This is a genomic window from Pseudomonas sp. NC02, from assembly GCF_002874965.1.
Classification (GTDB): Bacteria; Pseudomonadota; Gammaproteobacteria; order Pseudomonadales; family Pseudomonadaceae; genus Aquipseudomonas.
The window spans coordinates 1,773,255-2,003,940 of record NZ_CP025624.1; the positions used below are offsets into that span (position 1 = coordinate 1,773,255).

Consider the following 230,686-nt stretch of genomic DNA (forward strand, 5'->3'; position numbering starts at 1 on the left):
CAAAGCGTTTCCAGATGTAAGTAAACAGTGGGATGTTTGACACCTTCTTTCACCTACAGGAGTTTCTCGATGAACCATTACCTTACCCCCGACCTGTGTGATGCCTATCCGGAGCTGGTGCAGGTGGTTGAGCCGATGTTCAGCAATTTCGGCGGCCGGGACTCCTTTGGTGGCGAGATCGTGACCATCAAGTGCTTTGAAGACAATTCCCTGGTCAAGGAACAAGCCGAGCTCAATGGGGCCGGCAAGGTGCTGGTGGTCGATGGTGGAGGTTCCCTGCGCCGCGCGTTGCTGGGCGACATGATCGCCGAGAAAGCCGCGAAAAACGGCTGGGAAGGGCTGGTGATCTACGGCTGCATCCGCGATGTCGACGTAATCGCCCAGACCGACCTGGGCGTGCAGGCCCTGGCCAGCCACCCGATGAAGACTGACAAGCGCGGTATTGGCGATTTGAACGTGGCGGTGACATTCGCCGGCGTGACCTTCCGCCCGGGCGAGTACGTGTACGCCGACAATAACGGTGTGATCGTCTCCCCCAGCCCGCTGAAGATGCCTGAATAAACAGCAGTAGCCGACAGGGGTGAGGATGTTCGAGGAAGAAAACGCGCAGTGGGGGCTGGTGCATGCCCTGGTGCTGGACGGTAAAGGTGGTGCGCGTTCGATTGCCCGGACAGAGCTTGATGAGCTGCAACTGCAGCCTCAGGAAAGCCTGTGGCTGCATTGGGACCGTAGCCATCCCCAGACCCAGACCTGGTTGCGCAAATCCAGCGGCCTCAGCGAATTCGCCTGTGACCTGCTGCTGGAGGAGAACACTCGCCCACGCCTGTTGCCGCTGCCGGATGCCGAGCTGCTGCTGTTTTTGCGCGGGGTCAACCTCAATCCCGGCGCCGAACCGGAAGACATGGTCTCGGTGCGGATCTTTGCCTCGGCAGCGCGGGTGATTTCCCTGCGTTTGCGCCCATTGCGCGCCACCGACGAGTTGCTGGTGCAACTGGCAGACGGCAAGGGGCCGAAGACTTCCTCGGAACTGGTCCTGTATATGGCGCAGTACCTGACCAACAAGGTTCAGGATCTGGTCAGCGACTTGTCCGAAATCGTCGATATCGAAGAAGAAAAACTGGATGCCGACGAACGGTATACTCCGGAGCATGGCAGCGTTTTGCAGATCCGTCGGCGCGCCGCCGGGCTTAAACGTTTCCTGTCGCCGCAGCGGGATATTTTCGCGCAGTTGACCCGGATCAAATTGCCCTGGTTCTGTGACGACGATGCTGACTACTGGAACGAATTGAACAACAGCCTGACCCGCTACCTGGAAGAGCTTGAGCTGGCCCGGGAGCGCGTGGGGCTTGTGCTGGAGACCGAAGACCGGCGTTTGAGCCTGCGCATGAACCGCACCATGTACCGCTTCGGGATCATCACCGGGATCTTCCTGCCGATGAGTTTCCTGACCGGTTTGCTGGGCATCAATGTGGGCGGAATTCCGTTCTCTTCCAGCCCTTACGGGTTCCTGATTGCTTGCCTGATGATGGTCACGGTGGCGGTCGGGCAATGGTGGTTGTTTCGACGGTTACGTTGGGTTTGAGCTGAATGTGACCTGAACGTGGAAAGAGGTCATGTGACCCGAAGAATTTTACCCTCGTCTTTTAAATCACTTGCGAGAGGTTTTTTATGCACGATCCGTTCGAACAGTCTTTGCGTGACATGCTCAATGCCTCGCCGTCCAACCGGGACGACGATGCTTGCCTGGGTCGCGTCTTGAAAACCGCCAACCGCCAGGTCGGGGCTGGGGATCTGTTCGGTCTGCTTGGCCGCTGGTTGCCGGCGTTGATGATGGCCTTGAACAATGGTTCGGCCCATGTCTCACCGGTTTCCCGTCGTAAACCTCTTGCTCGCACTGCTGATAAGGCTGAATGAATATGGAACTCGATCTCTGGACCCAGAGTCTGGTAACTGCAATGACTGCGTTGTGGACCAAGGTGGCGAATTTCATTCCCAACCTGTTTGGTGCACTGGTGGTGGTACTGCTGGGTTTTGTCGTGGCCAAGCTGCTTGACACCCTGCTTTCCAAATTGCTGGCTAAGCTGGGTCTTGATCGATTGATGGGTGGCACCGGCCTGACCAAGATTTTGGGGCGTGCCGGGTTGCAAGTGCCGATCTCGACCCTGATCGGCAAGATCGTTTATTGGTTTGTTTTGCTGATTTTTCTGGTTTCTGCGGCTGAATCCCTTGGACTTGAGCGAGTTTCAGCTACGCTCGACATGCTGGCGCTGTATTTGCCGAAAGTATTCGGTGGCGCGCTGGTGTTGCTGGTAGGGGTTTTGCTGGCGCAACTGGCCAATGGCCTGGTGCGTGGCGCGGCTGAAGGCGTGGGTCTGGATTACGCCAGCGGCCTGGGGCGAATTGCCCAGGGTCTGGTGATTATCATCAGTATTTCGGTCGCGATCAGCCAGCTGGAGGTCAAGACTGACCTGCTGAACCATGTGATTGTGATTGTTTTGATTACCGTTGGTCTGGCCGTTGCGCTGGCCATGGGACTGGGAAGCCGGGAAATTGCCGGGCAGATTCTTGCGGGAATCTATGTGCGTGAGCTATATCAGGTTGGGCAACAAGTGCGTGTGGGCGAGGTCGAAGGGCAGATCGAGGAGATCGGCACGGTCAAGACGACAGTGCTGACGGACGATGGCGAACTGGTGTCGCTTTCGAACCGGATCCTGCTGGAACAGCATGTGACTAGCCGCTAACCCGGCGAATCCTGCTAATGTACGCCGCCGCAAACCTGGGTATCCAGGCCATGGCGGACATTGACCTGACTGTCGGCACGACTTGTTTTGAATAAAGCCCAAACGCTGTCCACGCGCTATGACCCCCGTGAGCTCTCTGATGAGGAGTTGGTCGCGCGCTCGCACACGGAGCTGTTTCACGTAACACGCGCGTACGAAGAATTGATGCGCAGGTATCAACGCACTCTGTTCAACGTTTGTTCAAGGTATTTAGGGAACGATAGAGATGCGGATGATGTCTGTCAGGAAGTGATGCTCAAGGTGCTATACGGCCTGAAGAACTTCGAGGGAAAATCGAAGTTCAAGACATGGCTCTATAGCATCACGTACAACGAGTGCATCACGCAGTATCGGAAGGAACGGCGAAAGCGTCGCTTGATGGATGCTTTGAGTCTGGACCCCCTTGAGGAAGCGTCTGAGGAAAAGGCGCCTACCCCGGAAGAAAAGGGCGGACTCGATCGCTGGTTGGTGCATGTGAATCCGATTGACCGGGAAATTCTGGTGCTACGATTTGTCGCAGAGCTGGAGTTTCAGGAGATCGCTGACATCATGCATATGGGTTTGAGTGCTACAAAAATGCGTTACAAACGCGCTCTTGATAAATTACGTGAGAAATTTGCGGGCAGCACTGAAACTTAGTGCGTGGCAAATATCTCTTACGTGTAGGCAAGTTCTGTTAGACTTGTCGCCGAGTTGTCCCCCGGTATGTGGGACTGCTTTACAATCACCAGATGGGGATTTAACGGATGAAACTGAAAAACACCTTGGGCTTGGCCATTGGTACTCTTATTGCTGCCACTTCTGTCGGCGCTCTGGCACAAGGCCAAGGCGCAGTTGAAGGCCAGCTGTTTTACAAAAAGCAGTTCAACGATAGCGTCAAACATATCGAAGACGGCTTCAATCCTGGCGCCAGCATCGGTTACTTCCTGACCGACGACGTGTCGATCAACCTGAACTACGACACTACCAACCACACCCGTTCGAACGACGGTACTGGCAACCAGAAGATCAAAGGTGATACCGGCAGCGTTACTGCCCAGTACCACTTCGGTCAAGCTGGCGTCGACTCCCTGCGTCCATACGTAGAGGGCGGTTTCGGCCACCAGAGCCGTACCAACGTTGAAGCTGATGGTCACAAAGGTCGCGATCAATCGACCCTGGCTATCGCTGGCGCTGGTGTGAAGTACTACTTCACCGACAACCTGTTCGCACGTGCTGGTGTTGAAGCTGACTACGCTATCGACAACGGCAAGTGGGACTACTCCGCACTGGTTGGCCTGGGCGTAAACTTCGGCGGCAACGCTGGCAAAACTGCTCCAGCTCCTACCCCAGCACCAGCTCCAGAGCCAACCCCAGAGCCAGAAGCTCCGGTTGCTCAGGTTGTTCGTGTTGAGCTGGACGTGAAGTTCGACTTCGACAAGTCGGTTGTTAAGCCTAACAGCTACGGCGACGTGAAAAACCTCGCTGACTTCATGAAACAGTACCCACAAACCACCACCGTTGTTGAAGGTCACACTGACTCCGTCGGTCCTGACGCTTACAACCAGAAGCTGTCCCAGCGTCGTGCTGACGCTGTTAAGCAAGTCCTGGTCAAAGACGGTATTGCTCCTAACCGTGTAAGCTCGGTTGGTTATGGCAAATCCCGCCCAGTTGCTGACAACGCAACTGAAGCTGGCCGTGCTATCAACCGTCGCGTAGAAGCCTCGGTAGAAGCACAAGCAGCTCAGTAATTACTGAGTTGTAGAAAAAAGCCCGGCTTAGGCCGGGCTTTTTTTCGCCTGTAATTTGCCTCAGGCCGTGGCGCTGGCCAGGGCCGCAAGCGCCTGCGTCGCTTGAGCAACCCGGCCAATCACCAGGATAGCCGGGCTCTTGAGCGCGAATTCGTGCGCATCATCCTGCATCCGGGCGAGGCTGCTGCGGCATTCGCGCTGTTGTGGCAGTGAAGCGTTTTCAATCATCGCCACCGGCATGTCATCGCTCATGCCACCTTCCAGCAATTGCCGGCGGATTTCCCCCAGTTTCGCCACCCCCATATAGATCACCAGCGTGGTGCCGCCCTCTGCCAGGGCCCGCCAATTGAGGCTGCTGTCGTCCTGGGTATGGGCCGTGACCAACGTGACGCCACGGCTGACACCGCGCAACGTCAGCGAAATATCGCAGTTCGTTGCCCCGGCCAGCCCTGCCGTAATGCCGTTGACCAACTCCACTTCCACCCCTTGCTGCCTGAGCCACGCCGCCTCTTCGCCGCCGCGACCAAAAATGCACGGGTCGCCGCCCTTGAGCCGCACCACGCACTTACCCTGCCGGGCATAACGCAACATCAGGCGATGGATAAACGCCTGTGGGGTGGAACGGCAGCCACCGCGTTTGCCCACGGTGATCAGCCGTGCAGCGGGGCAATGCTCCAGCAGCGCCGGGTTGACCAGATCATCGATCAGCACCACATCGGCTTCCCGCAGGGCTCTCACCGCCTTGAGTGTCAGCAGTTCCGGATCGCCGGGGCCTGCGCCCACCAGCCAGACTTTTGCGCTCATATGCTTGCCTCACACTCTGATCGCGATTGGCTGCTTGCCGCTCGCCAATAACCGTTTGATTTCCGGCACACAGGAGCCGCATTGCGTGCCGCAACCCAGTTCCTGCTTCAGCCCGTTCAGGTCCAGGCCCCGGGCAATGCCGGCGCAGACCGCGCTTTCGCTGACGTTCTTGCAGTTGCACAGCGTCTTGTTGCTGCTCGAGCCGCCCCCCGGTGGCGCACTCAATGGTGCCAACAACCAGCGGCGTAACTGCTCATCGGTGCGACCTTCCAGCCACAGGCTTTGCAGCCAGTGGCGAGCCAGGGTTTCGCCAGCCAGGCGGATCGCGGTGATACGGCCTTTTTCAATCTTTACCCGCTTGCCAATGGAGCGCCGCGGGTCGTCGTACGCCATCACGGGGCCGTCGTTGAGGCCCAGCAGTTGGTCGATCTGCTTGAGCAGTTCAAGGGCGGGCGCCTCGTGATGCGCCGCACGAATCAGCAGGGCAGGCCGCTCGCGTCCGGTCAGGCTCAGGCTGACGTAGGCAAAGCCGTCACACAGCGGTCGCAACGCTTCGAAGTGTTGCTGCACATCGCCTTCAATCAGCGCAAACAAGTGCCAGGGCAGTCGCACCGCCTCCAGGCGCACGCCGCTGTGCTTGAGTTCCGGCTGTTTGGACAGCGGGTCGAATGCCGGCTGGGTCAGCGCATTTACGCCGCCTTTAAGAAAACGGTCGCCCCAGTGCATCGGCAGGAAAGCCTGGCCGGGACGCACGCTGTCATCGCTGCCGACGGCCACAATCACGCTGCCGCGCCGGCTTTTCAGGCTGACCAGATCCCCTTCCTTCAAGCGATGGCGACGCAGTTCGTCCGGGTGCAGGCTGAGCACTGCTTCACTGACATGGCCGAACAGCTGCGCAGCGGTGCCGGTGCGGCTCATGCCATGCCATTGGTCCCGCAGGCGGCCGGTGATCAGGGTGAGTGGGAAGCGCGCGTCACGCTGCTCCTTGGCGGCGCGATAAGGGTCGGCGACAAAGTGCGCGCGGCCAGTCTCCGTAGGGAAAAATCCGTCGGTGTACAGCCTTGGTGTTCCGCCCACCGCATCGGCCGGGAATGGCCATTGCTGCGGGCCTATCCGGTCCAGCAGCGCGTGGCTGATACCCGACAGGTCCAGGTCCCGGCCACGGGTCAGCAGCTTGTATTCATCAAAGATCTGTGCCGGTTGCTCAAAGGCAAAAAGCCCCGGTTTTCCGGGACAAAGACGCTGCTCCAGGCGTTGGGCAAAATCCACGGTGATTGCCCAGTCCGGCCGCGCTTCCCCAGGTGGGGCGATGGCTCGGCGAACGTGGGAAATGCGCCGCTCAGAGTTGGTCACTGTGCCTTCCTTCTCGCCCCAGCTCGCGGCTGGCAGCAACAGGTCGGCGTAACGCGCCGTCTCGGTTGTACGAAAGGCTTCCTGTAGCACCACGAACGGACACGCTTCCAGGGCCTGGCGCACGGTGTTCTGGTCGGGCAGGGATTGGGCGGGGTTGGTGCACGCGATCCACAAGGCCTTGATCTTGCCGGCCTGCATCTGTTCAAACAATTCGATGGCGGTCAGCCCGGTGCTGGCCGGCAGTTGGTCGACCCCCCAATACGCGGCTACTTCTGCCCGATGTTCGGGGTTGGCAGCCTCACGATGGCCAGGCAGTAAATTCGACAAACTGCCGGTTTCCCGCCCACCCATGGCATTCGGCTGACCCGTCAGGGAGAAAGGTCCGCAGCCAGGGCGGCCGATGGTGCCGGTCGCCAAATGCAGGTTAATCAAGGCGCTGTTCTTCGCGCTGCCGGCGGTGGACTGATTGAGCCCCATGCACCACAACGACAGAAAACTCGCCGAGGTGCCGACCCATTCCGCACACAGGTGCAGTTGCTCGACACTGATCCCGCACAACTGCGTGACCATTTGCGGTGTGTAGTCGTGAACCAGGCGTTTGAGTTCGACCAGGCCGTCGGTATGGGCCTGGATAAAGTCGCGGTCGATCCAGTCTTCCCACAACAGCAAGTGCAGGATCCCATGGAACAATGCGACATCCGTACCCGGCAGAATCGCCAGATGCAGGTCCGCCAAGTCGCAGGTGTCGGTGCGCCGGGGATCAATTACCAGCACTTTCATCTGTGGCCGGCGGGCCTTGGCTTCCTCCAGGCGTCGGAACAACACCGGATGCGCGTAGGCCATGTTACTGCCGACGATCATCACGCAGTCGCTCGACTCCAGGTCCTCGTAGCTGCACGGTGGCGCGTCGGCCCCCAGGCTGCGCTTGTAGCCGACCACCGCCGAAGACATGCACAGCCGCGAGTTGCTGTCGATGTTGTTGGTGCCCACCAGCGCCCGCGCCAGTTTGTTGAAGCTGTAGTAATCCTCGGTCAGCAACTGCCCGGAAATATAGAACGCGACGCTGTCCGGCCCGTGTTCAGCGATGGTTTCGACAAACACGTTCGCCGCGTGCTCCAGGGCGGTATCCCAGTCGGTGCGGCTGCGGGCCAGGCCTTTGCCCAGCCGCAGTTCCGGGTACAACGCGCGGGCCGTGAGGTCTCCGGTGAGGTGCAGGCTGGAGCCCTTGCTGCACAATTTTCCGAAGTTGGCCGGATGACTCGGATCGCCACTGACGCCGAGGATCTGCGAGCCATCATGCTCGATCAGTACGCCGCAACCGACCCCGCAGTAGCAGCAGGTGGACGCGGTGGTCTGGCGGTTCATCAACCGGCGTCCCGCAGCGCCAACATCACCCGGCCGTTTTCCACACGGGCCGGGTGGTGATGGGCGCAGCCGACGTCCGGTGCCTGGGCCTCCCCGGACTCCAGGTCGATCTGCCAGTTGTGCAGCGGGCAGGCCACGCGCTTGCCGTAGATCAAGCCTTGGGACAGCGGGCCACCCTTGTGCGGGCAGCGGTCGTCGAGGGCGAAAACCTCGTCGTCACTGGTACGAAAAATCGCGATGTCGCCTTTTGGCCCGCTGATGATGCGCGAGCCCAGGGCGTTGATTTCTTCGAGGGCGCATATATCCAGCCAGTTCATGCCGGCACCTCCAGCAGTTTGACGGGGATGGTGTCGAATTCCTTTTTCAGCAGCGGCTGTTCCAGGCGTTCTTTCCACGGGTCCTGCTCGAACGACAGGGAGAATTGCAGGCGTTCATTCAGTGCCTGGCGCCGCGCCGGGTCTTCCAGTACAGCCTTCTTGATGTGCTCCATGCCGACCCGTTGCAGGTAGTGCACGGTGCGCTCCAGGTAGAAGGCTTCTTCCCGGTAGAGCTGTAGGAAAGCGCCGTTGTATTCGCGCACTTCTTCGGCGGTTTTCAGCTTGACGAAGAACTCGGCGACCTCGGTCTTGATCCCGCCGTTACCGCCGATGTACATCTCCCAGCCGGAATCGACGCCGATGATTCCCACGTCCTTGATCCCCGCTTCCGAGCAGTTGCGCGGGCAGCCGGACACTGCAAGCTTGACCTTGTGGGGCGACCACATATTGAACAGGTCATGTTCCAGCTCAATCCCCAGTTGCGTCGAGTTCTGCGTACCAAAGCGGCAGAACTCGCTGCCGACGCAGGTCTTCACGGTGCGGATGGATTTGCCGTAGGCATGGCCGGATGGCATATCGAGGTCTTTCCATACGCCGGGCAAGTCCTGCTTCTTGATGCCGAGCAAATCGATGCGCTGCCCGCCGGTGACCTTGACCATCGGCACGTTGTACTTGTCGGCCACATCAGCGATGCGCCGCAGTTCCGACGGATTGGTCACACCACCCCACATCCTTGGGACTACCGAGTAGGTGCCGTCTTTCTGAATATTGGCGTGGGCGCGTTCGTTGATCAGGCGCGATTGCGGATCGTCTTTTGCCTCGCCGGGCCAAGTGGAGATCAGGTAGTAGTTGAGTGCCGGGCGGCAGGTGGCACAGCCGTTCGGGGTGCGCCAGTTCAGGTAGCTCATGGTGCCGGCGATGGTCAGCAGGTGCTGGTCGCGGATGGCCTGGCGGATTTGCCCGTGGTTGAGGTCGCTGCAGCCGCAGATGGCTTTTTCGCTTTTCGGTTTGACGTCCGCCGCGCCGCCCACGGTGTTGATCAGGATCTGTTCCACCAGCCCGGCGCAGGAACCGCAGGAACTCGCGGCCTTGGTGTGCTTCTTCACATCGTCGACGCTGAACAGACCGTGTTCCTGAATCGCCTTGACGATGGTGCCCTTGCACACGCCGTTGCAGCCGCAGACTTCGGCGGTGTCGGCCATGCTCATGGCTTTGTCCTGGCCTTGGTGGCCTACATCGCCCAAAGCATTTTCACCGAACATCAGGTGATCGCGGATCTCGCCAATGGCATGGTTCTCACGGATCTGCCGGAAATACCAGCCGCCGTCAGCCGTATCGCCGTACAGGCAGGCGCCGACGAGGATGTCGTCCTTGATCACCAGCTTCTTGTACACGCCGCCAATCGGGTCGGAAAGCGTGATGGTTTCCGTGCCTTCGCCGCCCATGAAGTCCCCGGCGGAGAACAGGTCGATGCCGGTGACTTTCAATTTGGTCGAAGTCACCGAGCCTTGATAGCGCGCGAAACCCAGTTGGGCGAGGTGGTTGGCGCAGACCTTGGCCTGCTCGAACAGCGGTGCCACCAGGCCGTAGGCAATCCCGCGATGGCTGGCGCATTCGCCGATGGCATAGATGCGCGGGTCGTAGGTTTGCAGGGTGTCGTTGACCAGAATCCCACGGTTGCACGGGATGCCGGATTTTTCCGCGAGTTCGGTGTTGGGGCGGATGCCCGCAGCCATCACCACCAGGTCGGCGGGGATCACATCGCCATTCTTGAATTGCACCGAGCCGACGCGGCCGTTGCCGGCGTCATGCAGCGCCTCGGTCTGCTCCTTCAAGCGAAACACCAGGCCACGGCTTTCCAGTTCGGTTTGCAGCAACTGGCCGCTGGTCTTGTCCAGTTGCCGTTCCAGCAGCCACTCGCCGATATGCACCACGGTCACGTGCATGCCACGCAGCATCAGGCCGTTGGCGGCCTCCAGGCCCAGCAGGCCGCCGCCGATGACGACCGCGTGCTTGTGGGTCTTGGCGGTGTCGATCATGGCCTGGGTGTCGGCGATGTCGCGGTAGCCGATCACACCCTGCAACGTATTGCCCGGGATCGGCAGGATAAACGGCGTGGAGCCGGTGGCGATCAGCAGGCGATCGTACTCGGCCTCGCTGCCGTCTTCGGCGATGACTTTGCGTTTGACCCGGTCGATCTGCACCACTTTGCGGTTAAGCAACAGCTTGATGTTGTTATCGAGGTACCAGCTCAAGTCATTGAGCACGATCTCTTCGAAGGTCTGCTCACCGGCCAGCACCGGCGACAGCAAAATGCGGTTGTAATTGGTGTGGGGCTCGGCGCCGAAAACGGTGATGTCGTACAGGTCGCTGCTCAGCTTGAGCAATTCTTCAAGGGTGCGAACCCCGGCCATGCCGTTGCCGATCATCACCAGTTTGAGTTTCTTCATGTCGTTCTCCGCAGTGGCTCGACAAATCGTGCGCAACAAAAAAAGGCGTCCCCGCTACGTAAGTAGCGAGGACGCCTTTGTCCTGGTCCCGTTCTCTCGGGAAGCCCGACCTTCGACGTTGAAGGTGCGGCTATATGTGTGTTGATGGGAAAGCTAATGCAGCGGTTGTGCCAAGTAGGATTTTGGCCGGTTTTGCTAAGTGAGGCGGTGATGTATCAAGAAATTTCGCCTCTTAGTGGTGCAACAGCCAGTACAACAGCACCAGATTGATCAGCAGCGACAGCACGGCCAACGTTTGCCAGACCTTCAGCGGTTCGCGCTCCAGCAGCGGTTTTGGTCGCGTGCTCAACTCGCGGCGATCCGCCTGCTCCAGTACCAGCAACCATTCCTCGGCAGTTTCATAACGTTGCTCGGGTTGCGCGGCGACTGCGCGCTCCAGGCTCTGTTGCAGCCAGTCGGGCAGGTCGGGGCGGTAGCGGCTGGCGCCGACAAGCGTAGTGAACCTGGGACGCTGGAAAGCTTCGATTTCGCCGTAGGGGTAATGCCCGGTGAGCAGGTAATACAAGGTCACACCGACGCTATACAAGTCCTGTTGCGGGGTAGGGCGTTCGCCGTTGAAGGCTTCCGGGGCGATAAAGCTTGGCGTGCCAGGCAACAGGTGCGCGCGATCCTCCGAGAGCCCGGGGCAGTAGGCCAGGCCGAAGTCCAGCACACGCAATTCGCCATCCTCTCCCAGCAGCAGGTTTTCCGGCTTGATGTCGCGGTGCAGGATCTGCCGGCGGTGCAGCAGCCCGACGGCACGCAACAGGCGCTCGGCCAGGGTTTGCCACTGCGCCAGGGGCAATGGGCCCTGGTGCTTGAACAGTTCGGCCAGGGTTTGGCCGGAGTATTCACGCATCACGTAGTACAAATGCTGACGGCCACTGGCTGGATGGACTTCAGGGAACGCGCGGCCGGCGACCCGGCGCAGGAACCATTCCTCTGACAGCAATGCCTGGGCGGCGAACACGTCATCGTCGTGGCTGAGCGGCAAGGTCTTCAGCAGCCACGCCTGTTGATGGGCATCGCGCACCCGATAGAGCAAGGATTGGCGGCTTTGCCCCAACAGCGACTCTACGTGCCAGCCTTCGAAGCGCTGGCCGGGTTTCAGGGGGGGCGGCAGGGGCCATTGCTGCAACTGCACCAGCGCATCGCCGAGGGTGGCGGCGCCAAGCTGGTCGACGCGGACCAGCAGGGCGCTGGCGTTGTCCTGGCTACCAGCCAGGTGCGCGGCGCTGACCAGGGTGTTTACCGCGAGGTCCAGGTCCGACTGTTCCCGCAGGATTGCGCTGATGTTGTTGTCATCCAGGGTCGCCCACACGCCGTCGCTGAGCAGCAGGAAACACTCGCCTGCCCGCAACTCGCCGTCGAGGAAATCCAGCACCAGATGCTGATCCAGGCCCATGGCGCGCTTGAGCACATGCTGCATGCCCGGTTGCTCCCACACATGCTCCTGGCTCAGGCGCTGCAACTGGCCATCGAGCCAGCGGTACACCCGGCAATCACCCACATGGGCCAGGGTGAAACGCTGGCCGCGAAACACCAGGGCGCTGAGGGTGGTCAGCAACGGCTGACCGCCGCCATTGGCTTGCAGCCAGCGATTCTGGGCCACCAGCAAGCGTTCCAGGGCCTGGGCCACGCCCCAGGTTTGCGGCGTGGCGTAATAGTCCAGGGCCAGCGCTTGCAAGGTCGAGCGTGCAGCCAGTCCGCCATCGGCGCATTGGCTGACGCCATCGGCGATGGCACACAAGTAGCCTTTGCTGGCGGCCAGCTCCGGGGCGGGAGTGACCAGGCGCAAGGCGTCCTGGTTTTCCTGCCGTGGGCCGGTGGCGCTGGCTTGGGCGAAGCTCAGTTGCAGGCTCATCAGACCCGTGCAGCCGTCACCGCAGCCGAGCCCCAGGTGGTTCTCCAGCGACGCTTGACGCCGTACAGGCCGAACCAGGCCAGCACGCCCAGGCTGGCGAACAGCCACAGCGCCAACTGATAGCTGCCGGTGCTTTGCTTGATCGCGCCCATGCCCGCCGCCAGGGCGAAACCGCCGATGCCGCCGGCCATGCCGATCAGGCCGGTCATCACACCAATCTCGCGGTGAAAGCGTTGGGGCACCAGTTGGAAGACTGCACCGTTACCGGCACCCAAACCGAGCATGGTGCACACAAAAAGCGCCAGTGCTGCGTAGGAGCTTGGCAGGTTGAACCCCACCGCCGCGATGCAGATCGCTGCCACGCCGTACATGCCGAGCAGGGTGCGAATCCCGCCGAAACGGTCGGCCAGGGCGCCGCCCAAAGGCCGCATCAGGCTGCCGCCGAATACGCAGGCGGCGGTGTAGTAGCCGGCGGTGACCGGGCTCAGGCCGTATTGGTCGTTGAAATAGCCGGGCAGGGCGCTGGCCAGGCCGATGAAACCACCGAAGGTCACACTGTAGAAGAACATGAACCACCAACTGTCGCGGTCGCCCAGGGCTTTGAAGTAGTCGGCCATGGACTTGGCCTTGGGTCGTTGCGGGGCGTTGCGGGCGAGCCAGGCGAAGACGATCAGCGTCAGGATCAGCGGGATCAGTGCGAAGCCGAACACATTGCTCCAGCCAAACGCGGCGGCGAGCACCGGTGCCAGCAGGGCCGCAAACACCGTCCCGGAGTTGCCGGCGCCGGCGATGCCCATGGCCTTGCCCTGGTGCTCGGCGGGGTACCACTGGGACGCCAGGGGCAGGGCGACGGCGAACGAGGCTCCCGCCATGCCGAGGAACATGCCCAGCAGCAGGGCTTGCTCGTAGCTGTGGATTCCGAGTTTCCAGGCGACGAACAAGGCGCCGATGACAATCACCTGGCCGATCAGGCCGGCGGTCTTGGGGGAGAGTTTGTCGGCGAGCATGCCCATCAGGAACCGCAGCACCGCGCCGGCCAGGATGGGGGTGGCGACCACCAGGCCGCGTTGTTGGGTGGTGAGGTGCAGGTCGGCGGCGATTTGTACCGCCAATGGGCCCAACAGGTACCAGACCATGAAGCTCAGGTCGAAATACAGGAACGCGGCGAACAGGGTCGGGGTGTGACCGGATTTCCAGAAGCTTGATTTCATCACGCACCTCAGCGGTAAGGGGTCTTATGAGAAGGCCTGGTGATGGAACGGCTGGGGCCGCCCCATCGGCCCCGGGCTATGGGGCCAAAACGAAAAAACGCCGCCACCGGGTTCGCTGGGGCAAACCGGGTGTGCGACGTCTTTGTCGTGGAGGGGGCAACCGCCGTTGGCTACCTGTGGGGATTCTTTAGCAAGAGGTGGGCCAACAGGGGGTGGGGGCGTTGTGGTGTGGTGTGGTGTACATATCCGTTGCTGCGGTAACGGCGGCTTAGGGTTCCGCTCTTACAGCGGGTCACTTTTGGCAAACGCCCCAAAAGTAACCAAAAGGTCTTTGCCCCACCACTCGGTGCCTCGCTTAGGCTCGGCATGCCCGCACTCCGGCCCGGTTCCGCGGGCCGCCGCGACGGGCCATCCATGGCCCGGCGCGGCTAAACCGGCGTCCTGCCGGTTTACCCGCTCCACCGTGCCTACTTGCGGCCATCGTGGTTGACGGGGCCTGCAGATCAAAATCAAAAGCAAGAGCACAGCGGCCTCCCGGCCGGCTTGAGTGTTAAAAGCAAAAGCAAAGACCAGAGCGAAAACAGATCTGCTTTTCTGTGGGAGCGGGCTTGCTCGCGAAAAACCTGAGAGCGCCGCGTTCATTCAGGATGCCCGCGTAATCGTTAACGACCTTCGCGAGCAAGCCCGCTCCCACATTTTTTGGACCGTGCCCGCTTTAGATTTTGATTTTGCTCTTCAACACTCAAGCCGGCCGGTAGGCCGCTGTGCTTTTGCTTTTGCTTTTGATCTTAGGCGCCCCGTTAAACCACGCTGGCCGAACGCAGGCAGTACGGAGCGGGTAAACCGGCAGGACGCCGGTTTAGCCGCGACGGGGCAGGACGCCCCGTCGCGGCGGCCCGCGGAGTAATGCCGGAGTGCGGGCACACCGAGCCTAAGCGAGGTGCCGAGTGGTGGGGCAAGAGCGTTTTGCTTACTTTTGCGCTGTTCAAAAGTGAGCCGCCGTAAGGGCGGAACCAATAGCGGCCGTTACCTAAATAACGGATATACACCCCGCCCCCCCCTCTCACCCCAACAACTCACTCATCGCAATAATCTGCTCCGCCACCTGAATCAGCTTCTGCTGCCGACTCATCGCCTGACGCCGCATCAGCGTGTAGGCCTCTTCCTCATTACACCCCTTCATTTTCATCAACAACCCCTTGGCCGTTTCGATCCGCTTGCGTTCGGCCAACTGCTGATCCCGCGCCTGCAACTGCGCGCGTAGCGCCTGGTCACTCTCGAACCGCGCCATCGCCACATCCAGAATCGGCTGCAACCGCTGCGCCTGAATCCCCTCGACAATGTAGGCACTCACCCCGGACTTGATCGCCTGACGCATCACCCCCGGATCATGCTCATCGGTAAACATCACAATCGGCCGTGGCTGGTCGCGACTCACCAGCACCACCTGCTCCATCACATCGCGTCCCGGCGACTCGGTATCGATCAAAATCACGTCCGGGCGCACCGCTTCGACCCGCGCCGGCAAGTCGATCGTCAACCCCGATTCATCGATCACCTCAAACCCGGCCTCGGTCAACGCAGCCTTGAGCCGCCCGACCTTGCGCGGTGTGTCATTGATCAACAGGATTCGTAGCATGGGTTCCTCCTGTCAGCGCAAGGCCTGGCGGCTGGCAACATCTGCCATGGCATGCAGGCGAAAGCTGCGGGCATACCCGGCCGGGTCCGAACCGTCCCAGATTTTTCCGTCGATCAACTGGCTGCTGCGCATGGCCTCGCCACCGGCAGGCACGCCCACGGCGCTGGCCGCCTGGCGATAGATGTCCAGTTGTTGCACACGCCGGGCAACGCCGAGGTAGTCCGGGTCCTCCCGCAGCAGGCCCCAGCGGCGGAACTGGGTCATGAACCACATGCCATCAGACAGGTAGGGCAGGTTCACCTCGCCGTCGCCATAAAAACGCAGCGCGTGGGGATCCTGCCAGTGGTTGCCGAGGCCGTCATCGTAGTCGCCGAGCAGGCGCGGTTCGATGCAATCGAGCGGGGCGTCGAGGTACTGCGGGGCGCTCAGCAACTGTGCAGTGGAGCGGCGGTTTTCCGTGCTCTGTTCGATAAAACGGCTGGCCTGCAGGATCGCCATCACCAGTACCCGGGCGGTATTGGGGTATTGCTCGACAAATGCCTGGGTGCAGCCGAGTACTTTTTCCGGATGGTCCGGCCACAGTGCCTGGGTGGTGGCCAGGGTAAAACCCTGGTTCTGCTTCACCGCACTGGCGCACCAGGGCTCGCCCACACAAAAGCCGTCGATGCGCCCGGCTTGCAGGTGCGCAACCATCTGCGGCGGCGGCACCACCACACTGTCCACATCCTGCAGGGGATGGATGCCCTGGCTGGCCAGCCAGTAATACAACCACATGGCGTGGGTACCTGTGGGAAAGGTCTGGGCGAAGGTGAGTTTTGTTCGGCTTTGGTGCACGTGGCGGTCCAGTGCCTCAGGACTGGTCACCCCCAGCTGTTGCAAGCCACGGGACAGGTTGATGCTCTGGCCGTTCTGGTTCAGGCCCATCAGCACCGCCATATCGGTGGGTGCCACGCCGCCGATGCCCAGGTGTACGGCGTAGATCAGGCCGTACAGGCTGTGGGCGGCGTCCAGTTCGCCGCTGACCAGGTTGTCCCGCAGGCTGGCCCATGATGACTGGCGCCTGAGATTCAAGGTCAGGCCACAGGGCTGGGCGAAGCCCTGGGTGGCGGCGACCACCACCGAGGCGCAATCGCTCAGGGCCATGAAACCCAGGTTGAGGCTGCTCTTTTCCGGGGCATCGCTGCCGTTGACCCAAGCCAGGGGATCACTCATCAATACGTACCTTTCATAAAAAAACGCCGTTCCGTCGGGTACTCAGAAGAAGAGCCCGGGGTAACGACGTCTGTGTCCTTGAGCCCGTTCCGCCGTTGGCGCGAGCTGCGATAGACAAGGCAAAGCAAGGCACATGCCACGATGCGCACAGGATGGGCTGGGCGTCAGCTTTCCATCAGGATTGAAATTGGCCTGCCTCGCAGTATGGCCGCTCTTTCAGCCCGGGCCATGCAGGCATGTTCAGCCACCTTCACCGTTTCTCGACGCTGCTTTTCGGCCTGCTGCTGCTGGGCAGCCCCGGCGCGTTCGGGGGCTCCTACCAAGCCCGTGATGAAAGCCTGCACACTTTTTTTACCGCGTTGTCCCTGCCGCTGGGGCAGCCGATCGTTGTCAGTCAGGCGGCAGCTCGCAAGCGCATCAGCGGGGCGTTCGATTTCGGCTCGCCCCAACCGCTGCTGGAGTCGGTCGCCCAGCAGCAAGGCCTGATCTGGTACACCGATGGCCAGGTGCTTTACCTCTATGACGCCGACGAGGCGAAAAGCTCGGTAGTGACCCTGCGGCATATCTCGGTCGACCTCCTGCGCGGGTTCATGCGCCGTTCGGGGCTCGAAGAGGCGCGCTACCCGCTGCGTGCGAGTGGGGCGCGGGTGTTCTACGTGTCCGGGCCGCCGAACTATGTCGACCATGTGCTGCGCCTGGCCCAACTGATGGACCGCCAGCGTGCGGAACTGCGCCTGGGGCCGCAGCGGATCGGGGTGGTGCAGGTGCTCAACACCCACGTTGCAGACCGCGAGTACAACATGGGCGACAGAACCGTCACGGTGCCGGGCATGGCATCGATGATCGAAAAACTGCTGGCCGTCGAGCAGGAGAGTGCGTCCCCGCGGCAACCCGGATTACTGGCCGACAAGAATATCTCGGTGCTGGCGTACCCGGACACCAACAGCCTGCTGATCAAGGGCAAGCCCGCGCAGGTGAGCTTTATCGAAGGTCTGGTGGCAGAACTGGACGTACCGAAGCGCGCGGTGGAGGTTTCGATGTGGCTGGTGGATGTGGACCGCGATGAGCTCAAGAAGATCGGCGCGACCATGCACAAGGGGGCGGACAAGCCTTCAGCGACCCGGGTCATGGCACCCATCGAGGACGAAGCATTCATGCAGCGGATCACCGCCTTGGAGTTGCGCAGGCGAGCGAGGGTCACGACGTTGCCGGTGATTCTCACCCAGGAGAATGTGCCCGCGGTTTTCAACGACAACCAGACGTTCTATCTGCCCCGGCCGGGTGAAGAACACGACGAATGGCAACCGGTGGTCTTTGGTACGCAGGTCAGTGTTCTGCCGCGCTTTGCCGAGGCGAATGAAATCGAGATGCTGCTCACCGTCGAGGATGGCCGCCAGATGGGCAAGGCTACCAGTCGCGACAAACCCTCGGCGGGGGTGGAGCGGATGGGGATCAACACGGTGGTGCGTGTGGCTCCGGGCAGGCGATTGCTGGTGGGGAATTTTCAGCGCGATACCGGCACAGCCTTGCTCGGACGCTACAACGGGCCCATGGCCAACAGTGTGCGATTGTTTGTGATTCAGGCGACGGCGGTCGCAAATGTGCTGCATACCGCTGCCGAGCCGGGGCAGGCGCCGCCGTTGACGCGCTCCCAGCATGAGCAGGTGAAGCGGGCATTTAACCGGGTGACCGAAGGATAAGAACGTTGGTGGCGCCCCTGGGCGGGCATCGTCGAAAGGTCCTACGTGCCCAGTCTGAAAAAATCAGTGCCTATGGGGTTTTTTCCTCTCCTATACAGCGAGTGGGCTTTTTATAGTCGCGACCTTCAGGAAACCAGTGTTGGAAATGAAGGTGAGTTGGGTGCGGAGGTACGAATGGCCGTGGTGAACGATGGGGTACTGGCTACCCCCATGGTCTTTGAGCGCTGGACGTTGCACGGCGACGGTAGATTGACCAGTGAAGACTCGGATATTCAACTCCCGCCCAAGGAGTGGCAGGTGTTGCGCCTGTTGCTGTCCTCGGCCGGAGTGCTGGTGACCAAGGACCACTTGCTGGAACAGGCATGGCCCCATAACGAGGCCACGGAAGAGTCCCTGACCCGTTGCATCTGTTCGCTGCGCAAATATTTGAAGGGCGGCAAGGGCCTGATCAAGACGGTATACGGCAAGGGGTACCGGGTGACCTGTGCGGTCAGGATGACCAGCCTGACGGTGGGCACTGTCTGTTCCACCTGCGGTCGGGGGCAGGCATGAGCAGCGCCCGGTGCAAGGGGGCGCTGCTGCTGATGCTCACGCTCGGCTTCGGCAATGAAGCCCGGGCGTATTGCTGGGCCGAGGCTGCCAGCCGATACGGCATGGAGCCGGAATTGTTGCAGGCCATCGCCGCGGTGGAGTCGGGCTACCGCGCCAAGGCCATGAATTACGCCAACAACAACGGCACCCGTGATATCGGGCTGATGCAGATCAACAGCATTCACCTGCCGCGCCTGCTCAAGGAGGGCATTACCGAGCAGCGCTTGCTGGATGAGCCTTGCCTGTCGGTGGAGGTGGGGGCGTCGATCCTTGCCGACTTCGTCAAACAGTTCGGCTACAACTGGACAGCGATCGGTTCCTACAATGTGGGCGGCGGGCCCGGGCCTCAGCGTGAGGCCCTGCGTCTTCGCTATGCGCAAAAAATCTGGGTCCGCTATGAGGAACTGATGACGCACCGTAACTGACGATTGGACGGCACGCCTCGCATGCAGCCCGTCACCCCGGCTATAATCGCCGCCACCTTTCGCCGCCATCCGAGTCAAGCCCGCCCATGTATACCCTGGCCCGCCAGCTGTTGTTCAAACTCTCTCCGGAAACTTCCCACGATCTCTCCCTGGACTTGATCGGTGCCGGTGGCCGCCTGGGGCTCAATGGCCTGGTGTGCAAGGCCCCGGCGAAAATGCCGGTGTCGGTGATGGGGCTCGATTTCCCCAACCCGGTAGGCCTGGCTGCGGGTTTGGACAAAAACGGTGCGGCCATCGACGGTTTTGCGCAGCTGGGTTTTGGCTTTGTCGAAATCGGCACCGTGACCCCACGGCCGCAGCCGGGCAACCCGAAGCCGCGGATCTTCCGCCTGCCGGAAGCCGAGGCGATCATCAATCGCATGGGCTTCAACAACCTGGGTGTGGATAACCTGCTGTCACGGGTTCAGGCGGCGAAGTACACCGGTATCCTCGGGATCAATATCGGCAAGAACTTCGACACGCCGGTGGAGCGTGCGGTGGATGACTATCTGATTTGCCTGGACAAGGTGTACGCCCACGCCAGCTACGTCACGGTCAACGTCAGCTCGCCTAACACCCCGGGCCTGCGCAGCCTGCAGTTTGGCGACTCCCTCAAGCAACTGCTCGAAGCCTTGCGCCAGCGCCAGGAAGATTTGGCTGTGCGCCACGGCAAGCGTGTGCCCCTGGCAATCAAGATTGCCCCGGACATGAACGACGAAGAGACCGTACTGGTGGCCCAGGCCCTGGTGGATTCGGGCATGGATGCGGTGATCGCTACCAACACCACCCTGAGCCGCGTCGGTGTCGAAGGCCTGGCGTATGGTGACGAAGCGGGCGGCCTGTCCGGTGCGCCGGTACGCGACCAGAGTACCCACATCGTCAAGGTGCTGGCGGCCGAGTTGGCAGGGCGCTTGCCGATCATTGCCGTGGGTGGCATCACCGAGGGCAAGCACGCGGCCGAAAAAATCGCCGCCGGCGCGAGCCTGGTGCAGTTGTATTCCGGCTTTATCTACAAGGGCCCGGCGTTGATTCGCCAGGCGGTGGATGCGATTGCGGCATTGCCGCGCGGCTGACAACAGTCAATAAAAAGGGCTCCTTGAAGGAGCCCCTGGGCCGAAGCCCGCCGCCCGGATGGGGCGTGCGTGGTTAAGTGGTTGCGTATTCGTGCTGGTGTCGGAATTAAATGCCCTTGATTAGCCGACGGCGTGAAGTTCGTTGAGTCTGTGGATTCCCGCAGTGCCAGTCATACCGTCCCAGTTGTCGCCGCGTCCTTCTCGCCAGCCGTTGATCCAGGCTTGGCGTACCGACGGTAGAGTAAATGGGCAAAGCTCACGGGATTTGCCATGAACGCCATATTGATATCCGCGTAAAAATGCTCTTTCCAACGGATCACGCTTAAGTCTTCTCATAGGGTGTTTCCCTCACTTGTTGACTGTCTTGATATCCTTCGGCCTCGTCCGAGGCCGGGCAGAGTTTTTCTGCCGTTGGTGCGCTCGCTGCCGGCGTGGCGAGCTATGTGTCGGCGTCGTTACGGCGCCAACCTGTGTTGAGTTCTAACCAATAGGTCACATGGATTCAATGATCGTTTTGTCATAAGCACGTAACGATAATGATGCTATAGCCATAAGCTGGGATGGCTTTTCGCCCCTTTTGTTGGGCAAACCCAGCTATGATGTGCCCTTCAAAGAGGATGGGTTTAATCCTTTAGTGAGAATGTCCGCCTGTTGCAGTCGGTTATTATTCGACGAAGGGTCGGAATGTTTCTTTTTGTTGCTTCAAATACTTGAACTGCCCCGTCGATAAAGGCCCGAAAGGCCGGTAGCCGGGGTGGAACGGCACATTCGTGCCACACGAGCGTTCTTCAAGAAAAGCGCTTGATTGAAAACCGAACGCGCGATGCGTCGCCCGTTCACTTATTGCTGAAAAGCCTGGAATGCCCCATGTCGGACCGTTTTGAACTCTTCCTCACTTGCCCCAAGGGCCTCGAAGGCCTGCTGATCGAGGAAGCCGTGGGGCTTGGCCTTGAGGAAGCCCGCGAGCACACCTCGGCCGTGCGCGGCATGGCCGACATGGAGACCGCCTACCGCCTGTGCCTCTGGTCGCGCCTGGCCAACCGCGTGTTGCTGGTGCTCAAGCGCTTCCCGATGAAGGACGCCGAAGACCTCTACCACGGGGTGCTGGACATCGAGTGGGAAGACCACATGCTCGCCGACGGCACCCTGGCCGTTGAATTCAGCGGCCACGGCTCGGGCATCGACAACACCCACTTCGGCGCGCTGAAGGTCAAGGATGCGATTGTCGACAAGCTGCGCACCCCGACCGGCGAACGTCCATCCATCGACAAGATCAACCCGGACCTGCGCATCCACCTGCGCCTGGACCGTGGCGAAGCGATCCTCTCTCTCGACCTGTCCGGCCACAGCCTGCACCAGCGCGGCTACCGCCTGCAGCAGGGCGCGGCACCGTTGAAAGAGAACCTGGCGGCGGCGATCCTGATTCGCTCCGGCTGGCCGCGCATCGCTGCCGAAGGCGGCGCGCTGACGGACCCGATGTGCGGCGTCGGTACCTTCCTGGTGGAAGGCGCGATGATCGCCGCCGACATGGCGCCCAACCTGAACCGTGAGCTGTGGGGTTTCACCGCCTGGCTTGGCCACGTTCCGGCGCTGTGGAAAAAACTTCACACAGAGGCCAGCGAACGTGCCGCCATCGGCATGGCCAAGCCACCGCTGTGGATTCGTGGTTACGAGGCGGATCCTCGCCTGATCCAACCCGCCCGCAACAACATCGAACGCGCAGGCCTTAGCCACTGGATCAAGATCTACCAGGGCGAAGTCGGTACCTTCGAGCCGCGTCCGGACCAGAACCAGAAAGGCCTGGTGATCTGCAACCCGCCGTATGGCGAGCGTCTGGGTGATGAAGCCAGCCTGTTGTACCTCTATCAGAACCTCGGCGAGCGTCTGCGCCAGGCGTGCCTGGGCTGGGAAGCGGCGGTGTTCACCGGTGCTCCGGACCTGGGCAAGCGCATGGGCATCCGCAGCCACAAACAGTATTCGTTCTGGAACGGCGCCTTGCCGTGCAAATTGCTGCTGATCAAGGTCACCCCGGATCAGTTCGTCACCGGCGAGCGTCGCACCCCGGAACAACGCCAGGCCGAGCGCGAGCAAGCGGCCTACGACCAGGCGCCGACCGAGCCGCAAGAGCGCCAGTACAACAAGAACGGGAACCCGATCAAACCCGCCCCGGCCCCAGTGGTCGAGCAGGCGCGCTTGAGCGAAGGCGGGCAGATGTTTGCCAACCGCCTGCAAAAGAACCTGAAACTGCTGGGCAAGTGGGCCAAGCGCGAAGGCGTCGATTGCTACCGTGTGTACGATGCCGACATGCCGGAATACTCCATGGCCATCGACCTGTACCACGACTGGGTCCACGTCCAGGAATACGTGGCGCCGAAGTCGATTGACCCGGAAAAAGCTTCGGCACGCATGTTCGATGCCCTGGCGGCCATTCCCCAGGCGCTGGGCATCGACAAGAACCGTGTGGTGGTCAAGCGTCGCGAACGCCAGAGCGGCACCAAGCAGTACGAGCGCCAGAGCGCCCAGGGCAAGTTCACCGAGGTCAGCGAAGGCGGCGTCAAGTTGCTGGTCAACCTGACCGATTACCTGGACACCGGCCTGTTCCTCGACCACCGTCCAATGCGCATGCGCATCCAGAAAGAGGCGGCCGGCAAACGCTTCCTCAACCTGTATTGCTACACCGCCACCGCCAGTGTGCACGCCGCCAAGGGTGGCGCGCGCAGCACCACCAGCGTCGACCTGTCGAAGACCTACCTGGACTGGGCGCGCCGCAACTTCTCCCTCAACGGTTTCTCCGACAAGAACCGCCTGGAGCAGGGCGACGTGATGGCCTGGCTGGAAGCCAGCCGCGATGAGTTCGACATGATCTTCATCGACCCGCCGACCTTCTCCAACTCCAAGCGCATGGAAGGCATCTTCGACGTGCAACGCGACCACGTGCAGTTGCTGGACCTGGCCATGGCACGCCTGGCGCCGGGCGGCGTGTTGTACTTCTCGAACAACTTCCGCAAGTTCCAGCTGGAAGACAACCTCGTCGAGCGGTATGCCGTCGAAGAGATCAGCGACAAGACCATCGACCCGGATTTTGCGCGTAACGCCAAGATCCATCGGGCGTGGAAAATCACCGCGCGCTGATCACTGCGTTCTGAAGCCGCAGGCCCGGATCATTCCGGCCTTGCGGCTTTTTTTTGCGCTGGTCAAACGCAAGTCCTGTGGCTATAACTTAGGGCCTGGCCAAAGTGACGCACCCGCACGCTGGCGTTCTGAGTCTTGTCTATGCCGCTGCATGCCGTCCGCCCGAAAATCCTAGGCTTTATCAGTGAGCAGGTGTCGGCGTGGCTGGTGGCGGTGGTGGTGTTGCTGGGCGGTATCGCGCTGACGATTGTCGTCGCCTGGGCCGCGTCCGAGCTTTACCAGCAGCAGATGCGCCAGCGCTTTCAACTGCTGGTCAACGAGCGCTACAGCCGTCTCCAGGAGCGTTTCGAGGACCAGGAACAACGCCTGGGCAGCCTGCGGCGGTTCTTCGTCAATTCAAATACAGTCTCGCGCAAAGAGTTCGAAGGGTTCGCGCAGCCCTTGCTGTTGCGTACCCGCGCCTATGCCTGGGCACCCCGGGTTTTGCGTGACCAGCGCGGTGCGTTCGAGCAGGCAATCACGGCGGAGCGCGGTGCGAATTTCTCCATTCGTGAATTGAATGCGGCGGGCGAACTGACCCCGGCGACTGATCGCGATGAGTATGTGCCGGTGCTGTACAGCCAGACCCAGAGCATTCTCGGCTCGCCGCTGGGTTTTGACCTGTTGGCCCAGCCACTGCGGCGCTCGACGGTGGAGCGTGCGCAACAGTCAGGGAAGATGGCGGTGTCCCAGCCCATGCAACTGGTGGGTGTGGAGCCGGCCTATGCCATGGGTGTATTGCTGGTGGCACCGGTCAGCCGGGCACCGACGACACAAGTGCCCAACAGTGAACCTTACGGCTACGTCATGGCGGTGATCAGCATGCGCCAGCTGGTGGCCGATGGCTTGCCCAAGGCCGCACGGGACAACCTGGTGATGCAGATTGTCGACACCTCCGATGCAGAGCAACGGGTGTTGTACGAATCCAGCAACCCCGTGGCAGACAGTGACCTGGTGGCAGCACGCCGGCTGACGCTCGGCGACCACGTCTACGCCTTGAGCCTGCGCCCCAGCCAGGTGTTCCAGCAGGGCAATCACTCGTCGCTGGTCAGTATCCTGGTCATGGGCAGCCTGCTGAGTGTGCTGCTCAGTGCGTTGCTCTACGTGGTGGTCAGCCAGCGCCAGCGCGCATTGAAGCTGGTGGAGCAGCGCACCGCCCAATTGCGTCAGCGGGAACAGGAGCTGCGAGGCACCCACGGCCAACTGCGCAGCGTGCTCAATGCGGCCACCCAGGTGGCGATCATCGCGACGGACTTGCGCGGTGTGATCACCACCTTCAACGCCGGCGCCGAGCAGATGCTGGGCTTTGAAGCACAAGAGGTACTGGGCCACCTGACCCTCGAAAGCCTGCACCTGGCCCCCGAGCTGGAAGCCCGTGCCGCGCAATTGAGCGCAATCCTCGGCAAGCGCATCGCGCCAGCCCAGGCGATGCTGGTGGACAGCGCCGATGCAGTGCATGAGGCCCGCGAGTGGACGCTGGTACGCAAGGACGGTAGCCAACTGACGGTAAACATGCTCGCCACTGTTCTGCTGGACGAGCATGGCCTGTGGGTCGGGCACCTGGCGATCTGCCTGGATGTCACCGAGCAGAAGCGCGCCTATGAGGCACTGGCCGCGCGGGACCGCCTGCTGAAGAAACTCAGCGCCCATGTGCCCGGCGGTATTTTCCAGTTCATCCTGGAACCGAACAATGTCTCGCGTTTCATTTATGCCAGCGATGGCATCCGCGACATCTACGAAATCGAGCCTGGGGTGTTGCAGCAGGATGCGCGAAAGGTCTTCGAGCGGATTCATCCGCTGGATGTCGAGCGGGTACGGGAGTCCATTCGCCTGTCCACCCTGCAACTGAGCCATTGGCGTGAAGAATACCGGGTGCAGTTGCCCCATCGGGGGCTGCGCTGGGTTCGCGGTGAGGCGACGCCGGAAGAGCTGGCCGGTGGCGGTACGTTATGGCATGGCTATGTGTCGGATATTTCCGATCTCAAGCGGGTCGAGGAAGAGCTGCGGGCGCTGTCGATTACCGATTCCCTGACCGGCATTCATAACCGACGCTACTTCCAGGACCGGCTGAAGGCCGAGATGATCCGGGTCAAGCGTGCCTCGGGGGCGTTGTCGGTGATCATGTTCGACATCGATCACTTCAAGCGCATCAACGACCAGCATGGTCACGCGGTGGGTGATGAAGTGCTCAAGGAGTTATGCCGGCGCATCAGCCAGCGGTTACGACGCACGGATGTGTTTTGCCGGCTGGGCGGCGAGGAGTTTGTGGTGCTGTGCGCCAGTACCGACGGCAGCCAGGCGTTCAATGTTGCCCTGGAGTTGTGGCAGGCGTTGCGCGGTGAGCCGATGGAAGGTGTCGGCACGGTGACGGCGAGCTTCGGGGTCGCCAGTTGGCGGGTCGAGGAGGGCGTCGACAGCTTGTTGCTGCGGGCGGATTCGGGTGTCTATGCCGCCAAGCAGGCGGGCAGGGACAGGGTTGAGGCGGAGCGGGTGCTTGCCTGAAGTGCACGGCCATTCAAGCTATTAGAGATCAATGTGGGAGCTGGCTTGCCTGCGATAGCATCACCTCGGTATTCCTGATAGACCGAGGCGTCTGCATCGCAGGCAAGCCAGCTCCCGATATTTGCTGCTGTTAGAGGACCGGGGCCGCCGCCGCCAGTTTCGGCTGGCGATACAGGTCCAGCAGCACCTGGTCCAGTACCGAGGACGCGCCCCACGGTTTCGGATCGTTGAGAATCGCCACCACAGCCCAGGTATTGCCATTGTTGTCGCGGCTGAACCCGGCAATCGCCCGCACGGTGTTCAGGGTGCCGGTCTTGACGTGGGCTTCGCCGCGCATGGCCGTGGTCTTCAGGCGTTTACGCATGGTGCCGTCGGTGCCGGCAATCGGCAGCGAACTGATGTACTCCGCTGCGTATGGGCTTCTCCACGCCGCTTGCAGCATGGTCGCCATTTCGCGGGCGCTGACCCGTTCAGCACGGGACAGGCCGGAGCCGTTCTCCATCACCAGGTGCGGCGCGGTGATGCCTTTTTTCGCCAGCCACTGGCGCACCACGCGCTGGGCGGCCTTGGCGTCGTCGCCGTCGGCATCGGTGCGGTACTGCGCACCCAGGCTCAGGAACAACTGCTGGGCCATGGTGTTGTTACTGTATTTGTTGATGTCGCGGATGATCTCCGCCAGGTCCGGCGAGAACGCACGAGCCAGCACTTTGGCGTTCTTCGGTACCGGCGCCTGGATGTCGCGGCCCTGGATGCTGCCGCCCAGTTCCTTCCAGATCGCCCGAACGGCGCCGGCGGTGTAGGTGGCGTGGTCCAGCAACGACAGATACGTCTGCGAACTGCAGCCGTCCGCCAACTGGCCGCTGACGGTCACGGTGACGCTGCCGTCGGCGGCGGTCATCGGGCTGTAGCGCACATCGCCGGTGCATTGCTTGGCGTTGGAGACCTTGACCTGGTTGTCGATGCGGATGCTCGCAATCGGCGGCTCGACCGAGACCAGCACCTTGCCCGAATCATTGCGGGTGACGAAGCGCAGCGCCTTGAGGTTGACCATCAAGGCATCGGGCTTGACCAGGAACGGCTTGTTCTCGTCGTTACCGTCGTCATTGAACTCCGGCAGTTGCGGCGGGATGAAGAAGCCACGGTCCAGCACCAGGTCGCCGGTCACTTGCTGCACGCCATTGGCCCGCAGGTCGCGCATCAGCAGCCAGAGTTTTTCCATGTTCAGCTTGGGGTCGCCGCCGCCCTTGAGGTACAGGTTGCCGTTCAGGATCCCGCCGCTCAGGGTGCCGTCGGTGTAGAACTCGGTTTTCCACTGATGGTTGGGACCGAGCATTTCCAGGGCCGCGTAGGTGGTGACCAGCTTCATGGTCGAGGCTGGGTTGACCGACACGTCGGCGTTGAACACGGTAGGTGTGCCCGGGCCATTGAGGGGAATCATCACCAGGGACAGGGCATTGTTTTGCAGCTTGGCTTTCTGGAGGGCTTCCTGGACCTTGGGCGGCAGGGAAGTGTTGATCGGGGCGGCGGTAACGGAAAAGGCCAGGGGCAGAAGAAAACTGGCGAGTAACAGTGGACGCAAAGATTTGATCATAAGAATTAAAACCCTACTGCTGAGGGGGTAAAAAGGTGAGGGGTATGTACGAAAAATCCCTCAATGGTCATGAAAGTGTCGGCATTATGCCCCAAGGCTGTCGCACTTGTGGCTGAACGATAGCTGCAATTGGCGGTTTTTTTTACTGGCACTCTGCCGCCTGTCCCAGAGAATCGGGCAAAGGCCTGCTTAAACTGCTAAAGTGCCGCCCGTTATTACTTAAGAGGATTGTTCCAATGGCGACTAACCGTTCCCGGCGTCTGCGCAAAAAACTGTGCGTTGATGAATTTCAAGAGCTGGGTTTCGAACTGAACCTGGACTTCAAAGAAGGTTTGGACGATGAAGCGGTTGACGCTTTCCTCGAAGCATTCCTGACTGAAGCGATGGACGGCAACGGCCTGGACTACGTCGGCGGTGATGACTTCGGTCTGGTTTGCAAAGCCACCCGTGGTTCGGTCAACGAAGAACAGCGTGCCGCTGTTGAAGCGTGGCTGAAGGCTCGTCCAGAGCTGACCCGCGTTGAAGTCAGCGCCCTGCTGGACGCTTGGCACCCAGAAAAGCCGATTAACCCGGCAGTCTGATGTCATGAAAAAGCGACCCGCCCGGGTCGCTTTTTCGTTACTGGGTCTAAAGAATCAGGCCTTGCGCCAGTTCAGAATCACCAGCGTCAACACCCCCGCGACAATCCCCCAGAACGCCGAACCGATGGAAAACAACGTCAACCCCGACGCTGTGACCATGAAGGTGATCAACGCAGCTTCCCGTTCCCTGGGTTCATTCATGGCGATGCTCAGGCCATTGATGATCGAGCCAAACAACGCCAGTGCCGCAATCGACAGCACCAGTTCCTTGGGCAGGGCGGCGAATAACGCGGCCAATGTCGCGCCAAACACCCCGGCGATCCCGTAGAAAATCCCGCACCAGACCGCGGCGGTGTAGCGCTTGTTGCGATCCTCATGGGCATGAGGGCCGGTGCAGATCGCCGCGCTGATGGCTGCCAGGTTAATGCCATGGGAGCCAAACGGCGCCAGCACCAGCGAGGCCAGGCCGGTGGTAGTGATCAATGGCGACGCCGGTACGTTATAGCCGTCGGCCCGCAGCACCGCGACACCCGGCATGTTCTGCGAGGTCATGGCCACCACGAACAGCGGGATGCCGATGCTGATGGTCGCGGCCAGGGAGAAGTGCGGCGTGGTCCACACCGGCGTTGCCACTTCCAGGTGAAAGCCACTGAAATCCAGCAGCCCCATCAGCCCGGACAGTGCCGTGCCGATCAGCAGTGCCGCGAGCACGGCATAACGCGGCGACAGGCGCTTGATGACCAGGTAAGTGAAGAACATCCCCAGTACCAGCCCGGTACGGTGCTGCGCGGCGACGAAAATCTCGCTGCCGATCTTGAACAGAATCCCCGCCAGCAAGGCGGCCGCCAGGGACGCGGGGATGCGCTTGACGAGTTTTTCGAAGCTGCCGGTCAGCCCACAGATGGTCACCAGCACCGCGCAGGTGATGTAGGCGCCGATGGCCTCGCCGTAGCTGACGCCGCCCAGGCTGGTGATCAACAGCGCCGCGCCCGGTGTGGACCAGGCAATGGTGATCGGCGTGCGGTAGCGCAAGGACAGGCCAATGCTGCACACCGCCATGCCGATGGAGATCGCCCAGATCCACGAGGAAATCTGCGCGGTGGTCAGGCCGGCAGCCTGGCCAGCCTGGAACATCAGCACCAGGGAGCTGGTGTAGCCGGTCATCATGGCAATGAAACCGGCGACGATGGCCGAAGGCGAAGTGTCGGCCAGTGGGCGTAATCGCGCTTGGGGGACGTCGGACATGGGGCGGTGTTCCTTTTACCGGGCTGTCTGTAGGAGCGAGCTTGCTCGCGAAGGTCGTTAACGATGACGCTGGCATCCTGACTGAATGCGGTGCTTATACGTTTTTCGCGAGCAAGCTCGCTCCTACAAAGGAGAAAGTGCGGAATCAAGCCTAAACTCAAACGTAACGATTCATTGCAATACAGCCGGCGCCGCAAACAGCCGTACAGTGTGTTGGCGCACTGGGTTGTGTACAATGTGCGCTGATTTTACGCGATACTTGCCAGCGACCCTCTGTGCCGTATTACAGTCAACGTCAATTCGCCGCCGTTCTCCCGACCCGAGTGCCCATGAACGAACAGTTGCAGCCCCTCAAGAAACAGCCGCGAGCCGGTAAGGCCGGTCGCAGTGGAACCCAGGACGATATCGTCTACGCGCATATCTTCGAGGCGATCCTCGAACAACGCCTGGCGCCCGGTACCAAATTGAGTGAAGAAGCGCTGGGCGAAATCTTCGGCGTCAGCCGCACCATCATTCGCCGCGCGCTGTCGCGCCTGGCCCATGAAGGCGTGGTACTGCTGCGGCCCAATCGTGGTGCGGTAGTGGCCAGCCCGAGCGTCGAGGAAGCCCGCCAGGTATTCCTCGCCCGGCGCCTGGTGGAGCGTGCGATCACTGAATTGGCGGTGCAGCATGCCACGGCCGAGCAACTGGCCGAGCTGCGGCAGATGGTCAACGACGAGCGCGACAGCTTCTCCCGGGGCGATCGCGGCGCGGGCATCCGGCTTTCCGGCGAGTTCCACCTGAAGCTGGCCGAGGCGGCGAAGAATGCGCCGCTGATCAGTTTCCAGCGCAGTCTGGTGTCCCAGACCTCGTTGATCATCGCCCAGTACGAAAGCGGCAACCGCTCGCACTGTTCCTACGATGAGCACACGCAGTTGATCGACGCGATCGAAGCGCGGGATGCGGATTTGGCGGTGAACCTGATGATGCATCACATGGATCACATCGACAGCAAGCTCAACCTCGATGAGGAAAGCGCTTCTGACGATCTGCATGCAGTGTTCTCGCATCTGTTGCAGACAAAGAAGCCGGGGCGCTCGTCTGTAAAACTGTAATTTTCCAGGCTCGCCACTAACTAAATGTGGGAGCGGGCTTGCTCGCGAAGGCGGTGGATCAGTCAGCATATCCAGCGACTGACACACCGCCTTCGCGAGCAAGCCCGCTCCCACATTTGTTTTGTTGTACCTGTTAAATCAGCGTTGATGCACCAATTGCCCCGCCGCATACGTCTGCAGCACCGCCCGGTCATCCCCCAGTGTCATCAACACAAACAACGTCTCGGCGATGTTATTGGCCTGCTTCAGGCGATAGCTGAGCAGCGGGGTGGCGTTGTAATCCAGTACCAGGAAGTCCGCGTCAGTGCCGGGTTGCAGCGTGCCAATCTTGTCTTCCAGACGCAGCGCCCGCGCACCACCCAGGGTCGCCAGGTACAACGACTTGAACGGACTCAAGCGCGCCCCTTGCAGTTGCATCACCTTGTACGCTTCGTTCAGGGTTTGCAGCAGCGAGAAGCTGGTGCCACCGCCGACGTCCGTACCCAGGCCGACATTCAGCTTGTGCTTCTCGGCCATCGGCAGGTTGAACAAACCGCTGCCCAGGAAGAAGTTCGACGTCGGGCAGAACGCGACTGCCGAACCGGCTTCTGCCAACCGCGCGCATTCGTCGTCGCACAGGTGCACACCGTGGGCGAACACCGAGCGTTCACCCAGCAGTTTGTAATGGTCGTACACGTCCAGGTAGCCCTTGCGCTCCGGGAACAGCTCTTTCACCCATTCCACTTCCTGCAGGTTTTCACTGATGTGAGTCTGCATGTAGAGGTCCGGGTATTCCCCCAGCAGCTGCCCGGCGAGGGTCAGTTGTTCAGGCGTACTGGTCGGTGCGAAACGTGGCGTCACCGCGTAGTGCAAACGGCCCTTGCCGTGCCAGCGCTCGATCAGCGCCTTGCTCTCCGCGTAGCCGGATTCGGCGGTGTCGGTCAAATAGTCCGGCGCGTTGCGGTCCATCATTACCTTGCCGGCGATCATCCGCAGGTCGAGCTTCTCGGCCGCTTCAAAAAACGAGTTCACTGACTGCGGGTGCACGCTGCCAAATACCAGCGCGGTGGTGGTGCCGTTGCGCAGCAGTTCCTTGATGAAAATATCCGCGACTTCTTCGGCGTGGGCCTTGTCGGCGAACTGGCTTTCACACGGGAAGGTGTAGGTGTTGAGCCAGTCCAGCAACTGCTCGCCATAGGCACCGACCATGCCGGTCTGCGGCAGGTGGATGTGGGTGTCGATCAGGCCGGGGGTGATCAGCGCGTCCTGGTAATGGGTGACTTCGATGTCGGCGGGCAGGCTGGCGAGCAAGTCGCTGGCATGGCCCAGGGCGCTGATCTGGCCGTTGTCGATCACCAGCAGGCCGTCCTCGAAATATTCGTAGGAGGCTTCGATCCCCACTTCGGCAGGGTCGGCGATGCTGTGCAAAATGGCGGCACGGTAGGCTTTGCGTGTCAAAGGCATGGTCGTCTCAGTTAGTCGCTTGGCTGCGGCGGGATACCGGCAGCAGTTTGGCAATGGGTTCGGCGCTCGCAGTGTGCTGGCCGAAGTTGGCGTTATAGGTGGCGATGATTTCGCCGGCGATGGAGATGGCGATTTCCACAGGCAGTTTGCCTTTGACCTCGGTCAGCCCCATCGGGCAATGCATGCGTTGCAGTTGCGCGGTGTCGAAACCGCGATCCCGCAGGCGGTGTTCAAACTTGACGCGTTTGGTCTTCGAGCCGATCAGGCCGAAGTAGGTGAAGTCATTGCGCTTGAGCAGGGCGGCGGTCAGCTCCAGGTCCAGCGCGTGGTTGTGGGTCATGACGATGCAGTAACTGCCCACAGGCAAGTGGTCGATTTCATCCACCGGCTCTTCGCTGACGATTTTACGCACGCCTTGGGGGATGTGTTCCGGGAATTCCTGTTCCCGGGAATCGATCCAGCGCACCCGGCACGGCAGGCTGGCCAGCAACGGCACCAGCGCGCGGCCCACGTGGCCGGCGCCGAATACCGCGATCTGCGCCTGCACCTGGCCCATGGGTTCGAACAACAGCACCGTCACGCCGCCGCAGCACTGGCCCAGGCTGGCGCCGAGGCTGAAGCGCTCCAGGTGGGTGTTTTGCTGGCCGCGCACAAGCATGTCCCGGGCGATCTGCATCGCCTTGTATTCCAGGTGCCCGCCACCGATGGTGTCGAAGGTGTGGGCGGCGCTGATCACCATCTTCGAACCGGCGTTGCGCGGCGTGGAGCCGAGCTCTTCGATGATGGTCACCAGCACGCAGGGCTCGCCCTGGTTCTGCAGGTCGGCGAGGGCGCTGATCCAGTTGTTCATGTTTACCTCAACATCTCTGTTGTCAGTTCGACCGCCTTCGCGAGCAAGCCCGCTCCCACATTTGATTGGGTTCACACATCAAAATGTGGGAGCCGGGCTTGCCCGCGATGGCAGCGCCTCGGTCTAAAGCGAAGCCAGCTCGGTTTCCGTTTCCACAGCTTTTGCAGCGGTCAGTTGGCGCATCTGCTCACAGCCCCACAACACCCGCTCCGGCGTCGCCGGTGCATCGATCTTCGGCTGATGGCGATAGTCACCCAGGCTCGCCACGGCGTCCTTGATCGCACACCACGAGGCAATACCGAGCATGAACGGCGGCTCACCCACGGCCTTGGAATGGAACACCGTGTCTTCCGGGTTCTTGCGGTTTTCCACCAGCTTCACCCGCAGGTCCAGCGGCATGTCGGCCACCGCCGGGATCTTGTAGCTGGCCGGGCCGTTGGTCATCAGCTTGCCCTTGTTATTCCACACCAGCTCTTCCATGGTCAGCCAACCCATGCCCTGGATGAAGCCGCCTTCGACCTGGCCGATGTCGATGGCCGGGTTCAGCGAGGCGCCCACGTCATGCAGGATGTCGGTGCGCAGCATCTTGTACTCGCCGGTCAGCGTGTCGACGATCACCTCGCAACAGGCCGCGCCGAACGCAAAGTAGTAGAACGGCCGCCCACGTGCCTGGCTGCGGTCGTAGAAGATTTTCGGGGTCTTGTAGAAGCCCGTGCTGGAGAGCGACACCTGGGCGAAATACGCCTGCTGGATCAGCGCTTCAAAGGTCAGGATGTGATCGCGGACCCGCACATGCCCGTTGTGGAATTCAACGTCGGCCTCGCTGACTTCATATTTGCGCGCGGCAAATTCCACCAGGCGCTGCTTGATGGTTTCGGCGGCATTCTGTGCGGCCTTGCCGTTCAGGTCAGCGCCGCTGGAAGCCGCCGTCGGCGAGGTGTTGGGCACCTTGTCGGTGTTGGTGGCGGTGATCTGCACGCGGTCGATTTCCACCTGGAAAATCTCGGCCACCACCTGCGCGACCTTGATGTTCAACCCCTGGCCCATCTCGGTGCCACCGTGGTTCAGGTGGATGCTGCCGTCGGTGTAGATATGGATCAGCGCACCGGCCTGGTTGAGGAAACTGGCGGTGAAGGAAATGCCGAACTTTACCGGTGTGAGTGCCAGGCCTTTTTTCAGGATCGGGCTGTTGGCGTTATAGCGACGGATCGCTTCGCGGCGCTCGAAATACTGGCTGCTTTGTTCGAGTTCGGCGGTCATCTCTTCGAGCATGTTGTGCTCGACGGTCTGGTAGTAGTGGGTGACGTTGCGCTCGGTCTTGCCGTAGTAGTTGGCCTTGCGCACGGCCAGCGGGTCGAGGGCCAGGTGCCGGGCAATCGCGTCCATCACTTCCTCGATGGCGACCATGCCTTGGGGGCCGCCGAAGCCGCGGTAAGCGGTGTTGGAGGCGGTGTTGGTCTTGCAGCGGTGGCCGTTGACGGTGGCGTCGCCCAGGTAATACGAGTTGTCGGAGTGGAACATTGCGCGGTCGACAATCGAGTTCGACAGGTCCGGTGAGCAACCGCAGTTGCCCGCCAGGTCCAGGTTGATGCCGTGCAGCCGGCCACTGTCGTCGAAGCCTACGTCGTACTCGATATAGAACGGGTGGCGCTTGCCGGTCATCAGCATGTCTTCGACACGCGGCAGGCGCATTTTGGTCGGCTGGCCGGTGAGGCGTGCGACCACCGCACACAGGCATGCCGGGCTGGCGGCCTGGGTTTCCTTGCCGCCAAAACCACCGCCCATGCGGCGCATGTCGACCACGATTTTGTTCATCGATACGTCGAGTACTTCGGCCACCAGCTTCTGTACTTCGGTGGGGTTTTGCGTGGAGCAGTAGACGATCATGCCGCCGTCTTCGGTGGGCATCACCGAGGAGATCTGGGTTTCCAGGTAGAAGTGTTCCTGGCCGCCGATGTGCAGGGTGCCCTGGATACGGTTCTTCGCGGTCGCCAGTGCGCCCGCCGAATCACCGCGCTGGTGGGTGTGGCTGTCGAGCACGAAATGTTTTTTGCGAAACGCCTCGACCACGTCCAGCACCGGCTCCAGGTCTTCGTATTCGATCACAGCGGCCATCGCCGCCTTGCGTGCGGTTTCCAGGTCGCGGGCGGCGACGGCCAGCACCACCTGGCCGACGAACTGCACGGTGTCGATGGCCAGCAACGGGTCGCCGGGCATCAACGGGCCGATGTCTTTCAGACCCGGCACGTCTTCGTGGGTGATGACGATGCGCACGCCTTCAAATGCATAGCAGGGCGCGGTGTCGATGCTGAGGATCTTCGCGTGGGCACGGTCCGACATGCGTGCGTAGAGGTGCAATTGGTTGGGGAATTCCAGGCGGTCATCAATGTACTGCGCTTCGCCCGAGACGTGCTTGGCGGCGCTGTCGTGCTTGACGCTGCGACCGACGCCGCTGGTCAGGTCCTTGGCAAACAGTTCGGCGAGTTCGGCCTGGGATTTTTCCACGGCGTGATGGTTAGACATAAGCGGTCACCCGAGTCTCGATGTGCGGCGTTTGCAGTTCGATGAAGTATTTGCGCAGCAGGTTCTGTGCGCTGAGCAGGCGGTATTCCTTGCTGGCGCGGAAGTCCGACAGCGGGGTGAAATCCTCGGCCAGGGCCGCGCAGGCTTTTTCCACGGTGGCGGAATTCCAGGTGGCGCCGTTCAGTACGGCCTCGCAGTTCTTCGCGCGTTTCGGGGTGGCGGCCATGCCGCCGAACGCCACGCGGGCATCGTCGATCACACCGTTAGTGATCTTCAGGTTGAAGGCCGCGCAGACGGCAGAGATGTCATCGTCCAGGCGCTTGGAAACCTTGTAGGCACGGAACAGCGGCACGCCTTTGGGCACGATGATTTTCTCGATGAATTCGCTGTCCTGGCGGGCAGTGACGCGGTAGTCGATGAAATAGTCTTCCAGCGCCAGGGTACGGCGGGTGTTGCCCTTGCACAGCACGATCTGCGCGCCGAGGGCGATCAGCAGTGGCGGCGAGTCACCGATGGGCGAGGCATTGCCGATATTGCCGCCCAGGGTGCCCTGGTTGCGGATCTGCAACGAGGCGAAACGGTGGAGCAATTCGCCGAAATCCGGGTATTCGTGGTTGAGCGCGCTGTAGCAATCGGACAGGGGAGTGGCGGCGCCGATTTCCAGGCGGTCGTCGAAGCTTTCGATGCGCTTCATCTCTTCGATATTGCCGACGTAGATCATCACCGGCAGCGTGCGGTGGAACTGGGTGACTTCCAGCGCCAGGTCGGTGCCGCCGGCCAGCAGCCGGGCTTGTGGGTAAGCGTCGTAAAGGTCCGCCAGGTCGGCGACGGTCAGCGGCACCAGGCAGCGTTTGTCGCCGCTGTTCAACTCGCCGGTTTGCGTCGGGGCGATGGCTTTCAGGCGGGCGATGGTGTCGGCCTGGCGACTGTCGAACTGGTCCTGGGGCTTGTTGCAGCAGGCCTGTTCGGCGGCGGCAAGAATCGGGCGATAGCCGGTGCAGCGGCAGAGGTTGCCGGCCAGGGCTTCGTGGGCCTTTTGGCTGTCGGGTGCATCACTGTTCTTTTGCAGGGCGAACAGCGACATCACAAAGCCCGGGGTGCAGAAGCCGCATTGCGAACCGTGGCACTCCACCATGGCCTGTTGCACGCTGTGGAGTTGGCCCTGGTGCTTGAGGTCTTCGACGCTGATCAGTTGTTTGCCGTGCAGGGACGAGACAAACGTCAGGCACGAATTGAGGCTGCGATAGCGAATCTGCTCGGCGCCCTGATCGTCGGTGTGCAACTCGCCGACTACCACGGTGCAGGCGCCACAGTCGCCGCTGGCGCAGCCTTCCTTGGTGCCGGATTTGCCCAGGTGCTCACGCAAATAGTTGAGCACGGTCAGGTTCGGGTCCAGGGCGTGCTCGCTACGGAGCTCCTGGTTTAGTAAAAACTGGATCACGGAAGGCCTCGCAGACTCATTATTGTTGTTAACCGCTTTGCGCCGAATCTAGTCATGTCTGACTTTTCGGTCAACGATTTTCTGACCGAAAGGTCAAGAAAATGCGATATCAACATCCTTAATTATGGTCCAGTTCTCTGGAACCGCCGTTTTTGGGGGCTTCTGGACTTTAATGGCTGCTTATTTCATGCCAAATTCCGCTCTGTGGGCCGTACGCCATCAACCGGCAAGTGCGCTACACTGCCGCGCTTGTACCGATAGAAGATTTTGAAGGGAAAACATGACGTTCAAGGCGCCGGATAGTCTTGCCGAGCAAATCGCTCACCACCTCGCCGAACGTATCATTCGCGGCGATCTCAAGCCTGGGGAGCGGATCCAGGAGCAGAAGGTCACACTGGCGCTGAATGTCAGTCGTGGTTCCGTGCGCGAAGCCTTGCTGATCCTCGAGCGCCGGCACCTGATTGCGATCCTGCCGCGCCGTGGCGCCCACGTCACCGAGCTGACGGCCCACAAGGTGCAAAGCCTGTGCACGCTGATGGGCGAGCTGTACATCCTGCTGGGCAATGCGGTCGCCGCCGGCTGGCAGACCCAGGCCGACATGGCGCCGTTCGTGCAAATCCAGCAGCGCCTGATCGCCAGCTTCGAACGCCAGGACATCCGCGCCTTCGTCGAAGAGAGCTTCAACGTGATGCGTGCCGCCTATCCGTTCGCCAACAACCCGTACCTGCAGGAAACCGTCGAGAACCTGCAGCCGGCGATGAACCGCGCCTATTACCTGGCGCTGGATCAGCGCAAGGCGTCCATGAGCGAGTACCTGGTGCTGTTCGAGCAATTGCTCGCCGCCGTGCTGGCCCGTGACCTGCCGCAGATTCGCCTGGTGCTCTCGGCCTACGGCGAGCGCAGTTGCTCGCTGGTCATTGCTGCGTTGGCGGAAGCCTAAGCGTGCGGCTCAAGTGCATCAAACTGGCGGGGTTCAAATCCTTCGTCGACCCGACCACGGTGAACTTCCCCAGTAACATGGCGGCAGTGGTCGGGCCCAATGGCTGCGGCAAGTCGAACATCATCGACGCCGTACGCTGGGTGATGGGCGAGAGCTCCGCAAAAAACCTGCGTGGCGAGTCGATGACCGACGTCATCTTCAACGGCTCCACCAGCCGCAAGCCGGTGAGCCAGGCCAGCATCGAACTGGTGTTCGACAATTCCGACGGCACCCTGGTGGGCGAGTACGCGGCCTATGCGGAAATCTCCATTCGCCGCAAAGTGACCCGCGACAGCCAGAACAGCTACTTCCTCAACGGCATCAAGTGTCGCCGCCGGGACATCACCGACATCTTCCTCGGTACCGGCCTGGGCCCGCGCAGCTATTCGATCATCGAACAGGGGATGATCTCCAAGCTGATCGAAGCCAAGCCCGAAGACCTGCGTAACTTTATCGAGGAAGCGGCCGGCATCTCCAAGTACAAGGAGCGCCGCCGCGAGACCGAAAACCGTATCCGCCGTACCCATGAAAACCTTGCCCGTCTGACTGACCTGCGTGAAGAGCTGGAGCGCCAGCTGGAGCGCCTGCACCGCCAGGCCCAGGCCGCCGAGAAGTATCAGGAATACAAGGGCGAGGAGCGTCAGCTCAAGGCGCAACTGTCGGCCCTGCGCTGGCAGGCGTTGAATGACCAGGTGGGCCAGCGCGAAGCAATCATCGGCACCCAGGAAATCAGCTTCGAAGCCCTGGTGGCCGAGCAGCGCAATGCCGACGCCAGCATCGAACGCCTGAGGGACGGTCACCATGACCTGTCCGAGCGCTTCAATCTGGTGCAGGGGCGCTTCTATTCGGTGGGCGGCGATATCGCCCGGGTCGAGCAGAGCATCCAGCACGGCCAGCAGCGTTTGCGCCAGTTGCAGGACGACTTGAAAGAAGCCGAGCGTGCGCGCCTGGAAACCGAATCGCACCTGGGCCACGACCGCACCTTGCTGCTGACCCTTGGGGAGGAGCTGGACATGCTCACTCCCGAGCAGGAAGTCACCAGCGCCGCTGCCGAGGAAGCCGCTGCGGCCCTGGAAGAATCCGAAACCACCATGCACGCCTGGCAGGAGCAGTGGGACACGTTCAACCTGCAATCTGCCGAGCCGCGCCGCCAGGCTGAGGTGCAGCAGTCACGCATCCAGCAACTGGAAACCAGCATGGAGCGCCTGGCCGAGCGTCAGCGGCGCCTGGTGGAAGAGCGCGTGCTGCTCGCTGCCGACCCGGAAGATGCAGCGATCCTCGAACTGAGCGAGAAACTCGCCGAAAGCGAAATGACGCTGGAAGAGCTGGAAGCCAGCGAAGAACAACAAGTGGAGCGCCTCGAGCAATTGCGTCAGCAACTGCAGCAGGCGACCCAGGCACAGCAGCAGGCCCAGGGCGATTTGCAGCGGCTCAACGGCCGGTTGGCTTCCCTGGAAGCCTTGCAGCAAGCGGCGCTTGACCCGGGCACCGGCACGGCTGAATGGCTGCGTGACCAACACCTGGCCGAGCGTCCGCGCCTGGCCGAAGGCCTGAAGGTTGAAGCCGGTTGGGAGCTGGCGGTGGAAACCGTGCTCGGCGCCGACCTGCAAGCGGTGCTGGTGGATGATTTTGGCGGGTTTGACCTGGCGGGTTTTGCCCAGGGCGATCTGCGTTTGCTCAGCCCGGCGGCGGACGGCACTCGCGTGCCGGGCAGCCTGCTGGATAAAGTGGAGGCGGCGATTGACCTGTCGCCGTGGCTCGGCCAGGTCAAGCCGGTCGACAGCCTTGAGCAGGCCCTGGCCCAGCGCGGGCAGTTGGCCGCCGGGCAAAGCCTGATCAGCCGTGATGGCTTTTGGGTCGGCCGGCACTTTTTGCGGGTACGGCGCGCCAGCGAAGCGGAAAGCGGCGTATTGGCCCGTGGCCAGGAAATCGTCAACCTGACCGCCGAGCGCGAAGAGCGCGAAGCCACACTCGAGTCCCTGGAAAACCAGCTGCAAACCCTGCGCGCCACCCAGCGCCAGCAAGAGACCGGCCGCGAACACCTGCGCCGGCTGTTGCAGGACGAAGCGCGCCAGCAGGGCGAATTGAAAGCCCAGCTCTCGGCGAGCAAGGCCAAGGTCGAGCAACTGACCCTGCGCCGCACCCGGCTCGACGAAGAAGTGGCCGAGATGGGCGAGCAACGCGCCCTCGAACACGAACAAGTCGGCGAAGCACGCCTGCAATTGCAGGAAGCCCTCGACAGCATGGCCCTGGACACCGAGCAGCGCGAGTTGCTGCTGGCCCAGCGCGACAGCTTGCGCGAGCGCCTCGACCGGGTGCGCCAGGAAGCTCGCCAGCACAAGGATCACGCCCATCAATTGGCCGTGCGCCTCGGCTCCCTGCGGGCGCAGCACGACTCCACGCGCCAGGCCCTTGAGCGCCTGGAAATGCAGTCCGAACGCCTGACCGAAAAACGCGAGCAACTGAGCCTCAACCTGGAGGAGGGCGAGGCCCCGCTGGAAGAGCTGCGCCTGAAGCTTGAAGAGTTGCTCGACAAGCGCATGACCGTCGACGAAGAGCTCAAGACCGCCCAAATCGCCCTGGAAGACGCCGACCGCGAACTGCGCGACGCGGAAAAACGCCGGACCCAGGCCGAGCAACAGTCGCAACTGATCCGGGGCCAGCTCGAACAGCAGCGCATGGAATGGCAGGCCCTGACGGTGCGCCGCAAAACCCTGCAAGACCAGTTGCTGGAAGACGGCTACGACCTGCACGGCGTGCTCAATACCCTGACCGCCGAGGCCAACGAGAAAGAAGCCGAAGAAGAACTTGAGCGGATTGCCGCGCGCATTCAACGACTCGGCGCGATCAACCTCGCGGCCATCGACGAGTACCAGCAGCAGTCCGAGCGCAAACGTTATCTGGATGCGCAGAACGCCGATCTTGTCGAAGCGCTGGACACCCTGGAAAACGTGATCCGCAAGATCGACAAGGAAACCCGTAATCGCTTCAAAGATACCTTTGATCAGATTAATGGTGGTTTACAGGCGTTATTCCCGAAAGTTTTCGGTGGTGGCAGCGCTTACTTGGAACTGACGGGCGAAGATCTACTCGATACAGGGGTAACGATCATGGCGCGGCCTCCGGGCAAGAAGAACAGCACCATCCATTTGTTGTCTGGTGGCGAGAAGGCACTGACCGCATTGGCCCTGGTATTTGCGATCTTCAAGTTGAACCCGGCGCCGTTTTGCATGCTCGACGAAGTTGACGCCCCGCTGGATGACGCTAACGTTGGACGGTACGCCCGACTGGTTAAAGAGATGTCCCAGACGGTGCAGTTCATCTATATCACCCACAACAAGATCGCCATGGAAATGGCCGATCAATTGATGGGCGTGACGATGCACGAGCCGGGCTGTTCGCGATTGGTGGCGGTGGATGTCGAAGAGGCGATGGCGCTGGTGGAATCCTGAGCCGCAGATCGAAGGAGGATTTTCAGCAGGACGTAAGGTGATTTACCGGTCTGGGAAAAGTGGCAAATGGACATATTTGTTCAAGGCATTTTGACAGACGGTGTAAAGTTATCTTTGGTCGTGCTAGTTTAATGTCAAATTTTCGTATGCGTGGGCAAAACGTCATTCAGAACATAGAGTTGGCGCCACGTTTTAAAGCGGTTTGCACGGTGCTAAACCCCTTATTTTTCAGCATTTTTTATTAGAGGCACGGGATTACATGGAAATCGGTCTGCGCGAGTGGCTGATCGTCATCGGCATTATTGTCATTGCCGGTATTCTTTTTGATGGCTGGCGCCGGATGCGTGGCGGCAAGGGCAAGTTGAAATTTCGCCTGGACCGCAACCTGTCCAATTTGCCGGACGACGACGGCAGCGCCGAGCTGCTGGGGCCACCGCGTGTCCTGGACAACCATAAAGAACCGCACCTGGACGAGCACGACCTGCCGTCGATGAGCGCACCGGTGCGTGAAGCCCGTGAACCCAAGCGCGGCAAGCGCAGCGCGGCCAGCGAGCCATCCCAGGGCGACCTGAACCTGGACCTGGAAGAAGGCCCGAGCTTCAGCAGCCGTGATGACGACTTCCCGGATGAGTCCCCGGCCAAGAGCGCCCATAAAGAATCCGTCAAGGACCAGCCGGCTGCCGAAGAGGTGCTGGTGATCAGCGTGATCTGCCGTGACGCCGCCGGCTTCAAGGGCCCGGCCCTGCTGCAGAATATTCTGGAAAGCGGTCTGCGCTTTGGCGAGATGGATATTTTCCATCGCCACGAAAGCATGGCCGGCAACGGCGAAGTCCTGTTCTCCATGGCCAATGCGGTCAAGCCGGGCATCTTCGATCTGGACGACATCGACCATTTCAGCACTCCGGCGGTGAGCTTCTTCCTCGGCTTGCCGGGCCCGCGTCACCCGAAACAAGCGTTCGACGTGATGGTGGCGGCAGCTCGCAAGCTGTCCCAGGAACTCAACGGCGAACTCAAGGACGATCAACGCAGTGTCCTGACCGCCCAGACCATCGAGCATTACCGTCAGCGCATCGTCGAGTTCGAGCGTCGTGCCCTGACACAGAAGCGCTAAGGTCCAAGCTTAAGCGTTGCCTGTAGAATCCATGCACTAACATATTGAGCAGCTTCGGCTGCTCTTTTGCTTTATGAGAGAACACCCATGACCGCCGCCCACACCCGCATCCTCGAACTGCGCGCTGAACTGGATCAGCACAACTACCGTTACCACGTCCTCGACGAGCCGAGCATTCCGGACGCCGAGTACGACCGTTTGTTCCACGAGCTCAAGGCGCTTGAAGCCGAGCACCCGGAGCTGGTAACCCGTGATTCACCGACGCAGCGGGTCGGCAGTGCGGCATTGTCTGCGTTCACTCAGGTACGCCACGAAATCCCGATGCTCAGCCTCGGCAACGCCTTTGATGAAAGCACCATGCTGGAATTCGATCGCCGGGTCACTGAAGGCCTGGACCTGCCCGTGGGCGACCTGTTTGGCGGTGGCGCAGCGGTGGAGTACAGCTGCGAGCCGAAGCTCGATGGCCTGGCGGTCAGCCTGCTGTATCAGGACGGTGAGCTGGTGCGTGGCGCCACCCGTGGCGATGGCACCACTGGCGAAGACATCAGCGTCAACGTGCGTACCGTGCGCAACATTCCTTTGAAACTGCACGGCACCGGCTGGCCGGCGACCCTCGAAGTGCGCGGCGAAGTATTCATGTCCAAGGCCGGTTTCGAGCGGCTGAACGCCACCCAGCTGGAAGTTGGCGGCAAGACTTTCGCCAACCCGCGCAACGCGGCGGCGGGTAGCCTGCGTCAGCTGGACTCGAAGATCACCGCCAGCCGTCCGCTGGAATTCTGCTGCTATGGCGTGACCACGGATATCAGCGACACCCACATCGGCAACCTGCAACAGCTGAAGAAGTGGGGCATGCCCATCAGCCATGAGCTGAAGCTGGCAAAAGGGATTCAGGATTGCCTCGACTACTACCGCGATATCGGTGAGCGCCGCAACGCCTTGCCCTATGAAATCGACGGCGTGGTGTTCAAGGTCAACAGCATTGCCTACCAGCGGGAGCTGGGCTTCCGTGCCCGCGAGCCGCGCTGGGCAATTGCCCATAAATTCCCGGCCATGGAAGAGCTGACCGAGCTGCTTGACGTTGAATTCCAGGTCGGCCGCACCGGCGCTGTGACACCCGTGGCACGCTTGAAACCGGTCAAGGTCGCGGGTGTGACCGTGTCCAACGCCACACTGCACAACATGGACGAGGTGGCACGCCTGGGCCTGATGATCGGCGACACGGTGATCATCCGCCGTGCCGGTGATGTGATTCCCCAAGTGGTATCGGTGGTGACCGAGCGCCGCCCGGAAAACGCCCGTGCGGTGCAGATCCCCGAGAGCTGCCCGGTGTGCGGCTCCCACGTTGAGCGTACGCAACTGGTCAAGCGCAGCAAGGGCAAGGAAACCGTCAGTGAAGGCGCGGTGTACCGCTGCGTCGGGCGCCTGGCCTGTGGTGCGCAGCTCAAGCAGGCGATCATCCATTTCGTTTCGCGCCGGGCCATGGACATCGATGGCCTGGGCGACAAGACCATCGAGCAACTGGTGGACGAAAAACTCATCGGCTCGCCGGCGGATCTCTACAAGCTCAAGTACGAACAGATCATCGACCTGGAAGGTTTTGCCGACGTTTCCAGCAAGAAGCTGATTGCCTCTATTGAAAACAGCAAGACGCCAACCCTCGCACGGTTTATCTACGCTCTGGGCATTCCCGATGTGGGCGAGGAGACGGCCAAGGTGCTGGCGCGCTCGCTGGCATCCCTGGAGCGCGTGCAGCAGGCCTTGCCGGAAGTGCTGACGTACTTGCCGGACGTTGGCCTGGAAGTGGCCCACGAGATTCACAGCTTCTTTGAAGACAGCCATAACCAGGATGTGATTGGCGCCCTGATCGCGAAGGACGAGTGCGGCCTGGAGTTGCAGGAGCAGGGCGACCTGAGCGCCGAGTTTGCGGCCAGCACCACGTTGGGCGGCTTGCTCGACAAGCTGCACGTGCCGTCCGTGGGCCCGGGCGCCGCGCAGAAACTCGCCGACAAATTCGGCTCCCTCGAAGGCGTGATCAAGGCCGACTGGCTCGACATGCGCCAGGCTTTGCCGGAGAAGCAGGCCAAGGCCGTCCGGGACTTTTTTGATATTGAAGAAAACGCCCGGCGCGCGCTGGCCATCGAGCAACAGCTCAAGGACTTCGGCATGCACTGGCAGAGTGAGAAGAAAGTCGTCGAAGGCTTGCCCGAGGCCGGTCACACCTGGGTGCTCACCGGCTCCCTGGAACTGATGAGCCGCGATGTTGCCAAGGAAAAACTCGAAAGCCTGGGCGCCAAGGTGGCGGGCTCGGTGTCGGCGAAAACCCACTGCGTGGTCGCCGGGCCGGGCGCGGGTTCGAAGCTGGCCAAGGCCACTGAGCTGGGCTTGAAAGTGCTGGATGAAGAGGCGTTCGTGGCATTTTTGGCCAAGCACAACATCACGGTCTGATGATCGTTCCCACGCTCTGCGTGGGAACGCCGCCCTGGACGCTCTGCGTCCGCTCTGAAAGGTGCGACGCGGAGCGTCACTGGATGCATTCCCACGCGGAGCGTGGGAACGATCTCTCCCGGGCAATGCTCTAGTCTGATGATCGTTCCCACGCTCTGCGTGGGAACGCCGCCCTGGACGCTCTGCGTCCGCTCTGAAAGGTGCGACGCGGAGCGTCACTGGATGCATTCCCACGCAGAGCGTGGGAACGATCTCTCTCGGGCAATGCTCTAGTATTGGCAAGCCTCCCGGAGAGATCGCCATGTACCGCTTCTTCGAACAACTCAGTTCGCGCATCGCCGCACCGTTCATGGCCGAGACCTCGCGCAACAGCAAGGTCTGGCAGTGCCGCTGTGGGCAATCGCTGTTCTTTCGCAACAGCCAGTGCCTGGCCTGCTCGGCGCTGCTGGGCTATCAGCCGGAGCAGAGTCGCCTGTCCTCCCTGCAGCCCGGCCCGTATGCCGATACCTGGCTGCTGGACGCCGACCCTGAAGCCGGTGCCTTTCGCCGCTGCGCCAACCTCGACACGCCGGCCGCCTGCAACTGGCTGCTGCCCGCCGACAACGGCCAGGTCTTGTGCGTGGCCTGCAGCCTGAACCGCACCATTCCCGACCTGTCGATCCCCGAAAACCCCGAACGCTGGCGCAAGGTCGAAACCGCCAAGCGTCGTCTGGTGGCCCAACTCATCAGCCTGGGCTTGCAGGTGATTCCCAAGACGGTGGACGAAGACACCGGCCTGGCCTTCGATTTTGTCGGCATCGACCTGGAAGGCAACGCGCCCACCACCGGCCACGCCAATGGCCTGATCACCCTCGACATCAAGGAAGCCGACGACGCCCACCGTGAGAAAATTCGCGTACAGATGCGCGAGCCTTACCGCACCTTGCTCGGTCACTTCCGTCACGAGGTCGGCCATTACTACTGGGACCGCCTGATCGCCAACAGCCATTGGCTGGAGCCGTTCCGCACGCTGTTCGGTGACGAGCGCGCCAGCTACGCCGACGCCCTGGAGCAGCACTACCAGAACGGCCCGCGCCCGGACTGGCAGCAAACCTGCGTCAGCGCCTACGCCACCATGCACCCGTGGGAAGACTGGGCGGAAACCTGGGCGCATTACCTGCACATGATGGACGCCGTCGACACCGCGCTGGGCTTCGGCATGAGCGCCCGGGAGATGGACCTGGATTACCAGCCGTTCCCCCTCAGCACCCTCTACGACCCCGGGCATCCCGGCGGCACGGCGTTCCTGTCATTCGTCAATGCGTGGATCGAACTGGCCGGCATGCTCAACGAACTGTCCCGCAGCATGGGCCAGCCGGATTTCTATCCGTTCGTCCTGCCGCCGGCGGTGATTGCCAAGCTGCACTTCATTCACCTGGTGATCCAGCAAGAGGGCGGTCGGGCGGACGAGGTCGTGCTTTTGTAGGAGCAAGCTTGCTCCTGCAGCCAAGTACTTGAACCATCAGATATTTTTAATCCCGCGCCAACGGTTGTAACTTCCGATGAGATCGGTACAATGGCGCGGCTTGCCGAGAGGCGAGCGTCGTTATGGTGACCCCATCGGTCCCCCCGCAACGATTACCCGTGAACCTGGTCAGAGCCGGAAGGCAGCAGCCACAGCGGGAACATTGTGTGCCGGGGTGTGGCTGGTGGGGTTGCCTCCATAACGCAACCCTCCTTGATTCAAAAAAATACTTTTATGAAGCCCTTCGCTGACAATCGTCATCTGCGAAGCGATTTCTGCTGTTCGCTCATCAGGGTTACTGACGGTACAGCGGGAACTCTCCCATGGCCGGAATCACTTCTGCGCGCAACCTCGCCATGTGCCCGGGCAACTCCTGTCGTGCGGCAGGCGTGTCGGACGGGATGTTCTTGGCAAAGTGGAAGCTGATGATTTGGCCGGTCCCGTTGTCCTTGTAGTATTTGAAGATATTGAACTCAAAGAAGCTGCCGTCCTTGCGTGTGGAGGTCGGATAAAACAGCAGCACGTAGATCGCATCGGTTTTCTCGTCTGAAAACATCTCCACCGGAAGGTTGGGGTATTCCTGTTTGTGGGCCTGCGCGGTCAGGTTGGCAAGATCCCGGGGCTCGTTGCCGGTGGTCTGGGGCGGCGCGAGGCGAAAATCCACCAGTTCGCTCCAGGCGTTGACGCTTTCTGGTGCGAGGAAATACTCCCAGAGCGGAACGTTGCCCCGGGCCTGGTATTTCAGGACGTATGTTTTCCCTGCAAACACCACCGACTTTGTCTCGGCGATCGACGGGCGGGACAGGTCCGGCGGCGCCACAGGCGGTTTGGATGCACAGCCGAACAGCAGCAGGACAGTCGATACCACGATTAGCCAACGCATGGGCACCTCCTGTGTCACGGCTTAGTGCTGTTGATGTGGTCGGCGATGCTGGCGAGCGTTGCGCTCCATTGTGCAACGGTTTGTTCTGAAGGCATTTCTCTCCAGGTCCTGGAAACCTTGTACGTGTCGCCCCCTAATTGATAGGCAAAATGCCTCAAGGTCATGACGTTGCCGTTCGCCTGTGTGCAGATCACCGACCAGCCCATATACGGGGTGCTGGTATCTCCCATGTCAGTCTGGCTGATATGTGTTTTGCAGTTCTTCTCGGCGGCCCGGGTATCGGAATCACGGGCCGCGCTTGGCGGTTGATTCTGGCCCGGCAACACAAACAGGGTGATCTCGTCTTTTCCGGTGTCGGCAGACCACTTGTATCGTTTTACCCCGGCATTCGCGAACGCTGATGCCATCTCGTCATCGTTTTTGGTTTGCCATTGCGGACCTTTTGGCGTTACCGCCTTGAGCAAGTAGCCCGCAAAATCTTCTGCGTGGGTGTTTGGCGAGACGAAGAGCAATCCGCTGATGGCACAGGCAATAAAGGTCGATTTCATGTCAGTCCCTGGACGTCATTGTTAGATGTCAGGACGACAATGCATCCTGCGAAACAGACAGTAGCGCAGGTAGTGGCAAAGTGCCCAGTCCGTTTAAAAATTATTCCTAGGGACGACGTCAGTGAGGGATTGCTCACATCCTTAAAACCTTGCGCTGGACAAGCCAAATTCGCCTTGTTAGTTTGCGCCAGCGACATATTTCTAAATATGTCGGTGGCACATGGATGATATTAAAGTGATGGCGCTTTATGGCTCATCTACTCCAACTAACAAGGATGTCAGTAATGAAAAGCCTGCAAGGGTTGCCCACTCTCATCAGCGCTTCCGTCGGTGCGCCGGGCAAAGCCCGCAACTTGCCCGCCGATGTTCAATGCATCCAGTATTTATTCAACTTGATCATTCCCAAGTTGGGTTTCCCCCTGGCGGAAAATGGCAAATGCGACGGCCAGTTGGTGCAGTGCATCAGCCAGTATCAGTTCCGCCACCTCAAATACGCGCATCCCGATGGTGTTATCGACCCCACCGGGCGCACCTTCAATAGCCTGATCGAAGAGGCGGTGAAGGTGCCGGTCAAGCCGAACCCGACCCTGCGTATTCCGACGTTCCTCAATGTGTTCGGCAACACCGGCGCGGACATGGTCCAGGCCACGGTCGACCACTATCTGGACCGCATGCGGGCAATGATCGAGGCTGAGCGGCGCAACCGGCAGATGATGCTCCAGGCCACGTGCGACGGCGGTACGACGCTGACGGATACGGACTTCCAGAACGCTGCCGCGCAGTTGGGTAACGGGATTTCGGTCAATATTATCAAGGCCTTCGCCACGGTGGAGTCGGGCGGGCGCTCCGGGTTCGGCCCGGCCAAGTTGCCGGTGATCGCCTTTGAAGGGCACCATTTTCGCAAGTACACCAAGAGTAAATACGACCAGACCCACCCGCTGTTGTCGTACCCCTACGTGAAGAAGGCCGGGCCCCAGTGGAAGGCCAATAACAAGGACCAGACCAAGGCCTGGGAGACCATGGCCACCGCCTTCGCACTGGATCAGGAAGCGGCCTTGAAATCGGCCTCCTGGGGCATGTTTCAGATAATGGGCTCCAACTTCACGGCATGCGGTTATAAAACGGTGTTTGAATTTGTGGTGGCCATGAAGATTAATGCCGGGCATCAACTAAAGGCCTTCCTCGGTTTTTGCAGCCAGAGCCCGGCCCTGGTCAAGGCCATGAAGAACAAGGATTACGCCGCCATGGCGCTGAACTATAACGGCAAGGATTATGGCGACTATGACCAACGCATCAAAAAAGCCTACGAAGCACTTGAAGGGAAAAAATAGAATGCCGTTCAAACGTTGCGTGTCCCGATTGCTGGTTGCCTCTTTCGTGTGTGTTGCTGCAGGTGCGCCGGCGTTTGCCGCTACGCTGCACTCGGGCAAGTACGAAGGGCTGATGCTGGCCGTGACGCCCGAGCATCAGGTGGAGGGGTTTTATGCCGAGGAAATGGGCGAGGGCGTGACCCGCTCGTGCACGTTCTTCCTGCAGGGCAAGGTCGACGGTGCGAAGGCATCGGTGTCGACATGGCTGGATGAGGCCTATCCGGGTACCGTCGCGGCTTCCTCGGACGGTGTGATGCTGACCGTGGAGAAGGGCCGCGAACATCCCGGCTGCATCAACGTGTTGATGCCGGAAATTGCCACCGGCCTGGACCTGACCCAGACCGCTGCCAAGAAATGGATTGGCCTGGTGACCGTTTCGTCCGACAAGGCCTTCCTGCAGAAGACCCCGGACGCCAAGGCCAGTCATCGTGCCTACGTGGTCAAGGACGATGTGGTCGCGGTACTGGCGTTCAAGGATGGCTGGGCCCAAGTCGAGTTCATCAATGGCGAAGGCCGCTCTTCCAAGGGCTGGATCAGCCAGGACCAGTACGCCAGGCTGGTCCCCGCAAAAGGCTGAAGATGCTGCTGCGCCCGCGCGTAGCGGGGCGAAAACCGGTTAGCCGAAAGTCTCCCGCAACAGCCCCGCAAAGGCATCCCGCGCCAGATGGCGTTGGGTGTCTTTGTGCCAGAACAGCAGGTTATCCACCGCCGCCAATTCGTCGAAGCGGTAGGACGTCAATTGGTTGGCCTGCTCGTAGCGCGCCAGGATGCCTTCCGGCGCCAGTGCCACGCCAATCCCCGCGCTGACGCAGCCAATGATCGTGCCCCAACTGGCATAACTTGCGATGGCAGGCTTGATGTCGTGGGGCTTGAGCCAGTTCTCCAGGGCGGCGCGATACGGGCAGCCGGGCGGCCACACCAGCAGCGTGCGGCCGGCCAGGTCCCGGGCGTCCTCGATGGGTGCGCTGGAGGCGCTGGTAATCAGCACCAGGCGCTCGCTGTAGACCACGCTTTGTTCGAGCTTCGGGCGTTTGCCGCCGGCGGCCACCAGCGCGGCGTCGATGCGGTGATGTTGCAGGTCATCGAGTAACTGCGCCCAGGCACCGGTCACCAGTTCCAGCTCCACTTGTGGATAACGTCGATGGTATTCGGCCAGCAGCGGCGGCAGGCGGCCACTGGCGCTGGATTCCACTGCGCCGATGCGCAGCTTGCCGCGGGGAATCGCGTTGCTGTCGACGGCACGCTTGGACTCTTCCACCAGCGCGAGGATGCGCTCGCAGTAGTCGAGAAACACTTCCCCTGCGGCACTGATCGCCAACCCGCGCCCGGCGCGAATGAACAGCGGGGTACCCAACTCGCTTTCCAGTTGCTTGATGCGTGTGGTGATGTTGGACGGCACGCAGTGCAGTTGCAGGGCGGCCTGGGCCACGCTGCCGGTTTGTGCCACGGCTTTCACCATTTTCAGTTGGGCCAGTTCCATCGCTCAGTTCCAGTGATTACAGAAGTCAGAAACGGTTAATTGTCCTGCGCCTTGCCGAGGCCAAGACTGACGGCATTCCCACTGCTGGACGCCGTTCATGAAAGCCCCGTCACCTGTAAAGCTTACGCTAGTCACTGCCAGCGTCATCCTCTGTTGGGCGTATTCGCCGATTGGCGTGCATCTGGCCTTGCACAGCTACAGCCCTGGCCAGTTGGCCTTGGGACGGTTCCTGATTGCTTCGGTATTGATGGCCGGCGTCGCGTTGGTCATGAGGATCGAGCGGCCACGTCTGCGGGACCTGCCGTGGTTGCTGGTGCTGGGCTTCTTCGGGATTTTCCTGCATCACCTGACGATCAATTTCGGCCAGCAATTTGTCACGGCCGCTGCCTCCAGTGTGCTGGCGCAGTCGGTTCCGCTATTTACGGTGCTGGTGGCGTTTTTCGGCTTGAAGGAGCGAGTTACCGGCTGGCGCTGGGGTTGCGTGCTGCTGGGCTTGAGCGGGGTGCTGGTGGTGATCTGGGGCGAGCATGGCCTGGGGCAGATTGATCCCCGTGGACTGATGATCCTGCTGGCGGCGCTGTCGTGGAGCCTTTATTTCACCATCCAGAAACACTATTCCCGGCGCTACAGCCCGCTGACCACGGTGTGCTACACCGTGTGGTCGGGCACCTTGCTGCTGTGTGTGTATTTGCCGGGTTTGCCGGCGGTGGTGTCGCAATCATCGACCCAAGCCAACTGGGCGGTGTTGTTGCTCGGCGCCTTTCCCAGCGCCCTGGCGTACCTGGCCTGGGCCTATGTGTTGCGGCATGTCGAGGTCAGCCGCGCGTCAGTGGCGTTGTACCTGGTGCCGCCGGTGGCGATGGTGATGGCCGCCACGCTGCTGGGCGAGCAGGTTTCGCTGCGCGTGGTGCTGGGTGGCCTGATCGTGCTGGCCAGTGTCGGCGCCATCAGCCTCGAAGGGCGCTGGCGCCGCAAGCCGTTACGGGTTCACGGTGAACACCCGCAGGCGGTGACCGTCGGGGTCCTGGGCGACAAAGGTGTAGCCGAAGTCCGCCTCGACCGGTGACTGGATGATGCTCATCCCGATTTGCACCCAGCGTGTGTGCAAATCGTCGACCGTTGCGATATCAGCGACGCAGAAACCCGCCTCGCTACCGCCAACCGAGGCTTGGGCCGCAGGCTCCACGGTATGGCGCGACCACAGGCCGAGTTTCACCCCGTTGTCGAGGATGAACAGCGCAAAGGTCGGCCCCAGCTCCACCGGCGGCTTGTCCAGCAGTCGGCTGTAGAGGTTGGCGCTGGTGGCCGGGCTGTCGACGTACAACAAAAAGTAATGGGCAATGCTATTCATGATGACTCCGTGGAATGACGCAGCAATGGCGCGGCTCAGTCCCTAGTCTAAGGGGCTGTCCTGTCAGTTCATGTCAGGAGTCATCAAGCAAAGAGCAGACAGTCAATCTGGCTGTCTGCTCTTTTTATTGCGTGCACGTGTGTTGCGAGCTCTAAGGCTTGGACAAGGCCTGGTCTACCGCTGCGATCAGCTTTCCCAGATCCTTCGGGGTGGCTTTGTGAATGACACCGAACAGATAAGCGCGCTGTTCCTCCTCGTCGACCAGGTCTGCGAAAAAGACTTTCAGCTTCACTCCCAGCGCCTCTGCGAACAAGAACAGTGCCTCGACGCTGGGTGTATAGGTGCCGGTTTCGAAGCGGCTGATGGTTTTAGGGTCAAAACCGGTTTTTTCACCTAGTTCAGCCTGAGTAAGCCCTGCGACCTTGCGGTAACGTCTGATGGCTGGACCCAAACTTGAAATGTGCATCGCTCAATTCCCATTTAGAATCAAGAACTTAACGATAAATCTTAAAATTAGACAACCGCATGTACCATCACCTTTTCTTGCAAAATGTGATGTAATTCGTAGAATCGGCATCTAGGACAAGTATTTGGTGGTCTCGTTTCAGAAGGCAGGTTTATGAAACAGGAAATCATTGCTCTCTCCTTACTCTCATAAATGTGCCCATAAAACGGACGCCTGGCAGGGACTGAAATGTCGCTCGTCAGTGCCACGCTTCATTGCGCCTCACGTGCCGGATACCCGAATTCAAGCCTAGTTGATCATCACTGAATGGATGATGAATTGCTGTGCAAAATCGTGGGTTTGCGTACCTTTGCGGCCAATCAGCCGATCGACGGCGCAGCCCGACTGGAAATACGAATCCGCCTGTCCTGCCTACCCGGTGGTCGAGAGGGCGATCGAATGCTGTCCATGGAGCTTTAACGTGCGTCTCAATTTGCCGGTCACTGCTGTTGAACAGACTTTTGGGGAGCAGCAACGGCTAATTTCCGCAACTGACGTCAACAGCCATATTACCTACTGCAACGCCGAGTTTGCCGCCATGAGCGGTTTTACCCAGGCCGAGCTGATCGGCAGCACCCACAACCTGGTGCGCCACCCGGACATGCCGCCCGCCGTGTTCCAGCTGATGTGGAGCTACCTCAAGGCCGGGCAGAGCTGGATGGGCGTGGTGAAGAACCGCTGCAAGAACGGCAACTATTATTGGGTCAGCGCCTATGTGACGCCGATTCTCGAAGACGGGCGGCTGACGGGCTACGAGTCGGTTCGGGTCAAGCCCACCCGCGAACAGGTGCGCCGCGCAGAGGCGCTGTACGCGCGGTTGCAGGCAGGTGGTGCGGCGGTCTCGCCGGTGCGGCGTGTGGCGTCTGTGTCCCGGGCCATGGCGTTGCCACTGGCGGCTGCCGTTGCCAGTGTCGCCGCCTTCCAATGGGTTCCGGGTGTATGGGCCCAGGCGTTGACTGTCGGCTTGTTTCTCGGCCTGGGCGTCTGGGGGCATCAACGCTTGGGGCTGCAGCTCAAGCAGATTGTGCAGAACACGCCCAATACCTTTTCCGACCCCATCAGCGCCATGACCTACAGCGACGCGCTGGGGCCGACCGCGCAGCTCGAAATGATCCTGATCAGCGAAGAGGCGCGACTTAAAACCGCCCTGACGCGCCTCAGCGACCTGGCCAACCAGATGGCCGAAGCAGCCGCCCATTCCAGCGTGTTGTCGAGCACCACCGAATCGGCGTTGCTGGAACAGCGCGCCGAGACCGACATGACCGCCGCCGCCATGACCGAGATGGCTGCGTCCATCGCCGAAGTGGCGGTGCACGTGCAGCAAACCGCCAGCGAAGCTCACACCGCCAACACCCTCGCCGAGCAGGGCAGCCAGGTGGCCGGCACGTCCCGCGAGGCGATCCAGCTGCTGGCCGGCACCGTCACCCAGATCAACCAGGCGGTGGGCAACCTGGCCGGGCAGACCCAGCAAATCCAGGTGGCCGCGAGCATGATCCAGGCAATCGCCGACCAGACCAACCTGCTGGCCCTCAACGCGGCCATTGAAGCGGCCCGCGCCGGCGAGCAGGGCCGTGGCTTTGCCGTGGTGGCCGACGAGGTGCGCGCCCTGGCGGGCAAGACGCGGGAGTCGACCCAGCAGATCCAGGGCATCATCCAGAACCTGCGGGCCGGCGCCGATGAGGCGGTCGAGATCGCGAGCCTGGGCATTCACGAGGCCGAGCAGGGCGTGCAGCAAGTACTTGAGGCGCAGCAGGCGCTGCAAGGTATTCGCCACGCGGTGGAGCGTATTACCGGTATGAGTCAGCAAATGGCTGCTGCCTCACAGGAACAATCCCACGTCGCCGAGGAAGTTTCACAGCAGATCAATAACGTTGCCGCCACGGTGCAAAAGACAGCGGGCAATGCCAACGCTGCAGTTACCCGTGGCCGGGAACTCGAAAGCATCTCTTCCGGGTTACGCGCCCTGGTCGAGCGGTTCAACCGCTAGCCACAGTGAGCCTGACTCATGGACGAGAAATACCGCAGGGCCGTGGATGCAGCCGCCATTTTCTCCGAGACTGACCTGGCGGGCTGCATCACTTACGTCAATGACCAGTTCTGCGGCATGTCCGGCTACGGGCGTGACGAGTTGCTGGGGCAAAATCACCGCATTCTGAGCTCGGGACTGCACCCTGCGGGGTTCTTCCAGGGCATGTGGCAAGCCATCAGCGAAGGCCGGGTGTGGCGTGGGGAAATCTGCAACCGGGCCAAGGATGGGACGTTGTATTGGGTGGACAGCACCATGGTGCCGCTGCTCGATGAGAAGACCGGGCGCGTGCAGAAGTACGTGTCGATCCGCTTTGATGTCAGCGAAAAGCGCCAGCTGTTGCACACCCTGCAATGGCGGGTCGGCCACGATGTGCTGACCGGCTTGCCGAACCGCGCCTATCTGTCCGAGTTGCTTAACCAGTCCCTGGAGTTCTCCCGCAGCGAAGACATCCCGTTGGCGTTGTGCATGCTCGACCTGGACGGCTTCAAGGCGGTCAACGACGGGTATGGGCATGCCTGTGGGGATCTGTTGTTGGTGGAAGTGGCCACTCGGTTGCGGGAGATCATCCGCGGCGAGGACGTGGTCGCCCGGCTCGCCGGTGACGAATTTGTGCTGATCCTGCGTTATGTGCGCGATATCGACGAGCTGAACGGCGCCTTGCTGCGCATCCTCAAGGCGATTTCCGAGCCGTACTCGATCCAGGGGGCGGAGCTGAATGTGTTCGCCAGCATCGGCGTCACGCTGTTCCCCCTGGACGACGAGGACGCCGACACCTTGCTGCGCCATGCCGACCAGGCGATGTATGTGGCCAAGCAGAGCGGGCGCAACCGCTACCAGTTGTTTGATGTATCCCTGGAACAGGAGGTCAAGGCCAGCCACCAGACCGTGGAGCAGATCCGCCAGGCCCTGGCGGCGGGCCAGTTGTGCCTGCATTACCAGCCCAAGGTCAACTTGCGCTGCGGCACGGTGGTGGGGTTCGAAGCGTTGTTACGCTGGCAGCACCCCGAGCGTGGCCTGGTGAAGCCGGGGGATTTCCTGCCACTGATCGAGCAGACCGACCTGATTGTCGATATCGGCGAATGGGTGATCGCCCAGGTGTTGGGCCAGATGCATCGCTGGCAGGTGCATGGGCATTGGTGGTCGGTGAGCGTGAACATCGCGGCGCGGCACTTCCAGCGCGAGGATTTTGTAGAGCGCCTGCAAGACTTGCTGGCGCAATACCCGCAGGTGGAGCCGCACCGGCTGGACCTGGAGATCGCCGAGTCGGTGGCCATCGACAATATCCAGCGTGTCACCCAGCACCTGGAGGCCTGCCAGGCCTTGGGCGTGCAGTTCTCCCTGGATGATTTTGGCACCGGCTATTCCTCCCTGAGCTACCTCAAGCGCCTGCCGACCCAGACCATCAAGATCGACAAGTCGTTCGTGCGCGACATCCTGCACGACAAGGACGACCTGGCGCTGACCAAGGCCGTGATCGGCCTGGCCCGTGCGTTTGGCCGCGAAGTGATTGCCGAAGGCCTGGAAACCCTGGAGCACGGCCAGCTGTTGATGCGCATGGGCTGCGAAGTGGCCCAAGGCTATTTCATCGCCCGGCCGATGCCTGCGGACGACGTGCCGGGTTGGGTCGAGGGATTTGCACCGCCGCCGCAGTGGCAAAAGCTTGAGTGATGTTTACTGTGGCGAGGGAGCTTGCTGTGGCGAGGGAGCTCCCTGGCCACAAGGACAATCAGGTGATCTTAAGGGGCGGGGGCGCTGTTCCCGATATACAGCTGGATGATTTCATCAATCTCCCCGGACATTTTCATCCGCAGCAACGTGCGCAGGATCTGCTGCCCCGGCACCTGCGGGTCGTTGCGCACATAGCAGCCCAGGCGTTGCTCCTCGATCACGGCCACCGTATGCAGGCGCTGTGTGGGCGGTAATTGCTGATTGAAGCGGTCAAGGATCCATTCGTTGATCACTGCATAGTTGAAGCGTCCGGCCACCAGTTTTTGCAGCACTTGCTCTTCACTGCGGCTGTCGTCGCGGCTGAACTGGCCGCTGGCGAAGCGCGCCTCCAGGGTTGGGTAGCTGTAGCCGAGTACCGTGCCGATGTGTTGCGGCGCAAGGCTGTCCAGTGCCACTGACGTTGAGGGCACGCGCCCGGCGGCCAGCACATTGCGCTGGACCAGCAGCGGGATGCTCCAGGTGTAGTCCCCCGACAGGTTGTTCAGCCACGCCGGTGTCACGTAGCAGCGCACATCCACATCCCCGCGCTCCATGGCGGTGTCGATACGCGCACGCGGCAGCACATGGAATTTCGCAGGACGGCCGACCTGGGTGGCCAGGCTCAACATCAGGTCATACAAAATCCCCTGGGTCGGCTGGCCCTGGTCGAGTTGCACCATGGGCATGGTCCAGCTGTCGGAAATGGAGAATCGCAGAGGTGCGGGTGCCGCCAGGCTGACCGTGGCAATCATCCACAAGGCGCCCAGGACTGCGCGCATAAATTCTCCGGGTTCAGCCTTTTATAGGCTTGGTCAGACCAGCTTAGTCAGATTAGACGAGCGTGCCGGATGCAATTTCCCCCTTGCTCCGCTAGCATTACCCGCTTCCGCTTCCCAGTTGCGACGGTTTTCGATGAGTTATCAGGTTCTTGCACGTAAATGGCGTCCGCGCTCGTTCCGCGAAATGGTCGGCCAGACCCATGTGCTCAAGGCTCTGATCAATGCCTTGGACAGCCAACGGCTGCACCACGCCTACCTGTTCACCGGTACCCGCGGGGTGGGCAAGACCACCATTGCCCGCATCATCGCCAAGTGCCTGAACTGTGAAACCGGCATCACCTCGACGCCGTGTGGTACCTGCTCGGTGTGCCGGGAAATCGACGAAGGGCGTTTTGTCGACCTGATCGAGATCGACGCCGCGAGCCGCACCAAGGTCGAAGACACCCGCGAGCTGCTCGACAACGTGCAGTACGCACCGAGCCGTGGCCGCTTCAAGGTCTACCTGATCGACGAAGTGCACATGCTGTCCAGCCACTCCTTCAACGCCTTGTTGAAGACCCTGGAAGAGCCGCCGCCCTACGTCAAATTCATCCTGGCCACCACCGACCCGCAGAAACTTCCTGCAACGATTTTGTCGCGGTGCCTGCAGTTCTCCCTGAAAAATATGACCCCGGAGCGTGTGGTCGAGCATTTGACCCACGTGCTGGGTGTCGAGAACGTACCGTTTGAAGACGACGCCCTGTGGTTGCTGGGTCGTGCCGCCGACGGCTCGATGCGTGATGCCATGAGCCTTACCGACCAGGCCATCGCCTTCGGTGAAGGCAAGGTGCTGGCCGCCGACGTGCGGGCGATGCTCGGCACCCTGGACCACGGCCAGGTGTTCGACGTGCTGCACGCGTTGATCGAAGGCGACGCCAAGGCGTTGCTCGAAGCCGTGCGCCATCTGTCCGAGCAAGGCCCGGACTGGAATGGCGTGCTGTCGGAAATCCTCAATGTGCTGCACCGCGTCGCCATCGCCCAGGCCCTGCCCGAAGGTGTCGACAACGGCCACGGCGACCGCGACCGCGTGTTGGCCCTGGCCCAGGCGCTGCCGGCCGAAGACGTACAGTTCTACTACCAGATGGGCCTGATTGGGCGACGTGACCTGCCGTTGGCACCCGATCCGCGAGGCGGCTTCGAAATGGTCCTGCTGCGGATGCTGGCCTTCAGGCCCGCCGACACGGCGGATGCGCCGAGACAGCCGCTAAAGCCAGTGGGGATCAGCCAGGCCACAGTTGATTCCGCCAAACCAGTGGCTGGCCCGGCTGTTGTCGCGCCAGTGGTTGCGCCGCCTGCGCCGGTTGCACAGGCCGCCGCCCCGGTTGTCGCCGAGCCCGTGGCGCCTGTGGTGGTGCCGGAGCCGGTGGTTGAGCCTGCGCCCGTGCCTGAAGTCGATCTGCCGTGGAACGACCCGGTAGAGGCCGAGGTCGAGGTCGAGCTGCAGCCTGCCGTCGAGCCGGTGCTGGAAACCACCAGCGAGCAGCCTGAACTGACACCCATGCCCGCGCCGACCCCGGACAGCGTGGTGCCGGACGCCCCCGAGTGGGTTTCGGCCCCGGTGCCGGAGCCGACCGTTGCGCAAGTGGACGCCGCCACCCCGGGCACCGACCTCGACGACGAGCCGCCGCTGGACGAAGATTACATCGAGCCGGACATGGATTCGGCCTACAGCTACCTGGACGACCTGGCCAGCGAACACACCGCCGAGCCTGCCCCGGAGCCTGAACCCGAACCTGCCGCGATGCCGGCCACCGGCCTGGCGTTGCAATGGCTGGAGCTGTTCCCGAAACTGCCGATCTCCGGCATGACCGGCAGCATCGCCGCCAACTGCACCCTGATTGCCGTTGATGGCGACCACTGGCTGCTGCACCTGGACCCGGCCCACAGCGCCCTGTTCAACGCGACCCAGCAGCGCCGGCTCAACGATGCCCTGAACCAGTTCCACGGGCGCACGCTGACCATCAGCATCGAGCTGATCAAGCCCGAGCAGGAAACCCCGGCCCAGGCGGCGTCCCGTCGCCGGGTCAACCGCCAGCGCGAGGCTGAAGAGTCGATCCACGGTGATCCGCTCATCCAGCAGATGATGCAGCAGTTTGGCGCGGTGGTGCGGCACGATACTATTGAACCTGTAGAAGCCCCGGTACCCCAAGCGTCATAACCCGGGGCCAATAATTGATCCACGTACTTTTGAGGTGATTCCCATGATGAAAGGTGGCATGGCCGGCCTGATGAAGCAGGCGCAGCAGATGCAGGAAAAGATGGCCAAGATGCAGGAAGAACTGGCCAACGCCGAAGTCACCGGTAAAGCCGGTGGCGATATGGTCAGCGTGGTGATGACCGGTCGTCACGACATCAAGCGCGTGAGCATCGACCCAAGCGTATTGCCGGGCGTCGGCGAAGACGACCTGGAAATGCTCGAGGCGCTGTTTGCCGCGGCCGTCAACGACGCCGTGCGCAAGATCGAAGCCAACAGCCAGGACAAGATGTCCGGCGTGACCGCTGGCATGCAACTGCCACCGGGCATGAAGCTGCCGTTCTGATCGGCAAGCAGCACCGAAAATGCCAGGCCCCGCGCCTGGCATTTTTTTGGCCGGCTATTTTCCATACCCGTATCAGCTGTCGAGCGCCAGCGAGGCTGCGTCGGCAGCGACTCGGTCCCACGTCTGGCATGAAAGCAGCGGTGCGGCTAACGTAGCCTCGCTGGCGCTCGACAACGGCTACTGCGAGAGTTTTGTCGAACCCTGGACCCTGTGTTGGGGTCTGCACCCTATACCGTTGAATTCAATCACCGATAGAAGGAGCCTCGCTGATGTCCGAAGCATTGACCCTCAACCAGCGCATTGTGCTGGTCTCACGCCCCCACGGCGCACCGGTGCCGGAAAACTTTCGCCTGGAGCGCGTCGCGCTGCCGGAACTGGCCGACGGCCAGGTTTTGCTGAAGACCCTTTACCTGTCCCTGGATCCCTACATGCGCGGGCGCATGAGTGATGCGCCGTCCTATGCTGCGCCGGTAGAAATCGACGAAGTGATGACCGGTGGCGCTGTCAGCCGCATCGAACAGTCCCGCAATCCCAAGTTCGAGGTGGGTGACCTGGTGGTCGGTTCCACCGGGTGGCAGAGCCACAGCATCTCCGATGGGCGCAACCTGATCCCGGTACCGAAGGGACTGGCCAGCCCGTCCATGGCCCTGGGTGTGCTGGGTATGCCCGGCATGACCGCCTATATGGGCCTCACCGATATCGGCCAGCCCAAGTCCGGGGAAACCCTGGTGGTGGCGGCCGCTTCCGGTGCGGTGGGCTCGGTGGTGGGCCAGGTGGCGAAGATCAAGGGCCTGCGGGTGGTCGGTGTGGCGGGCGGCGCCGACAAGTGCCGCTATGTGGTGGACGAGCTGGGCTTTGATGCCTGTGTCGATCACAAGAGCGACAACTTTGCCGAGGAGCTTGCCCAGGCCTGCCCCAAGGGCATCGATATCTACTTTGAAAACGTCGGCGGCAAGGTATTCGACGCGGTCGTGCCGCTGCTGAATGCCAAGGCGCGCATTCCCTTGTGTGGCCTGATCGCCGGCTATAACGCCCACGAAGCGCCCAGCGGTCCCGACCGGCTGCCGGCGTTGCAACGTACCTTGCTGACCAAGCGTGTGCGGATCCAGGGCTTTATCGTGTTCGACGACTATGGCGACCGCCAACCGGAATTCCTCAGTGCCATGGCGCCGTGGGTGCGGGATGGCAAGATCAAGTTCCGCGAGGACGTGGTGGAAGGCCTGGAGCAGGCACCTGAAGCCTTTATCGGTTTGCTGGAGGGGCGCAACTTCGGCAAGTTGGTGGTGCGGGTCGCACAAGATTGAGCATTTGACGCTAATCCGAGGCGCGGGTATAAACCGCGTCTCGTTGTTTTGTCGGACCTTTCCCCATGAGCTTCAGCCCCCTGATTCGTCAACTGATCGACGCCCTGCGCACTTTGCCGGGCGTGGGCCAGAAAACCGCCCAGCGCATGGCGCTGCAACTGCTGGAGCGTGATCGCAGCGGCGGCTCCCGACTGGCCCAGGCCCTGAGCCAGGCGATGGAAGGGGTCGGCCACTGCCGCCAGTGCCGCACCCTGACCGAGGAAGAGTTGTGCCCGCAATGCGCCGACCCGCGTCGCGACGACACGCTGCTGTGCGTGGTCGAAGGGCCGATGGATGTCTACGCGGTGGAGCAGACCGGTTACCGCGGGCGCTACTTTGTGCTCAAGGGCCACCTGTCGCCGCTGGACGGGCTGGGGCCGGAGGCGATTGGTATTCCGCAACTGGTGATGCGAATCGAGGAGCAGGGCACGTTCGTCGAGGTGATCCTGGCCACCAACCCGACGGTGGAAGGCGAAGCGACGGCCCATTACATCGCCCAGCTGCTGACCAACAAAGGCCTGATTACCTCGCGCATCGCCCACGGCGTGCCGTTGGGTGGCGAGCTGGAACTGGTGGATGGCGGGACCTTGGCGCATTCGTTTGCCGGACGTAAGCCGATCGCCCTATAACAAACACCGCAGAACAAAATGTGGGAGCGGGCTTGCTCGCGAATGCGGTGGTTCAGTCAATGCATCTGGCGACTGATACACCGCATTCGCGAGCAAGCCCGCTCCCACATTTGTTTTGTGGCGTTCACGAGTCTTTCCTCTTGCTTGATAACCAAGCAAGCGCTTGGTAAGTTCGCTCTACCGTCCCGTGGAGCTTGCCGATGTCTGCCTATCAGGAATACTTCGACCCCAGCCACCAATTGGTCCGCGACAGCGTGCGTCGTTTCGTCGAGCGCGAGATGTTGCCGGGCATCGAGCAGTGGGAGGAAGCGGAAAGCTTCCCCCGGGAGCTGTACCTCAAGGCCGGTGCGGCGGGGATCCTGGGCATCGGTTACCCCGAAGCCCTTGGAGGCAGCCACGAAGGTGACCTGTTCGCCAAGGTCGCCGCCAGCGAAGAGCTAATGCGCTGCGGCTCCGGCGGGGTAGTGGCAGGGTTGGGCTCGCTGGATATCGGCTTGCCGCCCATCGTCAAATGGGCCCGGCCCGAGGTGCGCGATCGTGTGGCGCCGCAGGTGTTATCCGGCGAGAAGATCGCCGCCCTGGCCGTCACCGAGCCCGGTGGCGGCTCCGATGTCGCCAGCCTGCAGACCCGTGCTGTGCGCGACGGCGACCATTACCGCGTCAGCGGCAGCAAAACCTTTATCACCAGCGGCCAGCGTGCCGACTTCTACACCGTCGCCGTGCGTACCGGTGGGCCGGGCTTTGCCGGCATCAGCCTGTTGTTGATCGAAAAGGGCACGCCTGGTTTCACCACCGGTACACCGCTGAAGAAAATGGGCTGGTGGGCGTCGGACACTGCCGAATTATTCTTCGATGATTGCCGCGTACCCGTAGGCAATCTGATCGGCGCCGAGAACATGGGTTTCGCCTGCATCATGGGCAACTTCCAGAGCGAGCGCCTGGCCCTGGCCCTGATGGCCAATATGACTGCGCAGATGGCCCTGGAGGAAAGCCTGAAGTGGGCGGCCCAGCGCGAGGCCTTCGGCAAACCCATCGGCAAGTTCCAGGTGCTCAAGCATCGCCTGGCGGAAATGGCCACGGCGGTGGAGGTCTCGCGGGAATTCACCTACCGCCAGGCCGCCAAGATGGCCGCGGGCAAGAGTGTGATCAAGGAGATCTCGATGGCCAAGAACCTCGCCACCGACACCGCCGACCGCGTGACCTTTGATGCCGTGCAGATCCTCGGCGGCCAGGGCTACATGCGCGGCAACCTGGTGGAGCGGCTGTATCGCGACAACCGCATCCTGTCCATCGGTGGCGGGACTCGGGAAGTGATGAACGAAATCATCAGCAAGCAGATGGGCTTGTAGAAAGCGCTTTTGTGGCGAGGGAGCTGTGGCGAGGGAGCTTGCTCCCGCTGGGCTGCGTAGCGGCCCCAAGATCTTTGGGAGCGCTGCGCACTCCAGCGGGAGCAAGCTCCCTCGCCACACGAGTCCCGGGGTTATTGGTCTGTCAGGGCAAACTGCGTCAGGCAGAACGTCGCAATGCCCATGTCTTCCAGGCGCTGGGAACCACCCAGCTCCGGCAGATCGATGATCGCCGCCGCTTCGAAAATCCGTGCGCCCATGCGCCGCGCCAGGTTGGCCGCTGCGATCAGCGTGCCGCCGGTGGCGATCAGGTCATCGAACATCAGCACCGAATCACCTTCACACAGGCTGTCGGCGTGCACTTCCAGGAAGGCTTCGCCGTATTCGGTCTGGTAACTCTCGGCCAGCACGTCAGCCGGCAATTTGCCTTGCTTGCGGAACAGGATCAGCGGTTTGTTCAACTGATAGGCAATGATCGAACCGATCAAGAAGCCCCGGGCATCCATCGCGCCGATGTGGGTGAAGTCGGCTTCGACGTAGCGGTGTACGAAGGTGTCGGCCACCAGGCGCAAGGCCTTGGGCGACTGGAACAGCGGCGTGATATCGCGAAAGATCACCCCAGGCTTGGGGAAGTCGATGACTGGGCGAATCAGGGATTTGATGTCGAACGAATCGAAGACCATCGTCGAGGAGTCCTGGGGAGGAAAGCGGACTCGAAGTATACCTGCGGCCCAGCCGATTGGCTCGGCCGCAAGCGTCTGGATCAACCGTCGAGCGAACCGCCAGCCAATGCGCAGAGCTGGATCGGGTCGAGGATATGCACTTCCTTGCCTTCGGCCGCAATCAACTCGTTCTGCTGGAAGCGGGTGAATACCCGGGACACGGTTTCCACCGCCAGGCCCAGGTAGTTGCCGATTTCGTTGCGCGACATGCTCAGGCGGAACTGGTTGGCCGAGAAACCCCGCGCGCGGAAACGTGCGGAGAGGTTGACCAGGAAAGTGGCAATACGCTCGTCGGCGGTTTTCTTCGACAACAGCAGCATCATCTGTTGGTCGTCGCGGATTTCCCGGCTCATCACGCGCATCAGCTGGCGACGCAATTGCGGCAGCTGCAGGGCCAGTTCATCCAGGCGTTCGAACGGGATTTCACACACCGATGTGGTTTCCAGGGCCTGGGCCGACACGGGGTGAATCTCAGTGTCCATGCCCGACAGTCCGACCAGTTCGCTCGGCAGGTGGAAGCCGGTGATCTGTTCTTCGCCGCCATCGCTCAGGCTGAAGGTTTTCAGCGCGCCAGAACGTACTGCATAAACGGAGTCAAACTTGTCGCCCTGGCGAAACAGGAACTCGCCTTTTTTCAGTGGGCGACCGCGTTTAACGATCTCGTCCAGCGCTTCCATGTCTTCCAGATTCAACGAAAGTGGCAGGCAGAGGGGGGCCAGGCTGCAATCCTTGCAATGAGCCTGGCTATGAGCGCGCAGTTTAACTGGCTCGGACATTTCTTAAATCCTTGTGGGAAAACACACATAAGACGTAAGGGTACCGCACTGGGGGACGATCAGGCCAGCGTGTACAAAAAAGCAGCAGCGGTATAAAGAATTTTGTATCGAGGTCGATACAAGATTGTCACTCCTAGAGCTGGAGGCTCAGATCATGCTTTCCATTGGCGCAACCAACCCTGCCATTGTTTCTTCGCTAACCGTGCCTGATGCGAAAAAAGACCCCGCTGCAGACGATAAAGACCAAGCGTCTTCGACCAATCGGGCCACTGACACCAAGCCCCAAGGACTGGTGGTGGATATCTCGGGGGCGGGGCTGAAAGCCTCCAAGGCCAGCACCAACTCCAACAAGGACATTGACGACAGCAACCTGAAAGACAACATCAAGCAGCTGTTGAAAATGATTCGCGAGATGAGAAAACAGCTCGCCGAGAAGATGGCTCAGCTCTCAGCTGCCATGTCCGACGCCTCAAAGACCCCGCAGGCAAGGCAGGCCAGAGTGGCCGCCTTGCAGAGTGATATCGCGACATTGCAGGCCGGCTTGATGACGGCCCAATCGCAGTTGACCAAGGCCTTGAAGGACGAGTCTCCCGAGTCGCAGCTGGAAGCGATGGCCCTGCTGGCGAAGTAGGACAGGTTCAGATCACCCGCGAAAATCGTTGCCGATTCTGGTGCTCCAGATAGGCATCGAACACCATGCACACCGAGCGTACCAGCAGGCGCCCCGCCGGCAATACGCGGATGCCCTGTGGGTCGAGTTCGATCAGTCCGTCCTCGGTCATCGCCTCCAGTTGCGGCCAGAGCTCGTCGAAATAGCCGCGAAAATCGATGTTGAAGGCCTGTTCGATCTTCTCGAAATTCAGGCTGAACGTGCAGATCAACTGCTGGATCACTTCCCGTCGCAACCGGTCATCCGTGGTGCATAACAATCCACGGCTGGTGGCCAGTTGCGCGCCGGCGAGGGCGTTCTGGTAGTGGTTCAGGTCGCTGCTGTTCTGGCAGTACAGGTCGCCGATCTGGCTGATCGCCGACACCCCAAGCCCGATCAAATCGCAATGCCCGTGGGTGGTGTAGCCCTGGAAGTTGCGTTGCAGCGTGCCTTCTTCCTGGGCGACGGCCAATTCGTCGTCCGGCAGGGCAAAGTGGTCCATGCCGATGTAGCGGTAGCCCGCCCGGGTCAACTGCTCGATGGTGGTTTGCAGCATCAGCAGTTTTTCCGCCGGGGAGGGCAGGTCGTCGGTGTTGATCCGTCGCTGGGGCATGAACCGTTCCGGCAGGTGTGCGTAGTTGAACACCGAGAGGCGGTCCGGTTGCAGGCTGATGACTTCTTCCACGGTGCGTGCGAAATTCATCGGTGTCTGCTTGGGCAAACCGTAGATCAGGTCGATATTGATCGAACGAAACTGCAGGGTGCGCGCTGCGTCGATCACTGCGCGGGTTTCTTCCAGGCTTTGCAGGCGGTTCACCGCACGCTGCACTTCGGGGTCCAGGTCCTGCAGGCCGATACTGACGCGGTTGAACCCCAGTTCACGCAGCAGGCCCATGGTCGCCCAGTCGGCTTCCCGCGGGTCGATTTCAATCCCGTAGTCGCCGGAGTCATCGTCCAGCAGGTTGAAGTGCTGGCGCAGGCGGCCCATGACCTGACGCAGCTCGTCATGGCTGAGAAAGGTCGGGGTGCCGCCGCCGAAGTGCAGCTGCTCGACCGGCTGTTTGGGGTCGAGGTGGCACGCCACCAACTGGATTTCCTGCTCCAGGCGTTGCAGATAGGCGTGAGCCCGACCGCGGTCCTTGGTGATGACCTTGTTGCAGGCGCAGTAGTAGCAAATGTTGGCGCAAAACGGCACATGCACATACAGCGACAGGGGCCGTACGGCCTTGCGGCTGTCGCGCAGGGCGTGGAGCAGGTCGAAGGTGCCGACCTGGCTGTCGAATTGTACGGCGGTGGGGTACGAGGTATAGCGTGGCCCCGCCAGGTCGTAGCGGTGAATCAGATCAGTGTCCCAACGAATGGCGTCGATCATGCGGGCGTTCCCCCGGATAGGCTAGTGGGCCGAGTCTAGGGGCTGGGTGGGGAAGCCATCTTGATTTGCATCAACGGGGAGCGGCGCTATGCCACATGGCGATCTAGTGGCCCATCAGCCAGTGCTGGTGCGGCCCGGGCAAGGTCCAGATGCCGAACAGCATGACCAGCAGGCCACCGGCCATCCGCACGCTGCGTTTGCGCAATAACGCGGTGACTCGATCAGCGGCTAAGCCCGTGGCCAGCAGTACCGGCCAGGTGCCAAGGCCAAACGCGAGCATCAGCACCGCACTGTCCAGCGCATTGCCCTGGCTGGCCGCCCACAGCAACGTGCTGTAGACCAACCCGCACGGCAACCAGCCCCAGAGCGCACCCAGCAGCAACGCCCGGGGCAGGCTGGACACCGGCAGCAAACGGTTGGCAACCGGCTGGATATGGCGCCACAGGCCGCGCCCGAGGCTTTCGATACGGGTCAGGCCGCTCCACCAGCCAGCCAGGTACAAGCCCATGCAGATCAGCAACAGCCCGGCGAGGATGCGCATGAACATCGCTGCCGGACTGTTGGCCACGGCCCAGCCGGCCAGGCCGATCAGCAAGCCGGCGGTGGCGTAGCTGAGGATGCGCCCCAGGTTGTAGGCCAGCAGCAGGCGAAAGCGCCGACTGCGTTGCTCCTTGGGAATCGCCAGGGTCAGCGCGCCCATCAGGCCGCCACACATACCCAGGCAATGGCCGCCGCCCAGCAGGCCGAGGATCACCGCCGAGACCAGCAGGGGCGCCAGTTCAAGCATGGGGCGGATCTTTCGGCTTGGGCGGTTGTTCAGGGCCGTTGGCTTCATCGACGGCCGCCAGGTGGTTCGGGTCCTGGTCATCGAACAGCACGCTGTGGGCCGGGCCATCGAGGTCGTCGTACTGGCCGCTGTCCACCGCCCAGAAGAAGATGTAAATGGCGATGGCCACGATCAACAGCGCCGCCGGGATCATCACGTAAAGAGCTGGCATCTGCACTCCATGCCCGCGCGGCTCATGCCGGCAGCGGGCGGGTTACGGGGGCGGGGCTCACGGCTGGCGTGCTCGGCATGCGAGTCAGGCGCAGGGCATTGAGCACCACGGTCAACGAACTGAGGGACATGCCGATCGCCGCCCAGATGGGAGTGATCCAGCCGAGGGCGGCAAACGGCAACATCAGGCCATTGTACAGCCCGGCCCACAGCAGGTTTTCAATGATTACCCGGCGGGTGCGCCGGGCCAGGGTAAAGGCTTGCACCAGGGCGTCGAGGCGGTTCGACAGCAACACCGCGTCGGCGCTGGTCTTGGCCAGGTCGGTGGCCGAGCCCATGGCCACGCTGATATCGGCGGCGGCCAGCACCGGCACATCGTTGACGCCATCGCCGAGCATCAGCACCTTGCGGCCTTCCTTGTGCAGCTGTTGCAGCATTTGCAGCTTGTCATCGGGGCGCAGGCCGCCATGGGCTTCGTCGATGCCCAGCTCGGCGGCGACACTGGCAACCATCGGCGAGCTGTCTCCCGACAGCAGCAACGTGCGCCAGCCGCGTGCCTTGCAGGCGGCGAGCAAGGCGGGCGCGTCGCTGCGCAGGCGGTCATCCAGGACAAACCAGGCCAGGGCGCCGCCGGTGTCGCCCAGCAGCAGCCATTGGCCGGCTTCCTTCGGCGAGGCGGGGAGGGCGCAGCCGCTCAGTTCGCAGACAAAACCCGGCTGGCCAATGCGCAACCGGCGGTCACCGACGCGGCCTTCCAGGCCCAGGCCCGGCGTGCTGAGCACTTCATCCGCCGCCAACGGCGCGCGGCCGAATGCGCGGGCGATCGGATGTTCCGAACGTTGCTCCAGCGCCGCCGCAAGGCTCAGGCACTCGTCGCTGCCCAGCAGGCTCAACGGGCGGATCGCGCGCAACGCCAGGCGACCTTCGGTAAGGGTGCCGGTCTTGTCGAAAATCACCGTGTCGATCTGGTTCAGGCCTTCCAGCACGTGGCCGCGGGTCAGCAGCAGGCCGAGTTTGTGCAGGGTGCCTGTGGCTGCCGTCAGGGCGGTGGGTGTTGCCAGTGAGAGGGCGCAAGGGCAGGTCGCAACCAGCATCGCCAGGACGATCCAGAACGCCCGTGACGAATCCAGCTCCCACCACACCAGGCCGATGACCGCAGCGGCGACCAACGAGCACAACAGGAACCATTGGGCGGCGCGGTCGGCGATCTCCGCCAGCCGGGGTTTCTCCGCCTGGGCCCGCTCCAGCAGGCGCACGATGGCCGACAGGCGCGTGTCGTGGCCCAGGGCGCGGACTTCGACGGTCAGCGCACCTTCGACGTTGAGGGTGCCGGCAGTGACGGCATCGCCGACCTGGCGTGGTTGCGGCAGGTACTCGCCGGTCAGCAGCGATTCGTCGATGCTCGACTGGCCGTCGAGGATGATGCCGTCTGCCGGCAGCACCGCCCCCGGATGCACCAGTACCCGGTCGCCCAGGGCCAGTTCGCTGAGCAGGATCCGTTCACTTTGCCCGTCGGCACTCATGCGCAGGCACGAGGCTGGCAACAGGTTGACCAACTGCGCAGTGGCTGCCGCCGTGCGTTCCCGGGCGCGACGCTCCAGGTAGCGCCCGGCCAGCAGGAACAGGGCAAACATGCCGACTGCATCGAAATACAGTTCGCCGGTGCCGGTGATGGCGGTCCAGATTCCGGCCAGGTAGGCACCGCCAATGGCCAGGGACACCGAAACATCCATGGTCAGGTGGCGGGTGCGCAGGTCGCGCATCGCCCCCTTGAAAAACGGTGCGCAGCTGTAGAACACGATGGGCGTTGTCAGGAACATCGCGACCCAGCGCAGGATCACGTGCAGCTCCGGGCTCAGGTCGATATTGAATTCCGGCCAGGTGGCCATCGTCGCCATCATCGCCTGGAACCACAGCAGCCCGGCCAGACCCAATTGACGCAAGGCCAGGCGGTTTTCGCTGGCCAGTTGTTCGGCGGCGCGGTCGGCTTGATACGGGTGGGCGGCGTAGCCGATGTGACGCAATTCGCCGAGCAGTTGGCTCAGGGGCAATTGGCCGTCGGACCAGCGCACGTGCAGACGGTGGTTGGACAGGTTCAGGCGTGCCTCGGCCACGGCGGGCAGGCTGCGCAGGTGTTTTTCGATCAGCCAGCCACAGGCGGCGCAACTGATGCCTTCCATCAACAGCGTGGCTTCCGACAGGTCACCGTCGTGGCGCACGAAGGGCTTTTGCACATCGGCACGGTCATACAGCGCCAGCTCGTCCACCAGTTGCACCGGCAGCGCCTCGGGGTTGGCCGAGGCTTCGCTGCGGTGCTGGTAATAGCTTTCCAGGCCACCGGCGACAATCGCCTCGGCCACCGCCTGGCAGCCCGGGCAGCACAGCTCGCGGGGCTCGCCGAGGATCACGGCAGTGAACCGGCTGCCGGGCGGCACGGGCAGGGCGCAGTGGTAGCAAGGGGTCGGGGTGGTCATGGCTCAGTTCCGATGATCGTTCCCACGCTCTGCGTGGGAACGCTTCGCTGGACGCTCCGCGTCCGCTCTTGTGACGCGGAGCGTCACGGGATGCATTCCCACGCAGAGCGTGGGAACGATCAAACAGGTGACGCTCTATTTTTTCAGGTCTTCAGCACCCTGCAGCGGCTCGTCGCCCAGCAGCAAGTCCTTGTCAGGGCTGACCTGTTCTTCTTCAAACATACGCCAGGTCCGGTCGCCTTCCACCCCCAGCAGCTCGACGAAGCGGCGGCCTTCGACCTTGTCGGTCACCTGGCCGATGTAGCGGCCGGGCTCGCTGTCGCTGCGGGTCAGGATGATCTTGCGATCCTTCTCCGGCTGGGTCGGCGAAATCAGGTTCAGCTCCAGGGTGCCGGGCCCGCTGTTGCCGGTCAGGTGCAATTCGACTTCGCCGGTCAACTCGTCCAGGTGCACCTTGGCCCGCAGTTGCAGAGTCTGGGCCAGCAGTTCGCGGTCCAGGGAACGGTTGATGCCTTTGCCGGCCTCGTAATAGTTGTCGTTGACCAGGTTGTCGGGGTTGTTCACCGCGATGGTCACCATGGACAAGGTCAACGTCACCGAGCAGGTCAGGATCCCAATGATGATCCAGGGCCAGAGGTGCTTGTACCAGGGGCTTGCGGCAGTAGCTGCGGGCATTGTTCGGCTCTCTATTAACGGACTTGTGGGCCGATGAATCGGCTCTTGGCTTCAATGTGGACGCTGTCGTCATCGGCATCCCTGAGGATGAATTTCACCTCGTTGGTGCTCGACGGCAGTTGTTCCGGTGCGCTCGACAACTCCACCGGCATGCTGAAGATTTCCCCGGCCGCTACCTTGATCTCGCGCCGGCCTTGCAGCTTGAGGTCTGGCAGGCCTGCGGCGTCAAGCACGTAGGTGTGGTCGCGCTGGTCCTTGTTCATGATCTTCAGGCTGTAGACGTTTTCGATCCGGCCCTCGGCGTTTTCGCGGTACAGCACGCGGTCCTTGCTGACGTCGAAACCCACCAGCGAGCGCACGAAGAAGGCGGCCACCAACAGGCTGATCATCGCCAGCAGCACCAGGGCATAACCGATCAGGCGCGGGCGCAGCTTATGGGTTTTCTGCCCGGACAGGTTGTGCTCGGTGGTGTAGCTGATCAGCCCGCGCGGGTATTCCATCTTGTCCATGATGTTGTCGCAGGCGTCGATGCAGGCCGCGCAGCCGATGCATTCAATCTGCAGGCCGTCACGGATGTCGATGCCGGTAGGGCACACCTGCACGCACATCGTGCAATCGATGCAGTCCCCCAAGCCCTGGGCCTTGTAGTCGATACCTTTTTTGCGCGGCCCACGGACTTCGCCACGGCGCGGGTCGTAGGAAACGATCATCGTGTCCTTGTCGAACATCACGCTCTGGAAACGCGCATACGGGCACATGTAGATGCACACCTGCTCGCGCAGCCAGCCGGCGTTGCCGTAGGTGGCGAGGGTGAAGAAGCCGACCCAGAAATACGACCAGCCATCCGCCTGGCCGGTGAAGAAATCGAGCACCAGTTCACGGATCGGCGAGAAGTAGCCGACAAAGGTCATGCCGGTGACGAAGCCGATGATCAGCCACAGGCTGTGCTTGCCGAACTTGCGCAGGAACTTGTTGGCGCTCATCGGCGCCTTGTCCAGCTTGATGCGCTGGTTGCGGTCGCCTTCGGTGACCTTTTCGCACCACATGAAGATCCAGGTCCACACGCTTTGCGGGCAGGTGTAGCCGCACCAGACGCGGCCGGCATACACGGTGATGAAGAACAGGCCAAACGCCGCCACGATCAGGATGCCCGACAGCAGGATGAAATCCTGGGGCCAGAAAGTCGCGCCAAAAATGAAGAATTTACGCTCCGGCAGGTTCCACCAGACAGCCTGGTGGCCACCCCAGTTCAGCCACACGGTGCCGAAGTAGAGCAGGAACAAACCGGCACCCCCGAGCATCCGCAGATTGCGGAACAAGCCGGTGAAGGCACGGGTGTAGATTTTCTCCCGCGATGCGTAGAGATCGACGGTGTTATTCGAATTTTTGGCAGGCGGAGTAACGTCATGTACCGGAATCTGGTTGCTCATCATTGCATCCCACGGCAGTGGAGATTTGCCTCGGCCAGTACGTGCCAGCCGGGGTCAAAATAGGGGTGTTGCAGTGGCCTAATGATACGCCCCTGATACCCTTCGACGGGTGCGACCTTTGGTCGCGTTGGGGGAAATCAATTGATGGTGTACGTGATCTGGGTCAATTGACTTGTGAAGTATGGACGGTTTTCGCAGCCTTACCGGTCATTCGTCCCATGGATTGATCAGCGCGACGCCGCTGGATTGAAAGTCGCCGATGTTGCGGGTGACCACTGTCAGCCCATGAACCAGCGCGGTTGCAGCGATCAGTGCGTCACTTTCGTTGGCTTGGTCTGGCACATGCAAGCTGGCACAGCGCAGGGCAACTGCTGCATCAATCGGCAGGATTCTGGCATCAAACGCCGGCATGACATGGCGCTTGAGCCATGTGCGCAAAACCTTCCCCTGGGCGGGATCACGCCGCTCCATTCGCAGGACTCCTGTTTCCAGTTCCTTCAAGGTAATGGCTGAAATATACATCCGTGGCGCGATGACACTTTTGGCCCAGGCGACGACCTTGGCATCGGCCTGGGGTTTGCGCAGTTCAGAGATGACGTTGGTGTCGAGTAGATACATCAAGTGAAGTCCACGGGTCGATGAGTGATCACGGCGCGTTCGGTTTCGAACTCGATATCTGCCGCTTCAGGCATCACCAACAGGTCAACGATGTCGGCATTGAGGCCTGTCAGTTTTTGGTAGTCCTCAATACTTAGCAGTACATGGGCAGGCTTGCCCCGGTCAGTGATAAAAACCGGGCCTTGGCGGGCGGCTTTTTTGGCACCGCTTGTGTCTTGATTGAATTCACGGCTGGAAATGGTGGTGATGGTCATGGGGGTTAACCTCCGTATGGAGTACGAATGTAGTTACGTTACTACCTGCGGTTTTCTTGATCAATCTCAAATGTAGATGCGTTGCTGGCGGTGACGACTTTTTCGACTTGAAAACAAAACGGCCCCGCCAATCTCCACTGGCGGGGCCGTTTTTTTTCATCGCTTTTCCTCACACGGCGTCTGGCGGCTTGTTCCCATGGGACAGTCCGAAACATACGCCGCCAGCAAGTGCACCTTGCCGTTTCCCTTGCGACTTCCTGGTGTTGAGTAAGTAAATCAGGAGAGGTCTACGGGCCGGTGTGGTGGCGTTTTTATACCTGCTTTTTGCGCTGTTAAATAACCTACAACGATTGGTTAGGAAGCTGACGCTTCTGCGATAACAGTTCTTAGGCCCAAACGAGCCTTTGTTTACACAGAATGAAACGTTTGTTGTAGGAACGCTGATCGCGTTATTGCCACGCAGGAAATGCCGACGTTGAGCAAGTCTGGATCAGTGTTCGGCAATGTTTTGTAGCAGCGCGCAGCGTTACCACGATGAAACCTTTGATGAGCAATTGTTGAACGTTATGCCTAGGTCTCTTGCGCAACGATAAATTTATTTTGTTTTGACGTTATTCAAATCGAGGAAACCAATGACCATTCAACGTGCTAATGACACGCATAATGTTGGAGCCGTTCCACCATCGGCTTCGACGCTGCCAGTATCCTCTGGCATCAGCGTAGAGCAATTCAGTAGTTGGAATGATTATCGGGTGGCCGACCGTCTACTCAGAAACTTTGATAAGTATGCCGACCCTGCGCAACCAGACTACATCACCCGCGACTCTCTACGACAGGTTGCGTATGCCTCTGCGCAGAGTGGCTACAGCAGTGACGACATGAATTTTGCCCGTTCGCTGCTGGAAAATCCTGTACTCATGGAGAAACTCGATGGGTACGGAAAGCATAAGCACGATGGCAAAATCGATCGTGAAAGTATCATAACCGTGGGTCAGAATATGGGGTTTCCCCTGGCCACGATGAGTGATAAAGAACTGGCGCAAAAGCTCCTGAATGAATATGACACCTATTACCCGGAGCGCGGTTGGGGTGGAATTGATCGCAGGGAGGGTGTGACTTACGCTTCACTGAAGAACATCGCGGATGGGACGCGTCATGATCGCGGCCCAGATGAAGCGATGGTCGCGCGGGAAATCTTGAGTCGTCCTGAGTTAGTGGCACAGTTAGGACTGACGGATTGGTCTAAATCGGCTGATCGGGGGGCGATCAACGCTGCTATTAAAAGAATGGACCAAGTGCATGAAGAACGGTAACGCCTCGTCCTCGGGGTAAGTTGAGTTCCACCAATGCCCCATTACCAAAGCCCCGCGCAGCATTGGCTGCGCGGGGCTTTTTGGTTTTAATGCTTACTGCTCCTCAGCTGCCTTGTCTCCATGGGACAGGCTGTAAACATAGGCCGCCAGCAAGTGCACCTTGTCATTGCCCTGCAACTGCTCCTGCGCAGGCATCTGGCCTTGACGGCCATAACGGATGGTCTGCTGCAGTTGCGCGAAGCTTGAACCGTAGATGAACGCGCCAGGGTGGGTCAGGTCAGGCGCGCCCATGGCGGGTGTACCTTTACCGGCAGGACCGTGGCACGCCACGCAGTTGGCGGCGAAGAGTTTCTCGCCGTTGGCCACGTCTGCCTTCGCGCCTTCCGGCAATTTGCGGCCGTCGAGGTTGGTCACCACAAAGCCGGCCACATCGGCCACGCCTTGCTCGCCAATGACTTCGGCCCACGCCGGCATCACCGCGTGGCGGCCCTTCATGATGGTTTCCTTGATGGTGGCCGGGTCGCCGCCCCAGCGCCAGTCGGCGTCGGTCAGGTTGGGGAAGCCGTAGGCACCCTTGGCGTCGGAACCGTGGCACACCGAGCAGTTGGAGGCGAACAGGCGGCCACCCATCTTCAAGGCTTGCGGGTCCTTGGCCACTTCTTCGATCGGCATGGCGGCGAACTTGGCGAAGATCGGCCCGAACCGGGCGTCCGACTTGGCCATTTCCTTTTCCCATTCGTGCACGCCGGTCCAGCCGGTCTGGCCATTGGCAAATGGGGTTTGCTTGTCGTTGTCGAGGTAGTTGTAGCCCGGCAGCAGGCCTTTCCAGTTGCCCAGGCCAGGGTACAGCGCCAGGTAACCGAGGGCGAAGATGATGGTGCCGACGAACAGCATGAACCACCATTTGGGCAGCGGGTTGTCGTACTCCTCGATGCCGTCGAACGAGTGGCCGACGGTTTCATCGGTTTGCTCGGCGCGCTGGCCCTTGCGGGTCGACAGCAGCAGCCAGGTCAGGGCGAAAATGGTACCCAGACTGAGGACTGTGACGTACAGACTCCAGAACGTAGTCATTCTTTGTTACTCCTAGACGCTTCCACGACGTGCTTGATGGCTTCGGGATCATCCGCGAAGGGCAGCAACGTCGCGTCTTCAAACTCCGACTTGCGCTTGGGGCTGAACACCCACAAGGCCAGGCCGATAAAGGCCACCATCACGACAACGGTGCCCAGGCCTCGAATCATCCCGATATCCATCCAGATCACCGTTTGCTTTTGATGATGGTGCCAAGGCCTTGCAAGTAGGCCACCAGTGCGTCCATTTCGGTCTTGCCCTTCACGGCCGCTGCCGCGCCGGCGATGTCTTCGTCGGTGTAGGGCACGCCCAGGGTGCGCAAGACTTCCATCTTCTTGGCGGTGTCCTTGCCGTCGAGTTTGTTTTCGACCAGGAACGGGTACGCCGGCATTTTCGATTCGGGCACCACGTTGCGCGGGTTGTACAAGTGCGCACGCTGCCAGTCATCGGAGTAACGACCGCCGACCCGGGCCAGGTCCGGGCCGGTACGCTTGGAACCCCACAGGAATGGGTGGTCCCACACGCTTTCACCGGCGACCGAGTAGTGGCCGTAGCGTTCGGTTTCGGCACGGAACGGGCGGATCATCTGCGAGTGGCAGCCGACACAACCGTTGGCGATGTAGACGTCGCGGCCTTCCAGTTCAAGGGCGGTGCGCGGCTTCATGCCTTCCACCGGCTTGTTGGTCACGTCCTGGAAAAACAGCGGAACGATCTGGGTCAGGCCGCCGATACTCACGGCGATGACCATGAAGAAGGCCAGCAGGCCGATATTCTTCTCGACTACTTCATGCTTCATCAGTGAGCTCCCACAACGGCGATCTTGGTAGCGGCTTCGGCTTCTACAGGGTCGGAGGCACGCACGGTGCGCCACACGTTGTAGGCCATGAACAGCATGCCGCTGGCAAAGATCGCACCGCCCAGGGCGCGCACGATGTAACCCGGATGGCTGGCTTGCAGCCCTTCGACGAAGGAGTAGGTGAGGGTGCCGTCATCGTTGATTGCACGCCACATCAGGCCCTGGGTGATGCCGTTGACCCACATCGAGGCGATGTAGAGCACGGTACCGATGGTGGCCAGCCAGAAGTGGGTGTTGATCAGGCTGACGCTGTGCATCTGCGCACGGCCGAACAGTTTCGGGATCATGTGGTACAGCGCGCCGATGGAAATCATCGCTACCCAACCGAGGGCGCCGGCGTGTACGTGGCCGATGGTCCAGTCGGTGTAGTGGGACAGCGAGTTGACCGTCTTGATGGCCATCATCGGGCCTTCGAAGGTCGACATGCCGTAGAACGCCAGGGAGACCACCAGGAACCGCAGGATCGGGTCGGTGCGCAATTTATGCCAGGCGCCCGACAGGGTCATCATGCCGTTGATCATGCCGCCCCAGCTTGGCGCGAGCAAGATGATCGACATCGCCATGCCCAGGGACTGGGCCCAGTCCGGCAATGCGGTGTAGTGCAGATGGTGCGGACCGGCCCAGATGTACAGGGTGATCAGGGCCCAGAAGTGCACGATGGACAGGCGATAGGAGTAGATCGGACGCTCGGCCTGTTTCGGCACGAAGTAGTACATCATCCCCAGGAAGCCGGTGGTGAGGAAGAAACCTACGGCGTTGTGGCCGTACCACCACTGAATCATTGCGTCCGTCGCACCGGCGTAGGCCGAGTAGGACTTGAAGAAGCTGACCGGCAAGGACGCATGGTTGACGATATGCAACATCGCCGTCACCAGGATAAATGCCCCGTAGAACCAGTTGCCGACATAGATGTGCTTGGTCTTGCGCTTGACGATGGTGCCGAAGAACACCACTGCGTAGGTCACCCAGACAATCGCCAGCAAAATGGCGATCGGCCATTCCAGCTCGGCGTATTCCTTGGTGGTGGTGTAGCCCAGCGGCAGGGTGACGATCGCGCCCACGATGACCGCTTGCCAACCCCAGAAGGTAAAGGCCGCCAGTGCATCGGAAATCAGTCGCGTTTGGCAGGTTCGCTGCACGACGTAGTAAGAAGTGGCAAACAGTGCACATCCACCGAAGGCGAAAATCACCAGGTTGGTGTGCAACGGGCGCAGGCGTCCAAATGTCGTCCATGGCAGGCCAAAATTCAACTCTGGCCAAACCAGTTGCGAGGCAATGAAAACGCCGAGCCCCATGCCAAGGATCCCCCAGACCACCGTCATGATGGCGAACTGGCGGACTACCTTATAGTTATAAGCAGTCGGACTGATTGCTGTGCTCATTCTAAGGTTCCACGGTTTAGTTTTTTTATAGGGTAAAAATCGGTCGCAAGTATGGAGAAAGCAAGATTCCATTGCAACGCAAGGTGACCTGCGTCAATGCGTTCCAAACCAGATTCTGCGCCCTTTCCATGTTTGGCGTAAGGACAAAATTCAGGGTTAAAAGCTGACGACTTGGACAGGATTTTAAACGGGTCGAAGGTACTTGTAACTGAGTGTGTGTAAACAAGCAGCTCGAGTGACGAATGGCCAGTGGCACGACAGCCGGTAGGTACCAGCCTTTGCGCCTGTCATCGAGCAGAAATGTTTCAACCCATCGAGTGCAAGTCGGCCGTCGACCGGCCAATGCCAGTCCACTGTGCAAACAAGCGTAGACCCGAATGGCAGGAGGGGAAAGTCAGCGATCGGAAGGGTGCGACAATGGGTCGCAAAAAAGCCGCGCCTGAATCAGGCGCGGCTTTTGGGTGGTGCAGGATTACTCGGGTTGGCTGTCAGGCGTTGCGCCATCGGCATTGTGGGACAGGCTGTAAACATAGGCGGCCAGCAGGTGCACCTTGTCATTGCCTTGCAGTACTTCCTGCGCAGGCATCTGGCCCTGGCGGCCGTGGCGAATGGTCTGCTGCAACTGCGCCAGGCTGGTGCCGTAGATAAAGCCACCTGGCTGCGTCAGGTTCGGCGCGCCCATGGCTTCCACGCCATGGCCTTCCGGCCCGTGGCAGGCGACACAGGTGGTGCTGAATGCCACTTGGCCCGCGGCGACATCCGCGGTGCTGTCCGCCGGCAGCGGCAGGCCTGCCAATTCATGGCGCACATAGGCTGCGACGTTCTTCACACCGTCCTCACCCAGCACTTCACCCCAGGCCGGCATCGCGGCATGACGGCCATTCATGATGGTCATCTTGATTGCATCCGCCGAACCGCCCCAGCGCCAGATGTTGTCTGCAAGGTTCGGGAAGCCGTAGGCGCCCTTGGCGTCCGAGCCATGGCACACCGCGCAGTTGGAGGCGAACAGGCGGCCGCCCATTTTCAGCGCCTGTGGGTCCTTGGCGACTTCTTCCACCGGCATGGCCGCGAATTTGGCGAAGATCGGCCCGAATTTGGCGTCGGCCTTGGCCATCTCCTTGTCCCATTCCTTGGTCTGGGTCCAGCCATCTTCATAGCCCGGCAATACGCCTTTCCAGTTGCCCAGGCCCGGGTAGAGGATCAGGTAGCCGACGGCAAACACCAGGGTGCCGGCGAACAGCATGAACCACCATTGCGGCAGCGGGTTGTCGTACTCCTCGATCCCGTCGAAGGCGTGGCCCATGGTCTGGTCCACGCTGCCCTTGGTCTCGCCCTTGCGGGTGCCGATCAACAGCCAGGTCAGGCCGATCAGGCTGCCGAGGGTCAGTACACAGATCCATGTACTCCAGAAGGTAGTCATGGCCGATTGCTCCTTGTTGCAGGCTCTTCTTGAGCGTCGGGGGTTGGCGGTAGCGGTTCATCGGCAAACGGCAGCAGGCACGCCTCGGCGAACTCTGCGTTGCGCCGGGAGTTGAACACCCACAGCGACAGGCCGATGAAGGCGATGGCCACGACCAGCGTGCCAAGCCCGCGGATGGTTCCAGCATCGAATTCAAATCCCATGGCTCACCTCTTGCTCTTGATGGCAGTGCCGAGCACTTGCAGGTACGAAACCAGCGCGTCCATCTCGGTCTTGCCCTTGAGGGAGGCCACGGCACCGGCGATGTCGTCGTCGGTGTACGGCACGCCGAGGGTGCGCATCACCTTGAGCTTGGTCTCGGTGTGGCTGCTGTCGACCGGGGCGGTGACCAGCCATGGGTACGCCGGCATCTTCGATTCCGGTACCACGTTGCGCGGGTTGTACAAGTGCGCGCGGTGCCAGTCGTCCGAGTAGCGCGCGCCGACGCGGGCCAGGTCCGGCCCGGTACGCTTGGAGCCCCACAGGAACGGGTGATCCCACACGCTTTCACCGGCCACCGAGTAGTGGCCATAACGCTCTGTTTCGGCGCGGAACGGGCGGATCATCTGCGAATGGCACTGTACGCAGCCTTCGCGGATATAGATGTCGCGACCTTCCAGTTGCAGCGCGGTGTAGGGCTTCATGCCTTCCACCGGCTTGTTGGTCACATCCTGGAAGAACAGCGGCACAATCTGGGTCAGGCCGCCGATACTCACGGCGAGCACCATCAGCAGCATCAGCAGGCCGACGTTCTTTTCAATGGTTTCGTGTTTCATCATCGACTCCTCAGGCCATCTGCGCCGCAGCGGCGACTTCGGCGGGTTGTGCCGAACGCACAGTGCGCCAAGTGTTGTAAGCCATCAGGAACATGCCGCTGAGGAAGATCGCCCCGCCCACCAGTCGCACGATGAAGCCTGGGTGGCTGGCCACCAGGGTTTCGACGAAGGAGTAGGTCAAGGTGCCGTCTTCGTTGACCGCACGCCACATCAGGCCCTGGGCGATGCCGTTGACCCACATCGAGGCGATGTAGAGCACGGTGCCGATGGTGGCCAGCCAGAAGTGCGCGTTGATCAGGCCGAGGCTGTACATCTGCTCGCGACCGAAGATTTTCGGGATCATGTGATACAGCGCGCCGATGGAGATCATCGCTACCCAACCCAGCGCCCCGGCGTGTACGTGGCCGATGGTCCAGTCGGTGTAGTGGGAGAGGGCATTGACCGTCTTGATCGCCATCATCGGCCCTTCGAAGGTCGACATGCCGTAGAAGGCCAGGGAAACCACCAGGAATCGCAGGATCGGGTCGCTGCGCAACTTATGCCAGGCGCCCGACAGGGTCATCATCCCGTTGATCATCCCGCCCCAGCTCGGTGCCAGCAGTACCAGCGACATCACCATGCCCAGGGACTGTGCCCAGTCCGGCAGCGCGGTGTAGTGCAAGTGGTGCGGGCCGGCCCAGATGTACAGGGTGATCAGGGCCCAGAAGTGCACGATGGACAGGCGATAGGAATACACCGGACGTTCGGCCTGTTTCGGCACGAAGTAGTACATCATCCCGAGGAAGCCGGCGGTGAGGAAAAAGCCTACCGCGTTATGCCCGTACCACCACTGCACCATGGCATCCGTCGCACCGCCGTACAGCGAGTAGGACTTGGTCAGGCTGACCGGGATTTCCAGGTTGTTGACGATATGCAGGATGGCCACAGTGATGATGAACGCACCGAAGAACCAGTTACCGACGTAGATATGCTTGGTGTTGCGCTTCATCACCGTGCCGAAGAACACGATGGCATAGGCCACCCAGACGATGGTGATCAGGATGTCGATCGGCCATTCCAGCTCGGCGTATTCCTTGGAGCTGGTGTAGCCCAGCGGCAAGGTGATCGCGGCCAGCACAATCACCAGCTGCCAGCCCCAGAAGCAGAACTGCGCGATCTTTGGCGCGAACAATTGGGTCTGGCAGGTGCGTTGCACCGAGTAGAAGGAGCTGGCAAACAGCGCGCAACCGCCAAAGGCAAAGATCACCGCGTTGGTGTGCAGCGGGCGCAAGCGGCCGAAACTGGTCCAGGGCAAATTGAAGTTGAGTTCGGGCCATACCAACTGGGCAGCGAGAAAAACCCCGAGCCCCATGCCGACGATGCCCCACACCACCGTCATAATGGCGAATTGGCGGACCACCTTGTAGTTATAGGCGGTACTTAAAGTAGTGTTCATGGTTCCCCATCCACGGTTCAACCCAAGCAAATGCGGCACTTGGGCTGGAGTTATAGGCAGACTAAAAAGCGAGGCAAGCATGGGCAAAGAGCACAAGGCCAGTATTGACGGGGATCAATGGGCGCAGTGTGTGCGGGAACGCGGCTGGTTGTGGAATGCCGCGACAGGGTCTATCGCGCGTACGCCCGCGACGCTGATCCTGGCCCACGGCGCGGGCGCGCCGATGGACTCGGGCTTCATGAGCGACATGGCTGCACGCCTTGCGGGGCATGGCGTGAACGTATTGCGCTTCGAGTTTCCGTACATGGCCCAGCGCCGTGTGGATGGCGGTAAACGTCCGCCGAACCCGGCGCCGAAGCTGCTGGAATGCTGGCGTGAGGTGTATGCCGAGGTGCGACGTCATGTCGCTGGGAAACTGGCGGTGGGCGGCAAGTCGATGGGCGGGCGGATGGCCAGTCTATTGGCGGATGAATTGGGCGCGGACGCGCTGGTGTGCCTGGGTTATCCGTTCTATGCGGTGGGCAAACCGGAGAAACCCCGGACCGAGCATCTGGCCGGACTGAAGACGCCGACGTTGATTGTGCAGGGCGAGCGGGATGCGTTGGGCAATCGGGCGGCGGTGGAAGGGTATGTGTTGTCGCCGAGCATCGAGGTGATGTGGCTGGTGGCGGGGGATCATGATTTGAAGCCGTTGAAGGCTTCGGGGTTTAGTCATGAGCAGCATCTGGAGGCTGCGGCGGTGAAGGTGGCCGGGTTTCTCGGCGCCTGATAGGGCCCTTTCGCGAGCAAGCCCGCTCCCACATTTGAAATGCATTCCAAATGTGGGAGCGGGCTTGCTCGCGAAAGCGGTTTACCGGTTAAAGCGTTCTACCAGCGAGTACTGGGTATTGGCGGTATGCGTCAGCTCTTCACTCAACTGCGCCGAATTCAACGCCTGTTCCGACGTCTGGTCCGCCAGCAGCGCAATGGTGCTGATGTTACGGCTGATCTCTTCCGCCACCGAGCTCTGCTCTTCGGTCGCCGCCGCAATCTGCGCCGTCATATCAGTGATGTGCGCCACCGCCTCGCTGATCCCGATCAGCGCCTGATCCGCTTCCATCACCCGTGCCACACCTTCTTCCGCCTGGCGATGCCCGGCGTCCATGGTTTGTACGGCCGCGCTGGCGGTCTGTTGCAGCTTGGCGATCAGCGCATGAATCTGCCCGGTGGACTCGCTGGTGCGCTGGGCCAGTTGCCGCACTTCGTCGGCCACCACCGCAAAGCCGCGACCCATCTCCCCGGCACGGGCCGCTTCGATGGCCGCGTTCAGCGCCAGCAGGTTGGTCTGGTCGGCGATGCCTTTGATCACATCCACCACGCCACCGATTTCGTCACTGTCCTTGGCCAGTTGGGTCACGGTCACGCCGGTCTCGCCCACGGCCACCGACAGGCGCTGAATCGCCTCGCGGGTTTCGCCGGCGATATCACGGCCACGCCCGGTCAGGCGATTGGCTTCCTGGGTGGCATCGGCGGTGCGTTGCACATGGCTGGCGACTTCCTGAGTCGTCGCGGCCATCTGGTTGACCGCGGTGGCCACCTGTTCGGTTTCCACGCGCTGGCGTTCAAGACCGCTGGAGCTGTTATGCGCCAGGGTATTGGACTGCGCCGCCTGGGAGTTGAGGTGTTCAGCCGTGTCCTGCAAACGGGTAAGGCACGTCTTCAGGCGCGCCTCCTGGCTGAGGATCGACATTTCCAGGCGCGCCTGGGCGCCGCGGCTGTCGGTGTACATCTGCGCGATCAGCGGGTCTGAGGTGGTCTGTTCGGCCAGGCGCAGCAAGCGCTTGAGCCCGCGTTGTTGCCAGCTCAGGCCCAACAGGCCCAGCGGTACCGACAGCGCCGCTGCCAGGGCAAAGCCCCAGTGGGAATTGAGCCAGACGCCAATCAGGAAGCTCAACTGGCTGACCAGGATAAACGGCAGCCAGTCCTGCAACACCGGCAGCCACTTGTCGCGGCGCGGGATGGCCGGCTTGCCCTGGTTGATGCGCTGGTAAAGCGCTTCGGCACGGCGGATCTGCTCGGCGGTGGGCTTGACCCGCACCGACTCGTAGCCGATCACCTGGTTGCCGTCGAAGACCGGTGTCACATAGGCGTTGACCCAATAGTGATCACCGCTCTTGCAGCGGTTCTTGACGATGCCCATCCATGGCAAGCCTTGTTTGAGCGTGGACCACATGTGTGCGAACACTGCCGCCGGCACATCCGGATGACGAACCAGGTTGTGCGGGGCACGCAGCAGTTCGTCATGGGAAAACCCACTGATCTCGACGAAGGCGTCGTTGCAGTAGGTGATCACGCCTTTGGCATCCGTGGTGGAGATCAACCGTTGCTGAGCGGGGAAGGTACGTTCGCGCTGGGTAACGGGTTGGTTATTACGCATGATTGTTCAATCCGCAAGGCTTTGACAGGTTGTCGACCGTCGCGGGGTTTTATTTAACTTATTTTTTGCAACAATCGGCGCAGCCTCAGCCCGCCAGCATCGGATAGGTAAACAACCCGAAATGCAGCAGGTTCAGCCCGAAGTGCGTAACGATCGCCGCGCCCAATCCGCCAAAGCGATACGCCAGGCCGTAGCCCAGGCCTGCGATGGTCGCCAGCAGGGTCCACTGCCAGCCTGCGCCCAGGTGTACCAGGCCGAACAACAGGGCGGCCAACAGCAGGGCGAGGTTTTCACCATAGGGCAATTGCTTGAACCGTCGGCTCAGGCCGCCCTGGATATAACCGCGGAACAGCGCTTCCTCCACCAGGGTCACCAGCAGCAGGTTATTCAACACCCACAGCCAGGCCTGCTCCGGCCACTTCGGGGCCCAACTGATGACGCCCAGCAACGCAGCGCCGCCCAGGGCGGCAATCGCCGTCAGTGTCAACGCCAGGGCGGTGGCGTAGATCGACAGGCGCAGGGACCGGCGCGCAACAATCCACGGGCAGGCCAGCAGCAGCCAGAAGCCAATCAACGGTTTGTCCTGGTTCAGGTACATCGAGAAAGGCACGGCGTCGTCCGTAAAGCGCTGCGGGGCGATCCCGCGACCGTTGTAGAACCCGGGCAGCCAATGCATCGCCAGCCCCAGCGCCAGCACGATAAACAGCCCGTGGCCCAGATAGCGTACCCACGGGTTTCGCTGTTGCCGCACGGCAAACCCGGCCAACAGCAGCATGGCGACGGAAAGCGCCGCCATTAACCCCAATTGCCCGTAGCTCAAGGCAAGTACATAGCCGATGGAAAGAAGCGCCAGGTACAGCCATGGCAATGCAAGCATGGGGAATCCTTGTGACAGTCAAAATCTGAGGGCGGCAGTATACCGAGCGTCACCGACGGTAAAAATGAAAACACCGCCAGGGAAGGCGGTGTTTTGGGTAGCGCGTGTCAGTTACGAGGCAATCAACTGCCGCAACACGTAGTGCAGGATCCCGCCGGCCTTGAAGTACTCGACCTCATTGAGGGTGTCGATGCGGCACAGCACTTCGACCTTCTCGCTGCTGCCATCCTCACGGGTGATCACCAGCGTCAGGTTCATGCGTGGCTCGATCTCGGCGTGGGTCAGCCCGAGGATGTCGATCTTCTCCTTGCCGGTCAGCTTGAGTGCCTTGCGGTTCTGGTCCAGCTTGAACTGCAGGGGCAGCACGCCCATGCCCACCAGGTTGGAACGGTGAATCCGCTCGAAACTCTCGGCGATCACCGCCTTGACCCCCAGCAGGTTGGTGCCCTTGGCCGCCCAGTCACGGCTTGAGCCGGTGCCGTATTCCTGGCCGGCGATCACCACCAGCGGGGTGCCCGAGGCCTGGTATTTCATGGCGGCGTCATAGATCGGCATTTTCTCGCCGGTAGGGATGTAGATCGTGTTGCCGCCTTCCTCACCGCCGAGCATTTCGTTGCGGATGCGGATGTTGGCGAAGGTGCCGCGCATCATCACTTCATGGTTGCCGCGGCGCGAGCCGTAGGAGTTGAAGTCCCGCGGTTCGACGCCTTGCTCGCGCAGGTATTTGCCGGCCGGGCTGTCGGTCTTGATGTTGCCGGCAGGGGAGATGTGGTCGGTGGTCACCGAGTCCCCCAGCAATGCCAGCACGTTGGCGCCCTTGACGTCTTCGATCACCGGCAGCGGGCCGCCGATGTCGTCGAAGAACGGTGGGTGCTGGATGTAGGTGGAATCCTTCTGCCACACGTAGGTTGCAGCCTGCGGCACTTCAATGGCCTGCCACTGTTCATCACCGGCAAACACCTCGGCGTATTCCTTGTGGAACATCCCGGTGCTGACTTGTGCAACGGCGTCGGCGATTTCCTTGCTGCTGGGCCAGATGTCCCGCAGGTACACCGGTTTTCCGTCAGAGCCGGTGCCCAGTGGTTCGCTGCTGATGTCCATGCGCACGGTGCCGGCCAGGGCATAGGCCACCACGAGGGGCGGGGAGGCCAGCCAGTTGGTTTTCACCAGGGGGTGCACCCGGCCTTCGAAGTTACGGTTGCCCGAGAGCACCGAGGCCACGGCCAGGTCGGCTTTCTGGATAGCTTTTTCGATCGGCTCGGGCAGCGGCCCGGAGTTGCCGATACAGGTGGTGCAGCCATAACCCACCAGGTCGAAGCCCAGCTTGTCGAGGTATTGGGTCAAGCCTGCCGCTTTGTAGTAATCAGTCACGACTTTGGAGCCCGGCGCCAGGGAGGTTTTCACCCAGGGCTTGCTCTTCAGTCCTTTCTCCACGGCCTTTTTCGCCACCAGTCCCGCCGCCATCATCACGCTCGGGTTGGAGGTGTTGGTGCAGGAGGTAATGGCCGCGATCACCACCGCGCCGTTTTTCAGGCGATAGGTCTGGCCTTCGAAGTCGTAGTCGGCTTCACCGATCAGGTCGGCGTTGCCCACCGCAACACCGCCGCCGCCTTCGCTTTCCAGGCGGCCTTCTTCCTTGTTGGTGGGCTTGAATTGCAGGTCGAGGAAATCGCTGAAGGCCTGGCCGACGTTAGGCAGCGAGACACGGTCTTGCGGACGTTTCGGCCCGGCCAGGCTGGCTTCGACGCTGGCCATGTCCAGCGCCAGGCTGTCGGTAAAGATCGGCTCCTGACCTGCATTGCGCCACAGGCCCTGGGCCTTGGTGTAGGCCTCCACCAGTTTGACGGTTTCTGCAGGACGGCCCGACAGGCGCAGGTAGTCCAGGGTTACTTCATCCACCGGGAAGAAGCCACAGGTGGCGCCGTACTCCGGGGCCATGTTGGCGATGGTGGCGCGGTCGGCCAGTGGCAGATCTGCCAGGCCGTCGCCATAGAATTCGACGAATTTGCCGACCACGCCCTTTTTACGCAGCATCTGGGTGACGGTCAGCACCAGGTCAGTGGCGGTGATGCCTTCTTTCAGCTTGCCGGTGAGTTTGAAGCCGATCACTTCCGGGATCAGCATCGAAACGGGCTGCCCGAGCATCGCGGCTTCCGCTTCAATCCCGCCCACACCCCAGCCCAATACGCCGAGGCCGTTGATCATGGTGGTGTGGGAGTCGGTGCCGACCAGGGTGTCGGGGAAGGCATAGGTGCGGCCGTCTTCATCCTTGGTCCACACGGTGCGGCCGAGGTATTCCAGGTTGACCTGGTGACAGATGCCGGTGCCCGGTGGCACTACGCTGAAGTTGTCGAAGGCGCTCTGGCCCCAGCGCAGGAAGGCGTAGCGTTCGCCGTTGCGCTGCATTTCAATGTCGACGTTTTCCTGGAAGGCGCCGGTGTTGGCGAACTTGTCGACCATCACCGAGTGGTCGATCACCAGGTCCACCGGTGACAGCGGGTTGATGCGTTGCGGGTCACCGCCGGCCTTGGCCACGGCGGCGCGCATGGCGGCCAGGTCGACCACGGCGGGCACGCCGGTAAAGTCTTGCATCAGCACCCGGGCGGGGCGGTACTGGATCTCGCGGTCGGAGCGGCGCTCCTTGAGCCAGGCGGCAATGGCCTTGAGGTCGGCTCCGGTGACGGTCTTTTCGTCTTCCCAGCGCAGCAGGTTTTCCAGCAGCACCTTGAGGGACATCGGCAGCTTGTCCAGATCACCCAGGCTCTTGGCGGCTTCGGGCAGGCTGAAGTAGTGATAGGTCTTGTCGTCGATCTGTAAGGTTTTAAGGGTTCTCAGACTATCAAGGGATGACATTACATGACTCCTTATGGTCCGCACGGCTACGGACCTGACGGGACGAACAGAGCTTACAAATTAGCCCTGTTTTAAGTAGCTGGCTAATTACTGGACTCTATCAATAAGTCCAAGGTTCCGAACTCGGCTATCATGCGCGCGTTTTCATGACAGGCATTGCGCTATAGCAAGCCCGTGATCCAGGAGAGTTGATGAACACCCTTTTTATGCACTGCCGCCCGGGTTTTGAAGGCGAAGTCTGTTCCGAGATCGCGGAACACGCCGCACGCCTGAACGTTTCGGGCTATGCCAAGGCCAAGACCGGCAGCGCCTGCGCCGAATTTGTCTGCACCGAAGAAGACGGCGCCCAGCGCCTGATGCGCGGCCAACGCTTTGCCGAGCTGATCTTCCCGAGGCAGTGGGCGCGCGGGGTGTTCATCGACTTGCCGGAAACCGACCGTATCAGCGTGATCCTCGCGCACCTGCGGGATTTCCCGGTGTGCGGCAGCCTGTGGCTGGAAATGGTCGACACCAATGACGGCAAGGAGCTGTCGAACTTCTGCAAGAAATTCGAAGTTCACTTGCGCAAGGCGCTGATGGCCGCCGGCAAACTGGTGGAAGACGCCAGCAAGCCGCGCCTGCTGTTGACCTTCAAGAGCGGCCGCGAAGTGTTCATGGGCCTGGCCGAGTCAAACAACTCGGCCATGTGGCCGATGGGCATCCCGCGCCTCAAATTCCCGCGGGACGCGCCAAGCCGCTCGACCTTGAAGCTGGAAGAGGCCTGGCACCACTTTATCCCCCGTGATCAGTGGGACGAGCGCCTGCACAGCGACATGACCGGCGTCGACCTCGGCGCAGCGCCTGGCGGCTGGACCTGGCAACTGGTCAACCGCGGCATGCTGGTGACCGCCATCGACAACGGCCCGATGGCCGAAAGCCTGATGGATACCGGGCTGGTGCAGCACTTGATGGCCGACGGCTTTATCTACACCCCCAAGCAGCCGGTGGACTGGATGGTCTGCGACATCGTCGAGAAACCGGCGCGCAATGCGGCCCTGTTGGAAACCTGGATCGGCGAGGGACATTGCCGCGAAGCAGTGGTCAACCTGAAGTTGCCGATGAAGCAGCGTTATGCCGAAGTGAAGCGCCTGCTTGAACGCATCGCGGAAGGCTTCAAGGAACGTGGCATCCGGGTGGAGATCGGCTGCAAGCAGCTGTACCACGACCGTGAAGAAGTGACCTGCCATTTGCGCCGGTTGGATGTGAAGAAGCCAAAGGCCCGGTAAACGCTGCTCAATGTAGGAGCGAGCTTGCTCGCGAAAAAACCGAGGGCGCCGCTGGCTACCTGGCGCCCCGCGTTACCGTTAAAATGCCGGCCTGTTTAGGAGTAAACCATGAGCCTGACCCCTGATTTACCCGTCGATGCCGTCCTCGACGCCACCGGCCTCAACTGCCCGGAGCCAGTGATGATGCTGCACCAGCACATCCGCGACCTGGCGCCCGGAGGCTTGCTCAAGGTAATCGCGACCGATCCGTCGACCCGTCGCGACATCCCCAAGTTCTGCGTGTTTCTCGACCATGAACTGGTGGACCAGCAGGAGCAGGCCGGTACCTACCTATACTGGATCCGCAAGAAATCGGCTTAAGCCCGGCGAATCCGCTTGCGTGCGCTGCGCACCAGGCGGATCACCAGCATCGCCGCGGCACAGCTCAGGCCCACGATCAGCCCCTGCCACAAGCCGCTCGGGCCGCGGGCGTCGCCCAGCCACTCGGTCAGCCCCAGCGCGTAGCCCACCGGCAAGCCCACGCCCCAATACGCAAACAACGTCAGCACCATGGTCACCCGAGTGTCCTGGTAACCACGTAGTGCGCCGGCGGCCGTGACCTGGATCGCGTCCGAGAACTGAAACAGCGCCGCAAACACAATCAGCATCGCCGCCACCTGGATCACCAGCGGATCCTGGGTGTAGATGGTGGCGATCTGTTCGCGAAACAGCAGCATCAGGCTGCAGGACAGGCAGGCATACACCAGCGCCGTGCCCATTCCGACACCTGCGGCAAAGCGCGCCTCACGGGGTTCGCCACGGCCCAGGGCCTGGCCCACGCGCACGGTGACCGCCATGCTCAGGGAGTAGGGGATCATGAACACCAGCGAGCTGAAGTTCAGCGCGATCTGGTGTCCGGCCACCACCGTGGCACCGAGGCTGCCGATCAGCAGCGCGATCACCGCAAAAATGCTCGACTCGGCAAACACCGCGATCCCGATGGGCAAGCCAATGCTCAACACACGCTTGATCACCGACCATTGCGGCCAGTCAAAGCGCTTGAACAGCTCGCTGCTCTGATACACCGGTGCCCAGCGGGTCCAGGCGGCCAGGCCAAGCATCATCACCCACATCACGATCGCCGTGGCCCAGCCACAACCGATGCCGCCCATGGCCGGCACGCCGAAGTGGCCGTAGATAAACACATAGTTCAGCGGAATATTCAGCGCCAGCCCGCACAGGCCCATGACCATGCTCGGCCGCGTTCGGCCCAGCCCGTCGCTGAAGCAGCGCAGCACGTAATACAACGCAATGGCCGGCATGCCCGAGGCGATGCCGTGCAGGTAGCCCATGCACGGCTTGATCAGCTCGGGATCGACCTTCATCACATGCAGGATCGGTTCGGCACTGATCAGCAACAGCAGCGCGGTAATCCCCACCACCAGCGCCAGCCACATCGACTGGCGCACCAGCGGGCCGATTTCACCGTGGGTGCCGGCGCCGAAGCGTTGGGCGACTTTCGGCGTGGTGGCCAGCAGGGTGCCGGTCATCAGCAGGTACACCGGGATCCAGATGGAGTTGCCCAGGGCGACTGCCGCCAGGTCCCGGGAACTCACACGCCCGGCCATCACGGCATCGACAAAGCCCATGGCGGTGGTCGCCAGTTGCCCGATCATGATCGGCAGGGCCAGGGCCAGCAGATTGCGCACTTCAAGGCTGACGCGGGCGGGGCGGGAGAGGGCGGTGGTGGTTGTGGCAGTGTTCACGTACGGATGTCCGATAGGGGGAGCGCAGGACGGCGCATTCTACGCCTTGACGTGTTGGTCAGGAAAAAACCTGTGTTGTGGATTTGTAAACACATCCCCGCGCATATATAGCGTTTTGTGGTGAGGGCGCTTGCTGTGGTGAGGGAGCTTGCTGTGGCGAGGGAGCTTGCTCCCGCTGGGCTGCGCAGCAGCCCCATAACGGGCAACCGATGTGTACCTGAAAAAACACGGTGCTGCATTTGGGAGCGCTGCGCACTCCAGCGGGAGCAAGCTCCCTCGCCACAAGGAAAACCGCTGTACACTGCTGATCCGCGAAAGGAGCCTGCCATGCTGATTGTTGCCGACGAAAATATCCCGCTGCTCGATGCATTCTTCGAAGGATTCGGCGAGATTCGCCGGGTTCCGGGCCGGTCCATCGACCGCGCGACGATCGAGCAGGCCGATGTGCTGCTGGTGCGTTCGGTGACCAACGTCAACCGGGCCTTGCTCGAAGGCACGCCGGTGCGGTTTGTCGGCACCTGCACCATCGGCACTGATCACCTCGACCTCGATTACTTCCAGCGCGCCGGCATCCAATGGTCCAGCGCCCCCGGCTGCAATGCCCGTGGCGTGGTCGACTATGTACTGGGCAGCCTGCTGACCCTGGCCGAGGTCGAAGGCGCCGACCTGGCCCAGCGCACCTACGGTGTGGTGGGTGCCGGTGAAGTCGGCGGGCGTCTGGTCAAGGTGCTCAAGGCGTTGGGCTGGAACGTGCTGGTGTGCGACCCGCCCCGGCAGATCGCCGAGGACGGTGATTACGTCAGCCTGGAGCAGATCGTCGAGCAGTGCGATGTGATCAGTCTGCACACGCCGCTGAACAAATCCGGCAACGGCTCCACCTGGCACTTGTTCGACCGCGAGCGCCTCAACCAGCTCAAGCCCGGTGCCTGGCTGATCAACGCCAGCCGCGGCCCGGTGGTGGACAACGCCGCCCTCAAGGAGGTGCTGCTGGCGCGCGAAGACCTGCAGGCCGTGCTGGATGTGTGGGAAGGCGAGCCGCAGGTGGACGTCGACCTGGCCGACCTGTGTGTGCTGGCCACCCCGCATATCGCCGGCTACAGCCTGGACGGCAAGCAGCGCGGCACGGCGCAGATCTATCAGGCGTTTTGCCGGCATCTTGGTCAGGACCCGACGATTCAATTGAGCGACTTGCTGCCGGAGCCGTGGCTGGCCGAAGTCAGCCTCAATGCCAATACCGATCCGGCCTGGGCCTTGGCGACCCTGTGCCGCAGCGTGTACGACCCGCGCCGTGATGACGCGGATTTCCGCCGCAGCCTGGTAGGCACAGTGGATGAGCAGCGCAAGGCCTTCGACCTATTGCGCAAGCACTACCCCGAGCGGCGTGAGATTGACGGCTTGAAAGTGCGGATCAACGGCGAGTCTGCCGCCTTGTCGAGCATCGTGGCAGCATTGGGCGCACAGGCAATCTGAAGGCATAAAAAACCCGGCCATCAAGGCCGGGTTTAAGAGAGCGTGGGCGAATCAGCCTCGCTTGGCAGGCTTGACCAATTTCTGTTCCAGTTCGGCGCACGCGCTCTGGATCATTTCTTCGGTGATTTGCACTTCGCGGCCCTGAGCGTCGATGTACGAGCAAGGCAATTGCTGCGGTTGGCGGATCACTTGAATTTTGGCGTTGCTGCTGTTTTGCAAGGACATGGCCCGTCTCCCCATCAGGTTGTGTACCTACTTTAAAACCCCCGCGTGACCGCGTTGTTACAACTCCTTGCGCGGCCCGCAGATCGAATGCCCAGTCCAGCAGAAACCGATACAAATTTCCAGCCGGTCCTTAGACCGATAGCCTCTAGGGCCTAGGTTCGGTGAGCATAATTAACCTGACTCATTGTGATTCGCTCAAGTTCCCCCCATGTAGCTATGCAGGTTCCCGTCTCCAACCTTCAGGTGAAACCCTCCATGCTCTCAGCCCGTCAACGCCGCGCGATTCGCCTGGCCAGTCGCTTCGTCGCTCCCTACCGCTGGCAGGCCCTGGGCGCCTTGTTGGCGCTGATCGTCACCGCCGGCATTACCTTGTCCATGGGCCAGGGTATTCGCCTGCTGGTGGACCAGGGGTTCATGACCCAGTCGCCGCACCTGCTCAACCAATCCATCGGTCTGTTCATGATCCTGGTGCTGGGCCTGGCGGTGGGCACCTTTGCGCGATTTTACCTGGTGTCGTGGATCGGCGAGCGGGTGGTGGCGGACATCCGGCGGCAGGTGTTCAACCACTTGATCTACCTGCATCCGGGCTTCTACGAAAACAACCGCAGCTCGGAAATCCAGTCCCGGCTGACCACCGACACCACCTTGCTGCAATCGGTGATCGGCTCCTCGCTGTCGCTGTTCCTGCGCAACGCCTTGATGGTGATCGGCGGGATCGTGCTGCTGTTTGTCACCAACCCCAAGCTCACCAGCATCGTCGTGATAGCGCTGCCACTGGTGCTGGCGCCGATCCTGATCTTCGGCCGCCGGGTGCGCAGCCTGTCGCGCCAGAGCCAGGATCGCATCGCCGATGTCGGCAGCTATGTGTCCGAGACCCTCGGCCAGATCAAGACCGTGCAGGCCTACAACCACCAGGTCCAGGACGAACAGCGCTTCGCGCTGACGGTGGAAGAGGCCTTCACCACCGCCCGCAAACGCATCGTGCAGCGCGCCTGGCTGATTACCCTGGTGATCATGCTGGTGCTGGGCGCCGTGGGCGTGATGCTCTGGGTCGGCGGCATGGACGTGATCGGCGGGCGCATTTCCGGTGGTGAGCTGGCGGCGTTCGTGTTCTACAGCCTGATCGTCGGCAGTGCCGTCGGTACCTTGAGTGAAGTGTTGGGCGAGTTGCAGCGCGCCGCCGGTGCGGCGGAGCGGATTGGCGAATTGCTGCAGTCGAGCAATGAGATCAAGGCGCCCGAAGCCAACGTGATCAAGTTGCCGGAGCGGGTCAGTGGCCGCCTGGAAATCCAGGATTTGCGCTTCTCTTATCCTTCGCGTCCGGATCGTTTTGCCATCGACGGCTTGAGCCTGAGCATCAATGCTGGCGAAACCCTGGCCCTGGTCGGTCCGTCCGGCGCGGGTAAATCGACGATGTTCGATCTGTTGCTGCGTTTCTACGATCCCCAGCAAGGCCGCATCCTGCTTGAAGGCCACCCGCTGACCGAGCTGGATCCGCTGGACCTGCGCCGCTGTTTCGCCCTGGTGTCCCAGAGCCCGGCGCTGTTCTTTGGCACTGTCGAAGAGAACATCCGCTACGGCAATCCGTCGGCCACCTTTGCCCAGGTCGAGGAGGCGGCGCGCATCGCCCACGCCCACGACTTCATTTTGCAAATGCCCGACGGCTACCAGACCCACCTGGGCGACGGCGGCATGGGCCTTTCGGGCGGCCAGCGCCAACGCCTGGCCATCGCCCGGGCCTTGTTGGTGGATGCACCGATCCTGCTGCTGGACGAAGCCACCAGCGCGCTGGACGCCCAGAGCGAACACCTGATCCAGCAGGCGCTGCCGCAGTTGATGGAAGGGCGCACCACCCTGGTCATCGCCCACCGGCTGGCCACGGTGAAGAATGCCGACCGGATTGCCGTGATGGACCAGGGCAAGCTGGTGGCGGTGGGGACGCATCAGCAACTGATCGCCAGCAATCCGCTGTATGCACGGCTGGCGGCGTTGCAGTTCAGTGATGGTGAGTCGACCACCCACTGATTCACCGCCCACAAAAAATGCCCGCATCTCTCAATGCGGGCATTTTTTATGGGACGCGTTACTCACTGATCATCAAAATACCGCTCATGCCAATCCACCAGCGGCTGCGGTGCATTGAGCTTCTGCCCGTAGATCACCGAATAAGACAGCACGTTCTGCACATACTGGCGGGTTTCGTCGAACGGGATGCTTTCCACCCACACATCGAAACTCAGGTGATCGGCGCCGCGCAGCCATTGGCGTACACGGCCCGGGCCGGCGTTGTAGGCAGCGGTGGCGAGCACGCGGTTGCCGTTGAACTGGGCGTGGACCTGGCTCAGGTAGGCGGCGCCGAGCTGGATGTTCTTGTCCGGGTCGAGCACCTGCTGCTGCGAAGCCAGCGGGATGCTGAACTTTCGCGCAGTCTCCTTGGCGGTACCGGGCATCAGTTGCATCAGGCCGGTGGCGCCGACGCCGGAGCGCGCGTCGTCCATGAAGGCGCTTTCCTGGCGGGTGATCGCAAATACCCAGCTGGAATGCACGCCGCGGACCTTGGCTTCGCGCACCAGGGTGTCGCGGTGGGCCATCGGGAAGCGGATGTCCAGGTCGTCCCAGTACTGCGCCTGGCTGATGGTGCGGATCGCCGGGAAGTACCACTTCATGTCATAGGCCAGCTTGGCCTGGGCGACCATTTCGTCGCGGTTGAAATGCCGGCTGACGTGGTACCACTCGCGGCGGCCATCAACGATCTGGCCACGGGCGTAGAACTCCAGGGCGCGGCGCACGCCCGGTGTGTTGCGTACCTTGTTCATCAGCGCCTGGCTCATCACCAGTGGCTTGTTGTTCAGTTGGTACGGGGACTGGGAGCGATCCGCCGCCAGGAAACCGTAAAAGTCTCGTTCCTTGGCCAGGCCCTTGTACATCACCAGGGCTTGCGGGTTCTTCGGCTCTGCCAGTTCCAGGCTGCGGGCCTGCCAGTAGCGCCAGCGGTTGGTGGTGGCCAAATCCTGGGGCAGCTTGCGGGTCAACTGGTAGGCGTCTTCCCAGCGGGCCAGGCGCAACAGCAGGCGCAGGCGCCATTCGGAAACGGTGTTGTCCCGCAGTTCCGGATCGTATTTGGTCATCACGTCGAGGGCGCGCGGGTCGTAGCGACGCGCCAGGGTCAGGCCGATTTCCCGGGCGATCGACACTTTTTCGTCACGAGAGAAGTGCATGCTGCTGGCATAACCGTCGAGCAGGGCCATGGCCTTGTCCGGGTCCTGGCGTGCCAGGCGGCGCAGGCCCAGGCCTACGGCGTCGGACATGGCCTCGTTGGCCGGCAGGAAGCGCGATGGGTCGCTCAGCATGTCGGGCTTCTGCGCCACGTCCACCATCAGGCGGCCCTGGGCGCCGAGGGTCGGCAGGGTCTTCACCAGGCTGTTGGCCAGCGGATAGTTGCGGGCTTCGGCGGCCAGCTTGGCGCGGTCCCAGATCTTCTGTTCGGTCAGTTGGCCGTCGGCGGCCCACTGGCCAAAGGTGGCATCACAGGCAGCAGGCTGGGATTTACCGGTCAGCCACAGCTTCTCGGTGGTTTTATAGCCTTCGGCTTTTTGGTTGTGGGTCAGCTGGAATTGGCCATGGAGGCAGTCCAGTTCGACGAAATTGAGTTTGGCGTCGTAGTACTTTTCAAAGGTTTGCCAGTCGCCACGGTCGGCCAGCCAGCGCAACCAGCGCAGTTTCATCCAGTTGGCCTGGGGCAGGTCGCCGTTCTTGGCGAGGAATTGTTCGATCTCCTCGTTGCTGGCGGTTTTCAGTCGCGCGGTCAGCTCGTCGTAGGCGAGGTACGGCGTCAACGGGTAGTCGGCCAGGGCCTGGCTGTATTGGAAATACGGGCCGCTGTCGCCTTTGGCGAGGGCTCGTTTGGCTTCATCGTAATATTGACGTTGGGTGGTGAGGTCCACGGCCTGGGCAGATTGAACGGCGGTGGCAGAAAGAAGCAGACAAGATAAAAAGCTGAAAAGGCGACTGCGCATGAGACGTCCGTGCAGAGGAATCTGGACTAGTGCCGACGTCGCCGACACTGATTGCCCCTAGCTTAGCCTTTTGCCCGCAACCGGTGAAAGCTTTGCCGGTCGCTTCGTTCAAGTTCATCTGAAATGTCCAACAGAACGTGTCAGCGGCGAAAATGCCGGCCGCCTCGAGCCCTAAGTCAGGTAGAATGCGCGCCCAGTTTTTGGAGAAGCGTATGACCCTGCTCAAATTCAGCGATGTGTCCCTTGCTTTCGGCGCTATGCCGTTGTTGGACAAGGTGTCCTGGCAGATCGCCCGTGGTGAGCGGGTGTGCATCATCGGCCGCAACGGCACCGGCAAGTCCAGCATGATGAAGCTGGTAAAAGGCGACCAGAAGCCCGATGACGGCTCTGTCTGGCGCGCCCCGGGCCTCAAGATTGGCGAATTGCCGCAAGAATTGCCGGTGGCCGACGGACGGACAGTGTTCGACGTGGTTGCCGAAGGCCTCGACGGCGTGGGCGCACTGCTCGCCGAATACCATCACCTGGCGCAGAACTGCGTCACCGAAGCCGACCTGGACAAGCTGATGCACGTCCAGCAAGACCTCGAAGCCCGCGACGGCTGGCGCTTGCAGCAATTGGTCGACAGCACCCTGAGCCGCCTGCAACTGCCCGCCGACAAGACCCTCGCCGAATTGTCCGGCGGCTGGCGTCGCCGCGTCCTGCTGGCCCAGGCCCTGGTTTCCGAACCGGATCTGTTGCTGCTCGACGAACCGACCAACCACCTGGACATCGGCGCAATCGCCTGGCTTGAAGAAGCCCTCAAGGATTTCCAGGGCGCCGTGCTGTTCATCACGCACGACCGTTCCTTCCTGCAGAACCTGGCAACCCGCATCCTCGAACTGGACCGTGGCGGCCTGATCGACTGGAACGGCGACTACGCCAGTTTCCTGGTGCACAAGGAAGCCGCGCTGTCTGCGGAAGAAACCGCCAATGCCCTGTTCGATAAGAAGCTGGCCCAGGAAGAAGTCTGGATCCGCCAGGGCATCAAGGCCCGCCGCACCCGTAACGAAGGCCGCGTACGTGCCCTGAAAGCCCTGCGTGTCGAGCGCAGCGAGCGCCGTGAACGCACCGGCAAGGCCAATATCCAGCTGGACACCGCCGACAAGTCGGGCAAGCAAGTGATGGTGCTGGAAAACGTCAGCTTCCATCACCCGGACGGCCCGTTCCTGATCAAGGACTTCTCCATGGTCCTGCAGCGCGGCGACCGTATCGGCCTGCTCGGCGCCAACGGTACCGGCAAGACCACCTTGCTCAAGCTGATGCTCAACGGCCTGCAACCCACCAGCGGTACCGTGGAAGAGGGCACGCGCATCGACGTGGCCTACTTCGACCAGTTGCGCCACCAGTTGGACCTGGAAAAAACCGTGATCGACAACGTCGCCGAAGGTCGCGACTTTATCGACATCGACGGCCAGAGCCGCCACGTGCTGAGCTACCTGGGCGACTTCCTGTTCAGCCCGCAGCGTGCACGTACGCCGGTCAAGGCCTTGTCCGGTGGTGAGCGTGCGCGCCTGCTGCTGGCCAAGTTGTTCAGCAAGCCAGCCAACCTGCTGGTACTCGACGAACCGACCAACGACCTCGACGTGGAAACCCTGGAACTGCTGGAAGAGGTCCTGCTGACCTTCAACGGCACCGTGCTGATGGTCAGTCACGACCGGGCATTCCTCGATAACGTGGTCACCAGCACCCTGGTCTTCGAAGGTGAAGGCAAGGTGCGTGAATACGTCGGTGGTTACCAGGACTGGCTGCGCCAGGGCGGCTCGCCGCGCCTGCTGGGCGTGACCGAGAGCAAGTCCGGCAAGGCTGACTTGACCTCGGCCGTGGTTGCTCCAGTGGCTGCTGCTCCGGCACCAGCCCAGGAAGCACCTGCTGCGAAGAAGAAGCTCAGCTACAAGCTGCAACGTGAGCTGGAAGCACTGCCGGGTGATATCGACGCCAAGGAACAGCAGATTGCTGCCGTTGAAGCTGAAATGGCTGACGCGGGTTTCTACCTGCGTCCAGCTGCAGAAACCGCCAAGGTGATTGCATCCCTCGAGCAGCTTAACAGCGAGCTTGAAGCCCTGGTTGAACGCTGGGCCGAGCTGGATGCCTGAGTGATTCAAGCGCAATAAAAAACCCGGCGCTCATTTGTATGAGCGCCGGGTTTTTTGTATGAAACGCGGTTCAGATGTGGGAGCGGGCTTGCTCGCGAATGCGGTGTGTCAGTCCATATATTTATCGACTGATCCACCGCTTTCGCGAGCAAGCCCGCTCCCACACAAGCCCGCTCCCACATTGGATTGCCGTTGGTCTTACGAGCTCTTGACCAGTTTCACGGCCAGCACATCGCAAGGTGCGCCGTGCAGCACGTCATTGGCGGTGGAGCCCAGCAGCAAGGCCAGGCCGTGACGGCCGTGGCTGCCGACCACGATCAGGTCGCAACCTTGCTCCTTGGCCAGGTGGTGGATTTCCTGGCGCGGCTGGCCGTAGGTCAGGTGGCTCTGGTCTTTTTTCAGGGCAGGGTACTTGTTGATCAGCCGGTCAAGGCGTTCCTTGGCCTGGTCGAACTGCTGCTGTTGCAGTTGGGAAAGGTCCATCGGCACATCGCCGCCAAAGGCCATGGCCATCGGTTCGACGATATGCACCAGGGACAGCTTCACCGAGTCGCCTGCAAGGCCTACGGCCCGCTTGATCACGGGGTCGCATTCTTCGGTCAGGTCCACGGCGACCAGAATATGTTCGTAGGGCATGAGGAGTCCTCCAAGGGAAAGCGATAAGTTCAGTATGGCTGGTTTCAAGCGGATGGGGTTGCGTCAGGTCAAATCCGCTCATCAAGAAATTCGGGAGTACACATATGACGGTCTGGATAGTGGTGTCAATCCTTGCGCTGGTTTTAAGCCCCCTGGCGTGGCTGCGTCCTTCGCGCCATTCGAGCGGGCGCATGGCTTTGCGCATGGAGGCGCGGCGCATTGGCCTGGCCATGCAACTGACGCCCCAGGAATGGCCACACTGGCTCAAGCACGAGCCGCCAAGCCCGTGTGCCCAGTATCACCGGCCACGGCGTGGCACCACGCGGGTGACCTGGAGTTACTGGCAGTTGGAGCCGGGGGTTTGGGTCAATCAGTGGCAGGAAACCTGCGTCGATGAAAAGTTGTTGCCACATTTTGCGACGCTGCCGGCAAACGTCTACAAAGTCGAAGCCGACAAGCAAATGATCACCCTGTACTGGGGCGAGAAGGGCGAGTTGAGCGTGTTGCAGGACATTGACGCGGTGCTCAAGGCGCTGGCCTGAGATTCCTGCGGGCATTAAAAAGCCCGAAAGCATCATCGGGCTGGAGTTGGCCAGGCAGGCCGGTAATTCGTTTTCAGTGCCGCTAGCCTAGCCGCATATTTGGTTCTGTACAGCCCTTTAAATCAAAATTCACATTATTGATTTCGCGAATGATTAAACATTGGCGGGGCGATGCCGGCTGCCCCGGGTTCTGAAATGACTGAAAAGTCGCGTTTTTGCGGCCCTTTCGAGCGATTGACAATTCGTCGGATTTGGCTGAAGGTGACGTACCCAAATCAAACGGGCGTATGAATTGAGCGTTTGTCTTTCAGACCGTTCGTACAGAATCCCGACTATCGCGTTGGCGGGTGTGCCTGGCAAATTGGCGTTAGCATCGACGGTAACGTCAGTGCCTACGCTGAATCCTGCGTCCGACGTGTACTGTTCAGCTTCCATATCGTGGAGATCAGTTGATGATTTACGAAGGTAAAGCCATCACGGTTAAGGCTCTTGAAAGTGGCATCGTCGAATTGAAATTCGACCTCAAGGGTGAGTCCGTCAACAAGTTCAACCGTCTAACCCTGAATGAATTGCGTCAGGCCGTAGACACCATCAAAGCAGATGCTTCGGTCAAGGGCGTGATCGTCTCCAGCGGCAAGGACGTGTTCATCGTCGGCGCTGACATCACCGAATTCGTCGACAACTTCAAGCTGCCCGATGCCGAGCTTGTGGCTGGCAACCTCGAAGCCAACAAGATTTTCAGCGATTTCGAAGACCTCAACGTGCCGACCGTTGCCGCGATCAATGGCATCGCCCTGGGCGGCGGTCTGGAAATGTGCCTGGCCGCCGACTTCCGCGTGATGTCTGCCACCGCGAAAATCGGCCTGCCGGAAGTCAAGCTGGGCATCTACCCAGGCTTCGGCGGTACCGTGCGCCTGCCGCGCATCATCGGTGCCGACAATGCCATCGAGTGGATTGCCGCCGGCAAGGAAAACCGTGCTGAAGACGCGTTGAAAGTCGGCGCCGTGGATGCTGTGGTGGCTCCCGACAAGCTGGCAGAAGCCGCGCTGAACCTGATCAAGGGCGCCATCAGCGGCGAATTTGACTACAAGGCCAAGCGTCAGCCAAAGTTGGAAAAACTCAAGCTCAACGCCATCGAACAGATGATGTCGTTCGAAACCGCCAAGGGTTTCGTGGCTGGCCAGGCCGGCCCGAACTACCCGGCGCCGGTTGAAGCGATCAAGACCATCCAGAAGGCCGCGAACTTCGGTCGCGACAAAGCCCTGGAAGTCGAAGCCGCTGGTTTCGTCAAACTGGCCAAGACCTCTGCCGCGCAGAGCTTGATCGGTCTGTTCCTGAACGATCAGGAACTGAAGAAAAAGGCCAAGGCCTACGACGAAATCGCTCGCGACGTGAAACAGGCTGCCGTACTCGGCGCCGGTATCATGGGCGGCGGTATCGCCTATCAGTCGGCGTCCAAAGGCACGCCGATCCTGATGAAAGACATCAACGAGCACGGCATCGAGCAGGGTCTGGCAGAAGCCGCGAAACTGCTGGTAGGCCGCGTTGATAAAGGCCGCATGACTGCAGCGAAAATGGCTGAAGTGCTTAACGGCATTCGTCCGACCCTGTCCTACGGTGATTTCGGCCACGTCGACCTGGTGGTCGAAGCGGTTGTCGAGAACCCGAAGGTCAAGCAGGCGGTACTGGCTGAAGTTGAAGCCCAGGTGAAAGAAGACACGATCCTGGCGTCCAACACCTCGACCATTTCCATCACCTTGCTGGCCAAGGCCCTCAAGCGTCCGGAAAACTTCGTCGGCATGCACTTCTTCAACCCGGTGCACATGATGCCGCTGGTGGAAGTGATCCGTGGCGAGAAGTCCAGCGAGCTGGCCGTTGCCACCACCGTTGCCTACGCCAAGAAAATGGGCAAGAACCCGATCGTCGTCAATGACTGCCCGGGCTTCCTGGTCAACCGCGTACTGTTTCCGTACTTCGGCGGTTTCGCCAAGCTGGTCAGCGCCGGTGTGGACTTCGTGCGCATCGACAAGGTCATGGAAAAATTCGGCTGGCCAATGGGCCCGGCGTACCTGATGGACGTGGTCGGCATCGACACCGGCCACCACGGTCGCGACGTAATGGCTGAAGGCTTCCCGGACCGCATGAAAGACGACCGCCGCTCGGCGATCGACGCGCTCTACGAAGCCAAGCGCCTGGGCCAGAAGAATGGCAAGGGCTTCTACGCCTACGAGACCGACAAGAAGGGCAAGCAGAAGAAAGTGGCCGACCCATCGGTTCACGAAGTACTCGCGCCGGTCATCTACGAACAGCGTGAAGTGTCCGACGAGGACATCGTCAACTGGATGATGATCGCCCTGTGCCTGGAAACCGTGCGTTGCCTGGAAGACGGCATCGTTGAAACCGCAGCCGAGGCCGACATGGGCCTGGTCTACGGTATTGGTTTCCCTCCATTCCGTGGTGGTGCGCTGCGTTACATCGATTCCATCGGTGTGGCCGAGTTCGTTGCCCTGGCTGATCAATACGCTGATCTGGGCCCGCTGTACCACCCGACTGCGAAGCTGCGCGAGATGGCCAAGAACGGCCAGAGCTTCTTCGGTTAAGTGCCCAGACGACTAGAGCGAGAATATTTATGAGCTTGAATCCAAGAGACGTCGTGATTGTCGACTTCGGTCGTACTCCGATGGGCCGCTCCAAGGGCGGCATGCACCGCAACACCCGTGCCGAAGACATGTCGGCGCACCTGATCAGCAAATTGCTGGAACGCAACGTCAAGGTCGATCCGAACGAAGTCGAAGACGTGATCTGGGGCTGCGTCAACCAGACCCTGGAGCAGGGCTGGAACATCGCCCGCATGGCTTCCCTGATGACGCAGATCCCGCACACCGCTGCCGGCCAGACCGTCAGCCGCCTGTGTGGCTCGTCCATGAGCGCGCTGCACACCGCTGCCCAAGCGATCATGACCGGTAACGGTGATGTGTTCGTGGTCGGCGGCGTGGAGCACATGGGCCACGTCAGCATGATGCACGGTGTGGATCCGAACCCGCACATGTCCCTGTACGCGGCGAAAGCCTCGGGCATGATGGGCCTCACCGCTGAAATGCTCGGCAAAATGCACGGCATTACCCGCGAAGCCCAGGATGCATTCGGCCTGCGTTCCCACCAGTTGGCCCACAAGGCAACCGTGGAAGGCAAGTTCAAGGATGAAATCATCCCGATGAACGGCTACGACGAGAACGGTTTCCTGAAACTGTTCGACTACGACGAAACCATTCGTCCGGACACCACCCTGGAAAGCCTGGCGGCCCTGAAGCCGGCCTTCAATCCAAAGGGCGGCACCGTGACAGCCGGTACTTCGTCGCAGATCACTGACGGTGCTTCGTGCATGATCGTGATGTCGGCCCAGCGTGCCCAGGACCTGGGTATCCAGCCGATGGCCGTGATTCGTTCGATGGCAGTCGCAGGTGTGGACCCGGCAATCATGGGCTATGGTCCAGTACCGGCCACACAAAAAGCATTGAAGCGCGCAGGCCTGACTATCTCCGACATCGACTTCTTCGAGCTCAACGAAGCTTTCGCCGCACAGGCCCTGCCAGTGCTGAAAGATTTGAAAGTGCTCGACAAGATGAACGAGAAGGTTAACCTGCACGGCGGCGCGATTGCCTTGGGTCACCCGTTTGGGTGTTCCGGCGCTCGTATCTCCGGCACGTTGCTTAACGTGATGAAGCAAAATGGCGGCAACCTTGGGGTTGCAACCATGTGCATTGGCCTCGGCCAAGGCATCTCCACCGTCTTCGAACGTATCTAAACGTTTCGTTGACGGAAGCCGGGGCCCAGTGCCCCGGTTTTTGTTTTTTGGAATTTTTTATATTTTTTTTTAACAAATTTTGTAAGAGGGCCAGAGCATGAAAGTCGAACCAGGGCTCTACCAGCATTATAAAGGTCCGCAGTACCGCGTTTTTAATGTGGCGCGGCATTCCGAGACCGAAGAGGAAGTGGTGTTTTACCAAGCACTGTATGGCGATTACGGCTTTTGGGTGCGTCCCTTGAGCATGTTCCTTGAGACCGTCGAAGTTGACGGCGAACAGGTCCCGCGCTTTGCTTTGATGCAGGCCGAACCCAGCCTTTTTTCCGTGCAATAAAGGCAGGCCGCGCAGAATGCTGCGCTTGACCTCACCTTGTTGCCACTATATATAGCGTTGCCGCGTCAGGCGCCAACCGCCTTTCACTTCTCGAATTCAGGAATTTTCCGATCCATGGGCAAATCGCTGGTCATTGTGGAATCCCCGGCTAAGGCCAAGACCATCAACAAGTACTTGGGTAACGAGTACGTGGTGAAGTCGAGTATCGGCCATATCCGAGACCTGCCCACCAGCGGTTCGGCTAGCGCCAGCAAGGAGCCTGCCGCCAAGCGCGGCAAGGCGGCTGCGGGCGAAGGTCCGGTGCTCACGCCTAAAGAGAAAGCGCGCAAGCAGCTGGTCTCGCGCATGGGTGTCGATCCCGATCATGGCTGGAAAGCCAAGTACGAGATCCTCCCGGGCAAGGAAAAGGTCATCGAAGAGCTGCGCCGGCTCGCCAAGGATGCTGACACCATCTATCTCGCAACCGACTTGGACCGCGAAGGGGAGGCTATTGCCTGGCACCTGCGGGAAGCCATCGGGGGCGACGACAGCCGCTACAAGCGCGTGGTGTTCAACGAAATTACCAAGAAGGCGATCCAGGAAGCCTTCTCCAAGCCGGGCGAACTGGACATTGACCGCGTCAATGCCCAGCAGGCCCGTCGCTTCCTCGACCGCGTCGTGGGTTACATGGTCTCGCCGCTGCTGTGGGCGAAAATCGCTCGTGGCCTGTCCGCCGGCCGTGTGCAGTCTGTGGCGGTAAAGCTGGTGGTGGAGCGTGAACGCGAGATTCGTGCGTTCAACCCCGAAGAATACTGGGAAGTGCACGCTGACCTGGGCACTGCCAAGGGCAACAACGTGCGCTTTGAAGTGGCCCGCGAGAAAGGCGAGGCCTTCAAGCCGCTCAACGAAGCCCAGGCCATGGCCGCGCTGGAGAAGCTCAAGGCTTCCAGCTACAGCATCGTCAAGCGTGAAGACAAGCCCACCAGCAGCAAGCCGTCGGCGCCGTTCATCACCTCCACCCTGCAACAGGCTGCGAGCAACCGCCTGGGCTTCGGGGTGAAGAAGACCATGATGATGGCCCAGCGCCTGTATGAAGCGGGCTACATCACGTATATGCGTACCGACTCCACCAACCTGTCGCAAGACGCGGTGGCGATGGCGCGCACTTATATTGAAAGCGAATTCGGCAAGAAGTACCTGCCGGAGAAGCCGAACGTCTATAGCAGCAAGGAAGGCGCACAAGAGGCTCACGAAGCGATTCGTCCCTCCGACGCCAATACCGAGCCAAGCAAGCTGAGCGGCATGGAGCGCGACGCTGAGCGCCTCTACGAGCTGATCTGGCGCCAGTTCCTGGCTTGCCAGATGCTGCCGGCGCAATACCTGTCGACGACTGTCAGCGTGGGTGCTGGTGACTTCGAGCTGCGTGCCAAGGGCCGTATCCTCAAGTTCGACGGTTACACCCGCGTGATGCCGCAAATCGCCAAGCCGGGCGACGACGATGTACTGCCGGACATGGCGCAGGGCGATGTGTTGAAGCTGATCAAGCTCGACCCGTCCCAGCACTTCACCAAGCCGCCGGCGCGTTACTCGGAAGCGAGTCTGGTCAAGGAGATGGAAAAACGCGGTATCGGTCGTCCTTCGACCTATGCGGCGATCATCTCCACCATCCAGGACCGCGGCTACGTGGCCTTGCACAACCGTCGTTTCTACTCGGAAAAGATGGGTGACATCGTCACCGAGCGCCTGTCCGAGAGTTTCTCCAACCTGATGGACTACGGCTTCACCGCCGGCATGGAAGAGAACCTCGATGACGTGGCCCAGGGCGAACGCGACTGGAAAAACGTGCTCGACGAGTTCTACGGCGACTTCAAGAAGAAACTTGAAGTAGCAGAAAGCGCCGAGAACGGCATGCGGGCCAACCAGCCGGTGATGACGGACATTCCGTGCCTCACTTGCGGCCGCCCGATGCAGATTCGTACCGCCTCCACCGGTGTGTTCCTCGGTTGCTCGGGTTACAGCCTGCCGCCGAAAGAGCGCTGCAAGGCCACCGTCAACCTGGTGCCGGGCGATGAAATCGCGGCCGATGACGAGGGTGAATCCGAGTCGCTGGTATTGCGTGGCAAGCACCGTTGCCCGATCTGCAGCACGGCAATGGATGCCTACCTGCTGGACGAGAAGCACAAGCTGCACATCTGCGGTAACAACCCGGATTGCAACGGCTACGAGATCGAAGAAGGCACTTACCGCATCAAGGGCTACGAAGGCCCGAGCCTGGAATGCGACAAGTGCGGCAGCGAGATGCAGCTCAAGACCGGCCGTTTCGGCAAGTTCTTCGGTTGCACCAATCCGACGTGCAAGAACACCCGCAAACTGCTGAAAAGCGGTGACGCGGCGCCGCCGAAGATGGACCCGGTGAAGATGCCTGAGCTCAAGTGCGAGAAGGTCAACGACACCTACATCCTGCGTGATGGTGCTTCGGGGCTGTTCCTGGCTGCCAGCCAGTTCCCGAAAAACCGTGAGACCCGTGCACCGCTGGTGATGGAGATCGTGCCCCACAAGGACGAGATCGATCCGAAGTACCACTTCCTCTGTGAAGCGCCGAAGAAGGACCCGGACGGTCGCCCGTCCGTAATCCGCTACAGCCGCAAGACCAAGGAGCAGTACGTGCAGACCGAAGTGGAAGGCAAGCCTACCGGCTGGAAAGCGTTCTACGACGGTGGCAAGTGGAAGGTCGAGGACAAGCGCCAGGGCGCTTGATACGATCAGCTACATGCACAAAGGCCGCCTTGATAGGCGGCCTTTTTTTGCGCTTGCAGTGGCCTTGGCTGATCCGTGACACTGTTCAGCCAGCATCACGCTTTATTCGTTGTGGAGACTGCCTTCATGGCCAACGAACTCTATACCCGTACCAACCAGAAAATTTACTTCGCGGGTTTGTCCCTGGAAGCCCTTGGCCGTGCCGAGGAAGGAAAGGAGATGAACGCTATCGCGCTGGTACAGGCCGGGCGTGAAGCCGCGCTGTTCCACCTGTATGGCGCCTTGCTTGGCTTATGCCATGAGATCGCCGGGTTCTACCGTCTGCCGCAGGCCGGCTCGCCGCGTGCGGAAATGATCATCCACCGGGATGTGCTGGAGTCCATGGCCATCCCGGAGTTGGCCGAACTGGTGGAGATGGCGCAAAGCCCGGACAGTTGGCTGGCGCGCTTGCTGGTAGCCCACGCGGAGATGTTCCAACCGCCACGGGTGAAGCACACGCCCAAAGGCGATGTGACCCAGCCGCTGATCGTGGCCGTAAGCCTGGACGAAGAAGGACCCGAGCCGTTGAGCCGGGAAGAGCTGGAAAGCTGGCGGCAGGAGCTGAAGAAGTTGGCCATTCGGTTTCGGGATGGATTGAACGAGTGCTGAAGGCTTTTCGCTGACAACTACCGCTCTTGTGGCGAGGGAGCTTGCTCCCGCTGGGTTGCGAAGCAGCCCCAAGGCTTTTCAGGCCTGGCAGTGTCAGCTGTCGGAGGGCCGCGGCTCAGCCCAATGCGGGCAAGCCCGCTCGCCACAAGACTGATATAATGCCGGCCTTTCGTGGAGAACAGACTTTTATGCCAACGTCCTTTCTGGAAATTGTTGAGTTGCCCGACGGCCGAATCGAGCTGCGCCGGGCTGAGGACGAGGGTTCTCTGGTGATCTTGGATTTTTCCGAGGACGCAAAAGCGTTCCTGCAGGGCCAGCACGTGGAAGTGGCAAAAGCCATGTTGAGCGTAGGTGTGCAGATGGCGGGGCGCCTGGCTGAAGGCGAACCGGAAAAGGAAGACGGCCCGCGGATTCTTCACTGAGTCCGTCTGTCGACTTTTTTACAGGCTTCAATTGTGCAGATCGGCTTCTCAATTCTGAAGAAGCCTCGCGTCATGGCGGATCCTGACAGCTGTCAGTTACCCGCGTATCGTTTTATCCCAACCGAATGTTCAAGCTTTGCGCATCACCTGTGCGGGCGGCGCTGATCAGTTGCTGCCTGGCCGCTGTGGTCAGCGGGTTCAGCCAGCTGACCACCGTATGGCTACGGCCCAGGCGCAAGGCTTCGCAGGTCAACTGCTGGGCGCTTTGAGCACCACGGGGTTGCAGCAACAGGATGCGTTCGCGGTTCAGGCCGGCATCCCGCAACCAGGCCTGGGTCAGGCTGGATGGCGGGGCGATCAGCGTCAACCAGCGGGCGTCCTGTTCCTCGCTCAGTTCGCGAAGGATCGGCGCCAACAGGCTCAGGCAGTTCCCGGCAGCACCGCGCAACGACAGTTCACTGAACGCCTCGGGTTCGGCGCTCCAGGGCGCTTCGACCACTTCCTTGAGGATGGGCGCAAGGGGCTGGGCCATAAAGGCCTCAAACAGCGACAGTTGAGTGTGTTGTGGGGTCTGTAGGAACTGCATGATGCCTCCGTTAGCGGCGAATAACGCCGACGCTCAAGCCTTCAATCACCAGGTCCTGATCCTTCAGGTTCACCTCAATCGGCGCGAATTCGGGGTTCTCGGCCAGGAGCCAGACCTTGCTGCCTTCGCGCTTGAAGCGTTTGACCGTCACTTCATCGCCGATACGGGCGACGACGATCTGGCCATTGCGAGCTTCACGTGTGGTGTGGACGGCCAGCAGGTCGCCGTCGAAAATGCCCACGTCCTTCATGCTCATGCCATGGACCCGCAACAGGTAGTCGGCACGGGGATGGAAGAAGGTCGGGTTGATGTTGCAGGATTCCTCGACGTGCTGTTGCGCCAGGATCGGCGCACCGGCAGCGACCCGGCCGATGATCGGCAGTGTCGACTCGTCGGCCTTGGCTTCGAAGCCAGGGATGCGAATACCGCGTGAAGCACCCGGGGTCATCTCGATCGCGCCTTTGCGGGCGAGGGCCTTGAGGTGTTCTTCAGCGGCGTTGGGTGACTTGAATCCCAGTTCCAGCGCAATTTCCGCCCGGGTCGGCGGGTAGCCGTTGTCATCGAGGCAGCGCTTGATAAAAGCCAGAATCTCAGCTTGGCGTGGCGTCAGTTTTAGCATGTTGATCGCTCTGTCTTTTTATACAGTGACTGGGATTATATACAGTGGACTGCGCTTGGCAATCACCGTTTTCAGTCACTCCGCTGGACGGTCATTTATCACCTGTCCTACACACTGGAGACAGCGCTGCCTACAGACCTTGGCGAATGTGATTAAATGGCCATGAAATAGCTGACCGGCCAGCCGCAAACCGACCTGCAGGCTTGACAAGACATAGCTTGAAACGTATGTTTCAAACAAGTGTTTGTCAGGCGGAGTAGCCATGGCCCAGTCGGAAACCGTTGAACGCATTCTCGATGCTGCCGAGCAGTTGTTCGCGGAAAAAGGATTTGCTGAAACTTCATTGCGGCTGATTACCAGCAAGGCCGGGGTCAACCTGGCGGCAGTGAACTACCATTTCGGCTCCAAGAAGGCGCTGATCCAGGCCGTGTTCTCTCGGTTCCTGGGGCCTTTCTGCATCAGCCTCGACCGTGAGCTGGAGCGTCGCCAGGCCAAGCCTGAAAACAAGCCAAGCCTGGAAGACCTGCTGGAGATCCTCGTCGAACAAGCCCTGGTGGTTCAGCCACGCAGCGGCAACGACCTGTCGATCTTCATGCGCCTGTTGGGCCTGGCGTTCAGCCAGAGCCAGGGCCACCTGCGCCGCTATCTGGAAGACATGTACGGCAAGGTGTTCCGCCGCTATATGTTGCTGGTCAACGAAGCCGCCCCGCGTATCCCGCCAATCGAACTGTTCTGGCGCGTGCACTTCATGCTCGGTGCCGCGGCATTCAGCATGTCCGGGATCAAGGCACTGCGTGCGATTGCCGAGACCGACTTCGGCGTCAACACCTCCATCGAGCAGGTCATGCGCCTGATGGTGCCGTTTCTCGCCGCCGGCATGCGTGCCGAAACCGGCGTCACCGACCAGGCCATGGCCGCCGCCCAATTGCGCCCGCGCAGCAAGTCAGCACCGGCCCCGGCCAAGGTTTAACCCCTCCCGGGTGTGCGCGGCCGCTTGCATCCGCTAAGCTAGCCGCCCATGCCGATTTCAGCTATTTATCCACAGCCCGTTACGCTTGCTGAGCGTCCGTCTCCAGATTCAATCCTGGCGATGCGATCTCGCGGGGGCTTCGGGCTGCGCGCGTTATTTAAGGAAGCTATATGACCCAAGCCCTGCAAGGCTCTTTGATGGTGGACGTTGCCGGCACCTGGCTGACGGCTGAGGATCGCCACTTGTTGCGTCAGCCCGAGGTGGGCGGCCTGATCATTTTTGCACGCAATATCGAGCATCCTCGGCAGGTGCGTGAATTGAGCGCGGCGATTCGCGCCGTGCGCCCGGACCTGTTGCTGGCGGTCGATCAGGAAGGCGGCCGAGTGCAACGCTTGCGTCAGGGGTTTGTGCGTCTGCCGGCGATGCGTGCCTTGGCCGACAACCCGAATGCGGAGCAACTGGCCGAGCAGTGCGGTTGGATCATGGCAACCGAAGTGCTGGCGGTTGGCCTGGACCTGAGCTTCGCCCCGGTGCTGGACCTCGATTACCAACGCAGCGCCGTTGTGGGCACTCGCGCCTTCGAAGGCGACCCCGAGCGCGCCGCCGTGCTCGCGGGCGCCTTCATCCGTGGCATGAACAGCGCCGGTATGGCGGCCACCGGCAAGCACTTCCCCGGCCACGGCTGGGCCGAAGCCGATTCCCACGTCGCCATTCCCAACGACGAGCGCAGCCTGGAACAGATTCGCGCCAATGACCTGGTGCCTTTCGCGCGCCTGAGCAAGCAACTGGCAGCCGTCATGCCGGCCCATGTGATTTATCCACAAGTGGACGCGCAACCGGCCGGCTTCTCCCGGCGCTGGTTGCAGGACATCCTGCGTGGCGAGTTGCAGTTCGACGGGGTGATCTTCAGTGACGACCTGTCGATGGCGGGGGCTCATGTGGTCGGTGATGCTGCCAGTCGTATTGAGGCGGCGTTGACTGCCGGTTGCGACATGGGCCTGGTGTGCAACGACCGCGCCGCCGCCGAGCTGGCCCTGAGTGCCGCCCAGCGCATGAAGGTCACTCCGTCGGCGCGTATCGCGCGGATGCGTGGCCAGGCTGTGGCGTCGACCGAGTACAAGCAGGATCCGCGTTGGTTGGCGGCGTTGGGTGCGCTGCGAGATGCTCAGTTAATCGACTGACAACTGCGGTGCGCCCTTCGCGAGCAAGCCCGCTCCCACATCAGACCGCATTCCTCCAGGGTATATGCGGTCAAATGTGGGAGCGGGCTTGCTCGCGAAGGTGATCTAACAGTCAGCGCTTTTCCTGCTTGTGAGGCAACGGCGCAAACAACGCCTCGATATCCTCATTCCCCAACTTCCAATCCCCCGTCGTCCGCCCATCCAGAACGCCCGCCGCCAGATCAGACTTTTCCTGCTGCAAATGCTGGATTTTCTCTTCCACGGTGCCCCGGGCAATCATCTTGTAGACGAATACCGGCTTCTCCTGGCCGATGCGGTACGCACGGTCGGTGGCCTGGTTTTCCGTGGCCGGGTTCCACCACGGGTCGTAGTGAATCACCGTGTCGGCTTCCGTCAGGTTAAGTCCGACGCCGCCTGCCTTCAGGCTGATCAGGAAGATCTGCAGCTTGCCGCTCTGGAAGTCTTTCACCGGCGTGCGCCGATCCCGCGTCTGACCGGTAAGAAGCGCATAAGCCACGCCGCGCTTCTTCAACTCGGCCTCGATCAGGCTCAGCATCGAAGTGAACTGGGAAAACAGCAGAATCCTGCGGCCTTCGGCAAACAGCTCTTCGAGCATCTCCATCAAGCTGTCGAGTTTGCCCGAGCTACTGCCCTTTGCCGGCAGGGTTGCATCATTGACCAGGCGTAAATCACAGCACACCTGGCGCAACTTGAGCAGCGCCTCCAGGATGATGATCTGGCTGCGCGCCACACCCTTGCGGGTAATCTCGTCGCGGACTTTCTTGTCCATCGCCAGGCGCATGGTTTCGTACACGTCGCGTTGGGCTTCGTTGAGGTCGACCCAGTGGATGATCTCGGTCTTGGGCGGCAGCTCGGTCGCCACCTGCTCCTTGGTGCGACGCAGCAGGAACGGCTTGATCCGACCATTAAGGTGCTGCAATCGCACATCGCTGCCGCGCTTTTCGATCGGTACGCGGTAATCGCGGTTGAAGCTCTTCACGTCCCCCAGCCAACCCGGCAGCAGGAAGTGGAACAGCGACCACAGCTCGCCCAAGTGGTTTTCCAGCGGTGTACCGCTGAGGCACAGGCGCTGGCGGGCGTTCAGCTCGCGGGCCGCCTGGGCCGCCTTGCTGTTGGGGTTCTTGATGTACTGCGCTTCGTCAAGGATCAGCACGTGCAAGGGCAGGGCGGCCAGTTGCTCGATGTCCTTGGGCAGCAGGGCGTAGGTGGTCAGCAGCAGGTCGTAGTCCTGCAACTGAGGGAAATGTTTCTTGCGCCCCGCGCCGTACAACGCCATGACTTTGAGCTGCGGCGTGAAGTGCGCCGCTTCGTCGAGCCAGTTCGGGATCAGGCTGGTGGGCATCACCACCATGCACGGGCGGTCCAGGCGTCCGGCGATTTTCTCGCTGAGAATATGCGCCAGGGTTTGCAGGGTTTTGCCCAGGCCCATGTCATCCGCGAGAATCCCGCCGACGTCGAGTTGGCGCAGCGACTGCATCCAGCTCAGGCCTTCCAGTTGATAAGGGCGCAACGTTGCGTTCAAGCCTTCCGGCGCTTCGCAGCTGAAATCCTTGATGTCCCGCAGGCGCTGGGCGAAGTTGCGGATCTTTTCGCCGCCTTCCCATTGCAGCGGCAGGTCTTCCAGCGGGTTCAGGCGAATCGCGTCGGCCTTGGCCAGGCGCAGCGCGGTGGTGCCGGGCTCTTGCAGGTAGAACTCGCCCAGGGTTGCCAGCACCGGTTTCAGCCGGCCATAAGGCAGCGCCACTTGCAGCGGGCCGTGGCCGTTGGGCAGGCCGGGAATGTTCACCAGGATCAGTTCGTCATCACGGCGCCGGGCGAGTTTTTCCGGGTTGAGGATCTCGGTGTGAGAGCGCATCAGGTTCAACAGGATCGGCAGAAGACTCAGGCGTTCGCCGTTGACGATGATCCCCAGTTCCAGGTCGAACCAGTCGCGCTCCGGCATCTCGTCGACGCTGGCGTACCAGTCGTCGACGGCGCTCAGGTCAAAACCGAAATCTTCGTCGATCTGTAGTTCCCAACCCTGGGCGCGCAGGTTCGGCGAGGCATTCAGGGTGAAGTTCAGCCACGCGCTGTCATTGACCATCTCGAACAGCTCGCCGGCGCTTTCCGGCAGGGCCTTGCTCTGGCGGGTGGCGATCTTGAAGCCCAGCAGGCGCAGCTGTTCGCGAAACTGCTGCTCCACCTCGGGGTGGCGCTTGATCCGCAGGCTCTGCTGTTCCTGGCGCACGATAATGTCGGCCTTCTTCTGGCCGCTGACGTAGTTGCCCAGATAGTTGAAGGACAACGCTGCGCGATGCTGGATATAACGCTGCATCTTGCCGTTGCGCGGCTCGAAGGCGCTGAACTCGATGCTCGCCAGCCACAGGCGCGGCACCGGTTGCACGTCTTCCATCACCACTTGCGGCAACACCACGCGGTTATCCAGCACCGCCTGGAGCTTCTCCAGCAACTCGGCATCCTGGGCCGCCGCAGGGTAGGCCAGGGTTTCCTGGACCTTGAGCAGCACGGCGGCGATGTGTTTGCAGTTGGTGTGCACGGGGCACGTGCAGCGGCTGTCCACCAGGATCAACGTGCCCTTGGCGGATTCGCGCAGCGAAATGGTCTGGCGGTAGACATTGCCACCCGAGCCTTCGCAGCTGGCAATGATGGTGCTGTCGCCGGACTCGACGATACGCACACGGTTTTCCAGGGCGTAGCGCCGGCCACGCTCGAGGCTTTGCTCTTTAAAGCGATTGGCCCACGAAGGGGCCAGGGGTTTGGTCAACGACGACGTCAGGGGCATGGTGCTGGATCAGTCCTGGACATCGGGCGGTGGAGCGCTGGGCGGCTTGGCGGTCAGCGAAGTGATCTTGATCAGCAGGGCGAGGTGGCCGCCGTCCAGGTAGTTGAGCTGGTTGTTCTTTGTGCGCACGTCTTGCTGGCTGAGGTGTTCGCTGGCGATGACGCTGCCGTTGGCGTCGAACTGGTTGACCCAGAAGTCTGCGTCGATATCGGTAAAGCGTCCAAGCTGCAGGTTCAGGGTACCTTCGATGGGGAACTGGCCGAACTGTTCCTGGCCATCGCTGATGGCCAGCTTCACCGGTTGCTCACCGAGATTCTGTTCCCAGGACTTGTGCAGCAATACGGTGTAGTCGCTGCTGGCTTGCAGCTTCTCGACAATATTGCCCAATCGTGGCGGGCTCATTTTGTCAGTCCCCAGGCGTGGTGCGCCGGCGTCCCAGTTTTCCGGCGCCGCACGGCTGTTGATCACCGGCTCGGCGTTCTGGCGCACCAGGATCATCTCCACCAGGTACGGGCTGTCGGCGAACGCCGAAGGGGCAACGACCACCAACAACAAGCTCAAAATGCGGAACAGGCGCATTGGGGCGTCCTTCAAGCAGATTTCGGGATGAGGCGCTCAAACAGCGCCTCCAGTGTATTAAAGCGTTCTTCGGCGCGTTCCATCGGCACCATGAATTTGAACAGCGTAGCCCCTTCGAACTTGTAGCGATTGGGCTGGCCCTGAATCAGCTTGATCAGCACCAGTGGGTCCACCGGCGTCTGCGCTTCGAATTCGATACGCCCACCTTGCGGCCCGGCGTCGACCTTCTTGATGCCCAGTTGCTCGGCCTGCAGTTTGAGCAGGGTCAGGCGCACCAGGTTCTTGGTCGGCTCCGGCAACAGGCCGAAGCGATCGATCATCTCCACTTGAAGGTCCTTGAGACCTTCTTCGTCGGTGGCCGAGGCGATGCGCTTGTACAGGATCAGTCGCGCGTGCACATCCGGCAGGTAGTCTTCGGGGATCAGCGCCGGCAGGCGCAGGTTGATCTCCGGGCCGCCACCCAGCGGTTGGTCGAGGTTCGGTTGTTCGCCCTTGCGGATGGACTTCACCGCGCGCTCGAGCATTTCCATATACAGGGTGAAGCCGACGGCCTGGATCTGCCCGCTCTGGCCGTCGCCCAGCAGTTCGCCGGCGCCGCGGATTTCCAGGTCGTTGGTGGCCAGCACAAAGCCGGCGCCGAGGTCCTGGGTGTTGGCGATCGCTTCCAGGCGCTTCTCGGCGTCGGAAGTGATCTGCTGGCGCGGCGGTGTCAGCAGATAGGCATACGCCTGGTGGTGACTGCGCCCGACCCGGCCGCGCAACTGATGCAGCTGCGCCAGGCCGAACTTGTCGGCGCGCTCGATGATGATGGTGTTGGCGCTCGGCACGTCGATGCCGGTCTCGATGATGGTCGAGGCGATCAGCACGTTGAAGCGCTTGTGATAGAAGTCGCTCATCACCTGTTCGAGTTCGCGCTCGCGCATCTGCCCGTGGCCGATGGCGATCCGTGCTTCCGGCACCAGTTCGGCGAGGTCGGCGGCGCATTTCTCGATGGTTTTTACATCGTTGTGCAGGTAGTACACCTGGCCGCCGCGCAGCAACTCGCGCAGCAGGGCTTCCTTGACCGTGCTTTTGTTCTGCTCCATGACGAAGGTGCGCACCGACAACCGGCGCGCCGGCGGCGTGGCGATGATCGACAGGTCGCGCATGCCCGACACCGCCATGTTCAGCGTGCGCGGAATCGGCGTGGCGGTGAGCGTCAGGATGTCGACTTCACTGCGCAGGGCCTTGAGCTGTTCTTTCTGGCGAACCCCGAAGCGGTGCTCTTCGTCGATGATCACCAGCCCGAGGTTCTTGATCTTCACGTCATCCGACAGCAGCTTGTGAGTGCCGATGACAATGTCGATCTTGCCTTCCGCCAGGTCGGCGATGGCCGCATTCACTTCCTTGGCCGATTTGAAGCGGCTCATCACCTCCACAGTCACCGGCCAGTCGGCAAAGCGGTCGCGAAAGCTGTTGTAGTGCTGCTGGGCGAGCAGGGTGGTGGGGACGAGGATCGCCACTTGGCGGCCACCGTGCACCGCAATAAACGCTGCGCGCATTGCCACTTCGGTCTTGCCGAAGCCCACGTCGCCGCACACCAGGCGGTCCATCGGCTTGGGCGCCAGCATGTCGGCGCGCACGGCGTCGATGGTGGTTTGCTGGTCCGGGGTTTCTTCGAAGGCGAAGCCGGCGCTGAAGGTGGCGTAGTCGGCTTTTGGGTCGGCAAACGCATAACCTTCGCGGGCGGCGCGGCGGGCATAGATGTCGAGCAACTCGGCGGCCACATCGCGTACCTGTTCGGCGGCCTTGCGCTTGGCTTTCTGCCAGGTCTCGGAGCCCAGGCGGTGCAACGGGGCGAGGGCGTCGTCGCTGCCGGTGTAGCGGGCGATCAGGTGCAGGTTTGCCACGGGCACGTAGAGCTTGGCGCCCTCGGCGTATTCCATGGTGAGGAATTCGGCCACCTGGTTGTCGATCTCCAGGGTCTGCAGGCCCAGGTAACGGCCCACGCCGTGGTCGATATGCACCACCGGCGCGCCTTCGCGCAGTTCGGTGAGGTTCTTGATCACCGCATCGTTGTTGGCATCGGCGCGCTTTTCCCGGCGGCGGCGCTGCATCACCCGCTGACCGAACAGCGGGCTCTCGGCAATCAGTGCCAGGGCCGGGTCGTCCAGCAGCAGCCCTTCGTCCAGCGGTGCGATGGTGATCGCCAGGCGGTCCTTGCTCGCGACAAAGTCCGGCCAGCTATCGACGGTTTTCGGCCGCAGCTTCAGGCGTTCCAGCAACTCCAGCAGCACCTCGCGGCGCCCGGCGGACTCGGCGGTAAACAGCACGCGGCCGGGGAAGTCACCGAGGAAATTCGACAATGCTTCCAGCGGCTGGTTGGCCTTGGCTTCAATCGCCAGGTTCGGCAGCGCTTGCGCCGGAAAGCGCTCGCGGCCGGCGCCTGCATCCACGTCCTGCTGGCTGGCGACTACTCGCGGCCAGTTTTTCAGGCGGGCGAAGCAGTCCTCCACCGGCAGGAACAGCTCGGCCGGTGGCAATAAAGGACGGGACGGGTCGACGCGGCGTTCTTCATAACGGTTGCGCACGTCATTCCAGAAATTCTCCGCTGCCTGTTCGATGCCTGGCAGCGAGAACACCTGGGTGTCCTGGGGCAGGTAATCGAAGAGCGTGGAGGTTTCGTCGAAGAACAGCGGCAGGTAGTACTCGATGCCGGCGGGGGTAATCCCGCTGCTCAAGTCCTGGAAGATCGGGCAGCGACGGAAGTCGACGTCGAAGCGCTCGCGGAAACGTGCCTTGAAGCGCGTGACCGCGTCTTTTTGCAGCGGGAACTCCCGGGCCGGCAGCAGCTTGATCGACTGCACCTTGTCGATGGAGCGCTGGTTTTCCGGATCGAAGGTGCGCAGGGTTTCGATTTCGTCGTCGAACAGGTCGATCCGGTAGGGCAGTTTGCTGCCCATCGGGAACAGGTCGATCAACGCGCCACGCACGGCGAACTCACCGTGCTCGTACACCGTGTCGACGCAGCGATAGCCGCTGGCCTCAAGCCGGGTGCGCATTTGCTCCACATCGAGCTTCTGGCCGATATCCAGCACCAGGCTGCTGCCCAGCAGGAACTTGGTCGGTGCCAGGCGGTGCAGGGCCGTGGTGATTGGCACCACCAGCACGCCGTGGGCCAGTTCCGGCAAGCGGTACAGGCTGGCGATGCGCTGGGAAATGATGTCCTGGTGCGGCGAGAACAGATCGTAGGGCAGGGTTTCCCAGTCCGGAAAATGCAGTACCGGCAAATCGGGGGCGAAGAAACTCAGCTCCTGTTCCAGCCGCTCGGCACTTTGGCTGTCGGCGGTGAGCAGCAGGGTAAAGCGCTTGGCAGCGCTGGCAGCCTCGGCGATGGCCAGGCTCAGGGCGGCACCGGGCAGATTGCCCCAGTGCTGTTTACCTGCCGCGGCAGGGAGAAGCGGTAGACGCAGAACGGGCACGGAAGGTTGAGCTCCAAGCGTTGCGACAAAGTCGGTAATTGTAACGGCCCGGAGTGCCGCCTGTCAGTTGCTGACTGAGCCTATTACGGTTTGTAGGAAATGTAGTGGCTAAGACAAACAAAGGTGCCTTTTGACTCATTATGTAGTGCCGAAATCGGTGTATGTTTCGGAGGGTTACGGACACTTTGTCACATTGGTCCAACAGGGGGTGCGCTGGAAGCCGCGTATTTACTGGGCTGCAGAGGGGCGATATTTTTTTGCAAGGGTTTTTGTTGCGGGCCGCGCATTGCTCCGAGGGCGGTCGGGCGGCATAATGTAGCCCCTTTTTTCTGCCCCTACATGTGGAAGGTTCCCGTGACTCAGAAGCCCGACCAGTGTCTTGGTGAATGGATCGACCGTGAAGCACTCGCTGAAGCGATGATTCCGCTTATCGGTCAGCTATACCGCAATAACAACGTGGTGAGCTCGATCTATGGCCGCAGCCTGATCAACCAATCAGTCATCGCGATTCTCAAGGCTCATCGCTTTGCTCGCCATCGTTCTGCCGACGATAGCGAACTCTCCGTCCACGAAACATTCCCTCTGCTTAAAGCCATGAGCGAGCTCAAGCTCGGCGCGGCTTCGGTAGACCTGGGCAAGCTGGCCTATAAATTCCGCAAGGAAGGCGCTGGCCGCACCGCCGAGCAGTTCGTACGTGAAGAAATGGCCGACGTGGTTGGCCAGCAAAACGCCGCAGCCCGCAAAGGCACCGACGTTGTGCTGTACGGTTTCGGTCGTATCGGCCGCCTGCTGGCGCGCATCCTGATCGAAAAAACCGGTGGCGGCGACGGCCTGCGCCTGCGTGCCATCGTGGTGCGTAAAGGTGCTGAAAACGACCTGACCAAGCGCGCGAGCCTGCTGCGTCGTGACTCGGTCCACGGTCCGTTCAACGGCACCATCGTCATCGACGAAGAAAACAACACCATCACCGCCAACGGTAACCTGATCCAGGTGATCTACGCGAAGAACCCGTCTGAGGTGGATTACACCCAGTACGGCATCAAGGACGCACTGCTGGTGGACAACACCGGTGTGTGGCGTGATGCCGAGGGCCTGGGCCAGCACCTGGCGTGCCCGGGTATCGACCGCGTTGTCCTGACTGCGCCTGGCAAGGGCAAGCTGAAGAACATCGTGCACGGCATCAACCACGGTGAAATCACCGCTGACGACAAGATCGTGTCCGCCGCTTCCTGCACCACCAACGCCATCGTGCCGGTGCTGAAGGCTGTGAATGACAAGTTCGGTATCGTTAACGGTCACGTTGAAACGGTTCACTCGTACACCAACGACCAGAACCTGATCGACAACTTCCACAAGGGCGATCGCCGTGGCCGTAGCGCCGCGCTGAACATGGTGATCACCGAGACCGGTGCTGCCACCGCTGCTGCCAAGGCCCTGCCTGAACTGGCCGGCAAGCTGACCGGTAACGCGATCCGTGTTCCGACGCCGAACGTGTCGATGGCCATTCTCAACCTGAACCTTGAGAAAGCCGCCACCCGTGAAGAGATGAACGAGTACCTGCGCTACATGGCGCTGCACTCCGATCTGCACAAGCAAATCGACTTCGTCAATTCGCAGGAAGTGGTTTCCACCGACTTCGTGGGCTCGCGCCACGCCGGTGTGGTGGACGCTGAAGCGACCATCACTCAAGAGAACCGCGTTGTTCTGTACGTCTGGTACGACAACGAATTCGGTTACAGCTGCCAGGTGGTTCGTGTGATGGAAGACATGGCCGGGGTTAACCCGCCAGCATTCCCGCGCTAAGCATCAGCGGTAAATGAAAAAGCCCCGACTGGTTCGGGGCTTTTTTATGTCTGTTGTTTTTGTGTTGCTTGTACCGGCCTCATCGCAGGCAAGCCAGCTCCCACATTTTGATTTGTGAATACATTTCAAATGTGGGAGCGGGCTTGCTCGCGAAAGCGACCTATCAAGCGCCGCCGACTACAGAGGCCTGCGCGGTACGCAGTTCATGCCGGTTGCCCTTGAACAGAATCAATGTGGCGATCAAGCCCAGCACCGCCGCGCCGCTGAGCCAGATGCCCGGTGCGGCCTTGTTGTCCAGCACGTGGATCAGGTAGGTACAGGCCGCCGGAGTAAAGCCACCAAAGGTTGCCGTCGCCAGGCTGTAGGCCAGGGAGAAACCGGTGGTGCGCACTTCTACCGGCATGATTTCGGTCAGCGCTACAACCATCGCGCCGTTGTACGAGCCATACAGGAACGACAGCCAGAGCAGCACGATCAGCAGATGGCTGAAACTCGGGTTGGCTACCAGCCAGGACAGCGCTGGATAAGCGGTGAGGATCGCCAGAATAGTCGCCCCCAGCAGCAGGGGTTTACGCCCGATCTTGTCGGACACCGCCCCCATCACCGGCAGCCAGATGAAGTTCGAGATGCCCACGCACACAGTGACCAGCAGCGCGTCGAAGTCCGACAGGTGCAGTTCGGCCTTGCCGAAGGTCGGGGTGTAGGCGGTGATCAGGTAGAACGACACGGTGGTCATCACCACCAGCGCCATGCCGGCGATGACGATGCCGAAGTTCTGGCCGATCGAGCGGACGATTTCCTGCAGGGTAGGGCGGTGTTTGCGCGCCTGGAATTCCGGGGTTTCTTCCAGGGAGCGACGAATCACGAAGATCACCGGCACGATCAGGCAGCCGATCAGGAACGGCACGCGCCAGCCCCAGTCACCCATTTCTTCCGGGCTGAGCCAGTGGTTGAGGCCTACGCCCAGCAGGCCGGCGAATACCACCGCAGCTTGCTGGCTGGCGGACTGCCAACTGACGAAGAAGCCTTTACGGCCTGGAGTGGCGATTTCCGCCAGGTACACCGACACGCCGCCCAGTTCGACACCGGCGGAGAAACCTTGCAGCAGGCGGCCGAACAACACGATCAGCGGCGCCGCGACACCCAGGGTGGCATACCCGGGAACGCAGGCGATCAGCACGGTACCGGCGGCCATCATCGCCAGGGTGATCACCAGGCCCTTTTTACGGCCGTGACGGTCGATATAGGCACCGAGGAAAATCGCGCCCAGCGGACGCATCAGGAACCCGGCACCAAAGGTCGCCAGGGACAGCATCAGGGACGCGAACGCGCTGTCGGTGGGGAAAAATGTCTTGGCAATGGCCGTGGCGTAGAAGCCATAGACCATGAAGTCGAACATCTCGAGGAAGTTACCGCTGACAACGCGAAAGATCGCCTTGCCCTTGCCCGTTGTAGTGGACATGTCATGCACTCATTTTGGCTATCTTATTAGTAATCCCTGGTCGCAACCGTCCTTGCTGTTAAAGCCTTGGCACGAGGCTGGCGCTGAACAGTTTTGTAACGATATGTGTATAAGCCACCACAGGCAACAAAAAACCGATAGCAAGCTGGCAAATTGCCGCAGGCCTCCGGGTGATGAAAATCCAATGTGGGAGCGGGCTTGCTCGCGAATGCGGTGTGTCAGTCAGCTTATGAGCCAATGACACACCGCATTCGCGAGCAAGCCCGCTCCCACAGGGTTTTTGCGATCAGTTGAGGAGGGTGTTACGCAGGCTGTCGGACAAGCCTTTTGGTGCCAGCCAGATTCCCAGGTAAGCCTTGGCCAGCTCGTCATTGCGACTGCTGAACACCACCGTGCCGTTGATTTCCAGGTTCAGGCCGCGCTGAGGCTGGAAGTCCAGCGCATAACGGTCGCCGCTGCGGATGTTGCGGAAGCTTTTGTGCAATTGATCCAGTTCAGGCTTCAGGCGGGCGAGGGCGGCGGGTGTTTGCTGACGTTCGAGGGTGGCAGTGGCGGCCTTGATCACATCGTTGCGGTCGATATCGCGAAAGTAATACAGCTCCAGGCGCAGGTCTTTTTGCTGATCCAGGGCTTGTTTGGCGCTCAGGTCAGCCGGGGCGAACAATGCCGCCGCATAGACGTCTGCCCACAGGTAGGTCAGGACGGCCTGGTTTTTCAGCACCAGTTGATGAGATTGCGCCGGAAAATCGGCTTGTTTGAGGCGATCAGCCTCATTCGCCAGAACCGGGACCGAAAACATCAGCAATAAACAAATGACGACATGCTTCATAATGGCCAGTCATGAAAAGGTGCTTGCCTACAGGTTAATTCAATAACGAGCGCCGTGTAGTAAAGGCAAAACTGGCCTACGACGCGACCAAGGGTTAATGTGCGCGACGTTGAGCGTTCTATAGACTGTGCCCCGGCTCACACACTTGAGCCACATTGATCCTTCATGACCGCTGGCCGCGGCATGATTTAGCCAGGCGTCCAACCGTGCGCCCTGGCCTGTTCTGAGGAGTACGCATGGCTGTCTACAACTACGACGTGGTGGTACTGGGTTCCGGCCCAGCTGGAGAAGGTGCGGCGATGAACGCCGCCAAAGCAGGGCGCAAGGTGGCGATGGTCGATAGCCGTCGCCAGGTCGGCGGTAACTGCACCCACCTGGGTACCATCCCGTCCAAGGCCTTGCGTCACTCGGTGCGCCAGATCATGCAGTTCAACACCAACCCGATGTTCCGGGCCATTGGTGAGCCGCGCTGGTTCTCGTTCCCGGACGTGCTCAAGAGCGCTGAAAAAGTCATTTCCAAACAGGTTGCCTCGCGTACCGGCTTCTATGCCCGTAACCGCGTCGACCTGTTCTTCGGCACCGGCAGCTTCGCCGACGAGCAAACCGTCGAAGTGGTCTGCGCCAACGGCGTGGTCGAGAAGCTGGTAGCCAAGCACATCATCATCGCCACCGGCTCGCGTCCGTATCGCCCGGCGGATATCGATTTCCACCACCCGCGTATCTACGATAGCGACACCATCCTCAGCCTGGGCCACACCCCGCGCAAACTGATCATCTACGGCGCCGGCGTGATCGGCTGTGAATACGCCTCGATCTTCAGCGGCCTGGGTGTATTGGTCGAGCTGGTGGATAACCGCGACCAGTTGCTGAGCTTCCTCGACTCGGAAATTTCCCAGGCGTTGAGTTACCACTTCAGCAACAACAACATCACCGTGCGCCACAACGAAGAGTACGAGCGGGTCGAAGGCCTGGACAACGGTGTGATCCTGCACCTGAAATCCGGCAAGAAGATCAAGGCCGACGCCTTGCTGTGGTGCAACGGCCGTACCGGCAACACCGACAAGCTGGGCATGGAAAACATCGGGGTCAAGGTCAACAGCCGTGGCCAGATCGAAGTCGACGAGAACTACCGCACCTGCGTACCGAACATCTACGGTGCCGGTGACGTGATCGGCTGGCCGAGCCTGGCCAGTGCCGCCCATGACCAGGGCCGCTCGGCCGCTGGCAGCATTGTCGACAACGGCAGCTGGCGCTACGTCAACGACGTGCCGACCGGGATCTACACGATTCCCGAGATCAGCTCGATCGGCAAGAACGAGCACGAACTGACCAAGGCCAAGGTGCCTTATGAAGTCGGCAAGGCGTTCTTCAAGAGCATGGCGCGTGCGCAGATCGCCGGTGAGCCCCAGGGCATGCTGAAGATCCTGTTCCACCGCGAGACTCTGGAAGTGCTGGGCGTGCATTGCTTCGGCTATCAGGCGTCGGAGATCGTGCACATCGGCCAGGCGATCATGAACCAGCCGGGTGAGCTGAATACCCTCAAGTATTTCGTCAACACCACGTTCAACTACCCGACCATGGCTGAAGCCTATCGGGTAGCGGCCTACGACGGCCTCAACCGGCTTTTTTGAGCGGCTCCGGCCGGTGGCCTGAGCCGGCCGGGGAGACCGATTTCAGTAATTCCCGAGGGTGGCAGTGGCCAAACCGGGAAAGTCTGTAATCAGGCTATCTACGCCGAAGTCGGCGAGCCTGCGCATCAGCGCGGGTTCGTTGACGGTCCACACGGACACGTGCAAACCCTGGCGCTGGGCTTTTTCCAGACGCTCAGGGGTGCACAACGTCCAGTTCAACGCCAGAATCTCACAGCCATAGTTGGCCGCGACCTTCAACGGGTCGAGCCAGGCGTATTCGGCTACCAGCCCGCGGGACAGGTCCGGGGTGAGGTCCAGCGCCGCTTTCAACACTTCCCGCGAGCTTGAGGTCACGGTGACCTTGTCCATCAGCCCGAAACGCTGAGCCATTTCACGGATCGCCAGCACGGTGGTTGCCGCACGGGTGCGCGATGCGCTTTTGACTTCCAGTTGCCAGTGGTCGAAGTCGCACTGTTCGAACAGCTCTTCCAGTCGTGGGATCGGGCAAGGGTTGACCCAGCCCGGGCCGCCTTTGCGCGCGTCCATCTTGACCAGGTCGGCGGCTGAATACTCGACGACCTTGCCGCGCCGGTCGGTGGTGCGCTTGAGCGTCGGGTCGTGGATGACCATCAGCTCGCCGTCCATGGACAGGTGCAAATCCAGTTCGCAGCGGCGCACGCCGTGCTTGAGGCATTCCTGGAAGCTGGTCAGGGTGTTTTCCGGTGCTTCGCCTTTGGCACCGCGGTGGCCATAAATCAGGGTCACAGTTGCTCCTTTACGCCAGGGTTCCTGGCTGGATGGATGACGCGACGCGCCATTCAATGATCGTATTCAGGTGTCGGATTCGTCGCTTTTTTCCCGCGCCAGGCGCCGTTCCTGGGCCTGTTTCTGCAGGATATAGCGTGCCAGCAACTGGCGTTGGGCATCGGTCATGGCTTCGAATTCCGTGCCGATTTCAAAGCCACCGGTCTTGGCATCGCAATGGGTAACCTTGGCTCGCAGCAACAGCCCGAGGGCTTGCGGCATCAGCACCAGCTTGACCGCCAGGTGGCTGTCGGGCTGGATCGCCGTGGGGTTCAGGAACTCGATGCCGCCTTCGGAAATGACCACGGGCTGCGGCGTACCGATCTCGCCCAGCAGGCTTTGCGCCATGATCTGGCTGAGCAAATCCATGCGTTTGTTCTGCACTTTGAGGAAGGCGGCCAGGGTGCGGTCCCGCTCGCCGATCTGGCGCAGCAAGTGCTGGGATTCAAATTCACTCAGGTGCAACTCGCTGAGCAGATTGAACAGCGGCGAATCATCCAGCAACACTTCCTTGCTCAGCGCTTCCGGGCCCGACAGTGGGGTAATTTCCAGTGCGATCATGTCCTCGATACGGTAGTATTCGCGGCGATCTTCTTCATCTAATGTCGACATGGCGAACCCAAGGCAGCGGTGATGGTCTGAGTGTAAAGCTGCTTACCTGACCCCGCCACAAGGACGTCTTCTTTTCCTCCGAACAAGCCCCGACATGTTCAGACCTCTCTTCGTATTTATTGGCACGCGTTATACCCGTGCAAAACGTCGCAATCATTTTGTGTCGTTCATTTCCCTGACCTCGATGATCGGGCTCGCCCTTGGCGTTGTCGTGATGATTGTGGTGCTGTCGGTGATGAACGGCTTCGATCATGAGATGCGCACCCGCGTGCTGGGCATGGTGCCCCACGCGACCATCGAGTCGGGTGAGCCCATCAGCGACTGGCAAAGCCTGGCCGCGAAGGTCAAGCAGAACCCCAAAGTGCTGGCGGTTGCGCCCTTCACCCAGATGCAGGGCCTGTTGACCAATGACGGCAAGGTGCAGAAAGTCCTGCTCAATGCCATCGACCCGGCGCAGGAACGCAATGTCTCGATCATCGATAACTTCATGCAACAGGGTAAACTGGACGACTTGTCGCCCGGCAGCTTTGGCATCGCTATCGGCGACAAGGCGGCGGCCAAGCTCGGCGTGGGCATCGGCGACAAGCTGACCTTCGTCGCGCCGGAAGTCACCGTGACTCCGGCGGGCATGTTCCCGCGCATGAAGCGCTTTACCGTGGTCGGCATCTTCCATGTCGGCGCCGGTGAGATCGACGGCTACCTGGGCCTGACCAACCTGACCGACCTGGCCCGCCTGCATCGCTGGAAGCCGGACCAGGTCCAGGGCTTGCGCCTGAAATTCAACGACCTGTTCGACGCGCCGCGTACCTCGTGGGAAATCGCCCAGCACCTGGGTGAAAACCAGTACTACGCCCGCGACTGGACCCGTACCCACGGCAACCTGTACCAGGCCATCCGCATGGAAAAAGCCATGATCGGCTTGCTGTTGCTGCTGATCGTCGCCGTCGCCGCCTTCAACATCATCTCCACGCTGGTGATGGTGGTGAACGACAAGAAGGGCGACATCGCGATCCTGCGCACCCTTGGCGCCACGCCGGGGCAGATCATGGCGATCTTCATGGTCCAGGGCACGGTGATCGGTGTCGTCGGCACCTTGATCGGCACCGTGGTGGGGATTCTCGCCGCGCTGAACGTCAGCGCTGCTATCGCCGGGCTGGAAGTGTTGATCGGCCACAAATTCTTGAACTCCGACGTCTACTTCATCGACTACTTGCCGTCCCAGGTGCAGAGCCAGGACGTATTGATGGTCGGCGGCGCCGCGTTGGTCCTGAGTTTCCTTGCCACCCTGTATCCAGCCTGGCGCGCGGCACGTACCCAGCCGGCGCAGGCTTTACGTTATGAGTGAATCGGGCATGAGTGAAAAAGCAATCCTGAGCTGCCGCAACCTGGGCAAATCCTACGAGGAAGGCCCGGAGTCCGTGGTGGTGCTGTCCAACCTGCAGCTGGAACTGCACCCGGGCGAACGCGTGGCGATCGTCGGCAGTTCCGGTTCCGGTAAAAGTACCTTGCTCAACCTGTTGGGCGGCCTTGATACGCCGTCCCAGGGCAGCGTCTGGCTGGCCGGCGAAGAGTTGTCGGCCCTGGGCGAGAAGGCCCGTGGCCAGTTGCGCAACCGTTCGCTGGGTTTTGTGTACCAGTTCCACCACTTGCTGCCCGAGTTCACCGCCCTGGAAAACGTCTGCATGCCGCTGTTGATCGGCAAGACCGCGATCCCGGAAGCACGCCAGCGTGCCCAGGCGTTGCTGGAGCGCGTCGGCCTGGGTCATCGCCTGGAGCACAAACCGGCTGAGTTGTCCGGCGGCGAGCGCCAGCGTGTGGCGATTGCCCGTGCCCTGGTCAACAACCCGGGCCTGGTGATGCTCGACGAGCCGACCGGCAACCTCGACTCCCACACCGCCCAGGGCATCAAGGACTTGATGCTGGAGTTGAGCACCCAGATGCGCACCGCGTTCCTGGTGGTGACCCATGACATGAGCATGGCCCGCCAGATGGACCGTGTGTTGCACCTGCAGGAAGGTCATCTGGTCGCCATCTGACCTGTTTCAAGCCCGGCGCCCGGCGCCGGGTTTTCTATTTTTTCAACGGTGCCCGCGAATGTTCAGACCGTTATCGATTTTCATCGGCACGCGCTATACCCGCGCCAAGCGCCGCAACCGTTTTGTTTCGTTTATCTCGATGACCTCGATGATCGGCCTCGCCCTCGGCGTGCTGGCGATGATCGTGGTGTTGTCGGTAATGAACGGTTTCCAGCGGGAAATGAGCTCACGCATCCTCGGCATGGTGCCCCACGCGACCATCGTTGGCGTGAAGCCCATCAGCGACTGGCAGCCGGTGGCAGATGCCGCGATGAAGAATCCGGAAGTCACTGCTGCTGTACCGTTCACACAGATGGACGGCATGCTCTCCTACAAGGGCGCGATGCAGCCGATCGAGATCAGTGGCGTTGATCCGGCCCAGGAAGGCAAGGTGTCGATCGTGGCCCAGCACATTGTCCAGGGCCATCTGGAAGACCTGAAGCCAGGTGAGTTCGGTGTGGTGATCGGCGAAATCACCGCCCGGCGTTTTCGCCTGAATGTCGGTGACAAGCTGACCCTGATCGTGCCGGAAATCAGCAGTGCGCCCGGTGGCATCACCCCGCGTATGCAGCGTTTGAACGTGGTGGGTGTGTTCAAGGTGGGCGCGGAGCTGGATGGCTCCATGGCCCTGATCCACATGGCCGACGCCGCCGAGATACAGCATTGGGAGCCGAACCAGGTGCAAAGCGTGCGCCTGGCGGTGAAAGACTTGTATGCCGCACCCAAGGTCTCGGCGGATATCGCCGCCAGCCTCGGCGCCGACTACAAGGCCGACGACTGGACCCACACCCAGGGCAGCCTGTTCAGCGCGATGAAGATGGAAAAAACCATGATCGGCCTGCTGTTGCTGATGATCGTTGCCGTGGCAGCGTTCAACATCATCGCGACCTTGATCATGGTGGTGAACGACAAGGGCGCCGACATTGCGATCCTGCGCACCATTGGCGCCACGCCGCGGCAGATCATGGCGATCTTCATGGTGCAGGGGACGGTGATCGGGATCGTCGGTACCTTGATCGGTGGCATCCTCGGCGTGATTGCGGCGCTGAACGTCAGTGAACTGGTGGGTTGGCTGGAACGGGTGACCGGGCAGCATATCTTCAGTTCGGACGTGTATTTCGTCAGCAACCTGCCTTCGCAGTTGCAGGGTGGGGATGTGTTGCTGATTTGCTCGGCGGGGTTTGTGTTGAGCTTTTTGGCGACCATCTATCCGGCGTATCGCGCGGCGAAGATTGAGCCGGCGCATGCCCTCAGGTATTCGTAATTCTTAAGACCGCCTTCGCGAGCAAGCCCGCTCCCACATTTTGACCGCGTTCTTCCTGAATGCACCCGGTCAAAATGTGGGAGCGGGCTTGCTCGCGAAAGGGCCGCTACAGCTTGCATCAATACCCCTGCGGCAACTCCATCACAAACCTCGCCCATCCCGCCCCCGACTCACAGAAAATCCGCCCCCCATGGGCCCGCACAATCGACTGGGTAATCGCCAAACCCAGCCCCGCATGTTCGCTGCTCCCTTCATGACGCGCCGGATCTGCCCGGTAAAACCGGTCAAACAACCGTGGCAACAATGCCTCGGGAATGCCTTCCCCGGTGTTTTCCACACTCAGCGTCACGCCTTGCATCCCCTCGACAATCCGCACGCTGACTTCGCCACCCGGAGGGGTGAACCGCAACGCGTTATCCAGCAGGTTGGAAATCGCCCGGCGCAACATGCTGCGGTCACCTGAAGTGCTGGCGCTGCCTTCCCGAACCAGCCGCACCTGGACGTCCTCCGCCAGCGGCGCGAAAAATTCCAGCAATGCCTCCACCTCGTCCGCCAGCACCAGGGTTTCGCGCTTGGGCACCAGCAGCCCATGGTCCGCCTTGGCCAGGTACAGCATGTCGTTGACCAACTGCGCCATCCATTGCAGTTCTTCCAGGTTGCTGTGCAGGGCTTCGCGGTAGTCCTCCAGCGCCCGTGGCTGCGTGAGGATGACTTGGGTCTGTGTCAGCAAATTCGACAGTGGCGTGCGCAGTTCATGGGCGATGTCGGCAGAAAACGCCGAAAGGCGCTGGAAGGCATCGTCCAGGCGCCCAAGCATCGCGTTGAAGGACTGGGCGAGTTCCGCCAGTTCGGCGGGCATTTGTTCCTGGGGCAGGCGCTGGGTCAGGGAGTGGGCAGAGACGCCGCTGGCGACTTCGCTCATGCGCCTCAGCGGTCGCAACCCGCTGCGGGCGGCCCAGGCGCCGAGCAGGGCGGTGGCCAGGGCGGAAAGGCCGACGGTCAGCCAGATCAGATGCTGCATGCGTTGCAGGAAGTGTTGATGGTGGGTGATGTCGAGCATCAGCGTCAGGCGTGGCGAGTCAGCGTTTCCAGGAATAAGCGGCGCGTTGTACACGCGGTAATCGGTGCCGGCGTTCTGCACGCTGTGCAGGCCAGGCGCCTGGGGCAGGGTGATGCCGGGAGCGCCGTCGAACCAGCGCTGATCGCCGGCGGTGATGCGCAGGGCCAGGTCGGGCTGGCGATTGAGTTCTTCTCGCAGCGTTGTTTCTCGTAAGGCAAATCGTTCTGGCGTGTCGGCACCTTGCAATGTGCTGCGCAGCGCTATCAGCTTGCCGTCGAGCAACTGCTGGTCCAGCTCGATAAAGTGCGCCTCGCTGGCATGGTTGAACAGCACGCCGGCCAGCAATGAAACCACGGCGGTACAGCCAGCAAACAGCAGTGCCAGGCGGCTGGTCAGGGAAATCCGTTTCATCAACTGAACCGCTCCTCAAGCACGTAGCCCATGCCCCGCACGGTGTGGATCAACTTGTTGGGGAAGTTATCGTCGACCTTCAGGCGCAGGCGGCGGATCGCGACTTCGATGATGTTGGTATCGCTGTCGAAGTTCATGTCCCACACCTGGGAGGCAATCAGCGACTTGGGCAGTACTTCGCCCTGGCGCCGCAGCAGCAGTTCCAGCAGGGAAAACTCCTTGGCCGTCAGGTCGATGCGCTGGCCGTCGCGCTCTACCCGGCGGCGGATCAGGTCCATGCGCAGGTCGGCCAGTTGCAGGCTGGTTTCCTGGGGTGGGCTGCTGCCACGGCGTAACAGGCTACGCACCCGGGCCAGCAGTTCGGAGAAGGCGAAGGGCTTGACCAGGTAATCGTCGGCGCCCAGTTCCAGGCCATGCACCCGGTCTTCCACGGCGTCCCGCGCGGTAAGGAACAGTACCGGCATGTCGAGCCCGGCGTTGCGTACGGCCTGGAGGATCTGCCAGCCATCGCGACCTGGCAGCATCACATCGAGGATCAACAGGTCGTAGTCACCGGTCAGCGCCAGGTGCTGGCCGCTGGTGCCGTCGGCCACCAGCTCGGTGTTGAATCCGGCCTCGGCCAGCCCCTGGCGCAGGTAGTGGCCGGTTTTCGGTTGGTCTTCGACGATCAGCAGTTTCATGGGCGGCTCATGGTTTTACGGGAACACAGACGTTATACCGCGCACATCCGGCAGCAGGCTCAAGCTGACAAAGTTGTAATCTGGCCGTCAGCTGGCTGGCAGCGGCGCGTTCGTAAAGTGTCCCACAGACTGATTCCGAACCTTTGGAGTGTGAGCATGTTTTTACGTAAATCCTGGCTGTTGGCTGGCTGCCTGATGGCGCTGAGTCTTCCGGCGCTGGCTTCCCCGGCTGAAACCTTCGCCTTCGGTGAGGCTGCGCCCGCCGCCAAGGCCACGCGCACGGTGGAAGTGGTGCTGCAGGACATTTCCTTTTCGCCCAAGGCCATCGATGTAAAAGCCGGTGAGACCGTGCGCTTTGTGCTGGTCAACAAAGGCCAGTTGCTCCACGAGTTCAATATTGGCGACGCTGCGATGCACGCCGCGCATCAGCAAGAAATGCTCAAGATGCAGGCCAGCGGCATGCTGACGGCCACCGGCATGGGCAAAATGGACCACAGTGCGATGGGCCACGGCGACATGGGCGGCATGAAACACGACGACCCCAACAGCGTGCTGGTAGAGCCAGGCAAGACCGCCGAGCTGACCTGGACCTTCACCAAGGCCACCGGCTTGGAGTTTGCCTGCAACATTCCGGGGCATTACCAGGCGGGCATGGTCGGCAAGCTGACCGTCAGCCAGTAAGCCATTGACGGGCAAAGGCGGGTAGAATGGCGGCGTTTATTTAGCCAGGTTTCCGCCATGCATCCCGCAGCCGAACATTCGCCGCTGGGCAAGTCCAGTGAATACATCTCCACCTACACCCCGTCGTTGCTGTTCCCGATTCCTCGCGCCGCCAAGTGGGCCGAGCTGGGCCTGAGTGCCGAGACCCTGCCGTATAAAGGCGTGGATTTCTGGAACTGCTTCGAACTGTCCTGGCTGCTGCCCTCCGGCAAACCCGTGGTGGCCATCGGTGAATTCAGTATCCCGGCCGACTCGCCGAACATCATCGAGTCGAAGTCGTTCAAGTTGTACCTCAACTCGCTGAACCAAACCGCGTTTGCCGATGTGCAAAGCCTTGAAGCGACGTTGCGCACCGACCTGAGTGCGGCGGCCGGCAAGCCGGTTGGCGTGCGCATCCGCAGCCTGGGCGAGGTTGAAGCCGAAGGCGTGGTCGCGTTGCCGGGTGTGTGCATTGATGACCTGGACATTACCGTCAGCAACTACGAGCACCCGCGCCCGGAACTGTTGCGTTGCGACGATTCGCGCGTGGTGGAGGAGAGCGTCCACAGTCATCTGCTCAAGTCCAACTGCCCGGTGACCAGCCAGCCTGACTGGGGCAGTGTGGCGGTGGAGTACCGCGGCGCGGCGCTGGATCATGCCAGCCTGCTGGAATACCTGGTGAGCTTCCGCCAGCACTCGGACTTCCATGAACAGTGCGTGGAGCGGATCTTTCTCGACCTGCAGCGCTTGCTCAAGCCGCAGAAACTGACGGTGTATGCGCGCTATGTGCGGCGTGGCGGGCTCGATATCAACCCGTACCGCAGTACGGAAGATCTGCAGTTCCAGAACCTGCGCCTGGCTCGACAGTAGCTTTCACCCAAAATAAATGTGGGAGCGGGCTTGCTCGCGAAAGCGGTGTATCAGCCAGCATATGTATCAGCTGACGGACCGCATTCGCGAGCAAGCCCGCTCCCACATTTGATAGGTGTCCGACTATTAGATCCCGATGTTGCCCAGGGTCACCACAATATTGCGCAAGGTCCCGGCAATGCCCGGGTGCTCCAGTTCGAAGCGTTCTACCGCCAGGTTCACACCGTCGGCGATGCTTGGATCCTGAATGGCACCTTCCAGTGGCTCCTGAACTTCCAGTTCAGCAATCAAGTCTCGCAGCTCTTCGCGCTGTTCGAGGGGCATTTCTGGATTCTGATCCAATTGCTCGCGCAAAATTTTGACCTGTTCTTGCAGTTGTTCGCGGGCAGGCATGGCGTTCTTCCTTTTATCGATAGGCACTGACATAGACCGCGGCACGCCGGGAAAGGTCTATGGGCTGACCTGTAGATTAATCCACTGGCGCCGACTGTGCATGATCTCGATCAGGGCTTCTCGCCCTTAAGCTGGCGCAGACTGATGTCGGCCAGGCAGGTCTGCAGTTCGCCCAGGTGGTCAATCACCGAATGCACGCCTAGGCCATAGAGCGCGACAGTGGCTTTGGCGCGCTTATGCTCGCGTTCCTTCTCGGTGAGTGCTTGCCATTGCTGCGGCGAAAGCCCGCACAGTGAGCCACAGGACGCCAGGCCGATGGTCCACAGCCCGGCATTGAGCCCCGATTGCAGCAGGCGTGGCTCGCCGCTGACCAGGACGCAGCCTTCCAGGCGTTCGATATTCAGTTCCATCAGGGCCTGCCAGCAGGCGTGAGGCGCCGGCCAGCGGGTGGAGGAGGGCTTGGCAGCCTTGATCCAGCGGGGTAGCCCGGCGGCCAGCGGTGTGGAAACCGACGCCGGCAACTCGTCCAGCCATGCACAAGGGACGCGCTGTTCTTCGAGGCTGCGCAGGATCTTCAGGGCGCCGACAGTGGCATGGGTATCGCTGGAAGGCGCGGAATCGGCGCGGGCCTGGGAACCAAAGTCCACCAGGCAGCCACTAAGCCCGAACAGTACGGCCGTCAAGGACGGGGTGCTGGCACTAACAATCTCGGCGTGTGGCATTTCGACGTCCCTGAAATAGCAGTGACGCTAACGGACTTGGGTGACAAGCAAGTTACACCCGCAGCAATTGTAGGAATTTTGTGCATTTGCTGAATGACATTTCTGCAAGGCTGCCTAATCTGACACTTCCGTCATATACTGACGGCCTCATTCAGGGCATAGCGCCCATGACAGACCATTCAAGGAGTTCAAGCTATGCGCTGGAGCCAATGTCTAGCTCAGCTGTCCGTATGTGCGAGTATTTTGCTGGTTCCTTTCGTAGCCCAGGCGGCCTCGGAAGATGATCCATGGGAAAGCGTCAACCGCCCGATCTTCACCTTCAACGATACCGTTGATACCTATGCCCTCAAGCCATTGGCTCAAGGCTATCAGTTCGTGACCCCGCAGTTCGTGCAGGACGGGATCCACAACTTCTTCCGCAACATCGGCGACGTCGGCAACTTTGCCAACGACGTGCTGCAACTCAAGCCCCACGCTGCAGGCGTCGACACTGCCCGCTTGCTGATGAACACCACGTTCGGCGTGCTGGGTTTCGTTGATGTCGGCACCAAAATGGGGCTGCAACGCAACGACGAAGACTTCGGCCAGACTCTCGGCTACTGGGGCGTCGACAGCGGTCCTTACGTGATGCTGCCACTGCTGGGCCCAAGCACCCTGCGTGACGCGCCGTCCAAATACGTGGACAGCTACACCCAGCCATACCGCTACATGAACGATATCGGCTGGCGCAACAGCACCTTCGGCCTGAATATCGTCGACACGCGTGCCAGCCTGCTGTCCTCCGAGAAGCTGATCAGCGGCGACAAATACACCTTCATCCGCAACGCCTACTTGCAGAACCGTGAGTTCAAGGTCAAGGATGGCAAGGTTGTAGACGACTTTTAAGCCCCAGGCTTGAAAGAAGAAGGCGGCCCTCGGGTCGCCTTTTTTGTGGGCGGCATTCGAGGTTTATCCGTGGGTTACGTGCTTACTTTAAGTCGCGGTTTTATGCGTTCTTATAACTACTGGTGATTTGCGATGTAAAGACGCCCGGCGACCATCGCCGTGAGCTTGAAACCCCTGGCGGATGGGAGTACCGTCTGCGCCTTAGAAGGGCACCTCTGCTTTACCTTTGTGCGTCGGCAATAACTCGGCGTTTTGTAGGACAGAGAGGCTAGAAAGCGAATCCAGTAGTAAGCCCGGCCATTGTCGAGCTGCCTACGCCAACCTAATTCTGGCGCCGTTTGCCCACATGCAGAAAACCAGTGCCACGCTGCTGATAATCGATGACGACGAAGTAGTGCGCGCGAGTCTTGCGGCCTATTTGGAAGACAGTGGCTTCAGCGTCCTGCAGGCCAGCAACGGCCTCCAGGGTCTCCAGGTATTCGAGCGCGACAAGCCCGACCTTGTGATCTGCGACCTGCGCATGCCCCAGGTGGGCGGCCTTGAGCTGATCCGCCAGGTGACCGACATCGCCCCGCAGACGCCGGTGATTGTCGTGTCCGGTGCCGGCGTGATGAACGATGCCGTCGAGGCCTTGCGCCTCGGCGCTGCCGACTACCTGATCAAGCCCCTGGAAGACCTGGCTGTGCTGGAGCACTCGGTGCGTCGTGCCCTGGATCGTGCACGGCTGCTGCTGGAAAACCAGCGTTACCGTGAAAAGCTCGAAACCGCCAACCGCGAACTCGAAGCCAGCCTGAACCTGCTCCAGGAAGACCAGAACGCCGGTCGCCAGGTGCAGATGAACATGCTGCCGGTGAGCCCGTGGAGCATCGACGAGTTCAAGTTTGCCCACCAGATCATCCCGTCGCTGTACCTGTCGGGTGATTTCGTCGACTACTTCCGCGTTGATGAGCGGCGTGTCGCGTTCTACCTGGCCGACGTTTCCGGCCACGGCGCCTCCTCTGCATTCGTGACCGTGTTGTTGAAGTTCATGACTACACGGCTGTTGTTCGAGTCCAAGCGCAATGGCACCTTGCCGGAGTTCACCCCTTCGCAAGTGCTGGGCCACATCAACCGGGGCCTGATCAGCTGCAAGCTGGGCAAGCACGTGACGATGGTCGGCGGCGTGATTGATGAAGAAACAGGTCTTTTGACCTACAGCATTGGCGGTCACCTGCCATTGCCGGTTTTATACACTCCAGACAGTGTGCGCTACCTGGAAGGGCGTGGTTTGCCGGTTGGCTTGTTCAATGAAGCCACCTACGAAGACCACATCCTGGAATTGCCGCCGACGTTCAGCCTGACGCTGATGTCCGACGGTATCCTGGACCTTTTGCCAGAGCCTACACTCAAAGAGAAAGAAGCCGCCTTGCCCCAACGGGTCAGGTCGGCGGGCGGCAGCCTGGATGGCCTGCGGCAGGTTTTTGGATTGGCCACGCTAGGGGAGATGCCGGATGATATCGCCCTATTGGTGTTGAGCAGGAATCTTTGATGAGTACCGGAAGAATCCAATTCGCCGAGCAAGACGGGACTTTTGTCCTGAAGTTTGTCGGTGAAGTGCGCCTGACCTTGTGTTCGGCGCTGGATGCGACGATTGAGCGGATCTTCACAGCCTTGAATTTCTCGGCGATCGTGATCGATCTGACCGAAACCCGCAGCATCGATAGCACCACCCTTGGGCTGTTGGCCAAGTTGTCCATTCTGTCTCGGCAGAAGGTCGGACTGCTGCCGACCGTCGTCACCACCCACGAAGACATCACCCGTCTGTTGCAGTCCATGGGCTTCGATCAAGTTTTCAACATCGTTGACCGCCCGATCCCGTGCCCGGAATGCCTGACCGACCTGCCGTCCCAGGACCAGTCCGAGGAAGTGGTACGGGTCAAGGTACTGGAAGCCCACAAGATCCTGATGGGCTTGAACGACTCCAACCGCGAGGCGTTCCACGACCTGGTGAATGCGCTGGAGCGGCACTAATTTCCAGCTGAAACACTGTCAAAGTGTGGGAGGGGGCTTGCTCCCGAAAGCGGCGGGTCAGTAGTGAATGTAGCGACTGACGCCTGTATTCGGGAGCAAGCCCCCTCCCACATTTTTAACTGAGTTCGGCTCGAAATCGGCTAATACAAAAAAAGGGCGGCACCCTCACAGGTGCCGCCCTTTTTGTCGCCGCCGTTTTTAGAGCTTGGCGGTCAACAGCGCTTCGAGTTTTTCCTGGTCGCGGGCGAACTGACGAATGCCCTCGGCCAGTTTCTCGGTGGCCATCGCATCTTCGTTGGATTCCCAACGGAACTGCGCTTCGGTCAAGTGCACACGAGCTTCGCCCGCATGGCCTGGCGACAATTTGCGTTCCAGCTTGCCGTTGTCGGCTGCGAGTTTTTCCAGCAGGTCCGGGCTGATGGTCAGACGGTCGCAACCAGCCAGCTCTTCGATCTGGCTCAGGTTACGGAAGCTTGCACCCATTACCACGGTCTTGTAGCCATTGGCCTTGTAGTAGTTGTAGATGCGCGTCACCGACTGCACGCCCGGATCTTCGGAGCCGGTGTAGTCGTTGCCGTTGGCCTTCTTGTACCAGTCGTAGATACGGCCCACGAACGGCGAAATCAGGAACACGCCGGCTTCGGCGCAAGCCACGGCCTGGGCGAAGGAGAACAGCAGCGTCAGGTTGGTCTGAATGCCTTCCTTTTCCAGCTGCTCGGCGGCGCGGATGCCTTCCCAGGTGGAAGCGATCTTGATCAGCACGCGGTCACGGCCAATGCCGGCCTTGTCGTACAGGTCGATCAGGCGATGGGCGCGCTTGAGTACCGCGTCGGTATCGAACGACAAGCGGGCATCCACCTCGGTGGAAATGCGGCCGGGCACCACTTTCAGGATTTCCTGGCCGACAGCTACCGCAAAACGGTCGCTGGCCAGGCCTACATCGCCGTTGCAGTCGGCAACAGCCTCGTCCAGCAGCTTGGCATAGCCTGGGATCGACGCGGCCTTGAGCAGCAGGGAAGGGTTGGTAGTGGCGTCTTGCGGCTTGAGCTTGGCGAGGGTAGAAAAATCGCCGGTATCGGCTACTACAGTGGTGAATTGCTTGAGTTGTTCCAGCTTGGAAGTCATGGGCGTGCTCTGTCCTGTGGGTCTGATGACATTACCCGAGCGCTGACAGCCGCTCAAGGGCGCAAATGCATTCGATCGTTTGCGAGGGCAACAACCTGAAAACAGCCGTTTGAATCACCGGCCAATGCTCAATAGGAGGCCAAAACAGCCAGCAGGTTCAACCCAACTGCCCGATGACCACCCGATCAAACGGTGGGAGCAGCCTTGCCCCATCTTCCTGACATCCCCCCCTCCAAATGTGGGAGCGGGCTTGCTCGCGAAGGCGTCGTGTCAGCCACCCAATAAACCCACTGACACCCAAATCACCGCCCCTCCAACAACTCCCCGGCCTTATCCAGCAACGCCAGCGGATCACTGGCCTTATGAATATCCACTGACAACAACTGCCGAAACTTCCGCGCCCCCGGGAAACCCGTCCCCAGCCCCAGTGCGTGGCGCGTGATGTGATGCATCGAGCCACCTGTCGCCAGGTGTTCGGCTATATAAGGACGCAACTGCGCCAACGCCTCGGCGCGGGTGATCACTGGTGCCGTGCTGCCAAACAGCTGCTGATCCACCTCGGCCAGCAAATACGGATTGTGATAAGCCTCGCGGCCCAGCATCACGCCGTCGAAGGTCTGCAAATGCTCCTGGCACTGTTCGAGGGTCTTGATGCCGCCGTTGAGGATGATCTCCAGTTCAGGGAAATCCTGCTTCAACTGGGCGGCAACGTCGTAGCGCAAGGGCGGGATGTCCCGATTTTCCTTCGGTGACAGCCCTTCCAGAATGGCGATTCGCGCATGCACGGTAAAACTGGTGCAGCCCGCGTCCTTCACCTGGCCAACGAAATCGCACAGCTCGGCGTAACTGTCCCGGCCGTTGATGCCGATGCGGTGCTTAACCGTTACCGGGATCGAGACCGCGTCCTGCATCGCCTTTACGCAATCCGCCACCAACGCAGGGTGTGCCATCAGGATCGCGCCAATCATGTTGTTTTGCACCCGGTCGCTGGGGCAGCCGACGTTGAGGTTCACCTCGTCGTAGCCGGCGTCCTGGGCCATGCGGGCGCAGGCGGCCAGGTCAGCGGGGACGCTACCACCCAACTGCAAGGCGAGTGGATGCTCGGCCTCGTTGTGGCGCAGGAAACGTTCGTGGTCGCCGTGGAGGATTGCGCCGGTGGTGACCATCTCGGTGTAGAGGAGGGCGTTTTTGGACAGCAGGCGCAGGAAGTACCTGCAGTGCCTGTCAGTCCAATCCATCATCGGGGCGACGGAGAAGCGGCGGGAGAGTGGAGCGGTTTGTATGGGCATTGGAGATCTGAGTCAACGAGGCGAATGGTGTGCAGTTTATCAGGGAAGCATCGCGGGTGTCGGGGAGGTGTGTGATGCGCTCCTGACCATGTCGCACGTAACGTTAACGCGTGTGAAATATGCCGAGGATCAGAAGCCGACCATTGCGTCATATATCGTGGTCTTACCCCGATATCCGTTCGCCAGGTCTCCAGACGCTACTGGGTGACCTACATCGGGATCGATATCACCGGCACGGGTTCCGGCGTGGCGCAGCTGGTGAAGCAGTTCTTCCCGAACATCACCACGTTCAGCTACTCACCCGAAGTCAAAACCCGCCTGGTGCTGAAGGCTTATGACGTCATCAAAAACGGCCGTCTGGAATTCGATGCAGGCTGGACGGATATGGCCCAGTCATTGATGGCTATCCGCAAAACAATCACCGCCTCCGGGCGCATGTTCACTTACACGGCCGGTCGCACAGACGAGACGGGCCATGCCGACCTGGCGTGGGCGCTGTTCCACGCACTGCACAACGAACCCCTTGAAGGGCAGACCACGGCGAATACCGGATTTATGGAGTCCTACTGATGAGCAGACGTAAGCGCGGAACCCAGCTGGCCACCGCTCAGCCACCCGTTGAAGGGGACTTGCTGCCGCCTGAGTCCGGGCCGGTTGAAGCGTTCACTTTCGGTGATCCCGCCCCCGTGCTGGATAGCCGGGAGATCCTCGACTACCTGGAGTGCTGGGCCAATGGGCGATGGTTTGAAACACCGATGTCCATGGACGGCCTGGCGAAAACGACCCGGGCCAGCGTTTACCTACAGTCGGGGCTGAACTTCAAGCGCAACATGCTCGCCCGCACGTTCGTTCCTCACCGGCTGCTAAGCCGTCAGGCCTTTGAGCAGTTCGCCCTGGACTGGCTCTGGTGTGGCAACTGCTATCTGGAAAAGCGCAACAACATGCTCCGCAACACCATGAGCCTGTTGCCCCCACTGGCGAAGTACATGCGCCGTGGTGTGGACATGGAGACCTATTACCAGGTGCGTGGCTGGAAGGACGAGCACGAGTTTGCCCCTGGTTCGATCTGCCACTTGCGCGAGGCCGATATCAACCAGGAGATCTACGGCCTGCCGGAGTGGCTGGCAGCGCTGCAAAGTGCGTTGCTCAACGAGAGCGCCACGCTGTTCCGGCGCAAGTACTACAACAACGGCAGTCACGCCGGTTTCATCCTGTACATGACCGACGCGGCGCAGAAGGAAGAGGACATCGACTCACTGCGCACCGCGCTGAAGAACTCGAAAGGGCCAGGCAACTTTCGAAATCTGTTCGTGTACGCGCCGGCCGGGAAGAAGGACGGTATTCAGCTCATCCCGGTGAGCGAAGTCGCGGCCAAGGACGAATTCAGCTCGATCAAAAACATCAGCCGTGACGATCTGCTCGCGGCGTTGCGCATTCCACCGCAGTTGATGGGCATCGTGCCGCAGAACGCGGGCGGTTTTGGGTCGTTGCGGGAGGCTGCTGAGGTTTGGGCGGTCAACGAGCTGGAGCCGTTGCAGGCGAGGCTGGCCCAGGTCAACGAGTGGCTGGGTGAAGAGGTTGTCAGCTTCAAGGAGTTTGAGCTTCCTACGGGAGGAAAATAAGCATGGCATAGTTCTAACGTGGGGTTGAGGTGGCATTGTTCGTTCGGAGTACCGACGAAGATAAGCCCAAAAGGTGAACAGTCAGAATTGTTTAGCAAAACCACGCGATAATGCAAAGGGGACTACTGCCGACAGGACGAAATTTTAGAGGTGCTCTTAAAATGCTATCTAAACGGCGCCAAAGTAGCGATTCTTGAAAAGTTAAATGGTCGGAATCTTCATTCGACCATTTAATCTTCGAGTCATTGCTTTTGTTTTTGACGCTTCAATAATAGTTGTGGAATGAAATAGAACGCGGAGTAAGCAATGATCGGGAAACAATGAAAAACAAGTAGAATGCCGGAAGAAAATAGTGCGTAGGGAATAATGTGCCTACCTAAGAATCCCCATTTTTGAGTGAGAGTTCCTAGATCGGTTTCCTGCATGTAAAAAGCATAGATGGCAAAAAAAATAAAAGCAGTAATTGAAATTAATATTGCGGAGTATTTCGCGATAGTCATGCTTTCGTATTGGTCAGGGTCAATTATCATGGTTTTGCGAATTTTTATAAAGGTTATAACGGAGAATAGTGGGCCGAAAATACTGATGTAGTTTGTGATTAGCTTGGAGTTAAATGGAGAGTTGGATGTCCAGAATCCCACAAGTCCAAGTAGTTTTTCATTAATGAAGGTGTCTAGCTCCAAATGAAAATGTGTTTCGGGACTTGTTGGTAGTAGAAATGCAATAATGAAGATTGGAATTATCGTGAGCACGATAAATGCATATGGCATTTCGATTAATTGTTTGGTTTTTTTGGTCATTTGATTTGCATTCCGGGATCGTAAATAGATGGCGCCTTGCCAAATTTCCTAGCAAGGCGCCATCGTATCAGTTAAGAACCAAGTTGTTGATTTTATCTACAGATTTAGCATTGAATAGTGACGCTATTGCAGCCATTAGAACTGCTACAACTACCACTCCAATCGCTGTGCTACTCCATACAGGAGCCGTTAAGGCGAAGATTACGGCAAGCAAGGCACCTGCACCGATGCCTAGCGCCATGGCCTCAAGCTCCAGCATTAGCGGTTTCCAAGAGCCAGTTTCAAAACCAACTGCAGCCGCTTCTCGGACGGAGTTTGCTTGAGAAATGTAGCCTACAACACCAAACGCCTTGCCTAGGCGAGTAACATTGTCCGCAAAAGTCGCTTTGTCTAAAGCTCTGAGCGCGTCAACGACCGCTTTTGTATCTTGTGCACTCAGCCTTGTATTTGGATTGACTCTAACCTTTTCGAACGTTGTCATTGCATCATTGAAGCTTCGGATTTTACTGCCTGAGATGCTAGCCTGCATCTCGAGAGCAATATTACTCATGTTTGCGCCATACTTTTGGAGAATGCGTTCACCAGATGCTGCAGCAAAATTTACAGAGTCGATGTAATTTTGCTTTTGTTTCTCTTCTCGTTCTTTCGCTTCAGCCTCTCTTGCTCGCGCGGCCAAGTCTTTAAAGGCATTTGCCGTATCGGTTAGTTGTCGCACCGATTCTGAATGAAGAAGCGAATCATGATAGTCGGCCCAACGCTTCCCTAGATCAGTGTTTGCTTGCAATTCAACTAGTTTATGAAGAGCTTCCAGTTCTGGTTTGGACATTGGAGACTTAATGTGAGGGCTGTCACGGTTTACTGACTTATATGGTCCGATGGCTGCTGTTTCAATCTTGATCTTGGCTTCTATTGCAGTCAGGTAGTTTTGTAGCGCTTGCGAGTGTGTTGTACCTTCTAAAGGTGGTACGGACTTCACGATATGCTCTTGCAGAAAATACGGAAGTAGCTGAATTTGAAAGTCCTTTTCAGTATCAATGACAGATAGACTATTTCCAACCCAAGACGCAGTTTGATCTAGCGCGGAGCCTGGAGCGAGTTTAGCTTGATCGATTTTTTTGGCTAGCAGCGGTAGTTGGTTCACCAAGATGGTGTTTTCTAGCGAAATCCGCTTTAGTTCCAGGGCTGCTCTGTAAGCTGAATCAATCTCCGCAAGGGCTTCATTGAACTTTGCTGCATGCACACCTTCATAGATCTTTCGAAATGGCAGGTCAACCATCAAGAATAGTGGGTTCAATCCGTAAAGAGCATGTGCTGCGGGCACTTTGGCTTGATACTCATCGGTTTTTGATTTGATAACTTTAACAGTTGTTTCGAGATCCTTCTGAGCCGCGTTGATTGGGGAAAGTACGAGTCCACCTCGAGCCACAAATTTTTTTTGCTCGATTTCATTTTTGACTGTTTCTGAAAGTTTGTTGAAAACTCCAGTATATTCTTCATCAATAACGATTTTCAGATACTTGTGTTCTCCTACAAAATCATCCCACATGAATGGGGTGAGTGGGTTGAGCTTACCTGAACCACTACCTTCCCCTCGACGGGGACCGTCATACAGTCCCCAAGCCACATTGCCCATATACATCGAAGTCATCGTGGGTAGGTGGCCGGTGATGGGAATTGGACCCAGTAGATATGAGCTCGGACCAGTTTTGATGTGTGGGCCTAAGTACGTTCCAGTGCTAGACATATAAATCCCTTTAATTTGTTGATAGTGACTGTTGCTGCTTGGAAGTAAGCAGTCGCACGCACTGTATGCATGTACAGTATTTATGGCAACATACAATTGATAACCATTCGTATCAAAACATTTCAACCCGATAAGCTCGCTCGCACTTGGCGCGCGCCGTCGTCCCCCCACCACGCCTGCGGGCTAAATGAGTCGTTTTTTCTGCGCACCTGCGGATCACTCTCGGCGGCTCAGGCTGGGCGGTTGCTTGGCGTCTTGGAGGGAGCAGAAACCTGCGGAACCCTGCGAGGATGGAGGTTTTACGCAACGCTTATAAGCACGCGCGATCTGCTGAATTAAGTAGGTGGCACGGGAAAAGGGTTAGTTTTTTTTCGAAGTGGAGGGGTGGGCTTGGACGGCCCGTATTTGTTGGGGTTGAGGCCTAACTTTGATGGGTTAGGTTGGGTTAGGTTAGAGGTTATATTTTCGTAAGCTACTGTTTTTAAAGGAATTAATATACTGAATATTTAACACTAATAAAGGTTAGGAAATAACCTTACCTAACCAAAAAGCTAACCTTGTGAACTCTTCGAAAAACCCTAATAAACAAGGCTTTCAGGGCATCCAGCAAAAAACTAACCCTCCTAACCTCTTTCCCCTGGGTCAACATGAAAACGCGAGATGTGCCTAGGGCGGGGTTCTTTTGAAGCTGCGTGCTGCATTGCGCAGTACTCACGACCTTTACGTTCACGCGCCCGCACTCTCACTCAAACAGCGTCAGCTGTGGCGGTTACAGGGGATGTTGGGGTTGGGGCGACAGGCACTAGCGATAAGCACCATGTGGATATGGTTTTGGCGGCCAGACCAAGGTTAATTCAGAGGGTGAGTGGTACGAGAGTGGCACATAAGACCAGGCTCCCGGGGGCTGGTTTCCGCCAAATACAAAAGCTCGTCGGAGCGTGTCTTGGTGTGGGGAACCATTGAACATAAGCAACGTTATTGGCAACACGAACTAGCCGACTCGTGGGGCATCCGGCTTACCGAATTCCTCGTACGTCATCTCACCCAGGTAGGACAAGCTGCTCAGAATTGCATTGGGTTCAGCCCCCGCTATCTTTCTAGCGGCCACGATCATCGGATAGGGAAACTTGGACTCTACCAGCCCAACAAGGCCGGACTTGTATACGCACTTCTGTTGATTACTCATGAAAAGGCGGTGTGGCGCAATTAATGCTCTGTCCATAAAAAAGCCTGCAAATTGCAGGCTTAATATTTATCGTGTTACTAATTTGGCTATTTCATTGCCACAGCGGTGCAAAAATTCAGTTAGCTCCTCACACTCTGCCTTAGTTATACTGAGTTTTTCATTTGTCAAAGGATCAATATCAGCTTCGTGGACGATTGTGTTTCGCCTGTCTGCGATCAATTTTAATGTGGTTCGAATGACGCTATCTGGCTGTGCCATTTTTTCAGAAATCTTTTGCCATTTTTGACCTTCATCCCAAATGTAGCTTAGTCCATCGGCCACCTTTATTGGATCCTGGTAGGAAACAATTTTTAGTTTTCGAAAAATGGCTTGTTCAAAAATGTGTTCCTTTGGGGGTATTGATGCAGTAATTAAGTCGCTGTGGATCTGGATTGAAATCGGTTCCGACAAGTACTTCGGAGTAGGAGGGCGAGCACCCGTGAAAATCTCTAGCATACCTATGCGCACTAGGTCATGAATGAGCTTGTCGAATGCGCTGACTGCGTAGACTATTTGTGAACGCAGTAAGTCTTCAAAGGAAGCAGGTACAGTTACGGATGCAGTTAAGTAATCATAGAGCCCTCCCGCATGGCGAGCGCTCATGATATTTTCGTTAAAGAGAGCGAGGGCGTTACGCATGGGCTAACAAGCCCACAAGTTTGTCGGTGATATGTATGAAATGTTTATTAAATAATTCTCGCTTGGTTTGCAGCCCCGCGAGGACTGGCCCAGTCTCTGCAATATCTTCATCTGTTACCTCGAAGACGGGAACGCCGGCCTGGTGCGCCTTAGGAAGTAGCCCTTGGAAGTCCGGAACCTCAGCGAGACAGTACTGTGCTTCTATAAGTTCGGCACCGTACTCCTCAGGCGTGAAAACCATACCGACACTAGCGATTGCGTCGTAGAAATTACCACTAAGAGATGTTTTTATTTCATCAATATTGTCTCGATAAGGTCTAGCAGCTTTACCGTTTCGAATATTAAATCTTTGAATCAGGCTTCCGGAAAATTTTGGTACGCCAGGGAGGAGTGGGTAGGCTGATTCAGAAAAAAGTGGAACAGCCGTTTTTTTCCATTCAGCCCATCGAGGCAAAGTTGACCTTAATGTATTGATAGCCATAATGGAAAATGGGTCTGGATTGGTCGGAATTACGAAAGCGTGAGCAGAAAGGAAAAAGTTTTGATTGGTTGCACTTAAGCTAGGGTTAAGGTCAATTATGGTGTAATCAATTGAATACTTTTCCTCAGTCAATCGAAGCAGTTCTGAAAAAGCACCAGGCAAGTTTTGGAGCGTCGAGAGTGCGTTGTTAGAAGTTTGTGCAAACGTAAGGGATGCATCGTATTCTGATAAATTTGCATGCCCAGCTAAAAGGTACAGAGAAGGCGCTTTCTGAGGGCTGAAGCAATTCACAGCAGTGATTGGGTGAGGCTTGCCTTGGAATGCCATTGCTACGCCGTCTTTAATATTATGCAGGCGTGTTTGGTCTTCGAGATAATATTTTTCGAAATCATCCCCCAGTATTAGGCTCGTCAGGTTGCACTGTGCATCTGCGTCAACTACGAGTACTTTGTATTTTTTCGAAAGCATCCAGCCGATATTGTAAACAGTGGTGGTTTTGCTAACTCCGCCCTTGTGATTAAAAACAACAAGTCGTTTCGACATTTTTAGTCCCTTAATAGTTGGTTTTACAAGATTTTCTATCTGGATTGAGATGGCTTCAGAGGTCAGATAGACGCTGATGCGGTGCCAGTCTAAGCGAGCTGAATCGCTCAGGAAACGAAATTTTAGCTATTTGACCACCAAAAATTTTGCGCCAGCAGTGAGTATCCTCTCGCCATCAATATCGCCCTGATTCGTAAATCTGAAACATCGCAGCGGATCTGCGCAAAGCTGATGGGCTGACAGGAACGAAGAGCTGTCGTGCTTGGCGGGGGGGATAGTACAAAGGTGGTACTAGTTATTCTACGGACGGCTACAGGTCACGGCTGACGGGGTCTCTAGAGTTAGACGTTCCAGTCCATCACCGCAGCGGCTTCTAATTCAAGCTCTCGTATCCGGCTGCAAGCGACCTTTTTTGTGGTCATTCACAGATCTTAGATTGCCCAGGGTTTTAACGTTGAAGCGAGCGGTCCGGGCCGCTTATGCGATCGGCTGTTGGACCGATTCACTGGTCCATTAGACGCCGCAAACTGCTTTTCCCTCGGCAACGGTAAGCCAGCGCTTCTCGATGGCGATTGCTCGATGAAGAAGACGATGACAATTTGCGCATAGCAGAGCCATATCGGATAAGCGCGTAATTCGGGCACCTGTGCTCGCTAGTGGGACAAGGTGGTGGGCTTCAAAGTGAGCCTCCCTCAGCGCTTCATTTGAGGAAGGCGCAGGAGTAATACACATTTCGCAGAACAACCGCTCAGAATTACGTCGTGATGAAAGCAAGCGTTCTCGCAACTTTGGCTCACGCTCCCGCCGTGAGTGCAGTTCCGTGATGACACGCCCCTCAGTGAACTGGACGTCTTCAATTACTGGCTTTGCAGACTCAGATGCAACTACGCCAGCCCGAATTAGGTTGGCTAGAGATTTGGTCTTCTTGGGTGATGATCCAAATTCCAGCCAAACCGCACGGTCTGTTTCGGAAACATTGCCCAACCCTTTACCGGTTGCGACTTGCTTCAGATTCTGCAGCTTAAAGGCTACACCATCGGGGTTCCGAAACGACTCCTTCCTTGATGCCTCTGCATGATACGGAAAACGACGAAGCATTCCGGAAAGCGCCTTCACTCGCTCGTCCGAGCCGGAGGGGATTTTTCCATTCAAGTCGAAGTATAGGTCGAGCGCGAGAATCGTTTCATCGCGCGTCCAATTCGGGTTGCCGTGTCCGTGAGTACGAGCCATGACTAGGTTGTCCAATTTAGAGGTAACCGGCTGACGTTAGGCCTGCGGATGCCGGCGTAACTTACGCATGGACCGACATGTTAGACAGTATTGCGCCTGGTTCCTACCTTTGGAAGCTTGGTCCTTCCCTTCAGATTCCAGATAAGGTGCTCCGCGGACATCGAGTTGCGGTTGATCAACTCCTCTTCGATGGCGAGACGCATAGAGTCCGGCTCCACTAGAATCGCAGTAATTCCGATTTCCGCCCCTGATTCGATTACAGCTCTAACTTCGAGCAATTTCGATTGAGTCCTTTTTGACTTCTTGAAGAGGTGCTCCGCAATACGGGACCAACCCGACTTGAAGCTCCTCTGGCCGATGTACATCAGTTGCCAAGTTTTGCCCTCTTCTCGCTTCCACAGGGCGTAAATGTTAACTGGACTGGTCCCTAGCGAAGGTGGAAGCCGATTATTCTCTAGTTCGTGCCTGTCGGAGTAGCCGATGGGACAAGGTTCTGCATCCACGAGGCTCTTCTGCGCTTCCGCGATCAGAGAGCTGATGTCTATTTTAAGTGTATTCATTTCGTCTTACGCCTGAATTAAACCACACTATAAAACACCGTAATCAAACGGCAAGGCCTGCCGCAAGCGATGACCACTTTTTGCCGATGTCTGTCATTTGTAAACGCAGTTAGCTATAGCGGAAAGTCGATTGAGAGGGCTTCGTGGTACAAAATTGGTACGGAGATAATAGATAACTGCTGCAAGCCTTTATTTTTAAGCTCTTTAGCGTAAGTCGATCCAATCCATCATCGGAGCAACGGAGAAGCGACGGGAGAACGATGGCGTTGGTGCTATAGGTGAGGACATTAGGATCTGAGATGGATAAGGCGAAGGGCGGACAGTTTAACAGGAATGGGCGTGGTGCCGTGGTGGCCAGTGCCAGAGCTCCAGCCACCCTGGCACGGTTTTCAGCTTATTTCTTCTTTTTGTCGGGCGCCTGAGTCAGCGCCGAAGCCGCCACCGATTTCACATCCGGCGGAGTGGTGGGATCCGCCAGCAGCTTGGCTGCTTTTGAAGCGACGCTTTCACTGGTTTTTTCGTCTTTAGCCATTATTGAGCTTCCCTCTACGTAGGCCGCAGGCTCATCTGAATTGATGCCTGGTCGGCTTTAATATGTAGGGGCTAACCGTTGATATCGCCAATCAGAATATGTGCCGGGATAATTCGTCGCCAAAACGACATCAACCTGAACCGATCCTGTCCTACGGCAAAGTTTCATAATTCTCACCGGCATTGAGGCCTACGCTCAGCCCATAAGCCCAAAGGGAACTGAAAAAATGATCTCCAACCTCGTCAAAGTCGTGATGGTCGCAGGCACGTTGCTCTTGGCCGCTTGTTCGTCGGGTTCATCGGGCATGAGTAGCGACCTGAGTAGCGACCCTTGTTATTCAGGGGGATGCCAGGCGTTTGGGGACCACAGCCCCAGCAAGGCCGCCAAGATGAATTTTGGCGGCAGTGCGCTGGGGAGCAGTTACGGGGAGTATGGTTCGGGGTTGATGCATGATGACTGACTGAGCGGGTGGGGCAGTCATTTACTCAGTGACTGACCCACCGCTTTCGCGAGCAAGCCCGCTCCCACATTGGATCGTGGAAGGGCTTTAGTGGCCGCCTTTCATACGTCGGGCGATCAGGTAGATGCCCAAGCCTACCAGCGCCGTAGCCGCGCCAATGTAGCCCGTGCTGGTCCACCCATACCCCGCCGTAATCGCCATCCCACCGAACCACGGCCCCAGCGCATTCGCCAGGTTGAACGCCGCGTGGTTGGACGCCGCCGCCAGGCTCGGTGCTTCATGCGCAATGTCCATCAAGCGGATTTGCAGCGGCGCGGCCATGGCGATCATGGTGCCGACCAGGCCGATGCCCAGCAGCACGCTCCACAGCGAACTGGCGGCGAAGGTGAAGAAGATCAGCACGGCCATCGACCACACCATAATCCAGCCCACGGCGCGAAATTGCAGACGATCAAACAGTTTGCCGCCGGCGATGTTGCCGATGATGCCGCCTACGCCAAACGCGGCCAGACCGAATGGGATCCACTGCGGCGAGACTTTGGTCACTTCGAGCATGGTCGGCGCCAGGTAGCTGAACACGCAAAACATCCCGGCAAAACCAATAGCGCCAATGGACAGCGCCATCCACACCTGCGGTTTGGTGAAGGCGCGCAGTTCTTTGCGCGGGTCGCTGCGGGGTTCGTCGTGGCGATCCGGCACGAATTGCCAGACCAGCGCGATGGTGCACAGGGCGATAGCACTGACCAGCGCGAACGCCGAGCGCCAGCCAAAGTGTTGACCGAGGAAGGTGGCGATGGGGTTGCCGAGCAGCATGGCCAGGGTCAGGCCCATCATCACCCGCGCGACCGCGCCGGCACGTTTGTCGTTGGGCACCATGCTGGAGGCGACCACGGCGGCGATGCCGAAGTAGGCGCCGTGGGGCAGGCCGCTGATAAAGCGGAAGGCCACCAGCGAGCCGAAGGTCGGGGTAAACGCCGTGGCGAGGTTGCCCAGGGCATAAAGGCCCATCAGCAATAGCAGCATGTGTTTACGCAGCAACTTGGCGCCGAGGATCGCCAGCAGCGGGGCGCCGACCATCACGCCCAGCGCATAGGCGCTGATGGCGTGGCCCACTTGCGGTTCGCTGAGATTGAGGTTGTGGGCGATGTCGGGCATCAGGCCCATGATGGCGAATTCGCCGGTGCCGATCGCAAAGGCGCCCACGGCCATGGCCGCTTCCATTTTGGCGGCGCTGCGCGCGGGCAGCACGTGCCCGGGTGTTTGCTGGATAGTCATGGGTAACTCTGTTTGATGAAGTGCACGAAGGACAGCCGCCGATGCTACGCAAGCAGCGACGAAGGTGTCTAGAACAGCGTGTTGCGCGAGAGTTCCATCGGCGCAAGCAGTGCGGGGCTTTGAGATCCGTCTTATTCAACTACCCTCTCGCCACGCTTACTCTTTTGGCGATGAAGCTCAAACATTTCCTGCAACCACTCGACTCTTCTTTTTCGACGCCCAAGGCCGCGCGCAAGTTGTTGCGGCTGTTTGCCCTGGCATTGGTGCTCGGCGTGTATGTGGGTGCCTACAGCTACTTGCGTGCGGCGTTGAATGAGGAAATTTCGCTACGGCGCAGTTATATGAATGAGGCGATTTCCGATGCGCAGAGTTTTTTTGTCAGCCGCCAGACGCTGCTCAAAAGCCTCGGCCTGTCGACGGTTCGTCATGTCACGCCACCCGTGGGCAACCTCAATAATGTGCCGGCCGAAGAGTTGCACATCACCTTGGGCGAGGCGGGCAATATCTGGAGCCTTTGGCTGACTAGGCGCCTGCTTGATTACCTGCAGGTCAACCAGGTCAACCTGATCTACGTCGCGCAGCGCGCCGAGCCGGTGGTGGAGCGCCTGTTTACCGTTGGGGCGGCCCCGGAGAATGTGCCGCAGCCGGTATTGCAGCGGTTGATGGCGGTGGACACCGGCAAGGTCTCGGTCAGCGATGAGTTGTGGCTGACTGAGCAGAGCCGCCTGGATTCACCGCTATACATCTTCACCCGCCTCGACGACCGTAGCCCCACGTCGGGTTGGCTCGGGCTGGAGGTGGACGGCCCGGACCTGATCAACGCCCTGCAGCATGAAAAAGCCGGGGACTTCATGTTGCTTGACGGCGCCGGGCAGCTGATTTTCAGCAGCACGCCTCATCAACCGTCGGCTGCGCAGGTGCTGCGCCAGTATCACGCCACGGCCAGCTTTGGTTGGGAAGGCAGCCGCTGGCTGCCGGATCGCTTGGCCATTCGCAAGCACCTGGGTTACTCCCAGTGGCAGATCGTCTACAGCCTGGAGCTGAGTTCACTGTTGCCCAGCCTGGCCATGCCGTTGCTGCTGTGCCTGCTGTTGTGCGCAGCGGCCAGCTTGTTGATGGTGCGGTTGGTGCGGCGCATCGATCAGCGTTTGATTATCCCGGCAGCCAATCGCATCGAAGCGCTGGTGGAGAGTGAGGCATTCAGCAGTGCGGTGATTCGCATCGCGCCAGTGGCCTTGTGCGTGCTGCGCCGCAGCGACGGCGAGGTAGTGCTGGAAAACCCCCTGTCCCGGCAATGGCTGGGCAACGGCCACGAGCGCCAGCAACTGTGTCACGGCTGGATTCGCCGCGCGTTCGATGAGTCGGAACAAAGCAGCACCGACGAGCTGCAAATGGCCGACGGTCGTCACCTGTACCTGAGTTTCGCGCCAACCCGTTACCAGCGTGAGGAGGTGCTGATCTGCGCCTTCAGCGACATCACCGAACGCAAGCAGGTGGAGTTGGCCCTGCAGCAGGCGCGCACGCTGGCGGACGCGGCGAATGAGGCCAAGACCCTGTTCCTGGCAACCATGAGCCATGAAATCCGCACGCCATTGTATGGCGTGCTGGGCACCCTGGAATTGCTTGCGCGCACCGACCTTAACAGCCAGCAGCGTGGCTACCTGAATGCCATCGAGGGCTCGTCGGCGAACTTGCTGCAAATGATCTGCGATGTGCTGGACGTGTCGAAAATCGAAGCGGGACAACTGTCCCTAGAGTTCAGCACGTTCTCACCGATCGAGTTGGTGCAGGAAGTGATCCAGGGCTACGCAGGCGCCGCCCAAAGCAAGGGCCTGCAGTTGTTCGCCTGCCTTGACCCGCAGTTGCCCGACCACGTGAGCGGGGATGTCACACGCATCCGCCAGATCCTGAATAACCTGCTGAACAACGCGCTGAAATTCACCGAAAGCGGCCGGATTGTCTTGCGTCTGCGCCTGGAAAGCCGTGAAGGCGAGCGCACGATGTTGCAGTGGCAGATAGTCGACACCGGCAAGGGCATCGCCGAGGAAGACCAGCGGTACCTGTTCGAGCCGTTCTTCCAGGTCAGCGGCAATGCGAATGTGGTCGCCGGCAGCGGCCTGGGCTTGTCGATCTGCAAGCGCCTGATGCACTTGATGAACGGCACCTTGCGGGTGGTCAGCGAACCGGGCCTGGGCAGCAGCTTTTCCTTCACCTTGCCGCTGGAGCAAGTCAACGACGACGACCAGGCTCCCTGGGCGCAGCCGCTGCTCGGCGAGCGGGTGTATGTTGTGTCGCCGGTGCGTGAGCTGGCGGAAAGTGTTGGCGGCTGGTTGCGTCGCTGGGGCGCGCGCGCGCAACTCGGTGCGCCGGAGTCCGCCGAGGCCGACCCCGGCGCGGTATTGGTCGAGCTGTATCCCGGCCCGACCGAGCCCGACCAGTTGCTGCATTGGTCCGGGCCGCGGGTGATGGCCGCGGTCGACGAGCATGGCGCTTATCCCTGGCAGATCGGCCTGAACAACCTGCAGGCGCTCAACCGCGCGGTCAGCCGCGCCCAGGGCAGCGAAGAGTTGTTGTCGCCGAGGATCAGCGAGAAGCCCACCGAGTTCAGCCTCAACCTGCGCCTGCTGGTGGCCGAAGACAACCTGATCAACCAGTTGATCCTGCGCGACCAGTTGGAAGAGCTCGGCTGCAGCGTGGTGCTGGCCGGCGACGGCATTGAAGCGCTGTCACTGTGGGGTGATACCGCGTTCGACATGATTCTCACCGACGTCAACATGCCACGCATGAACGGCTATGAACTCACCGAACAACTGCGTCGCCTGGGTTGCTCACTGCCGATCATCGGGGCCACCGCCAACGCGATGCTCGACGAAGCCGAGCGCTGCCTGAACGCTGGCATGGACCATTGCCTGGTCAAGCCGTTCACCCTGCGCGCCCTCTACCAGTGCCTGCATCGCTATCAGAGGAGGGTGCTTTGAGCGCCTATCGCGTACTCATCGTGGAAGACCATCCTTTCCAGCATGAGTACTTGATCAACGTCTTCCAGGCCATCGGCGGGTTTGACGTCGATGTGGTCTGGGATGGCGCCACCGCGCTGCAACGCCTGGCCCGACAGCGCTACGATCTGCTGCTCAGCGACTTGATGATGCCGGGGATGGACGGTGTGCAACTGATCCAGCACTTGGCCCGCATGCACGCGCCGCCTGCGCTGGCGCTGATGAGCGTGGCGTCGCGGCGCATGCTGGTGGGCGCCGGGCAGGTGGCCGGGAACCTCGGCCTGACCGTCGCCGGGCTAATCTCCAAGCCGGTGCGCGAACGCGAGGTGCGCACCCTGCGCGATTGCCTCGACAAACTCGCCGAGCAGGCGCGCACGCCGTGTTGCCACCGGGGTGTCAGCCATGCCCGGGAGAACCTTGAGCGCGCCTTGGCCAATGGTGAAATCCAGGCGTGGTTCCAGCCGAAAAAATCCCTGCATGACGGGCGCATCGTGGGCGCCGAAGCCCTGGCACGCTGGGTGCACCCGGTGGAAGGGTTATTGATGCCCGGCGCGTTTCTTGACGACATCGAGCGCCTTGACCTGGAAACCCGCTTGCTCACCTGCATTCTCGGCCAAACCCTCATCGCCCAGGCCCAGTGGGCGCAACTCGGTTACCGGCTGCCGGTGTCGATCAACCTGCCCACGCATTTGCTCGACCAGAGCGACCTGGTCGACCGCCTGCTTGCCCAGGTGCAAAGCCGCGACGCCGAACCCCGGCAAATTACCTTCGAATTGATGGAAAGCTCCACCACACGGCTGCCCAGTAACTACTACGCTGGAGCATGTCGCTTGCGCATGATGGGCTTTGGGTTGGCGCAGGATGACTTCGGCAAGGGGTTCAGTTCCTACTTCAACCTGGTGTCGACGCCGTTCAACGAGGTCAAGATCGACCGGTCACTGGTGCATGGCTGTGCCGAGAACGAAAGCCTGGCGTCGGCCTTGCAAAGCATTGTCGAGCTGGGCCGCAAACTCGGGCTGACCACCATCGCCGAGGGCGCCGAGACCCAGGCGGAGCTGGCGATGTTGCGGCGTATCCGCTGCGATCAGGTGCAGGGTTTCCTGATCTCCCATGCCGTGGCGGCGGAAAAATTCAGCGCCCTGTTAATCGAGGATGGCCCTGCGCCAGCACTTATGTGAGTGGCCAGGGTCACACAGTCAAGAAGCCCGAAGGAAGGGTCGCCCGGTCAGCCGGGCGTTATTGGCCAATGCCGGGATCAAGCATAGGCCCCATATCCTGATTCAGGCTTCTGCGGTACTGACGATGAAACATGCAAGTCTGCGCCTGGACAAGCTGGCGCAAAGCTCTCAACGCTTGAACAAAGCCCTGTTATTGCTCACGGGGCTCGCCTTGTTGCTGTCCAGCAGTTGCTATTGGGCGGTGTCGCGGTTGCTCGACGCTGAACAGGAAAAGGTCGAGTTCCACTTCGCCCGCGTGGTGGAGATCATCCATGAGCACGAGGCGTTCCTGCGCAACGTGGCCAGTGGCTACAGCCGCAGCAACGCGCCGCCGCTGCCGGCCGTGCAGTCGACCTCGGTGGTGGAGTTGCAGCACGAAGGCGGGCAGGTGGTGTTGCAGGCCAAGGGGTTTGCGATGTCGCTACCCTTCACCTTGTCCCACGCCGAGACGTTCTCGGCGGATGACACGCGCCGGGCACTGGCGTTTGGCGTGCAACTGACTGACTACTACGGCGGCTACTGGGCCAGCTCGTTTTACGCCTCGCCGCAGCTGTTCGTGTTCACCCCCAATGCCGTCGCCAGCCTGGCCGTGCCCGGCGTGGGCGGCTTGCGCCAGCACCAGCCATTGTTGCGCGAGCAGTACCGCGACGTGGTGAGCCGCTTGCAGCAACTGCAACAGAGCCAAAGCCTCCTGCTGACCGACAGCCGCGTGCGCTGGATGCGTGCGCCGCCGCAGTTGTACCAGAACAGCCGCAGCGTGGTCGCGATGATCGGCCTCGACGCGCCTGCCGCCGTATTGCCGGCCAATCAGCCTCAGGGCCTGCTCACGCTGGCGGCGGTGGTGGACACCTCGCAGGTCGACGAAATCGAGCGAGTACTGCAACTGTCGGTCTACAACCAGTTCACCCTGATCTCGCCCCAGGGCGACGTGTTGCTCGGCAGCCTCGGCGATGAACACATGGCGCCCCTGGGCCTGAGCTTCAACAGCCAGGGTTTGCGCTTCAAGATGCTCAGCGAGGGTGGCGAGCACTGGACCGGCCTGTACGCCATCAGCTATCAGGATTTCCTGCGCTACGCCAAATGGCCGCTGCTGGGCCTTGGCCTGACGTTTCTGGCGGCCGTGCTGCTGGGCTGGTGGATCAACCATTGGTACAAGACCCGCATCGTCAGCCCGGCGCAACGCGCGCAGGAGCGTCTGTTCGAGAGCGAGGCATTCAACCGCATCATGCTGCACAACGCCCCGGTGGGATTGTGCGTAGTGCGCCGCAGCGATCACCAGTTACTCCTGGAAAACCAGCGCGCGCTGCAATTGCAGGGCACCGCACCGCTGCTCGACGTGCTCAAGGCCAACGATGGCCCGGACACCCCCGGCGAGATGTGCCTGGCGGTGGAGGGGCGGTACTTGCAGGTCGTGGTGGTGGCGGCGCGGTACGAAGGTGAGGACGTGTTCCTCTGCGGCTGCAACGACATCACCCGACACGTGGACGAGGCCCAGTTGCTGACCCAGGCGCGCCAGGAAGCCACCGAAGCCAACGAGGCCAAAACCGTGTTCCTGGCAACCATGAGCCATGAAATCCGCACCCCGCTGTACGGCGTGCTCGGCAACCTGGAACTGATGGCCCTGACCGACATGAGCGAGCGCCAGCGCCACTACCTGGAAATTATCCAGGGTTCGTCCACTGTGCTGTTCCAGTTGATCAGCAACGTACTGGATGTATCGAAAATCGAATCCGGGCAAATGGCCGTGGAAGCGGCGCCGTTCAGCCCGGGCCAGTTGGTGGCGGAATCGGTGTTGGCGTTCAGCGCGACCGCGCGCAATAAAGGCTTGCAGATCGATGCCGAGATCGACCCGCTGCTACCGCCGCAACTGCTTGGCGATGCTGGCCGCATCCGGCAGGTCCTGCATAACCTGCTGGGCAACGCGATCAAGTTCACCGACTCCGGGCGCGTGCGTTTGCGCCTGATGGTGCAGCAACTACTTGACGATAAAGTGACCCTGCAATGGCAGGTCACTGACACCGGCGTGGGCATTCCGGAAAAGGCGCTGGACCAGTTGTTCAAGCCGTTTTATCAGGTAGCGGGCGACCAGGACGGCAATGGCGCCGGCCTGGGCCTGTCTATCTGCTCGCGCTTGAGTGAGTTGATGGGCGGCAGCATGCGCGTGGTCAGCGAGCCAGGGTTGGGCAGCAGTTTTTCGCTGTTCATCACCTTGCCGGTGCTTCAGGAAACCCTGCCCTCTGCGGAACAACCGCCGATGCCGCCGTGCCTGGACGCACCGTGCCTGAACGTGCGCGTGCTGGTCGCCGAAGACAACCCGGTCAGCCAGGCCGTGCTGCAAGAACAGCTCGAGGCCCTTGGCGCCCACCCCACCGTAGCGCGTGACGGCGAGCATGCGCTGCAAATCTGGGGTTCGCAGCCGTTCGACCTGGTGATCACCGACATCAATATGCCGCGCCTCAACGGCTACGACTTGGCCCGCGCGTTGCGTGAACAAGGCGTCCAGGTGCCGATCATCGGCGTCACCGCCAATGCCCTGCGCGAGGAGGGCGAGCGTTGCCTGGCGGTGGGCATGAACGCGTGGGTGGTCAAACCGCTGAGCCTGAGCATGCTGCGCCAGGCGTTAATGGCGCACTGCCGGCGAGCCACGGCCTTGCCGGTGGTGCAGGTGGACCGGGACCGCGAAGGCTGGATCGAGCTTTCCCCGGCCATGCGCCAACTGATGGCCGACACGTTGCTGGTGGATGTGCAGCAGATCGAACAAGGCCTGACGGCCGGCGATGCCACCCTCGTACGTGAGCGTTTGCACAGCCTCAACGGCGCGCTGGCCAGTGTGCGTGCCGGGGAACTGTCCAGCGCTTGTCAGGCATGGGAGAACACCCTGTACGACGCACCGCTGGATACATACGCCACCACGCAGATTCGAGGCGTGTGCGCACGGCTTACAGCGGTTGCGCAGTGCTTGCTGGCAGAGTCGCAAACTTGATGAAAGCCCATTACAAGGAAGATAAAGAATGCGAGAAATGAACGTTGTGATCGCCGATGACCACCCGATCGTACTGGTGGGCGTGCGCGAAATTGTGCAGCGTGATTCACGCTACAGCCTGGTGGGCGAGGCGGTCAGTTCCAGTCAACTGATCGAGCAGTTGCGCAAGCACCGGCCGCAAGTCCTGATCACCGATTTCAACATGCCGGGTGACGACACCTATGGCGATGGGTTAAAGCTGATCGAGTACATCCTGCGTCACTTTCCCGCGACCCAGGTGCTGGTGCTGACCATGATTTCCAACAGCCTGATTCTCACCCGCTTGCAGGAATTGGGTGTGGCCGGGGTGATCCAGAAGAACCACCTGCACGGCGAGATCGAAAAGGCCCTCGGCGCGATCAGTGCCCAGCGCAGTTACCGCGCACCGGAGCCCGCCGCGACTTCGGTCTTGGCCAATGTGACCCAGGTGCAGGCGCGCTTCCAGAGCCTGTCGCCACGGGAGATGGAAGTGCTGCGTTTATTCGTGACGGGCATGAGCGTGAGCGATATCGCGCGGCAGTTGAGCCGCAGCAACAAGACCGTCAGCGCGCAGAAGATTTCGGCCATGCGCAAGCTGGAGGTGGACAGTGACCAGGCGCTGCTGACCTATTGCATCGAAGCCCGGCAGTTTCAGTAATCAGCGGTACGTCATCTGCATCAACAGGGTGGCTTTGTAGCTACCCGCCTCGGGCAGCTCGCCCAGGGACACGGGCTTGACGCGCAGGGTCAGCGCCAACGGTTCGTCTTCTACCGGCCAGGTGCCGGTTTGGCCCAGGCCGATCCCCGGCTTGTCGGTCTTGTCACGCAATTGCACCTGCAACCCCAGGGATGGGAGATTGGTGAGCAGCACCGGGCTGACGGTGAGGGCCCGGGCCATGCCCGCCGACAAACTCAGCTCGACCTGAGCGCCCGCCTGACAGTCGAAGACCAGCGGCACATCGGTGGCGACGGTGCTGCCGTCGGCCAACTGGTTGAGGTTGACCTTGCCCAGGTCCACCTGTTGCGTACTCGGAAACCTTGCGGTGCACGGCGGTGCGGTCAGCTTGCCGCTGACGTCGATCTGCGCTTCTTCCGCCGCTTGCGCAAGGGCGGTGCTGGCTACGGCCAGCAGCATCCAGGCGAGCGCTTTCATAGGTAATTGAGGGTCATGACCATCGACGAGGTGAACGCGCCCGGCGCCAGCGTGCCGCGTTCGACCAGTTGCGCCTTGAGGCTGATATCCACGTCGCCGCTGAGGTTGGTGTATTTCTTGACGGTGCCATTGAGGTTTGCCGCCGTGTTGTCCGCCCACAGCAACGACACACCGAGGTTATCCGCCGTGGTCTTGGCCACGGTGGAGGTGTAGGTGCCGTTATTGGACGTGAAGCTGACATTTAGCGAAGAACCCGACGAGCACTTCAAGCGCACCGGCACTTCCACAGTGCCGGTGGTCGCCACCTGGTCAGTACGCACGTCGCCAAATGCGGCGGTCAGGGTTGTGCCGGTACTCAATACGCACGGTGGGCGGGTGAGGGTGCCGCTGACGGTGATATTCACCACGTCGGCAGCGTGAGCGGTGCTGCTGAGCAGCATCAGGGCGAGCAGTGGAGTTTTCATGGCAAGGCCCTCATTGATAGTCGATGTTCAGCGTGTATTGGCTCTGAAACGCACCCGTCGGTGATTGCCCGGCCGCCAGTTGTGGCTTGAAGCTCAGGTTTACGTCATTGCTGCCCACGCGTAACTGCATAAAGCGCGGGGTAGTGAAGTTCACCGGGTTCAGGGTGTCGGTCCACAGCGCCTGCATGTTCAAACCTGCCAGCGAGGTGCGCGTCACACCGGTAGTAGGGCTGACTACCGTCTGGTTTGGAAGCAGGTAGACGTTGGCTCGCATCTGCGCCGAGCATTTAATTGACACTGTGGTCGACTGCATCTGGTTATTGATGTCGCTGTTGCTGATAGAGCCGAAGCGCAGGTTGACGCTGCCGGGTGAACTCAGGCTGCAGGCAGGCGGGACTACGGTGTATGAAAACCCTGTGTTAAGAAACCACTCGCCATAACCCAGCCAGTTTTCCGAGGTAACGCCCAGCAACACCCCTATCCAACGTGTGCCTGCAGTTTGGGGTGCTGTGCCCACCAGAATGTAGCGGTAAGGCACCACAGTATTAAGGGGTAGAGGCCGGCAGTAGCCGCCCAGGCAATTGCGGCTGTATTGGCCGATATTCAGATCGTATAAATAGATGTTGTTATACGGGTCGGACCATCTCAACGGGGCTTGATTCGGGCCGCTCATGTAGTTGATTCGCGTATTTAAACCGGCTGAATAGGGGAATGCGCGGCGAACGGTGCACGTGCCCTCGAAGACGATCCTGATCGCCTGGCCCGGTGTAAACGTGTAGCCGCCGCTCGGAACGCCTGGCACTGTGCAGTTGAGATTCCCTTCGACCAACGCTTGCGCCTGTTGTGAAAGGCAGCTCAATACTGCGCACAACAGCGCAAGCATCAGCCGTCCACGCACCTTATGTGTTGCTTTAACGATCATGTCAGGAATCCTTGGCACCCGACCCACCGGCCGCGCGCTCACATTGAATATTCATTTGGGTGATGCCGCCGTCGGCAGGCGCTGTTTCGTCCAGCTTCAATTCACGGCTGCACCACGGCTGGCCGTCGACGCTGACCAACAACCGCGCCTCGGGCGGCACGCCGGTCAGGAACGCGCGGCCTTTGTCGGCCACCAGGGTGTTGCCGAGGGCGCGGCCATCCGGGGCAAACAATTCGGCGCGGGCGGCAAACGGCGCTGCTTCGCCAAGGGTGTCGCTGATGCGAAACAGGATGCGTTGGCCGCGCCGGGTGTCGAAGTCGGCCAGTACAAACGCGCCGCGGTTTGGCGTGACTTCCTGCACCGGCTCGGCGATGTCGACGTCAGACGGCATCGACTGGGTGTCCAGCGACACGCGGTTTTTGCGATAGGGCAGGGCCTGCGGCACCACGGTGTAGCCATTGCTGTTGGTGCGCACACCGCGCTTGTTGCTGATGCCCACGTCGGCGGCGCCCGGTGTGGCGACGATCACATTGGTTTCGCCCAATGGCTGGCTGAACATCAGGTTGCTGCCATACGCCACCACCGAACCTTCGACGCCCATGTCCAGTTGGCGGCTGCCGGTGGTCTCGTTATAGGCACCGCGCACAATCGCGTTGGGCGCGTCGTATTGCGCGGCGAAGGTGCCGCCGGTCTGGCGTTGCGCGCCGCTGACTTGCTGCGACACACCCGCGCTGTAGGCCAGCGTATCGTCCTCGAACGCGTTGCCGCTCAGGGTCGCGGTGCGTGATGCCGAGCCCCGCGCGCTCTGGTTCATGTTGGCCGTAACGCGCTGGCTGCGCGTGCCGCCCAGGGGCATGCTGATGCTCAGGGACAGGCTGCGGTCGTCGCTGTTGGCGCCTTTGTTCAGGCCCAGCCCAAGGGAGTAGGAAATGTCCCCGACGCTCGCGCTGTATCCCAATTGGATCGAGGTGTCGGCCTTGCTCTTGTCCCAGTAGGCGGTTTTCGACACGTTGGCATAGACCCCGCCGTAGCCGCCCAATTGCTGCGACACGTTGGCGGTGAAGTTGCTTTTCATGTGGCCGCTGCGGTACGTGTCCAGGGTTTGCTCGGTGCTGCGGCTGTTCAGCGCTTCGTTGAACGAGTAGTAGCCGCCGGTGGAGTAGCGGTAGCCGATCAGGCTGAAGTTGGTGTCGGTGGCCGCCAGGGACTTGGAATAGCGAAAGCGAAACGACTGGCCGCTGGACGTGGTTTTCTCCCGGCCCACGGCGTCGCTGCGGGCGTGGGTCATGTCCACCGAGATCGCGCCAAAGCCGGCAAAGTCGTGGGCAAAACCCAGCAGGCCGGCGTTGTATTGATTACTCAGCAGGCTGCCGCCAAACAGCGTGGTGCTGCCGCTCAAACCGCGTCGTAGGGAGGCCTGGATAAATGTTGGGGTTTGCTGCACAAAGGACGATTGCGCCGGGCGGTATTGGCCGGCGAATACCGAATAGCTTTGCTGGCCTTCGCGCAGCATGTAGGGCACCGACGAGAACGACTGGGTGTAGACCTGGCGCTGGCCGTCCGGGCCTTCCACGGTGACTTCGATGTCGCCATTGCTGGCGGTGGGGTACAGGTCGGTCAAGGCGAACGGCCCCGACGGCACCCATTGCTCCTGGATCACATAGCCGCGCTGGCGGATGATCACCCGCGAGCGGCCATTGGCAATGCCGCGAATCACCGGGGCGAATTCGCGGGCCTGGTCGGGCAGCATGTCCAGATCAGAGGCGATGCCCAGCCCGCGATAGGGGATCGCGTCAAACAGGTCGCCTTCGGTGGTGGAATCGCCTAGGGTGGCGATCGCCATCATATTGCCCATGTCGCGCTGGGCGTAGGTTTCCAGCGACTCCCAGCGCCCGGGCGTGGTGCTGCCTTTTTGCCAGGTCGAAAAATTGCGCAGGCGCCAGGCCCCGGCATTCACGCCGCTCCTCAGGCTGCCGAACTGGTCCTGGCGGCGGCCGGTATCGGACTCCACGGTGCTGCCGGTGAAGCTGTAGTTGGTGAAGGCCACCTGTTCGCCGTTACTCCATTGCCGACGGCGCACTTCAAAAGGGATGCTGCCCAGGTAGGCCTGTGGGATTTCAATCGACAGGATCTGGCGGTTGAAGTCGTAGTCGTAGCTCACGCCGGCCAGGCCCTGATCGAACGCAATGCAGGTGGGGTCGGCGTCGGTGCGGTTTTGCAGGGCCGTGTCGGCCACGCCCTGGGCGCGGAAGAACTCGACATCCAGGCAGGGGAACAGGCCGGTGCTCGAGCGTTCCTGGGTGCCGGTGGCGCGGATGAAACGCACATCACGCTGTTCGATCGAGCGCTGGTTGAGCTGGATATCCACCCGGTAAATCCCCGGCAACTGGCCGTCGCTCATGGCGCTGACCTGTTGTTTCACAGGGGCCGAACTCTGCCCGCCGCCGATTTCGAGAAACGACGCATCGAACTCGTAGCCGGCGTGTGCGGGGGCCAGGTGCAAGGCGGCGGCGGCCACGAGCGGGCAGCCGAAAGCCTTCACGGCCCGACGGCGCATGAATGGGAATGAACGGAGCATGGTCGTTCCTGAAAAGGCGTTCCGGGGTTGTCGCGTGGGTATCAGTGAATGCGGATGACGGGGGCGGTCACGATGCTGCCGTAGTCATCGATGTAGCTCAGTTGCACTTCATCGCCGGCCTTTGCCTGGATCGGCAGCTCACGCGCTTCGCCTGGGCGCAGCACATCCGGCGCCTGGGTGATCGGCAGGCCGTTGAGCTTCAGTTCGCTGACCACCACGTGCAGCTTGGAGGCGTTATTGACGGCCAATGCACCCGCTTGGGCCTTCCAGTTCACTTGCGCCACCGCGTCCTTGAGCGAACCTTTGAGGCCGGCCGGGCGGTAGAACAGTTTGATCGTGGTCTTGAGCGCGATCTGCAGCACGTTCTTGCCTTTTTGATCGTCGCTCATGGCCGGGATTGCCTTGACGTTCATCAGGAACAGGCTTTCGCGGTCCTGGGGCACTTCTGGGCCACCGGTAAAAATGATGCGCAGGATATTTTCCTTGTCGGCATCCAGCCGGAACAGCGGCGGCGTGACGATAAAGTTATCGACGCTTTCCTCGTTGCCACTGCCGAAGTGGCTGACCCAGGACTGCACGAGGTAAGGCGAGGTGTCGTCGCGGTTGCTGACGCTCAGGTTGGCTTCGTTGGAAGCGCCGTCGTAGATCAGTCGCGTGGCGCCGACGGTGACGGCGGCGTTGGCGGCGCTGTGCCAGAGCGGCAGCAGGGCGAGCAGAAGATAGACTTTCAAACGCATGACAGGGGGACCTCCGGAAGCCCGCGGGCCGGCGCGCGAACGCCTGGCCCACGGTGTTGACGAGCAATTACTTGTAGGTAACGTCGAAGCTGGCCAGCGCGTGCACCTGACCGGTGCTGATGCCGGAGGTGGTCACCGCGTCGTCGCCTTCACCGGTGGTGGTGTCGGCGACGGTGCGCACGTAGGCAGCGGTAAAGTCGAAGGTATTGGACTGTGCACGCAGGTCGTAATCGGCGGTCGGCGTGTTCAGTGGCAGTTTGTTGCCGTTACGGGAGTCGGTGATCTGGATCGCGATGCCGCGCACCTGGTTTTCACCGGTCAGGCCCAGTAATGTCGGGTCGCTGGCGTCTTGCTGGCCGCTGAAGGTGATCGCGACGTTTTTACGGGTCGCGGTGCTGCAGTTGTCCAGGCTGATGGAAAACGGCTTAGCTTTATCGGTGAGCACCGAACCCACGGTGGGCGCGAAGTCAGCGATGCGCACCGGGTCCAGAGTCACCGACTTGTTCACGTCGCCGGTGGTGATGGTGCAGGCGTTATCGGTGACGGAACCGGTGAATTCGATCTGCCCGTCCGCCGCCTGAGCGGTGCCGGCCAGCAACCAGCAAGCGCCGCAGGCGAGGGTGAGTTGGCTCAGTTTGTTCAGCATTGCAGTGCCTCTTTTAAGAGAAGGAAGGTTGTCTGCCTACCCGTCAGGTAAGCCAATCCATAGTGCAATGCTGTGTTTTAGAGGCACATGAGACGAATCTTAAAAACTGGCGAACTGATGGCCGCCCGACCGCTGAGTCCATATAAGGCGCCGAGCGTGATATTCTGCGCGCCATCTTGGTCTAGCCTCTATCGAGTACGTACACCCGTATACGTCCCGGTGGTTAGCTGGCGCCCAGGTAGCTGAAGCCAATAATGATAAGAAGTCAGCGCAGAAGGGACATAAAAGTGAGGTCGATACGTCGGCCTTGTGTGCCCACCCTGCGGTCCCCGAATGAATGTGCACACCCCGCGGTGCGTTGCCTGGCGCAGCGTGATTGAGGGTTGCCCATGATCAGGGGCAGTGGGGCGGATGGCGTTTTATCATAGGTGCTACTGATGTTTAAAAAAGTAAACACTGCCCTGCTGGGGCTGGCTTTGTCGATGGGGATCACTTCCGTTCACGCGGAAGAGGCAAAGAAAGTCGATGTGCTGCTGATCGGCGGCGGCATCATGAGTGCAACCCTGGGTGTGTGGCTCAATGAGCTGCAACCGGACTGGTCGATGGAGATGGTCGAGCGCCTCGATGGCGTGGCCGAAGAAAGCTCCAACGGCTGGAACAACGCCGGTACCGGTCACTCGGCTTTGGCTGAGCTGAACTACACCCCGGAAGACAAGAACGGCAACGTTGAGATCCCGAAAGCGGTCGAGATCAACGAAGCGTTCCAGATCTCCCGTCAGTTCTGGTCCTGGCAGGTTCAGCAGGGCGTCCTGAAGAACCCGCGTTCGTTCATCAACTCCACTCCGCACATGAGCTTCGTGTGGGGCGATGACAACATCAAGTTCCTGAAGAAGCGCTACGAAGCGCTGCAGGCGAGCCCGCTGTTCGCCGGCATGCAGTACTCCGAAGACCCGGCGCAAATCGCCAAATGGGTTCCGCTGATGATGGAAGGGCGTGACCCGAACCAGAAAATCGCGGCCACCTGGACCCCGATCGGTACGGACGTGAACTTCGGCGAGATCACGCGCCAGTTCGTCGCTCACCTGCAAACTACGCCGAAGTTCGACCTGAAACTGTCGAGCGAAGTGCAGGACATCACCAAGAACGCCGATGGCACCTGGCGTGTCAGCTACAAGAACCTGAAAGACGGCACCAAGACGGAAACCGACGCCAAGTTCGTGTTCATCGGCGCGGGCGGCGGTGCACTGCACCTGCTGCAGAAGTCGGGCATTCCTGAAGCCAAGGAATACGCGGGCTTCCCTGTTGGTGGTTCGTTCCTGGTCACCGATAACCCAACGATTGCCGAGCAGCACCTGGCCAAGGCCTACGGTAAAGCTTCCGTTGGCGCACCGCCGATGTCGGTTCCGCACCTGGACACCCGCGTGCTGGATGGCAAGCGCGTGATTCTGTTTGGCCCATTCGCTACCTTCTCGACCAAGTTCCTGAAAGAAGGCTCGTACCTGGACCTGCTGACCAGCACCACCACCCACAACATCTGGCCAATGACCAAAGTCGGTATCCGCGAATACCCACTGGTCGAGTACCTCGCCGGCCAACTGATGCTGTCGGATGACGACCGCTTCAAGGCGCTGCAAGAGTACTTCCCGAACGCCAAGAAAGAAGACTGGCGCCTGTGGCAGGCCGGTCAGCGTGTGCAGATCATCAAGCGTGACGAAGAGCAGGGCGGCGTCCTGAAACTCGGTACCGAAGTGGTCAGCTCCGCCGACAACACCATCGCCGGCCTGCTGGGTGCATCGCCAGGCGCGTCCACCGCGGCTCCGATCATGCTGACCGTGCTGCAGAAAGTGTTCAAGGAACAGGTTGCTTCCCCGGCCTGGCAGGAAAAGCTGCACCAGATCGTGCCTAGCTACGGCACCAAGCTGAACGACAGCCCTGAAGCTGTGGCTAAAGAATGGGCCTACACCGCCAACATTCTGCAGCTGACGCCTCCACCTGCGATTCCGCAGCTGACTGCTCCGAAAGCCACCGAGGCTGCAAAGCCTGCGGCTGAGCCGAGCAAGCCAGCTTCTGACCTCGCGCTGTAAGACGTTGGTGAGGTCCTGATTCAGGGCCTGCGCAACGTAAAAAGCCCGCTGAACCGGTGACGGTCAGCGGGCTTTTTTGCAGGTGTCACCAATGAGCGGGTACTTCGACCTGCCGCTCTGCAGCTGCCAACGCTGCCTTCAGTCCCTCTTTATCCAGAGGTATGCAGTACGCCGGCTTGGCGCGTTCAAACCGCCAGCTCTCATCCAGCCCACCGGCATCTACTGCGTCGAAGCCGATCTCGTCCAGCAGGGCGATGACTTGCGCCTTGGCTGCCGGGTCATCCGCCGCGACCGGGAGCGCGCGCCGGTCGGGTGCGCCGCGGCTGCGAGCATCCTGGGTCAGGTCCGGCGCCAGGATAGCGTTGAACACTTTCACCACATTTGATTGCGACAGGTGCTCGGCCACCAACCGGCTGGTGGTGGTTTCAAAGCGGTCGAGCACGGGAATATGGCCGTCGCGGTTCGGGTAGTAGTTGTTGGCATCCATCACGGTTTTGCCTTCCAGCCACTGCGCCGGCACGCTGCGGTAATGTTCGAACGGAATCGCCAGCAGGACCAGTTCGCCAAATTGCGCGGCGTCTTGCGCAGTACCCACTTGAACCCCACGAATGCCACTCAGCACGCTGCTCATCGACTGCGGGCCGCGGGAGTTGCTCAACATCACTTCATGGCCGGCCGCCAACGCCAACTGCGCAACGGCGCGTCCGATAAAGCCTGCTCCGATAATGCCAATTTTCATGTCGGTGCTCCTGAGTTGAGAGAGACGTTATGATGATTGGCTACCGGATGAGGATAAATGGCCGTTCTGGTCTTGGTGTTGTTACTGGGAGTGGTGAATGATGGACCGCCTTTCAAGCATGAGTGCCTTTGTGATGGCTGCCGAACTGGGGTCCTACGCCCGTGCTGCCGAACGCCTGGGAATGTCGCCGCAGATGGTAGCCAAGCATGTGGCGGCGCTGGAGCGGCGGCTGGGCGCACGCCTGCTCAACCGCACCACACGCCGGCAAAGCCTGACGGAGTTGGGAAGCGCGTACTACGAGCGCTGCAAACATATCCTGACAGAGGCAGAGGCCGCAGACTCCCTCGCCCAGATCATGAATGACACACCACGGGGCAAGCTCAAGATCAGCGCCCCAGTGACTTTTGGCTCCTACAGCCTGATGCCACTGGTGACCGAATTTTTACGCGACAACCCCGAGGTGGAAATCGACCTGCACCTGACCGACCGGTTTGTCGACCTGGTGGAGGAGGGCTACGAAGTGGCGTTCCGTATCGGCCCGCTGGCGAACAGCAGCCTCACCGCCCGGCCGCTGCAGCCCTACCGTCTGGTGGTCTGTGCGGCACCCAAATACCTGGCCGAGCGCGGCACGCCGCTGGCGCCCGCTGACCTTGAACACCACGAGTGCCTGGGATACGCCTACTGGTCACGCCCGGCTGATCGCGAATGGTCGTTCTACCAAGGCGCCGTCCTGCACAAGGCCCAGGTTGCCAGCCGCCTGCACGTGAATGAAAGCCGAGCCTTGATGTCGGCCGCGCGGGATGGTTTCGGGATTGTGCTGGGGCCTGAGGATTTCTTACGCTCGGCGCTCAAGAGCGGTGAATTGGTGCGAGTGCTGCCGGACTATGAGGCGCCAAGTCGGCAGATGCATTTGCTCTACACCGCGAATCGCCAGCGCACCGCCAAGCTGCGGCGATTTGTCGATGCGGTGCTGTTGCGTTTCGGACCGCCCTAGACGCTGAAGCCGGCCTTGACCTGCTCATACAGATGCAGTGCCAACAGGTTGCTGCTGTCGCCAAGCAGGTACAGGTGGTGCAGCGGCAGCGGCGGCAGTTCAGCTCCAGCAATCCGGCGCGTCAATCCCTTACCCAGGCGGCTTTCTTCCACCAACCCCACCGCCATGCCACTGCGGATACACGCTTCAACAGCGGGCGAACTCGCGCTTTCCAGCAGCACCCGATAGTAAGTGCCGTGCTCCTTCAGCGCTCGAATCGCTGCAGCGCGATAAGGGCAACCTGTCAGTTGCACGGCAATCGGCAGTGGCGCCTGCGGTGGGCAGCTGAAGTGTTCGGCGGCCACCCACAGCGGCTGGATTTCTCCCAGGCGCTCGCCTTGTTCCAACGGCTGGGCGCTGACAATCAGGGCCAGGTCCAACTGCCTGCTGGCGAACAGCGTGAGCAGTTCGCCACTGGAGCGCGCCTCTACCTCCAGTTCCAGCAGTGGGTTGTCGGCGACCAGGCGGGGCAGGAACTCCTGCATGAAGTCTGGCGCGTAAGAATCAGGCAAACCCAGGCGAATCTTGCCCTGCATGCGTTGCGGCGTGAGGGAGGCCAGCAAGCGGTCGTGGCTCTTGAGGAATTCGGTGGTTTCGCCCAGGAGTTTCTTGCCGTACATCGTCAGTTCAACCCCCTGGTTGCTGCGGCTGAACAGGCGTTGGCCGACCTGGTCTTCGAGCTTCTGGATCTGCGTGGTCACCGTCGAGGCACTGCGGTGCACATGATTGGCCGCTTCGTTGAATCGCTGGAAGCGCGCCACCGCGTGGAAAGTGCGCAACAGGTCAATATTCAGTTGTTTGCTCATGATTCCACTTTTAAGGATTAGTGGTACAGATTATTCAAATATACAGAATCATGCGCGGCACTTAGCCTTTTGGTCAATCAAGCGAACCGGAGGCTCAATGAAGCGATCAACCGTGGGGCGGTTGCTGTTACAGGCGGTGTTCGTGCTGTCGTGGAGTTCGGGGTTTATCGGCGCGAAACTGGCGACCCGGAGTGATGGCGTGTTCAACGTGCTGTTCTGGCGTTTCTTGCTGGTGTCGTTGTGCCTGGCGCTGTTTTTGAACGTGCGGCTGCTGAAGGTTTCCTGGGCACAGATCCGCCATCACGCGGTGGTGGGTTTCCTCTCGCAGTTTCTCTATTTGACCTGTGTCTACGTGGCGATCCAGAACGGTTTGCCGCCGGGGATTGCGGCGATCATCGCGGCCCTGCAGCCATTGATGACGGCGGCGCTGTCATCGGGTAGCCACGCCGAACGCAGCGGCGGCTGGCAGTGGCTGGGGTTGATGATCGGTTTTGCCGGCGTGTCGATCGTCATCTTCGGGCAATACCACAACAGCGGGGCCGAAGTCGGGTGGGTCATGTATGCATTGCCCCTGGTGTCGGCACTCGGTCTGACCGTGGCCACGCTGTACGAACGGCGGGCGGCCCGCACTGACTCCGGCGGCCTGAGCCTGGCGTTGTTTATCCAGTCGTTGCTGACCTTGATCGGCTTTGCTGCAGCGGTGCTGTACACCGATACGCTGAGCATTCCGCGGACCCCCGACGTATTGATCTCCATCGTTTGGCTGACGGTGTTCTCTACCTTCGTGGCTTACCTGAGCCTGTGGATGTTGTTGCGCGTAATGACGGCTACCCATGTGGCGACATTGGTGTACCTGGAGCCTCCCGTGACACTGGTGTGGGCGGCACTGATGTTTGGCGATGAGATTCATGCGTCGACATATGCAGGGATCGCCGTGGTGGTGGCCGGGCTGATTCTGGTGCGACTGAAACAGCCGGTCGCAGTCTGTGCCTCTTGAAAAGGTCAGTTTTTCTTTACCTGCTGTCTGCCCGTGGGTTCAGCAAGCTGACAGTTGGCACCTGTTAAAAAGTCTTATAGCCAAGCAGGAGCGCGGCTGGAACAAGGGGGCACTTTTTTTACCGGTATAAACGCTGGGCGGTCACGCCCGAGGATTCTGTATGTTGTTACGTTATGCGGCATTGGCGGCTTTGGTCGTCGCGGCTTCCGGGTGTGTAGAGGAGCGGGTCGTACATGATCGACGACCGGTGCAGCGTGAATATGTAGAAGTCGTCGCGCCGCAACCGCCGCCGGTGCAGGTCATCGAGGTCGAGCCCGAAGGGCGGCCAGGTTACCTGTGGTCGCGTGGCTACTGGCGTTGGGAAGGCGGGCGCTATGTGGCGGTTCACGGCCACTGGGAGCCGGTACGGCCAGGTTATCGTTATGTCCACCCGCATTGGGAGCAGCGTAACGACGGCTATCACTGGCAGGGCGGCGGTTGGGTTCGCTGACCGTTATCCGATGGCTTAAATCGGCTTCTTCGTACCCAGAAGCCGAACTTCCCTGAGCAGCGCCGCGCCCAACTGGCCGGTGCCAAGCTCCTTGTAACCTACCGCTTTAACATCGCCATTCTCTTCCGCCTGGATGAGGATCACCGGTGTTTCCTTGCCGGTGCCTTCGTCGACATGCATGGCGTACTGCGGGATATCCAGCTTGATCGGCGTGCCTGCCGCCTTGCCCTTCACATTGATCAGAAACGCCGCACAACCGGTGTCCACATCCTGACTGGTAGCGGAGCGACCGCTGACGAAGCAGGTGTCGGGCAGGTCGGGCCAGGTGATGGCTTCGGCGAGGGTCAATGGGGACGTTAATGCCAGGCCGGCGAGAAAAAGCGTGCGCACGTTGGTCTTGTCTCTGGATAAAGTCAGTAAGGGCATTTTCTACCAAAGCCTTGACGCTTCTGCAACGCGACGCCTCAGGTCAGCCGCCGCATGCCGGTAGCCTTGGCCGCGCTGACATCAAATGTCGCCGTATATTCACAGCCTGCTGCGTGGGCGCAGCGTTCAATCAGGCAGTCGGCGAAATCGGCCCTGGTGCTTGTAAATCGCCGGAGTGCCTGCCAGATAACGTCGGCGTGCTCTACGGTCAGTTCGCGGGTACGCAGCAGCGTCTCCAGGACCGCAACCACTTCACTCTTGGCTGACTGGTAACTGGACTGCAGGACCCACACCAGTTCCACCACTGAAACCAGGCTGACAAAACCCGGCGAGGCAGTGGTGAGCGACTCGATCAGTCTGGATGCCTTTGGCGATTGGACGGGATCATCCTGGGTGACGTAACGCACCAGCACATTGGTATCCAGTCCAATCATCGTGCTTTGGCTCCCTGTGCAGCGATGGCCAGGTTCATTTCTTCGATGCTGACGGGATTGGCGGGTTTGCGGATCAGCCCTTTGAGGTCCGACACAGTCTTGCTGGCCGCGATGATCGCAAACTTGCCCTCTTCCATTTCGACGAATTCGACCCGGTCGCCAGTGTTCAGCCCAAGTGCGGCCCTGACTTGAACGGGAATGGTTATTTGGCCTTTTGAAGTGAGTGTGGCGGTAGCCATGTTGAAAGCCTCTCTCGTGATACTCCTTACCTTAGGGTAAGGAATAGTGGAGGGCAAGATCCATTGGTCCATAGGTTACTCATCTGGCGTGGGTGGGTCGGAACAGGTAAAACGATAGTCCGAACGTTTCCCGTCGACACGCCTGAAACCAGCCTTAAGAGATACAACATATGACCGACCGCCACCTCATCATCCCCACTTCCATGCACCCCATCGTCGAGCGCGCCGGCTACGTCCCGGCGGTAAAAGTCGGCAAGACCCTGTACTGCGCAGGGCAGGTCGGCCGCACGGAACACCTGGAAGTCATCACCGATCCCGAGGCACAGTTCGTCGCCGCCTGGGAGAGCCTGCGCCTGGTATTGGAGGAGGGGGGCTGTACGTTTGAAGACGTGGTCGACATGACCACCTACCACGTGAACATGAGCGAGCACATGGCGGTTTTCCGTGAAGTGAAAAACCGCCTGTTCCCTCGCGGGTTGTGCGCCTGGACGGTCATTGGCGTATCAGAACTGGCCAACCCGGGCTTGCTGCTGGAGATCAAGTGCGTAGCGGTTCAGCGCTGACTCACTGCACCACGCGGTAGCACGGCACGTAGGCGGCGCCGCCTGGCAGTTTCATCCGGTGCTGCTCTACGAACGCCTTCAGCAACTCATCCAGCGGTTTCATGATCGCTGGGTCGCCATGAATCTCATACGGCCCGTTCTGCTCGATCAGGCGGATGCCCTTGTCCTTGACGTTGCCCGCCACAATCCCCGAGAACGCCCGGCGCAGGTTGGCCGCCAGTTCATGGGGCGGCAGCGCGTGGCTCAGTTGCAGGCTGGCCATGTTGGCGTGGGTCGGGTCGAACGGGCGCTGGAAGCCCTCGTCGATCTTCAGCAGCCAGTTGAAGTGGAACGCGTCGTTGCGCTCGCGGCGGAACTGTTTGACCGCTTTCAAGCCGACGGTCATCTGCCGTGCCACCTCAGCCGGGTCGTCAATGATGATCTGGTAATGAGCCTGGGCCGCTTCGCCCAGGGTCGCGCCGACGAACGCGTGCAACTGTTGCAGGTACGGCGCGGCGTGTTTCGGCCCGGTGAGGATCACCGGGAACGGCACGTCGCGGTTGTCCGGGTGCATCAGGATGCCCAGCAGGTACAGGAACTCTTCGGCGGTGCCGGCGCCGCCCGGGAAGATGATGATGCCGTGGCCGACGCGCACGAAGGCTTCCAGGCGCTTTTCGATGTCCGGCAAAATCACCAGCTCATTGACGATCGGGTTCGGCGCCTCGGCGGCGATGATCCCCGGCTCGGTCAGGCCCAGGTAGCGCCCGCCGGTAATGCGTTGCTTGGCGTGGGAAATGGTCGCGCCCTTCATCGGGCCTTTCATCACGCCGGGGCCGCAGCCGGTGCACACGTCGAGGCTGCGCAGGCCGAGTTCGTGGCCGACTTTCTTGGTGTATTTGTATTCTTCGGTATTGATCGAGTGCCCGCCCCAGCACACCACGATCTTCGGCTCGACGCCCGGGCGCAGGGTGCGGGCGTTGCGCAGCAGGTGGAACACGTAGTCGGTGATGCCCTGGGAGCTGCTCAGGTCGATGCGCTGGCTGTCCAGTTCGTTTTCGGTGTAGACGATGTCACGCAGGGCGCTGAACAGCATCTCCCGGGTACTGGCGATCATTTCACCATCGACGAACGCGTCAGCCGGTGCATTCAACAGTTCCAGGCGCACGCCACGGTCCTGCTGGTGGATGCGCACTTCGAAATCTTTATAGGCGTCGAGGATGGTCTTGGCGTTGTCGATGTGCGCGCCGGTGTTGAGGATGGCCAGGGCGCATTGACGGAAGAGGGTGTAGATGCTGCCGGTACCGGCTTCGCTCAGTTGCTGGACTTCACGTTGCGACAGCGTTTCAAGGCTGCCTTTAGGGCTTACGGAGGCATTGATGACTTGTCTTTGGGGCATTCTGATTCCCTGAAAGCACAGCCACCGGACCATGCATGGCCAGTGGCTTGAGGATAGTGCGCGCCGTTTTCGGTCGCATTGGACTGGCATTTTCCCCGGCACTGGAGCCGAGCGCAAACACCGTCGCGCACCATCATGCCGCAGAAGTTACTGAATCAGCTTCCAGTTTTTGTAGAAAAACCGACGCAGGGTAAAGACTGCTCCGGCAAAGCCCGCGATCAGGCCGTTGAGCACCGACGGCACCAGGGTTGGCCGCACGATGTCGATGAACAGGCAGTAGCGCTTGGCGTCGTTCTTGTTGAAGGAGGCATGCATCAGCGTGTCATCGAAGATAAACAGCGGATCATCGTGCCAGTAGTGTTTGTGCTTGCCGACCTGGATGTAGACGCCATCGTGATGGGGCGCCGGTGCCATGTTGTAGAGCACGCGGAACATCATGCGCAGCGGGCCGAAGTGAAACGAGGTGGAACGGTTTTCGTTGAATACCGACACGCCGATGGTTTTCACGTAGGGCAGTTTTTCCCGCAGTTGCGGGATATCCAGGGTGGTCTCGATCGGGCGGCCGTACCATTGGAAAAACAGCATGCCGCGTTTTTTCTCGGCCATGCGCTCATCCAGGTACTGGATGATCTCGTCTTTGTTGGCCATGGCGTCGTCGATCACCTTTTGCAGGTCTTCGCGCCAGGCGGGCGGCAGGTCGTTCATTTTATAAACGTGGCGATTGCGCTGGCTCAACAGGTCAAACAGCGTGTTGAACGGCGCCAGCAACCAGGTATTGCGGCCGTTGCCGATGAAATACTTCTTGATGGTCGCGCCGTCGTACAGGCCATTGCGCAGGAAATCGTACAGGCCGCAGAACACCACCAGCAGCAGAAACACCAGGGTGGTCTTGGGGAAGCAATAAATGAACAGCAAGACGCCAAGGACCCAGGCGGCGGACGCCAGGCGTTTGCGGATGACACTCTTACTCATGAAACTGGGCTCCATCAGACGGTTTTCGATTGCTTCAAAACCGTCCGCGGTTGACTGGCAGGCCAGGCAAAGGAGTCAGTCAACCCGTGGGCATCATGCCCGAGCCGAAACATATCGAAATAATATGGTCATGATAGGGTGTTATCGCCCTCACGTGGCGTTTTAAATGCTGGAAATTTGTGAAGTCACTGCACAGATTTTTACCGCTGTCCCCCTAAAATGCCTCGGCGGATGGCCAGGCTGGCGGTGTTGCGGATAGCATTTTGTGAACAGAAGATTTGCGACTATCGTGACGCTTCGGTTTTCCGGGCGTCATAGACCGGTACGATTGACGCTGTAATGGCCACCATTGGCCTTCGGCACCTTGGAAGAGGCAGAAATTTTATGATCATCAAACCGCGGGTTCGTGGCTTTATCTGTGTGACCGCTCACCCGGTTGGCTGTGAAGCGAATGTCAAAGAGCAGATCGACTACGTGACCGAACACGGTGCCATTGAAGGCGGCCCGAAAAAGGTGCTAGTCCTCGGGGCTTCCACCGGCTACGGCCTGGCCGCGCGCATCAGCGCTGCCTTTGGCTGCGGCGCCGACACCCTGGGCGTGTTTTTTGAGAAAGAAGGCGAAGAAGGCAAGCTCAGCTCTGCCGGCTGGTACAACAGCGCCGCCTTCGAGAAGTTTGCGCTGGAAAAAGGCCTGTACGCCAAGAGCATCAACGGCGATGCGTTCTCTGACGAGATCAAGCGCCTGACCATCGAAACCATCAAGAAAGACCTCGGCAAGATCGACCTGGTGGTCTACAGCCTGGCCGCGCCACGCCGTACCGACCCGCAAGGCGTGGTGCACAACTCCACCCTGAAGCCGATCGGCAAGGCTGTGACCCTGCGCGGCATCAACACCGACAAGGGCGTTGTGGTCGACACCACCCTCGAACCGGCCACCCAGGAAGAAATCGACGGCACCGTGAAAGTCATGGGCGGCGAAGACTGGCAGCTGTGGATCGACGCCCTGCGTGACGCCGACGTGTTGGCCGAAGGCGCCAAGACCACCGCATTCACCTACCTCGGCGAAAAACTGACCCAGGACATCTACTGGAACGGCTCCATCGGCGAAGCCAAGAAAGACCTGGACAAGAAAGTCCTGACCCTGCGCGAAAACCTCGCGGCGCTGAAAGGCGACGCCCGTGTGTCGGTACTCAAGGCAGTAGTGACCCAGGCCAGCTCGGCGATCCCGATCATGCCGCTGTACCTGTCGTTGCTGTTTAAAGTGATGAAAGAGCAGGGCACCCACGAAGGTTGCATCGAGCAGGTCTACGGCCTGTTCAAGGACAGCCTGTATGGCAAAGAGCCCAAGCTCGACGCCGACGGCCGCCTGCGCGCCGACCTCGCGGAACTTGAGCCTAAGGTTCAGGACGCGGTAGCGGCCCTGTGGAATCAGGTCTCCGATGACAACGTCAACGAGATCAGCGATTTTGCCGGCTACAAGGCGGAATTCCTGCGCCTGTTCGGTTTCGAGATCGACGGCGTGGACTACGACGCTGACGTGAATCCGACCGTGAAGATCAAGGGCCTGATTCAGGCTTAAGCGCTTGCGGTAACGAAGAAGCGGCCTCCAGGGGCCGCTTTTTTGTGCGCGTCATGCCAGACTGCGGCCGTTATCACACCCACGCTAACGGAGGATCTACATGACGATTCGTGCAGTCGTTTTTGATTTCGGCGGTGTCCTGTTCGACTGGAACCCGCACCATCTCTACCGCCAGCTGATTACCGACGACCGGGAGCGCCAACGGTTCCTGGACACCGTCTGCACCCAGGCCTGGAACACCGAGCAGGACGCCGGGCGCAGTCTGGCTGAGGGCACCCGCGCGCTGATCGCCGAACATCCTCAGCATGCACCACTGATCCAGGCGTACTACGACCGCTGGCACGAGATGCTGCGTGGTTCATTGCCGGAGGGCGTGGCGATACTCGAAGCGTTGCATGAGGCGAAGATGCCGCTGTTCGGCCTGACCAACTGGTCCGCCGAGACCTTTCCCTATGCCCGCGCCCACTATCCCTTCCTGCAGTATTTTCGCGACATCGTGGTGTCCGGCGAAATCAAGCTGATCAAGCCCGATCCTGCTATTTACCACGCCAGCCTGGCGCAGGTGCGCGCCCATTTGCCGGATATCCAGCCGGGTGAAGTGGTGTTTATTGACGACGTAGCCGGCAATACCGAGGCGGCTACTGCGCTGGGTTGGCAGGGGATTCACCACGTGTCTGCCGCGCAGACCCGGGAGCGCTTGATCGAGCTGGGGGTGAGCCTCTAGCGCGCCCATTTCTCCATGACGAAATCCACGAACGCCCGCAGCTTGGGCAGGCGATAGCGGTCCTGGGCGTACAGCAAATGCATGGGCCGGCTGGGCAGTTGGTAGTCCGTCAGTAATGCCACCAGTTTCCCGGCCCGCAGGTCTGGCTCGACCAGGGCGTCAGGCAGCATCACGATGCCCATGCCTTCCAGGGCAGCCTGGCGCAAGGCCTGCGAACTGTTGATGGTCAATGAGCCGGAAACCGGAATTTCCACTTCGCCCTCTGCGCCGCGCATTCGCCACAACTTGTCGGCGTTGCGCCAATCGTCGGTCGCCGGGTAAGCGAACGCCAGGCAGTCATGTTGCTGCAGGTCATCGGGGCGTTGAGGTGTGCCACGGCGCGCCAGGTACTCCGCAGAGGCGCAGAGGGTGATGGTGTAATCCTGCATGGGGCGGGCAATCAGGCTTGGCGCGTCCAGGTCGCCCAAGCGGATGGCCACGTCGAAGCCGCTGTCGACCATGTCCATCCGCTGGTTGCTCAGCACCACGTACAGCTTGATCTGTGGGTAGCGCTGGGAAAATTCGCTGAGCGCCGGTGCCAGGCGTTCGGTGCCAAAGGCCGGTGGTGCGGTGATCCGCAGCAGGCCCTTGGGCACGTCACTGTTGGCTTGTTCGGCCATCTGCTCGGAGTCGGCCACCAGGCCCAGCACCTCCAGGCAACGCTGGTAATAAATCCCGCCAAACTCGGTCAGGCTTTGCTTGCGCGTGGTGCGCTTGAGCAGGCTGACGCCCAGGCGTTGTTCCAGCGCGCGCAGGTGATTGCCGACCATGGTGGTGGACATGCCGCACGCCTGCGCTGCCGCCGTCATGCTGCCGGCTTCCACCACTTTTACGTACACCGTCATCGCCTGGAACAGATCCATTATCAAGCCCTGGTTTAAAGTGATCGCAGTGTTGTGCAGTTTATCCAGCTCGGGTGGCTAACGATACTGGTGCCATCACTACACGATGCACTGGAGCCTGATGCCATGACCGCCGCCTGCCTGATGACCACTTATCAACCGTCGCCCCTGAGCTTTACCCGAGGCCTTGGCACGCGCCTGTGGGACCAGCAGGGCCGTGAATACCTGGATGCGGTGGCAGGTGTGGCGGTGACCAACGTCGGTCATTCCCATCCGCGGCTGGTAGCGGCCATCAGTGAGCAGGCCGGTTTGCTGCTGCACACCTCCAACCTCTACAGCATCGACTGGCAGCAGCGCCTGGCCCAGCGCCTCACCCGGCTTTCCGGGCTGGACCAGGCGTTCTTCAACAACTCCGGTGCCGAAGCCAACGAAACGGCGCTGAAGCTGGCCCGGCTGCATGGCTGGAAAAAGGGTATCGAACAGCCGCTGGTGGTGGTGATGGAGAATGCCTTTCACGGGCGCACCCTGGGCACCCTGTCCGCCAGCGACGGGCCTTCCGTGCGGTTGGGATTTCAAAAACTGCCGGGGGACTTTATCAAGGTCGGCTTCGGTGACTTGAAGGCACTGGAGGCCGTGACCCGGGAGTTTGGCCCGCGCATTGTTGCGGTGCTGCTTGAGCCGATCCAGGGCGAAAGCGGCGTGCAAGTCGCGCCGCCGGGCTATCTGAAAGCCTTGCGCGAGCACTGCACCCGGCAAGGCTGGTTGTTGATGCTCGATGAGATCCAGACCGGGATCGGCCGTACAGGTCGCTGGTTTGCCTTCCAGCATGAAGGCATCGTGCCGGACGTGATGACTTTGGCCAAAGGCCTCGGCAACGGTGTGCCGATTGGCGCGTGCCTGGCCCGGGCCGCTGTTGCGCAACTGTTTACCCCCGGCAGCCACGGCAGCACCTTCGGCGGCAACCCGCTGGCCTGCCGTGTCGGTTGTACGGTGCTGGAGATCATCGAAGAACAAGGCCTGCTGGACAACGCGGCGCAACAGGGTGAGCGGCTGCTGGCGCGCCTGCGGGTGGAATTGAACGAGCATCCCCAGGTGCTGGCGATTCGCGGGCAAGGGCTGATGATCGGCATCGAACTGGCAACGCCTCAGCGCGACCTGGCCCACCGTGCGGCGCAAGAGCATGGCCTGCTGATCAACGTCACGCGGGGCAAGATCATCCGCCTGCTGCCGCCGCTGACCATCGATGCCAAGGAAGTGGAGATGATCGTGCGCGCACTTTCCCGGCTTCTGGACTAAACACGGATGAGGCTGACGCGGAGCGTCACTGGCTGCATTCCCACGCAGAGCGTGGGAACGATCAGTCAAACGGGGTAGCCGGAGCCCACCTGCACCCCGTTCAGCCATTCCTGATTCAGGGTCTCGGTATCCCCCAGGTAATCCAGCAACCAGGCCATGGCCGGCGACAGTTTGTTCTGTGCCCAGGCCACGCACGACGGGCTGGCAGGGAAGGGCCGGGACAGTTGCAGGGCGCTCAGCTCGCCGCGCTCGATCCACGGCTGCACCAGGTGCGCCGGTGCCATGCCGACGCACAAGCCGTCCCGCAGGCAATCAATCGCCGAAGCCCAGTGCGGCACCACCAAACGACGCTGGTTATCCAGGGTCCAGGTGTCGCGCTTGGGCAGGTTGCGCGAGGTGTCGGTCATGCACAGGGAGGCGAAGGGCCGCAGTTGGTCATCGCTGAGCAGGCCTTCGACCGCTGCCAGCGGATGCCGGCTGCTGACCACGCACAGCCAGTTCAGCAGGCCCATGTCACGAAATGTGAATTGACTGGCCACCGGCACCGCGCTGGTGGCGCCGATCACGATATCGGTGCGGTCATCGGCCAGGGCATCCCACACCCCGTTGTACACCTCGTAATCCAACAGCAATTCCACCTCCGGGAACTGCCGATAGAAATCCAGTACCAACTGCCGGCAGCGCTGCTGTTTAACGATGGAATCCACCGCGACTTTCAACTGGCCACTCCAGCCATTTGCCACTTGCTGGCACAGCCGGCGGGTGCCGAGCATTTTTTTCATGACGCCGCGGGCTTCGTCGATGAACAATTTACCCGCGGGTGTCAGCTCCACATCCCGATGCCGTCGGACGAACAGCGGCACCGCCAGCCATTCTTCAAGTTGCCGCACGGTGTAGCTGATGGCTGACGGCACGCGGTGCAGTTCCTGGGCGGCGGCGCTGAAGCTGCCGTGGCGGGCCACTGCATCCACCACATCCAGGGAATACTCAGACCACATGGAATTTGCCTTCAAAATTATTGATAAGAGTGTCCAATTATTATCGCTTCACAGGGATTTGCTCAGCTTCATAATAGGCACCAGTCAGCAAATAGTTTGATGGCAGGTTATACAAGGCTTCAATGAAAAATTCTTTTGGATTCACCTGGTACCTGGCGGGGCTGAGCATGCTCGGCTATCTGGCCATGGATATGTACTTGCCGGCGTTTGGCGCCATGGGCGAGCAACTGCAGATTTCCCCCGGCGCGGTGGGCGCGAGCCTGAGCATTTTCCTCGCCGGCTTTGCCGTCGGGCAGTTGCTGTGGGGGCCGCTATCCGACCGGTTGGGACGCAAGCCGGTGCTGCTTACGGGCCTTTCCCTGTTTGTGCTCGGCTGCCTGGGGATGTTCTGGGTCGAGACCGCACCGCAGCTGTTGGCCTTGCGTTTTGTCCAGGCGATTGGCGTGTGTTCCGCCGCCGTCAGTTGGCAGGCGCTGGTGATCGACCGCTACCCGGCGGACAAGGCCCATCGGGTGTTCGCCGGCATTATGCCGCTGATGTCACTGTCTCCGGCCCTGGCGCCATTGCTGGGAGCGCTGATGCTGAATCACTGGGGCTGGCAGGCGATTTTCGGTGTGTTGTTGGTGGTTTCGCTGCTCCTGCTGCTGCCTACGTTGTTTCTCAGGCCGCTGCCGAAACGCCTGACAACCGACGGCGAACCGTCCCGAATCGGCTATGGGCAATTGCTCAAGTCGCGGGTGTTCACCGGCAACGTGATGATCTTTGCCGCATGCTCGGCCAGTTTCTTCGCCTGGCTTACCGCCTCGCCGTTCATCCTTGGCGGGATGGGCTACAGCCCGAATGACATCGGCTTGAGCTACGTATTGCCAACGCTGTCGTTCCTGATCGGTGGCTACAGTTGCCGCAGTGCGTTGCAGCGGTTCCAGGGCAAGACTTTGTTGCCGTGGCTGCTGCTGGCGTACTGCATCAGCATGGTCGCGCTATACCTCGTCGCGACCTTGACCGTGCCGACGCTCGCCACCTTGCTGATTCCGTTCTGCCTGATGGCCCTGGTCAATGGCGCCAGCTACCCGATCGTGGTGGCGAATGCACTGATGCCGTTTGCGGAAAATTCCGGCAAGGCGGCGGCATTGCAGAACACCTTGCAGTTGGGGTTGTGCTTCCTGGCGAGCCTGATCGTGTCGTCGATGATCGACCAGCCGCTGTTGATCACTGCGATCGTGATGCTGGCGACCGCGCCATTGGCCGTGTTGGGCTACTGGCTGGCGCGACCGAAGGTCGACGATGGCGATGCCGACCTGGTGCGCGCCCGCTAGAACGTCACTTCCATGTTCACCGTCGGCGTTGACGTGCGGCTACCCCGGCCGCCGTCCACGCCGAACTTGTTATGCCAATACTCATACCCGACGCCCAGGTAGAGATTGGGCTTGACGCTTTTGCCCGGGCGCACCGCCACCATCAGCGCGGTGCGCATCAGGGTTTCCGGCGCCGTATCGCGGCCATGGAAGTCCTCGCCCTTTTCCCCGACGTGATTGATAAACCCCTGAAACTTCGCCCCGTGGTTGCCGATCTCGAAAGGCCGCATCCAGGTCAGGTTGAGCATGTAGGTATCGTCGAAGGTGTGATCGGGTTCTTTCGCGCCAGGGATGCCGGAATGGTTTCTTTCCTTGTAGTACATCAGGCTCAGGTCCAGCACGCCGACGGTGTTGAACTTCAAGGTCGGACCAATCACCAGCGCACGTTTTTTCGCCGACGCCAGGTTGTTGTTGCGGTTGGCATCAAAGCCGAAGGTCAGTGCGTAATCCTTGATCACCCCGGTGCCCAGCGGTACATCGAATACCCGTGAGGCATACAGCTGATGCCGGTACACGGCATACACTTCGCTGCCGCCGTGGTCGGTACCCTTGCGCGGGTCGCGGCTGTCGGACAGGAACACATCGAGGTTCAGGTAGTTGCTGCCGTACTGGTAGCCGCTGGCGTGGGTGAAGCTGTAGATGCGCTTGCTAAATTCATCCGGGTTGTTCGGGTTGGTGAACTGCTGGCCGTAGCGAAATCCCAGGCTGTTGTTCATCCATTCCAGCGCGACAGCCTCCCCGCCGCCGAACAATGTGAGTAATACGGTTGCGCCGTGCAGTGCCTTTTTCATTGTTTTAATTCCTTTGGCGTTTTGGCTCATGGCGACCGCGCAAGGGTCGCCGGGCGCAGTATCGGCACATCCGTTGTGGGTTCCAAAGAACAGAATCTCGCCTGGGCCGATGCCGAAACGGCAGCACTGAAGCTGGCCTGAGAGTCAGGAAATACGTGGCGCCGAGGGCGTTTCCTGATGTTCGCGCAAGTTGATTTCTTCACTGAGCAGATGGGCCATGGCTTGCACCGCCATCGGCAAGTCTCGGTCTTTGCGGGCGTACAAGCCCAGGTCGCTGAAGATCCCGCCCTGGTCGCTGAGCGGAATGTGCAGCAGTTCGCCGCGGGCTAAATCCACCTCCACGCCAATGCGCGTCTGGAACGCGATGCCCAGTTGCTGGCGCGCCAGTTGCCGGGCCAGCTCCATCGAGTTGCTGTGCAGCAGTGGCTTGTTCGTCGCCGCCGAACGCTTGTGCAGCGGTGCGATCAGGTGGTGAACCGAGAGCTCGCTCTTGGCCTGGATCACCCCGTGTTCACAGCAGCGCGCGTAACTCACGCTGGTTTCACCGGCCAACGGATGCCCCGGCGCCATCAACGCCCCCAGGCGGAAATGGCCGACACACACCTGGATGGTTTCGCTGCTGCGCGGTAAGGCAAAGGCCAACCCCAGGTCAGCCTGGCCGTTGACCACCGCACCGGGAATCGATTGCGAACCTTGTACCGTGACGCCAATAGTCACTTTCGGATAACGCTCACGCATGCGCTTGAGAGCGGCGGGCAGCAGTTCCACAGTGGCGCCCTCCACCGTGGCGATTTCCACATGGCCGGTCTGCACGCCGTTCAAGCCATCCAGTTCACCGCGCACGCGTTCCACATCCTGCAACAGGAAACTCACGTGGCGGGTCAGGATTTCCCCGGCCGCCGTCAGGCGCAGGCCGCCGGGCAGGCGCTCGAACAGCGCCGCACCCACCTCGTCTTCCAGCTTGAGGATCTGCCGGTTCACCGCCGAAGACGCCACGTTCAGGCGGCGCGCGGCTTCGCGGATCGAGTGGCAGCGGCGAACCATGTCGAAGTAGTAAATCGCCGGGGCGTGGATGCGCAGCTTGCGGTTGAGCATTTTTTTCAAGTCCTTGTGCGCAGCGCTTCGAGCCACGGGGCAGGGCGGCTGAATGGATTTTTGTAACGGCATTCAGGGTGTTCTTGTGAAAATGATTGTATACAACTCTATGGACATCCAATCTTTCTATTGCATACAGTGAGTGCACAACAAAAACAGAGAACCCCTCACCATGACTATCCCGAAGGCGTCACCGCAGCGGCCAGAAGATGAGAATCTCGGCGTCGCGGCCAACATGGCTTACGGCCTGCAGCATGTGCTCACCATGTACGGCGGCATCGTGGCTGTACCGTTGATCGTCGGCCAGGCGGCCGGGTTGTCGCCGGCCGATATTGGCCTGCTGATCGCTGCCTCGCTGTTTGCCGGAGGCCTGGCTACGCTGTTGCAAACCCTGGGCCTGCCGTTTTTCGGCTGCCAGTTGCCGCTGGTGCAGGGGGTGTCCTTTGCCGGGGTGGCGACTATGGTGGCGATTGTTGGCAGCGACGGTGCGGGTGGCATCCCGGCGATTCTCGGGGCGGTGATGGCCGCCTCCCTGATAGGCCTGCTGATCACCCCGGTGTTCTCGCGAATCACCAAATTCTTCCCGCCGCTAGTCACCGGGATTGTGATCACTACCATCGGCCTGACGTTGATGCCCGTCGCCGCCCGCTGGGCCATGGGCGGCAACAGCCGCGCCGCAGATTTCGGCAGCATGCCGAACATCGGCCTGGCGGCGCTGACCCTGGTGCTGGTATTGCTGCTGAGCAAGATCGGCAGCGCGACCATCTCGCGGCTGTCGATCCTGCTGGCGATGGTGATCGGCACGGTTATCGCGGTGTTCCTCGGCATGGCTGACTTCTCCAGCGTGACCCAGGGCCCGATGTTCGGCTTTCCCACACCCTTCCATTTCGGCATGCCAACCTTCCAGCTCGCGGCGATCATTTCCATGTGCATCGTGGTGATGGTGACGCTGGTGGAAACCTCGGCGGACATTCTGGCAGTGGGTGAAATCATCGACACCAAGGTCGACTCCAAGCGCCTCGGCAATGGCCTGCGTGCGGATATGCTGTCGAGCATGTTTGCGCCGATCTTCGGCTCGTTCACCCAGAGCGCGTTTGCACAAAACGTCGGACTGGTGGCGGTTACCGGGGTCAAGAGCCGTTATGTGGTCGCCACCGGTGGGATATTCCTGGTGATCCTCGGCCTGCTGCCGTTCATGGGGCGGGTGATTGCGGCAGTGCCGACTTCGGTGCTGGGCGGGGCCGGGATCGTGCTGTTCGGCACCGTGGCTGCCAGTGGTATCCGGACCTTGTCCAAGGTCGATTACCGCAACAACATGAACCTGATCATTGTCGCCACTTCCATCGGTTTTGGCATGATCCCGATTGCGGCCCCGAGTTTCTACGATCACTTCCCGAGCTGGTTCGCGACCATTTTCCACTCGGGGATCAGTTCGTCGGCGATCATGGCGATCCTGTTGAACCTGGCGTTCAACCACTTCACCGCGGGCAACTCGGACCAGCAGTCGGTATTCGTTGCCGGGACGGAACGCAGCCTGTGCTTCCAGGACGTGGCGGCGTTGCGGGACGGGGATTACTTCAGCGGCGGCAAGCTGTTTGATGCCGAGGGCAAGGAAATTCCGTTGCTGGAGGAAGTGCCGAAGAAAGCGGCGGTGCACGGCAGGGCGCAGACCAGCGAGGTGTAACAGCCACAAAGAGTCCAATGTGGGAGCGGGCTTGCTCGCGAAGGCGGTGTGTCAGTCGCTAAATATGCTGACTGATCCACCGCCTTCGCGAGCAAGCCCGCTCCCACATTTTGATCTCAGCCAGTCTTGAGCGTTCTGTGGGGCACCGAACAAGCCTCATCCAAAAACTGCACCACCGTCCCCATGCACGCCTGTCGCTCTTCAACATGCGGCATGTGGCTGGAGTCTTCGAACAGCGCCCAGCGCACATCGGCGATCTCATCCAGGAACGGCTTGACCACCAGCGGCGTGGCCTCGTCATGGCGACCGGAAATCACCAGGGTCGGCACATTGACCTTCGACAGCCGGCCGATCACGTTCCAGTCTTTCAAGCTGCCAATTACATGGAATTCCGTCGGGCCGCTCATGGCGTGATACACCGTCGGGTCCGAATCCACCTGGGCGAATGTGCGGGCGACTTCTTCCGGCCACGGATTGACCCGGCACACGTGCTGGTCATAGAAAATCCGCGAGGCGGCCAGGTACTCAGGGTCCTGGTAGGTGCCGGCCTGTTCATGCTTGAGCAAGGTCTCGTGCACGCCTTCAGGCAGTAGCTTGCGCAGGCGGTTGGCCTCGGCAACCCAGGTACGCATGCAGGTCGGCGAGTTGGCCGGAATAAATGCACGCAGGCCCTTGGGTTGCAGGATGGCGTGTTCGCTGCCGAGCATGCCGCCCCAGGATTGACCCAGGATCGCGTAGTTGTTGCTGATCTGCAGATGGTCCAGCAGGTTGTCCAGTTCTTCGAGGAACAAGCCGACGGTCCAGAATGAAGGGTCTTTGTCAGGCAGGTGGGTGGAGCGGCCGTTGCCCAGTTGGTCGTAGTGAATGACCGCGTGGCCACTGGCGGCTACGTCCTTGTAGGCATCGACATAATCATGGGTACAACCCGGGCCACCATGGAGGATGACCAGCGGCGTGAGGCCGCTGTCCAGGTCGCCGGTTACCCGATACCAGGTCTGGTAGTCGCGAAAGGCCGCATAGCCTTCGCGGATTGTTTCGATGAATTCCATTTCGTGCCCTGCCCTGAGAAAAAGTGATCAGGTACACGATAGTCGGCACAGAAAGTTTAAGTAACTAGCAAAACAGCTAGGTTTTTCCTTCGGATCAATCTTCCAGCAGCCGGTAATGAGTGGCCCGTACCACCGCTTGCACCCGGTTCTTGGCCCCCAGTTTGTGCATGGCCGACGCCAGGTGCAGGGTAACCACTGCCAGGGAGCGGCTCAATTGCGTGGCGATTTCGGCGGCGGTCAGGCCGTCGGCGGCCCATTTCAGGCATTCGCGCTCACGCTTGGTCAGGCGGATATGCGGGTAGGAGCGCAGTTCCTTGCTGAAAAGCGGGTAGGCCGCTTCCTGCAAGGCGTGGGTAATCAGGCTGAATTCCGACAGCGTCTGGCGGGCGTCCTGCAACACGGCGCTGGCCTTGCCGGTGCGCAGGCCGGTCAGCGAGGCGAAGCCGCCACGGGGCAAATGGATCGGCACGCTGACGCCGCAGGTCATCTGGCGGTCGTGCAGGTAGCTGGAAACCGGAGCGTGGCAGGGGTCGATGATTTTTTGCAGCGCGGTATCGGCCTTGGCCTCGTAGGACCACACAAACGGTGAAACCGTCGACAGTGCGAGGTGTTGCACCGGATCGATCTGATAAAAGCCGGAACTGCACCACAGGTTGTACCAGTCGGGCGGGGTATTGCGCAGTTGCAGCACAGAAGGGGTGATCAGTGCACCATTATGGTCAATGGGCACGGGGGTGTAGTCGTAGACCAACGCATCAAAACCCAGGTCCTGGGCCAATACGAGGGTGTTGTCCATCTGTTCATCCAGGCTCCTGCCGGGGATGAGACGGTCATTAAACGCAGTTAGCCTGGCCAGCATCCGTTCTGCTCCCGATTTCATTTGAATCTCGTCTTGCTGCAAGTAGAATGCCACGCCCCGGCGAAGGACTGCCAGACCAAACCTATAAGAATTACCAGGTTATGGACACGCGGCATCCTCGGTAGTGTTGGCCTCTAAACGGCCACTCTCCACAGGGCCGACACACAACAAGGAATGTATGCATGTGGCGTGAAATTGCCCCCGACCAGCGGTACAACGTGCAGGTCGATGGCCACAACCTCGTGGCCTATAGCTTTGGCGAAGGCGATGAGGTGTTGCTGTGCCTCAATGGCGGCCCCGGGCTGCCTTGCGACTACTTGCGCGACGCCCATGGCTGGCTCAAGGACAACGGCCTGCGAGTGGTTGCATTCGACCAGCTTGGCACGGGCGCTTCAGCCAGACCGACCGATGTTTCGCTGTGGGAAATCAGCCGTTATGTCGAAGAAGTCGAAACCGTGCGCCAGGCCCTTGGCCTTGGCCGCGTGCACTTGCTGGGGCATTCCTGGGGCGGATGGTTGGGCATCGAGTACGCCATTCACTACCCCGATGCGCTGAAAAGCCTGATCCTGGAAAACACCGTCGGCGACATTCCGCACCTGTCCCTCGAGCTGGAACGCCTGCGCGGCGCCCTGGGCAGCGAAACCGTGGCGATGATGCAACGCCATGAAGCCATGGGCACCCTCGATCACCCGCAGTACCAGGCCGCCATCACCTTGCTCAACTACCGCCACGTCTGCCGCCTGGACGAATGGCCGGCGCCGGTCCAGCGTTCCCTCGGCGACTGGAACATGGGCCCCTACGAAACCATGCAGGGTCCCAACGAATTTCTCTACATCGGCAACCTCAAGGACTGGAACCGCATCCCCGAGATGGCCGAGCTCAAGATGCCGATACTGATCACCACCGGCCAGCACGACGAACTGACCCCGGCCTGCGCCATGCGCATGAAAAGCGCGGCCCGGCACGCCGAGCTGCACGTGTTCCCCAACAGCAGCCATATGCCTTTTTACGAAGAGCCCCAGGCATACTTCCCGGTGCTGCTGGACTTCCTCGCTCGTCATCGAGGCTGACGGATGAACCTGGCGCGTTACCGTTTTGTGCTGTCCCGGCCGCTGCAATTGCTGCCGGTGCTGTTTGGCATCAGCCTGATCACCTTTGTGCTGGTGCGCTCGATTCCCGGCGACCCGGCGCGGGCCCTGCTGGGTTCGCGCAGCACCCCGGACGCCTTGCTGAAGATCCGCGCCCAGTACGGCCTCGACCAGCCGCTGTGGCTGCAATATTTCTACTTCCTGAAAAACCTGCTCAAGGGCGACCTCGGCCAGTCACTGCTGTACAAGGTCGACGCGCTGAAACTGATCGTCACCCGCATCGAGCCGACCCTGTTCCTGGTGCTCGGCAGTGTGCTGCTGGCGCTGTTGATCGCCGTGCCGCTGGCCACCGTGGCCGCGCGTAATAAAGGTGGCTGGGCGGATAACCTGATCCGGCTGTTCACTACGGTGGGCCTGGGCATGCCGGCGTTCTGGCTGGGCTTGATGCTGATCCTGTTGCTCAGCGTGCAATGGGGCCTGTTCCCGGTCTCCGGGTATGGGCGCACCTGGCTGGACAAGGCGCACCACATGGTTCTGCCGTGCCTGACCATCGCCCTGGCGCTGTCGGCGGTGCTGGTGCGCAACCTGCGGGCGAGCATGTTGATGGAATTGCAGGCTGACCACGTTACCGCCGCCCGGGCGCGCGGGTTGTCGGAGGCGGCGGTGTTTCGTCGTCATGTGCTGCCCAATTCCCTGGTGCCGGCGGTGAACCTGCTGGCGGTGAACATTGGCTGGCTGATCAGTGGCACGGTGGTGATCGAAAGCCTGTTTGCGATTCCCGGCATCGGCCAATTGCTGGTGCGCGGCATCTTCACCCGCGACTACATGGTGGTGCAGGGCGTGGCGATGGTGCTGGCCTGTGCCACCGTGCTGGTCAACTTTGTTGCCGATGTGGTGACGGTCACGCTGGACCCGCGAGTGAAGATGCAATGAGCAGCCGCCCATTGATCGCCCCATGGCGCCTGCGCCTGCGCTTTGGTTTTCGCAATGGCCGGCTGACGGCGGCATGGGGCCTGTTGATTCTGCTGACATGGCTGGCGCTGGCCGTGTTCGCCCCCTGGATCGCACCCTTTGACCCGATTGCGCAAAACACCGACATCAGTTTGCTGGGTCCGAGCCAGGCCCATCCATTTGGCACGGACAACTACGGGCGAGACATCCTTTCGAGGGTGGTCTGGGGCGCACGCATCGACCTGCAACTGGCGGTGGTCGGGGTGATCTTTCCGTTCCTGATCGGCACCTTCGTCGGTGCGGTGTCTGGCTACATCGGCGGGCGTTTCGACAGCTTCTGCATGCGGGTGATCGACGTGATCCTCGCGTTCCCTTTCCTGGTGCTGATGCTGGCGATCATGGCCATTCTCGGCCCGGGTTTGAAAAGCTTTTACATCGCCATGGCGCTGGTGGGCTGGGTGTCCTACGCGCGGCTGATCCGCTCGCAGATCCTGGTGCTCAAGGAAAGCGACTTCGCCCTGGCCGCCAAAAGCCTGGGCTTTGGCCATGGGCGCATTCTGTTCCGGCATTTGTTGCCCAACGCGATGTTCGGTTCGATTGTGTTCTCGATGTCTGACGCAGTGCTGGTGCTGCTCAACGGCGCAGCGGTCAGCTACCTCGGCCTGGGCGTACAACCGCCGACCGCCGAGTGGGGCACCATGGTTGCCGAAGGCCAGGCGTTCATCACCACCGCCTGGTGGATTTGCACCTTCCCGGGCCTGGCCATCGTGACCCTGGCCATGGGCTTCAGCCTGCTGGCCGATGGTGTGGCGCAAGTGCTGGGGGATCGCTCATGAGCCTGTTGCAGGTGCAGGACCTGAGCGTCATCGCCAATAACACCGGGCGCGACGTAACGTTGGTGGACCGGGTGTCGTTCGACCTGGCCGAAGGTGAGATCCTCGGCCTGGTGGGCGAAAGCGGTTCGGGCAAGACCATGGCCTGTCGCGGGCTGATGCGCTTGCTGCCGTCCCCGAGCCTGCGGGTGCAGGGCGGTTCGGTGCGCCTGGCGGGCCAGGACCTTCTGCAGCTGGATGACGCCGGCATGCGCGCGGTACGCGGTGGGCAACTTGGGATGATTTTCCAGAACCCCAGCAGCCACCTCGACCCGTTGATGCGCATCGGCGAGCAGATCGCCGAAGGCATCCGACTGCACCAGGGCGCGTCGAAAAAGGAGGCGCGCTTGCAGGCTATCGAAGTGCTGCGCCAGGTCGGCATTCCCGATCCCCAGGCGCGGATCGACAATTACCCCCACGAGTTTTCCGGCGGCATGCGCCAGCGGGCAATGATCGCGGTGGCCCTTGGCTGCAATCCCAAGGTGCTGATTGCCGACGAACCGACCACCGCCCTCGACGTGACCGTGCAAGCCCAGATTCTGCGGCTGTTGCTGGACCTGCGGGACCAGCGTGGCCTGTCGATCATCATGATCACTCACGACCTGGGCGTGGTGGCGCAAACCTGCGACTCCATCGCCGTGATGTACGCCGGGCGCCTGTGCGAACACGGCAGCAAATACGAGCTGCTGGCACACCCGCAACACCCTTACACCGCCGGCCTGATCGAGTGCCAGCCCGCCACCAGCAGCGGCCACGCCCTGTTGCGCACCATCGCCGGCCAACCGCCATTGCTCGACGCATTGCCCAAGGGCTGCCGGTTCAACCCGCGCTGCCCGCAAGTCGGCAGCTTGTGCACCGAGCTGCTGCCGGAAGGCGCGCGGGTGGCCTGTCACTATCCCCTGGGAGTTCGCCCATGACGCTGTTGCAGGTGAATGACCTTGAGGTGCGTTTTGCCGCCGCCGGCAGCGGCCTGTTCGGCCTGAATAAACAGTGGGTGAGGGCGGTCAACGGGGTGTCGTTGACCCTGGCCGCCGGTGAAACACTGGGTTTGGTGGGCGAGTCCGGCAGCGGCAAAAGCACATTGGGGCGGGCGATCCTGCACCTCAACCCCATCAGCGCCGGGCAGGTGGTGTTCGACGGCATCGACATGGCCCACGCCGGGCCGGTCGATATCGCCCGTTTGCGGCACGAGACGGCGATGATCTTCCAGGATCCCTACGCGGCCCTGAACCCGCGGCTGACCATCGGCGAAACCATTGCCGAAGTCCTGCGGGTGCAGCGCAAGGTGGCGCCAGAAAACATCCCACGCCGGGTCGACGAATTACTCGACCTCGTAGGCCTGCGCCCCGAACTCGCCAGCCGCAAGCCCGGCTCTCTCAGCGGCGGCCAGTGCCAGCGCGTCGGCATCGCCCGGGCACTGGCAGTGGAGCCACGGCTGATCATCGCCGACGAATGCGTGGCCGCCCTGGATGTGTCGATCCAGGGCCAGATCATCAACCTGCTGCTGGAACTGCAACAGCGCATGAACCTGGCGATCCTGTTTATCGCCCACGACCTGGCCATCGTCCGCCGCCTGTGCGACCGGGTGGCGGTGATGTACCTGGGGAAAATCGTTGAGGAAGGTCCGGTGGAGGCGGTGTTCACCACGCCGCGCCATCCCTACACAGCAGCGTTGATCCAGGCGATCCCGGAGATTGATCCTTACCGCCCGTTGCCCAGCGAACCGTTGCCGGGCGAGCCGCCGAGCCCGTTGAAACTGCCCAGTGGTTGCGCCTTTCACCCGCGTTGCCGACATGCACGAGCCGTGTGTGCCGAGGTATTGCCGCCGACTCACGTTGTGCAAACGCATCGGTACAGTTGCGTGCTTGAAGAACCTTTGCTTTGAACCCTTCCTGCCGATCATGAACAACCGCCGTTATAGACAAGGAGTTATGACATGCAATCCCGTCACTTGAAGTTGCTCGCCGCCGCCACACTCACCGCCTGGTCGCTGACCGCCGGTATTGCCCACGCCGCAGGTGTGCTGACCATCGGCTGCCGCGAAGACAGCACCACGTTTGACCCGATCAAAAGCGCGCAGAACCGCGATACCTGGGTGTTCGCCAACGTCTACGACACCCTGGTGCGCGTGGACAACCTGGGCACCAAGATGGAACCGGGGCTGGCAGAAAGCTGGGACATTTCCAAGGACGGCCTGACGTACACCTTCAAGCTGCGTGCCGCGAAGTTCTCGGATGGCTCGCCGATCACCGCCGACGACGCTGCCTTCAGCCTGTTGCGCATCCGCGACAACAAGGCCTCGCTGTGGAGCGACCCGTTCAGCCTGATCAACACCGCCAAGGCCAGCGACCCGCAAACCCTGGTAGTGACCTTGAAAACCCCGGCGGTGGCCTTCCTCTCGCAACTGGCTTCGCCGACGGTGTCGATCCTGTCGGAAAAAGCCATGACCAAGATGGGCGAAGACGCCTACTCGGAAAACCCGGTGACCTCCGGCGCGTTTACCGTGGACGAGTGGCGCAAGGGCGATCGGGTGATCCTGAAGAAGAACCCGAACTTCTGGCAGGCCAGCAACGTCAGCCTGGATGGTGTGGAATGGGTCTCCGTCACCGACGACAACACCCGCATGCGCATGGTGCAGAACAACGAGCTGGACACGGCGATCTTCGTCCCGTTTTCCCGGGTTGAAGAGCTGAAAAAAGACAAGAACGTGGTGGTGCACTCTGATCCGTCCACCCGTGAAGATCACCTGTTGATCAACCACGCCCACGGCCTGCTGGCCAAGCCGGAAGTGCGCCAGGCGCTGGACATGGCCATCGATAAACAATCGCTGGTGAAAACCGCCACCTTCGGCCAGGGCACCGTGGCCTATTCCTACATCCCAAAAGGCTCGCTGTACCACTACGCCAACAACCTGCAACGCCCGTATGACCCGACCGAAGCCAAGAAGCTGCTGGCGGCTGCCGGCGCTCAGGATTTGAAGCTCAACTACGTGGTCAACGCCGGCAACGAAGCCGACGAGCAGATTGCGGTGATGATCAAGGATCAACTGGCCAAGGTCGGTGTGACGGCCAACCTGCAAAAGGTCGACCCGACCCAAAGCTGGCAGATGCTGGTGGACGGTGATTACGATATTTCGGTGATGTACTGGACCAACGACATCCTCGACCCGGACCAGAAGACCACCTTCGTGCTGGGCCACGACACCAACCAGAACTACATGACCCGCTACAAGAACGACAAGGTCAAGGACCTGGTGGCCGCGGCGCGGATCGAGGCGGACCCGGTCAAGCGTGAGCAGATGTACGTCGACCTGCAGAAAATGGCGAAACAGGATGTGAACTGGATCGACTTGTACTACAGCCCGTACATCAACATCTCACGCAAGAACGTGAGCAACTTCCTGCAAAACCCGTTGGGGCGCTTCACGCTTGAGGAAGTGGTGAAGAACTAAGTTCTAGAGATCACCGCAATACAAATGTGGGAGCGGGCTTGCTCGCGAAGGCGGTGGATCAGTCGATATCTCTGTTGACTGACACTCCGCCTTCGCGAGCAAGCCCGCTCCCACATTAGGTTGTACTGTGTTCCAGATAGTTATTGCGCGTCAAACGCCTGCCCATTGATGCCGGTACTGTCCGGCCCCATCAGGTACAGGTACACCGGCATGATTTCCTCCGGTGTCGGGTTATCGGTCGGGTTCTCCCCTGGATACGCCTGGGCCCGCATGCTGGTGCGGGTGGCGCCTGGGTTGATGCTGTTGGCGCGCACCGGTGCGACGTTGTCCAGCTCGTCCGCCAGGGTTTGCATCAGCCCTTCGGTGGCAAACTTCGACACCCCGTAAGCCCCCCAATAAGCCCGGCCCTTGCGGCCCACGCTGCTTGAGGTGAACACCACCGACGCATCCTGGGACAGCTTGAGCAGCGGCAACAGCGTGCTGGTCAGCATGAACATCGCGTTGACGTTCACATGCATCACCCGCATGAAGTTCTCGCCGGACAACTGCTCGATCGGTGTGCGCGGGCCGATGATCGAGGCGTTGTGCAGCAAACCGTCGAGGTGGCCGAACTCCTTTTCGATCATCGCTGCCAGCTCATCGTATTGATGGGGCAGGGCGGTCTCCAGGTTGAACGGGATCACCACCGGCTGCGGCTGGCCGGCGGCTTCGATTTCGTCGTAGACCTGGGCCAGGTTGGCTTCGGTCTTGCCCAGCAGCAGCACGGTGGCGCCGTGGGCCGCATAGGTTTTGGCCGCCGCTGCGCCAATCCCGCGACCGGCGCCGGTGACCAGGATGACCCGGCCCTTGAGCAGTTCTGGACGTGCGGAGTAATCAAACATAAACAACCTCGACAAAGTTCACAGAAAATCCATGTGATTGATTGCGGCTAAGGCTGGCCAAGGCTTCTGTGGCGAGGGAGCTTGCTCCCGTTGGGTTGCGAAGCAGCCCCAGCTTTTCGCGACTGCTGCGCAGTCGAACGGGAGCAAGCTCCCTCTCCACAAAATTGCAGCAACCTCAGGCAGTCCCGATCAGCAGCTGCACAGCGCGCTGTCCAGCACTTTGCGCAATTCCAGCGGGTGATCCACCACCACATCGGCACCCCAGTTGCGCGGGTTGTCGTCCGGGTGGATATAGCCGTAGGTGACCGCCGCGGTGCGAGTGCCGGCGTCGCGGCCCGACTCGATGTCCCGCAGGTCATCCCCCACGAACAGCACGCTGGCCGGGTCCAGGTCGAGCATCTTGCACGCCAGGATCAACGGTTCCGGGTCCGGCTTGCTGTTCTTTACGTGGTCCGGGCAGATCAGCAGCGCGGAGCGCTCGGCCAGGCCCAGCTGCTGCATGATCGGTTCGGCAAAGCGCAGTGGCTTGTTGGTGACCACGCCCCAGATCAGCCTGGATTTCTCGATATCCACCAGCAGCTCTTCCATGCCCTCGAACAGCTTGCTGTGGATCGCGCAGCCCTTGAGGTAACGCTCGAGGAATTCCTGGCGCAGCTCTTCAAAGCCCGGGGACTCGGGGTCCATGGAAAAGGTCACGGCGACCATCGCCCGGGCGCCGCCGGAGATTTCATCGCGGATGTGCTGGTCGTTGATCGGTGCCAGGCCGCGGTCAGCGCGCATGGCCTGGCAGATGGCGATAAAGTCTGGCGCGGTGTCCAGCAGGGTACCGTCCATGTCGAAAAGAACCGCTCGCAACTTCACAGGCTTACTCCTCGCGCAGGGTCTGGATCATGTAGTTGACGTCAACGTCGCTGGCCAGCTTGTAGTGCTTGGTCAGCGGGTTGTAGGTCAAGCCGATGATGTCCTTGACGGTCAGCCCGGCCTGACGGCTCCAGGCGCCCAGCTCGGAAGGGCGGATGAATTTCTTGAAGTCATGGGTGCCGCGGGGCAGCAGCTTCATGATGTATTCGGCACCGATGATCGCGAACAGGTACGCCTTCGGATTGCGGTTGATGGTGGAGAAGAACACCTGGCCACCGGGCTTGACCATGCGGAAGCAGGCGCGGATCACCGAGGACGGGTCCGGCACGTGCTCGAGCATTTCCAGGCAAGTGACCACGTCGAACTGCCCGGGCATCTCTTCGGCCAGCTCTTCGGCGGTGATCTGCCGGTATTCGACGTTCACGCCCGACTCCAGTTGGTGCAACTGGGCCACGGCCAATGGCGCTTCGCCCATGTCGATACCCATCACGGTGGCGCCGCGCTGGGCCATGGATTCACTGAGGATCCCGCCGCCGCAACCCACATCCAGTACCTTCTTGCCGGCCAGGTTGACGCGCTCGTCAATCCAGTTGACCCGCAGCGGGTTGATGTCGTGCAGGGGTTTGAACTCGCTTTCGCGGTCCCACCAGCGATGGGCGAGGGCTTCGAATTTGGCGATTTCAGCGTGGTCGACGTTGCTCATGGGGAATCCTCTAAATCTGATAAAACGTTTTGCCGGCCCTGGCATGCGTTGCCAGGGCGGGTGTTATTCGCTGTGTCCGCTGATGCGCTGGCCCCAGGCGATGGCCGTGGCGCACAACTGTTGTTCATCCAGGCGGGTCAGTTGCCGGTCGTCGAGCAATTGCTTGCCGCCGACCCAAAGGTGTTTCACACAATCGCGTCCGGTGGCATATATAAGCTGTGAGACCGGATCGTAGATCGGTTGTTGCGCCAGGCCCGACAGGTCGAAGGCCACGATGTCAGCGGCCTTGCCGACTTCCAGCGAGCCGATTTGACTTTCCAGGCCCATGGCTCGGGCGCCGTTGAGGGTGGCCATGCGCAGGGCGCGGTGGGCATCCAGGGCGGTGGCCGAGCCGGCGACGGCCTTGGCCAGCAGCGCGGCGGTGCGGGTCTCGCCCAGCAGGTCGAGGTCATTGTTGCTGGCCGCGCCGTCGGTGCCTATTGCCACATTGACGCCGGCTTGCCACAGGCGTTCCACCGGGCAGAAGCCGCTGGCCAGTTTCAGGTTGGATTCCGGGCAATGGATCACGCTGGTGTTACTTTCTACCAGCAAAGTCAGGTCGTCATCGCTGATTTGGGTCATGTGAACGGCCTGGAAGCGCGGCCCCAGCAAACCCAGGCGGCCAAGCCGTGCCAGCGGGCGTTCACCACGCTGTTCAACGGACTGCTGCACTTCGAAGGCGGTTTCATGCACGTGCATGTGGATCGAGGCGTCCAGTTCCTCGGCGATCACCCGGATTTTTTCCAGGTTTTCATCGCAGACGGTGTACGGCGCGTGCGGGCCGAAGGTGATTTTGATCCGTGGGTGATGCTTGAGGTCGCCGAACAGCTCGACGCCCTGGCGAATCGCCTCGTCGGCGTCAGCAGCGCCGGGAATCGGGAAATCCAGGATCGGGATGGCGATTTGCGCACGCATGCCGCTGTTGTGCACCCGTTCGCTGGCGACTTTCGGGAAGAAGTACATGTCCGAGAAACACGTGATGCCGCCCTTGATCTGCTCGGCGATGGCCAGGTCAGTGCCGTCGCGGACGAAGGCTTCGTCGACCCACTTGGCCTCGGCGGGCCAGATGTGGTTTTCCAGCCAGGTCATCAGCGGCAGGTCGTCGGCCAGGCCGCGAAACAGCGTCATGGCCGCGTGGCCGTGGGCGTTGATCAGGCCGGGGCTGAGCAGCATGCCCGGCAGTTCACGCACTTCGCTCGCTGCGAGCTTCAAGGCCGCGGCGCGTGGGCCGATAAACGCAATGCACCCGTCACGAATGCCCAGGGCGTGCTCCTTGAGCACTACGCCGGCAGGCTCGACAGGTGCCAGCCAGGTGGGCAGCAGCAATAAGTCGAGCGGGGCGGCAGTCGGTGTCATCGAGGGCAGTTTCCCAGGCATCTATAAAGAACGGCGAAGTATACCCGAGCGTCCTGGCTGGCGGATCGCTATAATCGGCGGCTTTTGTTCATGAGTGCGGGGTGAGGGATGCGCGATCGACTGTTGGCTGCGGAGAAAGTGAAGGCCATCGACTGGCGTGATGGCGCACTGTACCTGCTCGATCAGCGTATTTTGCCGTCTGCAGAAACCTGGGTCGCCTGCACCAGTGCTGCCGAGGTGGCCGAGGCCATTCGCACGATGGTGGTGCGCGGTGCGCCGGCCATTGGCATCAGTGCGGCGTATGGCCTGGTGCTGGCCGCTCGTGCCCACATCGCCGAGGGCGATGACTGGCAGGCCGCCTGGGAAGAGGACTACGCGCTGCTGGCGGATACCCGCCCGACCGCGTCGAATCTTTTCTGGGCCATGAAGCGCATGCGCGATTGCCTCGATCGCCTCAAGAAACACGCCGATCCGTTGAAGGTGCTGGAGGCCGAGGCGGTGGCGATTCACCAAAGTGATCGTGAAGCCAACCTGACCATGGCGCAGCTGGGTGTTGAGCTGATCCGCAAGCACCAGGGCAATGTTCAGGCGATCCTGACCCATGGCAATGCGGGTGCGCTGGCTACCGGCGGCGTCGGTACCGCGCTCGGGGTGATTCGCGGTGCGTTCCTGGAAGGCATGGTGGAACGGGTCTACGCCAACGAAACCCGGCCCTGGCTGCAAGGCTCGCGGCTGACGGCCTGGGAATTGGCCAATGAAGGCATTCCGGTCACCGTGAATGCCGATTCGGCTGGCGCGCATATTCTCAAGACCAAGGGCGTGACCTGGGTGATCGTCGGTGCCGACTGCATTGCGGCCAACGGTGACGTGGTCAGCAAGATCGGCACCTATCAGCTGGCGGTGTGCGCCATGCATCACGGCGTGCGTTTCATGGTGGTGGCGCCCAGCTCAACCATCGACCTGATGGCGGCCAGCGGTGATGACGTGCCGCTTGAAGAGCGCGACGCCCGTGAACTGCTGGAAGTCGGCGGCACCCGCGTAGCCGCTGATGTAGACGCCTTCAACCCGGTGTTCGACGTGACGCCGGCGGACCTGATTGATGTGATCGTCACTGAAAAAGGCATCGTCGAACGCCCCGACACGGCGAAGTTGGCGCAACTGATGTGTCGTAAACGCCTGCATTGAGGCAATTTGCCCGCAAAAATCCCCTTGGATCCAGCTCTAAGGCCCTCTCGTCGCCGTCAAGCCTGTCATCCGTCAACTTACTATGCTCCATGCGCATCAGGGGGATAGGTGCGTGGCGGCGATTGTGATAACATCCGGCGGTTTCCAGGGTCACCCCAAGGGGTAACCTTTAATGCGCAGATCCGTGTCATAACTCGTTGATTTGTCGTAAGTCGTTGCCAGGCATCATGCCGGCAGCGGCGAGCTTCGTTCGTCCCATAGGATGTGACGAGGTTTCACCCGAAAAAGGAATCAGGCTTCTCATGGGCGAACTGGCCAAAGAAATCCTCCCGGTCAATATCGAAGACGAGCTGAAACAGTCCTACCTCGACTACGCGATGAGCGTAATTGTCGGTCGGGCACTGCCTGATGCGCGCGATGGCTTGAAGCCCGTGCACAGGCGTGTGCTGTTCGCGATGAGCGAGCTGGGTAACGACTGGAACAAGCCGTACAAGAAATCTGCCCGTGTTGTCGGTGACGTGATCGGTAAGTATCACCCTCACGGCGACACTGCGGTGTACGACACCATCGTTCGGATGGCCCAGCCGTTTTCCCTGCGCTACCTGCTGGTAGACGGCCAGGGCAACTTCGGTTCGGTCGACGGCGACAACGCTGCGGCCATGCGATACACCGAAGTGCGCATGACCAAGCTGGCGCACGAGCTGCTGGCTGACCTGCACAAGGAAACCGTGGACTGGGTGCCGAACTACGACGGCACCGAAATGATCCCGGCGGTCATGCCGACCCGTATTCCCAACCTGTTGGTCAACGGCTCCAGCGGTATCGCCGTGGGCATGGCCACCAACATCCCGCCACACAACCTCGGTGAAGTCATCGACGGTTGCCTGGCCCTCATCGACAACCCCGAGCTGACCGTCGATGAGCTGATGCAGTACATCCCGGGTCCGGACTTCCCGACCGCCGCGATCATCAACGGTCGCGCCGGCATCATCGAAGCCTACCGTACCGGTCGCGGCCGCATTTACATGCGTGCCCGCTCGATCATCGAAGACATCGACAAGGTCGGTGGCCGTCAGCAGATCGTCATCACCGAACTCCCTTACCAGTTGAACAAGGCGCGTCTGATCGAGAAGATCGCCGAGCTGGTTAAAGAGAAGAAGCTGGAAGGCATCACCGAGCTGCGCGACGAGTCTGACAAGGACGGTATGCGCGTGGTGATCGAGCTGCGTCGTGGCGAAGTGCCTGAGGTGATCCTCAACAACCTCTACGCCCAGACCCAGCTGCAAAGCGTATTCGGTATCAACGTGGTAGCGCTGATCGACGGCCGCCCGCGCATCCTGAACCTCAAGGATCTGCTGGAAGCCTTCGTGCGTCACCGCCGCGAAGTGGTAACCCGCCGTACCGTATTCGAACTGCGCAAGGCCCGTGAACGCGGCCACATCCTGGAAGGTCAGGCTGTTGCGCTGTCGAACATCGACCCGGTCATCGCCCTGATCAAGGCTTCGCCGACGCCGTCGGAAGCCAAGGAAGCGCTGATCAAGATGCCGTGGGAATCCAGCGCCGTAGTAGCGATGGTGGAACGGGCCGGTGCAGATTCGTGCCGTCCGGAGACCCTGGACCCACAATACGGCCTGCGCGACGGCAAGTATTTCCTGTCCCCGGAACAGGCCCAGGCCATTCTGGAACTGCGTCTGCACCGTCTGACCGGCCTGGAACACGAGAAACTGCTGGCCGAGTACCAGGAGATCCTCAACCAGATCGGCGAGCTGATCCGCATCCTCAACAGCGCGGTGCGCCTGATGGAAGTGATCCGCGAAGAACTGGAAGTGATCCGCGCCGAATACGGCGATGTGCGCCGCACCGAGATTCTCGACGCCCGTCTCGACCTGACCCTGGGTGACATGATCCCGGAAGAAGATCGCGTCGTGACCATTTCCCACGGTGGCTATGCCAAGACCCAGCCTCTGGCTGCGTACCAGGCCCAGCGTCGTGGCGGTAAAGGCAAATCGGCTACCGGCGTCAAGGATGAGGACTACATCGCTCACCTGCTGGTTGCCAACAGCCACACCACGCTGCTGCTGTTCTCCAGCAAGGGCAAGGTGTACTGGCTGAAAACCTACGAAATCCCGGAAGCGTCCCGCGCCGCCCGTGGTCGTCCGCTGGTCAACCTGCTGCCGCTGGACAGTGATGAATACATCACCACCATGCTGCCGGTAGACGAGTACACCGAAGGTCACTTCATCTTCATGGCCACTGCGAAAGGCACCGTGAAGAAGACCCCGCTGGAATCCTTCAGCCGTCAACGCAGCGTGGGCCTGATCGCCCTCGAACTGGACGAAGGCGACGTATTGATCAGCGCGGCCATCACCGACGGCGAGCGTGAAGTCATGCTGTTCTCCGACGGCGGCAAGGTCACGCGCTTCAAGGAATCCGACGTTCGTGCCATGGGCCGTACCGCCCGCGGTGTGCGCGGCATGCGTCTGCCGGAAGGGCAGAAGCTGATTTCGATGCTGATCCCGGAAGAAGGCAGCGAGATCCTCACTGCATCGGCCCGCGGCTACGGCAAGCGTACGGCCATCAGCGAGTTCCCCGAGTACAAGCGTGGCGGCCAGGGCGTTATCGCCATGGTCAGCAACGATCGCAACGGCCGCCTGGTCGGCGCGGTCCAGGTGCTGGATGGTGAGGAAATCATGCTGATTTCCGACCAGGGCACCCTGGTACGTACCCGGGTTGATGAAGTGTCGAGCCTGGGGCGTAACACCCAGGGCGTGACCTTGATCAAGCTGGCCAGCGACGAAACGTTGGTAGGCCTGGAGCGTGTCCAGGAGCCATCGGAAGTCGAAGGCGAGGAGCTGGAAGGTGAAGAGGGGATTGCACTCGAGGGGCAAGTGATCGGCGATGCCGATGACGGCGTCGACGAGCCAACACTCGACGCTGCCGCAGACGAAGAAGAACCGCAGGAATAAGCGGACACACAGGGGGCGGATGAAGATTCGCCCCCTTGTTGTTTGTCCCGTTTGAAATACGACGCCGCGCCGCTCTTGTAGGAGCCGGCTTGCCGGCGATGGCATCAACTCGATTCAAGTGAAGCGCCGAGTCGTTTGCATCGCTGGCAAGCCAGCTCCTACAGGGTTCCGCGTTGCGGGATGTTGATTGCAGTCCCACCAGATCAGAGAGATTGGATGTGAGCAAGAGAGCCTATAACTTCTGTGCCGGTCCCGCGGCGCTTCCTGAAGCAGTCCTGCAGCGCGCGCAGGGTGAACTCCTCGACTGGCATGGAAAAGGCCTCTCTGTGATGGAAATGAGCCATCGCAGCGATGAGTTCGTGTCCATTGCCACCAAGGCCGAGCAGGATATGCGCGACTTGCTGGACATCCCGTCCGATTACAAAGTGCTGTTCCTGCAGGGTGGTGCGAGCCAGCAGTTCGCCCAGATCCCGCTGAACCTGCTGCCGGAAGACGGCACCGCGGACTATATCGACACCGGTATCTGGGGGCAGAAGGCCATTGAAGAGGCCTCCCGTTACGGTCACGTCAATGTGGCAGGCACGGCCAAGCCCTACGACTACTTCGCCATCCCCGGTCAGAACGAGTGGAAACTGTCGAAAGACGCGGCCTACGTTCACTACGTGGCGAACGAAACCATCGGCGGCCTGGAGTTCGATTGGGTGCCGGAAGTGGGTGATGTCCCGCTGGTCTGCGACATGTCCTCGGACATCCTCTCGCGCCCGATCGATGTGTCCAAGTACGGCATGATCTACGCCGGTGCACAGAAGAACATCGGCCCGAGCGGCATCCTGGTCAACATCGTCCGTGAAGACCTGTTGGGTCGTGCGCGTTCGCTATGCCCGACCATGCTCAACTACAAGGTCGCGGCCGATAATGGCTCGATGTACAACACCCCGCCGGCCTTTGCCTGGTACCTGTCGGGCCTGGTGTTCGAATGGCTGAAAGAGCAGGGCGGCGTGGCTGCCATGGGCAAGCTTAACGAAGAGAAGAAACGTACCCTGTACGACTTCATCGACGCCAGCGGCCTGTACAGCAACCCGATCAACCTGACCGACCGTTCGTGGATGAACGTGCCGTTCCGCCTGGCGGATGATCGCCTGGACAAGCCTTTCCTCGCCGGCGCCGACGAGCGCGGCCTGTTGAACCTCAAGGGCCACCGTTCGGTAGGTGGCATGCGCGCCTCCATCTATAACGCTGTCGATATCCACGCCGTCAAGGCGCTGGTGGCTTACATGGCAGAGTTCGAAAAGGAACACGGCTAATGTCTGAGCAAGAACTCAAGGCCCTGCGCGTACGCATTGACAGCCTGGACGAGAAAGTCCTGGAACTGATCAGTGAGCGCGCGCGGTGCGCCCAGGAAGTTGCACGGGTGAAGATGGCTTCCCTGGCTGAAGGCGAAGTGCCGGTGTTCTACCGTCCGGAGCGTGAAGCCCAGGTGCTCAAGCGCGTGATGGAACGCAACAAGGGCCCGTTGGGCAACGAAGAGATGGCGCGGTTGTTCCGTGAAATCATGTCTTCGTGCCTGGCACTGGAGCAGCCGCTGAAAGTGGCTTACCTGGGCCCGGAAGGCACCTTCACTCAAGCCGCGGCCATGAAGCACTTCGGTCACGCGGTGATCAGCAAGCCGATGGCTGCGATCGACGAAGTGTTCCGTGAAGTGGCCGCCGGGGCGGTGAATTTTGGCGTGGTGCCGGTGGAAAACTCCACCGAAGGTGCCGTCAACCACACCCTCGACAGTTTTCTTGAGCACGACATGGTGATCTGCGGCGAAGTCGAGCTGCGTATTCACCACCACTTGCTGGTGGGCGAAAACACCAAGACCGACAGCATCAGTCGCATCTACTCCCACGCCCAGTCCCTGGCCCAGTGCCGCAAGTGGCTGGACGCGCACTACCCGAATGTGGAGCGCGTGGCGGTGTCCAGCAACGCCGAAGCGGCGAAGCGGGTCAAGGGTGAGTGGAACTCGGCGGCGATTGCCGGCGACATGGCTGCCGGCCTGTATGGGCTGACGCGGCTGGCCGAGAAAATCGAGGATCGCCCGGATAACTCCACGCGCTTCCTGATGATCGGCAGCCAGGAAGTGCCGCCGACCGGCGACGACAAGACGTCGATCATCGTCTCCATGAGCAACAAGCCCGGCGCGCTGCATGAGCTGCTGGTGCCGTTCCACGACAACGGGATTGACCTGACGCGAATCGAGACTCGTCCTTCGCGCAGCGGTAAATGGACTTATGTGTTCTTTATCGACTTCGTCGGCCATCACCGCGACCCACTGGTCAAGGGTGTGCTCGAGAAAATCAGTCAGGAAGCCGTGGCACTCAAGGTGCTGGGCTCTTACCCGAAAGCGGTTTTGTGAGGCTTTAACATGAGTGGCAACTTCCTCGCCCTGGCGCAGCCGGGCGTGCAACAACTGTCGCCTTACGTTCCGGGCAAGCCTGTGGACGAGTTGGCGCGCGAGTTGAATCTGGATCCGTCGAAGATCGTAAAGCTGGCCAGTAACGAAAACCCGATGGGCCCAAGCCCCAAGGTACTGGCTGCGATTCGTGAGGCGCTGGCCGAACTGACCCGTTATCCCGATGGTAACGGCTTTGAACTCAAGTCCCTGCTGGCGAAAAACTGCCGCGTTGATATCAACCAGGTGACCCTGGGTAACGGCTCCAACGATATTCTGGAGCTGGTCGGCCGTGCCTATCTGGCGCCGGGCTTGAACGCGGTATTCAGCGAGCACGCGTTTGCGGTCTATCCGATCGTCACTCAGGCCGTTGGCGCCGAGGCGCGTGTGATTCCTGCGAAAGACTGGGGTCATGACCTGCCAGCCATGCTGGCGGCCATCGATGACAATACTCGTGTTGTGTTTATCGCCAACCCGAACAACCCGACCGGCACCTGGTTCAGCGCCGAGGTGCTGGATAACTTCCTGCAGGACGTGCCGGAGCATGTACTGGTGGTGCTGGACGAGGCGTACATCGAGTACGCCGAAGGCAGCGACTTGCCGGACGGCCTGGACTTCCTCGCGGCTTATCCGAACCTGCTGGTCTCGCGCACCTTCTCCAAGGCTTATGGCCTGGCGTCGCTGCGGGTCGGTTACGGCTTGTCCACTGCGGTGGTGGCCGATGTGTTGAACCGTGTGCGCCAGCCATTCAACGTCAACAGCCTCGCGCTGGCGGCGGCTTGCGCTGCGGTGCAGGACACCGAGTACCTGGAAGAAGGCCGTCGCCTCAACGAAAGCGGCATGCTGCAATTGCAGGAAGGCTTCCGTGAGCTGGGCCTGGGCTGGATTCCGTCCAAGGGCAACTTCATCTGCGTCGACCTCGGCCAAGTGGCGGCTCCTGTGTTCCAGGGCTTGCTGCGCGAGGGTGTGATCGTGCGTCCGGTGGCCAATTACGGCATGCCGAACCACCTGCGCATCACCATCGGTCTGCCTGCTGAAAACAGCCGCTTCCTCGAAGCGCTGGCCAAGGTTCTGGCTCGTGGTTGATGTCACTGCATTGCAACCTGCTGTACCTATGATCGGTCGCCTGGTGGTGGTCGGTCTGGGATTGATCGGCGGCTCCTTTGCGAAGGGCCTGCGGGAAAGCGGCCTGTGTGGCGAAGTGGTCGGTGTGGACCTGGACCCGCAATCGCGCAAGTTGGCGGTGGAGTTGGGTGTGGTGGACCGTTGCGAGGCTGACCTCGCTGTAGCCTGCCAGGGCGCGGATGTCATTCAGCTGGCGGTGCCGATCCTGGCCATGGAGAAGTTGCTGGCGCTGTTGGCCGGCATGGATCTGGGCCAGGCAATCCTGACCGATGTCGGCAGTGCCAAGGGCAATGTGGTGCGTGCGGCGCGGCTGGCCTTTGGTGGCATGCCTGCGCGGTTTGTGCCCGGGCATCCGATTGCCGGGTCCGAGCAGAGCGGGGTGGAGGCGTCCAATGCGCAGCTGTTCCGTCGCCATAAAGTGATTCTGACACCGCTGGATGAAACCGATCCTGCGGCACTGGCCGTGGTGGATCGGCTCTGGCGCGAGCTGGGGGCGGATGTCGAGCATATGCAGGTCGAGCGCCACGATGAAGTGCTTGCAGCGACCAGCCATCTGCCGCATTTGCTCGCATTTGGCCTGGTGGATTCGCTGGCCAAGCGCAACGAGAACCTCGAGATTTTCCGCTACGCCGCCGGTGGTTTCCGCGACTTTACCCGGATCGCCGGTAGTGATCCGGTGATGTGGCACGACATCTTCCTTGCCAACCGCGATGCGGTGTTGCGCACCCTGGACACGTTCCGCAGCGACCTCGACGCCTTGCGCGACGCGGTCGATGCTGGCGACGGGCACCAGTTGTTGGGCGTGTTCACCCGTGCGCGGGTGGCACGGGAGCATTTCAGCAAGATTCTGGCACGTCGGGCCTATATGGATGCTGCAGTAAACGCGGATGACCTGGTGTTTCTCGCCAGTCCCGGTGGCCGCTTGAGCGGGCAGATCCGCGTGCCTGGGGATAAGTCGATCTCCCATCGCTCGATCATGCTCGGTTCTCTGGCGGACGGTGTCACTGAAGTCGAAGGTTTTCTGGAGGGTGAGGACGCCCTGGCGACCTTGCAGGCGTTCCGCGACATGGGCGTGGTGATTGAAGGCCCGCACCATGGGCGCGTCACCATCCACGGGGTTGGCCTGCATGGCTTGAAGCCGGCGCCAGGTCCGATCTATCTGGGTAATTCCGGCACCTCCATGCGGTTGTTGTCCGGTTTGCTGGCGGCCCAGCGCTTCGACAGTGTGTTGACGGGGGACGCCTCGCTGTCCAAGCGCCCGATGAATCGCGTGGCCAAGCCATTGCGCGCAATGGGTGCGGTGATCGAGACCGGGCCGGAAGGGCGTCCGCCGCTGACCATTCGTGGCGGCCAGGCACTCAAGGGGCTGACCTACGCATTGCCGATGGCCAGCGCTCAGGTCAAGTCCTGCCTGTTGTTGGCCGGGTTGTATGCCGAGGGTAAAACCTCGATTACCGAACCGGCGCCGACCCGCGACCATACCGAGCGGATGTTGCGCGGTTTTGGGTATCCGGTGGAAGTGGCGGGCGCTACGGCTGCGGTCGAGTCGGGCCATGCGTTGACCGCGAACCATATTGAGGTGCCTGGGGATATTTCCTCCTCGGCGTTCTTTCTGGTGGCGGCTTCAATCGCCGAAGGCTCCGAGCTGTTGCTTGAACATGTGGGTATCAATCCGACCCGTACCGGCGTGATCGATATCCTGCGACTGATGGGCGCGGACATCACCTTGGAAAACCAACGGGAAGTGGGTGGTGAGCCGGTCGCTGATTTGCGTGTTCGTGCGGCGCCGTTGAAGGGGATCGAGATTCCTGAAGCCCTGGTCCCGCTGGCTATCGATGAGTTCCCGGTGTTGTTCGTGGCTGCGGCGTGCGCCGAAGGCCGGACGGTATTGCGTGGGGCAGAGGAGCTGCGGGTCAAGGAGTCCGACCGGATCCAGGTCATGGCCGACGGTCTGCTTGCGCTGGGCGTGAAGTGTGAACCGACACCTGATGGGATTATTATCGATGGTGGCGTGATCGGCGGTGGTGAAGTCCACGCCCATGGCGATCACCGGATTGCCATGGCCTTCAGCGTGGCTTCCTTGCGAGCGGCCGCGCCGATTCGTATCCATGACTGTGCCAACGTGGCTACGTCTTTTCCGAATTTTCTTACACTGTGTGCCCAAGTCGGCATCCGTGTTGCCCAAGAGGCTCAATTGTGAATATCAAAGCACCGGTGATTACCATCGACGGGCCAAGTGGCTCGGGCAAGGGCACGATCGCCGGCATCCTGGCCAAGCGCCTGGGCTGGTGCCTGCTGGATTCCGGGGCGCTGTACCGCTTGCTGGCCTTTGCCGCCCGCAACCATGGCGTCGACCTGACCAACGAAGAATCGCTGAAGCTGCTGGCTGCGCATCTTGACGTGCAGTTCGTCGGGGCGACCGAAGGTCATCCCCAGCGCATCATCCTGGAAGGGGACGATGTGACCGACGACCTGCGCAACGAGCAGGTCGGCTCCTGGGCTTCCCAGGTCGCCGCATTGCCGGCGGTGCGCGATGCTTTGCTGCAGCGCCAGCGGGCTTTCCAGGAACCGCCGGGTCTGGTGGCCGATGGCCGCGACATGGGCACGGTGGTCTTCCCCGAGGCGCCGCTGAAGATTTTCCTCACGGCCAGCGCCGAGGAGCGGGCCCGTCGCCGTTACTTGCAGTTGAAGGGCAAAGTCGATGGTGTTAGTCTGTCGAGTCTGCTAGATGAGATCCGTGCACGCGATGAGCGTGATACCCAGCGTGCGGTAGCCCCGCTCAAGCCGGCGGCTGACGCCATACAGCTGGATTCCACGGAGTTGTCCATCGAGCAGGTGCTGGAACGCATCTTGAGTGAGATCGCCATTCGCGATATCGCCGGGTGACCAAGAAGGCCGCAGGGGACCAGTCATAGTCCTGTGGTGCTTCTTTTAATTGAAACTGACCCACACCGTCTGGGGTGTGGAGATGGGCGTATTCTTCGCCCTTATCAACAGGAATTAAAATGAGCGAAAGCTTTGCGGAACTCTTTGAAGAAAGCCTAAAAACCCTGAACCTTCAGGCAGGCTCCATCATCACCGGTGTTATCGTTGATATCGATTACCAAGCTCGCTGGGTAACCGTTCACGCTGGTCTGAAGTCTGAAGCTCTGATCCCGCTGGAACAGTTCTACAACGATGCTGGTGACCTGACTATCAATGTCGGTGACGAAGTTCACGTTGCTCTGGACTCGGTTGAAGACGGTTTCGGTGAAACCAAGCTGTCCCGTGAAAAAGCCAAGCGCGCTGAATGCTGGATTGTTCTCGAAGCAGCCTTCGCAGCTGAAGAAGTGGTCAAGGGCGTTATCAACGGTAAGGTTAAAGGCGGCTTCACTGTCGACGTTAACGGCATCCGTGCGTTCCTGCCAGGTTCTTTGGTCGACGTTCGTCCTGTGCGCGACACCACGCACCTGGAAGGCAAGGAACTCGAATTCAAGGTCATCAAGCTCGACCAGAAGCGCAACAACGTTGTCGTTTCCCGTCGCAGCGTCCTGGAAGCAGAGAACTCCGCCGAGCGTGAAGCTCTGCTGGAATCCCTGCAGGAAGGCCAACAAGTCAAAGGTATCGTCAAGAACCTCACCGATTACGGCGCATTCGTCGATCTGGGTGGCGTCGATGGCCTGCTGCACATTACCGACATGGCTTGGAAGCGTATCAAGCATCCATCGGAAATCGTCAACGTTGGCGACGAGATCGATGTCAAGGTTCTGAAGTACGATCGTGAGCGCAACCGTGTTTCCCTGGGCTTGAAGCAGCTGGGCGAAGATCCATGGGTCGCTATCAAGGCTCGTTACCCAGAAAGCACTCGCGTAACCGCGCGTGTTACCAACCTGACCGACTACGGCTGCTTCGCAGAGCTGGAAGAAGGCGTGGAAGGCCTGGTACACGTTTCCGAAATGGACTGGACCAACAAGAACATCCACCCTTCGAAAGTCGTACAAGTCGGCGACGAAGTGGAAGTTATGGTTCTGGACATCGACGAAGAGCGTCGTCGTATCTCCCTCGGCATCAAGCAGTGCAAATCTAACCCATGGGAAGATTTCTCTGGCCAGTTCAACAAGGGCGATAAAATCTCCGGCACCATCAAGTCGATCACCGATTTCGGTATCTTCATTGGTCTGGACGGCGGCATCGACGGTCTGGTTCACCTGTCCGACATCTCCTGGAACGAAGTTGGCGAAGAAGCTGTTCGTCGTTTCAAGAAGGGCGACGAGCTGGACACCGTTATCCTGTCGGTTGACCCAGAGCGCGAGCGCATCTCCCTGGGTATCAAGCAACTGGAAAGCGATCCGTTCTCCGAGTACGTTCAAGAGAACGACAAAGGCGCAATCGTTAAAGGCATCGTGAAGGAAGTTGACGCTAAAGGCGCCATCATCACTCTGGCCGACGATATCGAAGCGACTCTGAAAGCCTCCGAAATCAGCCGTGACCGCGTTGAAGACGCGCGCAACGTTCTGAAAGAAGGCGAAGAAGTAGAAGCCAAGATCATCAGCGTTGACCGCAAGAGCCGCGTAATCCAGCTCTCCATCAAGTCGAAAGACGATGCTGAAGAGAAAGAAGCCATCCAGAGCCTGCGCGACAAGCCAGCTACCTCTGAGCCTTCTGCTGGTCCTACCACTCTGGGCGACCTGCTGCGTGCACAAATGGAAAAGCAGAACTAAGTTCTGTCAGACCATAGAAAAAGGGCGACTTCGGTCGCCCTTTTTTGTGCCTGGGATTTAGTGTTGTGCGCAGCGTCGCCTTGGTGTTCTGCAGGTGGAACGCTGTGGTCGCGCTGGCAGCGCATCGGCTCCTGCAGGCTCTATCTGGCAGTGATCGCCGTGGAGTGGCTTCAGTGAAGCTGAGCGGCGGCTAGCGGCCGTGCGGCGCAATGCCAACTCTCATCGAGTTACGCCCCAACTCTTTGAATATAAGTCAATACTTGGGCTGTTCAAATTCCTCCGGTCATGCTAAAACCTTCGAAGCGCTTTTCCTAGCTGCTTGAAAAAGAAGGGAAAAATATGACGAAGTCGGAGTTGATCGAACGAATTGTCACCCATCAAGGGCTGCTCTCATCCAAGGATGTGGAGCTGGCCATCAAGACCATGCTTGAGCAGATGTCCCAATGTCTGGCTACCGGCGATCGGATTGAAATTCGTGGGTTTGGTAGCTTCTCGCTGCACTATCGTGCGCCTCGTGTGGGTCGCAACCCAAAAACCGGGCAGTCCGTCAGCCTCGATGGCAAGTTCGTGCCTCATTTCAAGCCGGGCAAGGAATTGCGCGATCGGGTGAACGAAGACGAAGAAGAAAGCGTCTGAGTGTTTTTGGGGTAGGAGAAGGTTATGCGTGGGGTTAAGCGCGTTGTTCTGGTGCTGGCTATGCTAATTGTCGTGCTGGCAGTGTTGGGGTTCGTGCTGGAAAACCAGCAGGGCGCGTCTCTTTCATTCCTGGGCTGGGTGACCGGGCAGATGCCGGTGTCGGTGTTTGTGGTCGTGGCCTTGATAATTGGAATGCTGCTGGGACCACTGTTTAGTGTCATCGTTGGGTGGGGCCGACGTCAAAAGTCCATGCCCGCAAGGCGTGGGTAGAGGCTCAATGGTTATTGTGTCACTCGCGAGCCGTTCGTCGGATTTTTCTGGTGCGGTGCGCATCGGTTACGTCGAGTGATCGGCATGTGGTAAGTCCGGCGATACCACTGACTATTGTTTCGCGGCTACGAAATTTGCTTTTCTGCCCTTTTCGGACGGCCTATATAAGGGTTGCCCCTATCTGTGTAGGAAGACTCCTACAGATATGTCAAGACTTGTAATATGTCAGTGAGATGGCAAAATGGAATCTGTTCTCGATAACAGGCATTTTGTGCGCTAAAGTCCGGCAGCGACGCTGGGTTTTTTCGGCCATATAACTAAAATAAAAATACACAATCTTGTCTGCATAACGAGCCCGCAGTTTCTCTTTGAAGGCAGGTTTTTGTTGTGAGTAGTAGCTTCCGTGCTCCCCCGGTTCGATCGTCCGACGAAATTGATTTTGTGCGACTTTTCGCGTCTGTCTGGCAACAAAAAAAACTTCTGCTTTTCGTCACTCTCGGGGCGGGATTGATTGCGGCGTCCTACGCATTTTTAGCTGCCCCTGTATATAAGGTCAGCACGGTTTTGCGGCCTGCGGCGATTAATGATTTGGATGCGCTAAATCGATCAGAGATATATCAGCTTCCTCCGGCTGACGCGCTCCTCAAAGTGGGCGCAGCGCTCGACTCTTATGATACGCGCCTGAGCTATTTCAAGAAAAACCAGAAGCTTTTCGAGAAATTTGTTCGTCCTGGGCAGACTCTGGAGCAGAGTTTTCAGGAGTTCAATCATGACTCTATTCGTTTGATTCTTCCTGATGCAGATAAGAAAAACTCGCTGAGTTCTTACATCAAGCTCGAGATGATGTATCCGAAAGGCGTCGACGGCGTCTCTATTCTTAATGGCTTTGTCGACTACGCTATCGAAAGTGAGCGCGAACGCGTCACGGCTGATTTGAATGTGATCGTTAAAAACCGTTTGAGGGAGCTTAAAGGCAAGCTCGATTCGGCTCGCTCAAACTACGATATTGAAAAAGAAGCCAAAATAGCGTCATTGCGAGAAGCTGACTCGTTGAAACGCGCGCAATTGCAGGATGAGTTGAAGGCGCTGCGTTCTCAGTTGAAAACCTTGCGTAGCGACCGTATTGCTCAGCTGAATGAGGCTATAGGGATTGCCCGTTCCCTGGGCATTCAAAAGCCGGCTACGCCTTCTTCACTTGGTGAATCGGCCGTGACGAACGCTGGTAGCGTGATGCGTACGGAGGTGAACAACCAGCAGATCCCACTTTATTTTATGGGGGTAGATGCGCTTAAGGCTGAGCTTGCTGCATTGCAGTCACGCAAGTCGGATGATTTTACCGAGTCGCGCATCGCTCAAATCGCCAAGGAACTTCAGTTGCTCGCATCCAACCGAGAGATTGAGGTCCTGGATGCTCGAAAAAATGAAGATATCTTTCTTGCGGGCGTTCAACCGTTGAGAACAGAGATTTTCCGTTTGAGTAGCCTGAATATCGACCTGGCGAAGCTGCGGCTGGTGAGTATTGACCAGCAGGCCCTTGAGCCGTTGGTTCCGTCGAGTCCGAATCGTCCATTGATCATTTTTCTTGGCCTGCTCCTGGGGGCGATTGTCGCGATTGGTATTGCGTTGGTCAGGCAGGGGTTACGTGCTGTTCGCGACAATGCAGAACGCGATGGGCACGAGCCGGCAGGCTCACTTCTCCATTCGGTCGCTCAGTTGGATCGGCAACAAGAGCCTGGCAATAAGTTAAACCGAAAATAACTCCAAGGCCGTGAAGCTTTTGGCTTCACGCGTTTTCCCCTCGGGGCCGTATTTCTTGCTTTCATACGGAACCTGCATTACGTGCTTGCGCAACTGTGAACCGCCGAGGGGCATTCCTGGGTGGTTTCTCGGCTATCAAAAGTTACTAAGCTTTGCGTCGAGTCTTCATGGCGTTTCGGTATTTGATCTTTGTTTACTTGTGCGGGCGTCAAGCGTCCTGCACAGGTTTGTATTGTTGGTTTAATAGTTGATGGTGCACCGCCTAATACGGTTTGATGTGGATTTTTATGTGCGGTCTCCAGGTTAATGGCTTATGGCTAGTATTGGTTCGGAATTTGATAAGGGCGTCCCGTTCGGCCAGGTCGGTCGTGCAGGGTGCGCCGGCGATTAGCAACGAGCTGCATGGCACAGTCGAGCGTGGGCCCAATTGCGATCTCGGATAGGTCGGGTTCCTGTGGGGCAATAACCAAAAGCCCAATTTCAATGAGAGGTTGCGACGCACCATTGCGGTGAAGCGGCTCACCGCAAATGTTGCGGTAAAACCTTGTCCTGTCCTGAACTGAGGGGGGGATGATGGGGTCTCATGGGGCGTGTGGTTGAGCCAGCCAGGCGTTATGTTGGCACGCTTGTTGATGATATGCTGCGCTGCAAAGCAGAGGCGGTTGCAGTTGGAGCGGCGAAAACTCGCTTGCGCGTAATCGGTAGGTCAGGCAGGGGCATGGCAGCGTTGCTGGTTTCCAGACTGATTCTCTGACTAAATAATGATATGGAATCGTTGGTAATCTAATGACTTTAAAGATCTTGAGTGTTTTCGGTACGCGACCGGAAGCTATAAAAATGGCTCCATTAGCTTTAGCGTTGAATGCAGATGAGCGTTTTGAGGCCAAAATCTGCGTCACGGGTCAACACCGTGAAATGCTGGATCAAGTGTTAGAGTTATTTAAACTTGAACCTGACTTTGATCTTAATATCATGAAGTCGGGTCAAGACCTTACCGACGTGACAACTGGTATTCTTCAGGGAATGAAAGAGGTCTTCCGGACTTATCGGCCGGATATTGTCTTGGTGCATGGTGATACCGCTACGACCTTTGCAACTACATTGGCGGCGTACTATCAGCAAATTCCTGTGGCTCATATCGAAGCTGGGCTTCGCACCGGAAATTTATATTCTCCCTGGCCGGAAGAGGCCAATCGAAAGTTGACGGGAGCACTCGCGCTTCTTCACTTCGCTCCTACTGAACGATCGCAACAGAATTTACTGCGTGAAGGGGTGTCACCTGACGCGATTCATGTGACTGGGAATACTGTAATCGACGCTCTGCTTGAGGTCGTACAGAAGCTCGAGACCAATGACCAGTTAAAACAGAAGTTCTCCGAGCAGTTCGCATTTTTACCTGCTCAACGCCGCGTCATCCTTGTGACAGGGCATCGGCGTGAAAGCTTCGGCGATGGATTCGAAAGGATCTGCAGTTCGTTGGCTTCGATTGCCCATGAGTTTGATGATGTGGAGATCGTGTATCCCGTTCATTTGAATCCAAATGTCCGTGAACCGGTCAACCGTTTGTTGGCTGGTATAAAAAATATTCACCTCATCGAACCATTGGATTATCTACCTTTTGTCTATTTGATGAATCGGTCGTACTTGATTCTGACGGACTCCGGTGGTGTGCAGGAAGAGGCACCTTCTTTGGGCAAACCCGTGCTGGTCATGCGGGACACTACCGAGCGGCCTGAGGCGATTGAGGCGGGTACCGTCAGATTGGTCGGTACAGAGAAGGACAAGATAGTTCACCACTTGCGTGAGCTTTTACTTGATCAGAAGGCTTACGAGGAGATGAGCGTTGCTCATAATCCTTATGGTGACGGTCACGCCTGCATGCGTATTGTTAATGCTCTAGCCACTTTCAAAAATTAAGGTTTGGTCATGGATTTTTCCACTATTTCTGTAATTGGTTTGGGCTATATCGGTTTGCCAACCGCAGCCGTTTTTGCTGCGCGAAAGTTAAAGGTCATTGGTGTCGACGTTAATCAAAAGGCCGTCGATACGATCAACGGCGGACAGATTCATATCGTTGAGCCTGATTTGGACATAGTCGTGCACGCGGCCGTGACCGAGGGGTATCTGCGCGCCAGTACACGACCTGAGCCGGCGGACGCCTTCTTGATTGCGGTGCCCACTCCTTTCAAGGATGGTCATGCTCCGGACCTTTCTTACATTGAGTCCGCAAGCAAATCCATTGCGCCAGTATTGAAAAAGGGTGATCTGGTCATCCTCGAGTCCACTTCTCCCGTGGGTGCGACTGAAAAGATGTCGGCATGGCTGGCTGAAGCACGCCCTGACCTGACGTTCCCGCAGACCCATGGCGAGGCGTCGGACATTCGCGTGGCTCACTGCCCTGAGCGCGTGCTTCCCGGTCACGTGTTGCGCGAGTTGGTACAGAATGATCGCGTCATCGGCGGGATGACACCCAAGTGCTCAGAAGCCGCCACACGTCTGTACAAATTGTTTGTAGAGGGCGAGTGCATTATCACCAACGCCCGAACAGCAGAAATGTGCAAGTTGACCGAGAACAGCTTTCGCGATGTGAATATTGCCTTCGCGAACGAATTGTCGATGATATGCGATAAGTTCGATGTCGATGTGTGGGAGCTTATCAAGCTCGCCAACCGGCACCCTCGCGTCAATATCCTCCAACCAGGACCTGGCGTGGGTGGGCATTGCATCGCCGTCGACCCTTGGTTCATCGTGAGTCAGGCTGAAGGCCAGGCGAAACTGATCCAAACTGCACGTGAAGTCAATGACTCAAAACCGTCGTGGGTTATGGAGAAAGTTGATGCTGCTGTGGCCGATCATCTGTCGAGTCACCCCGGGAAGTCGGAAAAAGACATTGTTATCGCGTGCTTCGGCCTGGCATTCAAACCTGATATTGACGACCTGCGGGAAAGTCCATCTCTGGAAATTACGAAAAATATCTCAAGCCGGCACGCCGGGAAGGTTATTGTCGTAGAACCTAATATTGATTCTCTGCCTGCGACGTTGCCGAACGCTGAGTTGTGCACAATAGAAGAAGCGTTTGAGCGCGCGGATGTCTTGTTGTTACTGGTGGATCACAAACCATTCAAAAGTGTTCCTTCTTCACTTCTCGAGGGTCGCCGGATTGTTGATACCCGGGGAATCTGGCTTGTATGAAAATTCTTCCGGTTATTATGTCTGGAGGTTCGGGAACGAGACTCTGGCCGCTTAGCAGAACTCTTTACCCGAAGCAGTTTCTGGCAATTTCGGGGCGGGAGACGTTGTTTCAGCAGGCGATTGCCCGACTGTTGAAGATTGACGGTCAAGGCTCGGATTTATTGGCTCCATGCATCGTTGCCAACGATGAGCATCGTTTCCTGTGTCTCGACCAGATCCGGGAAATGAACGTCTCTAAAGCTGTTGTCATTCTTGAACCGGTAGGACGCAATACGGCCCCTGCGCTTACGTTGGCGGCGCTTTATGCGCGCGATGAGGTGGGAGAGGAGATTGACCCGGTTCTGGTCGTTGTCCCGGCCGACCAGATGATTCTCGATATTCAAGCTTTTACTGACACGGTCAGTAAAGCGGTCGATGTTGCGAAAGACGGCAGCATTGTGATCTTGGGGATTACGCCTGATCGCCCTGAGACGGGTTATGGTTATATCCACTCGGCAGATCCCTCTACCGTCAAGAGGGTGGATGCGTTTGTTGAAAAGCCTGAGCGGACAACCGCAGAAAAATACCTGGAAGATGGAAGCTATTTCTGGAATAGCGGTATTTTTGTGCTGCGCGCGTCAGTCTGGTTGAAAGCACTGGGCGCGTTCAGAAGTGACATCTTCGATGCCACTGAGGCCGCGTGGAAGGGCCGAGTTGAAGATAATGGGTTTATTCGACCACAACTTGACGCGTTTTCCCTGATACCGCCTGAGTCGATTGACTATGCCGTGATCGAGCATTGCGCGAAAACGCCTTCAGCTGGCCTGACGTTGAAAATGCTCACGATGGATGCCGGTTGGTCTGACCTTGGAGCATGGGATGCTGTTTGGCGTTCGAGTGAAAAGGACGAAAAACAAAACGCTACCCATGGCGACGTAATAATAGACTCCAGCTCCAATACATTGGTTTACGCCTCTCACCGTTTGGTAACGGCCGTGGGGCTTGAAAATATTGTTATCGTCGAGACGCCTGATGCCGTATTGGTTGCGGATAAAGATCGTAGCCAGGGTGTGAAGGCTATTGTCGAAGCGTTGAATATCAAGGCCAGGCCAGAATCAAAGCTTCATCGTCGTGTTCATCGCCCGTGGGGCTGGTACGACAGCATAGATTCGGGCTCACGCTTTCAGGTGAAGCGGATATTGGTGAAGCCGAAAGCAACCTTGAGTTTGCAGAAGCATTACCATCGGGCGGAGCATTGGATTGTTGTGTCTGGCACCGCTGAAGTCACCTGTGAAGATCGTGTTTTCCAGCTGAACGAAAACCAGAGTACATATATCCCTATTGGCCATGTTCATCGCCTTTCCAATCCTGGCACCATTCCTCTTGAGATCATAGAGGTGCAGTCGGGAACGTACTTGGGTGAGGATGATATTGTTCGATTTGACGATACCTATGGACGTGTTTAAGGCTTAAATTTTTAGGAGTTGTACAGATGCAGAAGCATGCGCTGGTTACTGGTGTTACAGGTCAGGATGGGGCTTACCTTGTCGAACTGCTGCTGTCCAAGGGTTATAAGGTCTATGGCGCCTATCGCCGCACAAGTTCTGTAAGTTTCTGGCGATTAGAGGAACTTGGTGTTTTTGGGCATGATGATCTTCATCTTGTCGAATTTGATTTGACTGATCTCTCCGGAACTATTCGTTTAATTCAGAATTGCGCCCCGGACGAGGTTTATAACCTGGCGGCTCAAAGCTTCGTAGGCGTTTCCTTCGATCAGCCAATTACTACCGCGCAGATTACCGGAGTCGGTGCGCTTAATTTGCTCGAAGCGATCCGAATAGTAAATCCGAAGATTCGTTTCTATCAAGCTTCGACATCTGAAATGTTTGGGCTGGTACAGGCTGTTCCTCAATCTGAAAGCACGCCTTTCTACCCACGCAGCCCTTATGGTGTTGCGAAGTTGTTTGCGCATTGGACAACCATCAACTATCGCGAATCATATGATATTTTTGCCACCAGCGGCATTCTGTTCAATCATGAGTCTCCGCTGCGAGGAAAAGAGTTTGTTACTCGTAAAATTACCGATGCTGTTGCCAGCATCGAAATGGGCGAGCAGCAAGTGCTGGAACTCGGAAACATGGATGCCAAGCGAGACTGGGGTTTCGCTAAAGAGTATGTAGATGGCATGCACCGGATGTTGCAGATCGACACACCGGAAACATTTGTGCTTGCTACTAACCGTACTGAAACCGTTCGTGATTTTGTTGCCATGAGCTTCAAGGCCGTAGGGGTTGATATCGATTGGTCTGGAAGTGGCGAGAACGAATTCGGCGTTGACCGTCGTACCGGCATCACCCGGGTAAAAGTTAACCCACGCTTCTATCGACCCGCGGAAGTCGAGTTGTTGATTGGCGACGCTTCGTTTGCAAAAGAGCGGTTAGGCTGGAAACCAGAAACGACGCTGGAGCAACTGTGCCAGCTGATGGTTGAAGCTGACTTGAGAAGGGTTCGCAATGGCACTTCAAAGTAAAGATCGGACAGTACTGATTACAGGGCTCTCGGGTTTTACTGGAAAGCATTTGGCGCAAAGCCTCACCAAGGCCGGCTGGCGGGTTGCCGGCCTTGGTGGGGAGCGCCTGGCCTGTGAGTTTGACCACTTGGATGCGGACCTGAATGACACGGCGCGACTCAGTGGTTGGATAAAACAGGTTCAGCCCACCCATGTTATTCACTTGGCCGCGCTGGCGCATGTCACCAGCAGCGATGCCTTGTCATATTACCGAGTCAATGTATTGGGTACAGAAAGCCTTCTTAATGCGATTAAGGAGGCTGAGGTGGTCGTTGAAAAAATCATCATTGCGAGCAGTGCAAACATTTACGGGAACGCTATTTCATCGCCTATTTCAGAAAGCAGTGAACCGCAGCCCGTTAATCATTACGCACTGAGCAAGCTGACGATGGAGGCCCTTGTCCGCAAGTGGTTTTCTCGTATGCCTATATTGGTGGTACGGCCATTCAATTACACTGGACCCGGCCAGTCGGAGTCATTCGTTTTCTCCAAAATCGTGGGCGCATTTGCCCGTGGAGAAAAGGAGCTCAGATTGGGCAATCTGGATGTATCCCGCGACTTGTCTGATGTCGGTTTTGTGGTGGAGGCCTATTCAAGGCTGTTGACGTCCAATCAACGTGGTGAGTTTATAAATATCTGCTCGGGGCGCAGCATTTCCTTACTGAGCGTGATTGATGAAATGGAACAGATTGCAGGTTATCGGCCAACGATAACAGTTGATCCTGCCTTTGTCAGGGAAGATGAAGTTAAAGAGCTTTATGGTAGTCCGGCCAAGCTCTTTGATGTGGTAGGTGAAATTAATGTGCCTAGTTTGCACGATACATTGCTGTCAATGTATCAGCAGAAGGCACGTGTTTAATACGGTTGGCAAGTAACGGGTTGGTGCACTGTGCGTATATGTTTTTTTGCTAATATGTCCGCTCACGCTAATTGGCGCGAGATGTTTGATAAAGTTGAGTTTTATCGGGTTGATATTCGAATTCTCAAGGAGCTCGGACACGAAGTCGTTCTGTCTGGGACGCCGGGCACTCTAGATTGGAAGGCCGATCTCTATTTTTGCTGGTGGTGGGGGCATTCACCATTTCCGTTGCTCGCCGGAAAGCTACGTCGTCGTCCGGTGATCGTAACTGGCGCTTTTGACTACTCCACCTGCCGGAAGGAAATTCCGGGTCTTTGCTATCTGGATCGCCCGTTATGGCAGAAGGCGGTACTGCGCACCTCGTTGTTATTAGCCGATCGAAACTTGTTTATCTCACGCTCTGAGTGTGAAGAGGTTACATCTAACCTGCCGGTTAGGAACCCGGTGTACGCGACGCTGGCGATTGATACGGATTACTATTCTCCTGGCGAGCTTTCAGCGGTCGAATCGGATTATTTTTTTACAGTGACCTGGACAAGTCGTACAAACGCCATTCGTAAGGGACTCATTCCGACGATAGAAGCGTTCGCAAAAGTTTCGTCTCATTCAAGTCATCTTCGACTTGTCGTTGCTGGTAAGCACGGCGATTACCTGCAGGAACTAAAAGATTTGGCGCAGCGCCTGGGTGTAGCAGACAAGGTGGAGTTTGTCGGGATGATTTCCGATGAGGAGAAATTGCATCATTACAGGAATTGCCTGGCTTATGTTCAACCGACACTCTATGAAGGTTTTGGACATGCGATCGGCGAAGCGCTGGCGTGTGGCGCGCGGGTAATCACCTCGCCACGGGGCGCGGTGCCGGAAGTCGCAGGCGACTTCGCTTACTGGGTTCAGCCAGATAGCCAGGAGGAAATTGCAGCGGCCATGGCGGCAGTTGTGGCGACACCGGTTTGTGCTGAAGACGCCAAAGCCAGGCATCAGTGGATTTCCTCGAATTATTCCATCGCGGCCCGTCGTGTGGCGCTTAAGAGTGTTCTGGATTCCTTATCACCGGTGAAATAAATGAGAGCGTCGTTGAGAATATTTATAAAGGTTGATGGCGGTACCGTGTGTTGAATCGTCTGATCGGCATGTTTGAGAACTCAAAGCTTTTGCAGCTTATTGTTATTACGGCCTGTATTCAGGGTGGCGTAATAATAAGTCAGTTTTTAATCACGCCTTGGGTTGATCCTTCAGTGGTCGGTACGGTGCGCTCGCTGGAAACAATTATCGCACTGGTGGTACTTGCGGGCAGTTTGGGCATGCAGAGTATCGCTATCCGCGACACCGCGGCGAGCAATGGTGTTTTTCACCAAAGTGAAGTGCTTCGCCAGGTTTTTTTGTTAGTTGCGATGGCTTCAGGTGTAGTGATCTCAGGGGTATATATAGCGCATGAGTTTTTATTCACTTCAGTGATCAGTTCATATGTTTTTAATGCCTGTGGCCTGGTCCTGCTAACTAATCTGCTTCGTGTGACTACGGGATTTGCCCAAGGTGCGAAGGCAATGCGCGAAATCTATTTCGTGCTGATGCTGGTTACGTCCATTGGCGTTATTATGCATGTTGTATTGACGAAACTGTTTGGCATCAAAGGGTGGATGGTCGCTCGTTACATTGGAGAGTTTTCCTGTCTTGCTGCGATATGGTGGAAGCTACGAGCTCATATTGTGCTGGCGTTGGATTTTCGTTGTGTGAATCGCAGCGCATTGGTGGCTAGCGCCAAGTCCGGGGCGATTAACAATGCAGGTCTATTTGTTCGTTTGTTAGTGGACAGTTTGCCTGTTTTGATGTTGACCGCCTATCATGTAAAAGCTGATGAAATTGGATTTTTTGGTATTGCCATATTGAGTCTCATACTTGGTTTACTTCCGTTGGCAATAATTGCGCAAAGGGCGTTGCCGGACTTGGTAGAAGTAATCAATAATAAAAGTGAGCTCCGCGACAGGTATCACGCACTTTCCAAAAGCATGTTGAAGATTTCGTCTACGGTTGCACTGTTGCTAATTTCAGTCTCTACAGTGTGGGCGTTGTTTGTTGGTGGTGCTTATAAGCAGACCGCGATCTATGTAATTGTGCTGGCATTGACCCTGCCCTTGAAGGCCGTTGCACTTACGAGCGGTACGCTACTGGTCGCGTTGCGTATTTTTGGTTTGAGCCTCAAAACCAATATCGTCGAAGGCTTGTTTGTTTTTTTGATTCTATACGTAGGTATCCCCATTTTGGGTGCTTGGTCTGGAGTTCTGGGATATTTCGTTGGTGCTGCGTTATCCTCAGTACTTCTCCTGGTTGCGGTGAGAGCCCGCCTCGCTGAATTATGATCCAAGAGGTGAAAACGTTGGAAAATAAATATACAGAGCAAGAGGGCTTGTTACCCAAACCAGGGAAAGGGGTTTTCGATTGTTTTAGTTTTGGTTTTTTCTTTCTGGTTATATGGTTCGCAGGTGTCATCGTCCCTCTGTATCCCTTTATCATGGGGTTTGACGGGTTTACTCAATATTGGGAGTATCCTTTTTTCGATAAGGACAGCTCTATAGGTTATGCAGTTTTACTGTATGCCGGGACGTTGATTTTCGTTTTGATGGGGTGCTGGCTGGGGCGAAAAACTTATCTTAGTTTTCCCGGTAGAACTCGCAACATCGTAAGCTCAAGGATTTTTTTTCAAAGGGCAGTTATATTTACCTTGGTGGCGTTGCTAGGATTTTTAACTATTCTTTTTATTCTGGGGGGGATATCCGGTTTGCTTCAGGGCGCCAGTGATCGGATAAGGGCGTTTGCAGGGTTAAACGGCCTGTTTCTTCTGGAAAACCTGATGCTTTCTGTCTCGCTTGCCTGGTTCATACGTTTGACGCGTAGTGGAAAAAAATCACGTGCCGAGCGTTTTTGTTTCTGGCTGTACTTTTTGGGCGGGTTATTTATTTGTGCGCTTCAAGGGCAGAAGTCAACAATCTTCATTATCATATTGTCGTTGATTATAGTCCGGCACTATCGTGTCAAGCGTGTCAACCTCGTAAAAGGTGCTGTGCTCGGCGCAGTAATGTTTGTTTCTCTGATGGCTTACCACTTGTTTAAGCAAGAGTATCTCGCAACAGGTAAGTTTTATTTTGTCGACGAAAATCAAGGTGTCTTTTTATCGTTTGTTCATTTTTTAGCGATACAGTTCACGGGTAATTTGATGCAGTTGCAAACAATGACCGTGCTCATAGACGCGATGCCACAGAAGCTAGAGTGGCAAAACGGTTCAATGCTGCTGATGGTCGTATTGATCTTGTTACCTTCGGGGCTTTTTCCTGACAAGCCGCTCACCACTGCCGGCGTATTTACAAGTGCTTTTTGGCCAGATAAATGGCTCACGGAAGGAACGACATTGCCGCCGGGCATATTTGGCGAGATTTATATGAATTTTGGCACCTTAGGCGTATTGTTCGGCGGATTTTTTATCGGGCTTATAGGTGGGCGGCTTTATGGCGCAGTCGTCTATAACCCTAAAAGTGATAGAGCATTGGGTATCTATGCATTGGCAGTCGCATCCATGCTTCATTTTTTTCGTGGGGAACTGGCTTCGGTCGTTCTTCTCATGGCGTCTATATCGCTTCCTTTTTTATTCTTGAGCTCAAAGCGCGAAGAGCCAGTCAATAACCCAATCTAGAGAAACTGATATGTGCGGAATTTTGGGCTACATTCACAACGGAACGCGGGAATCTATTGACTTCTCTTCAGCGCTTTCGTTTATTCGACGTCGTGGGCCTGATGATCAAGGCGTCTGGGCCGATACCGACGTTGGTGTATGGTTGGGCCAGGTGCGCCTTTCCATTCTCGATACCACTTCCGCCGGTCACCAACCCATGGTCTCTGCCGATGGGCGAGTGGTCATGGTGTTTAACGGTGAAATCTATAACTTTCGGGAGTTAAGGGCTCATCTCGAAGCGGCGGGTGATCATTTTTCCAGCCAGTCCGACTCCGAAGTATTGCTCGCACTGTTCTGTCGTTATGGGATTGAGTGTTTAAACCGCTTGAACGGGATTTTCGCGGTCGTATTCTGGGAACGCGACACTGAAACGCTTTGGGTGGCTCGAGATCAGATGGGCGTCAAACCCCTCTATATCCATTCCAGTGATGGTTGTTTTGCATTTTCAAGTGAAATGAAGGGCTTGATCCGAGGCGGCTTCAGTAAAACTGAAATCGACCCGCAAGCCGTACTCGCGCATCTTGGTTTTCTCTGGTCGCCGGGTGATCGGACGATCGTGCGGGATATCAAAAAGGTTTTACCTGGCCAAGCGTTATGCGTCCGTAATGGGCATATCGAGAAGAGCTGGTTTTACTACGAACTGCCGATTTCCGAGAAACCCCTGACGAAAACGGTTGCTGATGTCGCTGTTGATGTCGCCGATGCCGTCAGGACTGCCGTCCAGCGTCAGTTGGTGTCTGACGTACCCTTGGGTTCATTCTTGTCAGGCGGCTTGGACTCCAGTGCCATCGTCGCGTTTGCAGCGCAGGAAATGCGCGATAAGGGGCGGTTGCAGTGCTTCAGTATCCGTGTAGACAACGGCTCCACTGCGAACGAGGGGTTCGCCGATGACCTTCCGTACGCACAGCGCGTTGCCAAGCATCTGGATGTCGACCTGCATGTCGTAGGCGTCGGCGATGAGATGATGGATCGTCTGCCTGAAATGGTTTATCTGCTCGATGAACCTACGCCGGATCCGGCGGCGCTGAATGCGTTGTTCATCTCGGAACTGGCAAGCCAGAACGGCATCAAGGTTCTGCTGTCGGGTGCCGGGGGAGATGATATTTTCACGGGCTATCGTCGTCATTTCGCGTTGGCGCAAGAGCGTTGGTGGGGCGGAATGCCTCGACCGCTGCGTTCGGTTTTGGCCAGCAGTTCAAACCTGCTTCCTGCATCCTCTCCGCTGTCTCGTCGTCTCGGGAAGGCTTTTCGCTATGCGGACTTGCCTGCTGATGATCGCTTGATCAGTTATTTCCTCTGGCTTGAACCTGAACAGGCGTATGGCCTGTTGGCGCCAGACTTGCGACGCCAGCTGGCGGCCGATGATCTGTTTGCGCCGATGCGAGAAACACTTTCGCGGCTGCCTTCGGATGCCACGCCCCTTGATAAAATGCTCACCCTGGAGTGCAAGCATTTTCTCACCGATCACAATCTCAACTACACCGACAAGATGGGTATGGCGACGGGCGTTGAAGTGCGTGTGCCGCTGCTGGATCTTGACCTGGTCCGCCTGGCTGGCTCATTGCCATCGGATATCAAGCAAAAAGGCCGGGAAGGGAAATGGATTTTCAAGAAGGCCATGGAACCCTATCTGCCTCACGACGTCATCTACCGGCCCAAGACGGGCTTCGGTGTACCGCTTCGCAACTGGTTGCAAGGACGCCTGAAGCCTTTGGTCGATGAGGTGCTTTCTCCTGCATCCCTGCTGAAAAGGGGGATATTCGATCCCAAAGCGGTGGCGCATCTGGTCGAAGCAGATCGTTCAGGCCGGATAGACGCTGCTTATACGTTGTTTGGCATCGTTTGCATGGAACTCTGGTGCAAACAGTATCTGGACGGCGATTTCGCCCTCGACGGTTGAGTGGGCGGCGACGCCACGGCCTTATCCGATGGTAGGATACATAGCTCTATACAAGTTTCTCAGTGATGAGTGAATTTTTAACTTTATTGGTGTGAATGCATGAAGCAGGTTGTTCAGAACATGGCTAGCGGTGAGACGTCATTGGTTAATGCACCCGCTCCCGCCGTTCGTAGTGGCACGCTAAAGATCCATACAACCAATACGCTGATTTCTGCCGGCACGGAACGCATGCTGGTAGGGTTTGGCCGTGCCAACTGGTTGGAAAAAGCTCGCCAGCAACCTGACAAGGTCCGCATGGTTCTGCAAAAGGTTCAGACCGATGGCTTGGCGACAACGGTGGAAGCCGTACGCTCGAAGCTTGCGCAGCCGTTGCCGCTTGGATACTGCAACGTGGGTGTTGTGGGGGCCGTGGGCAATGATGTGTCCGGGTTCAAGCCGGGCGACCGTGTGGTTTCCAATGGTCCTCATGCCGATATCGTTGTTATTCCCAAGAATCTGTGTGCCTTGATTCCGGACTCGGTCAGCGACGAAGCCGCTTCGTTTACCGTGCTTGCCAGCATCGGCTTGCAGGGCATTCGTCTGGCTCAGCCGACATTGGGGGAAACCTTTGTAGTCACCGGCGTAGGCCTGATCGGACTGATGACGGTCCAGCTCCTGCGGGCTCAAGGCTGCCGGGTACTTGCCGTTGACTTCGATGAGCAAAAGCTGGCATTGGCTCGCAGTTATGGCGCCGAAACCTGCAACCCCGGCAAGGGCGAAGATGTTGTTTCGGCGGGAATGACATTCAGCCGCGGAAGAGGGGTGGATGGCGTCATCATTACGGCGTCGACCAAGTCGTCCGACCCGGTCACCCAGGCGGCACACATGTGCCGTAAGCGTGGGCGCATTGTTCTGGTAGGGGTAACCGGGCTTGAGTTGAGTCGAGCCGACTTCTATGAGAAGGAACTGACATTCCAGGTTTCATGTTCTTACGGGCCCGGGCGCTACGATCCGAGTTACGAAGATCAAGGCAACGACTTCCCGATAGGTTTCGTTCGCTGGACTGAGCAGCGCAACTTCGAAGCCGTCCTGGACATGCTCGCCAGCGGCCAATTGGAGGTCAACTCGTTGATCTCCCATCGGGTTGCATTCGAAGACGCCGCGGATGCCTATCAGACGCTTACGACGGATAATTCGGCGCTGGGCATCATTCTTCAGTACACCTCGGAAGAGACCGAGCGAAACATCAAGGAAGTGGTGCTGGCACCTGGTGCGGTAGCCAGTTTCGACCCGGTCAAACCCGTGGTGGGCTTCATCGGTGCAGGAAACTATGCATCAAGAATGCTGATACCGGCATTCAAGGCCGCAGGGGCTCAGTTCCATACGATTGTGACTGCCGGTGGCATCAACGGTGTAATACACGGCAGCAAGGCCGGATTTGCACAAGCCTCGACTGATATCAGTGCGATGCTTGGCGAGAGCACGATCAACACTGTTGCAATTGTCACCCGGCACGACAGCCATGCCCGTTTTGTCGCGCAAGCGCTGGAGGCGGGTAAACATGTGTTCGTCGAAAAGCCATTGGCAATTGAAGCCCAGGATCTGGCAAAGGTTGAAGAGGCCTATCGAAAGGCTGTCGAACAAGGGCTCAAGCCACATTTGATGGTGGGGTTCAATCGACGCTTTTCGCCGCAGGTGCAAAAGATGAAGGCGTTGCTCTCGGCTGTAAAAGAGCCCAAGTCTTTCATCATGACGATGAATGCCGGAGCGATTCCCGCAAATCACTGGACCCAGGACCCGTCAGTCGGCGGTGGGCGCATTATTGGCGAAGCGTGTCATTTCATCGACCTGATGCGTTTTCTCGCGGGCAGCAAAATTGTTTCGATCCAGGCCCGCAGAATGGGCGATACGCCTGCTGTTGCCATTACGGAAGATAAAGCGGCGATCACCCTGGGGTTTGAGGATGGCTCTTTCGGCACCATCCTCTATCTGGCCAATGGCGCTTCAAGCTTTCCAAAAGAGCGAGTTGAAGTTTTCGCTGCCGGACGCGTCCTGCAACTGGATAACTTCCGCAAGTTGAAGGGTTTCGGCTGGCCGGGCTTCAGCAAGCTGAATCTCTGGAAACAGAACAAGGGGCAAAGCGAGTGCGCTGCAGCTTTCCTGGCAGCGGTGCAAAACGGGGCGGTCACGCCGATCACTTCCGATGAGATTTTCGAAGTGGCGCGCGTGAGCATTGAAGTTGCCCGGATTCTGCGCGAGCAATGAGCCTTCTTCTTGTTAAAGCCAAAACTGCGATAGCTCTCGGTTTTGGCAATCTGGCGCGTGCATTGACGTATCGGCTCGGGGTCAAGACTGGCTTGAACCCGGTCCGACGCCTTCGGGCTGAAATTCCTCAAGGCCCGTTTTTTGCGGAAAGTGCGAGGCAGGCCGGCTCGTTGCCATGTGCGTCCCAATGGGATTCCCAGGTCCGGTATTTCGGGTTCTGGGAATGCCCGGTATCGGACGCGCCCCCTGACTGGCATTTGAATCCGCTGAATGGAGTTCGAGTGCCTGATCCCGGCCGGGAATGGTGGCGGATTCCTGATTTTGATGCCGCTGTCGGTGATATCAAGAATATCTGGGAAGCTTCGCGATTTGACTGGACATTGGTCTTTGCCCAGAAGTCCTGTGTTAGCGGGGCTTCAGGGACGGCGCAGTTAAACGGTTGGTTGACGGATTGGTGTGTCAACAATCCTCCCTATTGCGGTCCGAACTGGAAGTGCGGTCAGGAGGCGTCCATTCGTGTCCTGCACCTGGCGATGAGTTCGGTCATTGTCGAACAGTTTGCCAACCCGTTGCCGGGGCTTGTGGATCTGGTCCGACTGCACCTCAAGCGTATCGAGCCGACGCTGAGCTATGCGATGGCTCAGGACAATAACCACGGGACTTCCGAGGCGGCTGCACTTTTTGTCGGCGGCAGTTGGTTGACCTCAAGCGGTTGCCCCGAGGGCGAACGCTGGCAGCGATTGGGGCGCAAATGGCTCGAAAACCGGGCCGCTCGGCTGATCGAGCAAGATGGCAGTTTCAGCCAGTACTCCGTCAATTATCATCGGGTGATGCTCGACACATTTTCCATGGTTGAAATCTGGAGAAACAAGCTGGGGCTCCCGGCGTTCTCCGCCACTTTCCAACTCAGGGCTCGCACAGCCGCGCATTGGTTATTTTCGTTGGTCGACGAGCACACTGGAGATGCTCCGAACATTGGCGCAAATGATGGTGCCCGGCTGCTGCCACTGACGGATACGGACTATCGCGACTTCAGGCCTTCGGTCCAGTTGTCCATGGCGTTGTTTGCCGGAAAGAGAGCCTATGAGGCGGCAGGTGAATGGGATTTGCCACTGCAATGGCTGCTGCTGCCCGGCCCATCGGCGGTAGCGGAGCGTCCAGGTAGCCAGCTGTTTGATCAGGGTGGTTATGCATTGTTGCGGCGTGAACAAACCTTCGCTGTATTGCGCTACCCGCGCTTCCGGTTTCGCCCCAGCCAGGCCGATGCCCTGCATGTGGATCTATGGCGTGCAGGCATTAACCTGCTCCGGGATGCAGGTACCTTCAGCTACAACACCTCTGCCCAGTGGCTGAGTTATTTTCCGGGTACCGCCAGTCACAACACCCTTCAACTCGATGGGCGAGACCAGATGCCGAGGCTCAGCCGGTTTCTGTTCGGGGAGTGGTTGCGTACGCGCCAGGTCGAAAGCCTGGTTGAGCAGGCTGGAACAAGCGCCTGCGGCGCCACGTATATCGACGGTAACGGCGTCCGTCATAAGCGGCATGTGAGCCTGAGCGACACCGGCATGCTGGTCAGGGATGAATTTAGCGGATTCAAGGATCGTGCAGTTCTACGCTGGCGTTTGCAGCCGGGGGACTGGCGGCTTGAGGGCGACGTCCTGACCAACGGCTCCCATCGATTGTCGGTTGCAGGCAGCATGCCTATCGTGCGACGAGCGCTCGTCCAGGGTTGGGAGTCTCGTTACTACTTACAAAAAACTGAAGTGCCGGTGCTTGAGGTTGAGGTGACTTCGGCGGGCGTTTTGACTACGGAGTATCACTGGTAGACATGAAAGTCCTTTATTTTCATCAGCATTTTTCTACTCCGAAAGGAACAATCGGAATCCGGTCCTATGAGATGGCCCGTCGTCTGGTTGCGAGAGGGCACCAGGTAACCATGGTCTGTGGCAGCTATGGTGGCGGCGAAACGGGGCTGGAGAGCCCTTTCGTTGGTGGAAAACGCAAAGGTACCGTCGACGGTATCGAGATCATCGAATTTGACCTGGCGTACTCCAACAGCGATGGCCTGTTCGTTCGAGCGCTCAGCTTTTTAAAGTTTGCAGTGCGCAGTATCGGGATTGCGCTAACCGAGCGCTACGATCTGGTTTTCGCGACCACCACGCCATTGACAGCCGGTATCCCCGGGATATTCGCCCGGTGGTTTCGTAATAAGCCGTTTGTATTTGAGGTCCGGGATCTCTGGCCCGAACTGCCGAAAGCGATGGGCGTCATTCGTAATCCATTGATCCTTGCCGCCATGTCTTTTCTTGAGTGGGCGAGTTATCGCTCGGCTCACCGACTCATCGGGTTGTCGCCAGGTATTGTGGATGGCATTGCGCACCGCGGTGTGGCGCGTGACCGAATCGAAATGATCCCAAACGGTTGTGACCTTGATATTTTCAACACGCCTGCTGAGCCATGGTTGCCGGCAGGAGTGGATAAAAGCCATCTGGTAGCGGTCTTCGCGGGTACTCATGGAGTGGCCAACAAGCTGGACGCGGTGCTCGATGCGGCTCGAGAGCTTAAACTGCGAAAGCGCGATGATATCCGGCTGGTTTTGATCGGGCAGGGCAAGCTCAAGCCCGCGCTTCAGAAGCGTGCAGCGGAAGAACAGCTGGACAATGTGATATTTCATGCCCCGGTGAACAAGGCCCGGTTGTCCGGTTTGATGGCCAGCGCGGACCTGGGGCTGCAGATATTGGCAAACGTACCGGCCTTTTACTACGGAACGTCGCCTAACAAGTTTTTCGACTATATCGCGTCAGGGTTGCCTGTTTTAAATAACTACCCGGGCTGGCTCGCCGAGATGATTTCCACCGAGAACTGCGGTTTTGTCGTACCTGCAGATGATGCTGCGCTTTTCGCAGATGCTTTGATACAGGCGGCAGATGACCGTGACGAGCTGCGGGCGAAGGGCGCACGAGGCAGAGAATTGGCGGTCAGAGAGTTTGACCGGCGTAAATTGGCTGACCGGTTTGTAGATTGGCTGGAGGGTGGTGTTAGATGATCAAGCGTGGATTTGATTTATTTGCGTCGTTGCTTGGACTAATTCTGCTTTCGCCGGTCATAGCAATTATTGCCTGGAACATTCGCAAGAAGTTGGGCTCTCCCGTCTTGTTTCGCCAGGTACGACCAGGTCGGAACGGCAAGCCTTTCGAAATGATCAAGTTCCGTACGATGCGAGATGCTCATGATGCAAATGGTGAGCCTTTACCGGACTCCCAGCGCATGACAGCCTTTGGCAGCTTTCTGCGCTCCAGTAGCCTGGATGAATTGCCTGAATTGTGGAATGTGGTCAAGGGCGATATGAGCCTGGTAGGTCCACGACCGTTACTGATGGAATACTTGCCTCTCTACAGCGTCGAGCAATATCGTCGTCATGAGGTTCGCCCTGGCGTCAGCGGTTGGGCGCAGATCAACGGTCGGAACGCAATTGAATGGGAAGAAAAGTTCAAGCTGGATACCTGGTACGTCGACAATCAGTCTTTTTGGCTGGATATGAAGGTGATTTTCCTGACAATCAAGAAAGTTCTGGTGCGTGACGGTATCAGTGCCGAAGGCGAAGCTACCGCGCCTAAGTTCACAGGTTCCAAGCCATGAGCCGCCTTGCCTGGACGGTTCTTGAAATATAGGCGCCTCGCGAACAGCGGATTGAGCGAATTGCAACGGGGCTCGTAGTGACGAGTCTTTCATATTTTCGAATGAAAACTGACGGGTACTGGTTGTGTTGAATTCACCATTTTCTCCTTGGCCTTCTTTTACTGAAGAGGAAGCTGACGCCGTACGTGATGTGATTCTGTCCAATAAGGTCAACTACTGGACTGGTACACAGGGGCGTGAGTTTGAGAAGGAGTTCGCTGCATGGGCGGGCACCGAATACGCCATCGGCCTGGCCAACGGAACGGTTGCCCTGGACCTTGCCTTGAAGGCGTTGGGTATCGGTGCTGGCGATGAAGTGATTGTCACCTCACGCACGTTTCTTGCTTCCGTCTCGAGCATTGTGAATGCCGGGGCTGTTCCGGTTTTTGCCGATGTGGATCGCGATTCGCAAAACTTCAACGCGCAGACTATCCGCGCTGTACTGACTCCTCGCACCCGGGCCGTAATCTGTGTGCATTTGGCTGGCTGGCCTTGCGATATGGATCCGATCATGGCCCTGGCCGAGGAATTCGACCTTAAAGTGATCGAAGATTGTGCCCAGGCCCATGGCGCCCGTTACAAGGGGCGCCCGGTGGGGTCAATTGGCCATATCTCTGCCTGGTCCTTTTGTCAGGACAAGATCATGACCACAGGTGGCGAGGGCGGAATGGTCACAACCAACGATCGTAAGTTGTGGTCGGACATGTGGTCGTTCAAGGATCATGGCAAAAGCTGGGAAGCTGTCTACGAACGTAACCATCCTCCTGGTTTTCGCTGGTTGCATGAAAGCTTCGGTACGAACTGGAGAATGCTCGAGGTTCAGGCCGTCATCGGTCGGATTCAGCTCAAGCGCATGACCGATTGGCAGGCCAGCCGGCTGGCGAATGCCGGGCAGATATGGGAGTGCGCCAGCCAACTCAAAGGCTTGCGTGTGCCAATCATGCCTGAGGGCAGTGTTCACGCGGCGTATAAGTGCTACGTGTTTGTCGAGCCTCAGGCTCTCAAGGCCGGATGGGATCGTGATCGTATTCTGGCGGAGATTTCGGCACGAGACGTTCCGGTATTTTCCGGTTCCTGCTCCGAGGTCTATCTGGAGAAGGCGTTTGACAATACTGGCTGGCGTCCGGCGAGCCGGTTGCCGGTAGCACGGGAGCTCGGCGAGACAAGTGTAATGTTTCTCGTGCACCCGACGTTGACGCAGCATGAGATCGACAAGACATGCTCGGTGCTCAAGACCGTTATGCAGTTGGCTACCGAAGAGTAATCAGTTAGACAGTCAGGAATGCCCGTCTTTGTTTGCAACGCAGAAGGATTTGAGCTGCGGGCCAGTCAAATGGAATTTTCCATCATCATGGTATGAAGTCCCTTGGAATCATCCATGGTGGTGGCGGATGTACTTTAGGAGTAACAGAGGTGTTTCAAGGCGTTATGGATAAGTTGAGAACCTTATTACTGGGTTTAACGCGGCGGCAGAAACGTGCCTTCCAGGTAGTGACCGACGTTTTTCTTGTCTGGTTTGCCCTTTGGATGGCCTTTGTCGTTCGTTTGGGGATTGATGAGCTGATCAATCCTTTCACTGAATACCTATGGCTATTCCTGAGCGCCACGGTCATCGCTATTCCGCTGTTTGTACGGTTTGGTATGTACCGTGCAGTCATGCGCTATTTTGGAAACGATGCGCTGATCGCAATTATC

Annotated in this window: 197 protein-coding genes, 1 other RNA gene and 1 pseudogene (1 of these 199 running past the window's edge); 107 read left to right on the forward strand and 92 right to left on the reverse strand. The window is 59.8% G+C overall.

Going from position 1 to position 230,686, the window contains the following annotated elements; all coding sequences use genetic code 11:
* The first annotated feature begins 69 nt into the window (after positions 1 to 69).
* The 6 genes from rraA to C0058_RS08315 all read left to right on the forward strand — a co-directional run bounded on the left by rraA (position 70) and on the right by C0058_RS08315 (position 4,510).
* Positions 70 to 561 carry a ribonuclease E activity regulator RraA gene (gene rraA / locus C0058_RS08290; protein WP_003215007.1) on the forward strand — a complete coding sequence of 164 codons (492 nt, stop codon included), beginning with the start codon at positions 70 to 72 and terminating at the stop codon, positions 559 to 561.
* Between the two features lie 25 nt (positions 562 to 586).
* Positions 587 to 1,582, forward strand: a complete 996-nt coding sequence (locus tag C0058_RS08295; RefSeq protein WP_003215009.1) for a zinc transporter ZntB — start codon at positions 587 to 589, stop codon at positions 1,580 to 1,582.
* Positions 1,583 to 1,668: 86 nt separating this feature from the next.
* Positions 1,669 to 1,914 carry a hypothetical protein gene (locus C0058_RS08300; protein ID WP_003215011.1) on the forward strand — a complete coding sequence of 82 codons (246 nt, stop codon included), beginning with the start codon at positions 1,669 to 1,671 and terminating at the stop codon, positions 1,912 to 1,914.
* Between the two features lie 2 nt (positions 1,915 to 1,916).
* Entirely contained in the window at positions 1,917 to 2,741 is an 825-nt protein-coding gene (locus tag C0058_RS08305) for a mechanosensitive ion channel domain-containing protein (protein ID WP_008432650.1), read from the forward strand.
* A gap of 87 nt (positions 2,742 to 2,828) precedes the next feature.
* Entirely contained in the window at positions 2,829 to 3,419 is a 591-nt protein-coding gene (sigX, locus tag C0058_RS08310; protein WP_003215014.1) for an RNA polymerase sigma factor SigX, read from the forward strand.
* Positions 3,420 to 3,526: 107 nt separating this feature from the next.
* A complete protein-coding gene (locus tag C0058_RS08315) occupies positions 3,527 to 4,510 on the forward strand; it encodes an OmpA family protein (protein ID WP_003215016.1) in 984 nt (327 codons plus the stop codon).
* Positions 4,511 to 4,570: 60 nt separating this feature from the next.
* Here C0058_RS08315 and cobA read toward each other — a convergent pair whose 3' ends face one another.
* From cobA to C0058_RS08360, 8 genes are all read right to left on the reverse strand, one after another.
* Entirely contained in the window at positions 4,571 to 5,314 is a 744-nt protein-coding gene (gene cobA, locus C0058_RS08320) for a uroporphyrinogen-III C-methyltransferase (RefSeq protein WP_003215019.1), read from the reverse strand.
* A gap of 9 nt (positions 5,315 to 5,323) precedes the next feature.
* Positions 5,324 to 8,032 (reverse strand): nitrate reductase, encoded by a 2,709-nt coding sequence (locus C0058_RS08325; protein WP_008432645.1) that lies wholly within the window; start codon positions 8,030 to 8,032, stop codon positions 5,324 to 5,326.
* On the reverse strand, positions 8,032 to 8,349 hold the full coding sequence (gene nirD / locus C0058_RS08330; protein WP_003215022.1) for a nitrite reductase small subunit NirD: 318 nt from the start codon (positions 8,347 to 8,349) through the stop codon (positions 8,032 to 8,034). The genes C0058_RS08325 and nirD overlap by 1 nt, the downstream gene beginning before the upstream one ends.
* The gene (nirB, locus tag C0058_RS08335) at positions 8,346 to 10,799 is read right to left on the reverse strand and encodes a nitrite reductase large subunit NirB (RefSeq protein ID WP_003215025.1); all 2,454 of its coding nucleotides are present in this window, start codon (positions 10,797 to 10,799) and stop codon (positions 8,346 to 8,348) included. The genes nirD and nirB overlap by 4 nt, the downstream gene beginning before the upstream one ends.
* A 232-nt stretch (positions 10,800 to 11,031) precedes the next feature.
* Complete coding sequence (locus tag C0058_RS08340; RefSeq protein WP_102368363.1) at positions 11,032 to 12,702, reverse strand: bifunctional protein-serine/threonine kinase/phosphatase; 1,671 nt, start codon at positions 12,700 to 12,702, stop codon at positions 11,032 to 11,034.
* Entirely contained in the window at positions 12,702 to 13,913 is a 1,212-nt protein-coding gene (locus C0058_RS08345; protein WP_003215029.1) for a NarK/NasA family nitrate transporter, read from the reverse strand. Before C0058_RS08345 ends, C0058_RS08340 begins: the two co-directional genes overlap by 1 nt.
* A gap of 1,063 nt (positions 13,914 to 14,976) precedes the next feature.
* Complete coding sequence (locus C0058_RS08355) at positions 14,977 to 15,552, reverse strand: ANTAR domain-containing response regulator (protein ID WP_003219125.1); 576 nt, start codon at positions 15,550 to 15,552, stop codon at positions 14,977 to 14,979.
* A 12-nt stretch (positions 15,553 to 15,564) separates the two neighbouring features.
* Positions 15,565 to 16,764, reverse strand: a complete 1,200-nt coding sequence (locus C0058_RS08360; RefSeq protein ID WP_102368364.1) for a CmpA/NrtA family ABC transporter substrate-binding protein — start codon at positions 16,762 to 16,764, stop codon at positions 15,565 to 15,567.
* A gap of 236 nt (positions 16,765 to 17,000) precedes the next feature.
* On the opposite strand from C0058_RS08360, the gene sctC reads away from it, so the two are divergent.
* The 4 genes from sctC (at position 17,001) to C0058_RS08380 (ending at position 20,592) form a co-directional block, all read left to right on the forward strand.
* On the forward strand, positions 17,001 to 18,464 hold the full coding sequence (sctC, locus tag C0058_RS08365; RefSeq protein ID WP_102368365.1) for a type III secretion system outer membrane ring subunit SctC: 1,464 nt from the start codon (positions 17,001 to 17,003) through the stop codon (positions 18,462 to 18,464).
* Positions 18,465 to 18,638: 174 nt separating this feature from the next.
* A complete protein-coding gene (locus tag C0058_RS08370; protein ID WP_102368366.1) occupies positions 18,639 to 19,016 on the forward strand; it encodes a winged helix-turn-helix domain-containing protein in 378 nt (125 codons plus the stop codon).
* The gene (locus C0058_RS08375) at positions 19,013 to 19,480 is read left to right on the forward strand and encodes a transglycosylase SLT domain-containing protein (RefSeq protein WP_008437547.1); all 468 of its coding nucleotides are present in this window, start codon (positions 19,013 to 19,015) and stop codon (positions 19,478 to 19,480) included. The genes C0058_RS08370 and C0058_RS08375 overlap by 4 nt, the downstream gene beginning before the upstream one ends.
* Before the next feature lie 86 nt (positions 19,481 to 19,566).
* Positions 19,567 to 20,592 carry a quinone-dependent dihydroorotate dehydrogenase gene (locus C0058_RS08380; protein ID WP_003219118.1) on the forward strand — a complete coding sequence of 342 codons (1,026 nt, stop codon included), beginning with the start codon at positions 19,567 to 19,569 and terminating at the stop codon, positions 20,590 to 20,592.
* 120 nt (positions 20,593 to 20,712) lie between these two features.
* Here the strand turns inward: C0058_RS08380 and rmf are convergent, their stop codons facing one another.
* Positions 20,713 to 20,928: a ribosome modulation factor gene (rmf, locus tag C0058_RS08385; RefSeq protein WP_002553055.1), complete on the reverse strand. Its 216-nt coding sequence runs from the start codon at positions 20,926 to 20,928 to the stop codon at positions 20,713 to 20,715.
* 531 nt (positions 20,929 to 21,459) lie between these two features.
* On the opposite strand from rmf, the gene rlmKL reads away from it, so the two are divergent.
* Positions 21,460 to 23,724, forward strand: a complete 2,265-nt coding sequence (rlmKL, locus tag C0058_RS08395) for a bifunctional 23S rRNA (guanine(2069)-N(7))-methyltransferase RlmK/23S rRNA (guanine(2445)-N(2))-methyltransferase RlmL (RefSeq protein ID WP_003219107.1) — start codon at positions 21,460 to 21,462, stop codon at positions 23,722 to 23,724.
* A 141-nt stretch (positions 23,725 to 23,865) separates the two neighbouring features.
* Positions 23,866 to 26,265, forward strand: a complete 2,400-nt coding sequence (locus tag C0058_RS08400) for a diguanylate cyclase (RefSeq protein ID WP_102368367.1) — start codon at positions 23,866 to 23,868, stop codon at positions 26,263 to 26,265.
* A 130-nt stretch (positions 26,266 to 26,395) separates the two neighbouring features.
* Here the strand turns inward: C0058_RS08400 and dacB are convergent, their stop codons facing one another.
* Positions 26,396 to 27,856: a D-alanyl-D-alanine carboxypeptidase/D-alanyl-D-alanine-endopeptidase gene (gene dacB, locus C0058_RS08405; protein ID WP_003219103.1), complete on the reverse strand. Its 1,461-nt coding sequence runs from the start codon at positions 27,854 to 27,856 to the stop codon at positions 26,396 to 26,398.
* A 236-nt stretch (positions 27,857 to 28,092) separates the two neighbouring features.
* On the opposite strand from dacB, the gene C0058_RS08410 reads away from it, so the two are divergent.
* Positions 28,093 to 28,437 carry a YggL family protein gene (locus tag C0058_RS08410; RefSeq protein WP_003219101.1) on the forward strand — a complete coding sequence of 115 codons (345 nt, stop codon included), beginning with the start codon at positions 28,093 to 28,095 and terminating at the stop codon, positions 28,435 to 28,437.
* A gap of 54 nt (positions 28,438 to 28,491) precedes the next feature.
* Here the strand turns inward: C0058_RS08410 and C0058_RS08415 are convergent, their stop codons facing one another.
* Positions 28,492 to 29,682, reverse strand: a complete 1,191-nt coding sequence (locus C0058_RS08415; protein WP_008437554.1) for a benzoate/H(+) symporter BenE family transporter — start codon at positions 29,680 to 29,682, stop codon at positions 28,492 to 28,494.
* A gap of 329 nt (positions 29,683 to 30,011) precedes the next feature.
* On the opposite strand from C0058_RS08415, the gene C0058_RS08420 reads away from it, so the two are divergent.
* Positions 30,012 to 30,776 carry a GntR family transcriptional regulator gene (locus C0058_RS08420; protein ID WP_003219095.1) on the forward strand — a complete coding sequence of 255 codons (765 nt, stop codon included), beginning with the start codon at positions 30,012 to 30,014 and terminating at the stop codon, positions 30,774 to 30,776.
* 138 nt (positions 30,777 to 30,914) lie between these two features.
* Here C0058_RS08420 and guaD read toward each other — a convergent pair whose 3' ends face one another.
* The 4 genes from guaD to xdhA all read right to left on the reverse strand — a co-directional run bounded on the left by guaD (position 30,915) and on the right by xdhA (position 37,033).
* Positions 30,915 to 32,219 carry a guanine deaminase gene (gene guaD, locus C0058_RS08425; protein ID WP_003219093.1) on the reverse strand — a complete coding sequence of 435 codons (1,305 nt, stop codon included), beginning with the start codon at positions 32,217 to 32,219 and terminating at the stop codon, positions 30,915 to 30,917.
* A gap of 7 nt (positions 32,220 to 32,226) precedes the next feature.
* Positions 32,227 to 33,069 carry a xanthine dehydrogenase accessory protein XdhC gene (xdhC, locus tag C0058_RS08430; RefSeq protein ID WP_102368368.1) on the reverse strand — a complete coding sequence of 281 codons (843 nt, stop codon included), beginning with the start codon at positions 33,067 to 33,069 and terminating at the stop codon, positions 32,227 to 32,229.
* A gap of 123 nt (positions 33,070 to 33,192) precedes the next feature.
* Positions 33,193 to 35,592 carry a xanthine dehydrogenase molybdopterin binding subunit gene (xdhB, locus tag C0058_RS08435; protein WP_003219089.1) on the reverse strand — a complete coding sequence of 800 codons (2,400 nt, stop codon included), beginning with the start codon at positions 35,590 to 35,592 and terminating at the stop codon, positions 33,193 to 33,195.
* On the reverse strand, positions 35,585 to 37,033 hold the full coding sequence (gene xdhA / locus C0058_RS08440; protein WP_102368369.1) for a xanthine dehydrogenase small subunit: 1,449 nt from the start codon (positions 37,031 to 37,033) through the stop codon (positions 35,585 to 35,587). Before xdhA ends, xdhB begins: the two co-directional genes overlap by 8 nt.
* A gap of 280 nt (positions 37,034 to 37,313) precedes the next feature.
* Between xdhA and C0058_RS08445 the strand changes: the two genes are divergently transcribed.
* The 6 genes from C0058_RS08445 (at position 37,314) to ffs (ending at position 46,714) form a co-directional block, all read left to right on the forward strand.
* On the forward strand, positions 37,314 to 37,973 hold the full coding sequence (locus C0058_RS08445; RefSeq protein WP_003219085.1) for a GntR family transcriptional regulator: 660 nt from the start codon (positions 37,314 to 37,316) through the stop codon (positions 37,971 to 37,973).
* A 2-nt stretch (positions 37,974 to 37,975) separates the two neighbouring features.
* Complete coding sequence (smc, locus tag C0058_RS08450) at positions 37,976 to 41,464, forward strand: chromosome segregation protein SMC (RefSeq protein ID WP_102368370.1); 3,489 nt, start codon at positions 37,976 to 37,978, stop codon at positions 41,462 to 41,464.
* A 259-nt stretch (positions 41,465 to 41,723) separates the two neighbouring features.
* Complete coding sequence (gene zipA / locus C0058_RS08455; RefSeq protein ID WP_003219080.1) at positions 41,724 to 42,575, forward strand: cell division protein ZipA; 852 nt, start codon at positions 41,724 to 41,726, stop codon at positions 42,573 to 42,575.
* An 87-nt stretch (positions 42,576 to 42,662) separates the two neighbouring features.
* Positions 42,663 to 45,020: an NAD-dependent DNA ligase LigA gene (gene ligA, locus C0058_RS08460; RefSeq protein ID WP_102368371.1), complete on the forward strand. Its 2,358-nt coding sequence runs from the start codon at positions 42,663 to 42,665 to the stop codon at positions 45,018 to 45,020.
* A 301-nt stretch (positions 45,021 to 45,321) separates the two neighbouring features.
* Positions 45,322 to 46,485, forward strand: a complete 1,164-nt coding sequence (locus C0058_RS08475) for a putative zinc-binding metallopeptidase (RefSeq protein ID WP_003219075.1) — start codon at positions 45,322 to 45,324, stop codon at positions 46,483 to 46,485.
* A 132-nt stretch (positions 46,486 to 46,617) separates the two neighbouring features.
* An RNA gene (ffs, locus tag C0058_RS08480) (signal recognition particle sRNA small type) lies at positions 46,618 to 46,714 on the forward strand.
* A gap of 105 nt (positions 46,715 to 46,819) precedes the next feature.
* On the opposite strand, the gene C0058_RS08485 is transcribed toward ffs, so the two are convergent.
* Positions 46,820 to 47,407, reverse strand: coding sequence for a hypothetical protein (locus C0058_RS08485; RefSeq protein WP_087694831.1), 588 nt, complete (start codon positions 47,405 to 47,407; stop codon positions 46,820 to 46,822).
* Between the two features lie 14 nt (positions 47,408 to 47,421).
* The gene (locus C0058_RS08490; RefSeq protein ID WP_003219072.1) at positions 47,422 to 47,955 is read right to left on the reverse strand and encodes a hypothetical protein; all 534 of its coding nucleotides are present in this window, start codon (positions 47,953 to 47,955) and stop codon (positions 47,422 to 47,424) included.
* 284 nt (positions 47,956 to 48,239) lie between these two features.
* Here C0058_RS08490 and C0058_RS08495 point away from each other — a divergent pair, with 284 nt between their 5' ends.
* Positions 48,240 to 49,286: an N-acetylmuramidase family protein gene (locus tag C0058_RS08495; protein ID WP_102368373.1), complete on the forward strand. Its 1,047-nt coding sequence runs from the start codon at positions 48,240 to 48,242 to the stop codon at positions 49,284 to 49,286.
* Between the two features lies 1 nt (position 49,287).
* Positions 49,288 to 49,902 carry a hypothetical protein gene (locus C0058_RS08500; RefSeq protein ID WP_003219069.1) on the forward strand — a complete coding sequence of 205 codons (615 nt, stop codon included), beginning with the start codon at positions 49,288 to 49,290 and terminating at the stop codon, positions 49,900 to 49,902.
* Between the two features lie 39 nt (positions 49,903 to 49,941).
* On the opposite strand, the gene C0058_RS08505 is transcribed toward C0058_RS08500, so the two are convergent.
* Positions 49,942 to 50,805, reverse strand: coding sequence for a LysR family transcriptional regulator (locus C0058_RS08505; protein WP_003219067.1), 864 nt, complete (start codon positions 50,803 to 50,805; stop codon positions 49,942 to 49,944).
* Between the two features lie 97 nt (positions 50,806 to 50,902).
* Here C0058_RS08505 and C0058_RS08510 point away from each other — a divergent pair, with 97 nt between their 5' ends.
* Entirely contained in the window at positions 50,903 to 51,871 is a 969-nt protein-coding gene (locus tag C0058_RS08510) for a DMT family transporter (RefSeq protein WP_102368374.1), read from the forward strand.
* Here the strand turns inward: C0058_RS08510 and C0058_RS08515 are convergent.
* On the reverse strand, positions 51,785 to 52,156 hold the full coding sequence (locus C0058_RS08515) for a VOC family protein (protein ID WP_102368375.1): 372 nt from the start codon (positions 52,154 to 52,156) through the stop codon (positions 51,785 to 51,787). The genes C0058_RS08510 and C0058_RS08515 overlap by 87 nt on opposite strands.
* Before the next feature lie 151 nt (positions 52,157 to 52,307).
* Positions 52,308 to 52,622 (reverse strand): helix-turn-helix domain-containing protein, encoded by a 315-nt coding sequence (locus tag C0058_RS08520; RefSeq protein WP_003219061.1) that lies wholly within the window; start codon positions 52,620 to 52,622, stop codon positions 52,308 to 52,310.
* 306 nt (positions 52,623 to 52,928) lie between these two features.
* On the opposite strand from C0058_RS08520, the gene C0058_RS32590 reads away from it, so the two are divergent.
* The 3 genes from C0058_RS32590 to C0058_RS08530 are packed head-to-tail and all read left to right on the forward strand — an operon-like array spanning position 52,929 to position 56,358.
* Positions 52,929 to 53,081 (forward strand): hypothetical protein, encoded by a 153-nt coding sequence (locus tag C0058_RS32590; RefSeq protein WP_157222851.1) that lies wholly within the window; start codon positions 52,929 to 52,931, stop codon positions 53,079 to 53,081.
* 1 nt (position 53,082) lies between these two features.
* On the forward strand, positions 53,083 to 54,648 hold the full coding sequence (locus C0058_RS08525; RefSeq protein ID WP_003219059.1) for a PAS domain-containing methyl-accepting chemotaxis protein: 1,566 nt from the start codon (positions 53,083 to 53,085) through the stop codon (positions 54,646 to 54,648).
* 18 nt (positions 54,649 to 54,666) lie between these two features.
* A complete protein-coding gene (locus C0058_RS08530) occupies positions 54,667 to 56,358 on the forward strand; it encodes a bifunctional diguanylate cyclase/phosphodiesterase (protein ID WP_003219057.1) in 1,692 nt (563 codons plus the stop codon).
* A 68-nt stretch (positions 56,359 to 56,426) separates the two neighbouring features.
* Here C0058_RS08530 and C0058_RS08535 read toward each other — a convergent pair whose 3' ends face one another.
* Positions 56,427 to 57,176: an ABC transporter substrate-binding protein gene (locus C0058_RS08535; RefSeq protein WP_087694838.1), complete on the reverse strand. Its 750-nt coding sequence runs from the start codon at positions 57,174 to 57,176 to the stop codon at positions 56,427 to 56,429.
* Positions 57,177 to 57,309: 133 nt separating this feature from the next.
* On the opposite strand from C0058_RS08535, the gene dnaX reads away from it, so the two are divergent.
* The 5 genes from dnaX (at position 57,310) to C0058_RS08560 (ending at position 63,076) form a co-directional block, all read left to right on the forward strand.
* Positions 57,310 to 59,373: a DNA polymerase III subunit gamma/tau gene (gene dnaX / locus C0058_RS08540; RefSeq protein ID WP_102368376.1), complete on the forward strand. Its 2,064-nt coding sequence runs from the start codon at positions 57,310 to 57,312 to the stop codon at positions 59,371 to 59,373.
* Between the two features lie 43 nt (positions 59,374 to 59,416).
* Entirely contained in the window at positions 59,417 to 59,755 is a 339-nt protein-coding gene (locus tag C0058_RS08545) for a YbaB/EbfC family nucleoid-associated protein (RefSeq protein WP_003193199.1), read from the forward strand.
* Positions 59,756 to 60,024: 269 nt separating this feature from the next.
* Complete coding sequence (locus tag C0058_RS08550) at positions 60,025 to 61,059, forward strand: NADP-dependent oxidoreductase (protein ID WP_003219050.1); 1,035 nt, start codon at positions 60,025 to 60,027, stop codon at positions 61,057 to 61,059.
* A 65-nt stretch (positions 61,060 to 61,124) separates the two neighbouring features.
* Complete coding sequence (recR, locus tag C0058_RS08555) at positions 61,125 to 61,727, forward strand: recombination mediator RecR (protein ID WP_102368377.1); 603 nt, start codon at positions 61,125 to 61,127, stop codon at positions 61,725 to 61,727.
* A gap of 200 nt (positions 61,728 to 61,927) precedes the next feature.
* Positions 61,928 to 63,076, forward strand: a complete 1,149-nt coding sequence (locus C0058_RS08560; protein ID WP_003219047.1) for an acyl-CoA dehydrogenase family protein — start codon at positions 61,928 to 61,930, stop codon at positions 63,074 to 63,076.
* A 131-nt stretch (positions 63,077 to 63,207) separates the two neighbouring features.
* On the opposite strand, the gene C0058_RS08565 is transcribed toward C0058_RS08560, so the two are convergent.
* Together C0058_RS08565 and fnr are read right to left on the reverse strand one after the other, a co-directional pair.
* Positions 63,208 to 63,756 (reverse strand): adenine phosphoribosyltransferase, encoded by a 549-nt coding sequence (locus C0058_RS08565; protein ID WP_003219046.1) that lies wholly within the window; start codon positions 63,754 to 63,756, stop codon positions 63,208 to 63,210.
* An 80-nt stretch (positions 63,757 to 63,836) separates the two neighbouring features.
* The gene (gene fnr / locus C0058_RS08570) at positions 63,837 to 64,571 is read right to left on the reverse strand and encodes a fumarate/nitrate reduction transcriptional regulator Fnr (RefSeq protein ID WP_003219044.1); all 735 of its coding nucleotides are present in this window, start codon (positions 64,569 to 64,571) and stop codon (positions 63,837 to 63,839) included.
* A gap of 154 nt (positions 64,572 to 64,725) precedes the next feature.
* On the opposite strand from fnr, the gene C0058_RS08575 reads away from it, so the two are divergent.
* Positions 64,726 to 65,202, forward strand: coding sequence for a hypothetical protein (locus tag C0058_RS08575; protein WP_102368378.1), 477 nt, complete (start codon positions 64,726 to 64,728; stop codon positions 65,200 to 65,202).
* Positions 65,203 to 65,209: 7 nt separating this feature from the next.
* Here the strand turns inward: C0058_RS08575 and hemN are convergent, their stop codons facing one another.
* The 8 genes from hemN to C0058_RS08615 form a co-directional block, all read right to left on the reverse strand.
* Positions 65,210 to 66,592, reverse strand: a complete 1,383-nt coding sequence (gene hemN / locus C0058_RS08580) for an oxygen-independent coproporphyrinogen III oxidase (protein WP_102368379.1) — start codon at positions 66,590 to 66,592, stop codon at positions 65,210 to 65,212.
* Positions 66,593 to 66,695: 103 nt separating this feature from the next.
* On the reverse strand, positions 66,696 to 67,379 hold the full coding sequence (locus C0058_RS08585; RefSeq protein ID WP_003219035.1) for a sulfite exporter TauE/SafE family protein: 684 nt from the start codon (positions 67,377 to 67,379) through the stop codon (positions 66,696 to 66,698).
* Entirely contained in the window at positions 67,372 to 67,590 is a 219-nt protein-coding gene (gene ccoS, locus C0058_RS08590) for a cbb3-type cytochrome oxidase assembly protein CcoS (protein WP_003219033.1), read from the reverse strand. Before ccoS ends, C0058_RS08585 begins: the two co-directional genes overlap by 8 nt.
* 22 nt (positions 67,591 to 67,612) lie before the next feature.
* On the reverse strand, positions 67,613 to 70,063 hold the full coding sequence (locus C0058_RS08595) for a heavy metal translocating P-type ATPase (protein ID WP_102368380.1): 2,451 nt from the start codon (positions 70,061 to 70,063) through the stop codon (positions 67,613 to 67,615).
* A gap of 135 nt (positions 70,064 to 70,198) precedes the next feature.
* Positions 70,199 to 70,738, reverse strand: coding sequence for a FixH family protein (locus C0058_RS08600; RefSeq protein WP_102368381.1), 540 nt, complete (start codon positions 70,736 to 70,738; stop codon positions 70,199 to 70,201).
* A gap of 14 nt (positions 70,739 to 70,752) precedes the next feature.
* The gene (gene ccoG / locus C0058_RS08605) at positions 70,753 to 72,168 is read right to left on the reverse strand and encodes a cytochrome c oxidase accessory protein CcoG (protein ID WP_102368382.1); all 1,416 of its coding nucleotides are present in this window, start codon (positions 72,166 to 72,168) and stop codon (positions 70,753 to 70,755) included.
* Between the two features lie 207 nt (positions 72,169 to 72,375).
* A complete protein-coding gene (locus C0058_RS08610) occupies positions 72,376 to 72,786 on the reverse strand; it encodes a type II toxin-antitoxin system VapC family toxin (RefSeq protein WP_102368383.1) in 411 nt (136 codons plus the stop codon).
* Positions 72,786 to 73,040, reverse strand: coding sequence for a type II toxin-antitoxin system Phd/YefM family antitoxin (locus C0058_RS08615; RefSeq protein WP_003219024.1), 255 nt, complete (start codon positions 73,038 to 73,040; stop codon positions 72,786 to 72,788). The genes C0058_RS08610 and C0058_RS08615 overlap by 1 nt, the downstream gene beginning before the upstream one ends.
* 632 nt (positions 73,041 to 73,672) lie before the next feature.
* Between C0058_RS08615 and C0058_RS08620 the strand changes: the two genes are divergently transcribed.
* A complete protein-coding gene (locus tag C0058_RS08620; RefSeq protein WP_023659084.1) occupies positions 73,673 to 74,353 on the forward strand; it encodes a hypothetical protein in 681 nt (226 codons plus the stop codon).
* A gap of 93 nt (positions 74,354 to 74,446) precedes the next feature.
* Here the strand turns inward: C0058_RS08620 and ccoP (C0058_RS08625) are convergent, their stop codons facing one another.
* The 8 genes from ccoP (C0058_RS08625) to ccoN (C0058_RS08660) all read right to left on the reverse strand — a co-directional run bounded on the left by ccoP (C0058_RS08625) (position 74,447) and on the right by ccoN (C0058_RS08660) (position 81,332).
* On the reverse strand, positions 74,447 to 75,424 hold the full coding sequence (gene ccoP, locus C0058_RS08625; protein ID WP_003219020.1) for a cytochrome-c oxidase, cbb3-type subunit III: 978 nt from the start codon (positions 75,422 to 75,424) through the stop codon (positions 74,447 to 74,449).
* A complete protein-coding gene (locus C0058_RS08630) occupies positions 75,421 to 75,606 on the reverse strand; it encodes a CcoQ/FixQ family Cbb3-type cytochrome c oxidase assembly chaperone (protein ID WP_008437575.1) in 186 nt (61 codons plus the stop codon). The genes ccoP (C0058_RS08625) and C0058_RS08630 overlap by 4 nt, the downstream gene beginning before the upstream one ends.
* Before the next feature lie 5 nt (positions 75,607 to 75,611).
* Positions 75,612 to 76,220: a cytochrome-c oxidase, cbb3-type subunit II gene (gene ccoO, locus C0058_RS08635; RefSeq protein WP_003193167.1), complete on the reverse strand. Its 609-nt coding sequence runs from the start codon at positions 76,218 to 76,220 to the stop codon at positions 75,612 to 75,614.
* Positions 76,220 to 77,662 carry a cytochrome-c oxidase, cbb3-type subunit I gene (ccoN, locus tag C0058_RS08640; protein ID WP_003219015.1) on the reverse strand — a complete coding sequence of 481 codons (1,443 nt, stop codon included), beginning with the start codon at positions 77,660 to 77,662 and terminating at the stop codon, positions 76,220 to 76,222. Before ccoN (C0058_RS08640) ends, ccoO (C0058_RS08635) begins: the two co-directional genes overlap by 1 nt.
* A gap of 472 nt (positions 77,663 to 78,134) precedes the next feature.
* Entirely contained in the window at positions 78,135 to 79,082 is a 948-nt protein-coding gene (gene ccoP / locus C0058_RS08645; RefSeq protein WP_003219014.1) for a cytochrome-c oxidase, cbb3-type subunit III, read from the reverse strand.
* Positions 79,079 to 79,285, reverse strand: a complete 207-nt coding sequence (locus tag C0058_RS08650; protein ID WP_003219012.1) for a cbb3-type cytochrome c oxidase subunit 3 — start codon at positions 79,283 to 79,285, stop codon at positions 79,079 to 79,081. The genes ccoP (C0058_RS08645) and C0058_RS08650 overlap by 4 nt, the downstream gene beginning before the upstream one ends.
* 3 nt (positions 79,286 to 79,288) lie before the next feature.
* A complete protein-coding gene (gene ccoO / locus C0058_RS08655) occupies positions 79,289 to 79,897 on the reverse strand; it encodes a cytochrome-c oxidase, cbb3-type subunit II (protein WP_003219010.1) in 609 nt (202 codons plus the stop codon).
* Positions 79,898 to 79,907: 10 nt separating this feature from the next.
* On the reverse strand, positions 79,908 to 81,332 hold the full coding sequence (gene ccoN, locus C0058_RS08660; protein WP_003219009.1) for a cytochrome-c oxidase, cbb3-type subunit I: 1,425 nt from the start codon (positions 81,330 to 81,332) through the stop codon (positions 79,908 to 79,910).
* Positions 81,333 to 81,411: 79 nt separating this feature from the next.
* Here ccoN (C0058_RS08660) and C0058_RS08665 point away from each other — a divergent pair, with 79 nt between their 5' ends.
* Positions 81,412 to 82,101: an alpha/beta family hydrolase gene (locus C0058_RS08665; protein WP_102368384.1), complete on the forward strand. Its 690-nt coding sequence runs from the start codon at positions 81,412 to 81,414 to the stop codon at positions 82,099 to 82,101.
* An 81-nt stretch (positions 82,102 to 82,182) separates the two neighbouring features.
* On the opposite strand, the gene C0058_RS08670 is transcribed toward C0058_RS08665, so the two are convergent.
* The 3 genes from C0058_RS08670 to acnA form a co-directional block, all read right to left on the reverse strand.
* Positions 82,183 to 83,748 (reverse strand): PAS domain-containing methyl-accepting chemotaxis protein, encoded by a 1,566-nt coding sequence (locus C0058_RS08670; RefSeq protein WP_003219005.1) that lies wholly within the window; start codon positions 83,746 to 83,748, stop codon positions 82,183 to 82,185.
* 85 nt (positions 83,749 to 83,833) lie between these two features.
* Positions 83,834 to 84,625, reverse strand: coding sequence for a CPBP family intramembrane glutamic endopeptidase (locus C0058_RS08675; RefSeq protein WP_003219003.1), 792 nt, complete (start codon positions 84,623 to 84,625; stop codon positions 83,834 to 83,836).
* A gap of 111 nt (positions 84,626 to 84,736) precedes the next feature.
* Positions 84,737 to 87,478 carry an aconitate hydratase AcnA gene (acnA, locus tag C0058_RS08680; protein ID WP_102368385.1) on the reverse strand — a complete coding sequence of 914 codons (2,742 nt, stop codon included), beginning with the start codon at positions 87,476 to 87,478 and terminating at the stop codon, positions 84,737 to 84,739.
* Positions 87,479 to 87,669: 191 nt separating this feature from the next.
* Here acnA and rlmM point away from each other — a divergent pair, with 191 nt between their 5' ends.
* Positions 87,670 to 88,743, forward strand: coding sequence for a 23S rRNA (cytidine(2498)-2'-O)-methyltransferase RlmM (gene rlmM / locus C0058_RS08685; protein ID WP_003219000.1), 1,074 nt, complete (start codon positions 87,670 to 87,672; stop codon positions 88,741 to 88,743).
* Between the two features lie 108 nt (positions 88,744 to 88,851).
* Positions 88,852 to 89,103 (forward strand): sulfurtransferase TusA, encoded by a 252-nt coding sequence (gene tusA, locus C0058_RS08690; RefSeq protein WP_003218998.1) that lies wholly within the window; start codon positions 88,852 to 88,854, stop codon positions 89,101 to 89,103.
* Here the strand turns inward: tusA and C0058_RS08695 are convergent.
* Complete coding sequence (locus C0058_RS08695; RefSeq protein ID WP_102368386.1) at positions 89,100 to 90,488, reverse strand: MATE family efflux transporter; 1,389 nt, start codon at positions 90,486 to 90,488, stop codon at positions 89,100 to 89,102. The genes tusA and C0058_RS08695 overlap by 4 nt on opposite strands.
* A 327-nt stretch (positions 90,489 to 90,815) precedes the next feature.
* Between C0058_RS08695 and pdxB the strand changes: the two genes are divergently transcribed.
* Positions 90,816 to 91,958 (forward strand): 4-phosphoerythronate dehydrogenase PdxB, encoded by a 1,143-nt coding sequence (gene pdxB, locus C0058_RS08700; protein WP_102368387.1) that lies wholly within the window; start codon positions 90,816 to 90,818, stop codon positions 91,956 to 91,958.
* A 51-nt stretch (positions 91,959 to 92,009) separates the two neighbouring features.
* Here pdxB and C0058_RS32760 read toward each other — a convergent pair whose 3' ends face one another.
* A complete protein-coding gene (locus C0058_RS32760; protein WP_003218992.1) occupies positions 92,010 to 92,183 on the reverse strand; it encodes a PA1571 family protein in 174 nt (57 codons plus the stop codon).
* 216 nt (positions 92,184 to 92,399) lie between these two features.
* Between C0058_RS32760 and C0058_RS08705 the strand changes: the two genes are divergently transcribed.
* Complete coding sequence (locus C0058_RS08705) at positions 92,400 to 94,208, forward strand: ABC transporter transmembrane domain-containing protein (protein ID WP_168197501.1); 1,809 nt, start codon at positions 92,400 to 92,402, stop codon at positions 94,206 to 94,208.
* A gap of 62 nt (positions 94,209 to 94,270) precedes the next feature.
* Here C0058_RS08705 and C0058_RS08710 read toward each other — a convergent pair whose 3' ends face one another.
* A complete protein-coding gene (locus C0058_RS08710; RefSeq protein ID WP_076017232.1) occupies positions 94,271 to 96,199 on the reverse strand; it encodes a transglycosylase SLT domain-containing protein in 1,929 nt (642 codons plus the stop codon).
* Between the two features lie 212 nt (positions 96,200 to 96,411).
* On the opposite strand from C0058_RS08710, the gene C0058_RS08715 reads away from it, so the two are divergent.
* Positions 96,412 to 98,331 carry an ATP-binding cassette domain-containing protein gene (locus tag C0058_RS08715; RefSeq protein ID WP_003218986.1) on the forward strand — a complete coding sequence of 640 codons (1,920 nt, stop codon included), beginning with the start codon at positions 96,412 to 96,414 and terminating at the stop codon, positions 98,329 to 98,331.
* Positions 98,332 to 98,529: 198 nt separating this feature from the next.
* On the opposite strand, the gene C0058_RS08720 is transcribed toward C0058_RS08715, so the two are convergent.
* The gene (locus C0058_RS08720; RefSeq protein ID WP_003218985.1) at positions 98,530 to 98,967 is read right to left on the reverse strand and encodes a universal stress protein; all 438 of its coding nucleotides are present in this window, start codon (positions 98,965 to 98,967) and stop codon (positions 98,530 to 98,532) included.
* 104 nt (positions 98,968 to 99,071) lie between these two features.
* Here C0058_RS08720 and C0058_RS08725 point away from each other — a divergent pair, with 104 nt between their 5' ends.
* From C0058_RS08725 to C0058_RS08755, 7 genes are all read left to right on the forward strand, one after another.
* Positions 99,072 to 99,509: a hypothetical protein gene (locus tag C0058_RS08725; RefSeq protein WP_003218981.1), complete on the forward strand. Its 438-nt coding sequence runs from the start codon at positions 99,072 to 99,074 to the stop codon at positions 99,507 to 99,509.
* Between the two features lie 452 nt (positions 99,510 to 99,961).
* Positions 99,962 to 102,109 carry a fatty acid oxidation complex subunit alpha FadB gene (gene fadB / locus C0058_RS08730; protein WP_003218979.1) on the forward strand — a complete coding sequence of 716 codons (2,148 nt, stop codon included), beginning with the start codon at positions 99,962 to 99,964 and terminating at the stop codon, positions 102,107 to 102,109.
* A gap of 29 nt (positions 102,110 to 102,138) precedes the next feature.
* Positions 102,139 to 103,314: an acetyl-CoA C-acyltransferase FadA gene (gene fadA / locus C0058_RS08735; protein ID WP_003218978.1), complete on the forward strand. Its 1,176-nt coding sequence runs from the start codon at positions 102,139 to 102,141 to the stop codon at positions 103,312 to 103,314.
* Between the two features lie 97 nt (positions 103,315 to 103,411).
* A complete protein-coding gene (locus C0058_RS08740; protein WP_008437597.1) occupies positions 103,412 to 103,648 on the forward strand; it encodes a DUF1653 domain-containing protein in 237 nt (78 codons plus the stop codon).
* A 114-nt stretch (positions 103,649 to 103,762) separates the two neighbouring features.
* Positions 103,763 to 106,384: a type I DNA topoisomerase gene (gene topA / locus C0058_RS08745; protein WP_003218973.1), complete on the forward strand. Its 2,622-nt coding sequence runs from the start codon at positions 103,763 to 103,765 to the stop codon at positions 106,382 to 106,384.
* 126 nt (positions 106,385 to 106,510) lie between these two features.
* Positions 106,511 to 107,032 carry a DUF6586 family protein gene (locus C0058_RS08750; RefSeq protein ID WP_003218971.1) on the forward strand — a complete coding sequence of 174 codons (522 nt, stop codon included), beginning with the start codon at positions 106,511 to 106,513 and terminating at the stop codon, positions 107,030 to 107,032.
* A gap of 188 nt (positions 107,033 to 107,220) precedes the next feature.
* A complete protein-coding gene (locus tag C0058_RS08755; RefSeq protein ID WP_003218969.1) occupies positions 107,221 to 107,454 on the forward strand; it encodes a hypothetical protein in 234 nt (77 codons plus the stop codon).
* A 112-nt stretch (positions 107,455 to 107,566) separates the two neighbouring features.
* Here the strand turns inward: C0058_RS08755 and sulA are convergent, their stop codons facing one another.
* Entirely contained in the window at positions 107,567 to 108,040 is a 474-nt protein-coding gene (gene sulA / locus C0058_RS08760; protein WP_003218967.1) for an SOS-induced cell division inhibitor SulA, read from the reverse strand.
* A gap of 10 nt (positions 108,041 to 108,050) precedes the next feature.
* Positions 108,051 to 108,659: a transcriptional repressor LexA gene (lexA, locus tag C0058_RS08765; RefSeq protein ID WP_003172575.1), complete on the reverse strand. Its 609-nt coding sequence runs from the start codon at positions 108,657 to 108,659 to the stop codon at positions 108,051 to 108,053.
* A gap of 262 nt (positions 108,660 to 108,921) precedes the next feature.
* Here lexA and C0058_RS08770 point away from each other — a divergent pair, with 262 nt between their 5' ends.
* Both C0058_RS08770 and nagZ read left to right on the forward strand, forming a co-directional pair.
* Positions 108,922 to 109,629 carry a TetR/AcrR family transcriptional regulator gene (locus C0058_RS08770; RefSeq protein ID WP_102368389.1) on the forward strand — a complete coding sequence of 236 codons (708 nt, stop codon included), beginning with the start codon at positions 108,922 to 108,924 and terminating at the stop codon, positions 109,627 to 109,629.
* A 170-nt stretch (positions 109,630 to 109,799) separates the two neighbouring features.
* Positions 109,800 to 110,810: a beta-N-acetylhexosaminidase gene (gene nagZ, locus C0058_RS08775; protein WP_003218962.1), complete on the forward strand. Its 1,011-nt coding sequence runs from the start codon at positions 109,800 to 109,802 to the stop codon at positions 110,808 to 110,810.
* Between the two features lie 112 nt (positions 110,811 to 110,922).
* Here nagZ and C0058_RS08780 read toward each other — a convergent pair whose 3' ends face one another.
* From C0058_RS08780 to mfd, 3 genes are read right to left on the reverse strand one after another with little or no spacing between them, the layout of a single operon-like run.
* On the reverse strand, positions 110,923 to 113,613 hold the full coding sequence (locus tag C0058_RS08780) for a DEAD/DEAH box helicase (RefSeq protein WP_102368390.1): 2,691 nt from the start codon (positions 113,611 to 113,613) through the stop codon (positions 110,923 to 110,925).
* Positions 113,614 to 113,622: 9 nt separating this feature from the next.
* On the reverse strand, positions 113,623 to 114,192 hold the full coding sequence (locus C0058_RS08785) for a CsiV family protein (protein WP_003218957.1): 570 nt from the start codon (positions 114,190 to 114,192) through the stop codon (positions 113,623 to 113,625).
* 11 nt (positions 114,193 to 114,203) lie between these two features.
* Positions 114,204 to 117,653: a transcription-repair coupling factor gene (mfd, locus tag C0058_RS08790; RefSeq protein ID WP_003218956.1), complete on the reverse strand. Its 3,450-nt coding sequence runs from the start codon at positions 117,651 to 117,653 to the stop codon at positions 114,204 to 114,206.
* A 339-nt stretch (positions 117,654 to 117,992) separates the two neighbouring features.
* Here mfd and C0058_RS08795 point away from each other — a divergent pair, with 339 nt between their 5' ends.
* Positions 117,993 to 119,456 (forward strand): glyceraldehyde-3-phosphate dehydrogenase, encoded by a 1,464-nt coding sequence (locus C0058_RS08795; protein WP_102368391.1) that lies wholly within the window; start codon positions 117,993 to 117,995, stop codon positions 119,454 to 119,456.
* Between the two features lie 163 nt (positions 119,457 to 119,619).
* Here the strand turns inward: C0058_RS08795 and C0058_RS08800 are convergent, their stop codons facing one another.
* Both C0058_RS08800 and C0058_RS08810 read right to left on the reverse strand, forming a co-directional pair.
* Positions 119,620 to 120,918: an MFS transporter gene (locus C0058_RS08800; RefSeq protein WP_008437599.1), complete on the reverse strand. Its 1,299-nt coding sequence runs from the start codon at positions 120,916 to 120,918 to the stop codon at positions 119,620 to 119,622.
* Between the two features lie 286 nt (positions 120,919 to 121,204).
* A complete protein-coding gene (locus tag C0058_RS08810; protein WP_102368393.1) occupies positions 121,205 to 121,747 on the reverse strand; it encodes a chalcone isomerase family protein in 543 nt (180 codons plus the stop codon).
* 236 nt (positions 121,748 to 121,983) lie between these two features.
* On the opposite strand from C0058_RS08810, the gene sthA reads away from it, so the two are divergent.
* Positions 121,984 to 123,378 carry a Si-specific NAD(P)(+) transhydrogenase gene (gene sthA / locus C0058_RS08815; protein ID WP_003218947.1) on the forward strand — a complete coding sequence of 465 codons (1,395 nt, stop codon included), beginning with the start codon at positions 121,984 to 121,986 and terminating at the stop codon, positions 123,376 to 123,378.
* A 42-nt stretch (positions 123,379 to 123,420) separates the two neighbouring features.
* On the opposite strand, the gene C0058_RS08820 is transcribed toward sthA, so the two are convergent.
* Positions 123,421 to 124,143, reverse strand: a complete 723-nt coding sequence (locus C0058_RS08820; RefSeq protein WP_003218946.1) for a glycerophosphodiester phosphodiesterase family protein — start codon at positions 124,141 to 124,143, stop codon at positions 123,421 to 123,423.
* Positions 124,144 to 124,209: 66 nt separating this feature from the next.
* The gene (locus C0058_RS08825) at positions 124,210 to 124,794 is read right to left on the reverse strand and encodes a PilZ domain-containing protein (RefSeq protein WP_003218944.1); all 585 of its coding nucleotides are present in this window, start codon (positions 124,792 to 124,794) and stop codon (positions 124,210 to 124,212) included.
* Between the two features lie 94 nt (positions 124,795 to 124,888).
* Here C0058_RS08825 and C0058_RS08830 point away from each other — a divergent pair, with 94 nt between their 5' ends.
* The 3 genes from C0058_RS08830 to C0058_RS08840 are packed head-to-tail and all read left to right on the forward strand — an operon-like array spanning position 124,889 to position 128,133.
* Positions 124,889 to 126,139, forward strand: a complete 1,251-nt coding sequence (locus C0058_RS08830) for a lipoprotein-releasing ABC transporter permease subunit (protein ID WP_003218943.1) — start codon at positions 124,889 to 124,891, stop codon at positions 126,137 to 126,139.
* A gap of 7 nt (positions 126,140 to 126,146) precedes the next feature.
* Entirely contained in the window at positions 126,147 to 126,830 is a 684-nt protein-coding gene (gene lolD, locus C0058_RS08835) for a lipoprotein-releasing ABC transporter ATP-binding protein LolD (RefSeq protein ID WP_003218941.1), read from the forward strand.
* A 58-nt stretch (positions 126,831 to 126,888) separates the two neighbouring features.
* Positions 126,889 to 128,133: a lipoprotein-releasing ABC transporter permease subunit gene (locus C0058_RS08840; RefSeq protein WP_003218940.1), complete on the forward strand. Its 1,245-nt coding sequence runs from the start codon at positions 126,889 to 126,891 to the stop codon at positions 128,131 to 128,133.
* Between the two features lie 118 nt (positions 128,134 to 128,251).
* Here C0058_RS08840 and C0058_RS08845 read toward each other — a convergent pair whose 3' ends face one another.
* The gene (locus C0058_RS08845) at positions 128,252 to 129,604 is read right to left on the reverse strand and encodes a heavy metal sensor histidine kinase (protein WP_102368394.1); all 1,353 of its coding nucleotides are present in this window, start codon (positions 129,602 to 129,604) and stop codon (positions 128,252 to 128,254) included.
* On the reverse strand, positions 129,604 to 130,284 hold the full coding sequence (locus C0058_RS08850) for a heavy metal response regulator transcription factor (RefSeq protein ID WP_003218936.1): 681 nt from the start codon (positions 130,282 to 130,284) through the stop codon (positions 129,604 to 129,606). Before C0058_RS08850 ends, C0058_RS08845 begins: the two co-directional genes overlap by 1 nt.
* 156 nt (positions 130,285 to 130,440) lie before the next feature.
* Here C0058_RS08850 and C0058_RS08855 point away from each other — a divergent pair, with 156 nt between their 5' ends.
* The gene (locus tag C0058_RS08855) at positions 130,441 to 130,965 is read left to right on the forward strand and encodes a plastocyanin/azurin family copper-binding protein (protein WP_102368395.1); all 525 of its coding nucleotides are present in this window, start codon (positions 130,441 to 130,443) and stop codon (positions 130,963 to 130,965) included.
* A 57-nt stretch (positions 130,966 to 131,022) separates the two neighbouring features.
* Positions 131,023 to 131,853, forward strand: coding sequence for an NADPH-dependent 7-cyano-7-deazaguanine reductase QueF (gene queF, locus C0058_RS08860; RefSeq protein WP_102368396.1), 831 nt, complete (start codon positions 131,023 to 131,025; stop codon positions 131,851 to 131,853).
* A gap of 126 nt (positions 131,854 to 131,979) precedes the next feature.
* Here queF and C0058_RS08865 read toward each other — a convergent pair whose 3' ends face one another.
* Together C0058_RS08865 and C0058_RS08870 are read right to left on the reverse strand one after the other, a co-directional pair.
* Complete coding sequence (locus tag C0058_RS08865) at positions 131,980 to 132,246, reverse strand: DUF4404 family protein (RefSeq protein WP_008437612.1); 267 nt, start codon at positions 132,244 to 132,246, stop codon at positions 131,980 to 131,982.
* Positions 132,247 to 132,356: 110 nt separating this feature from the next.
* Positions 132,357 to 132,968: a hypothetical protein gene (locus C0058_RS08870; RefSeq protein ID WP_008437613.1), complete on the reverse strand. Its 612-nt coding sequence runs from the start codon at positions 132,966 to 132,968 to the stop codon at positions 132,357 to 132,359.
* 195 nt (positions 132,969 to 133,163) lie between these two features.
* On the opposite strand from C0058_RS08870, the gene C0058_RS08875 reads away from it, so the two are divergent.
* From C0058_RS08875 to rssC, 3 genes are all read left to right on the forward strand, one after another.
* On the forward strand, positions 133,164 to 133,853 hold the full coding sequence (locus tag C0058_RS08875; RefSeq protein WP_008437615.1) for a VacJ family lipoprotein: 690 nt from the start codon (positions 133,164 to 133,166) through the stop codon (positions 133,851 to 133,853).
* A gap of 346 nt (positions 133,854 to 134,199) precedes the next feature.
* Positions 134,200 to 135,381, forward strand: a complete 1,182-nt coding sequence (rssB, locus tag C0058_RS08880) for a two-component system response regulator RssB (RefSeq protein WP_003218921.1) — start codon at positions 134,200 to 134,202, stop codon at positions 135,379 to 135,381.
* The gene (rssC, locus tag C0058_RS08885) at positions 135,381 to 135,863 is read left to right on the forward strand and encodes an anti-sigma factor antagonist RssC (protein WP_003218919.1); all 483 of its coding nucleotides are present in this window, start codon (positions 135,381 to 135,383) and stop codon (positions 135,861 to 135,863) included. The genes rssB and rssC overlap by 1 nt, the downstream gene beginning before the upstream one ends.
* A gap of 198 nt (positions 135,864 to 136,061) precedes the next feature.
* On the opposite strand, the gene tal is transcribed toward rssC, so the two are convergent.
* A complete protein-coding gene (gene tal / locus C0058_RS08890) occupies positions 136,062 to 136,988 on the reverse strand; it encodes a transaldolase (RefSeq protein WP_008437618.1) in 927 nt (308 codons plus the stop codon).
* A 302-nt stretch (positions 136,989 to 137,290) separates the two neighbouring features.
* Positions 137,291 to 138,277, reverse strand: a complete 987-nt coding sequence (gene dusA / locus C0058_RS08895; RefSeq protein ID WP_102368397.1) for a tRNA dihydrouridine(20/20a) synthase DusA — start codon at positions 138,275 to 138,277, stop codon at positions 137,291 to 137,293.
* 174 nt (positions 138,278 to 138,451) lie between these two features.
* Here dusA and C0058_RS08900 point away from each other — a divergent pair.
* Positions 138,452 to 138,847, forward strand: a pseudogene (locus tag C0058_RS08900) (terminase); the annotation flags it as partial.
* Complete coding sequence (locus C0058_RS08905) at positions 138,847 to 139,899, forward strand: phage portal protein (protein ID WP_102368398.1); 1,053 nt, start codon at positions 138,847 to 138,849, stop codon at positions 139,897 to 139,899. The pseudogene C0058_RS08900 and the gene C0058_RS08905, both read left to right, overlap by 1 nt.
* 242 nt (positions 139,900 to 140,141) lie before the next feature.
* Here the strand turns inward: C0058_RS08905 and C0058_RS08910 are convergent, their stop codons facing one another.
* From C0058_RS08910 to C0058_RS32765, 7 genes are all read right to left on the reverse strand, one after another.
* A complete protein-coding gene (locus C0058_RS08910) occupies positions 140,142 to 140,699 on the reverse strand; it encodes a hypothetical protein (protein ID WP_063032225.1) in 558 nt (185 codons plus the stop codon).
* A 67-nt stretch (positions 140,700 to 140,766) separates the two neighbouring features.
* On the reverse strand, positions 140,767 to 142,338 hold the full coding sequence (locus tag C0058_RS08915) for a colicin-like pore-forming protein (RefSeq protein WP_158660276.1): 1,572 nt from the start codon (positions 142,336 to 142,338) through the stop codon (positions 140,767 to 140,769).
* 1,357 nt (positions 142,339 to 143,695) lie between these two features.
* Positions 143,696 to 144,271 (reverse strand): HEPN domain-containing protein, encoded by a 576-nt coding sequence (locus C0058_RS08925; RefSeq protein WP_256579562.1) that lies wholly within the window; start codon positions 144,269 to 144,271, stop codon positions 143,696 to 143,698.
* Between the two features lie 28 nt (positions 144,272 to 144,299).
* Positions 144,300 to 145,331, reverse strand: a complete 1,032-nt coding sequence (locus C0058_RS08930; RefSeq protein ID WP_102368402.1) for a ParA family protein — start codon at positions 145,329 to 145,331, stop codon at positions 144,300 to 144,302.
* 513 nt (positions 145,332 to 145,844) lie between these two features.
* A complete protein-coding gene (locus tag C0058_RS08935; RefSeq protein ID WP_102368403.1) occupies positions 145,845 to 146,561 on the reverse strand; it encodes an HNH endonuclease in 717 nt (238 codons plus the stop codon).
* An 80-nt stretch (positions 146,562 to 146,641) separates the two neighbouring features.
* Positions 146,642 to 147,121 carry a hypothetical protein gene (locus tag C0058_RS08940; protein ID WP_102368404.1) on the reverse strand — a complete coding sequence of 160 codons (480 nt, stop codon included), beginning with the start codon at positions 147,119 to 147,121 and terminating at the stop codon, positions 146,642 to 146,644.
* Positions 147,122 to 147,515: 394 nt separating this feature from the next.
* A complete protein-coding gene (locus C0058_RS32765; RefSeq protein WP_167410166.1) occupies positions 147,516 to 147,653 on the reverse strand; it encodes a hypothetical protein in 138 nt (45 codons plus the stop codon).
* Positions 147,654 to 147,879: 226 nt separating this feature from the next.
* Between C0058_RS32765 and C0058_RS33000 the strand changes: the two genes are divergently transcribed.
* A complete protein-coding gene (locus tag C0058_RS33000; RefSeq protein WP_102368405.1) occupies positions 147,880 to 148,113 on the forward strand; it encodes a hypothetical protein in 234 nt (77 codons plus the stop codon).
* A gap of 87 nt (positions 148,114 to 148,200) precedes the next feature.
* On the opposite strand, the gene C0058_RS08950 is transcribed toward C0058_RS33000, so the two are convergent.
* Positions 148,201 to 149,388, reverse strand: coding sequence for an MFS transporter (locus C0058_RS08950; RefSeq protein ID WP_102368406.1), 1,188 nt, complete (start codon positions 149,386 to 149,388; stop codon positions 148,201 to 148,203).
* A gap of 170 nt (positions 149,389 to 149,558) precedes the next feature.
* On the opposite strand from C0058_RS08950, the gene C0058_RS08955 reads away from it, so the two are divergent.
* From C0058_RS08955 to C0058_RS08970, 4 genes are all read left to right on the forward strand, one after another.
* Positions 149,559 to 152,366, forward strand: a complete 2,808-nt coding sequence (locus C0058_RS08955) for an ATP-binding protein (protein ID WP_008437634.1) — start codon at positions 149,559 to 149,561, stop codon at positions 152,364 to 152,366.
* Positions 152,363 to 153,562: an EAL domain-containing protein gene (locus C0058_RS08960; protein WP_102368407.1), complete on the forward strand. Its 1,200-nt coding sequence runs from the start codon at positions 152,363 to 152,365 to the stop codon at positions 153,560 to 153,562. Before C0058_RS08955 ends, C0058_RS08960 begins: the two co-directional genes overlap by 4 nt.
* A 124-nt stretch (positions 153,563 to 153,686) precedes the next feature.
* Positions 153,687 to 156,584, forward strand: coding sequence for an ATP-binding protein (locus C0058_RS08965; RefSeq protein WP_087693699.1), 2,898 nt, complete (start codon positions 153,687 to 153,689; stop codon positions 156,582 to 156,584).
* Between the two features lie 28 nt (positions 156,585 to 156,612).
* Positions 156,613 to 157,260, forward strand: a complete 648-nt coding sequence (locus tag C0058_RS08970; RefSeq protein WP_017477281.1) for a response regulator — start codon at positions 156,613 to 156,615, stop codon at positions 157,258 to 157,260.
* Here C0058_RS08970 and C0058_RS08975 read toward each other — a convergent pair whose 3' ends face one another.
* From C0058_RS08975 to C0058_RS09000, 6 genes are all read right to left on the reverse strand, one after another.
* Positions 157,261 to 157,755 (reverse strand): fimbrial protein, encoded by a 495-nt coding sequence (locus tag C0058_RS08975; RefSeq protein ID WP_003218900.1) that lies wholly within the window; start codon positions 157,753 to 157,755, stop codon positions 157,261 to 157,263.
* On the reverse strand, positions 157,752 to 158,219 hold the full coding sequence (locus C0058_RS08980) for a fimbrial protein (RefSeq protein WP_003218898.1): 468 nt from the start codon (positions 158,217 to 158,219) through the stop codon (positions 157,752 to 157,754). The genes C0058_RS08975 and C0058_RS08980 overlap by 4 nt, the downstream gene beginning before the upstream one ends.
* A gap of 10 nt (positions 158,220 to 158,229) precedes the next feature.
* A complete protein-coding gene (locus tag C0058_RS08985; protein WP_256348246.1) occupies positions 158,230 to 159,141 on the reverse strand; it encodes a fimbrial protein in 912 nt (303 codons plus the stop codon).
* A gap of 1 nt (position 159,142) precedes the next feature.
* Positions 159,143 to 161,719: a fimbria/pilus outer membrane usher protein gene (locus C0058_RS08990; RefSeq protein ID WP_102368408.1), complete on the reverse strand. Its 2,577-nt coding sequence runs from the start codon at positions 161,717 to 161,719 to the stop codon at positions 159,143 to 159,145.
* Positions 161,720 to 161,760: 41 nt separating this feature from the next.
* Complete coding sequence (locus C0058_RS08995; protein WP_003218892.1) at positions 161,761 to 162,456, reverse strand: molecular chaperone; 696 nt, start codon at positions 162,454 to 162,456, stop codon at positions 161,761 to 161,763.
* A 67-nt stretch (positions 162,457 to 162,523) separates the two neighbouring features.
* Entirely contained in the window at positions 162,524 to 163,102 is a 579-nt protein-coding gene (locus tag C0058_RS09000) for a fimbrial protein (RefSeq protein WP_003218890.1), read from the reverse strand.
* Between the two features lie 437 nt (positions 163,103 to 163,539).
* On the opposite strand from C0058_RS09000, the gene mqo reads away from it, so the two are divergent.
* Entirely contained in the window at positions 163,540 to 165,186 is a 1,647-nt protein-coding gene (mqo, locus tag C0058_RS09005) for a malate dehydrogenase (quinone) (RefSeq protein WP_003218888.1), read from the forward strand.
* A gap of 85 nt (positions 165,187 to 165,271) precedes the next feature.
* On the opposite strand, the gene C0058_RS09010 is transcribed toward mqo, so the two are convergent.
* Positions 165,272 to 165,925: an NADPH-dependent F420 reductase gene (locus C0058_RS09010; RefSeq protein WP_008437644.1), complete on the reverse strand. Its 654-nt coding sequence runs from the start codon at positions 165,923 to 165,925 to the stop codon at positions 165,272 to 165,274.
* Between the two features lie 97 nt (positions 165,926 to 166,022).
* Here C0058_RS09010 and C0058_RS09015 point away from each other — a divergent pair, with 97 nt between their 5' ends.
* The gene (locus C0058_RS09015) at positions 166,023 to 166,919 is read left to right on the forward strand and encodes a LysR family transcriptional regulator (protein WP_174717774.1); all 897 of its coding nucleotides are present in this window, start codon (positions 166,023 to 166,025) and stop codon (positions 166,917 to 166,919) included.
* On the opposite strand, the gene C0058_RS09020 is transcribed toward C0058_RS09015, so the two are convergent.
* On the reverse strand, positions 166,916 to 167,764 hold the full coding sequence (locus C0058_RS09020) for a LysR substrate-binding domain-containing protein (RefSeq protein ID WP_102368409.1): 849 nt from the start codon (positions 167,762 to 167,764) through the stop codon (positions 166,916 to 166,918). The two genes, C0058_RS09015 and C0058_RS09020, sit on opposite strands and share 4 nt — an antisense overlap.
* Before the next feature lie 97 nt (positions 167,765 to 167,861).
* Between C0058_RS09020 and C0058_RS09025 the strand changes: the two genes are divergently transcribed.
* On the forward strand, positions 167,862 to 168,761 hold the full coding sequence (locus C0058_RS09025; RefSeq protein WP_102368410.1) for a DMT family transporter: 900 nt from the start codon (positions 167,862 to 167,864) through the stop codon (positions 168,759 to 168,761).
* A gap of 160 nt (positions 168,762 to 168,921) precedes the next feature.
* The gene (locus C0058_RS09030) at positions 168,922 to 169,251 is read left to right on the forward strand and encodes a YXWGXW repeat-containing protein (RefSeq protein WP_023659079.1); all 330 of its coding nucleotides are present in this window, start codon (positions 168,922 to 168,924) and stop codon (positions 169,249 to 169,251) included.
* Positions 169,252 to 169,266: 15 nt separating this feature from the next.
* Here C0058_RS09030 and C0058_RS09035 read toward each other — a convergent pair whose 3' ends face one another.
* From C0058_RS09035 to C0058_RS09045, 3 genes are all read right to left on the reverse strand, one after another.
* A complete protein-coding gene (locus C0058_RS09035) occupies positions 169,267 to 169,641 on the reverse strand; it encodes a hypothetical protein (protein ID WP_168197525.1) in 375 nt (124 codons plus the stop codon).
* 74 nt (positions 169,642 to 169,715) lie between these two features.
* Positions 169,716 to 170,111 (reverse strand): PIN domain-containing protein, encoded by a 396-nt coding sequence (locus C0058_RS09040; protein WP_003218874.1) that lies wholly within the window; start codon positions 170,109 to 170,111, stop codon positions 169,716 to 169,718.
* Positions 170,108 to 170,422, reverse strand: a complete 315-nt coding sequence (locus C0058_RS09045; RefSeq protein ID WP_174717775.1) for an AbrB/MazE/SpoVT family DNA-binding domain-containing protein — start codon at positions 170,420 to 170,422, stop codon at positions 170,108 to 170,110. Before C0058_RS09045 ends, C0058_RS09040 begins: the two co-directional genes overlap by 4 nt.
* Positions 170,423 to 170,520: 98 nt before the next feature.
* Between C0058_RS09045 and C0058_RS09050 the strand changes: the two genes are divergently transcribed.
* A complete protein-coding gene (locus C0058_RS09050; RefSeq protein WP_003218870.1) occupies positions 170,521 to 170,913 on the forward strand; it encodes a RidA family protein in 393 nt (130 codons plus the stop codon).
* A gap of 1 nt (position 170,914) precedes the next feature.
* Here C0058_RS09050 and ppnN read toward each other — a convergent pair whose 3' ends face one another.
* The gene (gene ppnN, locus C0058_RS09055) at positions 170,915 to 172,288 is read right to left on the reverse strand and encodes a nucleotide 5'-monophosphate nucleosidase PpnN (RefSeq protein WP_003218868.1); all 1,374 of its coding nucleotides are present in this window, start codon (positions 172,286 to 172,288) and stop codon (positions 170,915 to 170,917) included.
* A gap of 147 nt (positions 172,289 to 172,435) precedes the next feature.
* Positions 172,436 to 173,260, reverse strand: a complete 825-nt coding sequence (locus C0058_RS09060; RefSeq protein ID WP_102368412.1) for an aspartyl/asparaginyl beta-hydroxylase domain-containing protein — start codon at positions 173,258 to 173,260, stop codon at positions 172,436 to 172,438.
* 384 nt (positions 173,261 to 173,644) lie between these two features.
* On the opposite strand from C0058_RS09060, the gene fabV reads away from it, so the two are divergent.
* Positions 173,645 to 174,838, forward strand: coding sequence for an enoyl-ACP reductase FabV (gene fabV, locus C0058_RS09065; RefSeq protein WP_003218863.1), 1,194 nt, complete (start codon positions 173,645 to 173,647; stop codon positions 174,836 to 174,838).
* A gap of 100 nt (positions 174,839 to 174,938) precedes the next feature.
* Complete coding sequence (locus tag C0058_RS09070) at positions 174,939 to 175,562, forward strand: HAD family phosphatase (protein WP_087693670.1); 624 nt, start codon at positions 174,939 to 174,941, stop codon at positions 175,560 to 175,562.
* Here C0058_RS09070 and C0058_RS09075 read toward each other — a convergent pair.
* Complete coding sequence (locus C0058_RS09075) at positions 175,559 to 176,464, reverse strand: LysR family transcriptional regulator (protein ID WP_102368413.1); 906 nt, start codon at positions 176,462 to 176,464, stop codon at positions 175,559 to 175,561. The two genes, C0058_RS09070 and C0058_RS09075, sit on opposite strands and share 4 nt — an antisense overlap.
* Before the next feature lie 105 nt (positions 176,465 to 176,569).
* Here C0058_RS09075 and C0058_RS09080 point away from each other — a divergent pair, with 105 nt between their 5' ends.
* Positions 176,570 to 177,739: an aspartate aminotransferase family protein gene (locus C0058_RS09080; RefSeq protein WP_102368414.1), complete on the forward strand. Its 1,170-nt coding sequence runs from the start codon at positions 176,570 to 176,572 to the stop codon at positions 177,737 to 177,739.
* Positions 177,740 to 177,804: 65 nt separating this feature from the next.
* Here C0058_RS09080 and punR read toward each other — a convergent pair whose 3' ends face one another.
* On the reverse strand, positions 177,805 to 178,737 hold the full coding sequence (punR, locus tag C0058_RS09085) for a DNA-binding transcriptional activator PunR (protein ID WP_003218855.1): 933 nt from the start codon (positions 178,735 to 178,737) through the stop codon (positions 177,805 to 177,807).
* 122 nt (positions 178,738 to 178,859) lie between these two features.
* Between punR and punC the strand changes: the two genes are divergently transcribed.
* Positions 178,860 to 180,053, forward strand: coding sequence for a purine nucleoside transporter PunC (punC, locus tag C0058_RS09090; RefSeq protein WP_102368415.1), 1,194 nt, complete (start codon positions 178,860 to 178,862; stop codon positions 180,051 to 180,053).
* Here punC and C0058_RS09095 read toward each other — a convergent pair.
* Entirely contained in the window at positions 180,050 to 180,883 is an 834-nt protein-coding gene (locus tag C0058_RS09095; RefSeq protein WP_102368416.1) for a nucleoside-binding protein, read from the reverse strand. The two genes, punC and C0058_RS09095, sit on opposite strands and share 4 nt — an antisense overlap.
* 144 nt (positions 180,884 to 181,027) lie before the next feature.
* Positions 181,028 to 181,978: a LysR family transcriptional regulator gene (locus C0058_RS09100; protein WP_008437671.1), complete on the reverse strand. Its 951-nt coding sequence runs from the start codon at positions 181,976 to 181,978 to the stop codon at positions 181,028 to 181,030.
* 172 nt (positions 181,979 to 182,150) lie between these two features.
* Between C0058_RS09100 and C0058_RS09105 the strand changes: the two genes are divergently transcribed.
* Positions 182,151 to 183,662, forward strand: a complete 1,512-nt coding sequence (locus C0058_RS09105) for a nucleobase:cation symporter-2 family protein (protein WP_102368417.1) — start codon at positions 182,151 to 182,153, stop codon at positions 183,660 to 183,662.
* Positions 183,663 to 183,778: 116 nt separating this feature from the next.
* On the opposite strand, the gene C0058_RS09115 is transcribed toward C0058_RS09105, so the two are convergent.
* Entirely contained in the window at positions 183,779 to 184,711 is a 933-nt protein-coding gene (locus C0058_RS09115; protein WP_003218843.1) for a proline iminopeptidase-family hydrolase, read from the reverse strand.
* 94 nt (positions 184,712 to 184,805) lie between these two features.
* Positions 184,806 to 185,570: a LuxR family transcriptional regulator gene (locus tag C0058_RS09120; RefSeq protein ID WP_008437673.1), complete on the reverse strand. Its 765-nt coding sequence runs from the start codon at positions 185,568 to 185,570 to the stop codon at positions 184,806 to 184,808.
* Between the two features lie 182 nt (positions 185,571 to 185,752).
* Between C0058_RS09120 and C0058_RS09125 the strand changes: the two genes are divergently transcribed.
* Genes C0058_RS09125 through C0058_RS09150 form a run of 6 tightly spaced genes read left to right on the forward strand, consistent with a single transcriptional unit; the run spans position 185,753 to position 191,932 of the window.
* On the forward strand, positions 185,753 to 186,640 hold the full coding sequence (locus tag C0058_RS09125; protein ID WP_102368418.1) for a proline iminopeptidase-family hydrolase: 888 nt from the start codon (positions 185,753 to 185,755) through the stop codon (positions 186,638 to 186,640).
* A gap of 3 nt (positions 186,641 to 186,643) precedes the next feature.
* Positions 186,644 to 187,591: an ABC transporter permease gene (locus tag C0058_RS09130; protein WP_003218838.1), complete on the forward strand. Its 948-nt coding sequence runs from the start codon at positions 186,644 to 186,646 to the stop codon at positions 187,589 to 187,591.
* Positions 187,588 to 188,445: an ABC transporter permease gene (locus C0058_RS09135; protein WP_102368419.1), complete on the forward strand. Its 858-nt coding sequence runs from the start codon at positions 187,588 to 187,590 to the stop codon at positions 188,443 to 188,445. The genes C0058_RS09130 and C0058_RS09135 overlap by 4 nt, the downstream gene beginning before the upstream one ends.
* The gene (locus C0058_RS09140; RefSeq protein WP_102368420.1) at positions 188,442 to 189,398 is read left to right on the forward strand and encodes an ABC transporter ATP-binding protein; all 957 of its coding nucleotides are present in this window, start codon (positions 188,442 to 188,444) and stop codon (positions 189,396 to 189,398) included. Before C0058_RS09135 ends, C0058_RS09140 begins: the two co-directional genes overlap by 4 nt.
* Complete coding sequence (locus tag C0058_RS09145) at positions 189,395 to 190,366, forward strand: ABC transporter ATP-binding protein (protein ID WP_102368421.1); 972 nt, start codon at positions 189,395 to 189,397, stop codon at positions 190,364 to 190,366. Before C0058_RS09140 ends, C0058_RS09145 begins: the two co-directional genes overlap by 4 nt.
* Before the next feature lie 51 nt (positions 190,367 to 190,417).
* On the forward strand, positions 190,418 to 191,932 hold the full coding sequence (locus C0058_RS09150; protein ID WP_102368422.1) for an ABC transporter substrate-binding protein: 1,515 nt from the start codon (positions 190,418 to 190,420) through the stop codon (positions 191,930 to 191,932).
* A gap of 140 nt (positions 191,933 to 192,072) precedes the next feature.
* Here the strand turns inward: C0058_RS09150 and C0058_RS09155 are convergent, their stop codons facing one another.
* The 4 genes from C0058_RS09155 to C0058_RS09170 form a co-directional block, all read right to left on the reverse strand.
* Positions 192,073 to 192,813: a YciK family oxidoreductase gene (locus C0058_RS09155; RefSeq protein WP_003218829.1), complete on the reverse strand. Its 741-nt coding sequence runs from the start codon at positions 192,811 to 192,813 to the stop codon at positions 192,073 to 192,075.
* 189 nt (positions 192,814 to 193,002) lie between these two features.
* The gene (gene mupP / locus C0058_RS09160) at positions 193,003 to 193,674 is read right to left on the reverse strand and encodes an N-acetylmuramic acid 6-phosphate phosphatase MupP (RefSeq protein WP_003218827.1); all 672 of its coding nucleotides are present in this window, start codon (positions 193,672 to 193,674) and stop codon (positions 193,003 to 193,005) included.
* Between the two features lie 4 nt (positions 193,675 to 193,678).
* Positions 193,679 to 194,377, reverse strand: a complete 699-nt coding sequence (gene ubiG, locus C0058_RS09165; RefSeq protein ID WP_003218825.1) for a bifunctional 2-polyprenyl-6-hydroxyphenol methylase/3-demethylubiquinol 3-O-methyltransferase UbiG — start codon at positions 194,375 to 194,377, stop codon at positions 193,679 to 193,681.
* A gap of 63 nt (positions 194,378 to 194,440) precedes the next feature.
* Complete coding sequence (locus tag C0058_RS09170; protein ID WP_102370231.1) at positions 194,441 to 195,772, reverse strand: TRZ/ATZ family hydrolase; 1,332 nt, start codon at positions 195,770 to 195,772, stop codon at positions 194,441 to 194,443.
* Positions 195,773 to 195,880: 108 nt separating this feature from the next.
* Between C0058_RS09170 and mtnA the strand changes: the two genes are divergently transcribed.
* The 26 genes from mtnA to C0058_RS09300 form a co-directional block, all read left to right on the forward strand.
* Entirely contained in the window at positions 195,881 to 196,957 is a 1,077-nt protein-coding gene (gene mtnA / locus C0058_RS09175; protein ID WP_003218821.1) for an S-methyl-5-thioribose-1-phosphate isomerase, read from the forward strand.
* Between the two features lie 302 nt (positions 196,958 to 197,259).
* Positions 197,260 to 199,923, forward strand: coding sequence for a DNA gyrase subunit A (gene gyrA / locus C0058_RS09180; RefSeq protein ID WP_003218817.1), 2,664 nt, complete (start codon positions 197,260 to 197,262; stop codon positions 199,921 to 199,923).
* Positions 199,924 to 200,141: 218 nt separating this feature from the next.
* Positions 200,142 to 201,227 carry a 3-phosphoserine/phosphohydroxythreonine transaminase gene (serC, locus tag C0058_RS09185; RefSeq protein WP_003218814.1) on the forward strand — a complete coding sequence of 362 codons (1,086 nt, stop codon included), beginning with the start codon at positions 200,142 to 200,144 and terminating at the stop codon, positions 201,225 to 201,227.
* The gene (pheA, locus tag C0058_RS09190; protein WP_003218812.1) at positions 201,227 to 202,321 is read left to right on the forward strand and encodes a prephenate dehydratase; all 1,095 of its coding nucleotides are present in this window, start codon (positions 201,227 to 201,229) and stop codon (positions 202,319 to 202,321) included. Before serC ends, pheA begins: the two co-directional genes overlap by 1 nt.
* 9 nt (positions 202,322 to 202,330) lie before the next feature.
* Positions 202,331 to 203,443 carry a histidinol-phosphate transaminase gene (gene hisC, locus C0058_RS09195; RefSeq protein WP_102368423.1) on the forward strand — a complete coding sequence of 371 codons (1,113 nt, stop codon included), beginning with the start codon at positions 202,331 to 202,333 and terminating at the stop codon, positions 203,441 to 203,443.
* 28 nt (positions 203,444 to 203,471) lie between these two features.
* The gene (locus C0058_RS09200) at positions 203,472 to 205,682 is read left to right on the forward strand and encodes a bifunctional prephenate dehydrogenase/3-phosphoshikimate 1-carboxyvinyltransferase (protein ID WP_256579563.1); all 2,211 of its coding nucleotides are present in this window, start codon (positions 203,472 to 203,474) and stop codon (positions 205,680 to 205,682) included.
* Positions 205,679 to 206,368, forward strand: coding sequence for a (d)CMP kinase (gene cmk, locus C0058_RS09205; RefSeq protein ID WP_003172653.1), 690 nt, complete (start codon positions 205,679 to 205,681; stop codon positions 206,366 to 206,368). The genes C0058_RS09200 and cmk overlap by 4 nt, the downstream gene beginning before the upstream one ends.
* A gap of 119 nt (positions 206,369 to 206,487) precedes the next feature.
* Positions 206,488 to 208,182: a 30S ribosomal protein S1 gene (gene rpsA / locus C0058_RS09210; protein WP_003218806.1), complete on the forward strand. Its 1,695-nt coding sequence runs from the start codon at positions 206,488 to 206,490 to the stop codon at positions 208,180 to 208,182.
* A 339-nt stretch (positions 208,183 to 208,521) separates the two neighbouring features.
* Positions 208,522 to 208,818: an integration host factor subunit beta gene (gene ihfB, locus C0058_RS09215; RefSeq protein WP_008437689.1), complete on the forward strand. Its 297-nt coding sequence runs from the start codon at positions 208,522 to 208,524 to the stop codon at positions 208,816 to 208,818.
* Positions 208,819 to 208,842: 24 nt separating this feature from the next.
* Positions 208,843 to 209,088 carry a lipopolysaccharide assembly protein LapA domain-containing protein gene (locus C0058_RS09220; protein ID WP_008437692.1) on the forward strand — a complete coding sequence of 82 codons (246 nt, stop codon included), beginning with the start codon at positions 208,843 to 208,845 and terminating at the stop codon, positions 209,086 to 209,088.
* Positions 209,089 to 209,475: 387 nt separating this feature from the next.
* Entirely contained in the window at positions 209,476 to 210,846 is a 1,371-nt protein-coding gene (locus C0058_RS09225; RefSeq protein WP_174717776.1) for a Wzz/FepE/Etk N-terminal domain-containing protein, read from the forward strand.
* Between the two features lie 786 nt (positions 210,847 to 211,632).
* Positions 211,633 to 212,763, forward strand: a complete 1,131-nt coding sequence (wecB, locus tag C0058_RS09230; RefSeq protein ID WP_008437695.1) for a non-hydrolyzing UDP-N-acetylglucosamine 2-epimerase — start codon at positions 211,633 to 211,635, stop codon at positions 212,761 to 212,763.
* Positions 212,764 to 212,772: 9 nt separating this feature from the next.
* The gene (wecC, locus tag C0058_RS09235) at positions 212,773 to 214,038 is read left to right on the forward strand and encodes a UDP-N-acetyl-D-mannosamine dehydrogenase (RefSeq protein ID WP_102368425.1); all 1,266 of its coding nucleotides are present in this window, start codon (positions 212,773 to 212,775) and stop codon (positions 214,036 to 214,038) included.
* Positions 214,035 to 215,483 (forward strand): mannose-1-phosphate guanylyltransferase/mannose-6-phosphate isomerase, encoded by a 1,449-nt coding sequence (locus C0058_RS09240; RefSeq protein ID WP_008437697.1) that lies wholly within the window; start codon positions 214,035 to 214,037, stop codon positions 215,481 to 215,483. Before wecC ends, C0058_RS09240 begins: the two co-directional genes overlap by 4 nt.
* 26 nt (positions 215,484 to 215,509) lie before the next feature.
* Positions 215,510 to 216,547 (forward strand): GDP-mannose 4,6-dehydratase, encoded by a 1,038-nt coding sequence (gene gmd, locus C0058_RS09245; protein WP_008437698.1) that lies wholly within the window; start codon positions 215,510 to 215,512, stop codon positions 216,545 to 216,547.
* Entirely contained in the window at positions 216,531 to 217,445 is a 915-nt protein-coding gene (locus C0058_RS09250; protein WP_008437699.1) for a GDP-mannose 4,6-dehydratase, read from the forward strand. The genes gmd and C0058_RS09250 overlap by 17 nt, the downstream gene beginning before the upstream one ends.
* Before the next feature lie 81 nt (positions 217,446 to 217,526).
* On the forward strand, positions 217,527 to 218,507 hold the full coding sequence (locus tag C0058_RS33005; protein ID WP_238544257.1) for a glycosyltransferase: 981 nt from the start codon (positions 217,527 to 217,529) through the stop codon (positions 218,505 to 218,507).
* A 47-nt stretch (positions 218,508 to 218,554) separates the two neighbouring features.
* Positions 218,555 to 219,802, forward strand: a complete 1,248-nt coding sequence (locus C0058_RS09260) for a lipopolysaccharide biosynthesis protein (protein WP_008437701.1) — start codon at positions 218,555 to 218,557, stop codon at positions 219,800 to 219,802.
* 8 nt (positions 219,803 to 219,810) lie between these two features.
* On the forward strand, positions 219,811 to 221,130 hold the full coding sequence (locus C0058_RS09265) for an oligosaccharide repeat unit polymerase (protein ID WP_238544258.1): 1,320 nt from the start codon (positions 219,811 to 219,813) through the stop codon (positions 221,128 to 221,130).
* A 10-nt stretch (positions 221,131 to 221,140) separates the two neighbouring features.
* Positions 221,141 to 223,069 carry an asparagine synthase (glutamine-hydrolyzing) gene (gene asnB, locus C0058_RS09270; protein ID WP_102368426.1) on the forward strand — a complete coding sequence of 643 codons (1,929 nt, stop codon included), beginning with the start codon at positions 221,141 to 221,143 and terminating at the stop codon, positions 223,067 to 223,069.
* Between the two features lie 99 nt (positions 223,070 to 223,168).
* The gene (locus C0058_RS09275; protein WP_087693683.1) at positions 223,169 to 225,313 is read left to right on the forward strand and encodes a bi-domain-containing oxidoreductase; all 2,145 of its coding nucleotides are present in this window, start codon (positions 223,169 to 223,171) and stop codon (positions 225,311 to 225,313) included.
* Positions 225,310 to 227,139: a heparinase II/III-family protein gene (locus C0058_RS09280; protein ID WP_102368427.1), complete on the forward strand. Its 1,830-nt coding sequence runs from the start codon at positions 225,310 to 225,312 to the stop codon at positions 227,137 to 227,139. The genes C0058_RS09275 and C0058_RS09280 overlap by 4 nt, the downstream gene beginning before the upstream one ends.
* 2 nt (positions 227,140 to 227,141) lie before the next feature.
* Positions 227,142 to 228,359 carry a glycosyltransferase family 4 protein gene (locus tag C0058_RS09285; RefSeq protein ID WP_087693685.1) on the forward strand — a complete coding sequence of 406 codons (1,218 nt, stop codon included), beginning with the start codon at positions 227,142 to 227,144 and terminating at the stop codon, positions 228,357 to 228,359.
* The gene (locus C0058_RS09290) at positions 228,356 to 228,952 is read left to right on the forward strand and encodes a sugar transferase (protein ID WP_032899673.1); all 597 of its coding nucleotides are present in this window, start codon (positions 228,356 to 228,358) and stop codon (positions 228,950 to 228,952) included. The genes C0058_RS09285 and C0058_RS09290 overlap by 4 nt, the downstream gene beginning before the upstream one ends.
* Before the next feature lie 124 nt (positions 228,953 to 229,076).
* Complete coding sequence (locus C0058_RS09295; RefSeq protein WP_102368428.1) at positions 229,077 to 230,255, forward strand: DegT/DnrJ/EryC1/StrS aminotransferase family protein; 1,179 nt, start codon at positions 229,077 to 229,079, stop codon at positions 230,253 to 230,255.
* A 164-nt stretch (positions 230,256 to 230,419) separates the two neighbouring features.
* Positions 230,420 to 230,686, forward strand: partial view of a nucleoside-diphosphate sugar epimerase/dehydratase gene (locus C0058_RS09300; protein WP_008437723.1) — the 5' portion only. The gene runs 1,728 nt beyond the window's last position; the window shows 267 of its 1,995 coding nt (coding positions 1-267); it begins with the start codon at positions 230,420 to 230,422; its stop codon lies off the right edge, out of view.

Bases quoted from the DNA above. Each gene is read 5' to 3' on its own strand.
- C0058_RS32590 (WP_157222851.1), top strand. From the start codon at position 52,929: ATGGATGATGAATTGCTGTGCAAAATCGTGGGTTTGCGTACCTTTGCG.
- C0058_RS08975 (WP_003218900.1), bottom strand. From the start codon at position 157,755: ATGAAAGCGCTCGCCTGGATGCTGCTGGCCGTAGCCAGCACCGCCCTT.
- gmd (WP_008437698.1), top strand. From the start codon at position 215,510: ATGCAGAAGCATGCGCTGGTTACTGGTGTTACAGGTCAGGATGGGGCT.
- C0058_RS08810 (WP_102368393.1), bottom strand. From the start codon at position 121,747: ATGAAGCATGTCGTCATTTGTTTATTGCTGATGTTTTCGGTCCCGGTT.
- dnaX (WP_102368376.1), top strand. From the start codon at position 57,310: ATGAGTTATCAGGTTCTTGCACGTAAATGGCGTCCGCGCTCGTTCCGC.
- C0058_RS08950 (WP_102368406.1), bottom strand. From the start codon at position 149,388: ATGACTATCCAGCAAACACCCGGGCACGTGCTGCCCGCGCGCAGCGCC.
- C0058_RS09080 (WP_102368414.1), top strand. From the start codon at position 176,570: ATGACCGCCGCCTGCCTGATGACCACTTATCAACCGTCGCCCCTGAGC.
- asnB (WP_102368426.1), top strand. From the start codon at position 221,141: ATGTGCGGAATTTTGGGCTACATTCACAACGGAACGCGGGAATCTATT.
- C0058_RS08370 (WP_102368366.1), top strand. From the start codon at position 18,639: ATGGCCGTGGTGAACGATGGGGTACTGGCTACCCCCATGGTCTTTGAG.
- C0058_RS08475 (WP_003219075.1), top strand. From the start codon at position 45,322: ATGTACCGCTTCTTCGAACAACTCAGTTCGCGCATCGCCGCACCGTTC.
- C0058_RS09135 (WP_102368419.1), top strand. From the start codon at position 187,588: ATGAGCAGCCGCCCATTGATCGCCCCATGGCGCCTGCGCCTGCGCTTT.
- C0058_RS08670 (WP_003219005.1), bottom strand. From the start codon at position 83,748: ATGCGTAATAACCAACCCGTTACCCAGCGCGAACGTACCTTCCCCGCT.
- C0058_RS08300 (WP_003215011.1), top strand. From the start codon at position 1,669: ATGCACGATCCGTTCGAACAGTCTTTGCGTGACATGCTCAATGCCTCG.
- C0058_RS08915 (WP_158660276.1), bottom strand. From the start codon at position 142,338: ATGTATATGGGCAATGTGGCTTGGGGACTGTATGACGGTCCCCGTCGA.
- C0058_RS09040 (WP_003218874.1), bottom strand. From the start codon at position 170,111: ATGATTGGACTGGATACCAATGTGCTGGTGCGTTACGTCACCCAGGAT.
- C0058_RS09075 (WP_102368413.1), bottom strand. From the start codon at position 176,464: ATGGATCTGTTCCAGGCGATGACGGTGTACGTAAAAGTGGTGGAAGCC.
- C0058_RS08315 (WP_003215016.1), top strand. From the start codon at position 3,527: ATGAAACTGAAAAACACCTTGGGCTTGGCCATTGGTACTCTTATTGCT.
- C0058_RS08565 (WP_003219046.1), bottom strand. From the start codon at position 63,756: ATGGTCTTCGATTCGTTCGACATCAAATCCCTGATTCGCCCAGTCATC.
- C0058_RS09250 (WP_008437699.1), top strand. From the start codon at position 216,531: ATGGCACTTCAAAGTAAAGATCGGACAGTACTGATTACAGGGCTCTCG.
- C0058_RS09120 (WP_008437673.1), bottom strand. From the start codon at position 185,570: ATGCTGGCCAGGCTAACTGCGTTTAATGACCGTCTCATCCCCGGCAGG.
- hemN (WP_102368379.1), bottom strand. From the start codon at position 66,592: ATGATCGACGCCATTCGTTGGGACACTGATCTGATTCACCGCTACGAC.
- C0058_RS08725 (WP_003218981.1), top strand. From the start codon at position 99,072: ATGACGGTCTGGATAGTGGTGTCAATCCTTGCGCTGGTTTTAAGCCCC.
- C0058_RS09155 (WP_003218829.1), bottom strand. From the start codon at position 192,813: ATGTTTGATTACTCCGCACGTCCAGAACTGCTCAAGGGCCGGGTCATC.
- C0058_RS08675 (WP_003219003.1), bottom strand. From the start codon at position 84,625: ATGCTTGCATTGCCATGGCTGTACCTGGCGCTTCTTTCCATCGGCTAT.
- C0058_RS09280 (WP_102368427.1), top strand. From the start codon at position 225,310: ATGAGCCTTCTTCTTGTTAAAGCCAAAACTGCGATAGCTCTCGGTTTT.
- C0058_RS09025 (WP_102368410.1), top strand. From the start codon at position 167,862: ATGAAGCGATCAACCGTGGGGCGGTTGCTGTTACAGGCGGTGTTCGTG.
- C0058_RS08865 (WP_008437612.1), bottom strand. From the start codon at position 132,246: ATGCCTGCCCGCGAACAACTGCAAGAACAGGTCAAAATTTTGCGCGAG.
- C0058_RS08830 (WP_003218943.1), top strand. From the start codon at position 124,889: ATGTTCAGACCTCTCTTCGTATTTATTGGCACGCGTTATACCCGTGCA.
- mqo (WP_003218888.1), top strand. From the start codon at position 163,540: ATGTTTAAAAAAGTAAACACTGCCCTGCTGGGGCTGGCTTTGTCGATG.
- C0058_RS08545 (WP_003193199.1), top strand. From the start codon at position 59,417: ATGATGAAAGGTGGCATGGCCGGCCTGATGAAGCAGGCGCAGCAGATG.
- C0058_RS08995 (WP_003218892.1), bottom strand. From the start codon at position 162,456: ATGCGTTTGAAAGTCTATCTTCTGCTCGCCCTGCTGCCGCTCTGGCAC.
- C0058_RS08530 (WP_003219057.1), top strand. From the start codon at position 54,667: ATGGACGAGAAATACCGCAGGGCCGTGGATGCAGCCGCCATTTTCTCC.
- rraA (WP_003215007.1), top strand. From the start codon at position 70: ATGAACCATTACCTTACCCCCGACCTGTGTGATGCCTATCCGGAGCTG.
- C0058_RS08595 (WP_102368380.1), bottom strand. From the start codon at position 70,063: ATGACCACCCCGACCCCTTGCTACCACTGCGCCCTGCCCGTGCCGCCC.
- C0058_RS08600 (WP_102368381.1), bottom strand. From the start codon at position 70,738: ATGCCCGCAGCTACTGCCGCAAGCCCCTGGTACAAGCACCTCTGGCCC.
- C0058_RS08825 (WP_003218944.1), bottom strand. From the start codon at position 124,794: ATGTCGACATTAGATGAAGAAGATCGCCGCGAATACTACCGTATCGAG.
- zipA (WP_003219080.1), top strand. From the start codon at position 41,724: ATGGAAATCGGTCTGCGCGAGTGGCTGATCGTCATCGGCATTATTGTC.
- C0058_RS08585 (WP_003219035.1), bottom strand. From the start codon at position 67,379: ATGCTTGAACTGGCGCCCCTGCTGGTCTCGGCGGTGATCCTCGGCCTG.
- C0058_RS08355 (WP_003219125.1), bottom strand. From the start codon at position 15,552: ATGCTACGAATCCTGTTGATCAATGACACACCGCGCAAGGTCGGGCGG.
- gyrA (WP_003218817.1), top strand. From the start codon at position 197,260: ATGGGCGAACTGGCCAAAGAAATCCTCCCGGTCAATATCGAAGACGAG.
- C0058_RS09240 (WP_008437697.1), top strand. From the start codon at position 214,035: ATGAAAATTCTTCCGGTTATTATGTCTGGAGGTTCGGGAACGAGACTC.
- C0058_RS08840 (WP_003218940.1), top strand. From the start codon at position 126,889: ATGTTCAGACCGTTATCGATTTTCATCGGCACGCGCTATACCCGCGCC.
- C0058_RS09105 (WP_102368417.1), top strand. From the start codon at position 182,151: ATGACTATCCCGAAGGCGTCACCGCAGCGGCCAGAAGATGAGAATCTC.
- C0058_RS08650 (WP_003219012.1), bottom strand. From the start codon at position 79,285: ATGGGATTTGAATTCGATGCTGGAACCATCCGCGGGCTTGGCACGCTG.
- C0058_RS08515 (WP_102368375.1), bottom strand. From the start codon at position 52,156: ATGAATAGCATTGCCCATTACTTTTTGTTGTACGTCGACAGCCCGGCC.
- C0058_RS09290 (WP_032899673.1), top strand. From the start codon at position 228,356: ATGATCAAGCGTGGATTTGATTTATTTGCGTCGTTGCTTGGACTAATT.
- ccoG (WP_102368382.1), bottom strand. From the start codon at position 72,168: ATGAGCAACCAGATTCCGGTACATGACGTTACTCCGCCTGCCAAAAAT.
- pheA (WP_003218812.1), top strand. From the start codon at position 201,227: ATGTCTGAGCAAGAACTCAAGGCCCTGCGCGTACGCATTGACAGCCTG.
- wecC (WP_102368425.1), top strand. From the start codon at position 212,773: ATGGATTTTTCCACTATTTCTGTAATTGGTTTGGGCTATATCGGTTTG.
- C0058_RS08495 (WP_102368373.1), top strand. From the start codon at position 48,240: ATGAAAAGCCTGCAAGGGTTGCCCACTCTCATCAGCGCTTCCGTCGGT.
- C0058_RS08505 (WP_003219067.1), bottom strand. From the start codon at position 50,805: ATGGAACTGGCCCAACTGAAAATGGTGAAAGCCGTGGCACAAACCGGC.
- fabV (WP_003218863.1), top strand. From the start codon at position 173,645: ATGATCATCAAACCGCGGGTTCGTGGCTTTATCTGTGTGACCGCTCAC.
- C0058_RS08485 (WP_087694831.1), bottom strand. From the start codon at position 47,407: ATGCGTTGGCTAATCGTGGTATCGACTGTCCTGCTGCTGTTCGGCTGT.
- nirD (WP_003215022.1), bottom strand. From the start codon at position 8,349: ATGAACTGGCTGGATATATGCGCCCTCGAAGAAATCAACGCCCTGGGC.
- C0058_RS09150 (WP_102368422.1), top strand. From the start codon at position 190,418: ATGCAATCCCGTCACTTGAAGTTGCTCGCCGCCGCCACACTCACCGCC.
- tal (WP_008437618.1), bottom strand. From the start codon at position 136,988: ATGACTTCCAAGCTGGAACAACTCAAGCAATTCACCACTGTAGTAGCC.
- C0058_RS32760 (WP_003218992.1), bottom strand. From the start codon at position 92,183: ATGTCCTTGCAAAACAGCAGCAACGCCAAAATTCAAGTGATCCGCCAA.
- C0058_RS08980 (WP_003218898.1), bottom strand. From the start codon at position 158,219: ATGAAAACTCCACTGCTCGCCCTGATGCTGCTCAGCAGCACCGCTCAC.
- tusA (WP_003218998.1), top strand. From the start codon at position 88,852: ATGAGCCTGACCCCTGATTTACCCGTCGATGCCGTCCTCGACGCCACC.
- C0058_RS08535 (WP_087694838.1), bottom strand. From the start codon at position 57,176: ATGCGCGCAGTCCTGGGCGCCTTGTGGATGATTGCCACGGTCAGCCTG.
- mtnA (WP_003218821.1), top strand. From the start codon at position 195,881: ATGCGCGATCGACTGTTGGCTGCGGAGAAAGTGAAGGCCATCGACTGG.
- C0058_RS09115 (WP_003218843.1), bottom strand. From the start codon at position 184,711: ATGGAATTCATCGAAACAATCCGCGAAGGCTATGCGGCCTTTCGCGAC.
- C0058_RS08420 (WP_003219095.1), top strand. From the start codon at position 30,012: ATGAACGAACAGTTGCAGCCCCTCAAGAAACAGCCGCGAGCCGGTAAG.
- ccoP (WP_003219020.1), bottom strand. From the start codon at position 75,424: ATGACTACGTTCTGGAGTCTGTACGTCACAGTCCTCAGTCTGGGTACC.
- C0058_RS08490 (WP_003219072.1), bottom strand. From the start codon at position 47,955: ATGAAATCGACCTTTATTGCCTGTGCCATCAGCGGATTGCTCTTCGTC.
- C0058_RS08985 (WP_256348246.1), bottom strand. From the start codon at position 159,141: ATGATCGTTAAAGCAACACATAAGGTGCGTGGACGGCTGATGCTTGCG.
- fadB (WP_003218979.1), top strand. From the start codon at position 99,962: ATGATTTACGAAGGTAAAGCCATCACGGTTAAGGCTCTTGAAAGTGGC.
- C0058_RS08935 (WP_102368403.1), bottom strand. From the start codon at position 146,561: ATGGCTCGTACTCACGGACACGGCAACCCGAATTGGACGCGCGATGAA.
- C0058_RS09045 (WP_174717775.1), bottom strand. From the start codon at position 170,422: ATGGACCAATGGATCTTGCCCTCCACTATTCCTTACCCTAAGGTAAGG.
- rssB (WP_003218921.1), top strand. From the start codon at position 134,200: ATGCAGAAAACCAGTGCCACGCTGCTGATAATCGATGACGACGAAGTA.
- C0058_RS08965 (WP_087693699.1), top strand. From the start codon at position 153,687: ATGAAACATGCAAGTCTGCGCCTGGACAAGCTGGCGCAAAGCTCTCAA.
- C0058_RS08910 (WP_063032225.1), bottom strand. From the start codon at position 140,699: ATGACCAAAAAAACCAAACAATTAATCGAAATGCCATATGCATTTATC.
- C0058_RS09095 (WP_102368416.1), bottom strand. From the start codon at position 180,883: ATGAAAAAGGCACTGCACGGCGCAACCGTATTACTCACATTGTTCGGC.
- C0058_RS09125 (WP_102368418.1), top strand. From the start codon at position 185,753: ATGTGGCGTGAAATTGCCCCCGACCAGCGGTACAACGTGCAGGTCGAT.
- rpsA (WP_003218806.1), top strand. From the start codon at position 206,488: ATGAGCGAAAGCTTTGCGGAACTCTTTGAAGAAAGCCTAAAAACCCTG.
- ccoO (WP_003219010.1), bottom strand. From the start codon at position 79,897: ATGAAACACGAAACCATTGAAAAGAACGTCGGCCTGCTGATGCTGCTG.
- C0058_RS08415 (WP_008437554.1), bottom strand. From the start codon at position 29,682: ATGTCCGACGTCCCCCAAGCGCGATTACGCCCACTGGCCGACACTTCG.
- C0058_RS09220 (WP_008437692.1), top strand. From the start codon at position 208,843: ATGCGTGGGGTTAAGCGCGTTGTTCTGGTGCTGGCTATGCTAATTGTC.
- C0058_RS08870 (WP_008437613.1), bottom strand. From the start codon at position 132,968: ATGCCACACGCCGAGATTGTTAGTGCCAGCACCCCGTCCTTGACGGCC.
- C0058_RS32765 (WP_167410166.1), bottom strand. From the start codon at position 147,653: ATGGCTAAAGACGAAAAAACCAGTGAAAGCGTCGCTTCAAAAGCAGCC.
- punR (WP_003218855.1), bottom strand. From the start codon at position 178,737: ATGTGGTCTGAGTATTCCCTGGATGTGGTGGATGCAGTGGCCCGCCAC.
- C0058_RS08715 (WP_003218986.1), top strand. From the start codon at position 96,412: ATGACCCTGCTCAAATTCAGCGATGTGTCCCTTGCTTTCGGCGCTATG.
- C0058_RS08380 (WP_003219118.1), top strand. From the start codon at position 19,567: ATGTATACCCTGGCCCGCCAGCTGTTGTTCAAACTCTCTCCGGAAACT.
- C0058_RS08345 (WP_003215029.1), bottom strand. From the start codon at position 13,913: ATGAAATCAAGCTTCTGGAAATCCGGTCACACCCCGACCCTGTTCGCC.
- xdhC (WP_102368368.1), bottom strand. From the start codon at position 33,069: ATGAACAACTGGATCAGCGCCCTCGCCGACCTGCAGAACCAGGGCGAG.
- C0058_RS09140 (WP_102368420.1), top strand. From the start codon at position 188,442: ATGAGCCTGTTGCAGGTGCAGGACCTGAGCGTCATCGCCAATAACACC.
- C0058_RS08780 (WP_102368390.1), bottom strand. From the start codon at position 113,613: ATGCCCCTGACGTCGTCGTTGACCAAACCCCTGGCCCCTTCGTGGGCC.
- C0058_RS09060 (WP_102368412.1), bottom strand. From the start codon at position 173,260: ATGAGTAAGAGTGTCATCCGCAAACGCCTGGCGTCCGCCGCCTGGGTC.
- C0058_RS08400 (WP_102368367.1), top strand. From the start codon at position 23,866: ATGCCGCTGCATGCCGTCCGCCCGAAAATCCTAGGCTTTATCAGTGAG.
- C0058_RS09275 (WP_087693683.1), top strand. From the start codon at position 223,169: ATGAAGCAGGTTGTTCAGAACATGGCTAGCGGTGAGACGTCATTGGTT.
- pdxB (WP_102368387.1), top strand. From the start codon at position 90,816: ATGCTGATTGTTGCCGACGAAAATATCCCGCTGCTCGATGCATTCTTC.
- ccoP (WP_003219014.1), bottom strand. From the start codon at position 79,082: ATGACTACCTTCTGGAGTACATGGATCTGTGTACTGACCCTCGGCAGC.
- fadA (WP_003218978.1), top strand. From the start codon at position 102,139: ATGAGCTTGAATCCAAGAGACGTCGTGATTGTCGACTTCGGTCGTACT.
- C0058_RS08510 (WP_102368374.1), top strand. From the start codon at position 50,903: ATGAAAGCCCCGTCACCTGTAAAGCTTACGCTAGTCACTGCCAGCGTC.
- C0058_RS09200 (WP_256579563.1), top strand. From the start codon at position 203,472: ATGATCGGTCGCCTGGTGGTGGTCGGTCTGGGATTGATCGGCGGCTCC.
- C0058_RS08970 (WP_017477281.1), top strand. From the start codon at position 156,613: ATGCGAGAAATGAACGTTGTGATCGCCGATGACCACCCGATCGTACTG.
- C0058_RS08665 (WP_102368384.1), top strand. From the start codon at position 81,412: ATGGGCAAAGAGCACAAGGCCAGTATTGACGGGGATCAATGGGCGCAG.
- C0058_RS08905 (WP_102368398.1), top strand. From the start codon at position 138,847: ATGAGCAGACGTAAGCGCGGAACCCAGCTGGCCACCGCTCAGCCACCC.
- C0058_RS08755 (WP_003218969.1), top strand. From the start codon at position 107,221: ATGCCAACGTCCTTTCTGGAAATTGTTGAGTTGCCCGACGGCCGAATC.
- C0058_RS08940 (WP_102368404.1), bottom strand. From the start codon at position 147,121: ATGAATACACTTAAAATAGACATCAGCTCTCTGATCGCGGAAGCGCAG.
- C0058_RS33005 (WP_238544257.1), top strand. From the start codon at position 217,527: ATGTTTGATAAAGTTGAGTTTTATCGGGTTGATATTCGAATTCTCAAG.
- C0058_RS08610 (WP_102368383.1), bottom strand. From the start codon at position 72,786: ATGTATCTACTCGACACCAACGTCATCTCTGAACTGCGCAAACCCCAG.
- C0058_RS08785 (WP_003218957.1), bottom strand. From the start codon at position 114,192: ATGCGCCTGTTCCGCATTTTGAGCTTGTTGTTGGTGGTCGTTGCCCCT.
- sthA (WP_003218947.1), top strand. From the start codon at position 121,984: ATGGCTGTCTACAACTACGACGTGGTGGTACTGGGTTCCGGCCCAGCT.
- nagZ (WP_003218962.1), top strand. From the start codon at position 109,800: ATGACCCAAGCCCTGCAAGGCTCTTTGATGGTGGACGTTGCCGGCACC.
- C0058_RS08930 (WP_102368402.1), bottom strand. From the start codon at position 145,331: ATGTCGAAACGACTTGTTGTTTTTAATCACAAGGGCGGAGTTAGCAAA.
- C0058_RS08800 (WP_008437599.1), bottom strand. From the start codon at position 120,918: ATGTCCACTACAACGGGCAAGGGCAAGGCGATCTTTCGCGTTGTCAGC.
- sctC (WP_102368365.1), top strand. From the start codon at position 17,001: ATGTTCAGCCACCTTCACCGTTTCTCGACGCTGCTTTTCGGCCTGCTG.
- sulA (WP_003218967.1), bottom strand. From the start codon at position 108,040: ATGCAGTTCCTACAGACCCCACAACACACTCAACTGTCGCTGTTTGAG.
- nirB (WP_003215025.1), bottom strand. From the start codon at position 10,799: ATGAAGAAACTCAAACTGGTGATGATCGGCAACGGCATGGCCGGGGTT.
- C0058_RS08770 (WP_102368389.1), top strand. From the start codon at position 108,922: ATGGCCCAGTCGGAAACCGTTGAACGCATTCTCGATGCTGCCGAGCAG.
- C0058_RS08955 (WP_008437634.1), top strand. From the start codon at position 149,559: ATGAAGCTCAAACATTTCCTGCAACCACTCGACTCTTCTTTTTCGACG.
- queF (WP_102368396.1), top strand. From the start codon at position 131,023: ATGCATCCCGCAGCCGAACATTCGCCGCTGGGCAAGTCCAGTGAATAC.
- C0058_RS08445 (WP_003219085.1), top strand. From the start codon at position 37,314: ATGACGTTCAAGGCGCCGGATAGTCTTGCCGAGCAAATCGCTCACCAC.
- C0058_RS33000 (WP_102368405.1), top strand. From the start codon at position 147,880: ATGATCTCCAACCTCGTCAAAGTCGTGATGGTCGCAGGCACGTTGCTC.
- recR (WP_102368377.1), top strand. From the start codon at position 61,125: ATGAGCTTCAGCCCCCTGATTCGTCAACTGATCGACGCCCTGCGCACT.
- C0058_RS08575 (WP_102368378.1), top strand. From the start codon at position 64,726: ATGCTTTCCATTGGCGCAACCAACCCTGCCATTGTTTCTTCGCTAACC.
- C0058_RS08295 (WP_003215009.1), top strand. From the start codon at position 587: ATGTTCGAGGAAGAAAACGCGCAGTGGGGGCTGGTGCATGCCCTGGTG.
- C0058_RS08325 (WP_008432645.1), bottom strand. From the start codon at position 8,032: ATGAACCGCCAGACCACCGCGTCCACCTGCTGCTACTGCGGGGTCGGT.
- ubiG (WP_003218825.1), bottom strand. From the start codon at position 194,377: ATGAGCAACGTCGACCACGCTGAAATCGCCAAATTCGAAGCCCTCGCC.
- rlmKL (WP_003219107.1), top strand. From the start codon at position 21,460: ATGTCGGACCGTTTTGAACTCTTCCTCACTTGCCCCAAGGGCCTCGAA.
- C0058_RS09015 (WP_174717774.1), top strand. From the start codon at position 166,023: ATGATGGACCGCCTTTCAAGCATGAGTGCCTTTGTGATGGCTGCCGAA.
- ccoS (WP_003219033.1), bottom strand. From the start codon at position 67,590: ATGCCAGCTCTTTACGTGATGATCCCGGCGGCGCTGTTGATCGTGGCC.
- topA (WP_003218973.1), top strand. From the start codon at position 103,763: ATGGGCAAATCGCTGGTCATTGTGGAATCCCCGGCTAAGGCCAAGACC.
- C0058_RS08925 (WP_256579562.1), bottom strand. From the start codon at position 144,271: ATGAGCGCTCGCCATGCGGGAGGGCTCTATGATTACTTAACTGCATCC.
- ihfB (WP_008437689.1), top strand. From the start codon at position 208,522: ATGACGAAGTCGGAGTTGATCGAACGAATTGTCACCCATCAAGGGCTG.
- fnr (WP_003219044.1), bottom strand. From the start codon at position 64,571: ATGTCCGAGCCAGTTAAACTGCGCGCTCATAGCCAGGCTCATTGCAAG.
- C0058_RS08615 (WP_003219024.1), bottom strand. From the start codon at position 73,040: ATGACCATCACCACCATTTCCAGCCGTGAATTCAATCAAGACACAAGC.
- C0058_RS08375 (WP_008437547.1), top strand. From the start codon at position 19,013: ATGAGCAGCGCCCGGTGCAAGGGGGCGCTGCTGCTGATGCTCACGCTC.
- C0058_RS08710 (WP_076017232.1), bottom strand. From the start codon at position 96,199: ATGCGCAGTCGCCTTTTCAGCTTTTTATCTTGTCTGCTTCTTTCTGCC.
- C0058_RS09020 (WP_102368409.1), bottom strand. From the start codon at position 167,764: ATGAGCAAACAACTGAATATTGACCTGTTGCGCACTTTCCACGCGGTG.
- rmf (WP_002553055.1), bottom strand. From the start codon at position 20,928: ATGAGAAGACTTAAGCGTGATCCGTTGGAAAGAGCATTTTTACGCGGA.
- C0058_RS08305 (WP_008432650.1), top strand. From the start codon at position 1,917: ATGGAACTCGATCTCTGGACCCAGAGTCTGGTAACTGCAATGACTGCG.
- guaD (WP_003219093.1), bottom strand. From the start codon at position 32,219: ATGCCTTTGACACGCAAAGCCTACCGTGCCGCCATTTTGCACAGCATC.
- C0058_RS09010 (WP_008437644.1), bottom strand. From the start codon at position 165,925: ATGAAAATTGGCATTATCGGAGCAGGCTTTATCGGACGCGCCGTTGCG.
- C0058_RS08990 (WP_102368408.1), bottom strand. From the start codon at position 161,719: ATGCTCCGTTCATTCCCATTCATGCGCCGTCGGGCCGTGAAGGCTTTC.
- C0058_RS08560 (WP_003219047.1), top strand. From the start codon at position 61,928: ATGTCTGCCTATCAGGAATACTTCGACCCCAGCCACCAATTGGTCCGC.
- C0058_RS08520 (WP_003219061.1), bottom strand. From the start codon at position 52,622: ATGCACATTTCAAGTTTGGGTCCAGCCATCAGACGTTACCGCAAGGTC.
- C0058_RS08620 (WP_023659084.1), top strand. From the start codon at position 73,673: ATGACCATTCAACGTGCTAATGACACGCATAATGTTGGAGCCGTTCCA.
- C0058_RS08855 (WP_102368395.1), top strand. From the start codon at position 130,441: ATGTTTTTACGTAAATCCTGGCTGTTGGCTGGCTGCCTGATGGCGCTG.
- C0058_RS09145 (WP_102368421.1), top strand. From the start codon at position 189,395: ATGACGCTGTTGCAGGTGAATGACCTTGAGGTGCGTTTTGCCGCCGCC.
- C0058_RS08500 (WP_003219069.1), top strand. From the start codon at position 49,288: ATGCCGTTCAAACGTTGCGTGTCCCGATTGCTGGTTGCCTCTTTCGTG.
- C0058_RS09050 (WP_003218870.1), top strand. From the start codon at position 170,521: ATGACCGACCGCCACCTCATCATCCCCACTTCCATGCACCCCATCGTC.
- xdhB (WP_003219089.1), bottom strand. From the start codon at position 35,592: ATGTCTAACCATCACGCCGTGGAAAAATCCCAGGCCGAACTCGCCGAA.
- C0058_RS08740 (WP_008437597.1), top strand. From the start codon at position 103,412: ATGAAAGTCGAACCAGGGCTCTACCAGCATTATAAAGGTCCGCAGTAC.
- C0058_RS08705 (WP_168197501.1), top strand. From the start codon at position 92,400: ATGCAGGTTCCCGTCTCCAACCTTCAGGTGAAACCCTCCATGCTCTCA.
- C0058_RS09030 (WP_023659079.1), top strand. From the start codon at position 168,922: ATGTTGTTACGTTATGCGGCATTGGCGGCTTTGGTCGTCGCGGCTTCC.
- rssC (WP_003218919.1), top strand. From the start codon at position 135,381: ATGAGTACCGGAAGAATCCAATTCGCCGAGCAAGACGGGACTTTTGTC.
- lexA (WP_003172575.1), bottom strand. From the start codon at position 108,659: ATGCTAAAACTGACGCCACGCCAAGCTGAGATTCTGGCTTTTATCAAG.
- C0058_RS08720 (WP_003218985.1), bottom strand. From the start codon at position 98,967: ATGCCCTACGAACATATTCTGGTCGCCGTGGACCTGACCGAAGAATGC.
- C0058_RS09170 (WP_102370231.1), bottom strand. From the start codon at position 195,772: ATGACACCGACTGCCGCCCCGCTCGACTTATTGCTGCTGCCCACCTGG.
- dusA (WP_102368397.1), bottom strand. From the start codon at position 138,277: ATGCCCATACAAACCGCTCCACTCTCCCGCCGCTTCTCCGTCGCCCCG.
- C0058_RS08875 (WP_008437615.1), top strand. From the start codon at position 133,164: ATGCGCTGGAGCCAATGTCTAGCTCAGCTGTCCGTATGTGCGAGTATT.
- hisC (WP_102368423.1), top strand. From the start codon at position 202,331: ATGAGTGGCAACTTCCTCGCCCTGGCGCAGCCGGGCGTGCAACAACTG.
- C0058_RS09130 (WP_003218838.1), top strand. From the start codon at position 186,644: ATGAACCTGGCGCGTTACCGTTTTGTGCTGTCCCGGCCGCTGCAATTG.
- ppnN (WP_003218868.1), bottom strand. From the start codon at position 172,288: ATGCCCCAAAGACAAGTCATCAATGCCTCCGTAAGCCCTAAAGGCAGC.
- C0058_RS09000 (WP_003218890.1), bottom strand. From the start codon at position 163,102: ATGCTGAACAAACTGAGCCAACTCACCCTCGCCTGCGGCGCTTGCTGG.
- wecB (WP_008437695.1), top strand. From the start codon at position 211,633: ATGACTTTAAAGATCTTGAGTGTTTTCGGTACGCGACCGGAAGCTATA.
- C0058_RS09285 (WP_087693685.1), top strand. From the start codon at position 227,142: ATGAAAGTCCTTTATTTTCATCAGCATTTTTCTACTCCGAAAGGAACA.
- C0058_RS08630 (WP_008437575.1), bottom strand. From the start codon at position 75,606: ATGGATATCGGGATGATTCGAGGCCTGGGCACCGTTGTCGTGATGGTG.
- ccoO (WP_003193167.1), bottom strand. From the start codon at position 76,220: ATGAAGCATGAAGTAGTCGAGAAGAATATCGGCCTGCTGGCCTTCTTC.
- acnA (WP_102368385.1), bottom strand. From the start codon at position 87,478: ATGTCATCCCTTGATAGTCTGAGAACCCTTAAAACCTTACAGATCGAC.
- C0058_RS08750 (WP_003218971.1), top strand. From the start codon at position 106,511: ATGGCCAACGAACTCTATACCCGTACCAACCAGAAAATTTACTTCGCG.
- C0058_RS08410 (WP_003219101.1), top strand. From the start codon at position 28,093: ATGGCGACTAACCGTTCCCGGCGTCTGCGCAAAAAACTGTGCGTTGAT.
- lolD (WP_003218941.1), top strand. From the start codon at position 126,147: ATGAGTGAAAAAGCAATCCTGAGCTGCCGCAACCTGGGCAAATCCTAC.
- C0058_RS08360 (WP_102368364.1), bottom strand. From the start codon at position 16,764: ATGAGTGATCCCCTGGCTTGGGTCAACGGCAGCGATGCCCCGGAAAAG.
- ccoN (WP_003219009.1), bottom strand. From the start codon at position 81,332: ATGAACACTACTTTAAGTACCGCCTATAACTACAAGGTGGTCCGCCAA.
- dacB (WP_003219103.1), bottom strand. From the start codon at position 27,856: ATGATCAAATCTTTGCGTCCACTGTTACTCGCCAGTTTTCTTCTGCCC.
- C0058_RS08845 (WP_102368394.1), bottom strand. From the start codon at position 129,604: ATGAAACGGATTTCCCTGACCAGCCGCCTGGCACTGCTGTTTGCTGGC.
- C0058_RS08795 (WP_102368391.1), top strand. From the start codon at position 117,993: ATGTGGAAGGTTCCCGTGACTCAGAAGCCCGACCAGTGTCTTGGTGAA.
- ligA (WP_102368371.1), top strand. From the start codon at position 42,663: ATGACCGCCGCCCACACCCGCATCCTCGAACTGCGCGCTGAACTGGAT.
- ccoN (WP_003219015.1), bottom strand. From the start codon at position 77,662: ATGAGCACAGCAATCAGTCCGACTGCTTATAACTATAAGGTAGTCCGC.
- C0058_RS08340 (WP_102368363.1), bottom strand. From the start codon at position 12,702: ATGAGCCTGCAACTGAGCTTCGCCCAAGCCAGCGCCACCGGCCCACGG.
- rlmM (WP_003219000.1), top strand. From the start codon at position 87,670: ATGAACACCCTTTTTATGCACTGCCGCCCGGGTTTTGAAGGCGAAGTC.
- cobA (WP_003215019.1), bottom strand. From the start codon at position 5,314: ATGAGCGCAAAAGTCTGGCTGGTGGGCGCAGGCCCCGGCGATCCGGAA.
- C0058_RS08550 (WP_003219050.1), top strand. From the start codon at position 60,025: ATGTCCGAAGCATTGACCCTCAACCAGCGCATTGTGCTGGTCTCACGC.
- C0058_RS09070 (WP_087693670.1), top strand. From the start codon at position 174,939: ATGACGATTCGTGCAGTCGTTTTTGATTTCGGCGGTGTCCTGTTCGAC.
- C0058_RS08850 (WP_003218936.1), bottom strand. From the start codon at position 130,284: ATGAAACTGCTGATCGTCGAAGACCAACCGAAAACCGGCCACTACCTG.
- C0058_RS09100 (WP_008437671.1), bottom strand. From the start codon at position 181,978: ATGCTCAACCGCAAGCTGCGCATCCACGCCCCGGCGATTTACTACTTC.
- punC (WP_102368415.1), top strand. From the start codon at position 178,860: ATGAAAAATTCTTTTGGATTCACCTGGTACCTGGCGGGGCTGAGCATG.